214 protein-coding genes and 1 other RNA gene (1 of these 215 running past the window's edge) are annotated in these 230686 nt (G+C 35.6%); 128 read left to right on the forward strand and 87 right to left on the reverse strand.

Translation table 11 applies throughout. From position 1 onward, the window contains the following. Positions 1-17, forward strand: the final stretch of a protein-coding gene (locus tag GFU89_RS01910; protein ID WP_318845526.1) for a class I SAM-dependent methyltransferase. The gene continues 775 nt to the left of window position 1, outside the view; 17 of the gene's 792 nt are visible here — the last part of the coding sequence; the start codon falls outside the window, past its left edge; the stop codon is at positions 15-17. Between the two features lie 93 nt (positions 18-110). Here the strand turns inward: GFU89_RS01910 and GFU89_RS01915 are convergent, their stop codons facing one another. The 3 genes from GFU89_RS01915 to GFU89_RS01925 all read right to left on the reverse strand — a co-directional run bounded on the left by GFU89_RS01915 (position 111) and on the right by GFU89_RS01925 (position 2322). Beyond that, positions 111-347: a YtxH domain-containing protein gene (locus tag GFU89_RS01915; protein WP_318845527.1), complete on the reverse strand. Its 237-nt coding sequence runs from the start codon at positions 345-347 to the stop codon at positions 111-113. 99 nt (positions 348-446) lie between these two features. Then, complete coding sequence (locus tag GFU89_RS01920; RefSeq protein WP_318845528.1) at positions 447-1289, reverse strand: isoaspartyl peptidase/L-asparaginase; 843 nt, start codon at positions 1287-1289, stop codon at positions 447-449. 142 nt (positions 1290-1431) lie between these two features. Continuing rightward, positions 1432-2322 (reverse strand): cyanophycinase, encoded by an 891-nt coding sequence (locus tag GFU89_RS01925; RefSeq protein WP_047374335.1) that lies wholly within the window; start codon positions 2320-2322, stop codon positions 1432-1434. 198 nt (positions 2323-2520) lie between these two features. Between GFU89_RS01925 and cphA the strand changes: the two genes are divergently transcribed. Together cphA and GFU89_RS01935 are read left to right on the forward strand one after the other, a co-directional pair. Then, the gene (gene cphA, locus GFU89_RS01930) at positions 2521-5151 is read left to right on the forward strand and encodes a cyanophycin synthetase (RefSeq protein ID WP_318845529.1); all 2631 of its coding nucleotides are present in this window, start codon (positions 2521-2523) and stop codon (positions 5149-5151) included. A gap of 409 nt (positions 5152-5560) precedes the next feature. Beyond that, entirely contained in the window at positions 5561-5713 is a 153-nt protein-coding gene (locus tag GFU89_RS01935) for a bacteriocin-like protein (protein WP_318845530.1), read from the forward strand. A gap of 200 nt (positions 5714-5913) precedes the next feature. On the opposite strand, the gene GFU89_RS01940 is transcribed toward GFU89_RS01935, so the two are convergent. The 10 genes from GFU89_RS01940 to GFU89_RS01985 all read right to left on the reverse strand — a co-directional run bounded on the left by GFU89_RS01940 (position 5914) and on the right by GFU89_RS01985 (position 15781). After that, complete coding sequence (locus GFU89_RS01940) at positions 5914-6372, reverse strand: hypothetical protein (protein WP_318845531.1); 459 nt, start codon at positions 6370-6372, stop codon at positions 5914-5916. 23 nt (positions 6373-6395) lie between these two features. Further along, the gene (locus tag GFU89_RS01945) at positions 6396-7574 is read right to left on the reverse strand and encodes a hypothetical protein (protein ID WP_318845532.1); all 1179 of its coding nucleotides are present in this window, start codon (positions 7572-7574) and stop codon (positions 6396-6398) included. 178 nt (positions 7575-7752) lie between these two features. Beyond that, positions 7753-8586, reverse strand: a complete 834-nt coding sequence (locus GFU89_RS01950) for a glutamine amidotransferase-related protein (RefSeq protein WP_318845533.1) — start codon at positions 8584-8586, stop codon at positions 7753-7755. 33 nt (positions 8587-8619) lie between these two features. Further along, positions 8620-9741: a carboxylate-amine ligase gene (locus tag GFU89_RS01955; protein WP_318845534.1), complete on the reverse strand. Its 1122-nt coding sequence runs from the start codon at positions 9739-9741 to the stop codon at positions 8620-8622. A 30-nt stretch (positions 9742-9771) separates the two neighbouring features. After that, positions 9772-10725, reverse strand: a complete 954-nt coding sequence (locus tag GFU89_RS01960; protein WP_318845535.1) for a hypothetical protein — start codon at positions 10723-10725, stop codon at positions 9772-9774. Between the two features lie 54 nt (positions 10726-10779). After that, positions 10780-11493, reverse strand: a complete 714-nt coding sequence (locus tag GFU89_RS01965; protein WP_318845536.1) for an alpha/beta hydrolase-fold protein — start codon at positions 11491-11493, stop codon at positions 10780-10782. Between the two features lie 29 nt (positions 11494-11522). Next, positions 11523-11795: a hypothetical protein gene (locus GFU89_RS01970; RefSeq protein WP_318845537.1), complete on the reverse strand. Its 273-nt coding sequence runs from the start codon at positions 11793-11795 to the stop codon at positions 11523-11525. Positions 11796-11798: 3 nt separating this feature from the next. Continuing rightward, positions 11799-13013, reverse strand: coding sequence for an ATP-grasp domain-containing protein (locus tag GFU89_RS01975; protein WP_318845538.1), 1215 nt, complete (start codon positions 13011-13013; stop codon positions 11799-11801). 141 nt (positions 13014-13154) lie between these two features. Beyond that, positions 13155-14570, reverse strand: coding sequence for a leucyl aminopeptidase family protein (locus tag GFU89_RS01980; RefSeq protein WP_318845539.1), 1416 nt, complete (start codon positions 14568-14570; stop codon positions 13155-13157). An 89-nt stretch (positions 14571-14659) separates the two neighbouring features. Then, positions 14660-15781: an alpha/beta hydrolase gene (locus GFU89_RS01985; RefSeq protein ID WP_318845540.1), complete on the reverse strand. Its 1122-nt coding sequence runs from the start codon at positions 15779-15781 to the stop codon at positions 14660-14662. A 200-nt stretch (positions 15782-15981) separates the two neighbouring features. On the opposite strand from GFU89_RS01985, the gene glgB reads away from it, so the two are divergent. The 4 genes from glgB to GFU89_RS02005 are packed head-to-tail and all read left to right on the forward strand — an operon-like array spanning position 15982 to position 21161. Then, positions 15982-17928: a 1,4-alpha-glucan branching protein GlgB gene (glgB, locus tag GFU89_RS01990; RefSeq protein WP_318845541.1), complete on the forward strand. Its 1947-nt coding sequence runs from the start codon at positions 15982-15984 to the stop codon at positions 17926-17928. Positions 17929-17931: 3 nt separating this feature from the next. Then, on the forward strand, positions 17932-19338 hold the full coding sequence (locus GFU89_RS01995) for a glycogen/starch synthase (protein WP_318845542.1): 1407 nt from the start codon (positions 17932-17934) through the stop codon (positions 19336-19338). A gap of 1 nt (position 19339) precedes the next feature. Further along, complete coding sequence (locus tag GFU89_RS02000) at positions 19340-19876, forward strand: hypothetical protein (protein WP_318845543.1); 537 nt, start codon at positions 19340-19342, stop codon at positions 19874-19876. Between the two features lie 16 nt (positions 19877-19892). Beyond that, the gene (locus GFU89_RS02005) at positions 19893-21161 is read left to right on the forward strand and encodes a glucose-1-phosphate adenylyltransferase (protein WP_318845544.1); all 1269 of its coding nucleotides are present in this window, start codon (positions 19893-19895) and stop codon (positions 21159-21161) included. Positions 21162-21235: 74 nt separating this feature from the next. On the opposite strand, the gene GFU89_RS02010 is transcribed toward GFU89_RS02005, so the two are convergent. Beyond that, positions 21236-22696 (reverse strand): S41 family peptidase, encoded by a 1461-nt coding sequence (locus GFU89_RS02010; RefSeq protein ID WP_318845545.1) that lies wholly within the window; start codon positions 22694-22696, stop codon positions 21236-21238. Between the two features lie 162 nt (positions 22697-22858). On the opposite strand from GFU89_RS02010, the gene GFU89_RS02015 reads away from it, so the two are divergent. From GFU89_RS02015 to apaG, 4 genes are all read left to right on the forward strand, one after another. Further along, positions 22859-23899 (forward strand): SRPBCC domain-containing protein, encoded by a 1041-nt coding sequence (locus GFU89_RS02015; protein ID WP_318845546.1) that lies wholly within the window; start codon positions 22859-22861, stop codon positions 23897-23899. A 125-nt stretch (positions 23900-24024) separates the two neighbouring features. Further along, positions 24025-26838, forward strand: a complete 2814-nt coding sequence (locus tag GFU89_RS02020) for a 2-oxoglutarate dehydrogenase E1 component (protein WP_318845547.1) — start codon at positions 24025-24027, stop codon at positions 26836-26838. A gap of 39 nt (positions 26839-26877) precedes the next feature. Then, a complete protein-coding gene (gene odhB, locus GFU89_RS02025) occupies positions 26878-28131 on the forward strand; it encodes a 2-oxoglutarate dehydrogenase complex dihydrolipoyllysine-residue succinyltransferase (protein WP_318845548.1) in 1254 nt (417 codons plus the stop codon). An 80-nt stretch (positions 28132-28211) separates the two neighbouring features. Beyond that, positions 28212-28601, forward strand: coding sequence for a Co2+/Mg2+ efflux protein ApaG (apaG, locus tag GFU89_RS02030; RefSeq protein WP_318845549.1), 390 nt, complete (start codon positions 28212-28214; stop codon positions 28599-28601). 81 nt (positions 28602-28682) lie between these two features. On the opposite strand, the gene GFU89_RS02035 is transcribed toward apaG, so the two are convergent. The 3 genes from GFU89_RS02035 to GFU89_RS02045 form a co-directional block, all read right to left on the reverse strand. Next, the gene (locus tag GFU89_RS02035; protein WP_318845550.1) at positions 28683-29237 is read right to left on the reverse strand and encodes a 3'-5' exonuclease; all 555 of its coding nucleotides are present in this window, start codon (positions 29235-29237) and stop codon (positions 28683-28685) included. A gap of 137 nt (positions 29238-29374) precedes the next feature. After that, a complete protein-coding gene (locus GFU89_RS02040) occupies positions 29375-30352 on the reverse strand; it encodes a glycosyltransferase family 2 protein (RefSeq protein ID WP_318845551.1) in 978 nt (325 codons plus the stop codon). 6 nt (positions 30353-30358) lie between these two features. Further along, positions 30359-31243: a lysophospholipid acyltransferase family protein gene (locus GFU89_RS02045; protein WP_318845552.1), complete on the reverse strand. Its 885-nt coding sequence runs from the start codon at positions 31241-31243 to the stop codon at positions 30359-30361. Positions 31244-31323: 80 nt separating this feature from the next. Here GFU89_RS02045 and GFU89_RS02050 point away from each other — a divergent pair, with 80 nt between their 5' ends. Next, the gene (locus tag GFU89_RS02050) at positions 31324-31896 is read left to right on the forward strand and encodes a thioredoxin family protein (protein WP_318845553.1); all 573 of its coding nucleotides are present in this window, start codon (positions 31324-31326) and stop codon (positions 31894-31896) included. 52 nt (positions 31897-31948) lie between these two features. Here GFU89_RS02050 and GFU89_RS02055 read toward each other — a convergent pair whose 3' ends face one another. The 4 genes from GFU89_RS02055 to GFU89_RS02070 all read right to left on the reverse strand — a co-directional run bounded on the left by GFU89_RS02055 (position 31949) and on the right by GFU89_RS02070 (position 38023). After that, entirely contained in the window at positions 31949-33310 is a 1362-nt protein-coding gene (locus GFU89_RS02055; RefSeq protein WP_318845554.1) for an aldehyde dehydrogenase, read from the reverse strand. Positions 33311-33755: 445 nt separating this feature from the next. Further along, a complete protein-coding gene (locus GFU89_RS02060; protein ID WP_318845555.1) occupies positions 33756-35318 on the reverse strand; it encodes an MFS transporter in 1563 nt (520 codons plus the stop codon). Between the two features lie 318 nt (positions 35319-35636). Beyond that, positions 35637-36683: an HlyD family secretion protein gene (locus GFU89_RS02065; protein WP_318845556.1), complete on the reverse strand. Its 1047-nt coding sequence runs from the start codon at positions 36681-36683 to the stop codon at positions 35637-35639. Positions 36684-36688: 5 nt separating this feature from the next. Continuing rightward, positions 36689-38023, reverse strand: coding sequence for a TolC family protein (locus tag GFU89_RS02070; protein WP_318845557.1), 1335 nt, complete (start codon positions 38021-38023; stop codon positions 36689-36691). A 136-nt stretch (positions 38024-38159) separates the two neighbouring features. On the opposite strand from GFU89_RS02070, the gene GFU89_RS02075 reads away from it, so the two are divergent. Next, positions 38160-38963 carry an AraC family transcriptional regulator gene (locus GFU89_RS02075; protein WP_318845558.1) on the forward strand — a complete coding sequence of 268 codons (804 nt, stop codon included), beginning with the start codon at positions 38160-38162 and terminating at the stop codon, positions 38961-38963. Positions 38964-39258: 295 nt separating this feature from the next. Here the strand turns inward: GFU89_RS02075 and rplI are convergent, their stop codons facing one another. The 7 genes from rplI to GFU89_RS02110 all read right to left on the reverse strand — a co-directional run bounded on the left by rplI (position 39259) and on the right by GFU89_RS02110 (position 45234). Next, positions 39259-39762 (reverse strand): 50S ribosomal protein L9, encoded by a 504-nt coding sequence (rplI, locus tag GFU89_RS02080; protein WP_236854552.1) that lies wholly within the window; start codon positions 39760-39762, stop codon positions 39259-39261. A gap of 110 nt (positions 39763-39872) precedes the next feature. Then, positions 39873-40175: a 30S ribosomal protein S18 gene (gene rpsR, locus GFU89_RS02085; RefSeq protein ID WP_034706728.1), complete on the reverse strand. Its 303-nt coding sequence runs from the start codon at positions 40173-40175 to the stop codon at positions 39873-39875. 31 nt (positions 40176-40206) lie between these two features. Further along, a complete protein-coding gene (rpsF, locus tag GFU89_RS02090; protein ID WP_318845559.1) occupies positions 40207-40548 on the reverse strand; it encodes a 30S ribosomal protein S6 in 342 nt (113 codons plus the stop codon). A gap of 207 nt (positions 40549-40755) precedes the next feature. Next, complete coding sequence (locus tag GFU89_RS02095) at positions 40756-42108, reverse strand: chloride channel protein (RefSeq protein ID WP_318845560.1); 1353 nt, start codon at positions 42106-42108, stop codon at positions 40756-40758. A gap of 42 nt (positions 42109-42150) precedes the next feature. Next, the gene (locus tag GFU89_RS02100; RefSeq protein WP_318845561.1) at positions 42151-42774 is read right to left on the reverse strand and encodes a hypothetical protein; all 624 of its coding nucleotides are present in this window, start codon (positions 42772-42774) and stop codon (positions 42151-42153) included. 261 nt (positions 42775-43035) lie between these two features. After that, entirely contained in the window at positions 43036-44343 is a 1308-nt protein-coding gene (locus GFU89_RS02105; protein WP_318845562.1) for a dihydrolipoamide acetyltransferase family protein, read from the reverse strand. Positions 44344-44406: 63 nt separating this feature from the next. Beyond that, positions 44407-45234, reverse strand: coding sequence for an SAM-dependent chlorinase/fluorinase (locus tag GFU89_RS02110; protein ID WP_318845563.1), 828 nt, complete (start codon positions 45232-45234; stop codon positions 44407-44409). Positions 45235-45367: 133 nt separating this feature from the next. On the opposite strand from GFU89_RS02110, the gene GFU89_RS02115 reads away from it, so the two are divergent. The 7 genes from GFU89_RS02115 to GFU89_RS02145 all read left to right on the forward strand — a co-directional run bounded on the left by GFU89_RS02115 (position 45368) and on the right by GFU89_RS02145 (position 51126). Beyond that, positions 45368-46327: a PhoH family protein gene (locus GFU89_RS02115; RefSeq protein ID WP_318845564.1), complete on the forward strand. Its 960-nt coding sequence runs from the start codon at positions 45368-45370 to the stop codon at positions 46325-46327. A 100-nt stretch (positions 46328-46427) separates the two neighbouring features. Continuing rightward, complete coding sequence (locus GFU89_RS02120) at positions 46428-47105, forward strand: porin family protein (RefSeq protein WP_318845565.1); 678 nt, start codon at positions 46428-46430, stop codon at positions 47103-47105. Between the two features lie 118 nt (positions 47106-47223). Continuing rightward, the gene (locus GFU89_RS02125; protein ID WP_318845566.1) at positions 47224-47886 is read left to right on the forward strand and encodes a porin family protein; all 663 of its coding nucleotides are present in this window, start codon (positions 47224-47226) and stop codon (positions 47884-47886) included. Positions 47887-48030: 144 nt separating this feature from the next. Beyond that, positions 48031-48531, forward strand: coding sequence for a hypothetical protein (locus GFU89_RS02130; protein WP_318845567.1), 501 nt, complete (start codon positions 48031-48033; stop codon positions 48529-48531). A gap of 460 nt (positions 48532-48991) precedes the next feature. Then, positions 48992-49648, forward strand: a complete 657-nt coding sequence (locus GFU89_RS02135) for an outer membrane beta-barrel protein (protein ID WP_318845568.1) — start codon at positions 48992-48994, stop codon at positions 49646-49648. 75 nt (positions 49649-49723) lie between these two features. Beyond that, positions 49724-50392: an outer membrane beta-barrel protein gene (locus GFU89_RS02140; protein ID WP_318845569.1), complete on the forward strand. Its 669-nt coding sequence runs from the start codon at positions 49724-49726 to the stop codon at positions 50390-50392. Between the two features lie 71 nt (positions 50393-50463). Further along, positions 50464-51126, forward strand: coding sequence for a porin family protein (locus tag GFU89_RS02145; RefSeq protein ID WP_318845570.1), 663 nt, complete (start codon positions 50464-50466; stop codon positions 51124-51126). Between the two features lie 71 nt (positions 51127-51197). Here GFU89_RS02145 and ffh read toward each other — a convergent pair whose 3' ends face one another. Then, positions 51198-52556, reverse strand: coding sequence for a signal recognition particle protein (ffh, locus tag GFU89_RS02150; RefSeq protein ID WP_318845571.1), 1359 nt, complete (start codon positions 52554-52556; stop codon positions 51198-51200). A gap of 157 nt (positions 52557-52713) precedes the next feature. Between ffh and GFU89_RS02155 the strand changes: the two genes are divergently transcribed. The 36 genes from GFU89_RS02155 to GFU89_RS02330 all read left to right on the forward strand — a co-directional run bounded on the left by GFU89_RS02155 (position 52714) and on the right by GFU89_RS02330 (position 86241). Then, positions 52714-53085, forward strand: coding sequence for a hypothetical protein (locus GFU89_RS02155; protein ID WP_318845572.1), 372 nt, complete (start codon positions 52714-52716; stop codon positions 53083-53085). Between the two features lie 59 nt (positions 53086-53144). Next, positions 53145-54242 carry a F0F1 ATP synthase subunit A gene (atpB, locus tag GFU89_RS02160; RefSeq protein WP_318845573.1) on the forward strand — a complete coding sequence of 366 codons (1098 nt, stop codon included), beginning with the start codon at positions 53145-53147 and terminating at the stop codon, positions 54240-54242. Between the two features lie 47 nt (positions 54243-54289). Next, positions 54290-54484, forward strand: a complete 195-nt coding sequence (gene atpE / locus GFU89_RS02165) for an ATP synthase F0 subunit C (RefSeq protein ID WP_002979108.1) — start codon at positions 54290-54292, stop codon at positions 54482-54484. A gap of 82 nt (positions 54485-54566) precedes the next feature. Continuing rightward, on the forward strand, positions 54567-55064 hold the full coding sequence (locus GFU89_RS02170) for a F0F1 ATP synthase subunit B (RefSeq protein WP_077416951.1): 498 nt from the start codon (positions 54567-54569) through the stop codon (positions 55062-55064). A gap of 2 nt (positions 55065-55066) precedes the next feature. Then, positions 55067-55606, forward strand: a complete 540-nt coding sequence (gene atpH, locus GFU89_RS02175; protein WP_105682137.1) for an ATP synthase F1 subunit delta — start codon at positions 55067-55069, stop codon at positions 55604-55606. Positions 55607-55622: 16 nt separating this feature from the next. Then, entirely contained in the window at positions 55623-57200 is a 1578-nt protein-coding gene (gene atpA / locus GFU89_RS02180) for a F0F1 ATP synthase subunit alpha (RefSeq protein ID WP_318845574.1), read from the forward strand. 86 nt (positions 57201-57286) lie between these two features. Then, positions 57287-58150, forward strand: coding sequence for an ATP synthase F1 subunit gamma (atpG, locus tag GFU89_RS02185; protein ID WP_318845575.1), 864 nt, complete (start codon positions 57287-57289; stop codon positions 58148-58150). A 269-nt stretch (positions 58151-58419) separates the two neighbouring features. Next, positions 58420-59778: a hemolysin family protein gene (locus GFU89_RS02190; RefSeq protein ID WP_318845576.1), complete on the forward strand. Its 1359-nt coding sequence runs from the start codon at positions 58420-58422 to the stop codon at positions 59776-59778. Between the two features lie 10 nt (positions 59779-59788). Next, entirely contained in the window at positions 59789-60094 is a 306-nt protein-coding gene (locus GFU89_RS02195) for an ATP-dependent Clp protease adaptor ClpS (RefSeq protein WP_318845577.1), read from the forward strand. 209 nt (positions 60095-60303) lie between these two features. Then, positions 60304-60918 carry a uridine kinase gene (gene udk, locus GFU89_RS02200; RefSeq protein WP_045497309.1) on the forward strand — a complete coding sequence of 205 codons (615 nt, stop codon included), beginning with the start codon at positions 60304-60306 and terminating at the stop codon, positions 60916-60918. Positions 60919-60922: 4 nt separating this feature from the next. Beyond that, on the forward strand, positions 60923-61279 hold the full coding sequence (locus GFU89_RS02205; RefSeq protein WP_318845578.1) for an FtsB family cell division protein: 357 nt from the start codon (positions 60923-60925) through the stop codon (positions 61277-61279). A 105-nt stretch (positions 61280-61384) separates the two neighbouring features. Further along, entirely contained in the window at positions 61385-62548 is a 1164-nt protein-coding gene (locus GFU89_RS02210; RefSeq protein ID WP_318845579.1) for a methylmalonyl-CoA mutase family protein, read from the forward strand. Positions 62549-62561: 13 nt separating this feature from the next. Further along, positions 62562-63011: a hypothetical protein gene (locus GFU89_RS02215; protein WP_318845580.1), complete on the forward strand. Its 450-nt coding sequence runs from the start codon at positions 62562-62564 to the stop codon at positions 63009-63011. A 9-nt stretch (positions 63012-63020) separates the two neighbouring features. Next, positions 63021-63461 carry a DinB family protein gene (locus GFU89_RS02220; RefSeq protein WP_318845581.1) on the forward strand — a complete coding sequence of 147 codons (441 nt, stop codon included), beginning with the start codon at positions 63021-63023 and terminating at the stop codon, positions 63459-63461. Between the two features lie 66 nt (positions 63462-63527). Beyond that, complete coding sequence (locus GFU89_RS02225; RefSeq protein ID WP_318845582.1) at positions 63528-63899, forward strand: GxxExxY protein; 372 nt, start codon at positions 63528-63530, stop codon at positions 63897-63899. 230 nt (positions 63900-64129) lie between these two features. Then, the gene (locus GFU89_RS02230; RefSeq protein WP_318845583.1) at positions 64130-65275 is read left to right on the forward strand and encodes a class I SAM-dependent methyltransferase; all 1146 of its coding nucleotides are present in this window, start codon (positions 64130-64132) and stop codon (positions 65273-65275) included. Between the two features lie 138 nt (positions 65276-65413). Then, complete coding sequence (locus GFU89_RS02235) at positions 65414-65683, forward strand: hypothetical protein (protein WP_318845584.1); 270 nt, start codon at positions 65414-65416, stop codon at positions 65681-65683. Between the two features lie 157 nt (positions 65684-65840). Next, on the forward strand, positions 65841-67220 hold the full coding sequence (locus GFU89_RS02240; RefSeq protein WP_318845585.1) for a dipeptidase: 1380 nt from the start codon (positions 65841-65843) through the stop codon (positions 67218-67220). 210 nt (positions 67221-67430) lie between these two features. Continuing rightward, on the forward strand, positions 67431-68351 hold the full coding sequence (locus GFU89_RS02245; RefSeq protein WP_318845586.1) for a T9SS type A sorting domain-containing protein: 921 nt from the start codon (positions 67431-67433) through the stop codon (positions 68349-68351). Positions 68352-68561: 210 nt separating this feature from the next. Continuing rightward, positions 68562-69485 carry a T9SS type A sorting domain-containing protein gene (locus GFU89_RS02250; RefSeq protein WP_318845587.1) on the forward strand — a complete coding sequence of 308 codons (924 nt, stop codon included), beginning with the start codon at positions 68562-68564 and terminating at the stop codon, positions 69483-69485. An 80-nt stretch (positions 69486-69565) separates the two neighbouring features. Beyond that, positions 69566-70273: an SDR family oxidoreductase gene (locus GFU89_RS02255; protein ID WP_318845588.1), complete on the forward strand. Its 708-nt coding sequence runs from the start codon at positions 69566-69568 to the stop codon at positions 70271-70273. Between the two features lie 149 nt (positions 70274-70422). Then, the gene (locus GFU89_RS02260) at positions 70423-71169 is read left to right on the forward strand and encodes an electron transfer flavoprotein subunit beta/FixA family protein (protein WP_076351723.1); all 747 of its coding nucleotides are present in this window, start codon (positions 70423-70425) and stop codon (positions 71167-71169) included. A gap of 42 nt (positions 71170-71211) precedes the next feature. Continuing rightward, a complete protein-coding gene (locus GFU89_RS02265) occupies positions 71212-72159 on the forward strand; it encodes an electron transfer flavoprotein subunit alpha/FixB family protein (RefSeq protein WP_318845589.1) in 948 nt (315 codons plus the stop codon). Positions 72160-72348: 189 nt separating this feature from the next. Continuing rightward, positions 72349-72948, forward strand: a complete 600-nt coding sequence (locus GFU89_RS02270) for a bifunctional nuclease family protein (RefSeq protein WP_318845590.1) — start codon at positions 72349-72351, stop codon at positions 72946-72948. A gap of 22 nt (positions 72949-72970) precedes the next feature. Beyond that, complete coding sequence (locus tag GFU89_RS02275) at positions 72971-74353, forward strand: nucleoside permease (protein WP_318845591.1); 1383 nt, start codon at positions 72971-72973, stop codon at positions 74351-74353. Positions 74354-74468: 115 nt separating this feature from the next. Beyond that, the gene (locus tag GFU89_RS02280) at positions 74469-75023 is read left to right on the forward strand and encodes a sigma-70 family RNA polymerase sigma factor (RefSeq protein WP_318845592.1); all 555 of its coding nucleotides are present in this window, start codon (positions 74469-74471) and stop codon (positions 75021-75023) included. Further along, positions 74989-75696, forward strand: a complete 708-nt coding sequence (locus GFU89_RS02285) for a hypothetical protein (RefSeq protein WP_318845593.1) — start codon at positions 74989-74991, stop codon at positions 75694-75696. The genes GFU89_RS02280 and GFU89_RS02285 overlap by 35 nt, the downstream gene beginning before the upstream one ends. A gap of 78 nt (positions 75697-75774) precedes the next feature. Next, positions 75775-76869: a hypothetical protein gene (locus GFU89_RS02290; RefSeq protein ID WP_318845594.1), complete on the forward strand. Its 1095-nt coding sequence runs from the start codon at positions 75775-75777 to the stop codon at positions 76867-76869. Between the two features lie 149 nt (positions 76870-77018). After that, complete coding sequence (locus tag GFU89_RS02295; protein ID WP_318845595.1) at positions 77019-77423, forward strand: hypothetical protein; 405 nt, start codon at positions 77019-77021, stop codon at positions 77421-77423. Between the two features lie 2 nt (positions 77424-77425). Continuing rightward, on the forward strand, positions 77426-77836 hold the full coding sequence (locus GFU89_RS02300; protein ID WP_318845596.1) for a hypothetical protein: 411 nt from the start codon (positions 77426-77428) through the stop codon (positions 77834-77836). A 58-nt stretch (positions 77837-77894) separates the two neighbouring features. After that, positions 77895-79073 carry an acetyl-CoA C-acyltransferase gene (locus GFU89_RS02305; RefSeq protein ID WP_318845597.1) on the forward strand — a complete coding sequence of 393 codons (1179 nt, stop codon included), beginning with the start codon at positions 77895-77897 and terminating at the stop codon, positions 79071-79073. Positions 79074-79179: 106 nt separating this feature from the next. Next, positions 79180-80670, forward strand: a complete 1491-nt coding sequence (locus tag GFU89_RS02310; RefSeq protein WP_318845598.1) for an MFS transporter — start codon at positions 79180-79182, stop codon at positions 80668-80670. A 262-nt stretch (positions 80671-80932) separates the two neighbouring features. After that, positions 80933-83011 (forward strand): M12 family metallo-peptidase, encoded by a 2079-nt coding sequence (locus GFU89_RS02315; protein WP_318845599.1) that lies wholly within the window; start codon positions 80933-80935, stop codon positions 83009-83011. Between the two features lie 133 nt (positions 83012-83144). After that, complete coding sequence (locus GFU89_RS02320) at positions 83145-84071, forward strand: mevalonate kinase (RefSeq protein WP_047425449.1); 927 nt, start codon at positions 83145-83147, stop codon at positions 84069-84071. Between the two features lie 10 nt (positions 84072-84081). Then, a complete protein-coding gene (locus tag GFU89_RS02325) occupies positions 84082-85011 on the forward strand; it encodes a UbiA family prenyltransferase (RefSeq protein WP_318845600.1) in 930 nt (309 codons plus the stop codon). A 63-nt stretch (positions 85012-85074) separates the two neighbouring features. Then, positions 85075-86241 carry a proline dehydrogenase family protein gene (locus GFU89_RS02330; protein WP_318845601.1) on the forward strand — a complete coding sequence of 389 codons (1167 nt, stop codon included), beginning with the start codon at positions 85075-85077 and terminating at the stop codon, positions 86239-86241. Between the two features lie 493 nt (positions 86242-86734). Here the strand turns inward: GFU89_RS02330 and GFU89_RS02335 are convergent, their stop codons facing one another. Then, the gene (locus GFU89_RS02335) at positions 86735-87271 is read right to left on the reverse strand and encodes a helix-turn-helix transcriptional regulator (protein WP_318845602.1); all 537 of its coding nucleotides are present in this window, start codon (positions 87269-87271) and stop codon (positions 86735-86737) included. Between the two features lie 971 nt (positions 87272-88242). Between GFU89_RS02335 and GFU89_RS02340 the strand changes: the two genes are divergently transcribed. Together GFU89_RS02340 and GFU89_RS02345 are read left to right on the forward strand one after the other, a co-directional pair. Further along, a complete protein-coding gene (locus tag GFU89_RS02340) occupies positions 88243-89352 on the forward strand; it encodes a M14 family zinc carboxypeptidase (RefSeq protein ID WP_318845603.1) in 1110 nt (369 codons plus the stop codon). A gap of 48 nt (positions 89353-89400) precedes the next feature. Continuing rightward, positions 89401-89802, forward strand: a complete 402-nt coding sequence (locus GFU89_RS02345; protein ID WP_318845604.1) for a hypothetical protein — start codon at positions 89401-89403, stop codon at positions 89800-89802. Between the two features lie 179 nt (positions 89803-89981). Here the strand turns inward: GFU89_RS02345 and GFU89_RS02350 are convergent, their stop codons facing one another. After that, entirely contained in the window at positions 89982-90479 is a 498-nt protein-coding gene (locus GFU89_RS02350; RefSeq protein ID WP_318845605.1) for a DUF4920 domain-containing protein, read from the reverse strand. Between the two features lie 142 nt (positions 90480-90621). Between GFU89_RS02350 and GFU89_RS02355 the strand changes: the two genes are divergently transcribed. The 7 genes from GFU89_RS02355 to GFU89_RS23315 all read left to right on the forward strand — a co-directional run bounded on the left by GFU89_RS02355 (position 90622) and on the right by GFU89_RS23315 (position 101969). Beyond that, on the forward strand, positions 90622-92034 hold the full coding sequence (locus GFU89_RS02355) for an APC family permease (protein WP_318845606.1): 1413 nt from the start codon (positions 90622-90624) through the stop codon (positions 92032-92034). A 160-nt stretch (positions 92035-92194) separates the two neighbouring features. Then, positions 92195-92635, forward strand: coding sequence for a GPW/gp25 family protein (locus GFU89_RS02360; RefSeq protein ID WP_047374475.1), 441 nt, complete (start codon positions 92195-92197; stop codon positions 92633-92635). Positions 92636-92659: 24 nt separating this feature from the next. Further along, complete coding sequence (locus GFU89_RS02365) at positions 92660-94543, forward strand: type VI secretion system baseplate subunit TssF (RefSeq protein WP_318845607.1); 1884 nt, start codon at positions 92660-92662, stop codon at positions 94541-94543. Between the two features lie 308 nt (positions 94544-94851). Next, on the forward strand, positions 94852-97683 hold the full coding sequence (gene uvrA, locus GFU89_RS02370; RefSeq protein ID WP_318845608.1) for an excinuclease ABC subunit UvrA: 2832 nt from the start codon (positions 94852-94854) through the stop codon (positions 97681-97683). 77 nt (positions 97684-97760) lie between these two features. Next, a complete protein-coding gene (locus GFU89_RS02375; protein WP_318845609.1) occupies positions 97761-101132 on the forward strand; it encodes a TIR domain-containing protein in 3372 nt (1123 codons plus the stop codon). A gap of 183 nt (positions 101133-101315) precedes the next feature. Continuing rightward, positions 101316-101720, forward strand: a complete 405-nt coding sequence (locus GFU89_RS02380) for a hypothetical protein (protein ID WP_318845610.1) — start codon at positions 101316-101318, stop codon at positions 101718-101720. Between the two features lie 114 nt (positions 101721-101834). Beyond that, positions 101835-101969, forward strand: coding sequence for a bacteriocin-like protein (locus GFU89_RS23315; RefSeq protein ID WP_413228572.1), 135 nt, complete (start codon positions 101835-101837; stop codon positions 101967-101969). Positions 101970-101995: 26 nt separating this feature from the next. Here the strand turns inward: GFU89_RS23315 and GFU89_RS02385 are convergent, their stop codons facing one another. Continuing rightward, positions 101996-102544 (reverse strand): hypothetical protein, encoded by a 549-nt coding sequence (locus GFU89_RS02385; protein ID WP_318845611.1) that lies wholly within the window; start codon positions 102542-102544, stop codon positions 101996-101998. 191 nt (positions 102545-102735) lie between these two features. Between GFU89_RS02385 and GFU89_RS02390 the strand changes: the two genes are divergently transcribed. The 4 genes from GFU89_RS02390 (at position 102736) to GFU89_RS02405 (ending at position 104420) form a co-directional block, all read left to right on the forward strand. Continuing rightward, the gene (locus GFU89_RS02390; RefSeq protein WP_318845612.1) at positions 102736-103248 is read left to right on the forward strand and encodes a DUF421 domain-containing protein; all 513 of its coding nucleotides are present in this window, start codon (positions 102736-102738) and stop codon (positions 103246-103248) included. 5 nt (positions 103249-103253) lie between these two features. Then, the gene (locus tag GFU89_RS02395) at positions 103254-103745 is read left to right on the forward strand and encodes a GNAT family N-acetyltransferase (protein WP_318845613.1); all 492 of its coding nucleotides are present in this window, start codon (positions 103254-103256) and stop codon (positions 103743-103745) included. A 157-nt stretch (positions 103746-103902) separates the two neighbouring features. Next, positions 103903-104082: a quinol oxidase subunit 4 gene (locus GFU89_RS02400; protein ID WP_318845614.1), complete on the forward strand. Its 180-nt coding sequence runs from the start codon at positions 103903-103905 to the stop codon at positions 104080-104082. A gap of 116 nt (positions 104083-104198) precedes the next feature. Further along, on the forward strand, positions 104199-104420 hold the full coding sequence (locus GFU89_RS02405) for a hypothetical protein (protein WP_318845615.1): 222 nt from the start codon (positions 104199-104201) through the stop codon (positions 104418-104420). A gap of 36 nt (positions 104421-104456) precedes the next feature. Here the strand turns inward: GFU89_RS02405 and GFU89_RS02410 are convergent, their stop codons facing one another. Beyond that, the gene (locus tag GFU89_RS02410) at positions 104457-104771 is read right to left on the reverse strand and encodes a DUF4286 family protein (protein ID WP_318845616.1); all 315 of its coding nucleotides are present in this window, start codon (positions 104769-104771) and stop codon (positions 104457-104459) included. 149 nt (positions 104772-104920) lie between these two features. Between GFU89_RS02410 and gyrA the strand changes: the two genes are divergently transcribed. The 6 genes from gyrA (at position 104921) to GFU89_RS02440 (ending at position 111904) form a co-directional block, all read left to right on the forward strand. Then, positions 104921-107506, forward strand: a complete 2586-nt coding sequence (gene gyrA, locus GFU89_RS02415; protein ID WP_318845617.1) for a DNA gyrase subunit A — start codon at positions 104921-104923, stop codon at positions 107504-107506. 30 nt (positions 107507-107536) lie between these two features. Further along, complete coding sequence (locus GFU89_RS02420; protein ID WP_318845618.1) at positions 107537-108574, forward strand: hypothetical protein; 1038 nt, start codon at positions 107537-107539, stop codon at positions 108572-108574. Between the two features lie 223 nt (positions 108575-108797). Then, complete coding sequence (locus GFU89_RS02425) at positions 108798-109634, forward strand: 1,4-dihydroxy-2-naphthoyl-CoA synthase (protein ID WP_047429929.1); 837 nt, start codon at positions 108798-108800, stop codon at positions 109632-109634. A gap of 72 nt (positions 109635-109706) precedes the next feature. Then, a complete protein-coding gene (gene menA / locus GFU89_RS02430; RefSeq protein WP_318845619.1) occupies positions 109707-110636 on the forward strand; it encodes a 1,4-dihydroxy-2-naphthoate octaprenyltransferase in 930 nt (309 codons plus the stop codon). 16 nt (positions 110637-110652) lie between these two features. Beyond that, a complete protein-coding gene (locus GFU89_RS02435; RefSeq protein ID WP_318845620.1) occupies positions 110653-111099 on the forward strand; it encodes an SRPBCC family protein in 447 nt (148 codons plus the stop codon). A 118-nt stretch (positions 111100-111217) separates the two neighbouring features. Continuing rightward, a complete protein-coding gene (locus tag GFU89_RS02440) occupies positions 111218-111904 on the forward strand; it encodes a metal-dependent hydrolase (protein ID WP_318845621.1) in 687 nt (228 codons plus the stop codon). Between the two features lie 116 nt (positions 111905-112020). Here the strand turns inward: GFU89_RS02440 and ffs are convergent. After that, an RNA gene (gene ffs, locus GFU89_RS02445) (signal recognition particle sRNA small type) lies at positions 112021-112118 on the reverse strand. A gap of 131 nt (positions 112119-112249) precedes the next feature. Between ffs and GFU89_RS02450 the strand changes: the two genes are divergently transcribed. From GFU89_RS02450 to GFU89_RS02500, 11 genes are all read left to right on the forward strand, one after another. Further along, positions 112250-112852, forward strand: coding sequence for a DUF4199 domain-containing protein (locus tag GFU89_RS02450; protein WP_318845622.1), 603 nt, complete (start codon positions 112250-112252; stop codon positions 112850-112852). 16 nt (positions 112853-112868) lie between these two features. Further along, positions 112869-113819, forward strand: coding sequence for a glycosyltransferase family 2 protein (locus GFU89_RS02455; protein ID WP_318845623.1), 951 nt, complete (start codon positions 112869-112871; stop codon positions 113817-113819). 420 nt (positions 113820-114239) lie between these two features. Continuing rightward, a complete protein-coding gene (locus GFU89_RS02460; RefSeq protein WP_318845624.1) occupies positions 114240-114941 on the forward strand; it encodes a GIN domain-containing protein in 702 nt (233 codons plus the stop codon). Between the two features lie 56 nt (positions 114942-114997). After that, positions 114998-116713 carry a phospho-sugar mutase gene (locus tag GFU89_RS02465; RefSeq protein ID WP_318845625.1) on the forward strand — a complete coding sequence of 572 codons (1716 nt, stop codon included), beginning with the start codon at positions 114998-115000 and terminating at the stop codon, positions 116711-116713. 20 nt (positions 116714-116733) lie between these two features. Further along, positions 116734-117642 carry a hypothetical protein gene (locus tag GFU89_RS02470; protein ID WP_318845626.1) on the forward strand — a complete coding sequence of 303 codons (909 nt, stop codon included), beginning with the start codon at positions 116734-116736 and terminating at the stop codon, positions 117640-117642. A gap of 28 nt (positions 117643-117670) precedes the next feature. After that, positions 117671-118924 (forward strand): pyridoxal phosphate-dependent aminotransferase, encoded by a 1254-nt coding sequence (locus GFU89_RS02475; RefSeq protein ID WP_318845627.1) that lies wholly within the window; start codon positions 117671-117673, stop codon positions 118922-118924. 298 nt (positions 118925-119222) lie between these two features. Beyond that, positions 119223-120206, forward strand: a complete 984-nt coding sequence (locus GFU89_RS02480; protein ID WP_318845628.1) for a phosphatase PAP2 family protein — start codon at positions 119223-119225, stop codon at positions 120204-120206. A 141-nt stretch (positions 120207-120347) separates the two neighbouring features. Further along, complete coding sequence (kdsB, locus tag GFU89_RS02485; RefSeq protein ID WP_318845629.1) at positions 120348-121070, forward strand: 3-deoxy-manno-octulosonate cytidylyltransferase; 723 nt, start codon at positions 120348-120350, stop codon at positions 121068-121070. Between the two features lie 92 nt (positions 121071-121162). Beyond that, positions 121163-121825: a histidine kinase gene (locus GFU89_RS02490; RefSeq protein WP_318845630.1), complete on the forward strand. Its 663-nt coding sequence runs from the start codon at positions 121163-121165 to the stop codon at positions 121823-121825. A gap of 35 nt (positions 121826-121860) precedes the next feature. Beyond that, positions 121861-122436, forward strand: a complete 576-nt coding sequence (locus GFU89_RS02495; RefSeq protein WP_318845631.1) for a glutathione peroxidase — start codon at positions 121861-121863, stop codon at positions 122434-122436. Between the two features lie 78 nt (positions 122437-122514). Next, entirely contained in the window at positions 122515-123030 is a 516-nt protein-coding gene (locus tag GFU89_RS02500; RefSeq protein ID WP_318845632.1) for a VOC family protein, read from the forward strand. Positions 123031-123044: 14 nt separating this feature from the next. Here the strand turns inward: GFU89_RS02500 and GFU89_RS02505 are convergent, their stop codons facing one another. Further along, positions 123045-123701: an NAD(P)H-binding protein gene (locus GFU89_RS02505; RefSeq protein ID WP_318845633.1), complete on the reverse strand. Its 657-nt coding sequence runs from the start codon at positions 123699-123701 to the stop codon at positions 123045-123047. Positions 123702-123830: 129 nt separating this feature from the next. Between GFU89_RS02505 and GFU89_RS02510 the strand changes: the two genes are divergently transcribed. Both GFU89_RS02510 and GFU89_RS02515 read left to right on the forward strand, forming a co-directional pair. After that, positions 123831-124184 (forward strand): MmcQ/YjbR family DNA-binding protein, encoded by a 354-nt coding sequence (locus GFU89_RS02510; protein ID WP_318845634.1) that lies wholly within the window; start codon positions 123831-123833, stop codon positions 124182-124184. 84 nt (positions 124185-124268) lie between these two features. Further along, entirely contained in the window at positions 124269-124760 is a 492-nt protein-coding gene (locus GFU89_RS02515) for a hypothetical protein (RefSeq protein WP_318845635.1), read from the forward strand. A gap of 16 nt (positions 124761-124776) precedes the next feature. Here GFU89_RS02515 and GFU89_RS02520 read toward each other — a convergent pair whose 3' ends face one another. Beyond that, the gene (locus GFU89_RS02520; RefSeq protein WP_318845636.1) at positions 124777-125823 is read right to left on the reverse strand and encodes an acyltransferase; all 1047 of its coding nucleotides are present in this window, start codon (positions 125821-125823) and stop codon (positions 124777-124779) included. Next, a complete protein-coding gene (locus tag GFU89_RS02525) occupies positions 125807-126733 on the reverse strand; it encodes a bifunctional riboflavin kinase/FAD synthetase (RefSeq protein ID WP_318845637.1) in 927 nt (308 codons plus the stop codon). The genes GFU89_RS02520 and GFU89_RS02525 overlap by 17 nt, the downstream gene beginning before the upstream one ends. 216 nt (positions 126734-126949) lie before the next feature. Here GFU89_RS02525 and atpD point away from each other — a divergent pair, with 216 nt between their 5' ends. From atpD to GFU89_RS02540, 3 genes are all read left to right on the forward strand, one after another. Next, positions 126950-128458 carry a F0F1 ATP synthase subunit beta gene (gene atpD / locus GFU89_RS02530; RefSeq protein WP_318845638.1) on the forward strand — a complete coding sequence of 503 codons (1509 nt, stop codon included), beginning with the start codon at positions 126950-126952 and terminating at the stop codon, positions 128456-128458. A gap of 88 nt (positions 128459-128546) precedes the next feature. After that, the gene (locus tag GFU89_RS02535; protein ID WP_077417074.1) at positions 128547-128828 is read left to right on the forward strand and encodes a FoF1 ATP synthase subunit delta/epsilon; all 282 of its coding nucleotides are present in this window, start codon (positions 128547-128549) and stop codon (positions 128826-128828) included. A gap of 79 nt (positions 128829-128907) precedes the next feature. Further along, positions 128908-129726: a hypothetical protein gene (locus tag GFU89_RS02540; protein ID WP_318845639.1), complete on the forward strand. Its 819-nt coding sequence runs from the start codon at positions 128908-128910 to the stop codon at positions 129724-129726. A gap of 271 nt (positions 129727-129997) precedes the next feature. Here the strand turns inward: GFU89_RS02540 and GFU89_RS02545 are convergent, their stop codons facing one another. From GFU89_RS02545 to GFU89_RS02565, 5 genes are all read right to left on the reverse strand, one after another. After that, positions 129998-132187, reverse strand: a complete 2190-nt coding sequence (locus GFU89_RS02545; RefSeq protein ID WP_318845640.1) for a B12-binding domain-containing radical SAM protein — start codon at positions 132185-132187, stop codon at positions 129998-130000. Between the two features lie 171 nt (positions 132188-132358). Continuing rightward, positions 132359-133120 (reverse strand): hypothetical protein, encoded by a 762-nt coding sequence (locus GFU89_RS02550; RefSeq protein WP_318845641.1) that lies wholly within the window; start codon positions 133118-133120, stop codon positions 132359-132361. 243 nt (positions 133121-133363) lie between these two features. Next, entirely contained in the window at positions 133364-134242 is an 879-nt protein-coding gene (locus tag GFU89_RS02555) for a DMT family transporter (RefSeq protein ID WP_318845642.1), read from the reverse strand. A 64-nt stretch (positions 134243-134306) separates the two neighbouring features. Next, the gene (locus GFU89_RS02560) at positions 134307-135578 is read right to left on the reverse strand and encodes a pyridoxal phosphate-dependent aminotransferase family protein (protein ID WP_318846247.1); all 1272 of its coding nucleotides are present in this window, start codon (positions 135576-135578) and stop codon (positions 134307-134309) included. An 83-nt stretch (positions 135579-135661) separates the two neighbouring features. Further along, positions 135662-136699: a cysteine synthase family protein gene (locus GFU89_RS02565; protein WP_318845643.1), complete on the reverse strand. Its 1038-nt coding sequence runs from the start codon at positions 136697-136699 to the stop codon at positions 135662-135664. A gap of 222 nt (positions 136700-136921) precedes the next feature. Between GFU89_RS02565 and GFU89_RS02570 the strand changes: the two genes are divergently transcribed. The 10 genes from GFU89_RS02570 to GFU89_RS02615 all read left to right on the forward strand — a co-directional run bounded on the left by GFU89_RS02570 (position 136922) and on the right by GFU89_RS02615 (position 151470). Then, positions 136922-140407, forward strand: a complete 3486-nt coding sequence (locus tag GFU89_RS02570; RefSeq protein WP_318845644.1) for a DUF2723 domain-containing protein — start codon at positions 136922-136924, stop codon at positions 140405-140407. Positions 140408-140494: 87 nt separating this feature from the next. Next, positions 140495-141988: a hypothetical protein gene (locus GFU89_RS02575; protein WP_318845645.1), complete on the forward strand. Its 1494-nt coding sequence runs from the start codon at positions 140495-140497 to the stop codon at positions 141986-141988. Positions 141989-142099: 111 nt separating this feature from the next. Next, positions 142100-142624: a DUF1697 domain-containing protein gene (locus tag GFU89_RS02580; protein ID WP_318845646.1), complete on the forward strand. Its 525-nt coding sequence runs from the start codon at positions 142100-142102 to the stop codon at positions 142622-142624. 647 nt (positions 142625-143271) lie between these two features. Next, positions 143272-144081 (forward strand): 3-deoxy-8-phosphooctulonate synthase, encoded by an 810-nt coding sequence (gene kdsA / locus GFU89_RS02585; protein ID WP_318845647.1) that lies wholly within the window; start codon positions 143272-143274, stop codon positions 144079-144081. Between the two features lie 43 nt (positions 144082-144124). Beyond that, positions 144125-146362 carry a TonB-dependent receptor plug domain-containing protein gene (locus tag GFU89_RS02590; RefSeq protein ID WP_318845648.1) on the forward strand — a complete coding sequence of 746 codons (2238 nt, stop codon included), beginning with the start codon at positions 144125-144127 and terminating at the stop codon, positions 146360-146362. A 192-nt stretch (positions 146363-146554) separates the two neighbouring features. Next, complete coding sequence (locus tag GFU89_RS02595; RefSeq protein ID WP_318845649.1) at positions 146555-146935, forward strand: HYC_CC_PP family protein; 381 nt, start codon at positions 146555-146557, stop codon at positions 146933-146935. Between the two features lie 119 nt (positions 146936-147054). Further along, the gene (locus GFU89_RS02600) at positions 147055-147528 is read left to right on the forward strand and encodes a DUF3347 domain-containing protein (protein ID WP_318845650.1); all 474 of its coding nucleotides are present in this window, start codon (positions 147055-147057) and stop codon (positions 147526-147528) included. A gap of 89 nt (positions 147529-147617) precedes the next feature. After that, positions 147618-150347 carry a multicopper oxidase domain-containing protein gene (locus GFU89_RS02605; RefSeq protein ID WP_318845651.1) on the forward strand — a complete coding sequence of 910 codons (2730 nt, stop codon included), beginning with the start codon at positions 147618-147620 and terminating at the stop codon, positions 150345-150347. 38 nt (positions 150348-150385) lie between these two features. Beyond that, on the forward strand, positions 150386-150991 hold the full coding sequence (locus GFU89_RS02610) for a DUF3347 domain-containing protein (RefSeq protein ID WP_318845652.1): 606 nt from the start codon (positions 150386-150388) through the stop codon (positions 150989-150991). A gap of 26 nt (positions 150992-151017) precedes the next feature. Further along, positions 151018-151470 carry a heme-binding domain-containing protein gene (locus tag GFU89_RS02615; protein ID WP_318845653.1) on the forward strand — a complete coding sequence of 151 codons (453 nt, stop codon included), beginning with the start codon at positions 151018-151020 and terminating at the stop codon, positions 151468-151470. 63 nt (positions 151471-151533) lie between these two features. Here the strand turns inward: GFU89_RS02615 and GFU89_RS02620 are convergent, their stop codons facing one another. The 6 genes from GFU89_RS02620 to GFU89_RS02645 all read right to left on the reverse strand — a co-directional run bounded on the left by GFU89_RS02620 (position 151534) and on the right by GFU89_RS02645 (position 158112). Then, the gene (locus GFU89_RS02620) at positions 151534-153564 is read right to left on the reverse strand and encodes an alpha/beta fold hydrolase (RefSeq protein WP_318845654.1); all 2031 of its coding nucleotides are present in this window, start codon (positions 153562-153564) and stop codon (positions 151534-151536) included. A 64-nt stretch (positions 153565-153628) separates the two neighbouring features. Beyond that, the gene (locus GFU89_RS02625; RefSeq protein ID WP_318845655.1) at positions 153629-154747 is read right to left on the reverse strand and encodes an FAD-dependent monooxygenase; all 1119 of its coding nucleotides are present in this window, start codon (positions 154745-154747) and stop codon (positions 153629-153631) included. A gap of 15 nt (positions 154748-154762) precedes the next feature. Further along, entirely contained in the window at positions 154763-155263 is a 501-nt protein-coding gene (locus GFU89_RS02630; RefSeq protein WP_318845656.1) for a GNAT family N-acetyltransferase, read from the reverse strand. 15 nt (positions 155264-155278) lie between these two features. Beyond that, a complete protein-coding gene (locus GFU89_RS02635) occupies positions 155279-155881 on the reverse strand; it encodes a hypothetical protein (RefSeq protein WP_318845657.1) in 603 nt (200 codons plus the stop codon). A 227-nt stretch (positions 155882-156108) separates the two neighbouring features. Further along, positions 156109-156975 (reverse strand): RNA polymerase sigma factor RpoD/SigA, encoded by an 867-nt coding sequence (locus GFU89_RS02640; RefSeq protein WP_002979276.1) that lies wholly within the window; start codon positions 156973-156975, stop codon positions 156109-156111. A 345-nt stretch (positions 156976-157320) separates the two neighbouring features. Continuing rightward, the gene (locus tag GFU89_RS02645) at positions 157321-158112 is read right to left on the reverse strand and encodes a S1/P1 nuclease (RefSeq protein WP_318845658.1); all 792 of its coding nucleotides are present in this window, start codon (positions 158110-158112) and stop codon (positions 157321-157323) included. Positions 158113-158574: 462 nt separating this feature from the next. Here GFU89_RS02645 and GFU89_RS02650 point away from each other — a divergent pair, with 462 nt between their 5' ends. From GFU89_RS02650 to GFU89_RS02660, 3 genes are read left to right on the forward strand one after another with little or no spacing between them, the layout of a single operon-like run. Further along, entirely contained in the window at positions 158575-159516 is a 942-nt protein-coding gene (locus GFU89_RS02650; protein WP_318845659.1) for a type VI secretion system baseplate subunit TssG, read from the forward strand. 54 nt (positions 159517-159570) lie between these two features. Then, the gene (locus GFU89_RS02655; protein WP_318845660.1) at positions 159571-160473 is read left to right on the forward strand and encodes a TssN family type VI secretion system protein; all 903 of its coding nucleotides are present in this window, start codon (positions 159571-159573) and stop codon (positions 160471-160473) included. Between the two features lie 26 nt (positions 160474-160499). Further along, the gene (locus tag GFU89_RS02660) at positions 160500-161639 is read left to right on the forward strand and encodes a hypothetical protein (protein ID WP_047374599.1); all 1140 of its coding nucleotides are present in this window, start codon (positions 160500-160502) and stop codon (positions 161637-161639) included. 80 nt (positions 161640-161719) lie between these two features. On the opposite strand, the gene blaIND is transcribed toward GFU89_RS02660, so the two are convergent. Continuing rightward, complete coding sequence (gene blaIND / locus GFU89_RS02665) at positions 161720-162460, reverse strand: IND family subclass B1 metallo-beta-lactamase (RefSeq protein WP_318845661.1); 741 nt, start codon at positions 162458-162460, stop codon at positions 161720-161722. Between the two features lie 173 nt (positions 162461-162633). Continuing rightward, positions 162634-163107, reverse strand: coding sequence for an Lrp/AsnC family transcriptional regulator (locus GFU89_RS02670; RefSeq protein ID WP_318845662.1), 474 nt, complete (start codon positions 163105-163107; stop codon positions 162634-162636). 112 nt (positions 163108-163219) lie between these two features. Here GFU89_RS02670 and GFU89_RS02675 point away from each other — a divergent pair, with 112 nt between their 5' ends. Beyond that, positions 163220-164143, forward strand: a complete 924-nt coding sequence (locus GFU89_RS02675; protein WP_318845663.1) for a DMT family transporter — start codon at positions 163220-163222, stop codon at positions 164141-164143. Between the two features lie 48 nt (positions 164144-164191). Here the strand turns inward: GFU89_RS02675 and GFU89_RS02680 are convergent, their stop codons facing one another. Continuing rightward, a complete protein-coding gene (locus GFU89_RS02680; RefSeq protein WP_318845664.1) occupies positions 164192-164845 on the reverse strand; it encodes a metal-dependent transcriptional regulator in 654 nt (217 codons plus the stop codon). An 85-nt stretch (positions 164846-164930) separates the two neighbouring features. On the opposite strand from GFU89_RS02680, the gene GFU89_RS02685 reads away from it, so the two are divergent. After that, entirely contained in the window at positions 164931-165965 is a 1035-nt protein-coding gene (locus GFU89_RS02685; RefSeq protein ID WP_318845665.1) for a threonine aldolase family protein, read from the forward strand. Between the two features lie 44 nt (positions 165966-166009). On the opposite strand, the gene GFU89_RS02690 is transcribed toward GFU89_RS02685, so the two are convergent. Further along, positions 166010-166513 (reverse strand): hypothetical protein, encoded by a 504-nt coding sequence (locus tag GFU89_RS02690; protein WP_318845666.1) that lies wholly within the window; start codon positions 166511-166513, stop codon positions 166010-166012. 320 nt (positions 166514-166833) lie between these two features. Here GFU89_RS02690 and GFU89_RS02695 point away from each other — a divergent pair, with 320 nt between their 5' ends. Further along, complete coding sequence (locus GFU89_RS02695) at positions 166834-167169, forward strand: Arm DNA-binding domain-containing protein (RefSeq protein WP_318845667.1); 336 nt, start codon at positions 166834-166836, stop codon at positions 167167-167169. A 178-nt stretch (positions 167170-167347) separates the two neighbouring features. On the opposite strand, the gene GFU89_RS02700 is transcribed toward GFU89_RS02695, so the two are convergent. After that, the gene (locus GFU89_RS02700) at positions 167348-168499 is read right to left on the reverse strand and encodes an acyltransferase (RefSeq protein ID WP_318845668.1); all 1152 of its coding nucleotides are present in this window, start codon (positions 168497-168499) and stop codon (positions 167348-167350) included. A gap of 134 nt (positions 168500-168633) precedes the next feature. Next, the gene (locus GFU89_RS02705) at positions 168634-169533 is read right to left on the reverse strand and encodes a LytTR family DNA-binding domain-containing protein (protein ID WP_318845669.1); all 900 of its coding nucleotides are present in this window, start codon (positions 169531-169533) and stop codon (positions 168634-168636) included. 335 nt (positions 169534-169868) lie between these two features. On the opposite strand from GFU89_RS02705, the gene GFU89_RS02710 reads away from it, so the two are divergent. From GFU89_RS02710 to pelA, 3 genes are all read left to right on the forward strand, one after another. Then, positions 169869-170816 (forward strand): terpene synthase family protein, encoded by a 948-nt coding sequence (locus tag GFU89_RS02710; RefSeq protein ID WP_318845670.1) that lies wholly within the window; start codon positions 169869-169871, stop codon positions 170814-170816. 214 nt (positions 170817-171030) lie between these two features. After that, complete coding sequence (locus tag GFU89_RS02715; RefSeq protein WP_318845671.1) at positions 171031-172116, forward strand: DUF4861 family protein; 1086 nt, start codon at positions 171031-171033, stop codon at positions 172114-172116. 27 nt (positions 172117-172143) lie between these two features. Then, complete coding sequence (gene pelA, locus GFU89_RS02720) at positions 172144-173163, forward strand: pectate lyase (protein WP_318845672.1); 1020 nt, start codon at positions 172144-172146, stop codon at positions 173161-173163. 156 nt (positions 173164-173319) lie between these two features. On the opposite strand, the gene GFU89_RS02725 is transcribed toward pelA, so the two are convergent. The 14 genes from GFU89_RS02725 to GFU89_RS02790 form a co-directional block, all read right to left on the reverse strand. Beyond that, the gene (locus GFU89_RS02725; protein WP_318845673.1) at positions 173320-174426 is read right to left on the reverse strand and encodes a polysaccharide lyase family 1 protein; all 1107 of its coding nucleotides are present in this window, start codon (positions 174424-174426) and stop codon (positions 173320-173322) included. A 315-nt stretch (positions 174427-174741) separates the two neighbouring features. Continuing rightward, positions 174742-175080, reverse strand: a complete 339-nt coding sequence (locus GFU89_RS02730) for a cupin domain-containing protein (protein ID WP_318845674.1) — start codon at positions 175078-175080, stop codon at positions 174742-174744. 343 nt (positions 175081-175423) lie between these two features. Next, positions 175424-176158, reverse strand: a complete 735-nt coding sequence (locus GFU89_RS02735) for a rhamnogalacturonan acetylesterase (RefSeq protein ID WP_318845675.1) — start codon at positions 176156-176158, stop codon at positions 175424-175426. 225 nt (positions 176159-176383) lie between these two features. Continuing rightward, entirely contained in the window at positions 176384-177349 is a 966-nt protein-coding gene (locus GFU89_RS02740; RefSeq protein ID WP_318845676.1) for a pectinesterase family protein, read from the reverse strand. Positions 177350-177380: 31 nt separating this feature from the next. Continuing rightward, positions 177381-178286, reverse strand: a complete 906-nt coding sequence (locus GFU89_RS02745) for an alpha/beta hydrolase (protein ID WP_318845677.1) — start codon at positions 178284-178286, stop codon at positions 177381-177383. A gap of 23 nt (positions 178287-178309) precedes the next feature. Next, complete coding sequence (locus GFU89_RS02750; protein ID WP_318845678.1) at positions 178310-179977, reverse strand: glycoside hydrolase family 28 protein; 1668 nt, start codon at positions 179975-179977, stop codon at positions 178310-178312. 1 nt (position 179978) lies between these two features. Further along, the gene (locus GFU89_RS02755) at positions 179979-180824 is read right to left on the reverse strand and encodes a rhamnogalacturonan acetylesterase (RefSeq protein WP_318845679.1); all 846 of its coding nucleotides are present in this window, start codon (positions 180822-180824) and stop codon (positions 179979-179981) included. A 121-nt stretch (positions 180825-180945) separates the two neighbouring features. Next, positions 180946-182589: a glycoside hydrolase 43 family protein gene (locus GFU89_RS02760; protein WP_318845680.1), complete on the reverse strand. Its 1644-nt coding sequence runs from the start codon at positions 182587-182589 to the stop codon at positions 180946-180948. Positions 182590-182634: 45 nt separating this feature from the next. After that, positions 182635-183888: a glycoside hydrolase family 88 protein gene (locus GFU89_RS02765; RefSeq protein ID WP_318845681.1), complete on the reverse strand. Its 1254-nt coding sequence runs from the start codon at positions 183886-183888 to the stop codon at positions 182635-182637. 11 nt (positions 183889-183899) lie between these two features. After that, a complete protein-coding gene (locus GFU89_RS02770; RefSeq protein ID WP_318845682.1) occupies positions 183900-184895 on the reverse strand; it encodes a DUF4861 family protein in 996 nt (331 codons plus the stop codon). Positions 184896-184944: 49 nt separating this feature from the next. Next, a complete protein-coding gene (locus tag GFU89_RS02775; RefSeq protein WP_318845683.1) occupies positions 184945-186360 on the reverse strand; it encodes a pectate lyase in 1416 nt (471 codons plus the stop codon). Positions 186361-186389: 29 nt separating this feature from the next. After that, entirely contained in the window at positions 186390-187412 is a 1023-nt protein-coding gene (locus GFU89_RS02780) for a pectinesterase family protein (RefSeq protein ID WP_318845684.1), read from the reverse strand. Positions 187413-187494: 82 nt separating this feature from the next. After that, a complete protein-coding gene (locus tag GFU89_RS02785) occupies positions 187495-189330 on the reverse strand; it encodes a RagB/SusD family nutrient uptake outer membrane protein (RefSeq protein ID WP_318845685.1) in 1836 nt (611 codons plus the stop codon). A gap of 10 nt (positions 189331-189340) precedes the next feature. Further along, positions 189341-192358: a TonB-dependent receptor gene (locus GFU89_RS02790; RefSeq protein WP_318845686.1), complete on the reverse strand. Its 3018-nt coding sequence runs from the start codon at positions 192356-192358 to the stop codon at positions 189341-189343. A gap of 878 nt (positions 192359-193236) precedes the next feature. Between GFU89_RS02790 and kduI the strand changes: the two genes are divergently transcribed. The 8 genes from kduI to GFU89_RS02830 all read left to right on the forward strand — a co-directional run bounded on the left by kduI (position 193237) and on the right by GFU89_RS02830 (position 202843). Further along, on the forward strand, positions 193237-194073 hold the full coding sequence (kduI, locus tag GFU89_RS02795; RefSeq protein ID WP_318845687.1) for a 5-dehydro-4-deoxy-D-glucuronate isomerase: 837 nt from the start codon (positions 193237-193239) through the stop codon (positions 194071-194073). An 8-nt stretch (positions 194074-194081) separates the two neighbouring features. Further along, positions 194082-194864 carry a gluconate 5-dehydrogenase gene (locus tag GFU89_RS02800; RefSeq protein ID WP_034694252.1) on the forward strand — a complete coding sequence of 261 codons (783 nt, stop codon included), beginning with the start codon at positions 194082-194084 and terminating at the stop codon, positions 194862-194864. A gap of 17 nt (positions 194865-194881) precedes the next feature. Beyond that, positions 194882-196279 carry a glucuronate isomerase gene (gene uxaC / locus GFU89_RS02805; RefSeq protein ID WP_318845688.1) on the forward strand — a complete coding sequence of 466 codons (1398 nt, stop codon included), beginning with the start codon at positions 194882-194884 and terminating at the stop codon, positions 196277-196279. A gap of 9 nt (positions 196280-196288) precedes the next feature. Further along, positions 196289-197293 carry a sugar kinase gene (locus tag GFU89_RS02810; RefSeq protein ID WP_318845689.1) on the forward strand — a complete coding sequence of 335 codons (1005 nt, stop codon included), beginning with the start codon at positions 196289-196291 and terminating at the stop codon, positions 197291-197293. Between the two features lie 2 nt (positions 197294-197295). Further along, entirely contained in the window at positions 197296-197964 is a 669-nt protein-coding gene (locus tag GFU89_RS02815; protein ID WP_318845690.1) for a bifunctional 4-hydroxy-2-oxoglutarate aldolase/2-dehydro-3-deoxy-phosphogluconate aldolase, read from the forward strand. A 221-nt stretch (positions 197965-198185) separates the two neighbouring features. Further along, positions 198186-199712: an MFS transporter gene (locus tag GFU89_RS02820; protein WP_318845691.1), complete on the forward strand. Its 1527-nt coding sequence runs from the start codon at positions 198186-198188 to the stop codon at positions 199710-199712. Between the two features lie 48 nt (positions 199713-199760). Then, positions 199761-201224: a tagaturonate reductase gene (locus GFU89_RS02825; protein WP_318845692.1), complete on the forward strand. Its 1464-nt coding sequence runs from the start codon at positions 199761-199763 to the stop codon at positions 201222-201224. 5 nt (positions 201225-201229) lie between these two features. Beyond that, positions 201230-202843, forward strand: coding sequence for an altronate dehydratase family protein (locus tag GFU89_RS02830; RefSeq protein WP_318845693.1), 1614 nt, complete (start codon positions 201230-201232; stop codon positions 202841-202843). An 88-nt stretch (positions 202844-202931) separates the two neighbouring features. On the opposite strand, the gene GFU89_RS02835 is transcribed toward GFU89_RS02830, so the two are convergent. Together GFU89_RS02835 and GFU89_RS02840 are read right to left on the reverse strand one after the other, a co-directional pair. Continuing rightward, positions 202932-203324, reverse strand: coding sequence for a hypothetical protein (locus GFU89_RS02835; RefSeq protein ID WP_318845694.1), 393 nt, complete (start codon positions 203322-203324; stop codon positions 202932-202934). A 30-nt stretch (positions 203325-203354) separates the two neighbouring features. Next, positions 203355-204383: a LacI family DNA-binding transcriptional regulator gene (locus GFU89_RS02840; RefSeq protein WP_318845695.1), complete on the reverse strand. Its 1029-nt coding sequence runs from the start codon at positions 204381-204383 to the stop codon at positions 203355-203357. 554 nt (positions 204384-204937) lie between these two features. Between GFU89_RS02840 and GFU89_RS02845 the strand changes: the two genes are divergently transcribed. From GFU89_RS02845 to GFU89_RS02855, 3 genes are all read left to right on the forward strand, one after another. Further along, positions 204938-205777 (forward strand): hypothetical protein, encoded by an 840-nt coding sequence (locus GFU89_RS02845; RefSeq protein ID WP_318845696.1) that lies wholly within the window; start codon positions 204938-204940, stop codon positions 205775-205777. A 148-nt stretch (positions 205778-205925) separates the two neighbouring features. Then, complete coding sequence (locus GFU89_RS02850) at positions 205926-206423, forward strand: hypothetical protein (protein ID WP_318845697.1); 498 nt, start codon at positions 205926-205928, stop codon at positions 206421-206423. Between the two features lie 396 nt (positions 206424-206819). Continuing rightward, positions 206820-207380, forward strand: coding sequence for a hypothetical protein (locus tag GFU89_RS02855; RefSeq protein WP_318845698.1), 561 nt, complete (start codon positions 206820-206822; stop codon positions 207378-207380). Positions 207381-207793: 413 nt separating this feature from the next. On the opposite strand, the gene GFU89_RS02860 is transcribed toward GFU89_RS02855, so the two are convergent. Genes GFU89_RS02860 through GFU89_RS02870 form a run of 3 tightly spaced genes read right to left on the reverse strand, consistent with a single transcriptional unit; the run spans position 207794 to position 213575 of the window. Next, positions 207794-207994, reverse strand: a complete 201-nt coding sequence (locus GFU89_RS02860; RefSeq protein ID WP_318845699.1) for a hypothetical protein — start codon at positions 207992-207994, stop codon at positions 207794-207796. A 9-nt stretch (positions 207995-208003) separates the two neighbouring features. After that, on the reverse strand, positions 208004-212833 hold the full coding sequence (locus GFU89_RS02865) for a CotH kinase family protein (protein WP_318845700.1): 4830 nt from the start codon (positions 212831-212833) through the stop codon (positions 208004-208006). Position 212834: 1 nt separating this feature from the next. Further along, positions 212835-213575 carry a hypothetical protein gene (locus tag GFU89_RS02870; RefSeq protein ID WP_318845701.1) on the reverse strand — a complete coding sequence of 247 codons (741 nt, stop codon included), beginning with the start codon at positions 213573-213575 and terminating at the stop codon, positions 212835-212837. Between the two features lie 594 nt (positions 213576-214169). On the opposite strand from GFU89_RS02870, the gene GFU89_RS23320 reads away from it, so the two are divergent. Together GFU89_RS23320 and GFU89_RS23325 are read left to right on the forward strand one after the other, a co-directional pair. Beyond that, entirely contained in the window at positions 214170-214355 is a 186-nt protein-coding gene (locus tag GFU89_RS23320) for a transposase (protein ID WP_413228577.1), read from the forward strand. A 190-nt stretch (positions 214356-214545) separates the two neighbouring features. Next, positions 214546-214713, forward strand: a complete 168-nt coding sequence (locus tag GFU89_RS23325) for a transposase (RefSeq protein WP_413228578.1) — start codon at positions 214546-214548, stop codon at positions 214711-214713. Positions 214714-215076: 363 nt separating this feature from the next. Here the strand turns inward: GFU89_RS23325 and GFU89_RS02875 are convergent, their stop codons facing one another. Beyond that, a complete protein-coding gene (locus GFU89_RS02875) occupies positions 215077-216627 on the reverse strand; it encodes a T9SS type A sorting domain-containing protein (protein ID WP_318845702.1) in 1551 nt (516 codons plus the stop codon). Between the two features lie 245 nt (positions 216628-216872). Between GFU89_RS02875 and GFU89_RS02880 the strand changes: the two genes are divergently transcribed. Both GFU89_RS02880 and GFU89_RS02885 read left to right on the forward strand, forming a co-directional pair. Continuing rightward, complete coding sequence (locus GFU89_RS02880; RefSeq protein WP_318845703.1) at positions 216873-217475, forward strand: hypothetical protein; 603 nt, start codon at positions 216873-216875, stop codon at positions 217473-217475. Positions 217476-217808: 333 nt separating this feature from the next. Continuing rightward, positions 217809-218768: a hypothetical protein gene (locus GFU89_RS02885; protein ID WP_318845704.1), complete on the forward strand. Its 960-nt coding sequence runs from the start codon at positions 217809-217811 to the stop codon at positions 218766-218768. 25 nt (positions 218769-218793) lie between these two features. Here the strand turns inward: GFU89_RS02885 and GFU89_RS02890 are convergent, their stop codons facing one another. The 7 genes from GFU89_RS02890 to GFU89_RS02920 all read right to left on the reverse strand — a co-directional run bounded on the left by GFU89_RS02890 (position 218794) and on the right by GFU89_RS02920 (position 223400). Further along, positions 218794-219348, reverse strand: coding sequence for a DUF4256 domain-containing protein (locus GFU89_RS02890; RefSeq protein WP_318845705.1), 555 nt, complete (start codon positions 219346-219348; stop codon positions 218794-218796). A gap of 138 nt (positions 219349-219486) precedes the next feature. After that, positions 219487-219885 (reverse strand): DoxX family protein, encoded by a 399-nt coding sequence (locus GFU89_RS02895; protein ID WP_318845706.1) that lies wholly within the window; start codon positions 219883-219885, stop codon positions 219487-219489. Between the two features lie 10 nt (positions 219886-219895). After that, positions 219896-220480 (reverse strand): YdeI/OmpD-associated family protein, encoded by a 585-nt coding sequence (locus tag GFU89_RS02900; RefSeq protein ID WP_318845707.1) that lies wholly within the window; start codon positions 220478-220480, stop codon positions 219896-219898. A 125-nt stretch (positions 220481-220605) separates the two neighbouring features. Beyond that, the gene (locus GFU89_RS02905; RefSeq protein ID WP_318845708.1) at positions 220606-221070 is read right to left on the reverse strand and encodes an SRPBCC domain-containing protein; all 465 of its coding nucleotides are present in this window, start codon (positions 221068-221070) and stop codon (positions 220606-220608) included. A 188-nt stretch (positions 221071-221258) separates the two neighbouring features. After that, positions 221259-221585 carry a metalloregulator ArsR/SmtB family transcription factor gene (locus GFU89_RS02910; RefSeq protein ID WP_318845709.1) on the reverse strand — a complete coding sequence of 109 codons (327 nt, stop codon included), beginning with the start codon at positions 221583-221585 and terminating at the stop codon, positions 221259-221261. An 80-nt stretch (positions 221586-221665) separates the two neighbouring features. Beyond that, the gene (locus GFU89_RS02915) at positions 221666-222952 is read right to left on the reverse strand and encodes an MBL fold metallo-hydrolase (protein ID WP_318845710.1); all 1287 of its coding nucleotides are present in this window, start codon (positions 222950-222952) and stop codon (positions 221666-221668) included. Positions 222953-222983: 31 nt separating this feature from the next. Next, positions 222984-223400 (reverse strand): helix-turn-helix transcriptional regulator, encoded by a 417-nt coding sequence (locus GFU89_RS02920; protein ID WP_318845711.1) that lies wholly within the window; start codon positions 223398-223400, stop codon positions 222984-222986. Positions 223401-223549: 149 nt separating this feature from the next. On the opposite strand from GFU89_RS02920, the gene GFU89_RS02925 reads away from it, so the two are divergent. Together GFU89_RS02925 and GFU89_RS02930 are read left to right on the forward strand one after the other, a co-directional pair. Next, positions 223550-223783 (forward strand): SymE family type I addiction module toxin, encoded by a 234-nt coding sequence (locus GFU89_RS02925; protein ID WP_309432918.1) that lies wholly within the window; start codon positions 223550-223552, stop codon positions 223781-223783. Between the two features lie 814 nt (positions 223784-224597). Then, positions 224598-225380, forward strand: a complete 783-nt coding sequence (locus tag GFU89_RS02930) for a YdcF family protein (RefSeq protein WP_318845712.1) — start codon at positions 224598-224600, stop codon at positions 225378-225380. A gap of 91 nt (positions 225381-225471) precedes the next feature. Here the strand turns inward: GFU89_RS02930 and GFU89_RS02935 are convergent, their stop codons facing one another. Together GFU89_RS02935 and GFU89_RS02940 are read right to left on the reverse strand one after the other, a co-directional pair. Then, on the reverse strand, positions 225472-226341 hold the full coding sequence (locus GFU89_RS02935) for a DMT family transporter (RefSeq protein ID WP_318845713.1): 870 nt from the start codon (positions 226339-226341) through the stop codon (positions 225472-225474). A 199-nt stretch (positions 226342-226540) separates the two neighbouring features. Beyond that, on the reverse strand, positions 226541-226936 hold the full coding sequence (locus GFU89_RS02940) for a VOC family protein (protein WP_318845714.1): 396 nt from the start codon (positions 226934-226936) through the stop codon (positions 226541-226543). 150 nt (positions 226937-227086) lie between these two features. On the opposite strand from GFU89_RS02940, the gene GFU89_RS02945 reads away from it, so the two are divergent. Then, on the forward strand, positions 227087-227671 hold the full coding sequence (locus GFU89_RS02945) for a hypothetical protein (protein ID WP_318845715.1): 585 nt from the start codon (positions 227087-227089) through the stop codon (positions 227669-227671). Between the two features lie 230 nt (positions 227672-227901). On the opposite strand, the gene GFU89_RS02950 is transcribed toward GFU89_RS02945, so the two are convergent. From GFU89_RS02950 to GFU89_RS02965, 4 genes are all read right to left on the reverse strand, one after another. After that, complete coding sequence (locus tag GFU89_RS02950; protein ID WP_318845716.1) at positions 227902-228609, reverse strand: hypothetical protein; 708 nt, start codon at positions 228607-228609, stop codon at positions 227902-227904. Positions 228610-228792: 183 nt separating this feature from the next. Further along, the gene (locus tag GFU89_RS02955; protein WP_318845717.1) at positions 228793-229785 is read right to left on the reverse strand and encodes a phosphotransferase; all 993 of its coding nucleotides are present in this window, start codon (positions 229783-229785) and stop codon (positions 228793-228795) included. Between the two features lie 84 nt (positions 229786-229869). Beyond that, entirely contained in the window at positions 229870-230031 is a 162-nt protein-coding gene (locus tag GFU89_RS02960; RefSeq protein WP_318845718.1) for a hypothetical protein, read from the reverse strand. Positions 230032-230098: 67 nt separating this feature from the next. Further along, on the reverse strand, positions 230099-230677 hold the full coding sequence (locus GFU89_RS02965) for a hypothetical protein (RefSeq protein WP_318845719.1): 579 nt from the start codon (positions 230675-230677) through the stop codon (positions 230099-230101). Positions 230678-230686: the final 9 nt, after the last annotated feature.

Below are 230686 nucleotides of genomic sequence, written 5' to 3' on the forward strand. Positions count from 1 at the left end.
CAGCCCAGAAAAAATAAAATGCAATTGAAACTTATCGAAAATAAAAAGTCATCGTAATCAAGATTACGATGACTTTTTCTATATATGAATGTTAAAAAAACTGCTTTTGTTTAGCTTAGAGAGTCTTCAGCCTTTGTTTTTACTTCGTCCACTTTATTCTGAACCTGGGAAGCAACGTCATTGGCTTTTGTTTTAAGGTCATTTCCCCACTTGTTAAGATTATCTTTCGCAGTATTGATTTTATCTTTTACCACTTGTTGATCTTCAGGGCTTGAATTCTTATATTTCCAATAAGCTAATGCACCTAAACCTAATAAAGCTAATATACCTTTTGTTTTGTTTCCCATGATTTCTATTTTTTTATGTATTAATATTAAAATTTGTTATTACTAATAATGTAAAATACGTGCCAAAAAAATAAATTGACTTATAAAAAAATGTTAAATTTAAGAGAAGACTTCAAGTTTTTCACCATCAAAACTGGCGAAAACCATAGTAGGATAAGAATCCTGATGGTAAAGATTTCCGTCTTTATCAATAGCAATAGCTCCTGCGAATCCATCAATGGTTTTAAGTTCATCAAAGGTCTTGTTGAAAGCCTGCTGAAGGCTCATCCCATCTGTAACCCTCGTTACAATTTTTGAGGCAGTAGCATTGCTGACAATATCTTCTCCCACACCGGTACAGCTTACAGCACAGAAGGCATTGGCATAATTTCCGGCCACTGTGGCAGAATCTGAAATTCTTCCAGGAATCTCAAACCCTTTTCCACCTGTAGACGTAGCAACAGCCAGTTTTCCATCAAGGTCAATGGCTACACAGCCTACTGTTCCTTTACCCCCGTTAGCTAGTTTGGCTTCATATTCACTTCTTCTCTGAGAAATTTCTGTTGAAAAATTCTCAAAACCATGTTCCGAAGAGTAGATTTTTGCACCGTGCCCTCCCAAAACCCTGTCGTCTTCATTAATAAGATCTTTGGCAACAAAAATAGGGTTCTTTACATCCTGAATATTGATGACTCCGCTTAGCTTTTGAGTTTCTCCGTTCATAATAGCAGCACTCATACGGATAACACCATCACTCTGAATCTGAGAACCGATTCCCGCATTGTATAACGGATCGTCCTCCAATAGTGAAACGGCATAGGCAACAGTATCAAAAGCCGAATGGGTCTTAAGATAATCAAATGCTTTTTGGGCAATTTCTTTTAAAGAATTCTGTTTTGCTGTTTTTACTTCATGGCTTTGGTCGCTTTCTGAGAAAAAACCGCCGTGGATAATGATTTTCATAAATATAGATGATCGTTGATAAATGTATTCGTCTACGAAGTTAATTTATAAATTCTAATTAAACATTAGGCTTTAAACAAAAAAAATGAAACCAAGGTCCCATTTTTATAATGATCAGTAATATTTTTAACTATCAACTAAGCTATTTATCTTGTGGTATAGGATTAAACTGAGAATTCTCAATAGTTAATGTCTTCGTCGTAAGATCATAGTGGTCATTCATAGACATTACATGTACCGTTAAATTATCAATAGAGATAGGCTCTCCAAGATTGATATTCGTAAGGTTGGTATCTTTAATGAACCTTCCGTCTACCAAAATTACAAGTCCTGAACCTACAGCAGTCATCACATCATTATGGATGAAAAGTCCCGTATCTTCTCCAAGACCTATTCCCAGTGTTCTCGGATTGTTGACTACCGCTTGGAAAAGACGCCCGATTCTGCCACGCTGTACAAAGTGTGTATCAATAATAACATTATCAATAAGTCCTAATCCCTGGGTAGTTTTGATTTCTCCTTTTAAAAGCGCTTCAGAACTGCTTCCCTGATAGATCATATTTTCAGAGGCCGCTGCAGCTCCTGCAGAAGTTCCGGAATAAATAAAATCTTGTTCCTGGTATTTTAATAAAATGGTATCATGGAATCTTGTTCCTCCAAGAATGGAAGTCAGTCTCAGCTGATCTCCTCCGGTAAACATCATGACATCAGCAGCATTGGCTCTTGCCACCATCGCATCAGAATTGGCTTCTTCACGGTTGTGGATATCCAGAACATTTACATTTTTAGCACCTAGAAATTCAAATGCCTTTTTATATTCAGAACCCACAATCTGAGGGATTTGGGAGGCGGTTGTTACAATTTCAATAACAGAATCTTCCTTGAGTTTTGATTCGTTGATGATCTTCCTTAAGATCCCACGTTCAAAAAAATTAAGATTCTTTTCGATGTTTTGATCATAATCGGTTTCCGCAAAACTTCCTTTGTTTACAGCTCCTCCGATAACTATTAATTTTCCAACAGGCTTCGTCATGGTACAAAATTAAAAAATAATTAACATTCTTTGGCTAAATTCGTGCCATCTTTAGTTGATTTTTAATGTTTTAGGAATGTTAATTGAAATTAATTGTTTTTTAACAAATCTTTAAATTTGCTATGGTTTTGTTTTGGGTTTTACATTATCTTTGACTATGAAAGGAGTTATTGTTAACTGTTAAAATGCCAATAGACTATGAAAATCGAAAAGATTCAGGCACTACGCGGTCCAAACATCTGGAGCATCAGAAGAAAGAAGCTGATACAGATGAGGTTAGACTTAGAAGAAATGGAGAATTATCCTACCAATAAAATCGAAGGATTCAGGGAAAGGATTGAAAAATTAATACCCTCATTGATTACCCATCGATGCTCGGAAGGAGTGGAAGGTGGTTTTTTCCATAGAGTGGAAACAGGAACCTGGATGGGGCATGTCATTGAGCATATTGCTTTGGAAATACAGACCCTGGCAGGAATGGATGTGGGGTTTGGAAGAACCCGGGAAACAAAGACTCCGGGAGTGTATAATGTGGTTTTCAATTATATTGAAGAGAATGCGGGAATCTACGCTGCTGAAGAAGCAATGAAGATTACAGAAGCCCTGATAGAAGGGAAAGATTATGATTTGAACGCCTGTATTCATAGATTAAAAGAAATCAGAGAGCGTGTCCGTCTGGGGCCGTCTACAGGAAGTATCGTAGAAGAAGCTGCTTCCAGAAGAATGCCTTGGATCAGATTGGGTACCAATTCTTTGGTACAGCTGGGTTACGGTGTAAATCAGCAAAGATTTCAGGCGACTATTACCGGTAAAACAAGTTCTATTGCCGTTGATATTGCCTGTAACAAAGAATTAACGAAAAGAATGCTTCATGATGCTGCTATTCCAGTACCAATTGGTGATTTGGTTGTAGACGAAGAAGGATTAAATGCTGTGATCCGAAAAATTGGCTATCCGATTGTGTTGAAACCTTTGGATGGAAATCACGGAAAAGGTTCTTCCATTAATGTGATCGAATGGGAGTCTGCTAAAATAGGTCTGGAACATGCCCAGAAATATTCCAGAAAAGTAATTGTTGAGAAATATATCACAGGCTACGATTTCCGTATTCTGGTGATCAATAATAAAATGGTGGCAGCGGCAAGAAGGGTTCCTGCCCATGTTGTAGGAGACGGGGAACTGAATGTTCAGCAGCTTATTGAAAAAGAAAACAAAGATCCGAGAAGAGGGTATGGGCATGAAAATGTCCTTACTGAGATTGAGGTAGATAAAGATACACTAGAGCTTCTTGAAAAGCTTCAATATACGCTGGAAACTATTCCTCAAAGGGGAGAAGTGGTCTATCTAAAGTCAACGGCGAATCTTTCAACCGGAGGAACCTCCATTGATGTAACAGATATGGTGCATCCGGAGAATATCACAATGGCAGAAAGAGTTTCCAAAATTATCGGATTGGATGTCTGTGGTATTGATGTTATGGCACAGAACTTAACTCAACCTTTAAAAGAAAGTGGCGGGGCTATTATTGAAGTTAATGCTGCACCAGGTTTCAGAATGCACCTTGCTCCAAGTGAAGGACTACCGAGAAACGTTGCTGCACCGGTGGTAGATATGCTTTATCCGCAAGGGAAACCTTTTACTATTCCAATTATTGCCGTAACGGGTACCAATGGGAAAACAACAACGACAAGACTTATTTCACATATTGTAAAAAGTAACGGCTACAGAGTAGGATTCACGACTTCGGACGGAATTTACATTCAAAATACAATGTTGACAAAAGGGGATACCACAGGACCACTTTCGGCAGAATTTATCTTGAAGGATCCTACGGTAGAATTTGCAGTATTGGAAACTGCCAGAGGTGGAATTTTACGTTCCGGACTTGGTTTTTCACAATGTGACATCGGGGTTCTGACCAATATTGAGGAAGATCATTTGGGAATGAATGATATTCACAACCTGAGAGATCTTACCAAAGTGAAGCGTGTAGTACTGGATAGCGTTAAAAAGAGTGGCTGGAGTGTATTGAATGCCGATAATGAATATTCTATGAAGATCGTAAATGATCTTGATTCTAATGTGGCCATTTTCAGTATGGATGAAAACAATCCCCATATTGTAAAATTTGCGAAAGAAGGAAAGATTACCTGCATATACGAAGAAGGATTTGTCACCATTAAAAAAGGAGACTGGAAAATCAGAATTGGAAAAGCCAAAGATTTCCCGATCACGATGGAAGGAAAAGCCAGATTCATGATTGAGAATGTACTGGCAGCCAGTTTGGCAAGTTACCTTTATGGTTTCGGGATTGAAGATATTTCTAACTCTTTGAGAACGTTTATTCCAAGTGCTCAGCTTACGCCGGGAAGATTGAATGTCTTTAAATTCAAAAACTTTAAGGTGTTGATCGACTTTGCTCATAATCCTTCAGGTTACGAAGCCATTGAAGACTATCTGAAAAATGTAGAGTCTACGAAGAAAATCGGAATTATTTCCGGTGTTGGAGACAGAAGAGATAGTGATATCAGAGAATGTGGAAAAATTGCGGGAAGAATGTTCGATTATATTATCATCCGAAATGAGAAACATCTTCGCGGAAGAACCGAAGAGGAAATCAACGGATTGATCATTGACGGAATTAATGAAGCAGGCAGAGATGTAAGCTACGAGATTATTCCTAAAGAAATAGAAGCCCTGAAACATGCTATAGGAATGGCGGAAGAAGGAACCTTTATTACCGCTTTAAGTGATGTTATTTCCAATGCTATTGACCTGGTACAGGAATATCAGGCCAAGGAGCTGTTGGAAGACGATAAAAACGTGTAAGTACATCTTTATATAACTTATTAAATTGCAATACGGAACAAAAAACGTATTGCAATTTTTTTATCTATTGTGCTAGAATTTTGCAGGTTATAATTTTTAGCTGCTAGCTTACAAATATTTAATTCATTGTATTTACGAGTTCCGGTAGAGCTATGACTATATTACTTAATAAACTTCTCGTAAATCAAAACAAGCCATCCGATTCCATATGTCCAAGCAATAAATCCAATTAATTTCACTTGTGAATCTGGATTTTTGAAATAAGAGACAACTTTAATAAATTCTTTCATCTCTCTAAGATTCTATTGGACACTTTTTGTTTACGGAAACCCGTAATGGATATTTTTTTATGTTAAATCTCTAATTGGAGAAGAATTGTTATATTTGATTCTAAACTAAAATCAAAACCATGAAAAATTTAAAGAAAATTTCTAAGGAGAAATTAAGAAGTATCAACGGAAAAGGGAAATGTCCTCCAGGTTGGCGTGATTGTCCTATGCCGTGGGGTGATGATAAAGTATGTATCCCACATGACAACCAAATGGCATGTCCGGATTTATAAATACGATCCCTCATTGCGAGGGATTTTTTGTTACTGTATTTCAATTTGATATTTACTTTTAAGTATTTTCAACCAAGCTTTTTGAGCTCCTTCTCATGCTATATTGTTTTCTGATCAACTTTTATTAAGAAAGATAAATTCATAGGAGATTACAAGAATCAGAAAAAACAAAACCTCCGGAATTTCGGAGGTTTTGTTTTTTATAAGCTTTCCCAGGTTTTTTTTATTTTCTGCATTTTCACAAGATAGAAATACAGCGGGATAAGTTCTAATCTAATTGTAAAACTAATAGAAGGAACAGTAAAAGGAATAATGGCCATCATAATGAGGCAAATAGCAATTCCTATAATAGCATCAACGATTGCAGCCTGTATTGCCCATTTTTGTTCAAACCAAAGTCCATAGGCAACAATACCTTTAAACAAAAACAAAAAGCAGATTAACAACCCTGTTATTGAATAAGGATGATTAGCGTTTATCCCATATACCGATAAAGAAATATTAGTCAGTAAAGAGCCTGCTATCAAAAAAATGGCAGCTAGTGCCCCTGCGATTAAAAAGATCCACAAGAAAACTTTAATCCAGGTGGGTAATAGATTTCTTCTTCGTGTTAAAATGTTATTGTCAAATTCTGCAAAAGCTGTTGACTTTTCTTCCATGTAATATTAGTTTTATAAGTTTTTTATCCAAAAAAAGCATTTGAACTTCCAATCCAGATGGCATCTTTTTTATTGAAATCCACATTTACCATTGCAGCTTTGGTCATTCTTCCCAAATTTTCCAATAGGATAGGGCGTTCGTCATTTTCACGCCAAATATACAACAAACGGATCTCTGCTTTTGAAAATTCACCGTTGATATCTTCAAAAATTGGTTCATAGTACACTTTTCTCTGCAAAATATAGTTTTCCTTATCCTGAATAGAGTCTGTAATTTCTTTTGTGGGATTCAAATTAACTCCGCTTCCTGCGAATGAAAACAAAGGTTTCAATACAAAGTCTTCAAGGTTTTCATTTTCTGGAAACTCATGTAGAAAATAACTCTTCGGAACAAACTGATGTTGCAATAAAGGCAAAAGAAACTTTGAAATTTTAAAGAACCAGTTGGGATGGGTGATCCATTGAACATCTACTTCTTCACGGAAATTAAATTCAGTGGTAAGGTCAGGGATATTGTCCAGTTCATCAAATATAACCCGGTTATAAATTCTCTTGATTTCTACCAGCTTTCCATCATTTTCATAATACAGCTTTTTGCCTTCTTTCTTTACTTTCGTCAGACACACGGTTTTTATTCCTAATAATTTTTCTGTTAAAGCAAAATCAATGGCTGTTTTTTGTTTTTCCGGAAAGATTTCAAGCAGGATTACATTTTCAGGATTTTCATCTCCTACAATTAATTCTTTTAAATAGTTCTTAAAAGTTTCATGAGGCATCGGATTTTTAATCTCCGAAAGAAAAGGATAGACTTCGCAGAAGGTTTCTTCGTACACTTTCTGAAAAGCATACAAAGAAGGAAATGCCTGAAGCTCTATTAGTTGAGGTTCTATTGCTCCGTTTTCACTTTTGCAGACTCCAAAATCTATCGTGAAAAAATGAGGCTGATCTGTATCATTGGGAACTCTGCAGCTATCAGGAACGGCTTTCCGAAGTGTTTCTGCCGGAATTGCTTTGATCTGGCTGATAATACTTTCACTGGCATCAATAAGCTTACTTTCAAATTCTTTAGTCAAAAAAATAGGACTTTCTGAAACCCTGAAAGCAGGTGCTGTACCTCCTTTTTCTGCCAGTATATTTTTTAATTGATTATACTTTTCATCCGAAAACTCCTGGTTGAACTGTTTTCTATATTTTGGAATCATATTTTTTTTCTTTTGTGATGATAAAAAATCGAGCATTTCTACCCGATTTGATTTTACCACAAAAGGCACAGAAGTTTTTAGATTATGCTTATTTCTAATTTTAAGTCTTTATCATTACTTATTAGACTTAAATATCCAAACCTTTTGTGACTTTTGTGGTTTATAGTGATTTAATTTTTTAAACCAAAGATTCAGCTTCTTTCAAAATGTTTTTTTTTGCAAACTGAAGGAATCTCGGAAGAATCTGATTTCTGGTAAGGATAATTTTGTCCTCATCATCTATTCTGTCCATGGTTTCAAGATATTTTTCCATTCCGAAGTTTTCGATCATGGCTTCTCTGTTTTTTTCATCTTTCAGATTTTCGATCAGAGATTCAGGATTGGCTTCAGGGTGAAACTGTGTCCCGAATATCTCTTCCGAAAAACGAACTGCCATTACCGCTCTTTCCAGATTGATATGAGGGCGGAACTTTTCAATCGCCATAACCGTCATTCCAAGTTCTTCAAAACGGTCATGATCCGGCTCAATAAACTGATAAGCTCTGGAATCTACTGCATAAAAAGGATCCTGAAGATTTTTGAATAAGAACTCTTCTCTGCCTTCTTTTGTTTTGTGAACAGGCATTACTCCAAAGGAATAAGACTTTCTTTTACAAATATTACCCAGATTCCAGTGAATACTTGCCAACTGGAATGAATGGCAGATAAGGAAAAGGTATTTTTTATCTTCACTGAATTTATTATGTTCAAAAACGGAATCTAAAAAACTGGCAAATCTATCTTCCCAGGCAAGACCTTCCCGATGTGGATTTCCCGGCCCGCCAGAAGAGATGAAAATATCAAAGTCTCCAATCTCTGGCATTTCATCTTTAAATCTCACATCAAATGTTTTGATGACAACATTTTCTTCAGAGTTCTGCTGAAATGCTTCAGAAATTTCTTTAATGTTTCTAAAACCTTGATTCACATGATTGTTGTTCATGTCCAGCAGAGCAATTCGAATATCTTTCATTACATCATATTTTTTGTAAAGTTACCAAAAATATTATGAAGCAGGTTCACCATGGGTGATTCCATACTCAGTTTCAGAGATCATATAATCAACGACTTTCGTGAGATCGCCTGTCTCCTTAAAGATCTGAAGCTGCCTGTCTGCACCTGTTCCGTTTTCCAGAATTTTCCAGGCATATTCTACTTCGTTACGGCATCCTAAATCGTCTACCACATCATCAATAAACTCCAGAAGTTCTTTTAATAAATGAGGATAAGGAACAGATTCTTCTTTTCCGAAATCAATCAGATGGGCTTCGATACCGCTTTTGGAAGCACGCCATTTATTTTCGTTCAACAGCAGTCTTCTGTAGCTTCTGAAACTCAGATTTTGCTGGTGAAGTTTATAGATTTTAGCCACGAGACACTGCATAATGGCTGCAAGACATACCGTTTCATCAATTCTCAGCGGCATATCACAGATTCTGAATTCAATGGTAGGGTAGAATGGATGAACGCGTAAATCCCACCATATTTTCTTGGCATTGTCAATGGTTCCGGTTTTCACCAGAAGATCTACATAGCTGTCAAATTCCGCCAGAGAATTAAAATAACTCGGGATACCGGTTCTTGGGAATTTTACGAAAATTTCCTGTCTGTAAGATTTAAAACCTGTATATCTTCCAATCCAGAAAGGTGAATTGGTAGAAAGAGCATACACGTGAGGAAGAAAGTAACGCATTACATTCTGAATTCTTACGCCTTCTTCACGGTTGGGAATTCCAATGTGTACATGTAATCCGAAAATAAGGTTTTCGCGGGCTACATCACCCATATCATCTACAATTTTGATGTATCTTTCGCCTTGGGTGATACTGTTATCTGACCAATGTGAAAAAGGATGGGTGCCTCCTCCTGAAACACGCAGTCCCTGCTCGTGAGCGATGTTGATAAGATGACGCCTTAAATTCGTCAATTCTGCTCTGGCTTCCTGAATATTCTGGCAGATCCCTGTTTCCATTTCAATCATAGATTCATGCATTTCGTGCTTTAAGTTTTCACTCAAAACTGCTTTGCCGCCCTCAATGATTTTTGAAACGTGAGAAACAAGATCTCTGCTTTCTACATCAATGATCTGATATTCTTCTTCAATTCCAATAGTAAACTGATGATGCATTTGTTTTGTGTTTTTTAATTTTTTTCAATGTTATTTTATGGAATCTTTCACAAAGGTTCCCCACGTAATGTTAGGTTTCCCTGGAACATATTCTTTAGCTTTTTCTATAGCCAGTTTTGCAGCATGTTCTATGATCCATGCAAAATTTTCTTCTCCTACAGAATTTCTGTCTGCATCCGGAGCCGGGTTGCAGAAGTCAATTGCATAAGGAATACCATCTCTTACGGCAAATTCTACTGTATTGAAATCATATCCCAAAGCTTCATTCATGGTAATCGTATAATCATGAATAGTTTTCAGAAGTTTTTCAAGTTCTTTACCTTCTGTCTGATGGGTAGTGGCATATCTCAAATGAGGAGCATTTCTTGGTTCGTAAGGCATGATGTGAACATATTTTCTCCCTAAGCAGTAAACCCTGTAATAATCATCAAAGACGATTTCTTCCTGTACCATCATCACCAGTTGTTCAGTCTCTCCTAATTTATTCCATAAATCATCCGGATTTTCTACTCTGTAAACGCTTTTCCAGCCTCCTCCGTCATGAGGTTTCATGTAAGCAGGGAATCCTACATAATTAAAGATATATTCCCAGTCATGAGGGAATTTGAGATTTCTGAATGAGGTTTCCGAAGTGTTTTCCGGTCTTTCGTGTGAAGGCAGCAAAACAGTCTTAGGAAGCGGAATGCCAAGTTTAGACATCAGTGCATTGTTGAAAAATTTCTCGTCAGCGCTCCACCAAAAGGGATTGTTGATTACATAAGTGCCATTAAGTGCAGCATTTTTCAGGTAGGCTCTGTAAAAGGGAACGTCCTGTGAAATTCTGTCGATGATCACCGCGTAACCATAATCTGCACCCTGTTCTAATTTGTCAATGGTAACGGGTTCAGCTATGATTTCTCCACCTCCCAATTCATTTACTTTGTCTATAAATGCCCAGGGAAACGTGTCTTCCATACCGAAAAGAATTCCTACTTTTTTTGTCATAATTTTTGTTTTTAAGATGGGTATATTTTTTTCTATTTGTCTTTTCTATTGTTTTTATGAGAAAAACGCTCCAATAAAGGTTGGGAAGACCATTCTCCACAACGGCCAGTCATGGCCTATCCATTTTCTTTCATCATACCAGAAGTCTATTCCTTTCAGCCTTAAGATTTCAGACATTTCAACATTTTTATCTTTGCAGATATCCTGGTCAGAAGTGCTGAGTACAATATGCATGTGTTTATACTTCCAGGCGTCATCATTTCTTACAAATTCCCTCGGACAGTTGAAGTAAACCATTTCATCAGAATAGCCGTCCATAAAATTCCTTATGCTGAATGCTCCAGAAAGGCAAAATAAATGGGAAACCACATCAGGAAATCGGAAAGCAAAATTGGCAGCGTGATATCCTCCAAAACTTGCTCCGGCCACTGCTACGCGATGGGTTTTATGAAGTTTCTGAATATAGGGAACGAATTCCTTGATCAGAAACTGTACATACCGTTCATAGTTTCTTATTCTTTGCTGAGGAGATATTTTATCATCATAAAAACTCCAGCCGTCTATGGTCTGAACATTGTAAAGCTTTACTTTTCCCTGTTCTATAAACCAATTGATACTTCCGTTAAGATGAAAATCATGATTCTGGGTATATTGTCCCTGGGAAGTAGGGAACATAATGATAGGGTGGCCGTAATGTCCGGTCACTTCTACCTTGAGGCTGGTTCCCAATATATTTGAATAATACTCTGTATGTTCTATATGAGGCATTTTTCTTTGTTTAGTTTTAATTTGTGTTTTTATATTAATTCATAAAATTCAATTCCTCCCGGTTGATCTTTTTCTAAAATATCCAGTACAATTGTTCCTGATTGTGGATGCTCCAGAATAATATTTTCTTTAAATATCCATTTTGAGCCCGGTGTATTGGGGTGAGCTGAATCAATAAACTGATAATAAGCCCTGCTTCGCCATTTTCCGGAATTGATGTTCTCTAAATTACGTTTTACAATGGAATCTTCTGGCAGACTGTGTATTATGAATTTAATAATATTTTGAATATCAGGCTTCATGATTTACGAGCTAAGCTTACTGCCTTTTGGAGGAAGAATATTCAGCATATCCGCGTGAATCATTTCTGCTGCAGAGTCAAGTCTGTCCTGTACAACGGAGGCATCACCGGATTTGTAAACAATCCCGACATGATAATCTATTGGAAGAAATTTTACCACTTCTTCACATTCAAAACTGCTGTAATTGGGTTCTTTATCTTTGATCAGAGCAACAATCAGCCCTGAATAATATCCTGTGGGTGGTGAGACATTATAATCATTACCTCTCAGAAGAGCGTCTTCAATTTTGGCCCATTCTCTCCAGATGTTGATGCCGCTTGAAGCTTCAACAAGATCCGGAATATGAGCACCGCCAACCCTTGAAGAGGTTTCAAGGAAATACCATTTTCCGTCTTCTTTTCCACGGATAAATTCTGTATGGGTAGCCCCATTGATCAGTCCGAAATTGGAAAGCACTCTGGCGTTAATTTCTTCCAAAGCTTTGAATTCTTCAGAATACCGTCCTAAAGTCTTGGATCGGAATACTCCGCCTTCATGGGAAACCTGCATAGGAGGAGCAAGGTATTTTGAAGCTGAAGTGAATATAATTTTTTTATTAAAAGTAAGGCTGTCTACATGGTAAACGTCTCCTGGTTTAAAACTTTCCAGTAAAAAAAGATGACGTTCTTCTCCCAGGGTCTCCAGCGCCTCATAAAGTTGTTCTTTGGAAGTTATTTTTTTGATTCCTGATGCGGAAGCTTCAGAGCGGGGTTTCAATACCCATGGTGCGGGAACGCGGTCTGTAAACTCATTGACTTCGTTATCATTGAAAACTGCTGTAAATTCCGGAACACTGATTTCTGAATCTTTTGCTTTCTGACGCATAGCCAGTTTATCCCTGAAATAGCGGTGTGTGGTTTGTCCCATTCCCGGAATACGGAATGTTTCCCTGATTAATGCCGCTTTTTCTACATCATAATCATCCAATGCCACTACAGCATCTACTTTTCTGGTTTTCATCAGGTGGGAAAATCCCTGAATCAGATGCTCCAGATTCCATACGGATGGCTTGAGTTCCGGCATATAAAATACCTCATCAATCGCATGCCAGGGCCAGTTTTTTTCTTTAAGGTTTTCTGAGGTTACTAAGATGATTTTATTGCCGAGATTCTTCATTTCGTCCATAAAATCGTAGCCTTTGTAATAGCACGAAATACATACAATAGTTTTCTTCTCCATATAATGTTTTTTAAGATTTAGTGAATTTTCAAAAATAAAAGCATTTATTTGTTATTTTATCAATATCATAAAATGCAATATCGTGCGGTTTTGAAAATCCACTAATCAATTATACAGAGTTTTTTTGTAAAAAACTAATTTTTAATGATAATTTTCAATTAAATTCACGAGGAGTTGAACTCCAAAACCTGTTGCTGCTTTCTCCTTGGCATACCCTACGTTTCCAAATGCTACTCCGGCAATGTCCAAATGAGCCCAACCAGTATGGTTTTCAGTGAATTGTTCTAAGAATTTTGCCGCAATAATGCAGTCTCCTACAGGCTTCAGAGAGATGTTTTTCATGTCGGCTACATCAGACTGAATATCATCTTTCCAGATATCCCATAAAGGTAGATTCCATACTCTCTGATTGGTTTGATCTCCTGTTTTTATCAGATTATTTTTCAATTCTTCATTATTGGAAAACATTGCGGCACAAGTGTCACCAAACATTCTTACAGAACTTCCTGTTAAAGTAGCCAGATCAATAAGGAAATCTGTTTTGTAGTTCTTAGAAAGATAAGACAGACCATCTGCAAGAATTAAACGGCCTTCTGCATCGGTATCAAGTACTTCAATGGTTTTTCCGTTGTAGGCTGTGATGACGTCACTTGGAAGCAGAGCCTTCTCAGAAACAGCATTGTCTGTAATAGGAAGAATGGCAATGATGTTCACCGGAAGCTGCATTTCAGCCGCATAGATTAGCGTTCCCAAAACAGCCGTAGCTCCACCCATATCAGATTTCATGTAATGCAGATTGGCAGAGCTTTTTATTGATATTCCTCCCGTGTCAAACAAAATACATTTTCCTACCAATCCGAAAGTTTTGGCATTTTTAACTGTAGTTTTATATTCTAAAATAGTGAACGCTGCATCATAAGCACTTCCTTGATTGACTGAAAGATAGGCGCCTAATCCAAGCTCTTCACATTTCTTTCTATTGAAAACGGTGTACTTTAACTCATACTTTTTTGCCAGATTTTTAAGGTATGCACTTAAGATATCCGGTTTTTTGAGATTGGCAGGTTTGTTAAGCCAATCCTGACAGGCTGTTTGTCCGTTTACCAGTGCTTCCGATTTCTGGCTGATAAGGTCTAATTTCTTCTGACTTACATTTTCAAAGTGTAATTCAAATTTTGCATTCCAGAAAGTGTGTTTTTTATCAAAAGGATAGTTATAAGTTCCAATCAACAGACCTTTTACAAATTCTTCGAATTGTTTTTCATTCATAAAATCTGCCAGGGCCAATGTAGGTACTGCCTGCAGCTTCTCTTTCTGTGTCTGTGAGAATTTGGCTGCAACCTGCTGGATTTCGAAATTTTGTAACGTAGATTTTCCTAATCCAATGAAATAGGTAATTCCTTCTTCATGAGCATTGATGAACACTTCATACTTCTTTCCTGTAAAAAAAGTTGAAATATTTTTGTTGAAATTTTTACTGGATTTTGTCCATTCTTCCTCTGTAAATACATGAAAGACTTGAGTGTAATTTTTGTTTTTTTTATTGATTAGTTTCATAAATAGATGTTATTTTTTCTAAAATCATACGCAATCACTCTTCATTTGTTCTTGTCTGTCTGAGAATTTTCTTCAGCGATTTTATAGACTTAGTTTTTAATGCTTTGTTGTTGTGGTTTCACTTCCACAGGGTTTTCTGTATTGTCATAGAATAACCATTCAATAGCCCTTGGGAATTCCTGTGACCAGTAAAATTCATTATGGGTGCCTTCAGGATTGACATTGGTCTTAAACTCAAAATCAAACAGTTTTTTCTCTTCCCATCTTTTCAGATACTCTTCAAAAATATGAATTCTTTTTACCATTTTAGACCCTTCCTGACCTCCGCCGTAGAGATAAATTTTTGTTTTATAAGGAACCCGGAAATTCATCATCGGAAAGTTGTTGTTCGGTTCTACCCACAGGGAAGGTGAAAAGATTAATAATTTGGAATAGACTTCAGGGTAAAGAAAACCACTGTATATGCTGATCAATGCCCCCAATGAGCTGCCTCCGATTCCGGTATTGTCACGGTCTTTTTTTGTTCTGTAATTTTCATCTACAAAAGGCTTTAGAGTGTCTGCAATAAAGCGGATGTATTTTTTTCCTTCAGAACCGTTGGCTACATGATCATTGTCAAAAATATATTCTTTAATTCTTTCTTCGCTGCCATGCTCTATGGCAATAATAATAAGATCACCACGGCCATATTCTGCAAGAATAGACAGTTTCTTGTCAATTTCCCAGTTTCCGAAGCCGCTTCCTTCATTGAATAAGTTCTGGGCATCCTGAAGATACAAAACAGGATATCGCTTATCCGTTGTATGATAATCGTAGGGAAGCAATGCCCATACTTTACGGTGGCGGTCAAGCTGCGGGATATAAAAATTTTCGGAAATCACTTCAGCAATGGGATAATATTCTTCTTTAAACGGCCCCCAGTTTAATCTCCATTTTTCTATGGTATCAGAAGTTTTGCCAGCAGATTTTTTTACTTTTCGGTTGGGCGTGATATTTCCATATTGGTCCAGCTCCACATTCTCCCAGCCTCCCTTTGTGAATTTGTAGTCAATCTCTTCGGGAAGTGTCTGATCATCAATTTCTATAAAATAATGGGAAGGATCAATTTGTTTAAGCTGAAAATTGTAATCTTTAGGGTTCCAGCTGTTGAAATTTCCGGTAATAAATACCGTTCTGTCGTCTTTTTCTTCGGTATAAAGTTCAAACCTCATCGTGTGTGTTTAATAAATATTGATGTTAAATGTATAAAAAAAAGATTGTTTTGAAATCATAAAAATGTGAGTTAAAAAATGATATATTTGATAGATAGACGAAAGCTGAAATTAAGTTGATGATTATTTGATGAATAATTCATCGCAATTGGCAGTATTTTTCGTAGTTTCAAAAAAAATATAAATACAAACCAGACTTGATGAATTCTGTTAAAACCTACACGCTTTTTACTGATCATGATGTGTATCTTTTCAAAGAAGGTAGGCATTATAAGCTGTATGGTAAATTTGGAGCACATTCTACGGAAAAAGAAGGAGTAAAGGGAGTGTATTTTTCAGTATGGGCACCTCATGCAAAGAAAGTTTCCGTTATTGGAAATTTTAATAACTGGAATCATAAAGATCATATTTTGTTTCCAAGATGGGACGGATCAGGAATTTGGGAAGGATTTATTGAAGGATTAACCTGGGGAACATTATATAAATATGCCATAGAAACACCAAGAGGTGAGATTCTGGAGAAGAGCGACCCTTATGCGGTAAGCTGGGAACAGAATATTCAGGCTGCTTCTTTGGTTTCTACTACCTGGTATGAATGGAATGACAAGGAATGGATGGATAACCGCTGGGAAAAAAACAGGCTGGAAGCTCCGATATCAGTGTATGAGCTGCACCTTGGTTCTTGGGTAAGGGAAGGTGATAATCCTGGTCAGTTTTTAAATTATCGGGATATTGCAGAAAAGCTGGTTCCTTATGTCAGAGAAATGGGTTTTACCCATGTAGAATTCATGCCTGTGATGGAGTATCCGTATGATCCAAGCTGGGGATATCAGATTACTGGTTTTTATGCAGCGACTTCACGTTTCGGCTCACCACAGGATCTGATGTTTCTCATTGATGAACTTCATAAAAATAATATAGGCGTTATTCTGGATTGGGTTCCCTCTCATTTTCCGGGAGATGCTAATGGTCTTCATCGTTTTGACGGCTCATATCTCTATGAACATGAAGATCCTAGAAAAGGTTTTCATCCCGATTGGAAATCCCATATTTTCAATTATGGAAGAAATGAAGTGAAGTCTTTTCTGATTTCCAATGCCATGTTCTGGCTGGACCGCTACCATGCTGACGGATTGCGCGTAGATGCCGTAACCTCAATGCTTCATCTCGATTATTCAAGAAATGAGGGCGAATGGGAACCGAATATTTATGGTGATAATGTCAATCTGGAGGCTAAAGCTTTTCTACAGGAGTTTAATACAGCTGTATATAAGGAATTCGGAAATAATATCATGACTATTGCAGAAGAAAGCTCAGATTTTCCTATGCTTACAAAACCTGTTCATGACGGAGGGGTAGGCTTTGGAATGAAATGGATGATGGGCTGGATGCATGATACACTGGATTATTTTAAAGAAGATTTTGTTAATCGTAAATTCCATCATCATAAGCTGACATTTGCTTCTATGTATATGTATAATGAAAATTATATGATGCCTTTGTCACATGATGAAGTCGTACATGGAAAAGCAAGTTTAATCTATAAAATGAAAGGGGACGAATGGCAGAAATTTGCCAATCTGCGTACCTTGTATGTATATATGTATACCCATCCTGGCGCTAAACTGCTTTTTATGGGGGATGAATTCGCGCAGACGAGTGAATGGAACTTTACCCGAAGTCTCGACTGGCATTTGCTGAAATATCCTGTTCATAAAGGAATGCAGGAAATCGTTAAAGAACTGAATCACCTGTACACCTCAGACTCTGCCTTTTATGAAAATCAGTTTGATAAACATGGTTTTGAGTGGGTAGAAGCAGATGATCTGGAAAATTCAGTATATGTATACCTGAGAAAAGGAAAGAAAAAAGATGATGTTGCTCTGGTAGCTTTAAATCTGGCTCCCAAAGTACTGGATTATAAAATAGGGATTCCTGCAGGAACTCATTGGGAGGTTATTTTAAATTCCGATGATGAAAAATATAGTGGAAGCGGAGTAGAACCTGAAATTGTAGAAGAGAAAAATGAAGAATGGCGAGGATATCCGAAATCAATGACTGTGAAACTACCACCGTTGGCAGGCATTATTTTAAGACAGAAGAAAGATAAAAAGTATAAATTACACAGAATTAAACACAAGAGATAAAGAATGGTTATTTATCATTTAAGTACAGAATGTTATCCTGTAGCAAAAGTTGGCGGTCTGGCGGATGTAGTAGGAGCGCTGCCAAAATATCAGAATAAAATAAAAGGAATAGAAGCTAAGGTAGTAATGCCGTGGTACAACAAGCCTTTTATATATGATCATGAATTTGAGTTGGTTTTTGATGGATTTATTCATCAGGGAACCAGTATGTTGCAGGTTCAGGTGTTGAAAGAAAAAACAAACGTTTTGGGATTTGAACTGTATATAGTGAGGATTCCCGGATTATTAGACCGAGACAACCCTTACGGCTATCAGGATGAAAGTTTCCAGTTTATGGCTTTCCAGCAGGGAATATTACACTGGCTGTGTGCTATGGAAATCCGTCCCGATGTTTTACACTGCCATGATTATCACACCGGACTGGTTCCTTTTATGGTAGAACACTGCCCGGAATTTCAATTCTTAAAAGGAGTGAAAACAATAGGAACTATCCACAACGGAGAATATCAGGGAATGATGAACTGGGGAATGGCCAACTATATGCCGTCTTTTGATTCTTATAAATGGGGATTGATGGATTGGAACGGATTCATGAATCCTCTCGCCAGTATGATTAAATGTGCCGATGCCTTTACCACCGTTTCCGAAGGATATCTGGAAGAACTTTTTATAAGCTTCCGCGGATTGGAAAGCCTCGTTCGCCAGGAATTCGGAAAAGCATATGGAATTATTAACGGTATTGATGCTGAAGTCTGGAATCCGGAGACTGATCCTATGCTGGACTTTAATTTTAACAGTAAAAATGCAGTTGCCCAAAAGAAGAAAAATAAAGAACAACTCTGCAAAGAATATGGATTGAAGCCGGAGCTTCCTCTGTTTGCCTTTATCGGAAGATTTGCCACAGAAAAAGGAGCAGATCTTTTACCGGATGTGGTCTGGAAAAGCATTAAACAAAGCTATGGAGCTTTAAATATTATGATTCTCGGTTCTGGAAATACCTATATCGAGAATAAACTAAAGGAATACGATTATACCTATACCAATTTTGCTCTGGATCTGGGATATAAAGAACATCTATCCCATAAGATCTATGCATCTGCAGATTTTCTTCTGATGCCTTCAAGAGTGGAACCCTGCGGATTGAATCAAATGTATTCCATGAGATACGGAACCGTTCCTGTAGTAAGATATACGGGCGGACTCAGAGATACTGTAGAAGATATCTCAACCGGAGGAGCAGGACTGAACTTTACTTATCCTGGTGTAGATGATATTGTACATGCGATGAACAGGGCGCTGGGGATTTATAACCAAAAAGGAGTGATGGAAGATCTTATTCATGCCAACATGAATTTTGACTTTGCATGGGAGAAATCTGCAGAAAAATACATAGCTTTATATAATAGCTGATATGACGAAGTTTTTTTCCTTTTTATTAATAATAGCCGTAATATCTTCCTGCAAAAAAGAAGATGACGGACTTCGTAATGGCTATTTCTGGCTTTACGGATCTGGTCTTAAAGATATGTATGGAGAAGAAGCTGCCAATGGTATTTCTGAAAAATGGAAAATAAAAACAGTAGATGCCGGAGGATGCGTTATTGATGGCGAATTGGAAAAAAAGATAAACAGAGCTAATAAAAGAACACTGGCCGCTATTACAAAAAAATATGGTAAAGGTTGGGAAGCAAAATATCATAAGGATATACAAGATTTTGCCATGAGAAGGGCAGATGTAATGGATGTTCTGATTGTAAACAAATTATTCAGGAACAAATTGAGAGACTGCAATATCCCAATTGATGATGTGAATAAACAGGTTAAAGAGCTTAATGATCAGGGAGAGTATGAAGTGGCAGTGATCAATTCAAATTTGAAATATGAAAACAAAGAATGCTTTAAAGTAGCAGTGAACACTAAGTATAGAACAGTAAACTTAATAAAATAAAAAACGCAAGATATTTATGAATCGAAATGTAATCTCCATAGTTTTAGGAGGAGGCAGGGGAACAAGACTATTCCCGTTAACGTATTCCAGATCAAAACCGGCTGTGCCTATCGCAGGAAAATACAGGTTGGTAGATATTCCTATTTCAAACTGCCTGAATTCAGGATTAAATAAGATTCTGGTTTTAACGCAGTTTAATTCTGCTTCCCTCAATTCACATATTAAGAATTCTTATCACTTTGACATCTTCAGCAAAGGCTTTGTCGATATTCTGGCAGCCGAGCAAAATGTAGAAAATGAAAGTTGGTATCAGGGAACCGCAGATGCTGTACGACAGTCGATGAAACACCTTGAAAAGTATGATTATGACTATATTCTTATTCTTTCAGGAGATCAGCTGTATCAGATGGATTTCAGAGAAATGCTGGATTTTCACATTGAAAATGGAGGAGACCTTACCATTGCTACAATTCCGGTCAATGCAAAAGATGCCACCGGTTTTGGGATCTTAAAATCTGATGACGAAGGAAATATTACTTCTTTCTATGAAAAGCCTGATTATGATATGCTGGAAGGCATGAAGTCTGAAGTTTCAGCAGAAAATAAACATACAGGAAAAGAGTTTCTGGCTTCTATGGGAATCTATATCTTCACTAAGACCATCCTTAAAAAGATGTTTGATGAAGGAGCTGGTGATGATTTCGGAAAAGACATCATTCCAAATTCTATTGGGAAATACAAAACATTGAGCTATCAGTATGAAGGATACTGGACAGATATCGGAACTATAGAATCTTTCTACGAGGCCAATCTGGACCTTTGTCTGGATCTGCCGCAGTTTAACCTTTTCTCTTCTTCGCCTATTTATACCAGAGCTAGAATGCTTCCACCATCAAAAATCAATGGTTCTTATGTAAGTAAGGCAGTTTTTGGGGATGGATGTATCATTATGGCCGATAAAATTGAAAATTCTGTGATCGGAAACAGAACAAGAATTGACAAGGGAAGTACAATCGTAAACTCCTATGTGATGGGAGCCGATTTTTACCAGAATACCACAGAAATTATACTGAATGACAGAGCTGGCCGCCCTAATATGGGAATTGGGAAATACTGTTATATAGAAAAAGCAATCCTTGATAAAAACTGTTACATTGGTGACAATGTGAAAATCATTGGAGGAAAACATATCCCGGATGGCGATTATGGAACCTATTCCGTACAGGACGGTATTGTAGTCGTGAAAAAAGGAGCAATTGTAGCTCCCGGAACACATATTGGATAAGAAAAGAATCGGAAAGATATTTTCTGATCAAAATAAAAAAGAAACCTAAGCAGGTTTCTTTTTTTGTTAGCATTCTATTTGGAAAATAAGGTCAGTGAATATTCTAACTCAGGATCTTTTTGTTCTTTTAATGATTGTAAAAAAAAGCTGGTGCTAACGGTGTGATTAGGAATTACACCTGTACACTTAGCTACATTTTCTTTATCATTACTGTTAAAGAAGATTTCCGTTCTTGGAATAGAAATAACAGACTTGGTATTGGGAAGTCTGTAGGTAAGAAACCATGCGGCTGTAGTGAAATTGCTGCAAGATCCGGTTTCCTTTCCTATGATTTGCCCTCTTTTTTCACTTTTAAATAACGATGCAAAATAAGTGGCTGCAGAGAAAGTACGGTTATTGATCAGTAATATAATTTTTCCATCAAAAAATATCCCGTCTCTTGGGTAGCTTTTCACATACGTGTTATCAAGTCTTGAGTTTCCGAAAAAATAATCTCCTTGTTCGGCTTTGTCAAATCGCTGTCTCATGAAGTTATTCTGGTCGGCAATATCCTTATCCGAATAATAACGGCTGGTCTGAGGATCTACCAGATAATCTTTATAATTGATGTCAACAACCTTAGTTCCGTATTGATATTCATTATTGAATGTTTTATCTTTAGCAATGAAAGAATACAGCAAAGGGACATTACTGATAGCTCCTCCCGAATTATTACGGATATCTATGATCAGTTTTTTAGCTTTCAGATCTTTCATTTCCTGGAAAAATTTCTTTAGCCTTTCATATAAAAAACTTTCATCATAAGAAAAAGACTTCACAGACAAATAGTACGTTTCAGGGTCAATAGAATAACCATAGATTCCATAGCTTTCTGAAATAAGGTCAATAGGCAATACAGAATGTTTGCTTTCGTAATAATATCTTGGATATTTAATACCTTTTACTTTTGCCGTTTTTTGTTCTCCTTTAAGCGTTTTATATTTCAAGGTGAAATCATTGCCCTGATTTTTCAGAACAAAAGGGATATAAAAAGACAGATCTATATCTTCCACTTTAATATTTCCGTCCGCAGCTTTAGGAACAGCCTTTAAAAGCTCCGATGAGCTTACCCCATTAACCTCAAGAATTTCGCTCCCTACTTCAATAGTATATGCATTGGTTCCGTTTACAAATAATTGCCCATTCTGTACATAGGTCTGCAGAGGGAAAAAGTAAATAGAACTTAAAACATTTTCAAAATAATTAGAATCCGAACTGAAAGAACTATGCCCGTCACCAATGATTCTGGTAGGATTGTTGATAAGCAGACTGATATAGCTTGGATCTTTTTTAACAGCATTACGCAGGGAATCTATTTTTCGGGTAACAACTTCCTTACTATGGAATCTGTAAGGATTTGGATGTTGCTTCTGAATGATATCCACTGCAATGTCAAAATCTTTCAAATAGCCGTCCTGAGGAATTTCCGAAACTGAGTATTGAGAATACGCAATGGTTGATAACAAGATCAAAGGAAATGTACATAACTTCTTCATAAAATATAGAATTAAGGCTTTTCCGAATCAATATACATACCATACATACCCCATGAGGATTTGATATTAATCATTAAATCAAATGTTTTTTTTAACAGAATTATTTTTTTTCAATGCAATCTGCATATTGTTCACTCGTTATATTTATACTATTTTTGTGCGATGCGTATTTTTAAGATATTAACTTTTATCATTGTTTTGTTGGGGGGAGCTTACGCTGCTTCCATGTACTATTTTGTGGATGACAGTAAGAACTTCACCATTGAAAAAGAAATTGATTATCCGGTAGATAAGGTTTTTTCTCAGTTTAATAACCTTCAGAATTTTACAAGATGGAACAATTTTTTCACCAGCTCGCAATCTATTGATATTGATTATTATACGCCGTACGAAGGGCAGGGAAGTGCCATCAGTTATGTGGATCCTAAAAATAATACCGATGGAGAAATGTTCATCAGGTACGAGAATCTTAATAAGACATTGAAATATCAGCTTTTTGAGGATGAAAATGAAAATCCAACGCTGGTTGACGTTAAATTTAAGCCTGTTTCTGCAGAAAAAACAAAAATAATCTGGTACGTACATACACCCAAACTGCCTGTCTGGAAAAGAGTAGAAAACTTCTGGACCGAAGATCGTTTTGCTGAAAATATCAACAAAAGTATGACGAATCTTAAAAATTCTTTAGGAAATAAAGTAGAAAAAGATAACCAGATGGCAGCCATCAAATATGACAGTCTGATGGTGGAAAATGAAGAAGACAAATTGCTGCTTGGGATCAATGTAAGCACTTCCAATAAAAAAGACGCGCTTTACAAAAATATCGTGATGAATTATAACAAAGCTTATAACTTCGTAACGATGGATATGGGAAAAAGAGATGATGAATTTGGATATCCCATCCTGATCACTGACGCGGACAATTATAAAGATAAAGAAGTTTCTTATTTCCTCGGAATCCCGCTTTCTAAGAAAATCGGTGTATCAGACAATAATTTCAATTTTAGATCCGTAAATCCGTCTCAAAATTATGTAATCTACTACAAAGGGAGCTATGAGGGGCGAATTCGGGCGATTCAGCAACTGATTCAGAAAGCCAAAAAAGACGAGATGCGCTTCGGAGATATCCGTCAGACCTTTATTGAACGTCCCATGGAAGGACAGGACGTGAACATGAAGCTCTCATTATCAGTATATAAGTGATTTTTATTTATTTATTTTTTTCTTAAGGTTTTTTAACGGTTTGAGACTGTTCTAACTCGGTTTTTTTTATTAAATTTGAAGATTAATTCTACAAATAAATTTTAATAAATAGATAAACTGTAATAATGGACAGATTTTCATTCCTAAACGCAGCTCATTCTCAGTTAATTGAGGATTTATACCAACAATACTTAAAATTCCCAGACTCTCTAGAACCATCATGGAAAGCTTTCTTTCAAGGCTTCGATTTTGCTTTGGAGAACTATGGAGATGACGATAACATCCAGTTTATTCAGGCTCCGGCCAACGCTGCCCCGGCAGTACAACAGATTTCTCAGGCAGTATCGAACGGAGAAGTTCCTGAGCACATCAAGAAAGAATTTAAAGTAGTAAACCTTATTGAGGCTTACAGAACAAGAGGACACCTTTTTACAAAAACTAACCCAGTTAGAGAAAGAAGACACTATACACCTACTTTAGACATCGAAAATTTCGGTCTTTCTAAAGAAGATTTAAATACAAAATTCAACTGCGCTGTTGAAACAGGAATGAAAGAACCTGCTACTTTAGCAGATTTGATCACGCACCTTGAAAGCATCTACTGTGATTCTATCGGAGTAGAGTACATGCACATCAACAACGTTGAAGAAAAAGATTTCATCAAGAGATGGCTTCAGGTAAATGAAAACCACCCAAGCCTTTCTGCAAACGAAAAAACAGAGATTTTATTAAAATTAAATCAGGCGGTTGCTTTTGAAAACTATCTTCACACAAAATTTGTAGGACAAAAAAGATTCTCATTAGAAGGTGGTGAAACATTAATCCCTGCTTTAGATCAGTTGATCTCAAAATCTTCTCAGTTAGGAGTAGATGAAGTGGTACTGGGGATGGCTCACAGAGGTAGACTGAATGTATTGACAAATATTTTCGGGAAATCTTACAAGCAGATCTTCTCAGAATTTGAAGGAAAAGAGTTTGAAGAAGATGTATTCTCAGGTGACGTTAAATATCACTTAGGATCATCCAAAAAGATCAAAACTGCTTCAGGAGAAGAAGTGTGTATCAACCTTACTCCGAACCCGTCTCACCTTGAAACAGTGGCTGCTTTGGTAGAAGGTATCTGCCGTGCAAAAGTAGACGACAAATACAAAGATTACTCTAAAGTATTGCCAATCATCATCCACGGTGACGGAGCTATTGCTGGACAAGGTATTGCTTACGAAGTGGCTCAGATGATGACTTTGGAAGGATACAGAACAGGAGGTACCGTTCATATCGTTGTAAATAACCAGGTTTCATTTACAACAAACTATATGGATGCAAGATCTTCAACATACTGTACAGACATCGCAAAAGTTACGGAATCTCCTGTAATGCACGTGAATGCTGACGATGCTGAAGCTGTTGTTCATGCGATGCATTTTGCGGCTGATTTCAGAGCAAAATTCGGAAAAGATGTTTATATTGACCTTTTAGGATATAGAAAATACGGACATAATGAAGGTGATGAACCAAGATTCACTCAGCCTAATTTATATAAAACAATTTCAAAACACCCGAACCCAAGAGAAATTTATAAAGATAAATTACTTAAAGACAGCGTTACTTCCAATGATGTAATTGCTAAAATGGAAACGGAATTCAAAGCTCTTTTAGATAAAGACTTCGATGCTTCAAAAGAAATTGAAAAGAACGTGATGGATCTGTTTATGTCTGAAGACTGGACAAACTATCCAATCGGGAAAAGAGGTGCCGTTCAGTTGCCAGTTGATACAAAATACGATGCAGCAAAACTGAAAGAATTGGCTCTTAAAATGTCAACACTTCCTGTTGATAAAAAATTCATCAATAAAATTACGAGACTTTTCGAAAACCGTATCAAAGCTATTAATGGAAACTCATTAGATTGGGCATTAGGAGAATGGTTGGCATATGCAACATTGCTTGTAGAAGGTCACAACGTAAGAATCTCTGGGGAAGATGTGGAAAGAGGCACATTCTCTCACAGACATGCGGTAGTAAAAACAGAAGATACAGAAGAAGAATATATCCCGTTAAGACACGTATCAGAAAGCAGATTTGATGTATTCAACTCTCACCTTTCAGAATATGGAGTTCTAGGTTTTGATTACGGATATGCAATGGCTTCTCCAAATACATTAACAATCTGGGAAGCTCAGTTCGGAGATTTCGTGAACGGTGCTCAGATTATTGTTGACCAGTACCTTGCTGCTGCAGAAGAAAAATGGAAGCTTCAAAACGGATTGATTATGCTATTGCCTCACGGTTCAGAAGGACAGGGAGCAGAACACTCTTCCGCAAGATTGGAGAGATTCCTTACTCTTTGTGCTAATGAAAACATGGTAGTAGCTAACATTACTTCACCTGCCAACTACTTCCACTTATTGAGAAGACAGTTGAAATGGGCATTCAGAAAACCATTGATCGTAATGAGCCCTAAATCTTTATTGAGACACCCTAAAGTGGTTTCTCCGATTGAAGATTTTGCAAACGGAACATTCCAGCCTATCTTAGACGATCCAACTGCAGATCCTAAAAAAGTAGAAAAACTAGTTCTTTGTTCAGGTAAACTGTACTTCGAATTATTAGCGAAGAAAGAAGAACTGAACTGTGAAAATATTGCATTAGTAAGATTCGAGCAGTTATATCCACTTCAGGCAGATGCTATTGAAGCGATCTTCAACAAATATGAAAACAAAAAACAATTGGTTTGGGCTCAGGAAGAACCTGAAAACATGGGAGCTTGGTCTTATATCCTGAGAAACTTCAGAGATACAGGAATCCAGGTAGTTGCTCCGGTACCAAGCGGTGCTCCGGCTCCAGGTAGCCACAAAATGTTTGAGAAAAACCAAAATGCAGTGATCAACAGAGTTTTTGATAGAGATGATGCTCCTGCAAAAAGACCAGTTACAGCTTAATTTAAATAATATTCAATTAAAAAATAAAAAATACTCGATATGTCAGTTTTAGAAATGAAAGTTCCTTCACCGGGCGAATCAATTACAGAAGTTGAAATTGCAACTTGGCTTGTAAAAGATGGTGACTATGTAGAAAAAGATCAACCTATCGCCGAAGTGGATTCAGATAAAGCAACTCTTGAATTGCCGGCAGAACAAAGTGGTATTATCACTTTAAAGGCAGAAGAAGGTGATGTAGTACAGGTAGGTCAGGTAGTTTGTTTAATTGATATGGATGCTGCAAGACCAGAAGGTGCTGCACCTGCTGCTGAAGCTCCAAAACAGGAAGAGGCTCCGAAAGCTGCTGAACCTGCAAAGCAAGAAGCTCCAAAACCTGCGGCTCCGGTAGCGGCTCCACAAACTTATGCAACAGGAGCTCCATCTCCGGCTGCTAAGAAAATCCTTGACGAAAAAGGAATGAATGCTGACCAGGTTTCAGGAACAGGAAGAGACGGAAGAATCACTAAAACTGATGCTGAATTAGCGGCAGTTCCTGCATTAGGAGGAAGCCCAATAACAGCTACAGGTGCAAGAACTACCACTACGACTAAACTTTCAGTTTTAAGAAGAAAAATCGCGCAAAGATTAGTTTCTGTGAAGAACGAAACAGCGATGTTGACAACTTTCAACGAAGTGGATATGTCTGAAATCTTCAGATTAAGAAAACTATATAAAGAAGAATTTGCTCAGAAACACGGAGTTGGACTTGGTTTCATGTCTTTCTTTACGAAAGCAGTTACAAGAGCATTACAAATGTACCCGGATGTAAATGCATCTATCGACGGTGATTTCAAAATAAACTATGATTTCTGCGATATTTCAATTGCAGTTTCAGGTCCTAAAGGATTAATGGTTCCTGTATTGAGAAATGCAGAAAACATGTCTTTCAGCGGAGTTGAAGCAAACATTAAAGATCTTGCAATAAAAGTAAGAGACGGTAAAATTACTGTTGATGAAATGACTGGAGGTACATTCACTATTACCAATGGTGGTACTTTCGGATCTATGATGTCTACACCAATCATCAACCCTCCACAATCTGCAATCTTAGGAATGCACAATATCATCCAGAGACCGGTTGCTGTTGACGGACAGGTAGTTATCAGACCAATGATGTACGTAGCAATGTCTTATGACCACAGAATTATCGATGGAAAAGAATCTGTAGGATTCCTTGTAGCGGTAAAAGAAGGTATCGACAATCCTGTTGAAATATTAATGGGAGGTGACGAAAGAAAAGGCCTTGGATTATAGTTTTAATGAAATTATAATAGAAATATACAATCTCGCCTTAAAAAAGGCGAGATTTTTGTATTTATTAAGAAAATGCTACAATGATGTTTTCAAAAATGACTTCCAATATCAAAGTTTCAGTAATACCTGAATATGATAGTAAGAACAGTTATCCATCCGAAAACCGTTACGTTTTTAAATACAATATCACGATAGAAAATGACGGAAGCTTTCCTATCAAAGTATTGAAAAGAAAATGGTTGATCTTTGATGTCGGATTTGGATACACAGAGATTATAGGAGATGGCGTAATCGGCCTGACTCCTGAAATAGGAACAAGTGAAAATTTCTCTTATTTCTCCAATGTAATGCTTCGTTCTGGAGTAGGTAATATGAGTGGAAAATACCTGGTGAAAAACATGGAAACACAGGAGACTTTCGAAATTGATATTCCGAAATTCAATCTGCTGTCTGAAGTGTTGAGTAATTAAAGATTTTTGTACCTGCAAAAGTACAAGAGTAATGATTTTATAGATTGCAGAATAAGAACCCGGGTTCAATAATCTGTTCTATTAAAGTTTTTTGATTTTCGCTTTCAAATATTCGTTTACTTCATCATTACTGGTGAGAAACAGTTTCTCAAAAGCCAGTAGAGAGATCTTTGCACATACTTCAGCATCTGCCCCCGCTCTGTGGTGGGTAAAATCAATCTTATGATATTCTGCCAAAGGTTTCAAACCATATTTTGGAAGGTAATTCCATGACTTCTTTGCAAGCTGTATGCTGCACAGATAGTTGATCTGTGGAGTAAACATCCCATAATGCTGTAAACATCCTCTTAATACAGAAGCATCAAATCCTGCATTGTGAGCAATCATAAGGCTTCCGTACATCATATCCTGGGCTTCATACCATATTTCATCAAAGGTAGGTGCATCCTTTACATCTTCCGGCTGAATGCCATGTACTGCAATATTGAATTTATTGAAATAAGGAAAACTTGGAGGTTTGATCAGCCAGGTCTTTGTTTCAACAATTTTAGAGTCCTGCACTATACAAATCCCCATCTCACAAGCTGAACTTTTCTCATGAGTGGCCGTTTCAAAATCTATTGCACAGAAATCCATTGTTTTGTAATTAAATTAGTTGCTGATTTTTTAGTTTAATGTTTCAGGTTTAAAGTTTACTTAAGAAAAGAAAAGTTGGTTTTCCCTAATCCCTACAACCTATTACCTGCCACCTATTACCTGCCACCTTTTATCTTCTACCTTCCTCCTAAAAAATGTCTAAAAATCAACCATTTTGATTGGTAGAAATTCTTCTTTTGATTTTTCTGACGAAGTTTCCATGTCCCCGGAAGCTGTCCATAAAACCCAAAATGAGCTCTTACTACAGCCCAAAGATGTGGAAAACCATGCTTTAATCCGAAATAAATTCCTGCAACACCATCCAGACATAATCTGAAGAAGATCATCCAGATCAATTGAGGAAAGGGAAGGTTTTTAAGCATCATGGAAAGGTTATTCCTGATGTTTAAAAAGGTCTTTTGTGCACTCTGTTTATTAAGTGTTCCGCCACCTACATGATATACGCTGGCTTTTCCAGTGTAGTAAATCTTTTTCCCGGAATTAATGAGTCTCCAGCAAAGGTCAATTTCTTCTTGGTGAGCAAAAAATCTCGCATCGAAACCATTCTGCTCCCAAAAGTCTTTTGAACGGATGAAAAAACAGCATCCTGATGCCCAGAAGATTTCTGTTACATCATTATACTGGCCTTTATCTTCTTCCAGATCATCAAAAACTCTTCCTCTGCAATAAGGATATCCAAGGTTGTCAATCAATCCGCCGGCAGCTCCTGCAAATTCAAAATAGGTTCTATTATGATAAGATAATACTTTAGGCTGTACTGCTGAAATGGAAGGATTTTTTTCCAATAATTTCAGTGCAGGTTCTATCCAGTTCTCAGTAACTTCCACATCAGAATTGAGAAGGCAGTAATATTCATTTTGGATGGCTTTCAATCCTTCATTATAACCACCTGCAAATCCATAGTTTTTATCGTTTTTAATAACGTTTACTGTGGGGAAGTTCTTTTGGAGAAACTCTATGGAATCATCTGTAGAAAGATTGTCAATAACAAAAATATCCGCATTCTGAGAAAATTGAACCACACCCGGAAGAAATTTTTCAAGCCAATTTTTGCCGTTCCAGTTTAAGATGGCAACTGCCAGTTTTTTCTGCATGTCAATCTATTTTTTTTCAGAATCAAAATTTTTGATAGCGTCCTGATATTTCCATTTTCTGTGTGACCAAAGGTAGTTGTCTGGATTTTTGTGTAATGTGTTTTCCAATAATTTATGAAATTTTCTTACAACTTCATTTTCAGTGAACTTTTCACCATCAGGATATATTCTGTGATAATTTACCTGATAATAACCACGTTTCACCTTCTTCATTTCACAATAGATAATAACAAGATCCATTCTTGTCGCTAATTTATCATATCCTATAAAAGCGGGCGTCCGTTGATTCAAAAATTCTAATCCGTAAGTGACATGAGCGTGGTGAGGAGTTTGGTCAGCCACAAACATATAGGCAGAATCTCCATTATTTTTAGATCTGAAAATATTCAGAATCACTTCATTGGCTTCCAGAGCTTCATTTCCGAATTTATTACGGACTTTTCTCATCTGATTCTCCCAAAAGTCATTATTTACCTTTCTGTATACAGGATGGCAATGTGCCTGGGGAACAATCTTTGCCAATGCATTGATCCACTCCCAATTGAAGACATGCCCAGCCAGAAGGATAATGTTTTTACCTTCCTTTTTAGCGTCATGAAACAGCTCCTGATTGATGTGCTGCATTCTCACCCTGGCTTCAGTTTCAGAAATGCTGAAAGATTTGATAGTTTCTACCAGATAATCTGAAAAATTAAGGTAGAATTTTTTTCGGATCTCTTTAATTTCCTCTTCCGATTTATCAGGGAAAGATTTTCTCAGATTTTGGGTGATTACCTCTTTTCTGTATCCTACCAGATAATAATTCAGGAAGAAGATGACATCCGAAAAAATATATAATATTTTAAGCGGAAGCTTAGAGACTAAGTATAATATTTTGATTAAGAAATTCATAAAACACGCAAATTTAGTAATAATAAAATTATGGTTCTATTTTTGCAGAGGGATATATAATATTTTTTTACTTTTATATTATGAAAAAATTGATAATTTTCGCTTTTCTTGGATTAAGCACTCTTGCTTTTTCACAGGATGTAAAAAATACGCCAGATAAAGGAAAGCAAAAAACAGCTCTTATAGTTCCTACTGAGCAGAAAGAGTTAGATGCAAAGAAAGAAGCTGCTGAAGAAAAAGCTAAACTTCCTAAACCATATGATCCAAAAGCAGATGCAGAGGCTGATATTAATAAATTGGTAGCTCAGGCTAAGAAAGAAGGTAAGAATGTAATGATCCAGGCTGGTGGAAACTGGTGTATCTGGTGTCTTCGTTTTAATAATTATGTACAGACTACTCCTGAATTGAAGGAAATAGTAGATAAGAACTATGTCTACTATCATCTGAACTTTTCTCCGGACAATAAGAATGAAAAGGTTTTTGCCCAGTATGGGAATCCGGGTGAGAAATTTGGTTATCCGGTTTTTATTATTTTAGATAAAGAAGGGAAAATGATCAAGGTTCAACAAAGTGATGTTCTGGAAGAAGGAAAAGGGTACAGCAAAGAAAAAGTAAAAGAGTTCTTTACTACCTGGGCTCCTAAAAAGGGATAAAATTTTAAAAAACTGCTTTATTTTTGAAGCAGTTTTTTATTTTTAGTGAGTATTACAGTAATTTTTTGATCCAGCTTAATTTTTTTTCAGAATAAGGTGGATATTTAATGTTGGGTTCACCCCAGGTAGCCTTTTCAAGAATTGCTTTTTGATGTGAGAAGGTTTCAAAACCATATTTTCCATGATAATTTCCTATTCCTGAACTTCCCACTCCTCCAAATGGCAGGTTGTCATTGCTTAAGTGCATCACCGTATCATTAATACAGCCGCCGCCGAATGACAGTTTCCGCGTAAACATCTCTTTCTCTTCAGAATTATTGGTAAAAAGATAAGCAGCGAGAGGTTTTTCAAGCTCTGCAATAGAATTGAGTGCAGCATTGTAATTCTGAAAACTGACGACAGGCAGGAGAGGACCGAAAATTTCTTCCTGCATAATTTCGTCATTCCAGTCTATATGGTTCAGAATAGTAGGTTCAATGTACAGTTTTTCCTCATCAAAATGCCCTCCGGAATAGATTTTTTCTTTATCAATAAGGCGCACAAGGCGTTGGAAATTTCGTTGATTAATGATTCTTGTATACTGTTCAGAATCCTGATCATATCTGAATTCTTTGATGTATTTCCTAAGCATTTCCAAAAACTGCTCCTGAATGGTTTCTTCTACCAAAAGATAATCTGGAGCTACACAGGTTTGTCCGGCATTGAGGAACTTTCCCCACACAATTCTCTTAGCTGCTATCTCAAGATGGGCATTTTTGGTGATGATAGCCGGAGATTTTCCGCCCAGCTCAAGGGTTACGGGAGTAAGGTGTTCTGCTGCCGCTTTGTAAACAATCTTTCCGACCTTTGTACTTCCTGTAAAAAATATTTTGTCCAATCTTAATTGTAAAAGAGAAGTTGTTTCTTCAATACCTCCTTCATAAACATATAAATATTCAGGTGGGAAATTTTCATTGATGATAGATGCCATCGCTTTCATGGTATTTTCAGCGATTTCGCTAGGCTTAAGAATACAGCAGTTTCCGGCAGCCATTGCAGCAATAATGGGTGAAAGTGACAATTGGTAAGGATAATTCCAGGCTCCGATCACTAAAATACAGCCGAGTGGATCAGCATACATTTTGCTGTTTCCCAATTGATTGACAAGATTGGTGCTTACTTTCTTAGGTTTGGAAAGAGATTTTAAATTCTTGAGGTAATAGTCAATATCATTCAGGATGAAAGATAATTCTGTTGTAAATGTATCAAATTTAGATTTTCCAAAATCTTTGCTAATTGCTTCATACAGTATGTTTTCATTAGAAATAATAAGGTTTTTAAGCTTTTCAAGATACATTTTCCGAAAAGTGGGACTTTTGGTTTGCTGTGTTTTAAAAAAATCTCTTTGGCTCAGTAAAATTCTTTCAATTTCCATTCGTAAGCTTTTGTATTAAACGTAGTGCTTTATGCAATATTGCTGCCTGAAAAATACGAACAATAAACCGGCCAAAGTGGATGAGAAATGGAGATATAAAATTGAAGATAATCGGTAGAAAAAGGAAACTTCTTGAAATTTGAGAAATACTGTTATTTTAATGAGAGCTTATCATTATTAACTTTAGTTAAAGAGCCTTTTAGCTATTACTTAATTTGAGTTTAACGCAAAGATCATAATAGATTTGACTGTAAAATGAGAAATTATGCTCGCAGAGGTGTTGACACTTAGCAGAGTTCATTCATTGTGTACATAGGTAAATGAAATGTCTTTGCAAACGTAAAATATTCATATAATTTTTATACCCTTAGCGTATTCCTGGCGTTTAAGAAACTTTCTTATCCGAGTTTGTCTGTTATTTGAGAGTTTATAAACTCAAGCTTCTTTACATTATATTTCTCACAGCTATTTTTGCAGGATGATAAAGCAGTAAGCAAAGCGCAGTAATAAATGCCAGCCAGAATAGCCCTGTAAAGATTTCCATATTAGACAGAAGAATAGATTGGGCGGTGATTTTAGCTTTAAAAGCTCCTGCTGTCATAGATAAAGAATCATTCACAGACAGTTTTGAAATATTGGCCCCGAAAAGTTGAGTCCACTGACTGTAGAAAACAGGATTGGTGTCTGTAAAATTGGCACTAAGTGTATCAGAATGTTTTAAGGTTAAAAAAAGCATGAGATTCTGCATAAGTGCATACCCGATAGCCGTTGTCCAGAAACGGGTTGTTGTCCCTAAAGCTGTAGCATTGGCAACATATTCTTCCGGTGTTGCTGAAATCAAAAAGAAAACAAGTGGCGTAAATAATAATCCCTGAGCAACTCCTTGCAGAAATAAGGGCGGACAAATCGTGGAAAGGGTAGTGTCCGGATAAAAAGTGTAGGTAAACCATGCGCAGTCGATGGCAAGTAAAAGAAATCCTGTAAAGAAAACAATTCTCGATGAAACTCCCCGAACCAGGCAGATTCCTGATAATAATATCCCCAAAAGAGTTCCTGCCACATTCCAGTACTGGATGTTTACAATATAATCCCAAGGCCATTTCCACACGGTGGCCATGATGCTGTATACATTATTCAATCCGGATCGGATCAGATAAAAGATAAAAAACAGGATCATTCCGGCGATCACATTTTTTGAACTGAAAACTTCAAAATGGAACAGCGGTCTTCTGGAATTTCTTTGTTTAAGCATAAATAATCCTCCTGAAAGCAGAAATATAAACAGGCACATGATGATGGTATCTGATTCCAACCACATTAATCTTTTTCCGTAAATAATAGCATAACCGCCAGCCTGCAGACATACCCAAAGTAAAAACCAGCTGGTAATATCCAGTTGATACAAAGGCTTTTTAGGAAAGAACCTGTTTCTGTTGAATAAAGCAATACCAATAACCAGTACGAATACATGAAAGTAGGCCATCATCAGGATCATATGCTGGAAGTCATAGTTTTCAATACTTGATTTCAACAGGGAAGTGGTTATTGTTCCTCCTGTCAGCATGATGGTATACATAAAAAGGTAAGCTACCACTTTGGCATGTCTTGTTTTTAGTTCGGCAATAATCAGAGGAAGGAAAATAGCTCCTTCCAGCAATCCGAAAATCCCTTCTAAAAACCGGATCACCAAAATAACATGATAATCATGAGTTACTGATAAAATGTAAAGAATAATAACAGAAATAGAGGCCATCAGCAGTACGTAATACTTCACGCTGAAATAAGCCATAAATCTTTGTATAACTAAAAGGGTAACCACAAATGTCCCATACATCAAAATCATTAAATACTGAATGTCATCTGAATCGACATCCATAAAAGAAGAAGTGAAGGCGCTGTTTGAATGCAAAAGCGACAACAACATCAGGTGGGGAAACAATGCCAGTATAAGAAGCGGCAGTTTCAGCCATTGTGGTACCCATTTATGATAAACTGTATTGTGTTGCATAATTTTTTGAAAGCATTAATTGAAGAATGCTGAAAAGGCAGATAAGCAAATTCGCGATTGTGCCTGAATTTAAAAATGCGAAAAGACAAAAATACAAGGTGTAAAAGTAAAAGGTAAAATGGCAAATATGCTTAAGAAAAAATTTGCAGATTCGCTATGTTGCAGTCCTGTCTTTTCGCTAAAAAAATAATTTAATTGTAAAGTCTGAAAATGTATTGATTGGAAGGTAATTTTGCACTCTAAAACTCTAAAACTCTAAAACTCTAAAACTCTAAAACTCTAAAACTCTAAAACTCTAAAACCCTCCCACACTCAAACTTATATCTTCTTCGCACTCACCAGAACATTCATCCCGGAAAGCAGTTTTTCGTTGTCTTTATTGTTATCAAGAATAATTTTCACAGGGAATCTCTGTTCAATTTTCACAAAATTTCCGGTGGCGTTATCCGGTTTTACCAAAGAAAATTGTGATCCTGATGCAGGAGAAACAGAAAGTATTTTTCCTTTAAATTCCACATCGGGATACGCATCTGCAGTAATGATGACTTCCTGGTTCTGATCAATCTGCCCAAGCTGTGTTTCTTTATAATTAGCGATGATCCATTTTTCTTTGCTAACCATCTGTATCAGGGCCTGACCTTCTTTAATCAATTGACCTTCCTGAATAGTCTTTTTCCCAACCCATCCATCATAGGGAGCAGTAATCACAGTATAAGAAAGATAAAGTTTAGCATTACTCAGACTCGCAGAACTCTGCTGAATCTGGCTTTTAACAGGAGCAACCTTTGTCTGTTGTTCATTAGCTCCGGCTTTTACTGCATTTTTTTGCTGTTCCAATGCCAGAAGATTCGCTTTTGACTGTTCATATGAAGCTTTTACATTCTCAAATTCCTGTTCGGTAGCCGCATCTTCGGTTAGTAAATTTTTATATCTTTTATAATCCTGTTCTGTTCTCCAGATATCAATTCTTGCAGAAGCAATTTTGGCATCAATGATCTTTGTGTCGCTTTCTTTGGTATTGACACCGCTTTCAATAGTGCTGATGGTAGCTGTATTGGCATGGAGATTGGCTTTAGCCATTTGCACCTGATTCACAAACTCTCTGTTGTCTATGATGATTAAAGTATCCCCTTTATGTACAAATTGATTTTCATTAAATTTTATCGCTTTGATAAACCCGGAAACCTTGCTGGATACTGGCGTGATATATTGTTCGATCTGTGCATCATTGGTCGTGACATTCTTTCTTGAAAAAAGATAGAAACTGACCATCCCTGTAATTCCGCTGATGATCAGGATCCAGGCCAGTAGAGTAATGGATTTGTTGATTCTTTTTTCCTTTTGTGTCAGTTGTTTCTGTGCCATAGTTTTTATAAGTTTCCAATCGTATATTGGAGTTGATAATATTTAAGTTGTCTGTTTATTTTTACGGAAATAAGATTAGATTCTGCCTCCAGATAAGTATTGTCAGCATCTATCAGTTCAGTGATAAGGCTTAGCTTGTTCGCATACTTTGTTCTTACAATCCGATAGTTTTCTTTCGCCTGATCAATCGCTTCCTCTGCAATTTTCACTTTCTGGTCTGTTTCTTCAAATTTTTTATAAGCCTCATACACATTGTGTCTTATTTTTTCCTCATTTTCCTCAATCTGAAGCTTAGCAAGGTCTATATTTTCCCGTGCTTCCTGCATTTTGTATTTATTCTTATACAGATTTTCGATAGGATAGGTAAGATTTACACCTATCATTCCCAGACGATATGCGTAAGGTTCAGGAGGAAAAAACATCATATTCGGATACTTTAAAAAATATTCTCCGCCTGCTGTAATTTTGGGTAAATAATTTGCTTTGATGATTTTTTGATCCAATTCCTTCAGTGAAAGGTTTTTGTGAGTGATATCAACAGATTCATTTTTGTTTAAAGCTATTTCCGTCAATTCATCAACATAAGGAATTGCTGCATTGTCCGAAATAAGATCTTCTGTATTCACATGCATTTCCTGATTTTCTGGTAAGGAAAGAATAGTTTTCAGCTTATGCTCTGCAATCTGAATATCGTTATCCAGTTCCGTCCAGCTCATTTTATGATTGGAAAGCTGAAGGGAAGTTCTCAATACTTCATTTACTGTTACGACACCGTTGACTTTAAGAGCTTTTACCTGTTTGATGTTGACAGAATCTTCTTTCATTTTATCATTAATAAGGCTCTGCTGTTCCTTTAAATGATGGATCTGCAGAAAAGCCGTAATGATTTCCATGGTAAGCTGTCTCTCGTCTAAGTGTGTTCTTAAAACGGAAATTTCAGTATCAATAGCTGCTTTCTTTTCCGTGTTCTTTATTTTGCCACCCATGTACACCGGAATTGAAGCAGATAATGTAAAGTCATACATGCCATTGATGGCATCATACTTTGTTGCTTTGTTAAATACGCCATTCTGATGCTGATACAGATTGGTTACCTGGGTGTAGCTGGTATGAAATTCAATGTCAGGAAGCTTTTCCATTTTGAGATCTTTCTCTTTGGTAGCGGACATTTCCTGTTTTAGATGACTTATCTGTATGTTTTTGTTGTTTTTCAACCCAATCTCTAGGGCCTGCTGTAAGCCAAGATGTTGGTAATCGATCATCTGTGAATGTAAAAAGTTGCTCAATAATAAGCACAACGCGATGCACAGATATCGGCATGCGTTAAATATGATATTCATAAATTAATTAAAGGATTTTTGCTAAAATGATTTTGATTCAGCAAAGGTACGATGACATGTATCCGACCCTATTTGTGAAAACAGAAAAAGATTTGTTCATTTACGCCAATTTGAAAATTCTTCTTATCTTTATTTCATGAATGACAGCCATTTCAAAGCAGTAGAAGAAGAAGATGCCGAATTTTATATCTATCATGTCCTCACAGGCAATGTGACAACGGAAATTCATTACCACAGTTCTGCACAATTAGTATACGCAGAAGGAGGGATTGTACATGTTTTTACAGATCAGAGGCACTGGTACCTTCCTGCAAGATGCTTTATGTGGATTCCTGCCGGGACGCCTCACTACATTTTTTCTACCAGCCCGAAAGTGGATTTATATAATTTTTATTTTAAGAAAGAAGAAAATGAAAATGGCTTTTTTGATGAAATTAATATTTATTCCGTCAATAACTTACTTCGGGAGATGATTTTTTACACCAAAGATTGGGATGGGAAAATTACAAAAAATGATGGTTCTAAATATTATTTTCTCAAAGCTCTAAAGGGTGTTTTACAGGAGAAAAAGAATAAGCATCTGGCATTTCCAATACAGCATCCTTTTCCAAAAGATGAAACACTGCTGAAGATTGCAAGATACATTCATGCTAACCTTGAAAAGCCTCTTACCATTGAATCTACGGCAAAAGAATTCGGAATGAGTACAAGAACTCTTTCGAGGAAATTCAAAGAGATTTTGGGGATGAATTACGTTCGTTTTCTACGAGCATTACGAATTACACGTTCTCTGGAGCTGATGCTGGAAGAAAAATACAATATGTACGAAATAGCAATGATGGTAGGGTACAACAGTCTGTCGTCTTTCAGTAATATTTTCAAAAAAGTAATTGGTATTGCTCCTACGGAATATCAGCAGAAACTGAGAGGGAATAAGTAGAAGTGTTTGAGGGTTTCGAGATTCGGGATGCGGAGTATGAGGCTTGTGTTTTTTTCACTGTACAGTCTTACTTGGACTTATACATGTTTAAATAAGAAAGCAATCAATCAGGAATAATATGAGTAAGGATTCCCTGAATTCCTCTTCTCTGAAGGGGTGGATTTTTGCAAAGCAAAAAGACGGGGTAGTTAAGAATCGGCTCTATCAAGGTGTAGACTTTCCACATCATACAAACAAAAAACCACTCCAATAAATTGAAGTGGTCTGTATGGTGAGAAAATCTCAGTTGCTTAAATTAAGCTTCTTCAGATTTAACTTCTTCCTTTTTAGCAGCAGGAGCAGCTACAACCGGAGCGTCAGATACGATATCGAATTCGAAATTGTACTCAACGTTTCTGTGTAATCTGATGTTTGCTGTTACTTTACCAGTTCTCTTAATAGTGTTCCCTGGGATTTTGATGTATTTCTTCTCTACAGAAACTCCAGCTTTAGCTAGAGCAGCAGAAAGATCTGCATTGTTGATAGATCCGAATAATTTATCACCAGAACCTACTTTTGCAGGAATAGTGATAGAAGTTTTCTTCAATTGATCTACTACAGCGTTAGCAGCAGCGATTAATTTAGCTTCTTCTTCTTTTCTAGCTTCTAAAGTAGCTTCTAGAGCTGCTTTGTTTTTAGGTGTAGCTAAAAGAGCGATTCCTTTAGGAAGTAAGAAGTTTCTAGCATAACCAGGCTTTACGCTTACTGTATCAAACTCAAGTCCTAAGTTTTCTACGTCTTGTTTTAGGATGATATCCATTGTTGTTGTCCTTTTTTTAGATTTTAGAGTGATCTAAAATCAAGTTAGAATTAATTATTTATTCAGCAACAAAAGAAGAGGTTGCCCTCTTCTTTTATTTATTTTTTGTCTTATTTCAATAAGTCAGCTACGTAAGGTAGTAAAGAAAGGTGTCTTGCTCTTTTGATAGCAGCAGAAACTTTTCTCTGGTACTTTAAAGAAGTTCCAGTGTATCTTCTTGGTAAAATTTTACCTTGCTCGTTTACAAATTGTAATAAGAAGTCAGCATCTTTGTAATCTACGTGCTTAATTCCGTATTTTTTGAATCTACAATATTTCTTTTCAGATTTTGTATTGATATCAAGTGGAGTAAGGAATTTTACTTCTGATTCTCCTCCAGCTGAGGCTTGTTTAGCCATTTCATCTATTGCCATGTCTTGTCTTTTTAAAAAATAGGGTTAATAATTAAGCTTTAGCCGCTTTTACTTTAGTTCTTCTAGTTATAGCGTACTCAACAGCATGCTTGTCAAGTTTTGTAGTAAGGTAACGGATTACTCTTTCGTCACGCTTAAATGCTAATTCTAAATCAGCTACTATAGTACCTTCTCCTTTGAATTCGATTAGAGTATAGAACCCATTCTTTTTCAATTGGATAGGGTAAGCTAATTTTTTTAGTCCCCAGTTTTCTTTAGCAACGATTTCGCAGTTCTTTTCTTTGATAAGATCTACATACTTGTTCACTGCTTCCTCTACCTGTGACTCAGATAGAACGGGAGTTAAAATGAAAACAGTTTCGTAATTGTTCATAATGTTAAATGAATTTGTTAATTATTTCGAGGTGCAAAATTAGAGAATATATTTCTTATATGCAAGAGGATTCGTGAAATAGTTGAGTACTGATGGTCTGGAGTTTAAAGTTTAATGTTTTGAGGCCATTGCCTAAGATTATATTTAAAAGCTATTTTCAATAACATGCTTTTAAAAGCCATCAACCTTCAGCTGAGCATTCTCCAACTAATCCTTCTGTCTCAATTCTGTCAGGAAATTCACCTTCAATACATCGTATAATGAATGTCTGCTTACTAAAATAGAGGCAATAGAAGAAACCATTCCCGCCAGCATCAGGTGGAAGATCAATGAGTGTCTGTCGGTCATTTCCAGAACGATAATAGCCGAAGTAAACGGCGCTCTGGTAATTCCTGTAAGAAAAGCTACCATTCCGGCCAGAATAACGACATTGGTTTCGTTGGGAGACAAATGAATTGCCCCTGAAATAACAGAGCCAATACTTGCTCCTGCAGTGAGAGCAGGGGCAAAAATTCCACCTGCACCCCCGGAAGTAAAAGAAAGGGCAGGGCCAAGCATTCTCAGAATTGGAACATACCAGTCTTCATGCTTATCTTTTGTGAAAAGAACCCGCTCCATAATTTCTTTTCCGGAGCCCAGAATTTCCCTGTTGATGAAATAAGCAATTGAAGCTATAATTAAAGCACAAATGATCAGGAATATCACATTGGCTTTATCGGTTTTCAGTGTATTCTTTTTCCAGCTGTTGATTTTAAGCATAGCAACAGAAAGCTGACTGGCAAGAATACCTGCAGTTGCAGCAACAAGTACAATGGGGAACATTACCATTAAAGAAACATCATTCGTCTTCGGGTATCCCAGGTATAAATAAGATCCAGCCAGTGTTTGCGCTGTAAGGCCGGCAATAATTACCGCTGTAAACAAAGCTGTTTTAAAATAATTGATATGGGTTTTTGATAGTTCTTCCACAGCGAAAACAATACCGCCCAAAGGAGTGTTGAATGCTGCTGCAAGTCCGGCGGCAGCTCCTGTCATAATCATATTTTTCTTGGAAATCTTCGGCCACCATTCGGGAAGATATTCGTTGACTTTTCTGAAAACAGAACCCGCAATCTGAATGGTAGGCCCTTCGCGTCCTACAGCGCCTCCTCCGATAACCAAAATGACAGAGGATAGAATTTTGAAAAAAATAATTTTAATACTCAGAAGATTTCTGATCTTGTGGTGTTCTTTCGGGTTGGCGAGTTCTACTGCAGCCATTACCTGTGGAATACCGCTTCCTTTGGCATTGGGAGCAAATTCTTTCACCAGCCACCAGGAAAGTACAAATCCTATGGGTGCAATGATGAAAATCATCCACGCATGCCAGTCAAAAATAAAATTCATGAGATGTTCACCCCAGGCAAATACCTGTGCATACATGACGGCAAAAAAACCTGTAATCACAGAACCTATCCAAAAAGGAATGGCTTGAAGCAGGTTGTACTTCAGCTGTTCGTTCCGGATATTGTCAAAGGAATTTTTGATAGATTTCCGTATCAGGATGAAAATTTTCAGCATTTGTCTGTTTTGTGGGATGAAATTACGGTAAAATTTTGGAAATTATATTTCGTTTAAAAACTTTGAGATGATTTCAGCGTTTCCAATCGTAAGTATTTCCGGTAAACCGAAGCTTAAAATATTATTTTTCACTTCAAGTTTAAAGTTTTCATTCGGAAAAGTTTTTATAGATGCTTTTCTTTTAGGGGTTAGAAAATTCATGGTTTTAAATTGATCACTTCCTAAAACATAGAAATCTTTAAAATCATGATCTTTAAAATTGATATTAAAACTGCTGAAGATCCCTGCAATTTTATCCATTAATCTCTTCTTGTTAATGGAAATATACCCAAAGTCTTCTTCAAGTTTTTTTAATCCCCAAAGTTGAATGGTGTCAAATTTACGACCTAGACGACCTCCTCTTGATGTAACCCCAACTTTACTGACAACAAAAAGGTAGAAAGAACTGTTATTATTTCTGTCTTTTACCCGGTAACAGATTTGAGGGATGAATAGTGGATACATAGCATGTGAACTGAATTGCTCATAAGGAGAGTCTTCAATATCAATCACTGAAATATCATAATCTATAGAAAGCTGATCGTAAACTTCAGTAATGAGCTTTTCATCCTGCTCAGTGAAGGCAGAAAATTTTGTCATGTCATCCTTTCTGTAATCCAGATCCATTATTGAATATTTATTTGTTTAAAAATAATGCTAATAAATCTAATTTCAAAATAAGTTGTGATAATGTGTAATTGTGTTTATTTTATTGATGATTTGATAAATAAACAGCTTTTTATTTGATTATTTATAATTGATGTTTTATGTTGTTTAATCTTTTGATATTCTGTAAAGTTTGACTGCTAAAAACAAAAAAACCTCCGATTAGATCGAAGGTTTAGTATTTAAAATCAGCAAAATTACTTATTGCTAATTATTCATTACTTATATTTCTGTATTCAGATCCCAGTTTTGAAGGTAATCGTGAACATGCTTCAGCATCATTCCTCCTAAAGAACCGTCTACTACTCTGTGGTCATAAGAGTGAGACATGAACATTAAGTTTCTGATTGCAATGACATCACCATCAGCTGTTTCAAGAACTGCAGGTTTCTTAACGATAGCTCCGATAGCTAAAATAGCTACCTGAGGCTGAGGAATGATAGGAGTTCCCATAAGGTTTCCAAAGCTTCCTACGTTAGAAATTGTATAAGTGGCACCCTGAGTGTCTTCTGGTCTTAATTTCTTGTTTCTTGCTCTGTAAGCTAAATCATTGATTGCTTTTGCAAGACCTGAAAGTGATAGCTGATCAGCATTTTTGATAACAGGAACAATAAGGTTTCCGTCCGGAAGGGCAGTCGCCATACCAATGTTAATGTTTTTCTTTTTGATGATGTTTTCACCGTTGATAGAAACATTGATCATTGGGAAATCCTGAATTGCTTTCACTACAGCTTTTACGAAAATCGGCATGAAAGTCAATTTCTCACCTTCGCGCTTTTCAAATACTGCTTTGTTTTTATTTCTCCATTTCACAACGTTGGTAACGTCTGTTTCGATGAAAGAAGTAACGTGTGGAGCTATTTGTTTTGCTTTTACCATGTTTTCTGCGATGATCTTTCTCATTCTGTCCATTGGAATGATCTCATCACCTGCATTTACAGGGATCGTAGCTGCCGGAGCAGATACTGCTGGTTTTGGAGTAGATGCTGCCTGTACCGGAGCTGCCTGCTGAACTGGCTGGCTTCCTCTGTTGGCAACATATGCTAATATATCTTCTTTTGTAATTCTTCCTTCTAAACCGCTTCCTTTGATGGATTTCAGTTCAGTTTCAGAAATTTTTTCCTGTTGTGCGATAGATTTTACAAGTGGAGATAAATAAAGGTCTCCTGAGAATTCTACGCTTGAAGCAATTGTTGTTTGTAAAGGCTCTTCAATCGCTTTTAAAGTGTCTGCATCCGGAGTAGCTGCCGGAGTTTCAGTTTTTACTTCTTCTGAAGCTGCGCCTTCTCCTTCAATTTCTAAAATAGCAATGGCTTCACCTACTTTTGCAACTTCATCTTTTTGCTTTAAAATTTTTACAATTTTCCCCGAAACTGGTGTCGGAACGTCTGAATCTACTTTATCTGTTGCAATTTCTACTACGGAGTCATCCTCCTTTACGTTATCACCTTCATTGAATAACCAAGTGATAATTGTCGCTTCCATAACACCTTCTCCCATGGAAGGAAGCAATAATTTGTATTCTGCCATTTTTGATTTTTAGATTTTGACAAATATATAAAAAAAATCGGTTTTTTTATGAAATATATAATCTTAGCTGAATTCAATATAAATATTTTCGCCTACATTCAATCCAAACAGGCTTTTGGCGCCGTTTTTCTTGCTTCCTTTGTAGATGGTAAGCTCCAATAATTGACTATCATTGAAAATAGCAGCCGACTGCCCATGAAATTCGGTCTCCCTTTCCCAATCTGAAACAAGCTCCGTATGGCTGGAAAATATCCTTGAAAGACTTAAATTCCTGAATTTTATGGTGAAATTGTCATAGCCTTTACTAATGTTTTCGAAAAAATCTTTGTTGATATTTGAGATTATATTTCCGAAATTATCAATATAGGTCACTTCGCCAATAACCATACCCTCAGATTCATTATAAACCGCTCTTGGGAACATCAGCTGTTTGGCTGTACTTATTTTTCGTCCTATTACTTCAGGCAGTCCGCCATTGGCAAGATGTACTGCTGCAGGAACAAAGATGTCTGTAGAAGTAAAATCGATGATATCATCAAAACGATTATTTAGCGTAAGCTCATAGATCGCTTCGGGTTTAATATCGAAAAATATAAGGCTTAAAAGACCATTGTCTGCCGCCAGAAAGTAGGATCCATCGGCTTTATAAATGATATTCTTTCTTGATTTGTTGTAAAAGCTGTCCACAGAAATGATGTGAATGCTTCCTTTTGGAAAATATTTATAAGCATTTCTTACAATATACGAAGTCTGTATAAGGTTGAATGCCTGGATGTCGTGGGTTATATCAATAATATTAACCTCAGGGTTTAGAGACAGAATCTTGCCTTTCACAGCGGCAACTCTGTAATCTAAATTTCCGAAATCCGAAGTAAGGGTAATAATTGACATGAGCAATTTATAGAATAGTGTAGTATTGCAAAGTTATTTAAAATAAAAAGAAAGCCCGAAAGATTGTTGAAAAGAATTTGATAAAAATTTGAAAAAAAGCTTTAATTTTAAAATCTAAAAATAAAAATACTGCATGTTTGAATTGACATATGATTTGGAAGATATCGATGCGAAAATCTTCTATGGAGTTAATAACCAATATTTCAACTTATTAAAATCAAGCTTTCCAACCATTAAAATTACAGGAAGAGATCATTTCATCTTTGCCATGGGAAATAAGGAAGCTTTAGACATACTAAAACAAAAGCTGGAGGATATTGTCAGTTTTATCTCAAAAAATAATTCAATAGGACTGAAAGACGTTGAAAATATATTGAATATTAAAGATGAAAACGAGAAACAACTGGTTTTCGATCAGGATATTATTGTAAAAGGAGTAAACGGAAAAGTCATTAAGGCTAAAACAACCAATCTTAAAAAACTGGTAAAAGAAACGGAGAAAAAGGATATGGTTTTCGCCATTGGTCCTGCCGGAACCGGAAAGACATATACCAGTGTGGCATTGGCTGCAAGAGCTCTAAGAGATAAAGAGGTGAAAAGAATTGTCCTGACAAGGCCGGCTGTAGAAGCAGGAGAGAGTCTGGGATTCCTTCCTGGTGACCTTAAAGAAAAGCTGGATCCTTATTTACAGCCTTTATATGATGCGCTTCGTGATATGATTCCTCATGAGAAACTGGAAGGATTCATGGAGAAAAAAGTGATTGAGGTGGCACCATTGGCTTTCATGAGAGGAAGAACGCTGGATGATGCTTTTGTAATTTTAGATGAAGCCCAGAATACAACCCATTCTCAGATGAAAATGTTCTTAACCAGAATGGGAATGAATGCGAAATTTATTATCACAGGAGATCCTACCCAGGTCGATTTGCCACCAAAACAACAATCCGGATTAAGAGAAGCCATGAGAATCCTGAAAGATGTAAAAGAAATAGGATTTGTACACTTAACGGAAGAAGATGTTGTGCGACACCCTGTGGTAAAGAAAATTATTATTGCCTATAACGACGAAGATAAGAGACAGAGAAACGATTAATTTTTTGTTGCCAGAAAGTTACATTTAGGTAAAATTTAAAATGTATCCGATCAATCCTGAAAAATTGGGAATATATTCGCAGGAAATTTTAAACTTAACCATGAAAAAACTTTTATCGGTCTCATTAATTTCTTTAATAGGAATAAGCTTAAATGCTCAAAAAAATACAGTCGGGATCAGAGCCGGAGTTGGACGTTCTACTTTAAAGACGGACTACGCCGATTCTGATTTCGATTTTTCATCTAAAGGCATGATAACGGCACATGTTGCTATCTTCCTCGAACATAAATTAAATCAGAATTTTGCTTTACAAGCCGAGTTGGGATTTGCGAGAGCTGGCGGAAGAAATAGCTGGGGTTACCAAGAAGATGAATTTAGTGATTATACTATTGTAAATGCTATTTCTCTTGGAAAACTAAATATTCCTTTGATGGCTAAATATTATTTCAATGAAAAATTTAATGTTAATGCAGGCGTCAATATGGCTTTTGTTGTAGCAGCAGAAAGCAAATACAGGACCAATGGTAAAGACGGATTTGAATTATATCTAAACTTATTGAGAGAGACTGAGGATATTAAGAAAAAAGTAAAAATCTTTGAAGTAAACCCTTTCTTGGGAGTAGAGTTTCATTTGAGTAAAAAAATATTCATAGACGGGCGTTATATCTTCGGAGTATCTGATATTGCAAAAAATAGTAATGGAGAGGGGTATAATACGCTTAAAAGCAGCTCTCTTCAGATTGGGATAGGTTTTAAATTTAATAAATTAAGTTTTTAAGGTTAAAAATTAAAATATTATATTTTTCTTAATTCCAGTAATAAAAAGCGTTACAATTTTCATATTTGAAAAAAAAGACTATTTTTGCCACCTATTTAATTTAAAAAACTAACTAAACATGAAAAAACTTCTACTTGTTGCAGCGGTCGCTGTTATGGGAATTTCTGCAAACGCACAAGAATTTCGATTTGGTCCAAAAGCTGGTCTCGCAATGTCAACTATTAAACTGGACGATAAGCAGGATGATCTTGAGGGGAGAAAAATGTCTCCGAAATATACCTTCTATATTGGTGGGATGGCTGAGTACAAATTCAATGATAACTTTGCTATTCAGGGAGAGGTTCTATACTCACCACTGGGAGCTAAAGAAAAAATAGACGGAGTAAATGCCGGAGGGGTGTATTTTGGTGAATCAACTAAACTTACTTTTGGGACTCTTTTAGTTCCGGTTTCTGCAAAATACTTTATTACGGAAGGTTTCTCTGTAGCAGCAGGTCTTAACGTAGGGATTATTCTTACCGCTAAACAAAAAACAGTTATTGGTTCAGATTTTCTTGATATAGAAGTGGAAGGAGATACTGGTGATGTAGATATTAAAAAAGATATCAAGTCACTAAACCTTGCACCTTTCTTAGGAGTAGAGTATATGCTTGAAAACGGACTTTTCTTTGATGCGAGATACAGTTTAGGAGTATCTAACCTATCTAATGACAACAGCGGAGGTACTGTAAAAAACAGCTTTGCTCAGCTAGGTGTAGGTTTCAAATTCGGAGGAAACTAATTCTGAAAACCTTATTTAGAAATAAAAAAAAGCAGGACAATTTTTGTCCTGCTTTTTTTCGTTATACTGACATCAGAGGCCGATGTTATCTCTATAATAGAAATAATTAGTACTTTTGCGGGGTAATTTAAAGCTACTAAAAAAATGAAAAAACTATTATTACTAGGTGCTTTTGCACTTTTAGGAGGTGCTGCTCAAGCGCAGGAAGGTTTTAAAATTGGCGGACATATTGGTGTTCCTGTGTCTGATGCAAGTGATGTATCTTCATTTACATTAGGAGTAGATGCAGCTTATATGTGGAATATTGCTAAAGGTCTTGACCTTGGGGTAACAACAGGATATTCTCACTTCTTCGGAAAAGATCACTTTGATGATTTCGGTTTTATTCCTGTAGCTGTTTCCGGGAAATATAAATTTAAAGGTGCTCCTATCTTTGTAGGATTGGATCTGGGATATGGTATTTCTACAAAAGATGGAGTAGATGGTGGTTTCTATGCGCAGCCTAAATTTGGATATCAAATGTCTAAAGGAGAATTGTACATCGGATACCAGTCAATCAGCAACAAGCGTGACCTGCCAGGTTGGGGACGCTACAGCTGGAATGTAGGAGCTGTTAACATTGGTTATAATTTCTTTTTGAAATAAGAAAGCAATTGTATATTGAAACTCCGGCCGAAGGCCGGAGTTTTTTTTGATATAATATAAGCCACCTGTACGGATCTTTTATCATGAATTTTTGAAATAACGGCCTTACAGCGATCAGGAAAAGGTAAAAACAACCTCAAACCATAAACGGATGTTTAAGTTTTAAGAGTTAATAACTTTAAAATTAGTATTTTAGGTTAATTAATTTTAGCGTTTTTCCAGAATCCATGGGGTTTTAGAAAAAAAGTGAAAATTTTAAAAAGTAAACATATTGGCCTCATATTAATAAAATGGAGTTTTTTTATTCATAATATTGTGAAAAACTCAATAACTTCTCTTAACTATGATTTATTTTTACAAAACGCTAAATTTTAACAATGATATTAATCACATTAACAAATTTTAATATTAGTGGGGACCACTGTAAATTTGCCCTCAGAAAGTATTAAAATTTTTTAAAATGAAAAAAATATTATTAGCGGGTGCTGTTGCACTTTTTGGTTTATCTAACGCTCAGATTGCAAAAGGAACTACATATTTATCTGGATCTGTTGGTTATTCTCAAGTAGAATCTAACAACGGTAACGATAAAAAAGAAAACTTCAACGTATTACCTACAGTTGGATATTTCGTGAACACTAACTTAGCAATTGGATTAGGAGTTGGTTACCAAACTGAAAAAAACACCCTAACTACAACTACAACTTTAGGAAACACTACAATCGTAAACGAAGGTGTTGTTAAAACTCCTGCTTTTGTTGTTGCTCCATTCGTAAGAAAATACTGGACTTTATCTGACAAGTTATATTTCTTCGGACAATTAGCAGTGCCAATGCAGTTTGGTAAAACTGAAACTGAAAACAGTTCTGTAGCTACTAACGGAAATACAGTTGTTACAAACTCTACTTCTACTGAAGCTAAATACACTAAAATTGGTGTTACTGTTAAGCCAGGTTTAGATTATTTCTTAAACAAGAACTGGTCTATCGAAGCTACTATCGGTGAGTTCGGTTATAGCAACTACAAGCCAAAAGATGGTGATGCTACAAACAACTATAACTTCGGATTGAATTTATCTTCTGTAACTTTCGGAGTTAAATATATATTTGCAAAATAATAAACAAAACATATAGTAAGAAAGCCCTGAGGAACTCTTAGGGCTTTTTTTTATAAAAAAACTAATATAATAATCATGAAAAAAATCGCATTGATGGGCGCTGTCGCGCTTTTCGGTTTATCAAACGCGCAGATCGCTAAAGGAACTTCTTATCTTTCAGGACAGGTAGGGTATTTTCACAATGAAAGTCATGAGTCCGCATTCAAAAGAAAAGACGATATTATCAGAATTCTTCCTACAGCAGGTTACTTCGTTACTACCAATTTAGCCGTAGGGTTAGGAATAGGGTATAAGAGTGCTGTCACAAAAAACAACATAGGAAATGATAGTGTAGGTAATGTGGTACAGACTAAAGATACAGATAACGCATTTGTAGTCGTTCCATTTGTAAGAAAATACTGGACTTTATCTGACAAATTATTTGTCTTCGGACAACTGCAGGTTCCTGTAGAATTTGGTAAGGAAAAACTGGATGCAAACAGTTATATTTACTCGGGAGATCCTTTCCTTGATCCTTCTTCTTCAAGAAAAAACAGCTATACCAATGTAGGTGTTAATATCAGACCGGGTCTGGATTATTTCATAAGCAAAAACTGGTCAGTAGAAGCTACTATTGGTGAGTTTGGATATAATAGTTACAAAAGAGATATTGACGGAGCCAGAAGAGCAGGTGATTATAAAGTAGGAATCAGCTTAGCTTCTGTAACTCTTGGAGTTAAATATGTATTCGTGAAAAATAAATAAAGTATACAAACGGGTCCTGAGAGTTAATCTCAGGACTTTTTTTATCCAAAACTATTTAAATACAAGATAATATGAAAAAAATCTTACTAGCGTCTGCAATCGCTTTATTTGCAGGTTTAAATGCACAGACTACGTTTGGTGTAAAAGCGGGTTACGCTTTATCAAAACTGAACTCTAATGAAAACGATGTTGAGTTTGGAGGAATTGAAGGAGGTTTAAAATCCAAGTCTGGGTTTTATGTTGGAGGTTTGGTTGAACATAAATTCAATAATAAGTTTGCTATTCAGGGAGAGCTGGAATATGCTAATCTTGGAGGAAAGGCAGAGGTTGCATTACCTGGTATTACAATAACTGAAAAGATGAACCTGAACAGAATTATAATCCCTGTATCTGCAAGATATTATGCAACACCTGAACTTGGAATTTATGCAGGTCCATATGTGAGTTTTAGGACCAATAACAAAGTGAAATTTGAAATGAGCGGTCCGAATGCGGTTATGACAAACCCTGCGGGAATCAAAGAAGGAGAGAGGTATGTAGAAAAGTTCCTTGATGACTCTTTAAAATCTACAGATTTCGGATTGTTCTTTGGAGCAGATTACAAAGTATATAAAGGATTGTTTGTAGATGCACGCTACAGTTTTGGTCTTACGAATATGATTAAAAACCCTGTGGATGGTGAAAAACTGAAAATGAATTTCTTCCAGCTTGGGTTGGGATATAAGTTTAAGTAAACTCATATTCAGAATGAAAACAAAAAACTCTCAGAAATTCTGAGAGTTTTTTTATGAATGATTTTGTCTTTTTATTTTCCCATTCCGCCCATTCCAGGCATATTTGGCATTTTGCTCATCATCTGCATCATCTGCTTTCCTTGAGGCCCCTGCATCATCTTCATCATTTTACCCATTTGATCGAATTGTTTCATCAGTTGATTCACATCTTCTACTTTTCTTCCGGCACCTTTAGCAATTCTTCCTTTTCTCTGCGTATTGATGATAGAAGGTCTTCTTCTTTCTTCAGGAGTCATAGAGTAGATAATCGCTTCAATGTGTTTGAATGCATCATCACTGATTTCTACATCTTTGATCGCTTTTCCAACGCCGGGAATCATTCCCATCAAGTCCTTCATGTTACCCATTTTCTTGATCTGGTTGATCTGCTTTAGGAAATCATCAAAACCGAATTCGTTTTTAGCGATTTTTTTGTGAAGTTTTTTAGCTTCTTCTTCGTCAAACTGTTCCTGAGCTCTTTCTACTAAGGAAACAACGTCTCCCATTCCCAGGATTCTGTCTGCCATCCTTTCTGGGTAGAAAAGATCTAAAGCTTCCATTTTTTCTCCTGTAGATATGAATTTGATTGGTTTTTCAACAACAGAACGAATCGTTAAAGCCGCTCCACCACGAGTATCACCATCTAATTTTGTTAAAACAACTCCATCAAAGTTCAAAGCATCGTTGAATGCTTTTGCCGTATTCACAGCATCCTGACCTGTCATTGAGTCAACAACGAATAACGTTTCATCCGGCTTAATGAAGTAATGAACAGATTTAATTTCGTTCATCATCTGCTCATCAATCGCCAAACGACCTGCTGTATCCACAATCACAACATCATGACCGTTTGATTTTGCAAAACTAATTGCGTTTTCAGCAATCGTAGAAGGATTTGTAGAACCTTCTTCTGTGAAAACAGGAACCCCGATTTGTCCACCCAAAACTTTTAGCTGGTCAATTGCAGCAGGACGGTAAACGTCACAAGCTACCAATAGAGGTTTTTTATTTCTTTTTGTTTGTAAATAATTAGCAAGCTTTCCTGAGAATGTAGTCTTACCAGAACCCTGAAGACCTGCAATAAGGATTACTGAAGGCTTTCCTGAAAGATTGATTCCCTCCTGAGAACCTCCCATCAGGTCTACCAATTCATCATGAACGATTTTCGTCATCAGCTGTCCAGGAGTAAGGGAAGTAAGAACGTTCTCTCCTAATGCTTTATCCTGAACTCTTTTAGTAAGATCTTTTGCAACTTTATAGTTAACGTCGGCATCTACCAATGCTCTACGGATCTCCTTTACGGTTTCCGCTACATTGATTTCGGTAATTTTTCCTCTACCGGAAATATTATGTAATGCCTTGTCTAATTTATCCTGTAAACTATTAAACATATTGATTGTAAATTATAGGTTTGCAAAAATAAGGAATTTTTAGCATATCTAAAGTGTTCGGGACGTAATATTATATAGATAAGAAAAAATGATATATATCAAATCTTATCATAATACGATAGAAAAAGTCTATTTTTGCGGTCAATTAAAATTTAGAATGAAAATCAATCCCAATATTCTTGTTGTCATTTTATTCTTTCTGACGTTCCTGGTGCATTTTTCTCTTTGGAAATTTGTTTTTCACCTGGATGAGATCGTGATCATTAAATTTTATCTTTTTCTAAGTGTCATGTTTATGATGATGATCACTATGATTATCTTAATCAATAGAGTGGTGCCGGAATTTTTAGGATTGTCTGTCATTGGTTTGATTCTTTTAAAATTCGGTTTGATGTACTTAATCAGAAAAAAACTGAACTTTGAAGTGATTCCAGGCTATAAATTTCATTTCATTATACCTTATTTTATCCTGACAGCACTGCTTACATACTATGCCATCAAGCTGATTAATCATGATAAAAAACAGTAAAATAATTTATTGAAACTAGAAAAAATATCATATTTTTGCACAACGAAAAAAACCTATCAATGTTTAAGAAATTCGCAGTTTTATTCTACAGTATTTTTGTATTAAACTTAGTGTCTGCACAGCACGGCGAGGCTACTGCTGGGGCAGCTCCTGCTCAAGAGCTTTCAGAGAAAGACAAAGTGAGCAAAGAAAACAAAGAGTTCATCGATCATCACTTGTTGGATGCACATGATTTCACATTGATGGTTGATAAAGACGGTCACCACATCGGTTTCCCTCTTCCTGTTATTGTATATGACAACGGTTTTCACTCTTTCATGAGTAACAAAGAAGGGTTTATGCATGGAGAGCCTACTGAAGTAGATGGAGCTTACTATGTATTGCACCATGAGAAAATCTATAAGACTGATGCTGCTGGAACTATAACTCTTGATGATCACGGTCATCCAACAAACGTAAAGCCTTTAGATCTTTCTATTACAAAGAGTGTGCTGATGATTTTATTAGTATCAATCTTTATGTTAGTTTTATTCGGAGGAATGGCTAGGTCTTATAAAAAATCAGTTGTTCCTACAGGTGCAGCAAGATTTTTAGAGCCGCTAATCGTTTTTGTAAGAGATGAAGTTGCTATTCCAAACATCGGACATAAGTATAAGAGATTTATGGGTTATTTATTAACTGTATTCTTCTTTATTCTTTTCCTTAACGTTTTAGGATTAATGCCTTTCGGAATCAATGTTACAGGTAATATTACAATGACATTCTTCCTTGCAATCCTTACGTATTTGATTACAACATTCTCAGCTAACAAAGATTACTGGAAACATATCTTCTGGATGCCGGGAGTACCAGTTCCAATGAAATTGATTATGCTTCCTATCGAATTATTAGGAACAATCACGAAGCCATTCGCATTGATGATCCGTCTTTTTGCCAACATGACTGCAGGTCACATCGTAGTAATGAGTTTGATCGGATTGATCTACGTATTTAAGAATGTTGTCGCAGGTGTTGCATTCCCGTTCCTTACATTGGTAATTTATTTACTGGAAGTATTGGTAGCATTCCTACAGGCTTATATCTTCACGATGTTATCCGCTTTGTTTATCGGAATGGCTGTACAGGAGCACGAGCACGAACATCATGCTGCTCACTAATTGAAATTGTAAATTAAAGTAAAACAAATTTTTTAAAATTATATATTATGGAAATCCCTAAAATTGTAGGTGCTGGTATCGTAGTACTAGGTGTAGGTATCGGTCTTGGTAAAATCGGAGCTGCTGCTCTTGAAGCTATCGCTAGACAACCTGAGCAATCTGGAAAAATCCAAACTGCGATGCTTATCGCAGCTGCACTTGTAGAAGGTGTTGCATTTGCTGCTCTATTCGCAGTAAACTAATTAAAATCAGACCATTATCTGTGACGGTTGGTTACAGGTAATGGTTCTTTAAAAAAGTAATAATTATTTATACATTTATATAATGGAATTAATTCATCAGTTTTCGTCAGGATTATTTATTATCCAGTCTGTTATTTTTCTAGCATTATTATTTTTGTTAGGTAAATTCGCTTGGAAACCTATTTTAACGTCTATCAATGACAGAGAAACATCTATCGTTGACGCTCTTAATCAAGCTAAATTAGCTAGAAAAGAAATGGAAACTTTAAAAGAGGATAACGAAAGAATCATTCGTGAAGCTAAAATAGAAAGAGATGCTATCCTTAAAGAAGCTAGAGAAATTAAAGACAGAATCGTAGGGGAAGCTAAAGATGTTGCTAAAACGGAAGGAGACAGAATGATCGAAGCTGCTAAACAGACTATCAATGCTGAGAAAAATGCTGCTATGGCAGATATCAAAACTCAAATTGGTACTTTATCTGTGAACATTGCTGAGTCTATCTTGAAACAAAAATTAGACAACAGCGAAGCTCAAAACGAATTAGTTCAAAATTATTTAAACAAATCAAACCTTAACTAAGAATGCTTACATCTAAAGTAGCTAAAAGATACGCACAAGGTTTACTTGATTTTACAAACGAATCAGGTCAAACGGCTACTGTATTTTCTGAAATGAAAGATGTAGTAAAGATCATGAAAGAGTCAGCGGACTTAAATAAATTCTTCATGACTCCTTATATCGATTCTAAAAAGAAAATAGAAGTAGCAAACGAAATTTTCAAAGGTTTATCTGTCTCTTCTCAAAATCTTATCAGATTGGTGATTAAGCACGGACGTGAAACCCAATTGAAAAATATCGCTCAGGAATTCATCAACAAAGTAGAAGACCTTAGCGGTGTACAGAGAGTAACACTTACTACAGCAACTCCTCTTTCAAAAGAGAACCTTGATCAGATTTTAAGATCTACAAATCTTGTAAACGCTGATTCAAACTTTGATCTGAAAGTAAATGTGAAACCTGAAATTCTTGGAGGATATGTTCTAAGAGTAGGTGACCAGCAGGTAGACGCGTCTGTGAAGACAAAATTGAACCAAGTTAAAAAAGATTTCCAATTAAATTAAGAAAAACAACCATACAATGGCAGAAATAAATCCGGCAGAAGTATCTGCGATCTTAAAACAGCAATTGGCCAACTTCGATACTCAATCCAACGTTGAGGAAGTAGGTACAGTTTTAACCATCGGTGATGGTATTGCTCGTGTATACGGGTTAGAAAACGTACAATACGGAGAGTTGGTGAAATTTTCTAGTGATGTAGAAGGTATTGTACTTAACCTTGAAGAAGACAACGTAGGTGTTGCTTTACTTGGTGAAAGTAAATTAGTAAAAGAAGGTGATACAGTAAGAAGAACAAACAGAATCTCTTCTATCAAAGTAGGAGAAGGTATGTTAGGAAGAGTAGTAGATACTCTTGGTAACCCTATCGATGGTAAAGGTCCTATTACTGGGGATTTATACGAAATGCCATTAGAAAGAAAAGCTCCTGGAGTTATCTTCAGACAGCCGGTAACTGAACCTTTACAGTCAGGTATCGTTGCAATTGATGCGATGATTCCTGTAGGAAGAGGACAGAGAGAGCTTATCATTGGTGACAGACAGACAGGTAAAACTACTGTTGCAATTGATACGATCATTAACCAAAGAGAATTTTTTGATGCAGGTAATCCTGTATATTGTATATATGTTGCAATTGGTCAGAAAGCTTCTACAGTAGCACAAATCGTTAAAACACTTTCTGATAAAGGAGCTTTAGCATATACTGTAATCGTTGCGGCTAATGCATCAGATCCAGTTCCAATGCAGGTATATTCTGCAATGGCAGGAGCTTCTATCGGTGAGTTCTTCAGAGACACTGGTAGACCAGCTTTGATCGTTTATGATGATTTATCTAAACAAGCTGTTGCTTACCGTGAGCTTTCTCTACTATTGAGAAGACCACCGGGCCGTGAAGCTTATCCTGGAGACGTTTTCTATCTTCACTCAAGATTATTGGAAAGAGCTGCAAAAGTTATCGCTGATGATAATATTGCTAGCCAGATGAATGATTTACCTGAGTCTTTAAGACCAATCGTAAAAGGAGGAGGTTCATTAACGGCACTTCCAATTATCGAAACTCAGGCTGGTGACGTTTCTGCATATATTCCTACCAACGTAATCTCTATTACAGACGGACAGATCTTCTTGGAGTCTGATCTATTCAACTCAGGGGTTCGTCCTGCGATCAACGTAGGTATCTCTGTATCCAGAGTAGGAGGTAATGCTCAGATCAAATCAATGAAAAAAGTTTCTGGTACATTGAAGTTAGACCAGGCTCAATATAAAGAACTTGAAGCGTTTGCTAAGTTTGGTTCTGACCTTGATGCTTCTACTTTAGCAGTTATTTCTAAAGGAGAAAGAAACGTAGAGATCCTTAAGCAGCCGGTAAATGCACCACTTCCTGTAGACAGTCAGGTAGCAATCGTATATGCTGGAACAGAAAACTTAATGAGAAACGTTCCTATCAGAAAGATCAAAGAATTCCAACATGAGTACATCGAATTCCTAAGATCTAAGCACCCTGATACGATGGCAGCTATTAAAGCAGGTAAAATCGATAACGATATTACAGCAGTTCTTAAGCAGGCAGCTAACGATTTAGCTTCTAAATATAACTAAAAATTAGTTGATGATTGTTGGTTGATAGTTGACAGAAATATCTAAAACTAGCAGCCAACAACCGACAACCAACAACTAAACCCAATATGGCAAACTTAAAAGAAATACGAGGCAGAATTACGTCAATTTCATCTACGATGCAGATTACACGTGCTATGAAAATGGTTTCGGCAGCGAAACTTAAAAAAGCACAGGATGCAATCGTAATGTTAAGACCTTATTCTGAAAAATTACAGGAGCTTATCCAGAATGTAAATTCTAGCTCAGATCCTGATCAGATTTCTGTATATGCTCAGAAAAGAGAGGTTAAAAGAATACTATTTATCGCTGTTACTTCAAACAGAGGTCTTGCAGGAGCTTTTAACTCTTCTATCGTAAAAGAGCTTAACCTTCAGTTCCAGAACAATTCTCAATACGAGATTGAAGTTCTGCCGGTAGGTAAAAAAGTATATGATGCTGTAAGAAGAAACCGTTCTGTATATGCTAACGGAAGCTCTGTTTATGATAACCTTAACTTTGATGCAGTTGCTCATATCACTGAAGGTGTAATGACAAGTTTCAGAGAAGGGAAATTTGACGAAGTATATGTTATTTATAACAAATTCGTGAATGCAGCAACTCAGGAAGTAACTACAGAAAAACTTCTTCCGATTTCAATGCCTGAAAATACTGAACCACAGGTTGAAACAGATTATATTTTTGAACCTAACAGAGCTGAGATCCTGGATAATTTGATTCCAAAATCGATCAAAACTCAGGTTTTCAAATCAATCCTGGATTCAGTAGCATCTGAGCACGGAGCGAGAATGACTGCAATGCACAAAGCTACAGATAATGCAGAAGCGTTGAGAAATGATCTGAAGATCTTCTACAACAAAGCAAGACAGGCTGCAATTACCAACGAAATTTTGGAAATTGTTTCCGGAGCAGAAGCTTTGAAAAATTCATAAAGAATTACTTTAAGATACATCCAAAAGCACCGAAATTTTCGGTGCTTTTTTGTTGATATAAGGCTGATAATGTTATTTACTACCCAAAAAGCCTTTCTTTTGCTGAGAAATGAATGTGTCCTTCACTTATTTTTTTTATTGGGAAATTACGATATCCTATCACTTCATTTTTTCTTAAAAAAAATCCTCAATCAAAATTATCTATCCCGGATTCAGGTTATTTTTATTTTACATATCTTTGTACCTAATAAAATTTATACAACCTCTAAATGGACTCGGACATAGTCAGGCTTTTGCTGGCCTTATTTCTTGTTTTACTAAATGGCTTCTTCGTAGCCGCAGAATTTTCAATTGTTAAAGTTCGTTACTCACAGATTCAGTTAAAAGCCGCAGAAGGCAATTCTATGGCTAAACAGGCAGAACATATCATCAAACATCTTGATGAATATCTTTCCGCTACACAATTAGGAATTACTTTGGCATCCCTTGCCCTTGGTTGGGTAGGAGAAAGTGCCCTGCATCATGTAGTTGAAAATACTTTCCACTCATTGAATATAGACTTGACTCAGACAACGATTACTACAATTTCAGTAGTAACAAGTTTTGTGTTAATCACTATTATGCACATCGTATTTGGTGAGCTTATCCCAAAATCAATTGCCATCAGAAAATCTGAAGCAACTACAATGGCAACTGCCGTTCCGCTGAGGGTTTTTTATACAGTTTTTAAACCGTTTATCTGGTTGATGAACTCAATGTCAAATGGTTTCCTTAGATTGGTTAAAATTCACCCGGCTTCCGAGCAGGAAATTCACTCTACTGAAGAACTTCAGCTTTTGGTAAAACAAAGTGCAGACAGCGGAGAGATTGAAGAAGAAAACTATGAGATCATCAAAAATGCATTTGACTTTACAGATCATTCTGCTAAACAGATCATGGTTCCAAGGCAAAATATTACTTCTATCGATTTTGAAGAAGATGTTAATGATATTATCAATAAGATTATGGATAGCGGGTATTCCCGTATTCCTGTATATATTGACTCCATTGACAATATTATCGGGATTTTCTATACAAAAGAAATCATCAGAGAATTTGTCAAAAGAAAAGGAAATCTGGATCATGAAGACCTTAAAGATTTAATGCGTGATGCCTTTTTTGTAGTAGAAAGTAAAAAAGTATCAGACTTACTGAAAACATTCCAGCTTAAAAAGCAGCATATCGCTATCGTTATTGATGAGTTTGGTGGAACTGAAGGAATTATCACATTAGAAGATATTCTGGAAGAGCTGGTAGGGGAAATTCAGGATGAAGAAGATGATGAAGAAAAAATAGTTGATAAAATTTCAGACAATACCTATTGGGTGCAGGCTACACAGCCTTTGGATGAGATCAATGAATTCCTGCCTAAAAGACTTCCACTTTCAGAAGAAAGTGAGTACAATTCATTAGCTGGATTTATTCTTTATGAGCTGGAAGACATTCCGGAAGAAAATCAGGAGTTTGAACTAGAGGACTATCAGTTCAAAATTCTGAAAATGAATAATAAAAGTGTAGAACTTGTAGAGCTGGTCTATCAGGAACCCAATGCTATAGATCATTTGGCAGATAAAATTGGAGAAGTTTAAAACAGTTAGGATGAATTTTTATAACAGCATAAAAGATTACGAAGACCCAAAACGCCAGTATGAGGAAGAAGTCCTCGTTATGGATGATACGGATGAAGTCTACAAACTGGTACTGCATAATGACGATACTCATACATTTGATTACGTAATAGACTGCCTGATCGAAATTTGCAAACATACCCTGGAACAGGCTGAGCAATGTACGATCCTTGTTCACTACAAGGGCAAATGTACCGTAAAAACAGGCTCAATGGATGTTTTGAAGCCTATGCATGAAAAATTAATTTCGCGCGAATTAACAAGCGAAATCGTATAAAATAAAAAACCGGCAATAAATTTGCCGGTTTTTTTATTAAATCCGAAGAGGAAAGTTCAGGAATAACAATAAATAGCAAAGACTGGCAGGCTTCCACAGGATCTTTTAATTTTTAAATGCTTTAATCTTTTAATTTCTCAATACTCTTACATTGTCATATTTTATCTAAAAGAGTATATTTGTACCAACTATAAAGAAACAAAAAAATAATGCTTGTAATAGGAATTGCCGGTGGTACAGGATCCGGCAAAACTACAGTTGTTGACAAGATACTTCAGCAGCTTGATATTGAGGGAATGAATATCCTTTCTCAGGATAATTATTATCACGACAACCAAGGTCTTACATTGACGGAAAGAGAAGCTCTGAATTATGACCATCCCAAGTCGATAGATTTTGAATTATTAATAAAACATGTGAAAGCTTTAAAGAATAATGAGCCTATTGAACAGCCCATTTACAGCTTTGTCACTCATTCCAGAACAGGAGATCATGTCACTGTAGAACCTAAAAATGTATTGGTAGTAGAAGGAATTCTGGTTCTTACCAACAAAGAATTACTGAAAGAATTTGATTTGAAGGTATTCGTTCACGCAGATTCTGACGAAAGGCTGATCAGGAGGATCAGGAGAGATACTCAGGAAAGAGGAAGAGATCTGAGCGAGGTATTACACCGTTATCAGACTACATTGAAACCAATGCACCAGGAATTCATAGAGCCTTCTAAAAATGATGCCGATCTTATTATCCCAAATATGAAGCAGAATTCCGTAGCGATTGATTTTTTAACTACTGTTATTAAAAACTCGTTGAAAAAACATTAAAAAAATGGAAGAAAACAATCTTATCAAAGACATTCAGCCGAAATCTGAAACATTCAAACTTATACAGAAATATGTTTTGAATAAGTATACCATTACGATCTGTATGTTTTTGGTATGGATGGTTTTTTTCGATAAAACTTCATTTCTTGTAATTAATGAACTGAATGGTGAGATCAAAAAATATGAAGAGCAGCTAGACTTTTACAAAAAAGAATACGAAAAAAATGATGCTTTTTATAAAAAACTAATGAACAACAAGTCAGAGAAAGAAAAATACGCAAGAGAAAATTATTTTATGAAAAAACCGAATGAAGAGATCTTCATTTTGGTGGTAGACAGCACAAAAGTTGCTAAAAAATAATAAAAGTTGAATAGAATGACGTTAATGATGAAAGGAATTTTTAGTTTTTAAAAATTCACTTGCGAAGCAGAATTCACCATTGACCATTCACAAATAAAAAAACTAATGTCAAATACAGATATATTTTCAAACTGGGAAAATTTAGTCAAAAAACAGCTTAAAACAGAGGATATTTACCCTGTTTTAGAAAAGCCGAATTTGGAAGGAATAGAGGTGAAGCCTTTTTACACAGAAGTTCAGAAACCTTTGGTAAATCTGCCCAGAGTTGAAGAAAGTACCCATTTGGTAGCAAGATACCATGAAAGTTTAGAAGAAGAAGTATTTGCATTTGTCCTTGATCATAATGTAGAAAATCTTGATCAGAAAACTATTTTTGTCAACAACAAAGAACTCGCAGGACACATCAGTCCTAAAGAAGAAGACCAGTATTTTTCATTGATTGATATTTTTAATGAAAAAGAAGGAAGTATAGACGACCAGCTGGCAAAAGAATTACTGGCAAAAGACTTTAAAAGAAGTATTTGTGTAGATATTTCACTGCACCAGAATGCAGGAGCAGCTATTTATCAACAGCTTGGTATTGCATTGGCAAAAGCTAAGGAATTGATAGAGGTCTATGGTGCTGAAATTTTAAATAAACTCATCTTCAGAATAGCGGTAGGAGGAAATTATTTCTTTGAAATGGCAAAACTGAGAGCCTTTAAAATCGTTTTCAACCAGCTTTCCAAGGAATATGGGATGGATGAAGTTCCATACATCTTTGCAGAGACTTCACTGAGAAATAAAGCCGTTTCTGACAATGAAAACAACCTGATCCGCTCTACACTAGAGCTTGCTTCAGCAATGATTGGTGGAGCAGATGCTGTTTTTACCAATAATTATCTGGTAAGCAGAAGTACTGATAATTCAGAAGAGATTTCTTTCAAACAGCAGATCGTGCTGGCTTACGAAAGTATCATCAATGTATTTGAAGACGCTTCCAACGGAAGTTATTATATTGAAGATATTACGAAGCAGTTTGCAGAAAAATCATGGGCTTTATTTGTTGAAATCGAAGAAGCAGGAGGTTACCTTGAATTGTTAAAACAAGGCGTTGTTCAGAAAAAGATCTATGATCATGCGGTTGAAGAACAGCAATGGATTGAAGAAGGGAAAATAAAACTGATCGGAGTGAATTTATACCCTAAATTAGACGTTAAAAAGTCTATTGGAGATCTTTACAACGAAAAAGAAATAAAAGCCGTTCGTTGGGCTGAAATGTTTGAGTAAAACTAATTATACTGTGAAAAAAAGTATCTTACTTATCTTTTTGCTGTTTTTCGGCTTATGCTTTTCACAAACAGAAAAGGATCTGTATGGAAAATGGGGTGGAACGGATGCTGGAAGTTATGGATCGTTTACCTTTTTTCCCGATGGTTATGCAAAAGTTGAGTTCAACGGATTGAATGTTGACGGAAGAAACTATGAAATACCCGACGGTCCCAATAAAGGTAAAATAGGACATGTAAAATATACGGCTGACTTTTCAAAAAACATTATTAAATTCAGCTTAATTGCTTCATACAATGATTTTAATAATAAACTTGAAGAAAGTAAATTTTTAGGCGGACTTATTAAATTTATTAATGAAAATGAATTTTTGTTGTTCCTCGACTTTGAAAATAAAAACCCGGCAGATATAGATCCCACGTCCCCAAATGTAATGACGATGCATAAAGAATCAAGCTTATAATTCCTGGTAATGAAAGAAAAACTGATTGATTTATTTGAGTACACCAATCATTTCAACCTTGAGATGATTAAAGTTATTTCTGAAAACAGAGAACTTGTCGACGATAAAACCATCAGTTTGATGAATCATACCCTTAATGCACAACAGATCTGGAATGCCAGAATACTAGGAGAAACAACTTTTGAAGTCTGGCAGATCAATCCTTTTGAATCCCTTATAGAGATTAATCATAAGAATTTTCTTAAAAGCATTGACATTATCAGTAATCTTGATTTTGATAAAAGGATAGAATATCAGAATTCAAGAGGAACAAAGTTTGAAAACAGTATTTTTGAAATGCTTTTTCATGCAGTTAATCATTCTACCTATCATAGAGGGCAAATCAATGCTCTGCTTAAGCAAAACGGTATAACTCCTATATTGACGGATTATATTTTTTACAAAAGATAATTTGATTACGTGATCATTTTCAAATAAGATTTTGTGTAGATTTATGAAACACAAAATACAAATGTTATGAAAGAAAATGAGATAAGTTTTTATATCAGAAAATCTATTTTTTCTGTGTATAATGAGCTTGGACCAGGTTTATTGGAAAAAGTTTTAGCGTTTGAGTTAGAAAATAATGGCTTAAGTGTTAAAACGCAAGTTCCAATTCCAATAAATTTCAAAGGGATTCTTATTGATTCAAGCTTTATTGCAGATATAATTGTTGAAGATAAAATTATCATAGAAGTGAAAGCCGTAACGGAAATAGCAAATATTCATCATCAACAGGTATTAACCTATCTAAAGTTAACAGGATTGAAACTAGGAATTTTGGTTAACTTTAATACTGATTATATTAGCAAAAGTATTTTTCGGAAAGTAAGAGGGAATTTAGATTAGTATTCTAAAATTGACCACGGATGACACAGATTTTCACAGATGATTGCACGTATTTTTCTAATAGTTAATAATAAAACTACTAACACTATATCTGCATTGGAATATGGAAAAAAATAAAATATAAACATCTGTGAAAATCTGTGTCATCTGTGGTTTAAAATAGAACTGAATAGAATTTAAATAGAATAATACACAATAAACATAAACATCTGTGAAAATCCGTATCATCTGTGGTTAAATTAATAGACAAAGACATTCAAAACTATATCAATGCAAATCTGAATGCAGATCTGCACACATTACTGTTGAAGAAATCTCCCTTTCCGGATGTTTCTATGCAGGAAATTGTACAGCAGATCAAAGGAAAACAGGTTGCTGAAAGAAAATTTCCTTTTCTCTTGAAAGAAGGAATCATTTTTCCACCACAACTTAATCTGGAGCAGTCATCATCAGAAAAAACCGCCCTTTATAAATCCAAAATCTTGAAGGGAAATACATTTATTGACCTCACGAGCGGTTTTGGTATTGATGCCTATTATCTGTCTCAAAACTTTGATCATGTTACTTTGGTAGAGCAGAATACAGAGCTTTTAGAAATTGTTGAGCACAACTGGAATACCTTAGGGCGCAAGGCGAGATTTATTAATCTTAAACTTGAAGATTTTCTAACTGAAAATCAGGAACATTTTGATGTTATTTACCTTGATCCTGCCAGAAGAAATCAGCAAAAAAATAAAGTCTTTCTTTTAGAAGACCTGTCTCCCGATATTCTCGAAATTCAGGGAAAATTACGGTCTATTTCCGATCAGGTAGTCATTAAACTCTCTCCGCTCATTGATCTTAAATATCTTGTGTCAGTACTTTCAGGTATTTCAAGGATAGAGATCATTGCGCTGAGAAATGATGTAAAAGAAGTTGTTATCTTTCTATCCAATGAAAATACAGATGAGATTATGTGCAGCTGTGTGAACCTTGAGAGTGGAGAATCTGCCTTTACCTTCAAATTTGGAGAAGAAGAAAATGCAGAATCTGAATATTCTGAGCCTGAAAAATACATTTATATCCCGAATAATTCTATTTTAAAAGCAGGAGTCTTTAATTTGATTTCACAAAAATTCGGATTGAAAAAGCTGCATCCTAACAGTCATTTTTATACCTCCAATGAAAAGAATGAAGACTTTCCTGGGAGAATTTTAGAGATGGAATCTGTTGATTCTAAAAATATTAAGAAAAAAGAACAGTTTAATATCATTTCAAAAAATTACCCTTTAAAACCTGAAGAAATCAAGAAAAAGTATGGGTTGAAAGATGGGGGAGATCATTACCTTATTTTTACACAATCCAAAAAAGGGAAAATAATATTAAAATCAGTATAAAAATGTTGCCGAAAAAAGCAGGATTTCTTACTTTTGGGCAATCAAAAATTTAAACATGAAATCGCCCGCTGTTTGGATACATCAGAATAGGCTAAAATAGTGCGGTTTCATATGATCTTAAAAAAAATAATTTTACATATGAAAAAATTAGTTATATGTTTAGCGATTGCAACAGTAGCGGTAAGTTGTAAAAAAGTACCAGCTGGTGGAAACAAAGGGACTTTGAAATTGGAAGAAGGAGTAGACAGATATTCTGATGCTGAACAGGGAGAAGGACACGCACATGCAGCTGCTGCAGAGCATAAGGGAGAAGTTGCTGCAAAACCGGAAGCTGTAGCTCCTAAAACAGACAGTACTGCTGCTGCAAAACCTGCTGAAGCTGAAAAGGCTCCAAAAGCTGAACACTAATTAGAAGTACAAAATATACAAGTGCCCTGTTTTTGCAGGGCATTTTTTATTAAAAAAGATAGCTATAAGGCTCATTAACATAAGGTTTGGAAAATCCTGCCTTTTTGTTTGTCCCTGCCATGCATTTTTTTTAATTTTAACAAAATAAATTTTTACAATGCAAGAGACATTAAATTACATTAACGAAAACAAACAGCGTTTCGTGGATGAATTATTTGAGTTATTGAGAATTCCTTCTATTTCTGCAGATCCGGCGTATAAAGATGACGTTTTGAAATGTGCAGATGTAGTGGCGGCACACCTTAAAAATGCAGGAGCTGATAATGTTGAAGTTTGCCAGACTAAGGGCTATCCAATTGTTTTTGGGGAAAAGATTTTAGATAAAAATTTACCTACGGTATTGGTGTATGGACATTATGATGTTCAGCCGGCAGATCCATTGGAATTATGGACAAAACCACCTTTTGAACCCTATATTGAGAAAACTGAACTGCACCCTGAAGGAGCAATTTTTGCAAGAGGTTCTGCGGATGACAAAGGTCAGTTCTTTATGCACCTGAAAGCTTTCGAAGCTATGATGAAGACCAATGCTCTTCCTTGCAACGTTAAATTTATCTTGGAAGGAGAAGAAGAAGTAGGTTCTGTAAGCTTAGGAGACTGGGTGAACGAAAATAAAGAGAAATTAACTTGCGACTGTATCTTAATTTCCGATACTCATATTTACAGCAACGAACAGCCAACTGTTACAACAGGATTAAGAGGTTTAAGTTATGTAGAAGTAGAAGTGGAAGGTCCAAACAGAGACTTACACTCCGGTCTTTATGGTGGGGCAGTTCCCAACCCTATTCACGTTCTTTCAAGAATGATCGCTAATCTGATTGATGAAAATGGTCATATTACAATTGATGGGTTCTATGACAACGTAGAAACCGTTTCAGATGCAGACAGAGCTGATATGAACAAATTGAAAGACAATCCTGAAGAATTCAAAAAATCAATCGGATTAAGTAATATAGAAGGTGAAAAAGGATATACAACGTTAGAAAGAACATCTATTCGTCCTACTTTAGACTGCAACGGAATTTGGGGTGGTTATACCGGAGAAGGTGCAAAAACAGTAATTCCTTCCAAAGCTTTTGCTAAAATTTCAATGCGTTTGGTTCCTTACCAGACTCCTCAGGAAATCACGGAAAAATTCACGAAATATTTTGAAAAAATCGCTCCGGATACCGTGAAAATTAAAGTAACGCCTCACCACGGAGGTATGCCTTACGTTTTACCAACAGATACCAAAGAATTTGCAGCGGCAAAACAGGCAATGGAATCTGCATTCGGAAAAGAAGTTCTTCCATACAGAGGAGGAGGAAGTATTCCAATTACAGCGATGTTTGAGCAGGTTTTAGGAGCTAAGTCAGTTTTGATGGGCTTCGGGTTGGATTCTGACGCAATCCACTCTCCAAACGAGCACTATGGATTATTTAATTTCTATAAAGGAATTGAAAGTATTCCGTTGTTCTTTGAAAATTATTCAAAGTAATTCAACGAAAATAAGATAGGGTAAGGTATTTCTGGAAAGAGATACCTTATTTTTTTGCTCTGAATTGAGCTATGACGTCCGTTTAGAAAGACGTTTTTACTGAGTTTAAAAATTAAATTCACTGAAAACAAAAGCGTTATTTTTTATTTGCAATAAGTTATTTCACCATTCGTTGAAAGTTTATATTTTTAATACAAAACTTGATTTACTATGAAAAAATACTACTCAATTGCATTTTTACTATTATCAGCATACGTTTTTGCACAGCAGGCTGTATCCTTTGAATTCAATGAAGGATTCAATGTTGGAAATATCCACGGCCAGGCGGGGTGGATCAGTACTCCCACAGGAGGAGTTCCTGCAAATGTAACCCACCAGACCATCAGTGTAGATAAAGCCAGTGATGGGAGCAGTTCTCTCAAAATTGTCAAAGAATCGACCTACGGAACCCAGTCTGATCCTATTATAGGAGGGTTTTATAACTTGTCAGCTCCTCTGGCTTACAATAACTTTTCTGTGTCATTTGATATCAATATATCGCAGCTCAATGGCTCTGATTTTGGTTTTCAGGGAGTGAATAATGTTGACGATCAGTTTGTTGTGAGATTAGATTTTGATAAAACCGGACTGTTCAAGATTCTGAACACAGTATCAGGTATACCGGATTTGATTTCCATACCTTCAGCATGGCTCCCTAATATCTGGTATAGAGTGAAAGTCATAGGAACTGGCACAGATATCAGATACTATCTTAATAATCATCTTATTTACACAGGCACAGCCGCTGGTTCAATGAATATAGATCAGCTGCGCTTTGTACATAATAATGCGTTAGGTTCAGCTTATATTGATAATATTAAAGTGAATAGTGAACTGTTGTCATTGGGAGTTGAAGATTCTAGGGCGGCTACCAAACAAGTTTCAATTTACCCTAATCCTGCCACTGATTTTATACATATTAATTCTCTAGGTACAGTAAAAAGTATTGAAATCTATGACGAGGCAGGAAAGCTGATAAAAACTGAAAAGAATAATAACAGAATGGATGTAAAAGGGCTGTCTGCAGGTGTATATATGATTAATATCAAAACTGAAGGAAGGAATTTCACAGAAAAAGTAATCATCAGATAAATTATTCATTAATTCTGAGAACCTGTGTTCTTTGTAGCCTGCGACTGTATTTATGGATGATTTTTTTGAAATGATGCTTTTTTTTAGGTTTAATATCTTTATTTTTTTAGGTTGAATTATATTATGTTAATTAATTATTAGGTTTAAAATATTCGTTGATTTTGTCTTTTTGATTAAAATACATATATTTGCTCAAAACTAAAAAATATCATGAAGAAACTTTATATTTTCGCAATTTCGTTAATTTCTATATCGTCTTTTGCTCAGCAGACCATCTCTTTTGAAGCTAGTGAAGGTTTTACAACAGGAAATATTAATGGACAGCAGGGTTGGATTAGTACAAGTAATGGAGCGACACCACCAGTATATTTGACAAGCCAATTGGTATCAGCTGAAATGGCAAGCCAGGGTTCAAATAGTTTAAAAATTACACCGGATCTGCCTTATGGCCCACAGCAAAGCCCTGTAATGGGTGGTTTCTATACCTTTACTACACCATTAACATATAATAGCTTCACACAATCATTTGATGTAAGACTTACCCAAAAAAGTTCATCAAGCTCAGATTTTGTGTTCAGAACAGTGAGTACAACTGGTGCTGGAGGGATTGTTACTTATATTGATTTTTCCTACGACGGGAAAATTTTAATTGCAACGGCCGGTTCAAATAATTTAGTAGATACCAACCAAACCTGGAATGCCAATACATGGTACAGAGTAAAAATAGTGTCTACGGCTACAGGAATCCAATATTTCCTGAATGATGCTCTTATCTATACAGGACAGCCATTCAGTAACAACAATATTAACAGGATGGATTTTGTGCATGATAATTATGGAGGTTCTGCTTATATTGATAATATCAAAATCAATAATGAAGCATCACTATCTACAAGAGACGCCGTTAAAAACGATGTGAAACTATCCATCTATCCAAACCCTGCTACTGAAGTGATAAAAATAACAACTCCTGGCAAGATAAAACATGTGGAAGTATATGATATGTCAGGGAAAAGAGTGGAGGTAACATTGAGTGGAGACCAGGTGAATGTAAGAAACTTATCTTCCGGAGCCTATTTACTGAATGTAGAAACAGAGGGAAAAAACTTCACAGAGAAATTTATAAAAAAATAATTCCTGATAAATCTTAGTATCAGCAAAACGTTCCAATTGGAGCGTTTTTGTTATTTTAGAGAATTAAAATTTGGGAATCAATGTCAGAGAATAAAACAGCTTATATAACAGGCGGAACCAAAGGTATCGGTTTCGGAATTGCTAAAATTTTACTTGAAAATGGAATCTCAGTAGCATTTTCAGGAAGAAAAAGAGAAGATGTCATGAAGGCGGAAGAAGAACTTAAACAATACTCAGAAAATGTTTTGGGAATTGTTTCTGACGTAAGAAGTCTGGAAAGCGAACAGGAAGCAGTAAAATATACCGTTGAAAAGTTCGGAAGACTGGATTATATCATTGCTAATGCAGGATTGGGAATATTCAAGCCCGTAGACGAACTCACTGCAGAAGAGTGGAATGATATGATAGAAACCAATCTCACAGGTGCTTTCTATACCTTAAAAGCCTCTGTAGAAGAACTGAAGAAGACAGAAGGTTATTATATTACCATCTCAAGTCTCGCAGGAGCCAACTTCTTTGAAAACGGAACAGGATACAATGCTTCAAAATTTGGAGTGGTAGGTTTTACACAGGCTGCGATGATTGATTTAAGGAAATACAATATTAAGTCTACGGTCATTATGCCAGGTTCGGTAGCTACTCATTTTAACGGAAATATTCCGTCAGAAAAAGACAATTGGAAGATTCAGCCTGAAGATATGGGGAATCTTATATTGGATATTTTGAAGATGAATTCAAGAGTTTTGCCAAGTAAAATAGAGTTTAGGGCAACAAAACCAGCGAAGTAACTACATCTAATGTATTGAATAATAATTTAATAAGTATTATGCATGCATAATATATTTTTTATTTATATTAGCAAAAATTAATTCAAACAAAATCTCTGCATAAACTGTCATGATTTTATGCGCCAAAGGGAAAAAATAAAATAGTACACATGAAAATATTAGTTTGTATTAGTAGTGTTCCGGATACTACTTCCAAAATTAACTTTACAGCAGATAAATCTGCTTTCGACAAAAACGGAATTCAGTGGGTAATCAACCCATTAGACGAATTTGCGTTGACAAAAGCAGTTAAACTTCAGGAATCTCAGGGAGCAACAGTAACAGTAATCAACGTAGGAGATGCTGGTACAGAACCTGTGATCAGAAAAGCTTTGGCAATTGGTGCTAACGATGCGGTAAGAGTAAATCTTGATCCTAAAGACAGCTATTCTACAGCAAAAGAAATTGCTGCTGTAGCTCAAAACGGAGGATATGACCTTATCCTTTGCGGAAAAGAATCTATCGACTATAATGGAGGTTCTGTTCCTGGAATGGTGGCTCAGCTATTGAATCAGCCTTTCGTAAATGCTTCAGTAGGATTAGACGTAAACGGAAGTGAAGCTACTGCAGTAAGAGAAATTGAAGGAGGAAAAGAAACTATTTCTGTAAAATTACCAGCTATCATTGCTGGTCAGAAAGGTTTGGTAGATGAAAAAGACCTTATCATCCCGAATATGAGAGGAATTATGTCTGCAAGAACAAAACCTCTACAGGTAGTAGAGCCTACTTCTTCAGAAGTAAAAGTTCAGGGAGTATCTTATGACAGCGTTCCACCAAGAGCAGCTGTGAAAATGGTTTCTCCTGACAACCTGGATGAATTGGTAAGATTACTTCACGAAGAAGCGAAAGTAATCTAATCTTTAAATTTTTCAATCTTTTTAATTTTTAAATGTAAAACAATGGCAGTATTCGTATACGCAGAAAATATAAACGGAGTTTACAAAAAAGCAGCTTTTGAAGCAGTTTCTTATGCTAAAGCTGTTGCTGATAAAGCCGGAGATACCGTTACGGCAATCTCTGTAAACCCTACAGATTCTTCAGATTTATTATATAAATATGGAGCATCAAACGTAATCAACATTAAAGACGAAGGTCTTAAAAACTTCTCAGCAAAAGCATTCGCACAGGCTGTAAGTGAAGTAGCAGACGGAAACATCATCGTTTTCCCTCACACAACTGATGCTTCTTCAATTGCGCCAATGTTTGCGGTGATGAAGAACTATTCTTTAATCACTAATGTTTTAGAAGCTCCTGAAAGCCTTTCTCCTTTTCAGGTAAAGAGAAGAGCATTCTCAGGAAAAGGATTTATGCATGCAAAAGCTGAAGGAAACGGAGTAATCGTTACGGTTTCTCAAAACGCTTTCGGTGTTAAAGAAAATGCAGTATCAGGTTCAGAAGAAGTGAAAAACTTATCAGTAGCTAATGAAGATACTAAAGTGATTTCTCACGAGCAGAGCTCAGGTAAACTGGACCTTAAAGAAGCTGAAGTTGTAGTTTCTGCCGGTAGAGGACTTAAAGGACCTGAAAACTGGGGAATGATCGAAGATTTAGCAAACGTTTTAGGAGCAGCTACAGCATGTTCTAAACCGGTTTCTGACATCGGATGGAGACCTCACACAGAACACGTGGGACAAACTGGTAAGGCGATTTCTCCTAATCTTTACATCGCTGTAGGGATTTCAGGAGCAATTCAGCATCTTGCCGGAGTAAACTCTTCAAAAACTATCGTAGTAATCAATAGCGATCCTGAAGCACCATTCTTCAAGTCTGCTGATTACGGGGTAGTAGGAGATGCTTTCCAGATTATTCCTGCATTAACAGAGAAAATTAAAGCAATAAAAGGATAAGAAAGTGAATTGTGAATAGTCAATTCGCTTTGCTCGTCAATTTTTAATTAAATAATTCACTTGCGAAGCAAAATTCACTATTGACGTTTGACAATCATCAACAATACAGATAAAAGCTCGGCTTTCCGGGCTTTTATTTTTGCGTAAAAAAGTAAAATCACAATAAAAAATTAATCTATATTTGTAGCTATGGATTATAAACAGCTAATTATTCGCGGAATATCGTACAGCCAGACCCAGTCGGGGGCTTACGCATTGTTACTGGAGCATGAAGAAACACACATAAAATTACCTGTTGTTATAGGAAATTTCGAGGCCCAGTCTATCTCTCTCGGATTGGAAAAAGACATCCATCCACCGCGTCCTCTTACTCATGATTTATTTACAAAATTTATAGTCTCTGCCAACTATGAGCTGATCTCTGTTATTATCTATCAGATTGTAGACGGAGTATTCTTTTCAAATATCAACTTTAAAAATAAAGCGAACGAAGAAGAATTGATCCTTGATGCAAGAACTTCTGATGCTGTTGCAATGGCGGTAAGATTTGATGCACCTATATTTACAACACAGCAGGTTCTGAATGAAGCAGGGATTTTATTAGAACTGGAAGATGTTGCCAAAGAAGACCAATCTTTTTCAGAAACTGTACAGACAGAAGACAACTTAAAATCTCTTTCTATGGAAGAACTTCAGAAATTACTGGAGGATGCCGTTAAAGAAGAAGACTATGATACTGCTCTTGAAATTCAGGAAGAAATCAAGAGAAGGAAAAAGACAATTGACTAAAGAGATACTTTTTATATAAACTATGAATTTAAAATTACGACTGACCATCCTCAGTTTTCTCCAATTTTTTGTTTGGGGAGCATGGCTGATTACGATGGCAAACTTCTGGTTTGGCACAAAACATTGGGAAGGAACTCAGTTTGGAGCTGTGTTCGGAACCATGGGAATTGCTTCCATCTTTATGCCAACCATTACTGGAATTATTGCTGACCGCTGGATCAATGCGGAGCGTATCTTTTCAGTATTACACATCCTTTATGGGGTTATTCTTTTCATATTGCCTCATTCTGCAGACCCGAATTCTTTCTTTTCGGTAATGCTTGTGGCTATGTGCTTTTATATGCCTACCATTGCACTTGCGAACTCCATTTCTTATACAATCCTGAAAAATAATAATCTGGATGTAGTAAAAGACTTTCCGCCGATTCGTGTATGGGGTACCATTGGTTTTATTGTAGCAATGTGGATCACTAACCTTAGTGGAAACAAAGCTACAGAAGGACAGTTTTATATTGGAGGTGCTGTAGCAATACTCTTGGGAATTTATGCTCTTACCTTACCAAAATGTCCACCACAAAAACTGATTGATAAAAATTCACCATTATCAGAACAACTAGGATTGAATGCATTTAAGCTTTTTGGAAACTATAAAATGGCTTTGTTCTTTTTATTTTCAATGCTTTTGGGAGCAGCACTTCAGCTTACCAATGCATATGGAGACGTTTTCTTAAGTGAATTTGCGCATTTCCCTAAGTACGCTGACTCATTTGTAGTACAGAGATCTACCATTATCATGTCAATTTCTCAGGTATCAGAAACCCTGTTTATTTTGGCGATTCCTTTTTTCCTGAAGAAATTCGGAATAAAAAAAGTAATGCTGATGTCTATGCTGGCTTGGGTATTAAGATTCGGATTCTTTGCATATGGTGTTCCATCCGGATTTGGACTTTCTCTGATCATCCTTTCATGTATCGTATACGGAATGGCATTTGATTTCTTTAATATTTCAGGATCGCTTTTCGTAGAAACAACTACCGATAAAAAAATACGCTCTTCAGCTCAGGGGTTATTTATGATGATGACCAACGGTTTCGGAGCTGTTTTTGGAAGTTATATTGCAGGCTGGGCGATTGATAAATTCTTTACCCATAAATTCACAACTGCTTCAGATTTGTCCACTTATCTGGAAACTACCCCTGATAACCCTACTTTCCTTGAAATTTTGAAAAATAGTTTCAATGCAGCAGTTAATTCAGACGGAACTCTTTCATCTGTGGTGATGGTAAAAGACTGGCAGCAGATCTGGCTTTCATTTGCCATTTATTCGCTGGTACTGGCTATATTCTTTGCCATATTGTTTAAACACAAACACAACCCGGAAGATGTTTCATCAGTAAAACATTAAGTTAAAACTAACATTATTAAGATATTAAATTGCATTTTTGAAAAAAAATGCAATTTTTTTTTATTTTCAGGCAACCTTTTGAGAAATACTCCGTCTTATAGATAGAAACTGAAACATGAAGAATATCGAAGAGAATTTTTTATTGGCTAAAAAACAAGACCGGAGAGGGCAGAAAGCCCTTTACGAGATGTTGGCTCCCAAAATGCTGGCCATTGCAAATTCTTATGTCAATAACCTTCATGATGCGGAAGATATCCTCCTGAATGCATTTATGAAATGTTTTACCAGAATACATGAATGCAGAGAGGGGAAAAGTTTTCCGTTTTGGCTTAGAAAAATTATTGTGAATGATTCTATAACCTTTATCCGAAAGAATAAAAATATTCTCTACGCAGATGTAGAAATTGCCGATGATTATGGTGAATCAACCGATGAAGAATATCCTGAGGAAATAAATATTGAAGAAATATTTTCCCAGATGCCGGTAGGATATAGATTGATTTTTAATCTATACGTCTTTGAGGATAAAAAGCATAGTGAAATTGCTGAAATTCTTAATATCTCCGAAGGAACAAGCAAAAGCCAGTTGAGCAAGGCAAAAAAATGGCTTGCTGAATTTTTAAAAGCAAAAGAAAATGAAAAAAGAAATACTGAAACAGTTAAAATCTGATTACGAGAAGCTTGCAATAAAGCCTTCCGCAGATCTTTGGGACAGAATAGAACAAATAGACCATGAAGAGGAGAAAAGTACTGTTATGAGCCCTAAAAAGGCTTTCCAGTGGTGGAAATATGCTGCCGTACTAGTTCTGTTGTTTTCTGTAGGAACATTACTTTATTTTAACAGAAATCATCCTGTCAATACAGAGAATCCGATCGTTCATACAAAACTGCCGGAAGAAAGCATAGAAACATCATTTATAAATCCGCAAATAGCTACTGTTGAAAATAAAAAAACAGTAGAAAATGCCAATCAAGAGAACGTAAAAGTAATTCCAGATGTCCCTATAGCCTACCAACAGAAAGAAATCTCACAGAAAGAAGGATTAAGCAACAGTAAAGAAGAGCAGATTATAGTGGCTGATTATGAGATTAAAGCCCCGGTATTAGACAAAAATATAATTTCTATAGCAGACAAAACTTCTCCTGTGGAAAGTAAAAAGACTGAATACATCAATGCTGATGAACTCCTGCAGGGAAGAGAATTTCAAAAAAAAAGAGAAGAGAACAGGACCGATACCAGAAAATTCGGAACGCTTGATATGACTAAAATTAAAGTTAAAAGCCCCAATTCTCTTAAAATATTTGGAGTCACAGTCTACAGTGACTCACTGGAAAGAAAATAAATAATCCCTCTTTATATCACAGAAAACTGCCCCGGAACAGGGACAGTGATGAAATATGGTCTTAAAATTAATAAAAATATGAAACGAAAATTACTATTGATGGCTGCTGTAATAGCTTTTAGCTATGGATTTGGCCAGGAAACTCAGGATAACAACCTGAGTGTCTATTCAAAAAAGATTGACAGTATAGTGATGTCTGAAAAAAGCAAAATGAATGTAGAGCTGGATCAGATTGATAAGAGTTTTAAAGAAAAGAAAATCACACCTGACGAAAAGCAAAAACAGCGTACAGCAATCGCTTCAAAATATGAGCAGATTATTAATGAAAAAATAGATTCCCAAAAGCAGGATCTTGAAATGGCAACCAAAGAACTCGTTAAAGATGCCGTTTTTAAATCTGAAGATTCCGTAAAATCCGGAAGAAATCAGCTTTGGCTGGGACTAAATGGATTTAATATGAAACTCAATGAGAAGAAAAAAAAGAATAATCCGAAAAACTATTTAGAAACCTTAGAACTTTCTGTAGGTATGGGCGGGGCGGGATTAACTTCAAAGAATAAGCCTTTTGAATTTTACAGCAAGAATTCTGATATAAAAAGCAGTGTTATCAATTCGTGGCAGCTGACATTATGGTATGGTAATCAAATCGGAAGTTATACCAGTCCTTTTTTCTACCGTTTCGGATTGGGAGTGCGGTCAGACCAGCTTACCCCAAAATATGAGCAGGCATTCAAGCAGGATAAATACAACTTATTCGTTGGTGATTTTGACCGTGGAAACCTTAGAAAGAGTATGCTTTATAATACTTATCTAACCATTCCTGTGGACCTTAAATTTGTTTTAAATCCAAAATACAAAGACTATGAGGGAGTTAAGTACTTGGATAACAACAAGAATCAGTTGTGTCTTATTCTGGGTGTTTATGGTGGTGTAAAAATAGGAAGTGTGAATTATACCAAGTATTTCAATGAGTTTTCTGATAGAATTGTTGAAAGAGAAAAAGTGATGCATGGGGTGAACGATCTTGTTTTCGGAGGGAAATTGGGAATCAGTTATGCCGGGTTCAATCTGTTTGTTCAGAAAGACTTTACTCCCGCTTTCAATGACAATGCTTTGCTGAAGAAAAAATATGGACTTCAGATTGGGATAGAGATCGCAAATGTTAATTTTTAATTTGATATCAAATAGCTTTTTTCTTTATATAATAAATAAAAATATTGGATATTTTTTATAACTAACAAGCGTTCGGGTATGGAAATCCTATTTTTAAAACACACTATTTAAAAGTGTGTTTTTTTTTGTATTTTGGCACTTTAGTAAATATGAAAAATATTCAGTTATTAGGATTACTGTTAGTGATTATAGGCAGCTTTTTACCTCTGGTACATGTGCCTGTTATTGGGAACTGGAACTATTGGAAACTTGATCATTATCTGGCTATTGCATGCTGGATATTTGCTGCATGTGCCGTTTTTGGAATTGTAAATAACAGCGCAAAAATCGTAAGGTTTTTTGGTATTCTGCTTATCCTTTTATTTGCGTTTACCTTATTCGCTGTAAAGATGCAGTCTTTGCAATACTTTAGCTTTTTACCTTTCAAATCCTGGCAGGAAACTTTTGCTGGAATTGTTAAATTGAAATGGGGCTGGGCTGTAGAATTTTTAGGCGCTTTCCTTTTAGTTCTTGCAGGAGGAAACAAGAAAGTAAATAACCGCACACAACTATAAAAATGAACTTCTTAAAAATATTTTCCGCAGGAATTTTGCTGATGGCAGCTGCACAGGCTAACGCTCAGAAAGCTGATCAGAAAAAACCGGACAATCCGGCTAAATGTGCCAATATAAAAGAAGGGAAATTTGTAAGACCCAATTATCCTGAAGGAATATGGCACATGACCATTAAAGATAATATTCAGACCGAATATTTCAATAATGGAAAAGACTATATCAAATCAACATTGGTTTTTGTAGATGACTGCAACTATAAAGCAATCATTATGGAGAAATCCGATAAAAATAATCCTGTACAGATAGGAGATGTCTTCAATAATAAAATCTTAGCAACTCAGGATAACCTTCTGAAAGTGAATATAAAAATTGAAGGAAATCAATTTGATGTAGTCTATGTAAAAGTAAAATAAATTCAATCTATAAAAATGGAACTTTTGTTCCGTTGAGTTAAAAATAAAAATTATATACATGAAAGAAGTATTCATCGTTTCCGCAGTAAGAACACCTATGGGGAGTTTTATGGGAAGCTTGTCAACGGTTCCGGCTACAAAACTGGGAGCAACTGCTGTAAAAGGAGCACTGGATAAAATCGGTTTAGATCCTAATGCTGTTCAGGAAATCTATATGGGGAATGTTCTGCAGGCAGGAGAAGGCCAGGCGCCGGCTCGTCAGGTAGCTTTAGGAGCAGGTCTTTCAATCAATACACCTTCTACTACAGTAAATAAAGTTTGTGCTTCAGGAATGAAGGCTGTAACAATGGCTGCTCAGGCGATCAAAGCTGGTGATGCAGACGTAATTGTTGCCGGAGGTATGGAAAATATGTCTTTAGTACCTCATTATTACAATGCAAGAGTGGCTACAAAATTAGGCGATATCAAAATGCTTGATGGGATGGTACTTGACGGTCTTACAGACGTTTACAACAAAGTACATATGGGAGTTTGCGCAGAAAAATGTGCAGTAGACTATAACTTTACAAGAGAAGATCAGGATAACTTCGCTGTAGAATCTTATAAAAGATCTGCAAAAGCTTGGAGTGAAGGGAAATTCAACGAAGAAATTGTACCAGTTTCTATTCCTCAGAGAAAAGGAGAACCAGTAATCTTTGCTGAAGATGAAGAATATAAAGCCGTAAATTTCGACAGAATTTCAACTCTTCCTACAGTATTCAAAAAAGAAGAAGGAACAGTAACAGCAGCTAACGCATCTACTTTGAATGACGGTGCTTCTGCATTGATCCTTGTTTCCAAAGAAAAAATGGAAGAACTTGGGTTGAAGCCTCTTGCGAAAATCGTTTCTTACGCTGATGCAGCACATGAGCCTGAAAACTTTACAACTGCTCCGGCAAAAGCATTACCTATCGCTCTTAAAAAAGCAGGATTAGAAGTTTCAGATATCGATTTCTTCGAATTCAACGAAGCTTTCTCAGTAGTAGGATTGGCGAACAATAAAATCTTAGGATTGGATGCTGCTAAAGTAAACGTAAACGGAGGAGCTGTAGCATTAGGACACCCACTGGGAAGTTCAGGTTCAAGAATCATCGTTACATTAATCAATGTTTTGAAGCAAAATAACGCAAAATACGGTGCAGCAGCAATCTGCAACGGAGGTGGCGGAGCTTCTGCTATCGTTATTGAAAATATCTAATATTCTGTTTAAGAATATATTACCATTAAGGAATCGATAATTTTTTTAAAAACTTATCCATTTCTTAATGGTTTTTCTATTTTTGTGCTACTAATATATATTTGAAATGTCTGAAACTGAGAACCGACAGCCTAAAAACATAAAGAATAATCCGAAGATTATGAAAGCCTGGGCTGTATATGACTGGGCAAACTCCGTGTATTCCCTGGTTATTACCTCTACCATTTTCCCTATTTATTACTCTATCCTTACCACAGCGTATGAGAAAAAAGAATATATAGCAGAAACCAAAAAATGGATTGATGTTCCCGTAAGGCATATGATCAAAATTTTTGGAGAAGAATATCAGCCGGATGCTGTATACGGGTATTCACTTACTATATCGTTCTTTATTGTAGTATTGCTTTCACCGTTTTTATCTTCTTTGGCAGATACAATCGGAAACAAAAAATCCTTCTTACAGTTCTTCTGTTATTTAGGAGCTACATCATGTATGGGATTAGCCATGTTTACGGGGATGCATAACGTATTTCTGGGGCTTCTCTTCAGTATTACAGCAAGTGTCGGCTTCTGGGGAAGCCTAGTGTTTTATAACTCCTTTCTTCCGGATATTGCAACACCGGATAGGCAGGATGCGCTTTCCGCAAGAGGATATGTCTATGGATATATCGGATCTGTAGTTTTAGTAGTAATTTGTTTAATTCTTATTCAGGTTTTTGCTAAAGGGGCAGCTCAGCAGTTATTATTTACAAGAATCAGTTTCTTGCTTACAGGAGCCTGGTGGTTTGGTTTTTCTCAATATACATTCAAACACCTTCCACAGTTTGGAGACGTAAAAGATAAACTTCCTAAAGATCTTGTATTATTAAACTATAAGAATATCTTCAAAAAGCATGAAGAACAGGGCGGATTTTTTGAAGTATTGAAAGACAACCTTAGTTTCTATAAAGATATTGCGAAAGAAAGTTTCCACGAACTTTTTAAAGTAGGAGGAGAACTTTTCAAAGATAAAAATCTGAAATTCTTCCTGTCGAGTTTCTTCTTTTACAGTGTGGGAATGCAGACGATCTTCCTTATGGCAACTTTATTCGGGAAGAGTGAGATTAATCTGGCTCAGGATAAACTGATCGGAACCCTTTTGGTGATTCAGATCGAAGCTATTATTGGAGCAGTTATTTTCTCAAGGCTATCTAAGAGAATCGGAAACAAAAACGTTATTTCAATTGCTATTGTACTGTGGATTGTTGCTTGTCTTTGGGCGTATTTCCTGAATAAAGAAAACCCAACGGTAGAATACCAGTTTTATGGAGTAGCTGCAGTGGTAGGTTTAGTAATGGGTGGTCTTCAGGCGATGTCCAGATCCACGTATTCTAAACTGCTTCCGGAGAACTCAATGGAAAACACTACGTATTTCAGTTTCTATGACGTATTGGAGAAAATTGCCATCATCATCGGAACATTTATCTTTGCAACATTGATTGAGCATTTCAATAATATGCGTATCGCGGCATTGTCCATGACCCTGTTTTTTGCGGCAGGATTAGTTTTAATAAGATTCCTGAAGGTTAAAATGAGAACCGATAGAGAAACATTATAAAATTAAAAGACGTTATTTTTAACGTCTTTTTTTTATTTTAATGAATAAAAAACATTTATTTGATTAATTGATTTGATTTATTTATAGAATTACCAATAATACTAGAATATAGCTGTGATTTTTCACTATGTGTTGATATTTTTTGTTTATTTGCAAAAATGACAAAATTATCAAAATCATGAAAAAGCTTCTATTAATTTGTTTTTTGCAATGTTTTATTCTTTGTTTCTCTCAAAATTTAAAACCCGTTGCTCAAAAAGTTTTGGAATTTCATAATCGAAAATCAGAACTTAAAACCTATGCCTTATTTGAGGCAGATAAATCTATAGATAAAATAACTGAATACAGAAGAGCAGCAACAGATATCACGGTGATGTCTTTGAAGCCTGCAGAACTAAAAAGATTAATCAAAGATAAACCTGATTTTCTTGAAATCTCTTTTCCCTTTGATGGTGGCAGACAGATCACTGTTGAAATGTACAGACATCAGATTTTAACCAACGATTTTAAAGTAGTTACAGATAAAGGAATAGGAGTAGAATATACGCCAGGAGTGTATTATCAGGGAATTGTAAAAGGAGATAATGCTTCTATCGTAGCTTTTAGCTTTTTTAATAATGATATTATAGGAGTTGCTTCCACTCCTGAATTAGGAAATATAGTCGTAGGAAAAGCTAAAAACTCTGAAGATTTTGTAAGCTATTCAGATTCTAAACTAACAGGATCTAATCCATTTGCCTGTGATGTAGACGGATTGAAAGAAAACCAGGTTGAGAGACCGGTTTTTAATCCTAATAATACCAGCAAAAAGAAAACAGACAACTGCGTAAGAATATATTATGAAGCAGGTTTCGGTCCCTATACCCAAAATGGAAGCAATACTACCACTACTACGAACTGGGTTACTGCTATGCATAATAATGTTACAACATTGTACGCAAATGAAAATGTTAATGTAGCCTTAAGTGAAGTTTTTGTTTGGACAACCACTGATCCTTATACAGGGTCACCAAGTGCAATTCTGAATCAGTTCAGAACTACAAGGACTACTTTCAACGGAGACGTAGCACAATTATTAAGAAATCCTGCGACAACAAGTATTGCTTATGTCAACTCATTATGTACCAGTTACAGGTATTCTTATTGCGGGATGAATTTAAACTATCAGAATGTACCTACTTATTCCTGGAATATAGAAGTAATGACCCATGAACTTGGGCATAATCTAGGCTCACCACATACGCATTCTTGCTTCTGGAACGGAAATAATACAGCCATTGATGGATGTGGACCGGCATCAGGAAACAACGAAGGATGTACTGCAGCGCTTCCTCCGGCAGGTGGTGGTACCATTATGAGTTACTGCCATTTGCTAAGCAGCGTAGGGATTAATTTTGCGAATGGTTTTGGGGTACAGCCTGGAACATTGATCAGGAATACTGTAGATTCAAAAGGATGTCTTGGTACCAATTGTACAACATCATGTCCTACATCGATCACCAATTTTACAATTAACAATATCACACAGACTTCTGCAAATGCTGCTTTTACAGATGCTCTTTCAACAACATGGAAATATAAGCTGACAACAGCAAACGGAGCGGCAGTATCTTCCGGAAATGCCAATACACCCTCTTTTAATTTTACAAATCTTCAACCGGCATCTTATTACAGACTAAGTGTAGGAACAGATTGCAGTGGGCCAAATGCGTTCCAGTTATCAAAGCTTTTCCTGACTGATGGAGCATGGTGTGATGGAACTCCATTTTTAGATACCGGAGGTTCCACTGGGCAATATAAAGATAATGAAGACCTTATAAAAACATTTTATCCTACTCCCGGCTCATCTATGACGATGACATTTACGTCATTCGATCTTGAACAGGGCTATGATTTTATGTATGTGTATAATGGACCTTCAACAGCTTCACCACTATTCGCCAATGGAAATAATCTGAGCGGAAGTACAGTTCCCGGTCCGTTTACATCAACAGATCCTTCAGGTGCTATAACAGTAAGATTTGTTTCAGATGGAGGTGTTACAGGAAACGGCTGGAATGTGAATTTCTCTTGTGGGGTTTTAGCAGTAGAAGATATCAATATCAAAAATAATGCAATAGATATCTATCCAAACCCTGCCAAAAATATGATCACTCTCTCTTCAAAAGAAAGATTAAAAGGATATAAAATCTATGATGAAGCAGGAAGGCTGGTTGCTTCGGATTCTTCCTTAAAAGGGAATAAACAGGAAATAAATCTTTCCTCAATTCAGACAGGAAACTATGTGATTACTGTAGAAACAGAGAAGCAGACCATTAATAAAAAGCTGATCAAACAGTAATTTTTAAATAAAACTTTGTAAAGCCTGATTTTATCAGGCTTTTTTTGTATATTTATATAGAAAAAATTCGGCTTGAGTTTTGCTTATATTCAGCGGAATAATTTTTAACTTTGCAAAAAGATTTATTGTCAATATGACCAACCCTTTATTTTATGCAAAAATAATCCTGTTTGGAGAATATGGAATGATTGAAGATTCCCAGGGGCTTGTAGTACCTTACAGCTTCTATAAAGGAACTTTGAAATTTTCAGATTTGAGTTCTGAATTTGAACTGAATTCCAACAGGCATCTGCAGAAATACTCTGAATTTCTTACAGCACTTGATCTTTCCGACGATTTTAAGTTGGATATCGAGAGCTTCAAAAATGATATTTCTAACGGACTTTTCTTTGATTCCAATATTCCTCAGGGATATGGAGTGGGAAGTTCCGGAGCTTTGGTTGCGGCTATTTTTGAAAAATATTCAATCAGCAAACTTAACCCTGAGAATATCTCAAAAGATAATCTTAAAAAATTAAAAGCTGTTTTCGGTGAAATGGAAAGCTATTTCCATGGGAAAAGTTCAGGAATGGATCCTCTGATCTGTTATATGAATCTGCCAATCCTTATCGAAAATAAAGAAAATTTAGACAGGGTAAATATCCCAGAAGGAGAAAAAGGAAAAGGAGCTATCTTTCTTATTGATTCCGGGATAACAGGGGAAACAGGTCCTATGATTCAGATTTTCTTTGAAAAAATGAAGACAGAAGGTTTCCGAAAAACCCTGAAAGAAGAATTTATCCGTTACAACAACGCATGTATTGAATCTTTCCTTAAAAAAGATATGAATCCTTTCTTCAGAAACCTGAAAAAACTCTCTCATTGGGCTTATGAACATTTCCGTCCTATGATTCCTGAAAGTATTTTTAATATCTGGAAAAAAGGTCTGGATTCTAATGCTTATTATCTGAAACTTTGCGGAAGCGGTGGAGGCGGCTATATCTTAGGATTTACCAAAGACTATGCAAAAGCAGAAAAAATGCTTGAAGGCTTCCAAAAAGAAGTGATTTACAGATTTTAAACAGGTTGGAATGAATTCTGAAAAAGAAACTTTCCAATCTAAAAATTATGTATCAAAATCTTTATTATACAGATTTTCACAATTCGTGGGCTTTCTGCTCGGAGCGCGTTTTTTTGTAGCAGCTCTGTTAACATTTGCTCTCTATGTTTCCACTTTTTTCCTGTTCAATCAGGATGAATCTTTCAGAAAGTTCGTCTTTGATTTCAAAGTACACGGTATTATTTTCTGTACGGTTCTAACCATTCTGGCGGGTGGCATCATCAATCAGTTTTATGATCTGGAAAAAGACCATATTGTAAAACCTTTCAGAACCAGAGTTCAGAGTTTCATCAAGCAGAAATATTTTCTATACGCTTATCTCGCACTCAGTGCTATCTCATTAGGAGTGGCCTGGATGATTTCTCATAATGTCTTTGTTTTTTTTGTAGTCTATCAGTTCTTTATGTGGTTTTACAGTCATAAATTGAGCAGAATACTTATTGTAAACAACCTTACCTTCGTCAGCCTTACCTTATATCCGTTCTTTGGAATGATGGTGTATTACGAAACCTTTTCAAAAAAGGTATTCCTGATGGCTGTTTTTCTTTTCCTTATTTTGCTGTGCATTGATATTGTGAAAGATACCCTGACCAGAAGTGTAGATAAAACGTTCGGATATACTACGATTCCTAATTATTTTAAAAGCAGGAATACAAAACTTATTCTTACTTCTTTACTCATGGTTACCATGGCTGTTTCTATGAAACTTATTACCAAAACCGGGGTTACCGGAATCATGGCTTATTATTTTGCAGGGGGACTTTTTATCATGATAGTATGTATCTATCTTCTTATCAATGATTCCCGGAGAAGTAACTTCTTTACTTTGAATATATTACGATTTTGGGTTTTCGTAGGAATTATTGCGATGCTTTTAAACGGGATAGAGCATAAATTATAAAAAATTTCTTTAAATAAACTGAGGTTATTATTACCTTTGCGAAAATAAATTTAATAAATAGGAATGCCCATTTTTAATGATACTAAAGTTGCATTTGCAGACAAGTCTGATGCACAATTGAGAAAGGCTTACTGGATGTTTAAAATGATTGAACAGCCCGCTCTCACAAGCCTTGGAACATCTGTCCTGAATTTTACAGTACACAACAACTTTCCTTTCGTTACCGGAATTGTAAAAAATACCTTATTTGCACAGTTTTGTGGAGGAGAAACCCGCGAAGAAAGTATGAAAGTTGTAAAACAGCTGTTTAAGAGAGGAGTTGGAAGTATTTTTGATTACTCGATTGAAGGGAAAGAAGATGAAGCCACTTTTGATGCTGTTTGCAAAGAAATTAAAGATATCATTAGATTCTCAGTGGGAAATCCGGCGATTCCTTTTATCGTATTCAAACCTACAGCTTTTGGAAGAATTGATCTTTATGAAGCCGTTGGAAAAGGAGCTGAGCTTACTACCAGCCAGAAAGAAGAATGGGAAAGAGTGGTAAAAAGATTTGATGAAGTATGCCGTCTTTGCCATGAAAATGATAAAAAAGTAATGGTAGATGCTGAAGAAACTTGGATGCAGGATGCAGCAGACCACCTTTGTGAAGAGATGATGGAGAAATATAACCAGCAAAAACCTATCGTTTGGAATACCATCCAGATGTACAGAACCGGAAGGCTGGAGTATATGGAAGCTAATCTTCAGAGAGCAAGAGAGAAAAACTACTTCATCGGCTACAAAATTGTTCGTGGTGCTTATATGGAAAAAGAAAGAGCCAGAGCAGCAGAAAAAGGATATGCAGATCCTATTCAGCCAAGCAAAGAAGCTTCAGATAAAAACTACAATGCAGGAATTGACTTTGTCATGAATCATTTGGATAAAGTTTCTGCCTTCTTTGGAACCCATAATGAGATTTCTTCAGAGCTGATTATGGATAAAATGAAAGCAAAATCTTTGGAAAGTGATAATCCACACGTTTATTTTGGACAGCTTTACGGTATGAGTGATAATATTACCTTCTATTTGTCTGATAAAGGCTATAATGTGGCTAAATATCTTCCATATGGACCCGTAAAGGACGTTGTACCATATTTGACCAGAAGAGCCAGAGAAAATACCTCTGTAGCCGGACAAACCGGAAGAGAGCTGGGACTTATCAAAAATGAACTTGAAAGAAGAAAGAAATAATAATAATGTTCTTATTATACCTATCAGGCCTGCAGATTTGCGGGCCTTTTTATTGGAATCAACTTCAATAGGCAAGTTTCGTTAATTTCTGAGGTTGCAGACTTAAGATTATAAATTGAAATTAATGATAATTTAGGCAATTATTATTTACATTAATCATATGTTAAAATAATGTGATTTTTATTGCAGATTTGATTTTAAATATTTATATTTGATAGAGCCATAAAAAACCAATGCATGAAAATCTTTCCATTTACTTTTAGGATACTGCCCTGTAACAGAATCTCTCCGATACAATAAACGACAGTATTACCCTTATAAACAGCAAAAATTATATAAAAACATATTGTGGGATAGATAATCATCATATGATAAAAATTCTATCAGCTTGATGCCCCATTCAATTTCAAAAATAAAATAAAGCAATAGCTTTAGTTTTCTTCTTCAAATATTTTTTAACCTGATCATTTTCATTGATCAGGTTTTTTATTTTTTAAGGCTCAAAACTTTCAAATTTTCCATTTTCATAGAACAAAACGATACGTTTTATTTTATTAGTCTGATTACCAAGTATTTGACCTAAAATTTGATCACTTGAATTTTCTAATCGCTGAGATTCGGATATTTTTTCCGGAGCTTTATCTTGGGCCGGTATAAACGATTCTCCAGGACTTGATTTTGGAGCTTCCATTTCCGTTTCATCACTTCCAAATTCATCATCATCGTTCATCATCGTAAAAAGATCGGGTAGTGGAGTCGTTTTTATTTTCTCCTCTTCGATATGTTCTTCGTTAATTTCAGATTCAGGCAGCTGAGATTTCAGCATCTCACCTTCACCGGTAACCAGCCAGTCCCACAGAAGTTCAGGGAAACGGGATTTTATTTTTATGATAAACTCAAGAGACGGTTTGTTTCTTCCTGATGTAATATGCGAAATGGATGAACGCTGTACATCAATCTCATCAGCAAACTCAGAAGGAGTAAGCTGAGAATACTCTATAATTTTGGAAATTCTTTCATTTAAACTCATAAAAATAAGCCTTTAATTATTTTACAAATGTAACTCATATAATTTACAAATGCAAAATACAAATGTAAATAACTAGAATATTTATTTGTATACATTTGTAACGTGATTGTAATTTATTTTAAGTCAATAGATTATAGATAAATTACAATTGTATGTAGTAATGTTGATAATCTTCTATATGGCTCTTATACATACCCTCAGATTACAATTTTGTCTCATTATTTATCTTTTATATTAGTTTAGAAATGTAAATCAAAGTGTTTTCATGGGCTATTTTGTCCCTTAAATGACTTTCTATTTACTGTTTACATAATTAATCCGCCTAATTACTTTTCAGGAATCCAGATGCAGATAAATATCTATTTTAAGCAGTATAATGGCTGTTTTATAGTTGTTACATTGGTAAATTACTGATGTAAACACCCTGATTTTAGTCCATATAGCTCTCAATTGAAGGAAAGTTATACTCAGACTAAACAACTTATTTTATTGTCTGTAAAATTGATCTTAAAAAAACATAGATTGACTAAAATTCTGAAGAAGATTTTTAGTTTTCATGGCTTTTACATTTGTATAATAGAGTAAACAACAAAGTTTTCCACAATTTTTATGTTTGATAAAATAACCCTCAAATGGGTAATAATAGCCTTTTTTGCACTTCAAGTAGTATTATAAATGCAATTTAAATAAACATTGTAACTAATTGAATTTAAGTATTTTAAACATACGTATTTAAATTATTCGCAATCCACAATTTTACTAACAGACAATTTGTCATTACAGCTTGTTTAACAATGTTACAAGTGTTAATCTGTTTTGCCATTTGAAAAGTAGAAGTATTTAAACTTTGTAAATAGCAATTAAGCGACATGTCAAATGTAAATTCTTGTATTTTGGCAATATTTACAAATGTTAATTTAAGTTTTTGCCTAAAAATGGTTAAATTTGATTCTTGTAAATTATTTCTCAAGATGAATTTTGAACAGATCTATTCTCAGACCCCCGATTTCTCTAATCGCTATATTTCCCCTGAAAAATTATTTTCTTATCTACAGACCAATCTCAGCAATTATATTCAGGAGATCGGAACGTCCTATTTAGATAAGCCTATTTATCGGTTAACTATAGGAACCGGAAAAATTCAGGTATTGGCCTGGTCACAAATGCACGGAAATGAATCCAACGCTACTCATGCCATGCTGGACCTTTTAGTAAGTCTTGATAAAGCACCGGAAATGAAAGAGGATTTGTTCAGTAAAATTCAACTTGATTTTATATTCATGCTGAATCCGGACGGTTCTGAAAGATGGACGAGACTGAATGCTGCCAATATTGATCTGAACAGAGATTTTCATAATGAAGCCAGTAAAGAAATTAAGTTTCTGAAAAAGGCAGCCGCTTCAAAGAAATATGACTATGCATTAAACCTTCATGAGCAGAGAACCATCTTTACTACTGACGGTATTCATCCTGCTACACTTTCCTTTTTGGCACCTTCCGAAAATGTAGAACGTACCGTTACTGAGAACAGGAAAAAATGTATGGCCGTGATCGGAAGGATATACAACCATTTAAAGGAAATGATCCCGAATCAGATCGGAAGATATTCTGACGAATTTTATCCTACTTCCACAGGAGATAATTTTATCAAAGCCGGAATGCCGACTATCTTATTTGAAGGCGGACACTTTGTAGATGACTACACCAGAAAAGGAACCAGAAAATATTATACAATTGCCCTTTATTATGCACTGAAAGCAATCAGTGAATTGAACTCTGATATTACGGGTTGGGAAACTTACCTTGACATCCCTGAAAATCAAGAAACGCATTATGATATCGTTTACAGAAATGTAAGACTGAATACAGATCATGAATGTATTTTGGATATAGCAGTTCAGTACAGAGAGATCAAAGAAGAAGGGAAGGATGAAATCTCTTTCATTCCTTTTGTAATGGAGGCCGGAGACGTAAAGAAAAGAAAAGGCTGGCTGGAAATAGACTGTACCGGGAAGAAATTTATTTCTGCGACTAAATATCCGAAACTGGATTCTGTAGTGGATTTTAAAATTGAAGACTAAAACATTAGACACAGATCTCCGCTATTAAATCAAAAAAGGATTAATAATATGATGAAAATTTTTTTGATATGTATTCTGATGAGTATGGGGTTGCCTTTACTGGCACAAAATCAGTCAACGATTCCGTATAAGGCCAATGACAGTGTAATGGTGACGGTAGTCCTTCGCCATTTGCAGGAAAATCCTGTAGATTCTATTCAGGCCAGAGTAATGAAACAAAAATTTTATCAGAAGCTCAACAAAAGCCACTCGCGTATTGTATCATGGAATGTGGTGATGGGAATAGGGCAGATTATTACTTTAAGATTTAAACTTGAATATACCAGAGAAGTGAATCAGGTATTTGAAAGCGGAGCATGGGGTGGATTCAAAACAGAGTTTTATCCTTCATATGATTTCCTGCCGATTTATCCGGTAATGCTTGAAAAGGAAAAGAAAATAAGTAAATAGAATTATCAGATCAGATCTCATAAAAAACGTTCTCAAAATATTTTGAGAACGTTTTTTTATATGGTTTTCTATCTTTTCTGAAATTATAATAATTTTCGACAGGAATGGACTTTAGCCCATTTACATTAAAATAAATATTCATCTGGCTTTAGCCAAAATCTAATTTCAGAATATAAAGTTTAGTTAACTACTTTAATTCCATTAGCTACAAACCTGATTTCTTCTTTAGGCTGTGTAATAGCATCAATTTCAGCTTGTGGCTTCTTAGCATCTTCTGCATAGTGTTTCTGCTCGTTCACAGAAGTTACTTTTCTTTCCGCATTCCCTTCCAATACTACATTTTTCCCTTTTAAAGCTGTAGGCACAAAGAAAGCATAGTCTTTCATTTTTACAAAAAATTTAGAATTGTCCTCCGTCTGAATGGTAAGCCAGCATCCTTTTTTGTCGCAAACATCAGTTACTTTTCCTTTAATAGCTACATTTTCAACCTTTTTGTTGTCTTTTTTAAGCTGCTTATTCAGTTTATCTACTGTGATAGCCTTGGATTCTGCAGAAGAAGTTACCTGCTCTCCGTAAGTATCACCTAACAAAGCTTTTCCTTCCGGTGGACCAGATTGAGCAAATGCTAATGAAGAAGCTGTTAAAGCTGCTGCAAATAATATCGCTTTAAATTTCATGTTTAATATTTTTCTCAAAAATACTAATTAATATTGAATCATAACCGATTTAAAAATGATAAAAAGCAGCTGTTTTAAGGATTTTTCAATAAAATTCAAAATCAAAGACAGATTTGATTATATTTGACGCCTATACTTGACTATGCAAAAAAAACTGAAACTATGGGACGCCATCATGCTTGTGATGGGGTCTATGATCGGAAGCGGGATCTTTATTGTAAGTGCTGATATGACGCGAAACCTGGGATCTGGGTTTTGGCTGATTGTAGTATGGGTTATTACAGGAGTGATGACCGTAGCAGCAGCCATAAGCTATGGAGAGCTTTCTGCCCTGTTTCCGAAAGCCGGCGGACAATATACCTATCTGAAAGAGATTTTCGGCAAAAGGATGGGATTCCTTTATGGCTGGGGATTGTTCACCGTAATACAAACCGGAACAATTGCTGCAGTGGCAATGGCTTTTGGTAAATTTACAGCCTATCTTATTCCTTCACTTAATGATGCTGCCCCAATTTTTCAAAGTGGTGAATTTAAAATCACCTGGATACAGATTCTGGCGATTGCCGTTATTGTTTTGCTTACTTATATCAATACCAGAGGGGTAGAGAGTGGTAAAATCCTTCAGAACATCTTTACAGGTTCCAAAATCATTGCATTATTAGGCTTAATAGCGGCCGGGTTTATCTTGGTAGATATTTCTCATTTATCAGAAAACTTCAGTTGGGGAGCTGATTCTTTTAGTAACCTTAAAAAAGATTTGAGTGGTAATTTCCTTAAAGAAGGCTGGGAACCGATTGGAGGAATGACTTTGTTGGGTGGAATAGCTGCGGCAATGGTAGGTTCTGTTTTCAGTTCTGTTGCCTGGGAAAGTGTAACATTTGTTTCCGGTGAAATTGAAAATCCTAAAAAAAATGTAGTAAAATCGATGATTTATGGTACTTCTGCGGTAATGATTCTTTACATAGCAGTAAACTACGTATACTTAAATGCCTTAGACAGAGATGGGATTGCTTTTGCAACCAATGACAGGGTAGCGGTAGCAGCATCTCAGAATATTTTTGGAAGCGCAGGAACCATTATCATCGCCTTATTGGTGATGGTCTCTACATTTGGATGTAATAACGGATTGATTCTGGCAGGAGCGAGAGTTTTCCAGACCATGGCAAAAGACGGAATGTTTTTTAAGTCAGCTGTCAAAAACAATAAAAATGAAGTTCCTGAGAATGCTTTATGGATGCAGGGAGTATGGGCTTCAATCCTATGTTTGAGTGGGCAATATGGGAATTTATTGGATATGATCTCTTTCGTGATCGTTCTGTTTTATATGATTACAGTTTTTGGAGTTATTTATTTAAGAATGAAGCAGCCGGAACTGGAAAGACCTTATAAGACTTGGCTTTATCCGGTAACACCTGTTATTTACCTTATCATAGGAGCGTGTTTCTGTATTTTACTGTTAATTTATAAACAGCAGTATACATGGCCGGGCTTTGTATTGGTATTACTGGGACTTCCGGTGTATTATTTTATCAACCGAAAAAAGGCGGACGCTTAAATAAAATAAAAGATATAACAGATTCAGGGCTTTCAATTCAATTTGAAGGCCCTTCTTTTTGAATAATATTTTAAGGTATTGTAACAATTATTTGATGAAAATGTGTATTTTGGTATTCCGTTTTTAAATAAGCGGAACCATGAAGTAAAAACTATAAGTTATGGATACACCAAATTACAGAATGCCTTTCGTACCGTCTACTTTAATGACCGAAGGCGGAAGTATCGATACCTGCGATATGGGAGAAAGTATTGCTCACAATATTATGCTGCTGATCACCACCAAAAAAGGGGAGAACAGATATGATGAAAACTATGGAAACGATGTTTGGAACCTTGAATTCGATAACGGAGTAACAAGTGCCATCTGGGAAAACGTTTTTGTCAAAAGCCTAAGGAGACAAATTCAGGAATATGAACCAAGAATTGTAAGCCCGCAGATAGATGCTCATATACAATTTGTAGAGCACAGCTACGATACTAAAGAACACACCGAAATTAAAAAGAAAGTAAGAATTGCCATCAATGCAAAAATGGAGGAAACAGGAGAACGTTTCAGTTTTTCAACAGAATTGTTTCTAAGTCCGATGTCTATTGATTAATATTTTTAACAGCGAAAGAAAATTATGAATTTAGATCAGAATATTTATTCCAAAGAATCTGTTAAAGCAAGAATGCTTCAGAATGCAACTAAAGTATGGGGACTTAGAAGCCCGCAGTCTTTAGATCCTTTTGTAAAACTGTTGATAGACGCGTTCAGTACAGAAGTTTTTAAAGCGAATAATGAAATACAGACGGTGAATGCCCGTATATTGGAAAAACTGGCAAAACTTCTTACACCGTCCATCTATACCCATCCTATTCCGGCTCATTCCGTAGCTTTTACACAGCCTTATGATTCTTCGGAAGTTTTATTAGAACATACGGAGTTTTTCTTCCGTAAACAAATGACCTCTACAGTAAAATCAGAATCTGATAAACAGCTGAATATCCCTTTTACTCCGGTAGGAAATGTAAGAATCAATAAAGTTCACACTTCCATCATGTTTGTAGGAAATACCTGCTACAGCATAGATGATAGATTTAATAAAATTCCTATTGCAAGATTTCAGGGAAAACCTGAAGATTACAGAAAAATAACAATAGGAGTAGATGTCAGCAAATATATAAGTGAGAACTTTCCTAAATATCTGAGCATATTCTGCTCCAATCCGGCTTTTGAACATCTTGATTTTGTCTATAAGCTATTGCCGTACATTTCGGTGTCCAGCAATGGAAACCCTTTATTTGTAAGAGAAGGATTAAGTTATCTTACAGAAAGTCATACTGACGGCTACGAACAGATGTTCAAAGAGCAGTCCATCAGAAATAAGGTGATTAATGATATAAAAAGCATCTACCGCCATAAATTTATTGAAGTAACAGGAATTTCTCAAAGCCTGTTCTCAGAACCCGGACAACTTCCTCAGAATCTTGATTTCTTATCAGGAAAAGAAGAAGTTACAAAGTTCCTGGATAATAAAAGTTTCTTATGGCTTACTTTTGAATTCCCACCACAGTTTTCCGCGGAAATCCTTGATAACTTCTCGTTTGTATTAAATGCTTTCCCAATCTACAACAGAGGCTGGAAAAAAACAGAATACAGCCTTGATATTATGGGAAATAATATTCCTCTGGTAACAGATGAAGGAGAACACTTCCTTTATGTAGACGAAGTACAGGACGGCGACGGAAGAAAATACACAGAAATTCCTTTTACACCGGCTGACGACCTTAAAAAAGGCTTGTACACCGTAAGGAAAGGAGGAATGGAACGTTTCACAAGCAGAAATGCAGTGGATATGATTGCCAATGTTCTTGAATTAACAAGAGACGAAATTGCAGCATTTTCTCTTTTGAACAGAGACAATGTAAAAGGTGTTCTCAGCGAAATGTCAGATAAAATGAAAACCATGGTGCAGAAAGTAAACAATGCCAAAAGGAATATCAGACAGGAACTGAATTACGTCATCATGGAACCGGTAGAAAAAACCGATCATACTTACGCTTCTTTCTGGGTTACCCATTGTACTTTAGCCAATCACATGCGCCCGGGAACTGAACTATCCAATCAGTTGAAGTCGCAGACGGTTGTATTGCTTACCGAAACATTGGGAGGTGCTGAAGAACAGAAAGGAACAGACAGTATTCAGGCTTATAAATATGCACTTACCACAAGAGATAAAATCATTTCTTTGGAAGACGTGAAAAACTATTGCCGCATGATTCTGAAAGATGAGGTAAGGGAAGTGAGAGTAAGAAGAGGAACCATGATCAGCAACAAACCTAAAGAAGGTTTTGTAAGAACCGTTGAGGTAGAAATCATTCCTCAGAATTATTCTTTCTATGGAAGAGCCTATTGGGAAAACATGGCTAATATTATCAGAAATCAAATCATTGCCAAAGCCATTGATGGGATTGAATATGTGGTAAGAATAAACAATGAAGATGTCGATTTTCAGGATATGTAAATCTTTACAGGAAATTAAAATCAGTTTAAAATGTAAATGCCGTTGTTGATACGGCATTTTTTGAATGATATCAATAGAAACGGGCTTTAGTCCGTTTTTTATTAAATAAGATTTTCGATTGGCTTTAGCCAAAACATACTATCTAGAATATATGAAATCATTGAGTAAAATTCAATACTATAAGATCCAATCCATTAACAAAGCCTAAGAATTTTTTATGAAACTTTTATCGATCTAATATTCAGAAAAAGTCTATAAAATTTCGTATTTTTGCACGTCGTGATTTTCAGGCAAGATCACTCCGAATTATGAGCAAATCAACAGAATATATAGAAGTTTACGGAGCACGTGAACACAACCTTAAAAATATTAATGTTAAAATTCCACGCAACGAATTGGTCGTTATTACCGGCCTTTCAGGAAGTGGGAAATCCTCATTGGCTTTTGATACTATATTTGCAGAAGGCCAGCGTCGTTATATAGAAACATTCTCTGCCTATGCACGCCAGTTTCTAGGCGGATTGGAGCGCCCTGATGTAGATAAAATTGAAGGGCTTTCACCCGTTATCGCCATTGAGCAGAAAACAACCAACAAAAATCCCCGTTCTACCGTAGGAACTGTTACAGAGCTCTACGATTTTCTTCGTCTTTTGTATGCAAGAGTTTCGGATGCATACTCTTTGTCTACCGGACAGAAATTGGTGAGCTATACGGAAGATCAGATCCTGGAAACCATCAAAGAAAACTATAAAAAAGAGAAAATCATGCTCTTGGCACCAGTCGTGCGTTCCAGAAAAGGGCATTATCATGAACTTTTTGTACAGATGGCCAAAAAAGGCTACGGGCAGGCAAGAATTGATGGCGAATTGCAGGATATTGAATATGATTTAAAACTTGACCGTTATAAAACCCATGATATCGATATTGTTATCGACCGTTGGATTATTGGTGAAAATGCTTCAGAAGGCAGAATGGAGAAATCATTGCGTACTGCGATGGAAATGGGAGAAGGAATTATCGGAATTCAGAAACTGGGAGGTAAAGACATCGAATACTTTTCCAAAAACCTGATGGATGCGGAAACAGGACACTCTCTGGCGCTGCCGGAACCGAATACTTTCTCATTCAACTCGCCAAAAGGAAGCTGCCCGAACTGTAAAGGGCTGGGAATGATCAAAAAGATCAATACCGATTACTTTATTGATAATCCAAAACTATCCATCAATCAGGGGGGATTATTGCCGTTAGAAGATATAAAATCTAACAAATGGATTCTTTCACAGATCAAAAATATTCTTGAGATCTTCGGACTGGGATTAACAACGCCTTTGCAGGATATTCCTGAAGAAGCACTGGATTATATCTACAACGGATGTCATAAAGAATTTAATAAAGATCTTAAATACGCAGGGATTACCAAGAAAATTAAGATTGGTTTTGACGGTCTGATTGCTTTCATGGAGGAAATCATTGATGAAAGAGAATCTTATGAAGCAATTTTGCTGGAAAGACACTTCACAACAGAAGAAACATGTCCGGAATGTCATGGAACACGTCTTCAGCCTTCAAGTTTAAGTTTTAAAATTGACGGGAAAAATATTGCTGAGGTCAATGGATTAAGCTTAGCAGATTTAAAAGACTGGTTAGCTGACGTTAAAGATAAATTCTCAGAAAAAAATAAAATCATTGCTCACGAGATCTTAAAAGAGATTGAAACCAGACTTCAGTTTTTGCTAGATGTCGGTTTGGATTATTTAAGCTTGAGCAGAAGTTCAAAAACCCTTTCCGGAGGAGAATCGCAGAGAATCCGTCTGGCAACACAGATAGGGTCTCAGTTGGTCAATGTCTTATATATTCTTGATGAACCGAGTATCGGACTTCACCAGAGAGATAACGAAAGACTGATCCATTCCCTGAAAAACCTTAGAGACATTGGAAATTCTGTATTGGTGGTAGAACATGACAAAGACATGATTATGGAAGCTGATGAGGTATTGGATATTGGTCCAAGAGCCGGAAAATTCGGTGGAGAAATCCTTTGGCAGGGAAAACCAAAAGATTTGTTGAAGGCAGATACCATTACAGCTCAATATATCAATGGAAAAAGAAAAATTGCAATTCCTGAAGAAAGAAGAGCAGGAAACGGTAAAAATATTGTTTTAAAAGGAGCAACAGGGAACAACCTTAAAAACGTAACCCTTGATGTCCCTCTTGGAAAACTGGTGGTAGTAACCGGAATTTCAGGAAGCGGAAAATCTTCTTTGATTAACGGAACATTATATCCGATCCTTAACAAACATTTCTACAGAGCAGTTCAGGAGCCTTTACCTTACAAAAAGATCGAAGGGTTAGAGAATATTGATAAAATCGTAGACGTAGACCAAACACCAATTGGAAGAACACCACGTTCTAATCCTGCTACCTATACAGGAATGTTTACCGATATCAGAAATCTTTTTGCAGAACTTCCAGAAAGTAAGATTCGTGGTTATAAACCGGGAAGATTCTCTTTCAACGTAAAAGGCGGAAGATGCGAAACTTGCCAGGGCGGTGGATTGAAAGTGATTGAAATGAATTTCCTTCCGGATGTATACGTTCATTGCGAAACTTGTAACGGAAAACGTTTCAATAGGGAAACCCTTGAAGTTCGTTACAAAGGAAAATCAATCTCTGATGTTCTGGATATGACTATTGATGAAGCGGTAGATTTCTTCCAGCCGATTCCTAAGATTTTTGCAAAAGTAAAAACGCTGCAGGATGTAGGATTAGGATATATTACCTTGGGACAGCAGTCAACAACCCTTTCAGGAGGTGAAGCACAGCGTATCAAGTTAGCAACCGAATTAGCAAAAAGACAAACCGGAAATACCCTTTATATCCTTGATGAACCCACCACAGGATTACACTTTGAAGATGTAAAAATCCTGATGGATGCCATCAATCAACTAGTAGAACTTGGAAACTCGTTCATTATCATCGAACATAATATGGATGTTATTAAATTAGCCGATCACGTTATCGATGTTGGTCCGGAAGGAGGAAAATATGGAGGAGAGATTATTGCTAAAGGAACTCCAGAAGAAATTGTGAAGTCTAAAAAGAGTTTGACTGGGAAGTTTTTGAAGAGGGAATTAGAATAGAATTATAAAAATATATTACGGAAAACCACAATGAAAATTGTGGTTTTTTTATTTATTTTTGGAGGAAACTAGTATAAATGGAAAAACCAATTACTATCAGAAATTTTGAGCTACTAAATAATATAGAGCTAAATGAGACAACCGAAACCATCTTCAAAACTTATTCGCCAACTCAAGTTAAGAATGTTTATAAACTCAATCAAAATAAGCAAGTAGTTGCATTAAATATTTGCAATAATACATTTAAGAAGATTGAAGGATTATTTTTACTTGATACTTTGGAAGAACTTTATGTAAATGAAAATCAATTAGAAAATTTATTTTTTTTAGACCTATTACCTAAATTAAGAATTTTAAATATTTCTGATAATTTAGTTAATGATGATGGATTGAATTTTTATTCCAGCAATCTAGAAAAGCTTTATATATCAAATAATAGTCTTAGTCAGTTTCCATTTTCTAAAAATCTTCCCAATTTAAGATTACTTTACCTAAGTAAGAATAATATTAATAAAATACTACCCAAAGATACTTTTGCTAATTTAAAAGAATTAAACTTGGATGATAATCAAGTAGATAAAATTGAAAATATGCAATTTTTCACCAGTCTTATAGATTTTTCCTGTAAGAATAACAAGATAAAGAAAATTGAAGGTTTAAATGGCTTATTATTAGAAGACTTGGATTTGTCAGGGAATCAAATTAAAAAAATTGAAAATTTAGAAAGTCAGGTTAATTTAAAATTTCTGTTGTTACATAATAATTTGATTGAAAAAATAGAAAATTTAAATAATTCTGCATTAGATTTTTTAAACTTAGCAAATAATAAAATTGAAATTATTGAAAATCTAGAAAATCTAGAAAATTTAAGAGCACTTATTTTGTGGTTAAACCAAATTAATAGAATCCAAGGATTACAAAAATTAGCAAAACTTGAAAATCTTATTTTATGGAATAATAACATAGTTAAGGTAGAAGGTTTAGATGAGCTTAAAAACTTGAAGAATTTAGATATTGGAAATAATAATTTAACAAAAATAGAGAGAATTGAAAATCTAGGAAAATTGATAGAATTAGATTTATCAGATAATAAAATCAGTAAAATTGAGCAAATATCTCAATTGATGAATTTGAAAGATTTAAAAATTGCAAATAATATAATTGAAGATTTAAAAGATTGTGAAGAACTTTTAAATACTAATATTAAAAGTCTTAAAATACAATCTAATCCATTTTTGGAAAAAAAGAATATATTTTTAAATAAAAATGAAAACCATTTAGATACAATTAAAAATGAGCTAGAAAAACTGGAAAAAAGCAAAGAGCCTATAAAATTACCTGTCAAAGTTATGTTATTAGGAAATCATGCTTCTGGCAAATCAACGTTTTTAGATTATTTTATAAATGATAAAATTGAAAATAAAAACGAAAGTACACATATTTTAAAAATTATTAATTATCCCAAAAATTATAAAAGGAGAATATCTAAACTACCAAGTGCAATATTTTATGACTTTGGTGGTCAGGATTATTATCATGGGGTTTATAAGGCATTTTTAACATTAGATACAATTAATTTACTGTTTTGGCAAAATGCAACCGATAGTATTACAAAAGAAATTGATTCCAAAAAATTTAATATTATAAACTTTAACAAACAATATTGGTTACATCAAATTGAATTCGCTAATTCACAGAGAAAAAAATATCTAAAGGAGAGTACTGAAGAAATAAATTATGTAATACAGACCCATTCAGATACATCTTCACAGAAGAATCCCATAGAAGAAAATATAAAACAAACTTTCTTTGTTTCATTTTTAGAAAATTATAAATCCCGTAAAAATGAATTTGCATTAAAACATCTTAAAGAGTCAATTATTGATGAAATAAAATCACATTCGAAAGAAGTAAAAAAAACTCAAAATGAGATAGCATTATATAGATTTATAAACGATTATAAAAGAAGCGACTGGACAAATGTTGAAAAACTTGTAGAAATTTATGAAAGTTCATTGGGTAATTTAAAGGCTGAATTGGAACAGCTTTCAATGAAAGGTATGATTTTATATTATAAAAATATTCCGTCTCTTGAGGATTTCGTCTGGTTAAATCCATCAAAAACGGTAGAAAGAATTCATCAGATTTTATCCCAGCAAAATAAAGGGAAAATTGATAAAATATCCTTTGAATCACAGATTAATGACGAGAAAATTATTGATATGTTGAAAGAAAATAAAGTGATTTTTTTTGATGATTATGATAATCATTACATAATTCCAGGATATTTAGACTTTCCTCATGAAGAAAATGAAGAGTTTTTCTATTTTGCAGAATTTGATTCCCCTAATTTTATTTTAAAGTTTTTAAAATTCATACCTTTTGGTTTTATCAACCAATTAATTTGTCATTTCGGAAAAAACCCAGAAAAAAAGATTTATTGGAGAAATCAGTTAATATTTACCCATCAAAATGCACGTATAAGAATAAAGATTGATTTTGAATTGTTAGAAATTCGAGTATTTATAAAATCGCCTAAAAAAGTTTTATTAAAAGATATTGAAAAAGAAATTTTTTTAGATATTTTTTATTTGTATTGGGATGAAAATATACCAACTGTAGAAAATCTAAAAAATAAAATGGAGAGTATAAAAGAGATAAAAAAAGAAAACTATTATGAGCCAAAAGATTTGATAAAAGAAAAAGAACAAATTTTTGAACGAATTATTGAAGATCTTTATATCTCAATAGATGGAGGCAAAAGTTATATAAAACATTCAATGTTACAAACTTTGGAAAAGAGAAATCTTACTATAAATACTTATAACTTTGTTGATGGTGCATTAAATAATTTTGGATCAATACAGGTAACTAATTTTAAAAACTTTACTAATAATATTAATATTTATTCAATGAAGAAAATTTTTATTTCATATTCAAGAAAAGACGGAGAGTTCAAAGATGAATTAAAGAAACATCTTAATATGCTCAAATTATTTGATATTGCAGACAATTGGAGCTGTGAACAAATTACGATTGGAAATTGGCATAATCAAATACAAAAAGAATTGGAAGAAAGTGATATGATTATATATATGCTGTCCAAAAATTTCTTTAATTCTAAATATATTTTAGAACAAGAGGTTCAAAAAGGAATGGAACAGATGGATGCTAATTCTAAAAAGAAAATATTGGGTGTGATAGTTGGTTCTTTTCCTAGCTTAGATATGCTTAAAGCATCTTCATCAGATAGAGACAACCTACAAGATTCTATTTTAAGATTAGCAGAAAATCAATACTTACCTTACGGAAATATCAATAACAAGGCTTCAGGTTTAACAGAAAATAAAATTATTCCATTGGATATTTATAATAAAATTTGTGTTGACGGAAATTTAGATACAGCTTTTCAACAAATTGCAGAAAAAATTTCAGATGCATTAAAATAATATTTTCGCCTTCCAATATTAAATTTTCAATTATTTTTAAATTTTATAACGCTGAAAATCAATTGATTAAATTATAATGTTAACTAAATGTTAACTGAATGTAAAATTAATATGAATTATTTTTAATAACTTTGGGTAAGAGATACAAAAAAAGGTTAGTATAATATTTAAAACCAATTAGTTATGAAAAATCGAATTCAAATATTGTTTGCTTCACTTTTCGTTTGTGGATTTGCTGCCGTTTTGAACACTGCCAAAGCCCAAACTACCAATCATAATACCATTGAGCCTATTCAGCTGAATAGGAGCGAGACTTTTACAGATATAAGAAATAAACTGGAAGCCAATTTTGATCTTACCAATCCTGATTACAAGCAGGGAACTGTAAATTCAGTAGTGAAATTTGATATTGCAAAAAATGGCAAAATTGTAAATGTTCACTCTACAGGAGATTGTAAAACTGTAAGCAGAGAAATTGAAACAGTATTAAGCGATCTTGATTATAAAGTAGACCGCAATAAACTGACTGATAATATGGTTGCTTACACTTACGTAATGCCTGTGACTGTAGAGATCCACAGCAGATAGTATTTATCATGTATTATTCATAAAAGTGTGAATAATGAAAACTTATCAGAGTAAGTTGTAATAAAGAATATTCAGATAGATTTTAATTTTGTTCTACCATAAAATTAAAACTATATGAAAAATGTAAAGAAACTGACGAAGTCAGATTTAAAGGCAGTGTACGGAGGAGAACCTAAAAAATACTGTACGTTTTGCGAATGGGCAAATAAAGTAATTTGCAGTGATGTTCCAATCGTTCAGTGCCCATAAAAAAAGCCGCTTATAAAGCGGCTTTTCTATTGCGGTGTACTTTGAACAAACTCTGTTAATCTTGTTTTAAGATCTTTGGAATTTCCAATTTTGTCAAAAGTAATATTATCTATTCTCCATCCTTTTTCAGTATTGATGAGGTGTAGGGTATCCGTCCATGTCACTTTGGGTAAAGCCATATTATATTCAAATTCTACCAGCGCTTCTGCTGTTTTATCGTGTGTTGTAACATACTTGATTTTGTAGCTGGTATAACCCTCATATAAACTTGAAAACATTGCACCTTCGAAGATCAGGGGTTTCTCATCAGGGTGATCGCTATTTTTTACCTTTTCAATATCTGCTTTTGAAGCATGTATTGCATCTTCTAAAACCTTCTTTAAATCTTTAGAAAATAAATCCCCGGAGATCGCCCAATTATATACAGCTTCATTAGATTTACCATATTGCGTGTAAAGCTCATTTACTTTTTCATGGATGGCTTTATCAGAAGATAATGTAGATTGAGTTTCATTTTGTTTACAGGCAGCAAAAAACAGAAGGATGCCCAGGTATAAAAATAGTTGTTTTTTCATCTTTGAATTATAATGGTATGAAAGCTGTCAAATCTTATACCAATAGAAATATAATGGATATTCCTGTTAATTACCTTTTGTACTGAAGAACGGTAAAATCTCAACTGCTAACCAGCAACTGTCAATATATTTATTTCGGCAACATTCATACAATAACAAAAAATCAATACATTTGAGTAGATAAAAAAATTGTGGATCCTATTCTTAACGTTGCTGTCCGTTCCCTCTGCGTTTACCTTTTCATGGTAATTGCAATCCGTTTATTTGGTAAAAACCAGCTTTCTCAGCTCAATGCAGGAGATGTTGTTTTGTTGCTGCTGATTTCAAATGCTGTGCAGAATGCAATGGTAGGACCGGATACTTCTCTCCAGGGAGGTATTATTGCGGCATTGGTTTTGTTTGTGGCTAATTTTATTTTAAAAAGACTGATGTTTTCGAGCCGCTCCTTTCAGGCTTTTATGGAAGATGAGCCGGTTATTCTCATAAGAGACGGAGTAGCAGACCAGGCAGCACTGAACCGTGTAAAAATTAGTGAAAGTGAATTGGAGGAAGCAATAAGAGAACATGGAATTGAAAAAATAAATAATGTAAAACTGTCTGTTCTGGAAGTTGACGGCAACATCAGTGTTGTTTCTGAAGATGAAAAAAGCAAACAGACCCATTATTCAAGGATTAAAAGAAAAATGAAAAGAAAATACTATTAAATACGATGAATTACGAATTAAGAGAAATGCTTCCCAATGACGAAGCCAGAGTACTGGAAATCTTCAGGCAGGGAGTAGACGGTGGAATTGCCACTTTGGAAACAGAAGTTCCCACAGCCGAAGCCTGGAGCATGGAATATTTCAATGACTGTCGCTGGGTATTGGAAAATGAAAATAATGAAGTGATAGGATGGTGCGCTTTAAAGCCGGTAAGCAAAAGAGAATCTTTTAAAGGAGTTGCAGAAGTAAGCATTTATTTTGATAACGAATACCAGGGAAAGGGATTGGGTTCCGTACTGCTTAAAAAGATAATTCTGGACAGCGAGGATCACGGATTCTGGACATTACAGACCAATATCTTCTCCGAAAATGAAATGGCTATCAAGTCTCATCAGAAAAACGGGTTCAGAGTGGTAGGAGTCCGTAAAAAAATCGGAAAGCTCAACGGCGAATGGAAAGATCTTATCATGATGGAAAAAAGAAGCGAAATCATTTAAAGAATGATGAATTTGTTTGATAAGCAAACTAATCTCCATAACAAAATTCATTATTGACTTGCGAAGCAAAATTGACCATTGACAATAGAAGCTTGAACTTTGAATTTTTATTTTTTTGGCACTACCATTGTAATAGTAAACTGAAAAAATAGAAATAATGAAAAATTTGTTTAAAATTACCGGAGTACTTATTGTGGTATTTATGTTGTCATCATGTGTAGTTCATGACAATGGAAGCCATGGTAAAACGCTTCCTCCCGGACAGGCTAAAAAAATATATGGTGGAAGCGCAAAAGACTATGCTCCTGGGCAAGTGAAAAAAAGAAGCGGCTATTAACAGATCGTGTAAAATGAAAAACTAGAAGCAGGTTTTAACGTATATTAGCTTTATTTCAATTTCTTTTGGCATTAACATTGATATATTTCGCTATCGGAATTGAAAAAGTGAAAATAATGAAAAGTTTGTTTAAAATTGCTGGGGTAGGCATCGTTCTGCTAATGCTGTCATCATGTGTGGTGAGTGAGCCTTATGGAAGAAGAATGCCGCCAGGTCATGCAAAAAGGTATTATGGAGGAAGTGCAAGATACTATGCCCCTGGCCATGTTCAGAAAGTATATATTTATGAAGATCGTGGCCACCATCACAGAGGCCGTGGTCATGGACATCACAGATAAAAAAGAAAAGCACTGAATATTTCAGTGCTTTATTTTTTATAATCTCGTTTTCTTTGGATTTAGGAAAGTATTGAAGATCATCACTTCCTGTCCGAATTTTTTCTCAATTATTTCAGAAATGTTTAAAAGTTCACTTTTAATGAAATCTTCCCTCAGTCCATCATTATCAAATATTAATAAAAGATTGTAATTCTTACCATCTTCAATAAAATCACTGTGTACCTCAGAAAGGATATATTTGTCTACATCCATCAGGTTTTCTGTCATTAAAACCAGTGTTTCATCAATATAATTTTCCCATTCTTCTAGGTTATCTTTCGTACAGTGGAAAGTTATACTTAATACGCTCATATTTTTATGAATTTTTAAGATTTTTTGGATAAATTCTACAGCAAAAATCGGCATTTTTTTCGTAAATTAGCCCGTTAATAAAAATCGGAAATAAATAATTTTCAGACTTACAGCTAAAGGTCTGACTATCATTATAATAAAATTTGTTTATGCAAAAAGAAGGAGAAAGACTGATTCCTATCAACATTGTTGATGAAATGAAGTCGTCTTATATCGATTATTCGATGTCCGTTATCGTTTCAAGAGCGTTACCGGATGTAAGAGACGGCTTGAAACCTGTTCATAGAAGAGTACTTTATGGTATGTATGGACTAGGGGTGTTTTCTAATAGAAAATATTTAAAATCTGCGAGAATTGTTGGGGATGTTTTGGGTAAATATCACCCGCACGGAGATTCCTCTGTATATGATGCAATGGTAAGGATGGCCCAGAACTGGAGCTTACGTTATCCTCAGGTAGACGGCCAGGGTAACTTCGGATCAATGGATGGTGACCCACCTGCAGCAATGCGTTATACTGAAGCAAGATTGAAAAAAATCTCTGATGAGATTCTTTCAGACCTAGACAAAGAAACAGTAGATTTCCAGAATAACTTTGACGATAGTTTACAGGAACCAACAGTAATGCCTACTAAAGTTCCGAACCTTTTGGTAAACGGTACTTCAGGTATTGCAGTAGGGATGGCAACCAATATGGCGCCACACAACTTATCAGAATCTGTAGATGCAATATGCGCTTATATCGATAATAAAGAAATTACGATTGATGAGCTGATGCAGCACATCATTGCGCCGGATTTCCCTACAGGTGGTATTATCTATGGATATGATGGGGTAAGAGATGCATTCCATACAGGAAGAGGTAGAGTTGTTTTAAGAGCTAAAGTTAACTTTGACGAAATCGGAAACAGAAATGCTATTATCGTTACTGAAATCCCTTATCAGGTTAACAAAGCTGAAATGATCGCAAGAACAGCAGAACTTGTTAAAGACGAAAAAATCCCTGGTATCCATGAGATCAGAGATGAATCGGACAGAAATGGACTTCGCGTTGTATACGAATTGAAAAACGATGCTATTCCGAATGTTGTTCTTAACCTATTATATAAATATACAGCACTTCAGACTTCTTTCAGTGTAAACAATATTGCATTGGTACACGGAAGACCGGAGCAGCTGAACCTTAAAGATATCATTCATCATTTTGTAGAGCACAGACACGAGGTTATCGTAAGAAGAACTCAGTATGAGCTTAAGAAAGCAAAAGAAAGAGCGCATATCCTTGAAGGGTTCATGAAAGTGATCGGAACTCAGGATGCTTTAGATAGAGCGATTTCTATTATCCGTCACAGTGCAAACCCTCAGGCTGCAAAAGAAGGCTTGATTGAGGCATTTGAACTTTCGGACATTCAGGCTCAGGCGATTCTTGATCTGAGATTGGCTCGTTTGACAGGAATGGAACTTGATAAGATCCGTGATGAATACGATGCGATCATGAAAGAAATTGAAAATTTGGAAGATATCTTAGCTAATGAGCCAAGAAGATTCCAGATCATTAAAGAAGAATTGATCGAAATCAAAGAAAAATACGGAGACGAAAGAAGAACCGAAATTGATTATTCAGGAGGAGAAATGTCTATTGAAGATATTATCCCGAACGAAGCTGTAGTTCTTACTATTTCTCACGCAGGATATGTTAAGAGAACTTCACTTTCAGAATATAAAATTCAAAGTAGAGGTGGTGTAGGAAATAAAGCTGCAACAACAAGGGATTCTGACTTCCTTGAATATATCGTTTCTGCAACCAACCACCAGTATATGTTATTCTTTACAGAAAAAGGAAGATGTTACTGGTTAAGAGTATTTGAAATTCCGGAAGGTTCCAGAACAGCAAAAGGAAGAGCGGTACAAAACCTTATCAACATTGAACCGGATGATAAGATCAAAGCTTATATCAGAACCAACAACCTGAAGGATTCTGAATATGTAAATCAAATGAGTGTTGTGATGGTTACCAAAAACGGTACAATCAAGAAAACATCATTAGAAGCGTATTCAAGACCAAGAGTAAACGGAGTAAATGCTATTGAGATCAGAGATAATGACCAGTTGTTAGGAGCTTACCTTACCAATGGAAATTCTCAGATTATGATTGCTACTAAAAATGGTAAATGTATCCGTTTCCCTGAAGAAAAAGTAAGAGAAGTAGGTAGAGGATCTATCGGGGTAAGAGGAATCTTGCTTGAAGACGGTGATGAAGCTATTGGTATGATTGTTGTGAACGATGTAGAGAACGAAACAGTACTTGTAGTGTCTGAAAAAGGATACGGAAAGAGGACTGCAGTAGAAGACTACAGAATTACCAACAGAGGAGGAAAAGGAGTTATCACCCTGAACATTACCGAAAAAACAGGAAATCTGATTGCTATTCAAAACGTAACAGACGAAGATGGATTGATGATTATCAATAAATCCGGTGTTGCGATCAGAATGGGAATGGACGAAATGAGAGTAATGGGTAGAAATACTCAGGGAGTAAAACTGATCAATCTTAAGAAAAATGACGAAATTGCAGCTATTGCAAAAGTAGCAATGGACAAAGATGTAGAAGAAGATTCTGAAGAAACTGAAGAAGAAACAGACGTTGTAGCTGATAACCAGGAAGACAATACAATACCTCAGGCTGAAAATGAAAATACAGCAGAGGGAAGTGAGAATTCTGATTCTGAAGAATAAATTATACAATATAAATATAAAATAGTTATTATGAAGAAACTAATTTTAGGAATGGCTATCGTAGCATCTGCTTTTGCTTTTGGGCAGAAAAAAGATGCTGCTGCTTTGAATGCTCAGCTTCAGGAAGCTAATAAAGTTGCTATGGATGCATATAATGCAAAAAATTATGCAGCTGCAGCACCTAAGTTTATAGAAGTTTATGACTTATTAAAGTCTAGTGGTCAGGACAACAAAATATATATGTATTATGCAGGACTTAGCCATGCGTTAGCGAATAACAGTGACCAGTCTATCAAAATATATACAGACCTTGTTAATTCCGGATTTACAGGAGTAGAAACCACTTATACTGCAAAAGAAAAGAAAACAGGCAATGTAATACCTTTAGATAAAGCGACTTGGGAGCTTATGAAGAAGAATTCTGACTATAGTGATTTCAAAACAGAGCAGACAAAAAGTATAGAATCAGATATATACGAAACACTGGCTTCTTTACTTCTTAATGCAAAAAAAGCACCTGAGGCTCTTACTATTATTGAAAAAGGATTAGTTAAATTTCCAAACAGTGCTAAACTTAAAGAAGCTCAGACTACAGCATATCTTCAGTCAGGAAACACAGATAAATTCGTTTCCGGATTGAAAGAACAATTAGCTAAAAACCCTAATGATCCTACAAACTGGTATAATCTTGGGGTAATGCAGGCTAAAAACCCTGCTACTGTTAATGATGCTTTAGAAGCATTTAAAAAAGCAATTGAACTTAAACCTGACTTTTCTGATGCATATCAAAACCTAGTGTATACAACTATTGGTGATGATGCTAAAGTGGTAACAGAGATCAATGCATTGAGAAAAGACAAACCGGATGAAGCTTCTAAACTGATCGACGCAAGAAGAGAAAGATTCGGAAAAGCATTGCCATTTGCAGAAGGATGGTATAAAGCAAGCCCGAAGAGTCTTGATGCCGTTTCTGCATTAAAGGAAATTTACATGGTGACTAAAAACATGGATAAAGTTAAAGAAATGAAAGCTAAAGAAGCTGAGCTTAGTGCTGCTGCTACAAAGTAATCATTCGATAATTCAACTATAAAAAGCCGGAGCAGCAATGCTCCGGCTTTTGTTTTTAAGGGAATAGGGTTAGGTTATTGCTTATTCAGAAAATACAATTTTGTCCAATCTCTGTAACTTGAAATTTTGAATGAAAAAATTCTCTTCCTTATTGAAATGATGGGTAAATTTCACACAGAGAATTTCTCTGTAATTCCGTATCTTTGGGAAAAATTTTAATAAGATGATCGAGTGGAAAACCGCCAAGGAATACGAAGATATTACCTATAAAAAATCTAACGGAGTAGCAAGAATTGCTTTCAACAGACCAGAGGTACGCAACGCTTTCAGGCCAAAAACAACTTCAGAATTATACGATGCTTTTTATGATGCCTATGAAGATCCTTCAATAGGAGTTGTATTACTTTCAGGAGAAGGACCAAGCCCGAAAGACGGTGGATGGGCCTTTTGTAGTGGTGGAGATCAGAAAGCCAGAGGACACCAGGGATACGTAGGAGAAGATGGAAGACACCGTTTGAATATCCTTGAAGTTCAGCGTTTGATCCGTTTCATGCCTAAAGTGGTTATTGCAGTGGTTCCCGGATGGGCAGTTGGTGGAGGACACTCTCTTCATGTTGTATGCGATTTAACATTAGCAAGCGAAGAACATGCTATTTTTAAGCAGACAGATGCTGATGTTACAAGCTTTGATGGTGGTTACGGTTCTGCTTACCTTGCCAAAATGGTAGGACAGAAAAAAGCTCGTGAAATCTTCTTTTTAGGAAGAAACTATTCTGCTCAGGAAGCATTTGAAATGGGAATGGTAAACAAAGTAGTTCCTCATGCTGAATTAGAAGATACTGCTTATGAATGGGCTCAGGAAATTTTAGGAAAATCTCCAATGTCTATCAGAATGCTGAAATTTGCAATGAACCTTACGGACGATGGGATGGTAGGGCAGCAGGTGTTTGCTGGTGAAGCAACCCGTCTTGCCTATATGACAGAAGAAGCTCAGGAAGGTAGAAACGCATTCCTCGAAAAAAGAAAGCCAAACTTCGGAGAAGATCAATGGATATCCTAACATTAGTGATGGGTAATAAGTAATGAGCAATTTTTCATTACTTATTACCCATTGCTCATTACTTATAAATATATGACTGATTGGATAAAAGCCGCAAGGCTAAGAACTTTACCGCTTTCCTTAAGCGGAATTATTATGGGGGCCTTCATTGCAAAATGGAGACTGTACGGAGAAGGAGGAACCTGGGATTGGAAGATCTTTGCACTCGCTCTTTTGGTGACCCTTTTGTACCAGATTTTATCAAATTATGCCAATGATTACGGTGACGGAGTCAAAGGTACTGATGCCAAAAGAATCAATGAAGCTGAAGCAAGAGCGGTGGCTTCAGGAAAAATTACAGCTAAGCAAATGAAAAATGCTGTCATTCTTTTCTCAGTATTATCTTTTGTTGCTACGATTGCTTTATTATACGTTGCCTTCATTCCAAATTATATGAATGAATTTTATATTTTCATAGGATTGGGAGTGGCAAGTATTCTGGCGGCAATGGGATATACCATGGGTAAAAAGCCTTATGGATATATGGGATTAGGAGATGTTTTCGTATTTATCTTCTTCGGGCTTGTTTCCGTATGTGGAAGTTACTTTTTATTCACTAAAACTTTCAGCTGGGATATGTTGTTACCAGGAACAGCTGTTGGAATGATGAGCATGGCGGTTCTTAACCTGAACAATATGAGAGATATTGAAAGCGATAGACTATCAGGAAAAAACAGTTTTGCTTTAAGAATCGGATTCAGAAATGCAATGATTTATGAAATGGTTCTGTTACAGCTTCCATTATTGCTGATTCTTGCGTTTTTAGGAATAAACGGATTTATGCAGGCTCAGAATTATTATGTTTTTATCGTAATGATCCTGTTAATCCCATTATCAAAACTGAGAAGAAAGATTTTATCGGTAAAAGAACCAAAAGAATTAGACCAGTATTTAAAGCAGGTGGGTATCATGACGTTTGTAATGGCAATTCTTACAGCAGCCGGACTTAATTTATTTAACTAATCTAAAATAGTATATCATGAGTTCTAATGTCTTTGTTGAAGCTCAAATGCTTATCAGAAAACCAATTGAAGATGTTTTTGAAGCATTTATCAATCCTGAAATAACAACTAATTTCTGGTTTACAAAATCTACCGGAAAATTAGAAGAAGGTAAAACTATTACCTGGGAATGGGAAATGTACGGAGTACAATCTGTAGTGAAAGTTCATCAGGTAATTCCGAATCAACTGATCAGAACAGTTTGGGGAGAATCTTCAACAAACGTAGACTATGAATTCAAAACAATGGAAAAAGGAACTCTGGTTGTCATTAAGAGCTATGGATTCAGTCAGACTGGTGAAGATCTGCTGAAACAGATTAATGACAATACAGGTGGGTTTACAACGGTTTTAGACGGTTGTAAAGCTTATCTGGAGCATGGGATTAATCTGAGGCTTATTGAAGACAAATTTCCATCGAAATAATAAATTAAAGAAAACGCGAATGGCACGAATGCTTTCACTAATGTCACTAATCTCATGGTGTTATTTGTGAAATTATTTGAGTCATTTGTGTTTAATAATAATTGAAACTAAATTTAAAATGAAAATACAATTCTTAGGGCAAAATTGTTTCCTGTTCACTTACAAGGACAAAACAATTTTGAGTGACCCTTTCTACAACTACAAAAAAGCAGAGTCAGGTTTTGACATTGCAGCTCAAAAAATCGATTACATTTTGCTGACTCATGCACATGGCGATCATATTGCCGATGTAGCAGAAGTGTTACAGCATTATCCGGAAGCTACCGTAATTGGAGTTCCTGAAGTATGTGGTTACTTTCAGCAGGCTAAAAACAGAGATGATGTGAATCTCGGAGGATCAGCAAAAATCGACGATCTTAAAATTTCCATGGTTCCGGCTCACCATACAAGTTCTTTCCCTGATGGAAGCTATGGAGGCGTTCCTGTAGGGTATATCTTCAGACTTCCTGAAGGAAAGAACATCTATTTGGCTGGAGATACTGGAGTAATGGCGGATATGGAGCTATTCCCAAGATTATATGGAAATATTGATCTTTCTATTCTTCCAATCGGTAGTCACTATACAATGTGTCCTAGAAAAGCTTCTTTTGCCGCTGCAGAATTGTTGAAAACTCCAAAAGTAATCGGATGTCACTTTGATACTTTTCCGGCAATCGAGATCAATCATGAAAGTGCATTAAAGCATTTTGCAGATAAAAATGTAGAACTTGTTTTACCAAAACTAGGCGAGACGTTCGAATTTTAATCAATAACGGGAATTAGGTAATCTGAAAATTAGAAAAATGAAAATGATGCGTAAGGTATTAAAAACAAAAAAAGATAATTATCAAATTACCTCTCTTCTCACTTTAAACCAAAAAAAAATGGCAAGCTACCTAAATCACACCGCTACGACCAATTACCTTTGCTGCGTTCCCACCCTGGAGGATTCTCAGGAGCTGGTTGTTTAGGACTTGCCGTTGCAAAGGTAGGAATATTTTATAAACTTCAAAACTTTATCAAAGAAAATTAGTCGAAAAAATGCAGTGGTAAAGCTAAACACTTGACATTTAGAGGGAAAAATTTTCAACTTTTTTCTAAAAATTTAAATATGACGAAAAGTCCATCAACACTAGGAATTATACTTTTTATTGCTACAATGATCATTTTCTTTGTAGTGTATACTTTTTTATCAGGAATCAATTATTTTGATATCTCTTTGAAAGCCAACGCTTTCGTTTTGCCAATTTTATATGCAGGTACTGCATTCTGGTCTGTAAAATCCTTTTGGAACAACCATAGAGTGGTAAAATTTAAAGATGCTTTCAAAAGAGCATTCGTTCCAATGTTTATCGGAGGGATTCTTTCCATCTTCAGTATTTATGCCTTTTTAAACTTTGTAGATCCTGCAGCAAAAAAGCTGCTGAACTATCAATATGTTCAAAGACAAAAATCAGAATTGGATACAGAATATACCTCTGCAAGAAAAATTTTGAAGCATCAGAAGGATATTGATGAGCTGGATCAGAAGTATACAGAAAGATTACAAAGCTTCACTCCAGAAGCAGTTAAAGGAAAAGATATGCTTACCGCAAGTCATTTTTCCGGATACTTTGCAGCAATTCTTATATTTTACGTAGTTTTGTCGGTGTTTTTCGGAGCATTTTTCAGAACAAGAACAGTGCACCAGCCCGAAGAAACAAATCAAGACTAATTTTTATTAAAATTAAATGAATTTATCTATAGTTATTCCGTTACTGAACGAAGAAGACTCTCTGGAAGAGCTTTTTTCAAGAATTGATAAAGTATGCAAAACCAGTGATTTATCTTATGAGATATGGTTTGTAGACGATGGCAGTACGGATTTGTCGTGGAGTATTATTGAGAATATGAAAGTACAGTATCCTCAGATCCACGCTATTAAATTTTCCAGAAATTATGGAAAATCACAGGCTCTTCATGCAGCCTTTGAAAGAACAAACGGAGATGTAGTGATTACTATGGATGCCGACCTGCAGGATTTCCCTGAAGAAATTCCGGAACTGTATAATATGGTGATTCACGATAACTACGATATCGTTTCCGGTTGGAAAAAGAAGCGTTTTGATAATGTAATGACGAAAAATATTCCGTCAAAATTATTCAATGCAGCAGCAAGAAAAGTTTCAGGAGTTTACCTTCATGACTTCAACTGTGGTTTGAAAGCTTACAAAAAGCAAGTTGTAAAATCTGTTGACGTTTACGGAGATATGCACCGTTATATTCCGGTACTGGCTGCTAATGCAGGTTTCAGAAGAATTACAGAAAAAGAAGTGCAGCATCAGGCTAGACCTTATGGAACTTCAAAATTCGGTACGGAAAGATTTGTAAGAGGATTTCTGGATTTGATAACCCTTTGGTTTGTAAGTCGTTTTGGAGGAAGACCAATGCATTTCTTCGGAGCGGTAGGTACCATGATGTTTATTGTAGGTTTTCTTTCAGCACTGTGGTTGGGGATTTCTAAACTGATTGATGTTGCAAGAGGAATTTACGGACATTTAATTACCAATAATCCTTGGTTCTTTATCGCATTAACCATGATGATTATGGGAAGTCTTCTGTTCGTAGCAGGATTCTTAGGTGAAATGATTATCAGAACAAACCGAGAACACAAGAATTATAACATTGACGAAGTGATATAAAACAGATAATTATTCAGTTAAACGTACTGAAAGATAACCTGTTAATATAAACCTTTAGTGAATGTATGATCATTCCCATCCTTTGGAGAGGTGGCAAAAATTCAAAGAATTTTTGACGGGGTGGTTAACCCAAAATAATCATTCCAATTTCAATACATAAAAAGCACTCTGAAAAATCAGGGTGCTTTTTTCATATTTAAAAAAGTAAAAGAAGGAGAGAACAAGAAATAACCTTTTCTGAAAAGCAAAAAATTGAAAATTATCAGGTATTTTATTGTCAAAAGACAAAGATTTTTAGAAATTTTAATCCTATTTTTGTTCAAAATAATATTGAAAGTCCCGTGAGAGATATGAAAAAAACTTTCAGAGATTTTCAGTAAAGAACGTTACGATTATATTATAGAATATTTAAAATTAAATATGAAAAAAGTTGTATACACATTGATGCTGATGGCAGTAGTTTCCTGTGGAAAAGTTTCTCCTAAAGGGAATATTGAAAAGAAAGATGTGGATGTTTCGGAGTTTGTAAACCTTGATCTTGAAGGAAAATTCCGTGTATTTTATGCTAAAGGGCCTAAGAATTTTGTGGAAATAGAAACCTATCCGAATGTGGCGAGCAATCTGGATGTGGATGTAAAAGATAAAACACTTTTCATTAAAGAAAAAAGAGGTACAAAGGGTGTAGATTTTTATAATGTAACAATTTATTCAAAATATAACCTGGAAAAAGTAGCTATTTCTGATTCTGTAGAAGTGAATATTTCAAGTGAAATCAAGACTGATAACTTCAGACTTAATATGAAAAATAATGCAAGTTTCATGGGGTCTGTCAACACCAGAAGAGCAGAGGTTGAAATGCACAACAGAAGCCGCGCCAACTTCCTGGGATTGTCCAAAGATGCCGTTATAAAGATTTCAGATACAGCAAGTTTAATTGCCCCTTACTGGAAAATTACCAACCTGAATATTGATTCTAAAAACGGAAATTACGCAGAAGTAAATGTGAAAGATTCTTTAAAAGGACACGTTCAGAACACGGCAAAATTTATCTATTATAATGATCCAATCAGAGCTTTTAAAATTGATAAAACAACGAAAGTTGAAAATAAAAAACTGGATTAAAAGCAATATCATTTAAACTAAGAACTATACAAATTATAAAAGAACAACATACAAATATGAATACATTAGAAAAAGCGAAACTTTGGTTAAGTGATACCTTCGATAAAGAAACGAGAGATGCTGTACAGACATTGATCGACAGCAATTCCCCGGATCTGGAAGATTCTTTCTACAGAGAACTGGAATTCGGGACTGGAGGAATGCGTGGAATAATGGGAGTAGGAACCAATCGCTTGAATAAATATACATTAGGACAGGCTACTCAGGGATTGGCGAACTATATGTTACAACAGTTCAAAGGTGAAGAGATTAAAGTGGCCATCGCTTATGATGTTCGTAACAACTCAAAAGAGTTCGGGAAACTGGTAGCAGATGTTTTGACGGCCAACGGAATTAAAGTATTGCTTTTCAAAGACCACAGACCAACGCCTGAATTGTCTTTCACCGTTCGTGATAAAAAATGTAACGGAGGAATTGTATTGACAGCTTCTCACAACCCGCCGGAATACAACGGTTATAAAGTATACTGGAATGACGGAGCGCAGATTGTTCCGCCAAATGATGAAGCCATTATCAATGAAGTATATTCTGTGAAATTTGAAGAAATTAAATTCAACGGAAATGATGATCTTATTGAGTGGATCGGTGAGGAGCAGGATGATGTATATATTGATGCTTGTCTTGAAAATTCTACCTATCAGAATGTTGGAAAAGAAAATTTAAATATTGTTTTCACATCTATCCACGGAACAACCTATACTACAATTCCTAAAGCATTAGAAAAAGCAGGATTCAAAAAAGTGGATCTTGTGAGAGAACAAATGATTCCAAGCGGAAATTTCCCTACAGTAGACTCTCCAAATCCTGAAGAGCCTGCAGCATTGGAAATGGCAATGGATCTTGCAAGAATTACCAACGCTGATATCGTTATCGGAACTGATCCGGATGGTGACAGATTGGGAATTGCGGTAAGAAATCTCGATGGTGAAATGCAGCTCTTAAACGGTAACCAAACCAACACAATCCTTACGTATTACATCCTGAATGAATGGAGAAAGCAGGGAAGAATCACAGGAAAAGAATTTATTGGCTCTACGATCGTAACTTCAGATATTTTCTTTGATATTGCACAGAAATTTGGGGTAGAGTGTAAAGTAGGTCTTACAGGATTCAAATGGATCGGAAAAATGATCCGTGAAGCAGAAGGAACACAGAAATTTGTGTGTGGTGGTGAGGAAAGCTTCGGATTTATGACCGGAGATTTTGTACGTGATAAAGATTCTTGCGGAAGTATTCTTTTAGCATGCGAAATTGCAGCCTGGTGCAAAGCCAACGGAAAAACAATGTATCAGTACATGATTGAGATCTATGAAGACCTTGGAATGTATTATGAGGGATTAATCAATATCGTAAGAAAAGGAAAAGAAGGAGCTGAGGAAATTCAGAATATGATGAAAGACTTCCGTGAAAACCCTCCAAAAGAACTGGCTGGTTCATTAGTGGAAGAAGTAAAAGATTTCAAAGAACAGACAAGTCTTACCATTTCTACCAACGAGAAAAAAGTAATGAATGATATTCCGAAGTCTAACGTATTGATCTATTACACACAGGACGGAACAAAAGTATGTGTAAGACCTTCAGGAACAGAGCCTAAAATTAAGTTTTATGTTTCTGTGAAAGATTCCGTTACTTCAGAAGCGGATTTCAGAGATAAATTAAAATCATTGGAAGCTAAAATCGGAGCTGTTAAAACAGATTTGAAACTAGATTAATTTTTCCCCGAAAACAGCAGATGATCAAAAAAATAATAGCAGTTTGCTTACTGTCTGCAGCCGTAGTTTCCTGTAAAAAGGAAACTGCAGTTTCAGAGAGAAAACCAGCAAATGATTCGATTGCTACTACAGAAACCAAGGAAGATCAGTACAAACCGATAGATACAGCATGTTCTCCCACTCATAAAACGGAGGATTATATCACATCACTTCAATGGTACCGTGCAAAAATCGAAAAAGAAATGGCTGGCAACAGTCCGGAACAGAATGACACCGTATACCAAGACTATTTAAAAATAAGAAGAAAGTATACAGGGTGTCTGATGAACTTACATGCTGATATTTTAGATAAATATGTGAACTATTATAACTATGATAAGGATCAGTACAACTTACCGGATAATGTTAAAAAAATAGCTTCAGAACTGAAAAAAGAAGGTCTTGAGTTCAGGGAAGTAGGAGAAGGAATTACTGAAATCTGGACCGTTCCGGGATATTATTCATCCTTGTTTAAGAATAAAGTAACTCCTGATTATGAAGTCTATATTTCACAGACTGATAAAGAAAGTGAATCCAATTATGCAGCTGATGCTGGATTAATAATTACCTGGGAACAGCTGGGAGACAGATTGATGTTCTGGGAAAACTTTATGAACAAATATCCTAAGAGCAATCTTATAAAGGTTGTCAAACAGGACTATAAAATATATTTGTCTGATTATCTTTTGGGAATGGATAACACGCCAACCTTTGAAAGAGACATGGACAAAGGAACCGGAAAACTGAACGATGAAAACAGAACGGAATTCAACAGGATTATCAAAAAATATCCGAATTCCAATACGGCAAAAAAAGTAAAAGAAGCAATAGCCCTTTTTGATGCACAAACGCCGGTAGATCAAATGTATGAGAGGTTTAATGGAGAATGAAAATATAAATTTTAAATAAGAATAAAAAGTGAAAGTTTCAAAATTAGCAGCGAACCTGATCGGTTCTGAAATTGTAAAAATTGGTAACGAAGTAAATGATCTAAAAGCAAAAGGAGCAGAAATTGCCAATCTTACTATTGGTGATCTGAATTCTAATATCTATCCTATTCCAGCATTGCTGAAGGAAGAGATTCAGAAAGCATACCAGAATAATCTAACGAATTATCCGCCTGCAAACGGACTTTTATCTTTAAGAAAAGAAGTTTCCAAAGACCTTAAAAAAAGATGGAACCTGGACTATTCTCCAGAAGATATTCTGATCACTGCCGGATCAAGACCTTTGATCTATGCCGTTTACAAAACAATCGTAGACGAAGGAGATAAAGTAGTATATCCTACACCATCTTGGAACAACAATCACTATGCTTACCTTACTTCGGCCAATGCTGTAGAAGTAAAGACTAAGCCTGAAACCAACTTTCTTCCAACAGCAGATGATTTAAGACCTCATTTGGATGGAGCCGTGTTATTGGCACTTTGTTCACCATTGAACCCTACAGGAACCATGTTTACAAGAGAGCAGCTTTCAGAAATCTGCGAATTGGTGATTGCTGAAAACAAAAAAAGAGGAGAAAATGAAAAACCGTTATACCTTATGTATGACCAGATCTATTCTATCCTTACTTTCGGTGCAGAGCATGTAGATCCTGTTTCTCTTTTCCCTGAAATGAAAGACTATACCATCTATATCGACGGTATTTCAAAATGCCTTGCAGCAACTGGAGTACGTGTAGGATGGGGATTTGGTCCTGCTCATATTCTTGATAAAATGAAAGCACTTCTTACCCACGTTGGAGCTTGGGCACCAAAACCTGAGCAGGAAGCAACAGCTAAATTCTATGAAAACCCTGAGAATGTAGATGTTTTCGTTGAGGATTTTAAAGGTAAGCTTGAAGAAAGCTTAAAAGCTCTTCACAACGGAGTTCAGGATTTAAAAGGAAAAGGACTTTCAGTAGACAGTATTGAACCAATGGGAGCTCTTTATCTTACTATTAAATTAGACTATATCGGAAAAGCAAAACCAGACGGAGCGGTAATTGAAAACTCTTCAGACCTTGTATTCTACTTAATTAATGAAGCAGGAGTGGCTTTAGTACCATTCTCAGCCTTTGGAGAAGATAAATCTGAACCTTGGTTCCGTGCTTCTGTAGGAGGATTGGCTACAGAGGAGATCAAAGGAATGCTTCCGAAGCTGGAGAGTGCTTTGAACAATTTAAAGTAATCTTTACATAAAAAATATATGCTTCGACTCTGTTCGGCATGACATCATTAAAATCAAACTATATTAATCATGTCATGCTGAGCGGAGTCGAGGTTTTTTATATACTATATTCCATATTTTTATCTCTTGGTTGTATGGACTTATTTTTTTTATCAAATATTTGAATTGAAAGTACGTTTATTGATAAAAAGATTAAATAAATATTAAAAGTTAAACAACCACGTTGTACACACACACCAAGGAATTATCTTTGGGGCTTTTACACACACTAAAATATAATAAAGTCGAAAATTACACGATGAAAAAACTGAGATTTCTACTCTTACCAGTTTCAATATTGGTATGCTCACAAGAGATTGACACATTGAAAGTAAAAGAACCAAAGAATTCTGAGCTGTCAAAAGTACAGACTTACACTTTAAAAGACGGTTCCGTCAGAACTTACCCCAAACCCAAATTATTGGATTTTGTAACGAAATTACCCCGAAATTTTATCAATACAAATAAAGATTTTGTTGCCAAAGATCATGCTTATTATCTTGGAGGTGCCGTTGCATCTACTTTGATTCTCTTGCCATTTGACCAGAAATTAATTGACAATTCAAGAGAGCTAGGAGAAAGGTGGGGAATGGATAAAGATAATAATTACCACAAAATAGGTGGTGTTTTTAAAATCCCTAAAGATATCGGATCTACCTTATATTTGATTGGGAATGGCTCTACACTGGTCTTGCTGGGAATTGGTTTCGGAACATATGGTTTGATCAAAAATGACTACAGAGCACAAGCTACAGCCAGTGGTTTGATGGAGAGTTTAATTCTTTCCGGTGTTTTCACGCAAACTATTAAAAGAATTACCGGAAGAGAAAGCCCTTTTATTGCAGAAATAAACGGTAATAAAGGAGGTGCCTGGAATCCTTTTCCAAGCTTTTCTGAATTTGGTAAGAATACCTCCAATTATGATGCAATGCCATCCGGACACTTAACTACATTTATGGCAGGTATCACCGTGATTGCAGACAATTACCCAGATGCAGGATGGATAAAACCTGTAGGATATACCTTAGCGGGAGCATTATGTTTTCAAATGATGCAAAGTAAAGTTCACTGGGCTTCAGATTATCCGTTAGCCTTATTAATGGGGTATTTTATAGGAAAAACAATATCAAAAAGCCGATATACTTCTTCAGAAGGTACCATCGGAAAAACAAAATATAATCTCAACTTTACAGCATCCCGCCAATGGGAATATAATATGGTAGGCGTAAAACTCTCTTTTTAAACTGCCAAAATCCCTCTTTTATAGAGTAAATAAGATACTTTTCACTACATTTGATATCAAGATAAAAGGAATATTCCCACTTTGGTAAATGCTGGGATGAAACCTGTTGAATTAAAGAGAATTACTTAATATTTTTACTGAATGAAAATAATCGCTGTCATTCCCGCACGTTACGAAGCAAGCCGTTTTCCTGGGAAGCTAATGCAGATTTTAGGAGAAAAAACCGTTATTACAACTACCTATCAGAATGTAGTGGAAACCGGGCTGTTTGATGAAGTATTTGTTGCAACAGACTCTGAAATTATTTTTGATGAAATTGTACAAAATGGCGGAAAAGCCGTAATGACAGGGCGGCATGAGACCGGAAGCGACCGTATTGCTGAAGCCGTACAGAATATAGACTGCGATATCGTAATCAATGTTCAGGGAGATGAACCTTTCCTTAAACTGGAACCCTTGCAGCAGCTTATCGAAGTTTTTAGACATGATACTCAAGAGGAAATTTCTTTAGCTTCTTTAAAAATACAGCTGTATGAAAAAGAGGAGGTTGAAAATCCAAATAATGTAAAAGTTATCACGGATAATAATGGTTTTGCCTTGTATTTCAGCCGCTCTGTAATTCCTTTTCACAGAGAAATTTCTTATGATATAAGTTATTTTAAGCATATTGGGGTATACGCTTTCAGGAAAGAAGCACTGTTGCAGTTTTCAAAACTGGAAATGAAACCATTGGAAATATCCGAAAAAATTGAATGCATCCGTTACCTGGAGTATGGAATGAAGATCAAAATGATAGAAACCAATTTCATAGGAGTAGGCATTGATACACCGGAAGATCTTGAAAAAGCCAGAAAGTTGATTTAAAAAGCTGCAGGAGGCAAAAAAGCAGATTCATTCTTTCTCCTTTTTGCAATTTCACAGAAATCCCCCTATATTTGAATTTATAAATAAAATTAATGAAGAAGTTACTATTAGTATTTGGACTGATATTTTCGCATATGGCATTTGCGCAGACCGCAAAGGAAATTATAGACAAAAACATTGAATTATCCGGAGGGTTAACCAATTGGAAATTGTTGAATTCAGTATTACTTCAGGGAAAAGTGGTATTGGGAATCAAAGATGAATATCCTATCAAAATTTATCAGCAGCGTCCGAATCTTACTAAAACATTAATTACTACCGGCGGAAAAGAAACGGCAATTGAAGGTTTTGATGGAACAAAAGGATATGCAATGAACTATGCCGCAAATAAACTTCAGGAATACCCAGAATATGTACCGGAAAGTTTTGATAATGACTTCATTGATTGGGAAAATAAAGGTTTTGATGCCAAATACCTTGGAAAAGAAAAAGTAGGAGAGATCTACTGCCATAAAGTGGAACTTACCAAAAACGTGAATAAGAACATGTATTATTTTGATACAAAGACTTATATGCTTTTAAAAGAAGTGAAAAAAGATGAAACGCTGATCTATTCTGATTATAAAAAAGTAGGAAATATTACCATGCCTTTCAGAATTGAATCTTCCAGTACCAAAAAAGACGGAGATTATGTGATGTTACTAAACAAAGTAGAAGTCAACAAAGTTTTTCTGGCTAACATTTTTAAATTTTAATTCAACTGCAGCCCGGCTGCATAACATGATAAAAAATGAAAAATATTTTTTTACTGCTGCTTTCTTGTATCGCATTCCTGCAAAGCTGCACCAACCAAAAAAATGAAATTTCTAAAGCCAAAACCACTGAACTTATGGGAAAAACAATATATGACTTCAAAGTAGAAAGTCTTGACGGAAAGGAAATCAATTTTGCTGATTTCAAAGGAAAGAAAATCCTGATTGTCAATACCGCTTCAGAATGTGGATTTACCCCTCAGTATGCCGATCTTGAGAAGGTATATGAGGAATATAAAGATAAACTGGTTGTCGTAGGATTTCCTGCCAATAATTTTGGAGGACAGGAACCAGGAACCAATACCGAAATTGGCGCTTTCTGCCAGAAAAATTACGGAGTGACATTCCCCTTAGCAGCTAAAGTTTCCGTGAAAGGAGATGATACCGCTCCAATATTCAAGTATTTAACAGAACAGGAATTAAACGGAGTAAAGAACACAACGATTCTTTGGAACTTCACCAAATTTCTGGTTGACGAAAACGGGAAACTGATTGATTCTTTTGTAAGTACCACAAAGCCTACTGACGAGGCTATTACAAAATATCTGAAATAAAGATAAAAAAGTATATTTTTACAAGTGGGTGTTTATACATCCACTTTTTTTATTTTTATAACCCATCAATGCATCCTTATGAAGAAAATAATTTTTACTCTTTGTGTCCTGGCTTCCTTTATGTTAGGATTTGCTTTTAAAGCCGTTACAGAAAAGAAGTCTGATGAAACGAAAAGAGTAACCGGAATCGGCGGAATCTTTTTTAAATGTAAAGATCCTAAAAAGATGAGAGAATGGTACGAAAGCCACTTGGGCCTTGCTACCAATGAATATGGATCTGTATTTGAGTGGTATCAGGGTGCTGATAATTCTAAAAAAGGATTTAGCCAGTGGAGTCCTTTCAGTGAGAAAACAAAATATTTTCAGCCTTCTGAAAAAGATTTCATGATCAATTATCGGGTAGAAAACCTTGAAAAACTGATTGAGCAGCTTAAAAAAGAAAATGTAACCATTGTTGATAAGATGGAGACTTATGAATATGGAAAATTTGTCCATATTATGGATATAGAAGGAAACAAAATAGAACTTTGGGAACCTAATGATATTGAATATGAAAAGTTAGGACAAAAAATGGGAAGTAAAACCACAAAATAAAAACAGATCGGTAGTTAATCATTAGTTTTTTCTGCAAAACAGAAAATATTTCCAAGCTTTATGCTGGAATATCCGTTACTTTTTATTTTTGAAGATTTAATCATTGCTTTTGCCAAAATGTTGGTGGGGAGCGGTTTTTGGCTTTCTAATAATCCCAGTTTATTAGCAAATTTTATAATCCGGCTTCCTAAAACTTCTCCGGTTCTCTCAGAGTTTGTTCGTTCAAGCATTCCCGGTTTGAAAATGGTGATCTTATTGAAATGCAGCTGCTTTACAGCTTCTTCCAGTTCGCCCTTCATTTTGGAATAAAAAATCTTAGATTGTGGATTTGCTCCATAAGCTGATACCAGAATGTAATCTTCCACATCATTCTCCCTTGCTGCTTTTGCAAATTCATACTGATAATCAAAGTCTACTTTCTTTTGGGCCTCCTTGCTTCCTGCGTCCTTTAAAGTAGTTCCCAGGCACGAAAATGCCACATCTCCATTCACCATATCTTTCCATTCTTCAGGCTTTTCAAAATTCACAACATGTACTGTAAGCTTATTATCCTGAATATCGACAGGTTTTCTAACAAAAATTTCCACTTCATCAAACTCTTTATCATTCAATAACTGATTGACAAGATCTTTTCCTGTGGCGCCTGTAGCACCTATTACCAGAGCTTTCATAATAATTGTGGTTTTTGTGAGATTATTTCTTTCTTAAATTTACTAAATTTGAATTAAAGTTTAAAAAATTATATCAAATATCATTGATAACCATTACTTATTACTCATCATTGATTACCTATTATTAACATGGATGCCAACGAAATTTTAGATTACTGTCTTGCAAAAAAAGGAGTTACGGAAAGTTTTCCGTTTGATAATGAGACTCTTGTATTGAAAGTAGATACCAAAATGTTTTTACTAATGGGGCTTGAAAGGCAACCTTTAGCAATTAATGTAAAAACAGATCCCGAATGGAGTGCAGAACTTCGTGAGCAGTATCCTCAGATCACAGGGGCTTATCACATGAACAAAACCCATTGGAATTCTGTAACAGCAGATGGTTTGAAAAGAGATTTGATCTTTAAGCTTATTGACCAATCCTATGATTTGGTTTTTAAATCCCTGACAAAGAAGGCTCAGAATGAAGTAAATTCTTTATAAAATAGAAGAAAAGATTGAGGTATGGAATTTGTTATCTACTATCAGTGAAATATATAATTTAATAGTAATAAAAATAAAGAACAAATGAGAAACCACCTTTTATTATTCGTGGCAGCGGGTACATTGATGCTGTCAAGCTGCACCAAGCCGGTAAAGAAAAGTACTGCTGAAAATCCAACTCCTGCTGTCTCAGCTTCAGAAACCTCTTCTGATCATATTAAAATAGAATTTTCAGGGACAGAGAATTTTACGATTAAAAATCCAAAGCTTAAAGTAAGTTTGTATGGAGCAGATGAAAAATTAGCAGATGCTCCTGCCACTTTAATTACAGAAAAAGAATATGAGCAGAAATCTGTACCGTTCACCATTGATCTGCCCGTACCAAAAGATGCTGAAAACAAGATCAATCCAAAGCCTGCAGGGCCTGCAAAATATTATGTAACAATAAGCTGGGACTCCGATGGAAACGGGAAAGCTGATGAAAAAGGAGATGTATTTATTGATTACGATAAGCAGTTTCCCAATGTGGAACTCAATAATGAAACTCAGAAAATCTACTTAAAAGTATTAAAATAAATAAAAAGGCTATTCATCACTGAATAGCCTTTTTAGCAAATAAATCTTTATATCCCAACGCTTTCTTCTCGATCAGATGCCAGGAAATATATCCAAACAGAAGTGAGAGAGGTAGGGAAAATATTAGTAATGGAAGGGTATTCAGTTTATAAAAATACATCAGCGCCTGCTGTATGGGAAAAGAATAAATATAAATTCCGTAAGATGTATCTCCAATAGTGTCTCCAACCTTATTGAGATATCGGGTAGAACTTTTACCAATGAGAATGACCAATAGTGGCAGGGTAATATAGCAGGTATATTTGAAAATATTTAAATATAGGCTGACAATAAGAACAATAAAGGAAAGTATAATGATGATGTTCTCCGTTCTTTTATTCTTGATATCCAGATAAGTCAATACCATTCCTCCTGCAAAAAAGCACATCAGATTATAAAAGTGATTACTTCCCAATGCCATTTTCATAAACAGCCCATGAAGAAAATAAGGTTGAAAAATACTTAAAATATAACTTGATATAAATAACAGAATTACAACAGTTTTCACAATTTTTTTTTTCCGGATAAAGAACAGTAATGAGACCATGACATACATACTAAATTCATAGCAGATGGTCCATAAACTTCCATTAATACTGTTTTTATAGGGGTTGCTTTCGAAAACTCCATCAATCCCTTTCTGGCGGAAGAATAAAGTTAAGTTTTGAGGAATATAGGTGTATACAGATTTGTTCTGCAAATAAGGAACAGAACTTTCATAAACAGCCGGAGCCAGCAGAACGGTAAGAAAAAGGACTACTATTAAAGCAGGAAAAAGTCTTAAAAGTCTTTTCCAGTAAAAATCAGAAAGACCTTTGCAGCGCAGCAGACTTTTAAAAATTAAATATCCGGATATAATAAAAAAACCATGAACTCCCAGGTATGAAAATTCCATCTGGCCATTGGTAAGCTGTGATAAAGGATCACCTTGGGGAGCTCCGGACAGAGCGTAGGAGTGGGTAATGATAACAAGACTTGCAAAAACCAGCCTTAGAAAGTCAAAATTATTACTCCTTGAAATCATATTCCTGAGTTATTTTTTTATCCTCATCCAGTCTTTCAATCAGTTTTTCAAGACCTTCAAATTTGATTTCCTCATGAAGAAAATCTCTGAAGCTTACCGTAATTTTTTCACCATAAATATCATCATCAAAATCAAGGATATAAACTTCTACGGTAAGTTTTTCCCCGTTTACTGTAGGATTGGTTCCAATACTCAGCATTCCTTTATATAGATTGCCTTTCACGAATACTTCTACAATATAGGCTCCTTTTTTTGGTAAAAGCTTGATCGCTTCTGTATCAATATTAGCGGTGGGATATCCAATGGTTCTCCCGATTTTCTTCCCATGAACTACCGTTCCTGAAACAGAGTAGGAGTATCCCAGCATTTCGTTGGCCTCCTTGATATTTCCTGTTAAAAGAGCATTACGTACCTTTGTAGAACTGATATTATTTTCGTGAATATTGATTGCTTCCATTTGTTCAACATCAAAATCAAGTTCCTTGGATAATTTTTGAAGAAGTTCAAAATTTCCACTTTTGTTTTTCCCGAAAGAATGGTCGTATCCTATAATAAGGTATTTAACGTTGAGCTTATCAATTAAAATCTGACGTACAAATTCTTCTCCAGTAAGGTTTCTGAATTCTTCATCAAACTCCTTCAGAAAAAGATTATCAACTCCATATTTCTCAACCAGCTGCTTTTTTTCTTCTAATGTATTCAGAAGTTTTAAATCTTCATTAGGATTAAAAACAAACCTTGGATGTGGCCAGAAAGTAAGGATAGCTGTTTCCAGATTGTTCTCTGTACCTACTTTAGTCAGTTCATCAATAATACTCTTGTGCCCGAGATGTACCCCGTCAAACATTCCTAAAGACAATGCTAAAGGCTTCTGTGAGGAATAATCTGTAAAATTCTTGAAAACTTTCAAAACGGAAAAATTTGACTGCAAATATAGAAATAATGTGCCAATGTATCAATATAACAATGATGTAATACCTATAACCTTACTATTGCAGTGCTGCTTCATTGTTTTATCCGTATATTACTAAAATAATCTATTCTCAAAAGCATGATAAAAATCTTTTTTTTACCAATTGCGGGTTTATGAAGAATCACTATATTTGCACCAAGAAAAAATTTAGCAATGGCAAACCAAATTAAAGGTAAAATTTCTCAAATTATTGGTCCGGTAATCGACGTTGTCTTCACAGATGTGGAAGCTGTTCCATCAATCTATGACGCGTTAGAAATTACAAAAGAAAACGGTGAAAAAGTAGTTTTAGAGGTAGAACAACATATTGGCGAAGATACAGTAAGATGTATCGCAATGGACGCTACTGACGGTCTTAAAAGAGGGCAGGACGTAATTGGATACGGAAATCCTATTATGATGCCAATCGGAGAGGCTGTAAACGGAAGACTATTCAACGTTGTTGGTGATGCTATCGACGGACTTCAAAATATTTCTAATGAAGGTGGTCTGCCAATTCACAGACCAGCTCCAAAATTTGATCAACTTTCAACTTCTGCAGAAGTTTTATTTACAGGTATTAAAGTAATCGACTTAGTTGAGCCTTACGCAAAAGGAGGTAAAATTGGTTTGTTCGGTGGTGCCGGTGTAGGTAAAACAGTATTGATCCAGGAGTTGATTAACAATATTGCAAAAGGACACGGAGGTCTTTCTGTTTTCGCCGGAGTAGGTGAAAGAACGAGAGAAGGAAATGACCTTTTAAGAGAGATGTTGGAATCAGGTATTATCAAGTATGGTGATGATTTCATGCACTCTATGGAAAACGGAGGTTGGGATCTTTCTAAAGTAGACTTAGAAGCTATGAAAGAATCTAAAGCTGCATTCGTTTTCGGACAGATGAACGAGCCGCCAGGTGCAAGAGCTAGAGTAGCACTTTCTGGTCTTACATTAGCTGAGTACTACAGAGACGGTGGAGAAAGCGGACAAGGTAGAGATGTACTTTTCTTCGTAGATAACATCTTCCGTTTTACACAGGCTGGTTCTGAGGTATCTGCACTTCTTGGTCGTATGCCATCAGCGGTAGGTTACCAACCAACTCTTGCTTCTGAAATGGGTGCGATGCAGGAAAGAATTACTTCAACTAAAAATGGTTCAATTACTTCAGTACAAGCGGTATACGTACCTGCGGATGACTTAACTGACCCGGCTCCTGCAACTACATTTGCTCACTTGGATGCAACTACGGTACTTGACAGAAAGATTGCTTCATTAGGTATTTACCCAGCGGTAGATCCATTAGCTTCTACTTCAAGAATCCTTGCTCCGGAAGTTATCGGTCAGGAACACTATGACTGTGCTCAAAGAGTAAAAGAAATTCTTCAAAGATACAAAGCTCTTCAGGATATCATCGCAATCCTTGGTATGGAAGAACTTTCTGAAGAAGATAAATCTGTTGTATACCGTGCAAGAAAAGTTCAGAGATTCTTATCTCAACCTTTCCACGTAGCAGAACAGTTTACAGGTATTCCAGGATCATTAGTAGATATCAAAGATACAATCAAAGGATTTACAATGATTATGGATGGTGAATTAGATCACTTGCCAGAAGCTGCTTTCAACTTGAAAGGGACTATCGAAGAAGCTATCGAAGCAGGACAAAAAATGTTAGCTGAAAACGCTTAATAATTAGACATAAAGATAAAAGATACCAGACATGAGACTTTAAGGTTGTCTGAAATCTGAAATCTGAAATCTTCAAATCTAAATTAAAATGAATATAAAAATTTTAACACCAGAATACGTAGTTTTTGAAGGAGAAGTAGACTCAGTATTGTTGCCTGGAAAAAATGGTGAATTTCACATCATGAAAAACCACGCGGGAATTGTTTCTTCTTTGATCGGAGGTAATGTAAAGCTTTTTGCCAATTCTATTGATGAGGCTTTTGCTAAAAACTTTACCAAAGAAGCTGGAAAAGACTCTGTTTTTGCTTATGCTATCAAAAGCGGTGTTGTAGAATTTAATCATGATAAAGGAATTATCCTTTGTGAATAATTAAATGAAAAGCTAAATATATTTTCAAGAAAGTGTAACTTTGTGTTACACTTTTTTTTATTTGTAAAAGTCTGATTGTATGAAGAGAGGCATAGTCATATTCTTTACAGTTCTGGGTGTTTTCCTCCATGCTCAGAATATCAAAACAAAGAGAGGAATTGTCAATCTGGACGGCATCCCGGTAGCGAAACTGTCTAACAAATCCAGCGAATATACGTTTATGGATCTGAAGGAGACCCCGATGTATACCATAAAATTCATTGATAAAAGTATCGTTGATTCTGTTCGCGACAGCTATATCAGTATTAATAGGGTATATAACAGGGACAAAACGATTGAAATTGATTATTCATCACCTTCTGCATTCTCTGGTGAAGAAAAGTCAGCCGTCTTTACTTCGGTTAAGGATCTTAAAATCATTGATAATAAAGGAGTCAATGTGAAAAACCTTGATGAGATATTTTTAAATGTTCCCAAAAGAAAGCTGGACAGTAAAACCAAAGACGCTTATACTATCAGAAAGAAAATAGATAAGATGAATATTGAGGTCAATAAAGTAGGAGAGATCTTAAGTAATGGCGTTCCTGTAGGATATTTTACCAATCTGCCTGTAAGTTTCGGTTCAGAAGATACCATTATGGATAAAACATCTATAGATATTGAGATCTATGATGCCAAAAGTAAGCTTATCGGGAGATATATTACGACTACAAAGCAGCTAAAAACAGCAGGTGGAAAGTCTTTTACAATTTATAAGGAAATGTCAGGAAGAGCTTCTATCTTAAAATTCCCAACCTATAAAGCACTTGCTGAACGAATGGCTATTATGGATCCTAATTTTATTAAAATACAGGAAAAAGTATCTGTGGGTACTGTATCAAAAGAAACTGCTAATTAATAATCTAATTAAAGAAATATATTTTTTATATTATATCAGTAGGAACGGGCTTTAGCCCGTTTTTTATTATGGATGATATTTCATTTGGTTTTAGCCAAAACTTATTGAAACCTCATTAGTCTTTACTAACCACCCGTTAAAAATTCTTTGAATTTTCACTGAAATCTGCGAGAGATAATAATTCAATCGAAACAGGTCTTATTCATCTATAAAATAATAATTCACAAAAATCTTGCTATGTTGAAAATCCCTGAGAAAAAACTGAAAAATTTTATAAACTTAAAATCACCCCATTTTCCTTCAATTGCTGGATCGGTTTTGAGAACCAGAATAGCTCAAAATCTTCAAAACTCTCTTCAAATTGAGTCTTAAGTTGTTGAATAGTAGGTTTTTTTGAATTTTCAATAGAATTATCCTCCAATACATTCATCAACCATTCTGCCTTTTCCTGTTCCAGCTCAACCTTCACAATATTGGTTTTTAAGTGGAATGTAAGTAATGTATACGTACCAGAATATTTCTTTTTATTTTTTACGCGATTCTCAGCGATTACATTTTTCGTCAGAAAGACAACTTTGGAGTTGATCTTCAATTGAAACTGACCATCATCTAAAAGAGAGTCGTGAATGTAATCCGGATGAATAGTTGTTCTCGGAATTTTAAAATCAAACCACTCCTGAAGCGGCAGTTCAAAATTTACTCCATGCATATAATTGAACAAAGATTTCTTTAATCCGAAGCTGAACTTGTTATGATCAATTCCGGTTTTATCCTGAAAGTCTATATCGTTATTGGCGAAAAGAATTTCTTGTTTTACCGGAACTACTCCAAAATCTTCGGGGTTCATTCCAACAGGCGAATGGGCAGTCATAGCAAACTGATGCCAAAAACCACTTTGAAGAATTCCCATTTCAAACATCTGCCGAATCATTTCCAAAGAATCAACTGTTTCCTGAACGGTTTGGGTAGGGTAGCCATACATCAGATAAGCATGCACCATAACTCCGGCTTCTGTAAAATTTCTTGTTACATTGGCAACCTGTTCTACAGAAACTCCTTTGTCAATTAATTTCAACAATCGGTCACTGGCTACTTCAAGACCTCCGGAAACAGCAACACATCCCGAAAGTTTCAGGAGGTAGCATAAATCACGGGTGAAGCTTTTTTCAAAACGGATATTCGTCCACCAGGTAACAACAAGATTTCTTCGGAGAATTTCCAAAGCAACTTCTCTCATCAGGGCAGGCGGGGCAGCTTCATCCACAAAATGGAATCCTGTTTCACCCGTTGTTTTGATCAGCTCTTCAATTCGGTCTACCAGGATTTTAGCAGAAATAGGTTCGTAGATTTTAATATAGTCTAGTGAAATATCACAGAACGTACATTTTCCCCAATAGCATCCATGAGCCATTGTGAGTTTATTCCATCTTCCGTCACTCCATAAACTGTGCATGGGATTGGCGATTTCGATAACGGAAATATATTGATCCAGTTTTAAATCCGTATAATCCGGAGTTCCGACATCAGCCTGTTTATAATCGTGTCTTTTAGAATTATTCTTATAAACAACTTCCTGATTTTCGAGGAGAAAAGTTCTTTTAAATTCACCTTCCCCATTGGAAATTTCTAAATTTTGGTAGAGAAGTTCAATAGGAAGTTCACCATCATCTAAAGTAATAAAATCAAAAAATTCAAAAACTCTCTGATCTTTAATTTCTCTTAGCTCGGTATTGGGAAAACCTCCGCCCATCGCAATTTTAATGTGAGGATAATGCTTTTTGATCCATTGCGCACATTTGAAAGCAGAGTAGAGATTGCCGGGAAAAGGGATTGAAAAACAAACCAGTTTCGGCTGAACCGTTTCTATTTTTTCACGAAGAATTTTTAAAGTAAATTCATCAATAAATGTTGAATGTCCAGATAATTTTGAATATAATTCATCAAAAGAATTAGCACTTTTTCCGAGACGTTCTGCATATCTGCTGAAGCCAAAATCGGAATCAACGTTTTCAACAATATAATCTGAGATGTCTTCTAAATATAAGGTCGCCAGATGTTTGGCTTTATCCTGAAGACCCATATTTCCAAAAGCAAACTCCATATCATCCAGCTGGTTGAAACGGGAAGCTTCGGGAAGGAAATTCATACTGCAGATCTGCCTTGCCAGTGTGGGTGTTTTGTCCTGTAAAAACAGAATAACCTGATCTATGGTTTTGATATATTCTTCTCTTAAGGCATAGATTCTCTGAGAATTTTCAGAGGTATCCTGAAGATCAGTTTTTTTGCTGAAAACCTTCTGAATTCCGTCTTTTGAGAATAATTCCAAAATAACATCAATCCCCAAATCTACCTGATAACCGGAAATATTTTTGGTATTTAAAAATCCTTTAATATAAGCCGTTGCAGGATAAGGAGTATTAAGTTGGGTAAAAGGCGGAGTAATAAGAAGCAGGTCTTTCAACAGAAATTTTTTGCAAAGTTATTCTAAAGTTTTTTTAGAAAAAAATTTTTTCTCCTGATTATAAACAGTGATTAAAAGTCTTTAGAGTTCTGCTTTATGATAATCTGTTTCTATGGATCTAATATTCTTACTTTATCTTTCGCAAGAATCCCTATTGGGATAATTGATGTATCAAAATAAGTTAGTTGGTTTCACAAACAAAGCATCCGGAGGGTTATTATTGATAAAACTTAAAAAAGAATCCTCATCAAAATATCCGTCTTCGTCAAGAATTTCGGGGCTCAGTAATCCAATTTCACTCGGTTTTTCAAGGCTGATATTCTCGATAAACTTTCCGGTTTTTCCTGTTATTTCGTTATGAAAACTAATTAAATATCTGGAATATATATTTCCTTCAGCAACAGTATAATGTCCGTTTTCTGCAATAAGAGAAGTCATAATACTTCCACCGATGTACGTTTCATTATCATTGCCTGATGCTCCGAATAATACTTTGCTGGTAACATTTCCGAAACAGTAAAGTGAACCGTTGATGATAATATTTTCTGCCTGTATATTGCCTGTTGCAATGAGAACAATATAGTCTTCAACAAAAAGTGTTTTGGACAAATGAATATCATCTTCTATGAGAATGATTTTATAGCCTTCACCTTCTTCAGTAATCAATTCAAGAGAAGTAGTGTTTTCGTTCTCTATAAGGACAATCTCAGGAGCATCACCTTCATTATTAATGTGAAGTGAAGCATCTTTTATTTTATCTGCTGTCTCATCATCCAGCATTTCGAGAAACTCAGCAAGACTTTCTTCATCTAAAGAGCTTTCGTTGAAGAAATTGTTCTCCAGGGCTTCATGAGCTATGGTATATAGGTTTTCGGATTTTTCTTTAAGTCTGTTGTATAATTGATCTTTGGTGATTTTTTGTAATTCTTTCATCGGCTTTTAAACTAAATGCATTGATCTACTATAGGAGGGAATGCCCATCAATAGACCATTGCAATATAGTCAGATAAATTTTTTTATGCCAGAGAGACGGCCTTATTTTTTAATATTTTTCAAATCAGACAAAAAGATACGGATAAGTACTTTTTTAATTGATAATTTGATCTTATTTGTATCAAGAAAAACAGTGTTATAAGCAGTAGTAAGACCTAAGCAGGCTTCACAGATGAGAATACTTTATGCGTGATTCAGATTTTTACGGTCTGTAATGACATTTAGAGTAACTCCCAGCAAAATAAGGGTAATCCCAATCAGTAAGTTATTGGTAAACTTTTCATGGAATATCAATACACTGATCAGTACGGCAACTACCGGTTCCAGAGCGCCTAAAATAGATACGGGAGTCGATCCGATATATTTGATTGCATAAACGAGACAAAGGCTGGAGATCACTGTAGTGAGGAGTGCAAAAATAAGGAAGTTAAGGAATATTTCTACTGAATGAATTGCAAAAGACTCATTAGCTGCCACAGCTTTGCTCATAAAGAACATAGATGTGAAAACCATAGAGTAGAAGGTAAGCTTAAATCCGGAAACCTTCATATTCGATTTGTTAACGATAACCATATACAGTGCATAGAACAATGAACTGAGCATGACAATTCCCAGTCCTGTAAAATTAATTCCCAATCCGTTTCCTTTTAAGCATAAAATAATGACTCCGGTAAAAGCAAGCAGCAAAGAAACAACTGATAGTCTGGTAAGCCTTTCTTTGTAGAAGAAAAACATAATCAAGGCTACGATAACCGGATATATAAATAAGACGGTAGAAGCAATTCCGGCAGTAAGGAAATCATACCCTAAAAACAGAAACTCCGAAGAAAGGGCATAGCAGATTCCAAGTATGGCCAGGATTAACGCTTCTTTTTTATTGATTTTAAAACTTTCTTTGGAATACAGCAAATATCCTCCAACCATTAAGGTTGAAAAGAAAAATCTATAGAACAGAGTAATATCCAATGAAAAATGCACCTGCTTGATAGGCAGAATAAAAATCGGAATCAGCCCATATGAAACAGCTGACAAAACCCCCAATGTGTAACCTCTAAGTTTCATGAGTTGTTATCGTTATTTAACAAAAAACCACTGAATCAATCAGTGGTTTTTTTATTTTTATGAATTAAATCGGTTTAAAACTTAATCCTTGTTCCTGCAGTAATTTTTGTTCCTGCTCTTTATAGTAACCACTTACTAATTTATCATGAATTGCTTCAAATGCGGCCAGAGTTTCATTAATCTCAGCATCCGTATGGGAAGCGGTAGGAATTAATCTTAAAAGAATCATACCCTTCGGAATTACCGGATATACCACTACAGAGGTGAAAATACCGTAATTCTCTCTTAAGTCTTTTACTAATAGAGTTGCTTCTACCGGAGTTCCCTGCATCATTACCGGAGTTACACAAGTGTTGGTATCTCCAATATTGAATCCTCTTTCTGTAAGTCCGTTTTGTAGTTTGTAAACATTCTCCCAAAGTTTAGCTTTGATCTCAGGCTTTGATCTCAGTAGCTCCAATCTTTTTAATCCTCCGATTACCATTGGCATTGTAAGAGATTTTGCGAAGATTTGTGATCTAAGGTTGAATTTCAGATATCTGATGATTTCTTTGTCACCCGCAAGGAATGCTCCGAAACCAGCCATTGATTTAGCAAACGTAGAGAAGTATACATCAATCTGATCATTACAGTCCTGCTCTTCACCTACACCGGCACCTGTTTTACCAAGTGTCCCAAAACCATGTGCATCATCTACCAATAGTCTGAACTGGTATTTTGATTTAAGATCGCAGATTTCTTTGATTTTTCCCTGCTGGCCTCTCATTCCGAAAACACCTTCTGTAATAACAAGAATACCTCCTCCTGTTTCTTCAGCTACCTTAGTTGCTCTCTGAAGGTTTTTCTCAAGACTTGCCATATCGTTGTGCTTATAGGTAAACCTTTTACCGGCGTGAAGTCTTACTCCATCCACGATGCAGGCATGAGAATCCATATCGTAAACAATTACATCATTTCTGCTCACCAAAGCATCAATGGTAGAAACCATTCCCTGATAACCGAAGTTCAATAAGTATGCTGATTCTTTTTTTACAAAGTCTGCCAATTCTCTTTCCAGCTGAAGGTGCTGATCTGTTTCTCCAGACATCGCTCTTGCCCCCATTGGATAGAACATTCCATATTCTGCAGCCGCTTTTGCATCCGCTTCTATTACTTCAGGATGATTACACAGTCCTAAATAGTCATTGGCACTCCAGAAAATTACTTCTCTACCCTGAAATTGCATTCTAGGGCCAATAGGTCCCTCTAATCTTGGGAAAATAAAATAGCCTTCACCATAATCTGCAAATTGTCCAAGTGGTCCTGGATTTTCTTTTATTCTTTCAAAAATATCCAACATTGTATCGTAATTTTTAAGTAAAAAGCCTTTTTTGTATAACACGCAAAAGGCTTTATTTGTATCGTGATTTTATTCGTTTTTTATTTGATGAACTCAGTTTTGAAAACTTCGTCATAATTGTGAACACAGTTGTTGACAAATCCCTGCTCGGCCATCCATTGATCACTGTATACTTTAGTGATGTATCTTGAACCGTGGTCAGGATATATTAAAACAACCATGTCATTTTCTGTCAGTTCATGAGACTGTGCATACTGCATCAGACCTTGTGTGACAGCTCCGGTAGTATAACCTCCCATAATGGCTTCTTTCAAAGCAATTTCTCGGGTTCTGTACGCCGACATTTCATCATTTACCCTTACAAATTCATCCACCTTGTCGAAAAGCAGGGCAGCAGGGATAAGGTTTTTACCCATTCCCTCAATCTGATAAGGATGTACATCTTCTTTGTGAATTTCTCCTGTCTCGTGATAGCTTTTAAGTATAGAGCCATCTGCATCTACTCCGATAATCTTGATATCAGGGTTTTTCTCTTTCAAAAACTTTGCTGAACCCGATAGCGTACCTCCGGTTCCGGTGCAGGCAAAAAGGTGAGTGATCTTACCTTCCGTCTGTTCCCAGATCTCGGGACCTGTAGTCTGATAGTGCGCATCAATATTCAGCTCGTTAAAATATTGATTGATGTAAATAGAATTAGGAGTTTCCTGGGCGATTCTTTTAGCTACTTCATAGTACGATCTTGGGTCATCCGCCGGTACATTGGCCGGGCATATATACACCGTAGCACCCAATGCTTTCAGATAAGCAATCTTCTCAGGTTTTGTTTTATCACTTACTGCAAGAATACATTTATATCCCTTAATGATACATACCATTGCGATAGAAAACCCAGTATTACCGGATGTAGTTTCTACAACTACAGAGTCTTCTTTTAAAAGGCCTTTTTTCTCTGCGTTCTCTATAATATGAAGTGCGATTCGGTCTTTGGTGGAATGTCCAGGATTATATGATTCTAACTTGGCGTAAACGGTTGCTGGAATATCTTTTGTAACAGTATTTAGCTTCACCATAGGAGTTTCTCCTATTAGGCCAAGAATATTATCGTAAACATTACTCATTATTTGTTATTTTCAATAAAAATCTGACTGCAAAAATACAAAAAAATAAATAATTACTAAACTTTTGTTTGATTTCTAGGGCTTAGTTTTATAAAACTTATTTTCTTATTTACAGTTTTGACAGGTCTATATTCGCAAATACTACGCCAAAATTTTTAAATTTTGTTAAAACCCGCATAAAATAAGATAAAAGCCTTATTTTCGCATAATTGATTTAATACTATGAAAAATTGGACTTTTAGGCAATGGAACACCGTTTTAGGATGGGTGATTTTCGTTATTGCTTTTTTCACGTACTTGTCCACCATAGAACCCAATTTCAGTTTTTGGGATTGTGGCGAGTACATTTCTTCTGCAGTAAAACTTGAAGTAACGCACGCTCCCGGAGCTGCTTTATTCCAGATAGTGGGTGCCGTGGCAGCCATTTTTGCATTAGGGAAAGGCGAAAATTATTCCATCGTGATCAACGCGATGTCTGCATTGTTCAGTGCGCTGACTATTTTATTTTTGTTCTGGACGATCACACACTTTGTGAGAAGACTTTTAAACAAAGATTTTGAAGAAATTACAAAACATCAGGAAATCTCTATTTTATTTGCAGGAGCAGTAGGAGCACTTTGCTTTACCTTCTCAGATACATTCTGGTTCTCTGCAGTAGAAGGAGAGGTTTATTCTATGGCTTCTATGTTTATTGCGCTTTTGGTCTGGTTAATCACCAAATGGGAAAATGAGTATAAAGCAGGAGACAGTGAAAGATGGATTATTCTTATTTTCTTCGTTTTAGGACTTTCTGTAGGTGTGCATATGATGGGTATGCTGGCAATCCCTGCAGTATGTCTGGTATATTATGCAAGAAACTATAAGTTTACCTGGAAAAACTTTATCTGGGCAAACCTTATTACACTGGGGATTTTGATTATTGTTTTCAAAATTATCTTCCCTTTAATTATGACGATGTTCGGAAGACTTGAGATTTTCTTCGTAAACGGTCTTGGACTTCCGTTCCACTCAGGAACAATTGTCGCTTTTGTTTTAATGATTGCGATCTGCTATTTCTTAATCAAATATGCAAGAAAAGCAAAGAAGAACATCTATCAGACAGCAGCTTTATCTGTGGTTTTCATGATGATCGGATTCTCTTGCTGGATGGTTATTCCTATCAGAGCGAATGCTAACCCGCCGATGAACCTTAATGACCCCGATACTGCAATTGGTATGTTGGATTATTATAACAGAGAGCAGTATGGTGACTGGCCAACGATCTACGGACAGAATTATACAGCGTTCCTTGATGCTAACGGAATTGAAAAGAATGAAGACGGAAGCTTTAAGACACAAAAAACCGGTGAGATCTATGAAAAAGACGAGAAAACCGGAACGTACAGAAAGACAGGAGACCGTTTCAACTATGTCTTCAGCAAATCTCAGGTAAGCTTAATGCCAAGAATGTTTAATGAGGATAAGGATGTAATGGCTAACTATATTTCAATGTATGGTGCCCCTGATTTTACATTCAATTATGGAAATGAAGATGTAGCAGACAATCCACAGGCTAAACAGATTTTTGACGAGCTGAGAGCGAAATATGAAGACAAGTCAATCACAGCTGCAGATTATCTGAAAGTAAAACCTTATAACCTTATCAATGTTCAGAAGCCTTCATTCCTTCAGAATATGGAGTATTTCATTTCTTTTCAGAACGGATATTACTTTGTAAGATATCTGATGTGGAACTATGTAGGAAGACAGAATGACCTTGAAGGAAACATGGAAAGCACAAAAGGAAACTGGATTTCCGGGATTCCTTTTATAGATAATGTAAACGTAGGAAATCAGGATAAAATGCCTGCTAAATTCAAGAATGAAAGTACGGTAAAATTCTTCTTCCTGCCATTAATTTTAGGTCTTATTGGATTCTTTTTCCAATTGAACAGAGACTTCGGAAGATTCTATGCGTTGTTATCTTTATTTATTTTAACAAGTGTAGGGATTGTTTTCTATACAGGGGTAAAACCTTTTGAACCAAGAGAAAGAGATTATGCAATGGTAGGCTCATTCTACGCATTTGCGATCTGGATTGGTATGGGAGCAGGAGCTATTTTATGGTTCTTACAGTCTAAGATAAAATCAAACGGAGCTAATATTGCTCTAGGTGTGGTTTTATTAGGAGTTCCTTTCATGATGGGCTTCCAGAACTACAATGTTCATGACAGAAGCAACAGATATACCGCTTACGATTATGCGTATTCAGTTTTAAAATCTTTACCGAAAAACGATATCCTTTTCGTTTACGGAGATAATGATACTTACCCGGTTTGGGCGATTCAGGAAACAGAAAGATTCAGAGATGATGTGAAGGTAGTGAACTTTACCCTTGCTTCAACACCTTGGAACCTTGATCAGATCAAGAGGAGAACTTACAACGCTATGGGAATCCCTAGTGAGCTGACCCATGAAGATTACAGAGATGGTGTAAATGATCAGATCTATATGATGAAGAAAGAAGATTGGGAAGGTGTTTTCTCTATGCTGAAAGAGCAGGGAGCTCCTGAAACAGAATTCCAGTCTTTCAGAAAGTATCTTACTCAGGATTCTTTAACCTTGAAAGAAGCGATCAATTTCATTAAAGTTAAATCTCCTGAAAAAGATGAATTATTGAAAATGTACTTCGGAGAAGAGAAATTCGAAAAATACAATATCCTTCCTGTAAACAAATTTATTCTTCCTGTGAACAAGGAAAATGCTTTAAAAGCGGGAATCATCAACAAAGAAGACCTTCCGAATGTAGCTAATCAGATTATGATTACTTACAAAGGAAATACATTGTATAAAAACAATCTGATTTTGATGGATCTTTTAGCGAACTTCGACTGGAAGCGTCCAATCAACTTCTCATCAGGAGGTATCTATGACAGTGAAAATATTTTCTATCTGAACGATTACCTTCAGTTTGACGGATTCAGTTACAGATTAATCCCTATCCAAACACCTCCGACGGCTGATGGAGATATGGGAAGAGTAGATACGAATTCTCTTTATAATGTAGTGAAAAACTTCAGATGGGGGAACTTCAAAAACTTAAATGCTCACTTTGATGAAACGGCTACTTCCAATATCATCAGCTACAGAATGTCTGCAAGCAGAGCTGCATCAGCACTTGCATTGAGCGGACAAAAAGCTAAAGCATTAGAAATTCTGGATCTTGCAGCAAAAGAAATTCCTGCTGAGAAATATAACGACCCTCGTTCATTAAGCTCAATAGTATCAGGATACATTATTGCAGGTCAGGAGCAGAAAGGTCTTCAGATTGCTGAGGTTCTTAAAAAAGGAATCTTTGAAGAATACGATTATTACTTAAGCCTTTCCAAAGCAGATCAAAGCTACCTGAGAAGACAAATGAGAACAAAACCTATGGAATATTCTCTTGTAGTAGCTGCGGTAACCGATGCTTACACGAAGATTGGCCAGAAAGAAAAAGCATATGCTTATCTGGTAAAATCCATAGAGCCGATTGATAAGAAGTTCAATGTATTTGTCAAAGATCTTCAGGAAATGGGCAAAGAGAAGGCGATGAAAGAGTCTGAAAATGTACAGCAGATCACGCCATTCTATCAATATTTATTTGATGTCATGGAACCTTATGATTCTACTTATTCAAAAGAAAAAGAAAATCAGATTACTACTGCGATTATCAAAGCAACTAAATAAAATACTTAAAACGGGACTTCGGTCCCGTTTTTTTATTATTGGGATTCCTGAATATTAAGGCTATATTTGTGAAAGTAAAAATACATAATGTCCGAAACACAAAATCGCAAATTCCCAATCTATGCCGTAATTGTTACGGTTCTTTTTAAACTTCTTTTTTTACTGACACACTATATTCAGGAGGATGCATTTATTACCTGGAGGGTAGCTCAGAATCTACTGGATTATGGAGTAATTGGATTCAATGGAGATGCTAAAATTTCTGCATCTACCACCCATTTGTATGTTTTTGTATCTTACCTTTTCAATCTTGTTTTTGGCAAAGAAAACTTTATTGAACCTCTTTTGATTTTTAATTCTATACTGTTTACCATAGGAACTTTATTGCTTTCCCATTTGGTTCTTAAAAACCCGTGGCATAAAGCAATCTTTATATTTTTGATCGGTATTTTACCACCAGCCATTAAAATTTCAATCCTTGGAATGGAGTATGGTATCCTGTTTTTCTTGGAAATGGCATTGCTGTATTATGGCTTCCATAAAGGAAAAAAATGGGTCCTGACACTTCTTCCGGTGTTAATTATGTTTACCAGAATTGATACCGTGATATTCCTGGGAATTGTATTTCTTGTAGATCTTTTCTGGAACAGAAAAATCAAATGGAATTATATTTTTGGAGGCATTCTGGGTGTTTTATCAACAGTTGCTTTCAACTGGTTTTACTTTGGTGAATTGGTTAATAATACCATTACTGCGAAAAAACTACTTTACAGTGAGAACTTTACGATCCAGCAGCATATCGGCTACTTTTTCAAGAGTTTTGGAAACTTTTGGGGAATGCTGAAACTTCCGGGAGATTTTAATCCTGTGACGGTTGTGGTATTAATCTTTGAACTGCTTTGCTTTATTTATCTGATCAGACAAAGAGAGAAGAGAAACTATTTTTTATGGATGATCTTTATCTTTGGATGGGCAAAACAGATGGTTTTTATTTCTCAAAAGAGCTTGTTTGACTGGTATTACTGGGTACCGCAGATTTTGCTTTTCGTTCCGGTTCTTATTTTCGTGTTGGAGCAAAAAGAGAAGAGAAATCTATGGCTGTCATTACTTATTGTATTTTATATTTTCCCGATGTTGGTTTTCCAGACCGTTCACTGTATTGCAACAGGAAATGGAGAGTGGAACTACCGCAGAACAATTGGTACCTTTTTAAATCAATATGAAAAAGACAAAAATCAATGGATCTTACTGGAACCGGCTGGTTATGTACCTTATTTTTCAGGATTAAAAACAATTGATGAGGTTGGATTGGTAGATAAACAGATTCAGGAGGAGATTAAAAAGGATAAGGTAAATTACTGGATCAATACTGTAAAGACTAGAAAACCGAAATATCTTCTTTCTTACCAAAATCTATATGAAGGCAACAATGCGAATTCCTTATATTATCAAACCCATTACAGACTTTTGAAGGAATTCAGAGTAAAGGATCATCTGAAAAGTGATAATAAGATTTTAGAGAAAATTTACAATCTGAAACCTTCCGGAACAGACTATAATTTGTACATTAGGGTTGATTAAAAGATTGAAATATTTAAGCATTTAAAGATTTAAAAGATGAAAATTCCTTAACTCTTTTACTCTCAAACTTAAAACTTAAAACCTGCAACCTATAACCTAAGCCCTAAAAAAATGAAATACTGTGCTTTTCTCCGTGGTGTCAACGTAAAAGGAACCAATATGAAAATGGCTGATGTCTGCCAGGTTTTTAAAGATGCCGGTATGAAAGACGTGAGCTCAATATTGGCTTCCGGAAATATTGTATTTTCTTCAGATAAAAGTGTGGAAGATTTAAAGACCGTTCTTGAAAAAGCGATGTCTGAACATTTTTCATATGAAGCTTTTCTGTTTGTAAAATCTCAGGCAGAGACAGAGGTTTTTTGGAACAGTATTCCTTTTGAAAAGAATGAAAACTTTCATATTTATAGTTTTGTCGGTATTCCGGGCGTGGAAAAAGTTTTGATGGAAGAGTTTCAAAAAGCAGCCCAGACAGTAGATGAAAAGGCGCAGATTATCAATAATATATTTTATTGGCAGGTTCCGAAAGGAAATACCCTAGATTCTACCTTTGGAAAAGTTTTAGGAAAGAAAAGTCTTAAAGATCAGTTTACCAGCAGGAATGTAAATACATTTGAGAAAATTCTGAAGAAATTCTAATAAATCATCATGGATGCTTCGACAGGCTCAGCATGACATCGCTAAAAAATGACGCTAATGTAATGTGGCTTTGCCGTGTTTGTACATTGCTTGTTTATACTGTTTATTATAATTTTAGCATTAATAAAACAGCTAGTATTAGGGCTGTCATGCTGAGTCTGTCGAAGCATCCGTCAATTCATAACCGGAAATTCAAGATTCTTTTGATTACATATTGTCTATTGTAAGGTACACGTTAATAAAAACAGCTAGTATTAGAGTTGTCATGCTGAGCCTGTCGAAGCATCTGTCAATTAATAATCAGAAACCAATATTCTTTTGATTACCAAATGGCTATCTTCTGATTCACTTATTTAAAAACAATTAGTATTAGAGTTGTCATGCTGAGCCCGTCGAAGCATCTGTCAATTCATAACAAGAAATTCAAGATTCTTTTGATTACCATATTGTCTATTGTAAGGTACACGTTAATATAAACAGCTAGTATTAGAGTTGTCATGCTGAGCCTGTCGAAGCATCTATCAATTAATAATCAAAAATCCAAAAGAGTTAAAAACTATTGCAACCATAGCCTGTTAAAGCAACCAAATAATTTCCATTTGTGAAACTTTCTCAGTATTTTTACTGAACTTTTTAATTACAACAAAATGATTCAGTATTTAGATAATATTTCGCACAAAGATTCAAAAAACTTTTTCCTTATTGCCGGACCTTGTATTATTGAAGGGGAAGATATGGCATTAAGAATTGCTGAAAAAGTAATCAACATTACAGATAAATATAATATTCCCTATATTTTCAAAGGAAGTTTCAAAAAGGCAAACAGAAGCCGTGTAGATTCTTTCACAACCATTGGGGAAGAAAAATCTCTTGAAATCCTTAAAAAAGTAGGAGAGACGTTTAATATTCCTACCACAACGGATATTCATGAAAATGAGCATGCAGCGTTGGCAGCACAATATGTAGATGTTCTGCAGATTCCAGCATTCCTTGTACGTCAGACTGATTTATTAATTGCAGCCGCTAAAACAGGAAAATGTGTGTCTTTGAAAAAAGGGCAGTTCCTTTCACCAGAAGCAATGAAGTTTGCGGTTCAGAAGGTGACGGATTCTGATAATCCGAAGGTAGCCATCATTGAAAGAGGAAATTCTTTTGGATATACAGACCTGATCGTAGATTATAGAGGAATTCCTACCATGAGAGAATATGCTCCTGTGATTTTGGATGTTACACACTCGTTACAGCAGCCTAACCAAAGCTCCGGGGTTACAGGAGGAAGACCAGACCTTATTGAAACTGTTGCCAAAGCAGGAATTGCTGTAGGTGCAGATGGAATTTTCATTGAAACACACCCTACACCGGAAACCGCATTGTCTGATGGTGCCAACATGTTAAGATTAGATTTATTAGAAGATTTGTTACAAAAATTGACAAGAATTAGAGAATCGATTTTGTAATTGTTAAAAAAACATTAATTTTAGAAATTCTAAAACATTTCTTTTGAAAAAACTAGTTTTACCGCTAAGCCTTATGGTCCCGTTTCTGATTTTCTCCCAACAAAGGAAAAAAGATACAGCGACCACTAGAGTGACCGATATAGAGGAAGTTATCTTCCAGAAAAAAGCAACAGGAAGAACAAACGACCTTACCAATGTGAGAATTTCAGCAAAAGAAGCGAAAGCTGTAGCTTCTATCAACGGTGGAATTGAAGGATTGCTTAAAACACTTCCTTCCGTAAACTCCAATACCGAGCTGTCTTCCCAATATATGGTTCGTGGTGGAAACTATGATGAAAACCTTATCTACATCAATGATATTGAGATCTACAGACCTTTCCTGATCAGAAACTCACAGCAGGAAGGGATGAGTATCATCAATCCGGATATGGTTTCTGCAGTCAATTTTTCTGCAGGAGGATTTGAAGCCAAATATGGAGATAAAATGTCTTCAGCTTTAAATATCTATTACCGTGAACCTGAAAAATTTGAAGTTTCAGGAGAGGCTAGTTTAATTGGAGGCAGACTGACAACAGGTCTGGCTTCAAAAAATAAAAAATTCACAGCCTTATTTTCCGGTAGATATAGAAATACTAACCTTGTTCTTAATACATTAAAGGAAGATACAGACTTTAACCCGACCTATTGGGATTTTCAGTCTTATCTGAACTATCATGTTAATGATAAATTAACTTTATCATTCATTGGATATTATTCCAAGAATGATTATGAGATGATTCCTAAGCAGAAGAGTGTTACTTTCGGAAGCCTTCAGCAGCCTATTACAGTAAATATAGGGTATGGAGGTAAAGAAAATGACCAGTATAAAAATATGATGGGTACATTCTCCATGAACTATAAGCCAACAGACAAATGGAAGCTTACCTTGGATGCCTTTGCTTATCAGAACAGGGAAAAAGAATATTACACCATACAGTCGGCATATGAACTGCAGACATTTGATCCCAAAACACAGGAGCCGGTGGCTTCTTTCGACCTTGGTGGACAGATAGAGCATGCAAGAAACGACTTATTTGTAAGAACATACGGAACACAGTTCAGAGCCAAATTTTCTCCTAATGTCAATACCGACTTTGAAGTTGGATTCAAATATGAGAAAGAAAATCTGAAGGATTTTACCAACGAATGGAAATTGGTAGATTCCGCAGGATACAGCATTCCAAGACCGGAAGTGATTGATCCGAGAACAGGAACTACCGGAGATCTTAAACTTGCTTACTATATTGCAGGACAAAATAATATTGAGCCTACAAGACTTTCAGCTTATGCACAGTATTCGCAGAAATTCTACTGGGGAGCCAGCAAAGTATTTGTGAATGCCGGAGTACGTGTTGCCAACTGGAGCTTCAATAAAGAAACTATCTTTTCGCCAAGAGTCCAGTTTGCTATAAAGCCGGATTGGGACAACGATATGTTGTTTAAGTTATCAGGAGGAATCTATTATCAGGCTCCTTTCTATAAAGAGATTAAAGATCTGGATGGTAATTTCAACTCAAATATTAAGTCACAGCGCTCTATACAGTTGATTCTTGCCAATGATTACGAGTTCGAAATGTATGACAGACCATTTAAGCTTACTACAGAACTTTACTATAAAAAAATGGATAACCTGATTCCGTATTATATGGATAATGTAAGGATCCGTTATTCCGGACAGAATAATTCTAAAGGATATGCTTATGGTATTGATACAAGATTATTCGGTGAATTCGTTCCCGGTGTAGATTCATGGTTATCTGCAAGTTATGCAAGGGTGTACGAAAATATTGACGGAAGAGGAGATATTCCAAGACCTACAGATCAGAGATTAAGATTTGCTATGTTTTATCAGGATTATATGCCAAGCTTCCCATCTATGCGTGTAAATCTTACTTTGGTGTATGCCATGGGATTACCAACAGGAGCTCCAGTGTTGTTTGATAGTAACGGCCAGCCGGACTTTACAGCAGCCTACAACTATCAGAAGACTCTTCCTTCTTATAAGAGAGTAGATTTAGGATTGACAAAAGTATTCATAGATCCGAAAGAGAAAAATAAGAGATCCGGTTTCTGGGGTAATTTTGAAGAGCTGACGTTAGGCGTTCAGGTTTTCAATGCATTTAATATCAATAATACGATTGCAAACCAATGGATTACAGATTATAATACCAATAATATGTATCCGGTTCCGGTACGTCTTACAGGACGTTTCTTTAATGTGAAATTAGAATTCAGACTGTAAAAATAAAAGGATGAGGTTAATTTTTAACCTTCCAACGATAAAATTGTTCAATCCGCAAGATTCGTGGAGATGAATTAAAATATAAAAAGCTTTCGATTGTGTCGGAAGCTTTTTTCATTTCCCGAATTTTATAACAATATTACCTAATTTTATAACAATGATGTCATAGATATTTTTAATTTTGTCTTGTCAATGAAAAAGATTCTTGCCATATTGTTTTCTATTTTCTACTTCGGGTTTTCTTCTGGAGCAGCTTTTAGCATTCATTATTGTATGAAAGAATTTGTTTCTGTAAGCCAGAAAACAGATGATATCTGTGCTAAATGCGGCGTTAAGGACAAAAAAGGATGCTGCAAAACAGAGATCAAAGTAGTAAAAGTAGATGATTCTCAGAAATCAGATTTGCTTAAAATTGATTTTTTAGACCAGATTTCAGAAATTCCTGTGAAACATCAGTTTGCTGTTATTGATAAGTCTTTTTCAGTAAGCAAGTATACTCAAATCCAGATCAATGCACCGCCTGAATTCCGGCCGGTACCTATCTACGTCAATCATTGTAATTTTAGAATTTAGAATTCGTCTGTCGTTTTCTGTATCATCTTGGATACGGTTACGGACGACATGTCCTGACGCATTTTCCTGATGCGTTACCCATTATTCTTTATTAAAAATTAATTCTAAAATTTAAAACAATGAAAAAATATATCATCACAGCAGCCTTTTCTTTATTCTCAATTATCTCACTATCAGCACAGTCTAAAAAGGATGCCCAGGTTTCTAAACTGTATCAGAACTACATCGCAATCAAATCAGCGTTAGCTTCAGATGATGCTGACAAAACTTCAAAAGCCGCAACGGAATTTATTAAAACAGCTTCAACCATTGATTATAAAATGGTTTCAGAAGGTAATCTTAATGTTCTTAGAAAAGATGCTTCTGTCATTTCCGAAGCGCGAAATGTTGCTGCACAAAGAGAAACTTTTCTCAATCTTTCTGATAATATGATTGCTTTGACCAAACAGTTCAAACTTTCTGATAAACCAGTCTACGTTCAATATTGCCCAATGGCAGATGGGAGCTGGCTGAGTAATGAAAAACAGATTGCCAACCCATACTACGGGAAGTCTATGCTTTCATGTGGAAGCGTAAAGTCAGAGATTAAATAATTAGTCTATTATTCTTAAAAATAATAAGTTGTATAGCTTAAGTTATAATTGACTTTAAGTTGTGCAACTTCTAAAAACTTTGAAATATTATGAAAAAACTGATAATGTTTCTGGTGCTTTTATTTTCTGTTTTTACTTTCGCACAAACTACAAAAACGTATTATACCTGTCCTATGCACGCTGAAGTGGTGTCCTCAAAACCTGGAGACTGCCCAAAATGTGGAATGACTCTGGTTAAAAAAACTGTCGTTGTAAAACCGGAAGCGAAACCTGTAGCTAAAACAGAAACAAAAGCAAAACCTGCAGAAACACAAATAAATAAGGCAAATAAAGCAAAAGTAATAAAGCCTTCTGTTCAACCAGAGAAAAAAGCTGCATCACCAGCTAAAACTTCGGTCTTATCTCAAAATAAAGCTGCTTACACATGCCCGATGCATCCTGAAGTAGTTTCGGATAAGCCGGGAAAATGTCCTAAATGCGGGATGGATCTGGTAGAAAAAGAAGATCATTCCCATACTCAGGCTGAAAATTCAAAAGAGGAAAAATCTATTTTAAAACGTAATTCCGAAAACGGAAGAATTACTTTCGGTGGAAAAAGAGTTCGCTATGATCTGTATGTAAAAGATACCATTGTCAATTTCACCGGAAAAAACAGGAGAGCAATTGCGATCAACGGGAAACTTCAGGCTCCAACTTTATATTTTACCGAAGGAGATACCGCCGAAATTTACCTGCACAATATGCTTAAGGAAAAAACAGGATTGCACTGGCATGGAGTAATTCTTCCGAATGAGCAGGATGGAGTTCCATTCCTTACCACAAAACCGGTATTGCCAGGAGAAACCCACTTATACAAATTCAGAGTTTCTCAAAACGGAACATATTGGTATCATTCTCACGAAGCCCTTCAGGAGCAGATAGGAATGAATGGAATTCTGGTTTTCAAGAAAAGAGAAGGTGAGCCAAAAACCGAATACAATGCTGAGATTCCGGTATTGCTGGGAGATTGGAGTGATGATGACCCTATGCAGATTGCAAGAAGGCTTCATATGGCCAATACAGACTGGTATGCTGTAAAGAAAAATGCTGTACAGAGTTATTGGGAAGCTATCAAGTCAGGAAACTTTGGGACAAAAGCGCTGAATGAATGGAAAAGAATGGAAGCGATGGATGTAAGTGATGTCTATTATGATAAATTCCTGATCAACGGGGCTCCAAGTTCAGATTATTCTAATGTAAAACCAGGAGATAAAGTAAGATTAAGAGTGGCCAATGGAGGCTCATCTACTTATTTCTGGCTGAATTACGGAGGTGGAAAGATAAAAGTAGTCGGAAATGATGGTAATGATGTAGTTCCGATAGAAGTTGACCGTTTGATTGTCGGAGTTTCCGAAACTTATGATATTGAAGTCACGATTCCTGAGAATAAAAGCTTTGAATTCAGAGCGACTTCAGAAGACAGAATAGGGCATGCTTCCCTTTGGCTGGGTTCAGGTGAAAAGGTAGAAGCACCCAATCTTCCAAGGCTGATGCTTTTTGAAGGTATGAAAATGATGAACGGCATGATGGAAATGAGCGGAAATATGAAGCCCATGACAATGACGATGGGAAATCAGATGATGGACATGAACGAAGTAATGTATCCGGAATTATCTGAAAATCAAAGAAAAACGACAGCGAAACATATCAATGAGATGATGGGAGTGAAGACGAAAGAAGATAAGAAAGAAGATCATTCTCAACACTCAGGAATGGATATGGGAGAAGAAAAAACCATTAAAAGATTGTCTTACAATATTTTAAAATCTCCTGAAAAAACCATTCTTCCTACAGACAGCATTCGTGAAATGAAGTTTACACTGGAAGGAAATATGAACCACTATCTGTGGACGCTGGATAATAAAACCGTAACGGAAACAGATAAGATTCTGATTAAAAAGGGAGAAATTCTTAGAATTAAAATGTATAATAATTCTATGATGCGCCACCCGATGCACCTTCACGGTCATGATTTCAGATTAATCAATTCAAAAGGAGAATATTCTCCATTGAAAAACGTGGTAGATATCATGCCAATGGAAACTGTAACGATAGAATTTGCAGCGAATCAGGATGGCGACTGGTTTTTCCACTGCCATATCTTATACCATATGATGGCAGGGATGGGAAGAGTCTTCAGCTATGAAAATTCTAAACCCAATCCACAGCTTCCAAACAGAAAACTCGCCTGGAAAAATTTTATACAGGATAATAAAATGACCAGTTCTATGGCGATGCTGGATGTGGCAAGTAATAAGATTCATGCAGAAACGATGACGATGTTCGGACCGAGATGGGCTAACCTTAATGAGTTTCATTCTAACTGGAATTTTGACCATTTTGAAGGAAGTGCAAAAGTAGGACGATTTTTAGGGAAATTCCAGTGGGCGCTTCCCTATGCAGGAGTAAGAGTTCAAAAAAATCATGAGATCATGGAAAGGCAGATGGCAGAAGAAATGGGGACGGATTTTCATGGTAAAAAAACATGGTTTGGGCAGCAGAAAGCTTCAAAAAACAAATTTGCATTCATGGTGGGTATGCAGTATGTGCTTCCCATGTTGATTACAGCTGATGCAAGTGTAGATCAAAACGGAAAAGTATTATTAGAACTGAGCCGTGAGGATATTCCGCTTTCCAGAAGATTGAGAGGTAACTTCAGTGTCAATTCAGACGGTGAATTCTCAACAGGAATGAGGTATATTCTTCAAAAATGGTTATCCGTTTCCGGAAACTATGATAATGAAATGGGCTGGGGTGCAGGTGTTACTTTAACATACTAATAAGCAGTAGAATCTTTATAAAATTAATTAGCAAAACAATGAAAAACATATTAACCGTTCTTTTAGTAGGAACTCTTTTATACTCTTGTAATAAAAACAGTTCTTCAAAAAAGGTAACAGAAACTGATCTTAAAACTCAGGAAGAGCCATCCGTAGCGGCTGCACCGATAAAATCAGAGAATGATTCTGAGAAAGATAAAAAGGAATCAACAGTTTCTTCAGTATTTTCAGTAAAGCAAATTGTTGAAGGTTATCTTCCTTTAAAAAATGCTTTAACGAAGGATGATTCTAAAACAGCCTCATTAGAAGCTAAAAAGCTATATTCTGTCTTAAAAAAACAGGATGTGAGTAAGCTAAGCTCTGAAATAAAGGATATTGTAGAAAGTGCAGCAGAAAACGCGGAACATATCGGTGAAAAATCTGATGATATAGCTCATCAGAGGGAACATCTGCTATCCTTGAGTAATGATATTACTGATTTAATAAAAGAAAAAGGAACTGACGGATTGAAATTATACCAGGACTTCTGTCCAATGTATAATAATGGAAAAGGCGGAACCTGGATCAGTGAATCGGAAGAGATTATCAATCCATATGAAGGACAGAAAATGATTAACTGTGGATCTGTAAAAAAAGTATTTTAAAATTGTAAAAAGAGATGAACCGACACATGAAAAACATATTGTTAGGGTTTGTTCTAATTTTTTTACTTATTCAGATAATTCAGCCTGCCCGTAATATTGATTATGGGCAGGTTCCTTCTACAGATATTTCAAAGGTTTACAAACTTCCTGAGAATGTGCAGTCTGTTCTTACAAATTCCTGCTATGACTGCCACAGCAATTCTACTCATTATCCATTTTATTCTTATATACAGCCTTTAAGTTATTATCTTGAAAAGCATATTAAAAAAGGAAAAGAAGAATTGAATTTTAATGAATGGGGTAGTTACAGCCGTCGTAAACAGACCAATAAATTAGAATCTATTGCGAATCAAATACAGCAGAAAAAAATGCCGCTAACCTCTTATATTTATCTTCATCCGGAAGCTAAACTTTCCGAAAAACAGATAGAAGAAATAGTTCACTGGATAGAGCTGATGCAGACTGAAAATAAAAAATAAGAACTTAAAAATAAAAGCCATCTCGTGAAAATGAGATGGCTTTATTTAATTAATACAGAAACTTTATTTAGAAGCTCCCGCGGTTTTTTCGTTTTTTGGTGTATAAGTCACTTTTGAAATATCAACCGTCATTTCCTTCAGGCGTTTTGCCACATTGTCAGGCATTTCTTTCTGGTATCTTCCACCAATGACTTCAGCAAGGAATTTCTCGGTTTCAGCATACATAGCCATGCTATTAACCGGCTTACGGAATCCGTGGCCTTCATCATCAGCAAGGATGTAATTTACCTTTTTACCTTTATCGCGCAGTGCAATGACAATCTGATCCGCTTCAGCCTGCTTTACTCTTGGATCATTCGCTCCCTGCACAATCAGTAACGGTTTATTGATCTTATCCACACTGAATAACGGGCTGGCATCATGCATACGTTTTTTACCTTCTTCTGTTTTAGGATCACCTACCATTCCGTAAAGGAAAGCACGGGCAGCTTCCCAGTAAGCAGGTACAGAATCCAATAGGGTAAAGAGGTTGCTTGGCCCCACAATATCTACTCCGGCAGCATATACATCTGGAGTGAATGCTAACCCTGCCAGCGTTGCATATCCACCGTAGCTTCCTCCAATGATTACTACTTTATTTTTGTCTGCAATTCCTTTATCGATCAGGTATTTTACGCCCCATGTGATATCGTCCTGCATCAGTTTTCCCCACTGAAGATCTCCGCCATTCTGGAATTTTTTACCATATCCGCCACTCGCTCTGAAGTTAGGCTGTAATACCGCATATCCTCTGTTGGCTAAAAATTGTACGGTTGAGTTGTATCCCCAATAATCTCTTGGACCTTTCGGGCCTCCGTGAACTAGAACAACTACAGGTACATTTTTTCCGCTTGATCCTACTGGTAAAGTCAGATAAGCCGGAATTTCAAGTCCGTCACTGCTTTTATAAGAAATAGGAGTCATTGCAGCCAGATACTTTTCAACTTTTTTCAATTCCGTTCTTGGTGTATACTGGAAAATCAGCTGTTTTGTTTTTGAATCAAAGAAGTATGCTTCAGAAGCATATTTATCACCTCCAACAGCAACTAAGAATTTAGAATAATCATTCGTAGAGCTTGAAAAATTAACTTCTCTTCCAGGAAATTTACTTTGCAGAAATTTATAGTTGTCTTCCCAGGTTTTGTCTTTCCAGTAGTACTCTGTTTTATCTCCTGTGTAAGAAGTGTAGATCATCTTCCTTGTATTTCTGTCCAGGAACAATCCTCCAAAATCCACTTTATCTTTAGGATCACTTTCTATTTTTGTAATCTGTTTGGTTTTCGGATCCATCAGGAATAAGGTTGATTTATCAAGGTTTCCTTTATTGGTTACCAGATAGAATTTAGAATTATCTTCATTCCAGTTGGAGATATAAGCGCTTTCCGTTACTAAAGTCTCATAAATAGGAGTGAGTTTATCTCCTTCTTTATAAAAAAACTGTGTAGTTCCTTTATCATCCGTTTTGGACAGGACTCTTAATTTTTCATCCCAATCAAATTCATAACTTGTGATACGGTCAGTATTTTCATACATCTTTTTCAGTTCGCCTGTAGAAATTTTCAATGAATATAAATCATGCCATGCTTTATCACGGTTGTTCAATCCAATCATCAATAGATCAGGATCTTTTCTGCTCACCATATAAATCTGAGCCGTCACATCCTTAAGCGGTGTTATATTTCTGGATTCCGGAACTCCAGTGGTTACTTTTGCCATAGGATCTACAGCGAAAATATTCATGTTCTCATCACCATTTCCATCTTTTACATACAGAATATATTTTCCGTCTTCCGACCAGAAATATCCGTTCATCGGGCGCTTGCTGTCCGTTAATGGACGGGCTTTTTCAAATGGTTCATCAATTTTTTTCACCCATATATTCATAATGCCTCCATACTCTTTGGTAAAGGAAATCCATTTTCCATCAGGGCTCAACTGTCCTCCGGAAATTTCCGGGTTTCCAAAAAATAAACCTCTGTCCAGTACCGGGACCTCCTGTGCTCGTGCTGTATGTACTCCTATGAATAAGAGCAATACGTAAAAGATTTTTTTCATGTTTTTAATTTTAGTTGTTATTAATGAATCGAATATAAATTTTATCTTTTCTTAATCCGGATCTTTACATTTCCAGTTCTATAATCTTTTTAGCCATTTTCTGATTCATACTTTCCGGAATCATGCTCATGAGAAAATTACGTATTGAATTTCCTCTTTCCCATTGAGAAACCTTTCCGATAGTCCGGCTTGTGTTGACGATATAATCTACTTTTTTTCTTCTGATGCCTTGAAACGCTTCAAAAACCGCATTGAAATCCTGATGTTTCTCCAGCAGTTTTCCGATGATATAAGCATCTTCAATGGCCTGACAGGCACCTTGTCCCATATTGGGAGTTGTGGCGTGGGCAGCATCTCCAATCAGACATAGATTTTCAGAATACCATTTGGGAATAGGAGCGAGGTCGGAAATCGTATTACAAATAATATTGTCGTTTGGTGTAGCTTCAATCAGTTGTAGGACCAAAGGATCAAAATCATTAAAAATCTCTGCAATTTCAAGATATCTCCCGAAACTTTTTTCATTGATACAGGCATACCAGTATACTTTCTTATCAGAAATTTTTACAAATCCAAAACGCTTTCCTTTTCCCCACATTTCAAAAGCTTCCTGATGATGTTTTTCGGGGAGATCAAAGTCCAGCAGACCACGCCAGCATTTCTGCCCTGAATTTCGGATGGTTCCTGTTTTTAAAATCTGGTTTCTAATAGGAGATTTTATACCATCAGCCCCAAAAACGATTTGGCTCTCAATTTGATTTCCGTTTTCAAAATCTAAAATATAGTTTTCTCTCTTCTCAATTTTCTGTAAAGAATGATTCAGCTTAATGGAATCGGGAGAAAGGTTTTCAGCTAAAATTTTTTGGAGTTCAGCACGGTGGATCGCAACATTACATGAATTATATTGCGCTTCAAGTTCCAGAATTTCTGTCTTGGAGATGGTCTGTAAAGATTCATTAGCAATAACAATTCTGTGAATTTTATTACCGGCTTTTTCAATTTTTTCTTTTAATCCCAGTTGATCAAAAACCTGCATCGCATTCACTGCCATCATAATTCCTGCTCCTACAGGTTTTATTTCGGGAGCGGATTCATAGATCGTGAAATCATACTGATGCTGTTTCAGTATATTTCCGAGGGTCAATCCTCCGATTCCGGCTCCGATGATTGAGATGGTGTTCATAAGACATCATTTAATTTATATTGTTAAAATATAGCTTTCCGATACCTTTTTAAAACCATATTTACTAAAAAAGTTGTGCGCACCATGGTTGTTAACTCCGCTTTCTAACAATATAAAACTGATATTCCAGTTTTTAGATTCATGAATGGCTTTCTCTAAAAGTGTACTTCCAAGTGACTGGCCTCTTACAGACTGATCCAGAAGCATATCTTCTAAGATTGCATACTTTTTAAAAGGGCTGTTGATCACATTGAAAACCATCATTCCGACAATTTCTGCGTTTTCATTTTCTGCGATCAGAATATTCAGCTTGGAACTGCCATCAGAATTAAAATCAGAAATAAGCTGTTCGGTAAGGATCAGTTCAAGATCCGGATTCCAGTGATGAGAATCGATGGCTCTGCCGGACATCATCTCGCCATGGGAAATATAAGAGTCTGTTTTATGGGTAATAAAAAAGTCTACCAGTTCTTTAACGCGGGCTTTATCAGTGAGCCATTTTGTAGTATATTTCATGAGGTGTAGTGGTATTTATTTTAATTTTTTCAACTCTTCCAGCAGTTTGTTTTGCTTATTAATGAATTGAGTGAGACTGTCTGTTTTCAGAGGATGTGCATTCTGGTACTTTTCAATTTCAGGAAGCGTTTTTCTGATCTTGAATACAATATATTGATCATGAAGGGTTACCCGATTTGCTCTTATTTTTGTAATAAGATCTCTGATGGCCCGAGTTTTTATATTGTATTGATCTGAACTGGTTTTGATTTCTGCTTTAATCTGTTTTTTTGTAATAGAATCAGTGACAGAGTTCGATAATGCAGTCGCATCATTGTAGTATGTTTCTGATTTGCGAATAACATCATCATATTCAGTTATTGCAGCTTCAGCTTCCTGATCAATAGCTTCTATTTTTTTGTCAAGATCCTGTAAAATCTTATCATTTTTGATAAGCTCCTGATAGATTTCATGAACAAGATTTCCATTACGCGAATATGTATTTTTCCTAATAGAACTTGAAACTGAAAATTCAGCATTGTCAACCGCATTTTCTACAGCTGGAGCTTGCCGCGATTTATTTTCACTGCAGGAAAGTATAGAGAGAGCCAGGAGAGAGGTGAAAAGTATTTTTTTCATAGTATGTTTTATTTTGGTGGATAATCAACATCATATCCCAGCAACTAAAATTAGTCATTTAGATTTTATTGCAAATGAGTAAAGGATATGATTTTAATTAGTTGAACAAACTGAGAAAAATGTTACAGAAGTGTGCAGACTGAATGTAATCAGTCCTGCTTTATAGTCTAAATAAAAAAACGGAGCCTGAAACCAGACTCCGCCTATAAAATTTTTTGCGCTAAAAATTATTTACCTAGATAAGATTTTAGGATCTTGCTTCTGGTATTGTGTTTTAGTCTCTTAATTGCTTTTTCTTTGATCTGACGAACTCTCTCTCTTGTAAGATCGAAAGTCTCACCAATTTCTTCTAAAGTCATTGGGTGTTTTCCGTTCAGTCCGAAGTATAATCTTACCAAGTCAGCCTCTCTCGGCGTCAAAGTATTCAATGCTCTTTCAATCTCGATTTGTAGAGATTCAAGCATCAGATCTTTATCTGGACTTGGAGATTCTCCTGAACGCAATACATCATAAAGATTAGAATCTTCACCTTCTACTAAAGGTGCATCCATAGACAGGTGTCTTCCGGAGTTTTTCATAGATTCTTTGATATCTTCCTCGCTCATGTCAAGAACTTCAGCCAATTCTTCCGGAGAAGGTGGTCTTTCATTTTCTTGTTCAAGGTGAGCGTATGCTTTATTAATTTTATTGATGGAACCAATTTTGTTCAACGGAAGCCTTACAATTCTTGACTGCTCAGCCAATGCCTGTAAAATTGATTGACGGATCCACCATACTGCATAAGAGATAAATTTGAAACCTCTAGTTTCATCGTACCTTTTTGCCGCTTTCATCAATCCTAGGTTACCTTCATTGATCAAATCGGGTAAAGAAAGACCTTGATTTTGGTATTGCTTAGATACAGAAACTACGAAACGAAGGTTGGCTTTGATTAATTTCTCCAGTGCGGCTCTGTCGCCAGCACGTATTCTTTGTGCCAATTCTACTTCTTCGTCCGCAGTGATCAGTTCCACTTTACCAATTTCCTGCAAATACTTGTCTAATGAAGCAGTTTCCCTGTTGGTAACCTGCTTAGTGATTTTTAATTGTCTCATTTATTTTATCCTCAAAAAAAGAGTTACTATAATATATACGTATGAAAAGGTAAAAAGGTTACACCAGATTGAGTATTTTTTGTATAATATAGGAAGTAAAATTTATGAATTTCTTTGTGAAAGTGTTTTAATTAATTGGTAATAAGTTAGTTGTTTTTGTTTTTTTGCTTGAAATTTAAAATATACATTCATAATAAAAGAAGTGAAATTCATTTGGAAACTTATTAATTTCCCTAAGCCCTAAATTTTAAACAAAAAAAAACGAAACCGAAGTCCCGTTTTTATATTTGGAAATACTATTTTAAGCTGCCTTTGATTAATAAACCAACAACTCGAAACCTGTATTTAGAAAAGCTCGTTTAAAACTTTTGCCAGTCTCAATCCTCCGTATAGAAGCTGTCTTTCCAACGTATCATTGAATTTATACTGGTAGTCATAAGATAATTTTGAATCAATAGGAGTTTGCGCATAGATCTTGTTGGCAATTTTATGAGAATCGTACAACCAGTCTTCCAGTGTTCCGGACTGTATCTGTGCTACTTCTTCTTTAGATTTAATATCTAAAAGCTTAGAATATTCTGTGTAGCTGTATTTTTGAGAATCTACCAGTTTTCCGTCCCAAACTGAGTGTAAATTGGTTTTCTCACCAAAATAAGTAACGTTGATTTTGTTTCCTCCCAAATCTTCCGCTCTTCCTACGTGAAGAGGCTGTGAAAGATCTCCCATAATATGGATAAGGAAGATTAAAGCAATTTTTCTGTCTTTTTCAGAAGTGTTTTTGTCTTTGATCTGGCTAGACAGGGTATTTACCTGAGTGTAAAGACTTGGTCCTGCCTGCGCTTTTAAGTTTTGTTCAAAAGCTTTAAAGTCGGTCATCGGATCAATGTTTACATAATGCCATGATGAAGCCTGCTTCCATGCACCTGTAGTATCAGATTTAATGAAATCCGGCCAGTTTGCCCAGTAAGCAAGACGTTCTTTGCCCATCATCTTTTTAATTTCTCTTCTTGCCTTTCGGGAAAGATGGTTTTCTGCAATGTCTGCAATAACCCTGTGTCCCGTTAATCCCCACGCATAAGAATAAAGTGAAGAGGCCATGAATGCTAAAATCAGAATTTTAGAATAAATACTTTTCATTTTAAATAACAATTTTCAGTCTGCAAAGATACGGCCCGCTTTCGGAATGAGCATACATTTATCCTGAATTTATTCCATAAGATGGTGTTAATAAAATTTAATCTAAATAAAAGATGTAATTGTATTACGTTTGGCAGCTTATAGTTTGTCAGATGAAGATGAGAAATAACTGACAGCATAAATAGGAGAGTGTATAAAGAAGAGTATCTTTATATATAAGGAAGAACTAAAATAAAAAACTTAATCCCAATCTTAAACCTTTAATCAATTGATTCTGAATAGTTAATTTTAAATTATAAAAAACAAATAAACCTTCTATTTACCGTATTTTTACGGTATTTGCTTTAAATTATTCCTTTTAATGTCAATAAATTGTTATTTTTAGGATAAAATTATTAGTAAAATATTTTTTCAAACTTATGAGATATATTATCTTTACAAGTCATAATCAGAGGAAACACTATGTATGAGACTAATATTGTAGATATGCATTACAATAAGCTGCAGACAGACTTTAAGGCTGAATCTGTGGCTGTTAATCTATTGAAATACCACCGTGCGGTAAGTAATATATTCATTGAGCGTGTTGGTGTGAATGACCGTGCTTACCTGAAGGATATTAAGAGTATTTCAAGCAGCTATTTAGGGTTCGATGAAGAAGTATTTACTATAGAGACCTATAGAGAGGGTATTTATGACTATCTTCCGGAAGGCTTATTCCATCCGCCGTCTCTTGGAGCTTCCAGAAAGAATGTAGATACTGTGGTAAGGGAAATCCGGAAACAGAAAAGGGTAGAGGATGACGCCCGTAAATTTTTCCGTCCTTTTGAGTTGGAAGTTTTTTTTACGGAGATCAGTGCTTTACTTAAAGAATCTGAGTTTGATATTACAAGCAATACGGATTCTTTACTGGAGACGGTAAGTGAGCTTTGGCCTCTGATAAAGATGCTGGATAAGCAGAGTGCTTATATTTTTATGCATATTCTGCCGTTTTTCCACCAGATAAGAGGTGATAAAAAATGGTTTGAAAGATGTATGACCGCTTTTCTGCAGGTACCGGTAAACGTTACTTTTTCACCTAACATCATTGATGGGATTGAGAAAAATGATGATTCCATGTTATTGGGAAATTCAAGATTAGGGGTAACGTATATTCCAAGTGGCCGTCATATGGACGGGCAGCGAAACTGGGTGATCAATATAGGCCCTATTCCTTATGGAGATATGAAAAAATATATCCCTGGAAGTCCTTTCAGAAATGTACTGCAGTCACTGTATGATTATTTTCTTCCGGTAACCGTGGATGTGGAAGAGAATTTTGTGACAGAAAAGGAGGAATATTCATTCAGTCTGGAGGACGAGGAAAGAAATGCCAGCCGCCTTGGATACTCTACATTCCTCTAAATTATTTTATTATATTTACAACTACCAACAAAGTATAAATTCGAAAAGAAACAAATGGAAATTTCTTCAGTAAAAGGTATTTTTTTAAGGTATATCTTAATGCCTTTAATCGCAATTATTATGATGGTTATACTGGGTATAATCCGTAGAAATAAACCTGCGATAAAAATTAAAGTAATTATTATATACGTGCTTCTGTGCAGTTTATGCCTGGCCATTCCGGGATTTTTTGGATTTGCCGGAAACCTCTTTAATCCGTACTGGTATCTCATCGCACAGGTTGTTTACCTTATTTTTGGGATTATTCATGTGAATTTATTGCACAAATATTTCAAAAAACACATTGAATCTCTGGCAATGAGTATTCTGTTTGAGTCTATACTTTCATTGACGTGTATCGCGTTGGGAGGATATCTTTTTACTCTGATCTTTAACTGGATGAGTAAAGGAACAGGATATGCTGTAATGGCGGCAACAAGTATGCTGATCTTTGTGGTTCCGATGGTATTTTATTACTGTTATATCCAGTTTATCACGATTCCTTTTGATATTTATAAAACATGGAGATATTCACCGGAGCAGAAACTGCCTGATTTCGAAGGAGCAGATTTTGACAGATTAATGGTATTGAATGTTGAATTAAGTAAAAAATTAGAAGATACCAACCGTTTCAGAATCAAAGCGAAAACCCTTCCAACGGGAGTTACTTTCGGAGATTGGTTTTACAGAGTGGTAGATGATTACAACCATAAGAATCCTGGTTCTATTATTCATCTTTCAGACGAAGGAAATGAACCTTACTACTGGATCTTTTACACTAAAAAATCGTTTTTCAGTTTCAGAAAATATATAGATTTCGACCACGACATTACAACAAACAGCATTTCTGAAAATGAAGTGGTGATTTGTAAGAGAGTTATTCAGCATGAAGAGGAGGGAGTCGCAAGAAAATCATAATCACAAAAAATTAAAAAGTATTAAACATGATACAGCCTATTAAACATTTTGCAATCAACTGGGTGGATGGGATGAAGGTTTCCCAGAGGCACCTTAATGATCAGGATAATTTCTTAATTGATACCATCAGAGATTCCAATTCCCTTGGAATTACTACATATAACTACGGACTTCTGCCTATTTCGAACGAATTTACAGACCGTACCATTTTTGATGTTCACAACACAGCAACCAATGATGTACAGCTTGTTATCAAGCGTTGCAGCGCTGTTACGATGGCAGGTTACCGTATTGAGCTGACAGACAGAAGAATCAGCGTAAAGTCTCTGGCGAAATCCATGAACGAAGAGCAGGCAGACGGAGAATATTATATCTTAATCTCTGTAAATCCTTTTGATAAAGTTCCTTTTGGAGATATTGACCCTGAAGAAATTCCGCCACGCCATCCAAGTGCACAGCCGAATCATCATATTGAATTGCTTCCTGTAACTTCTTTGAACAGCAGCTACTCGGGAGGTAATTACCTTATCATTGGAAAAGTAGATTTAAAAGGGAATATTGCTCAGGTAGATTCCAACTTTATCCCGCCTTGTACTTCTGTACAGAGTCATCCGGCATTGGTGGAGTATTACAGCAGCTATGCAAAGTCTATCGGGAATCTTCAGCAGTATGCTTTTAAAATTATTCAGAAGACTTCTCATAAAAATCAAAATACAGCTTTGGCACAAAACGTTAAGTTCCTGTGCAGTACAATGGTAAATACCTTTGGAGATATGTATTTCCAGTTCAGAAATATTACTCCATGGCAGCCGCCTGTATTTTTGATTGAGTCTTTTGCAAGATTGGCCCTTCATTTATATAATTCAACCCAGCTTCTTGTTCCTGCGGAATTGGAAGAAATGCTGAATTATAGTTTGGAATGGAGTGAGATTGCTCCTCACACTTTACTGAACCAGCTTTCTATTGTAGCAGAGACCAATTACGATCATCATAACTGTGGTGAGCCGTTGCTTTATATTCAACAGATGTTGAGAAGCCTTGAAACGATTTTCTCTAAACTGAGCGAGCTTGATTACATTGGTCAGAGAAAAGAAAACATCATCGTTAATGAGCAGGAAGTTTCTACAAATACGAATCCTAAGAGAGGTTGGAGTGTATTAGACTAATACAACCTATTATTAAAATATAAATCCCGAATGAAAATTCGGGATTTTTTTATGGTATATACTGGTTGTAAAATGAATTATTACTCTGCCTTTTTGTTTTTATCTAAAAGGTCAAGGGTATGTTCTACATGTCCGTCACCTTTCCATTCGTCGTGACCAGGAATTACGAGAGTTGCCTGTGAATATTTGTTTTTCAGTTTTGTCATGGTTTGCGGCCATTGTGCAACATTAGCTTCTCCTGTATAGCCAAGATCAACTGCTGCTTTGCTTTTTACAAGACATCCTCCGTCTAATATTTTATATTTTGGAAACCATACCACTACATTATCGGCTGTATGACCTTCACCAAGAAAATCTACCACAAATTCTTCACCGCCAATACGGTAAGGTTTCCCTGTTTTGATGATTTCTGTAGAAGTAGCTTTTCCGTCTTTTTTCAATAGTTCATTGGTTTTTGCTGTTGCATAAGTTTTAATTCCTTTATTGTTATAAAAGCTTAAATCTCCGGCTCTGTCTTCATGTGAATGGGTGGCAAATACCGCAATAACAGGAAGATTATGGCGTTTTTGAATAGTGTCCAGCAAGCTTTGATATTGGGTTTTCTGCCATGGCACATCAAACAAGACAACGCCTTTTTTGGTAACCAGATACACTGCATTGGTAGAATATTCTTTACCTCCGAATACTCCGAAAGTTTTGTATATATAAAAGTTGGGTTTAATCTGAGGTTCAATTACAAAATCTCTTACCTTAGTGTCCTGAGCGTTTGCAAATGGGCTTAATAACATCGAAATAATAAAAAACGGAATGCTTTTTTTCATAATTTTTTTGGTAATAATTAAAATGTTGGTATTTGTCAGAAAGACAAAATCTGTAGAATGTTTTGCAAACCTAATTAAAAATTAATTTTCAGGTATTTTATAAAAGGGAGTTTAACCGTTTTTTAACGATTTTTGTTAAAATTGGCTTAGGGAGAGTACAATGTATTTTGTAGCTACAAAAAGGTGTTAATAGGGATTTCAAGCTCTGCCTTTACTGTGTTCATTGAGACTAATGTTCTGAAGTGTTTGATATTCTCATTGTTGTAAAATATTCTCCGTGTGAGCTGCTCATAGTCTTTCATAGAAGGAACTATAATTACCAGTACAAAATCTGATTCTCCGGTAACATAATAACACTGCTGGACTTCAGGAGCTGAAGTAAACAGTGTTTGAGCCTGATCTATCAAATCTATTTTATCCCTTTCCAGGAAGACTTCTACAATAAGGGTAACAGAGTGCTTTAACTTTTCCGTATCAATCACGGAAATATCTGCTTTAATTATTCCGGTTTCCCGCATTCTTTTGATTCGTCTTTGTACCGCAGCTGCTGAAAGGCCTATACGGTCTCCAATATCTCTTTGGGGAGTAAGATTATTCTTTTGTAATATTTCAAGAATTGCCAGGTCAAAGTGGTCCAGATCATTCATCTTTTTTAAATTAATAAGATTTATGAAACAAAATTGCAAATTATAACTCAAATTTCATGAAAAAACACACGTGTTTTAATGCAATTTTGCACTGTAAATAGTATTTAAAACGATGAATGTATTAAAGGGTTTTTGTTTGGCGGTGTTGGCAGCGTTATTTTGGGGTGTTTCTGGAACATTTGCACAATTTCTGTTTCAACAGCGGGGAATTAATATAGAATGGATGATTACCATACGGCTGCTCATTTCAGGAATCTGCCTTTTGCTGTATGCAAAATTGGGTGATAAAACAGACCTTTTTGAAATCTGGAAAAATAAAAAAGATTCAGTACAGCTTATTATTTTCAGTATAACAGGAATGCTTGCTGTTCAATATACTTACTTTGCAGCTATAAAGTATTCCAATGCTGCTACAGCTACTGTTCTTCAATATGCCGGACCGGTGATTATTGCACTGTATCTTGCTTTTAAAAATAGAAGGATTCCTATTTTGTTGGAAATAATAGCAATAATTTTAGCGGTTTTAGGAACTTTTTTACTGGTCACACATGGAAATATATCCAGTCTTTCAATATCCGGAACAGCCTTGTTCTTTGGCCTGGCTTCAGCTGTTGCCCTAGCTGTTTATACCTTACAGCCAGCACAACTTTTATTAAAATATAAATCTTCTCTGATTATCGGCTGGGGAATGCTTTGTGCCGGTATTGTATTCAGTTTTGTTAAAGCGCCCTGGGATATTCAGGGGACATGGGATCTGCAGACATTCGGATATACTGCATTTATTGTAATATTTGGAACATTGATCGCTTTTTATTTCTATTTATCTGCAGTTCAGATTATAGGAGGGCAGAAAACAAGTCTCCTTGCTTCTATGGAACCTCTCTCGGCGACAATTTTAGCGGTACTTTGGCTTAATGTTTCTTATTCTATGTTTGATTGGGTGGGAAGTATATTTATTATCTCAACGATCTTTCTGCTTAGTATTAAACCTAAGAAGCTTAGAGCAATAGAAGAAAAACAGATTGATATCAATTAATTTTAAAATAAAAGATGTGGCTTCATTCAGTTGAAACCACATCTTTTTTTATTTCTTAACCAATATTTTTTCAGTCGCTTTTTTGCTTAAAATTTCCGTCTTTCCATCAATTTCTATGGTCATTGATTTATCGAAACTTTCCACTTTAAGGATTTTTACTTTGGTGTTAAGGAGAAGCTTTCTATCGTTGAGATAGGTTAAAAAAGCGTCGTCAGATAAAGTAACCGAGGCAAAAGTAACATTTTCACCAGGTTCACAGTGGCTTAGTTTCTGCAGATCCTGGGAAATAATATTTCCGTCTTTGTCAGGAATAGGCTCTCCATGGGGATCAAATTTAGGGTAATCCAGAATTTCATCCATTTTATCAAAGAAGATTTGAGAATGTACATGTTCAAGCTGTTCTGCAATCTCATGAACATTTTCCCAGCCAAAATTCATTTTTTTAACCAGAAACATTTCGGTGAGTCTGTGTTTTCGGACTACCAGAGCTGCTTCGCGTCTTCCGTTTTCGGTAACGATTAACGGTTTGTAGGTTTCATAGATGACCCACTTTTTCTCTGCAAATTTTTTCATCATATTATTGACACTCGGCATTTTTACATTCAAAAATTTGCTGAGCTCATTAATTGTAACCTTTCCTTCATTGTCAACTAAGTGAAACAAAGCTTTCAGGTAATTCTCTTCTGTTAGGGTTGTTTTCAAAATGTTAGATGATTTTCACTACAAATCTAACAAAATAAAATGGAAAATTTACTCTTGTTATTTTAACTTTTTTTACTTTTACTCTATGAAATTTTCATTCAAAAACGACTATTCAGAGGGATGTCACCCGAATATTCTACAAGCGCTTACAAAAAGTAATTTTGAACAGCAGGCCGGATATGGAGAAGATGAGTATTCATTAAAAGCTAAAACATTAATTAAAGAAAAAATCAACAATCAGAATTCTGAAGTTTTTTTAGTTTCAGGAGGAACGCAGGCTAACTTAATTGTTATTTCAGCAATCTTAAAACCTTATCAATGCGTGATTTCTGCCGCTCCCGGTCATATTCTTAATAATGAAACCGGAGCTATTGAAGCTACAGGACATAAAGTACTGAGTATTGAAACCGCGGATGGGAAATTAAGACCGTCGGACATTATTCCGGTTTTAGAAGGACATAGCAATGTACCGCATCAGGTGATGCCTAAGCTGGTGTATATATCCAATTCTACAGAGCTGGGAACTATTTACCAGGCAAAAGAACTGGAAGAGCTTTCTGCATTTTGTAAAGAAAAGAAATTATACCTGTTTATGGATGGGGCGAGGCTGGGACATGGTCTTACCTCAGAAATCAGTGATCTTACTCTGGAAAAAGTAGCCCTTCTGACGGATGTTTTTTACCTTGGAGGAACCAAAAACGGTGCTTTGATAGGTGAGGCTATTGTTATTAATAATCCTGTTCTTCAGGAAGATTTTGCATTTAATATCAAACAGAAAGGAGCTTTATTGGCTAAAGGAAGACTGTTGGGAATACAGTTTATGGAACTGATGAAGGATAATCTGTATTTTGATCTGGCGAAACATGCCAATCAGCAGGCTATGAAAATTAAGAATGCATTGCAGAAAAAAGGGGTAGCATTTCTTGCAGATACTTATACCAATCAGATTTTTCCTATTGTAAGCAATGAACTTATAGGAGTACTGTCTGAAAGTTTTGATTTTTTTGTCTGGAAAAAAGTAGATGAGAATTTTTCAGCAATTCGCCTTATTACTTCCTGGAATACAGGTGATGAAGCAGTAAACCGATTTATTGAAATCATTGAAACAGAATTACCATAAAATAAAAAACAGCCTTGAACAAGGCTGTTTTTATTTATAATACATTATTTTTTTAACGCTTCGGTCACTACTTTACAGTCTGCAGTGTTTAGCTTCTGTCCGTCTTTATAACTGATTTTTTTCTCGTCAGCATATTTAGACTGTCCGTCTTCGTCTTTATGCTCTCCAATCCCTTCTGTCAAAGCATTGTCTTTCTGGATGAAGTAAATATCTCTTTTGCTTTTTTTACCTTCTGAAGCAAATTCGTAAGTCAGCTTCAGGGTGTCTCCGGACTTGAACCCGGTTACATCTCCTTTTGAACTGTCTTTTTCACTGTTCTTGTAAGATAATTTTCCGGTGATGGTTCCTAAATTGTCATCAATGGAAGCAAAAACACTGTCTTTTCCTGTTACCCCGATATAGCAGAACGATTTTGGTCCCAAAGTATCTATTACAGGTTCTTCAACAGCGATGGTATCTACCACTGCCTTGGGAGCCGGAGCTTCAGTTTTCTTATTACAGTTGATTAAAAAAGCTGATACAGCGCCCAATAAGATTAATTTTTTCATATCCTTAATTGTTAAAATCAAATTTTTATGCCGCTAAAATAACAATAGTATTTGTATATTAAAAGTATTGAACTCTAAAAAAAATGTAAAAACGGGTGAAGACCCGCATGAATAAAGGATTTTAGGAGAATGATAAAATTGGAATGATGCACCGAAAAGCTACTTAAAGAAGGTCCAACTGAAAAAGCAGGTTACCAAATCGTTACCAATGGTTTTTCAGGTATAGATATGTAAGTAACTACAATACAGTGTTTTGTGTCGTGTTTCATACTGCCTCTTAATTCAATTGAATTTAATTTTAAACATCAAAACATTGAGTTATGGAAACTACAAAAAGGTCAACTTTTAAGTTATTGTTTTACCTGAAAAAAAATGCACCTAAGAAAAATAGCACCGTATCCATTATGGCAAGATTAACCATTAATGGCAGTATCTCTCAATTTAGCACCAAGCTGGAAATTAATATTCAACAATGGGATTTAAAATATGGAAGGGTAAATGGTAAAAGTAGGGATGCAGTGGAAACCAACCAAAGACTGGATAAAATAAGAGTCCGTATAGAGCATTGTTATTCTAGGATTTTGGATAAGGATGGTACTGTATCTACTGAAAAACTAAAAGGCAATGTGTACCAAGATATATTTTTTTTAATATAAATCAAATCTTAAAGGTTGATTGGGTCAAAGATTCAGTTGAAAACAGTGTTTTTTATACACAGTAGCCTTGGTACACTTTAGTATATCGTTGCCTTATTTATTTAAAAAAATTCCCATATGATAAGGAACCTAGTACCTAAGATGCTTCAACAGTAAGATGATCTTGCGATCTCACTGTTTAAATGACCCTCTTTATACCAGGAATCATAAGAATAATTGAGGCCAATAAAAAGCTTGCCACTACAGCGGTAGGTGCAAGGATTAGAAATTTGACTGCTGGATCTACAGACCAGTTTTTAATGGAAAGTGATAGTACCACAATTACTAAAGGATGAAAAATATAAGTAGCAAAAGTACTCTTTGATAGCTTACTTAATAATGGTGAGGACTTATTCCACGAATGTTTAGCCAAGCTCAATAAAGAGATGAGAATGGAAAAACCGATCCATTGTTCCCAAACAGCATACAATAGCGATTGCCAATGAAAGCCACCGGAATACCAGGAAATAGGCATGTTGAGTTTAACCCTGATCAGAAAAAATACCGGAAAAAATAGTAAACTTAACCAGGCAGATATCCTGAGTTTTTTACCAGTTTTTATCGACAAGGAATCAAACCACTGATTTTTATATGCCAATAAACCGATAACAAATAAACTGATGTATTGTGGAAAGTGGCCTAACTGGAAGCCAAATGGTTTTAATACCCAGCCAACCGGAAATGCAACTCTAACCACAAATGTGATAATCCCTAATACAACAGCAAACAGCAAAATGGTTGTGGTTCCGGGTGTTGGCATAGGATTTTTGAATTTAATTGTAATAAGGCTTCTTGCGCCCACATACAGCAGAGTAAAAAGTAATAATGCTGCAACGAACCAAAGCACCCCAAAATCAATCCAGGTATGATATCCTGAAAGATAATTCAGATAAGTAACGTGATTCCCATCTGCAAAATTATAAACCATATAGCCCAATGCTGGTGACAGGATAAAAGAATAAAACAGCAGTGGTATTCCTAATCTCATCAGACGGTCTCCAGTAAATTTTAAACCACCTTTTCTATCGTAAGATGGTTTGGTAAAGTAGCCCGAAAGCAGGAAAAAGAAGCCCATAAAAAACGATTGATTTAGGCTTACAAAAATTGTTGCTGGAACAATTGCTGCCATGTTCGTTGTTTTTTCTGTATAATACCAACCGCCCGGCGCGCAATAGGCAATGATAGCATGGTGTAGGATCACCAAAATTGTTAAGACTATTTTAAGGTTGTCAATGTAAAAGAGTTTATTGGTTTTCGCTGGTACTTGGGCAGGTAATGTTTTTGCTGACATAATAGAGTATGTGTTGATTTCTTAAGCGTCTGGTTAGTCCAGTACTTACTGCAAATATATACCTGAAAAAGACATAGTTTGAGCCTTATGTTACCAGCAACAAACCTTTGTGACCAATAACTAGGTCTGGTGTTTTAGGGAGAAAGAAGCTCCTGGTAGCGTTTATTAAATGCAACCAGTTGAGATCTTGAAACGGGTACTTTATCAGTGGTAGGCCCAAAGGAAAGTTGGTAGCCCTGCGAGTTGCCGGTCATATTTTTTATATGGTTCATGTTTACCAGATAGGCTCTGTGACAACGGAATAAATTCTGAACTTCTAGCACCTGTGCTTCAAATTGTGTCAGGGAAATTCTTTTGAGTTCTATATTTAGTTGGTTATTATTGCAAGAAGTTATTTCAATATAATTTCCATCGGCCTTAACGAAAAGTAAATTTTTTACATCTAAACTGAAGTCATCTTGCTTGACTTGGGTTTTAATATAAACCAAAGTGCTGGTCGTATTTTCTTCAATTTTGGGGTTTAGGGGTGTAAATTGGAATATCAGGGAGGAATCTTTTTTTGATTCAAAATAGAATACTGCCAGCCGCATAAAAAAATACAAAATCACACCGCCAACAAAACAGTTTCTCACTTCTTCCCATAGATAGTTCCAGGTCCAATTATTTGAATTCAGATAAATGATATCGCGGATTAGGAAACTGCATACACCGGTTAATAGAAGAACAATGCTAATGTGAGTATATTCTTTTGCTAAAGACCAATTTTCGTTTTGGTGATTTTTGGCCTGCAAGTAGTTAAACCCAGTAAAGTAAAAGTATAAAATCAATGAAGGTATCAGGGCGTGAAAGCAGCATATCATAATATAGGACACTTTCTGCTGGAATATATTGACTTCAAAAGGTTTAACCAGGATTAGAAAACTAAAGATAACACCAAAAATAACGAGTACAGTTTTGAAAAGATTGTTCTTTCTGTAGCGATCCGGATAGTCAATTTCCTTAAATAGATGCTGCCGGTTGATGTAGATCTTCATTGTTAAGTCCATGGTTAGATTTCTCAAATTTATGGAATTTTCTGTCGGAATTTTCATTTATTATTCTAATACTTGGTATTCTTGAGATTACAACGAGTAAGCAGGTTGTTAAAGTCATCCGTTCCGATAATATTTTCAGTTGAGAGGATAACATCCTTAAATAGATATGAAGTACTTGTTGGAAATATTTAAATTTAGATAAATTTATTGTGTTTAGATCCAGTGCGACAGGAATGCATTAAGAATTAAACGATAAGACTTTAATAGTAAGCAACATCTTATCCAAGATTGATACAAATACATGTTAAAAAAATATCCATTAAAACTTAGATCAAATGAATATACCATTATTTGAATCAAACCTTCCAACTAGGGTGCATCCTGAATTAGATGTGTTGGTACAGCATATGAAAGCCTTTATTAAGACACCAGCTTTCAATGTAATGAATGAAAACACTGCGTTGTATGGTGACTATATTGCAGTGGGAGCCCAATATACAGCCTACATTTTTCCTTTTGGGGTTATAGAAAAACTTAAATCTATTTGTCGGTATTACAGCATGTGGGCTTTAATAGACGACCAATTCTTTGACAATTCCGTAGATCTGGATCACATTGTTAAGATCATTAAAGGGTTTAAAACAGCATTGGATGAGCACCCGGATGTTGATAAGTTATTTTATCCAATTGTGAATTTTTGTTCAGAAAATGACTGGACAAAGGATGCAAAAAATATTTTCAAAATTGAATCGGTTAAATATCTGGATAATGTTCTGATGCAGCGTACTATCGAAGTGCAAAAGTTGGAGCCTTCTCTTGAAGAATATCTTGATTGCAGGGCTTATGATGTTGCAATGCCCATAATGTTTTCTTTATTGTGGTATCTTCATGATGATCTGCCTGCGTCATCATATTATAGTGGTTCATTTGAAAAAGCTTTTAAAATATCAGGTTATACAATAGGCTTACTTCTCGATTTGTACTCGTATAAGGCTAAAAAGAAGGAAATTAAAGATTACGCCCATGCTGTAAAAATTATTCAAAGAATTGAAAATTGTGATGAGCAGATAGCGATCGATAGAATTGTCTCTTTATTCTACCAATACTCAACTGATCTGGAAGAGGAGTTCGACCGATTGGAAATACAGTATCCTGTTGAAGTTTTTTATTTCAGGTATATTCAATCAGGGTCAATCAGATATTGTAATGAAAATAGGAAGATCCGATATTTGAAAGAATCAGAGGCAGATGAAAATTTATCTAAAGGGCGGTCAATACTTTAATTACACACTGAAAAGTTGATATGAATTTCGAGAAGTTATTATAGAGTATGTGAAACTCTAAGTTTATGGTCTTCATATTGAAAATATTTTCTATTTTTGGTGAAAATGTAGACCTCTATCTATGAATAAAATAAGTTTTAAATTAATTTGCGCAATCGATTGCATTTTTTCATGTTTTTTACATGCTCAAAGATCTGTAAAGGTTGTTAATTCTTTGGATTTTTCCAGAAATGAAGTAGTGGCAATTCCCAGAACTATGCTGCGGTCATTTTTACATAAAAACAGTGAGGAAGAACTTAGGATAAAAGATGCAAAAGGAAAATGGCTTCCTATTCAATGGATAGATTATGATGCTGATGGGAAAAATGAAGAATTACTTTTTCTGGTAAATATTGACGCAGAAAAAACAAATATATACACTATTGTTGCGGATAGGAGCGTTCAAATCCCGGAAATCGGGATTTCTACCTATTCGAGATTAGTCCCGGAAAGGGTAGATGATTATGCCTGGGAAAATGATAAAATTGCTTTCAGAGTCTACGGTCCAAAAGGCCAGCAGGAAGCTTTAAAGGGAATTAAAAGCAGTACGCTTTCAAGTGGTGTTGACATCTGGCTGAAAAGAACAGACCGGCCTGTTATCAATACATGGTACAAAGGTTATCTTACAGATCCTATGTATTATCATAAAGATACAAGAGGTGAAGGCTATGATCCTTACCATGTGGGAAACAGCAGAGGAACTGGCGGGATTGGAATCTGGAAAAATGAAAAACTTCAGGTTTCCCAAAACTTTGTTGCCTCCAGAACAATTGCTGAAGGTCCTTTAAGAACAGTTTTTGAATTGACTTATCAGCCATGGAGTGAATTTGGGGTAAAAGAAACCAAAAGAGTTTCACTGGATCTGGCTTCCAACTTTTCAAAGTTTGAATCTGTTTTTGAATCAGAAAAACCTGTTCCGAACTATACTATTGGAATTACGCTGCATAAAAATGAAGGAAAAACCCAACTGAATAACCAAAACGGATATTATCTTCACTGGGAGAAAATAGACGATGCTTTTGTGGGAGAAGGAATTGTTGTGAATCCGCAAATCGTTGAAAAATCAATCGCTTTTACCTCAGATGTTCCTGATGAAAGTCATCTATATGTTATTACAAAGCCTTATAAAACCTTAACATATTATGCAGGGTTTGCCTGGCAGAAAAGCGGACAGGTGCAAACACAAAAAGACTGGGAGAATATGCTTCAGAAGCAGGCTCAGATCATTGCAAAACCATTGGTGGTGAAAGTAGGAGAGTAATGAAGGGATAATTTTAAATAATAAAAAATGAATCTAAAAATCTACACATTTACATTGGGGTTACTGGCGGTAAATTATTCTGCTCAGTTGAAAGATACACTGGCAGAGAAAATGCTGGTCTATCAGCTTCGTAACGGCGGCTGGGGAAAACAGCTGGAAGATAAGTCAGTGGTAAACTATAATCTGCCTGTTGATAAAAATCTTTTGAGAAAGATAAAGTCTACGGGGGATGATCATGCAACTATTGATAATAATGCAACTTCCAGAGAAATCAATGGATTGATTAAAGCATATTCAACTACAAAAAATTCTGAATATTTAAAAGCAGCAGAAAAAGGAATCAGTTATCTTCTTCTTATGCAGTATGATAACGGAGGTTTTCCACAATATTATCCCAATACAGGACTCTACAGAAAGCAGGTGACTTATAATGATAATGCGATGATCAATGCCCTGACAGTTCTGTATAACGCAGCGGAAGGAAAGAATGGTTTTGATGTGGTTTCTTCTTCCCTAAAAGAAAAATCAAAAATTGCAGTTCAGAAGGGCATCGGATGTATTTTAAAAACTCAGGTTCTTCAAAAGGGAAATTCTTCTATTTGGGCTGATCAGTATAATGAAATTACTTTGCAGCCGGATAAAGCAAGAGCTTTTGAGCCTGTTTCATTAGCTACGGGAGAATCGGTAGGAATTATTAGGTTTTTGATGCAGCAGCCAGTGACTCCTGAAATAGAAAAGTCTATAAAAGCAGCAGTAGAGTGGTTTAAGCAGAATAAAATTGAAGGGTACAGTTATAATGTAGCAAAACAGAACGGGAAAGCGGTGAGAATACTGGCAGAAGATAAAAATTCTGTGATCTGGGCGAGATTCTATGATATTCATACCAACAAACCTCTGTTTGGAGACCGGGATGGCAGTGTAAAGTATAATTATAATGAAGTTTCGGAAGAAAGGAGAAATGGATATAGCTGGTTTGGAGACTTTGCCGAAAAACTGCTTGCTAAGGAATATCCGAAATGGCTTGAAAAAAATAAAATAATAGAATAGCAACAGATATTAATAAGAGCGGGCTTTAGTCCGCTTTTTATATCAAAACCTTAGGCTTTATCTAGTCTTTATAGAATACTGAAAGGCCGGAATACAAAAGAGAGCACCTCATTCCTGAGGCACCCTCCTTGTATTACTACTACTGTTATTTATGATTTAAAATGCGTCACAAACATTTCCTCCTAAAGTAGCACCTGCATTAGCTGTAACATCTGCTTTCACATCCGCAACATTTAGTTTTCCTATGTTGTATGGCGGTGTGAATGCTGTTCCGCTTCCGTTAATATTCCCTGTAACATTAATGAAACTACTTCCCGTTTGCGTTACTGCTGTAAAACCGCTCATTAAATTAATAGGCTCTTTTACGTTTTCAAAGACATTTCTTTCTACGAGAATATTGGCCTGTACTCCTGCTGCAATACATTTATTACTTACAGAACTGTTGAAATAACTGTTCAGGATATGGATTTTGCCAAATCTTACTCTAGGCATACGCTCTCTGCATCCCGGAGCCCACCAGCAACGGACAAAGGTTACATTCAGCTTCCCGGCGTCAGCAGTAGCACCATCACTGGATCCGATGAGGTTAGAGAATCTGTGGTCATCCGTTCCGCCTGAACCACCAGGTTTTGGAGCTTTCAGATAATGGAATTTGGTGTAGGAAACTGTAATAAAGTCTGATTTGTTTTTGATATCAAAATTTCCATCCACACCATCTCTGAATTCGCAGTGGTCTATCCATACATTTCGGCAGTCATCAAGAATGGCATTATCCCAGCCGTCAGTATCGTAAGCTCCCGGACCTTCAAAAATAAGGTTTCTGATAATGATGTTGTTACATCTTTTAACATTGATAATTCCTGAGCCGTCTTTCGTCTGGTTTGTAGATACCAATTTAGCTCCGGTTGTTCCGTAAATTGTTTTTCCGGTCTGATCCTGAAGAGATAAACGCGTAGTGATGGTAATGGTTCCGGTTACTTTAATCACTTTTACAGCCGTATTTTCAATAGCAGCCTTTAATTGGGCATACGTGGAAACAGTAGTCTCTGCAGCCGTTCCTCCTCCGGTAGTGCCTCCGTTTTCAGAAGCCCATCCGGGAGCCACACAATTGGCCAGAGGAACAATCTTTTGTGTAAGACTGTTTTTAATATTGATTTCGCTTTCTGCCAGGTCATTATTGATTTCTTCGTGACCACATCCGGTAAGGGCAAAAGCTGAACTTAGAGCTGCTGTAAAGAAGACAGCTTTGAACTTTGTTTTCATAGTTTATATTTTGTGATTTGTTCTGAAGTAAAATTATGAAGTTAATATTTAATTATTTTATATTTTACTATATTAATATTTATATAATTATAATGTTAAATATTTTATTTGGTTAATCGGTTGCATTTTATTATTTATTTAAATTCACAAATTGAAATTGATTAAATGCTAAAATAAAGCAGTAATAATTGGAGTATAGAGCTCAAATCTAATGAAGAATAGATCTGCTTTTTTCTGTTGAATATTCGGAAAGGCGCAAAGGTTTAAAAGTACCTGCATATTAAATTTCATTATTATCTTCCTTTTTCCGGCTTCCTAAATAAGAAAATTCTCTCTAAAAGGTGTAAAAGCATCAATCAGTTTTCCTTCCTCAAGGCATTTTACCCCATGGAAAACATTGGGCTGTGCAAAAAAGCCATCACCTTCCTGCAGAATTTTTGTTGCATTGTCTACAGTAACCTCAAACTTCCCGGATGCCACATATGTAATCTGAGAATGAAAATGCTGGTGTAATTCTCCGGTTGCTCCTTTCGTAAATTTGACAATCACCATCATTACCTGAGCATTATAGCCCACAAACTGTCTTGAAACACCGTTTCCCAGATCTTCCCAATCAGAGTTTCCATTAAAGAAAGGTTCTTTTTTTAAATCCATTTTTATCTTTTTTGAATTGAAATTTTGTAAAATCTGCAGAGAACTGTTTGCGTTCCTTCTGTCATTCTCTAGAAATCTAAATTTTTTATTTATTACCCAATAAAAAAATCTTTGCTGTACGAATTCCTTCAGAATGATAAACTTTATGGATAGTCTAAACGAGTAGTTTGTATCACTGTATTAATTCCGGAACAAATTAATATTTATAAACACTTACATACCTATGCATCTTATCATTCCGAAGAAATTTAAACTCTTGTTTTTATCATCATGTATTACCTGATAAAAAAATATTGCTGTCTGATTAGTGCATAATGACAAACCGCGCAGATCGTAAAACTTTTTATTTAATATATTTCTCTAATCCGGTGTTTAAACTTTTCAATGAAGCCGCTGCCAGTTTTGCAACGGATTCAGCTCCCAGCTTTGACAAATGAGTATCATCATCTTTTCCTTCCGGATAATAATTTTCATCCCCTTTTTTATAATGCAGATGCAGCTTTTTTGAATTTTCCGGACCATAAGAAATTTCCAGTTGCTCTGACAATAATTGTAAATCCACAAAAGGAACTTTAAGATCATTGGCAACCATTCTTACTACCAAAGGATATTCTTTATGTGTATCCATCAAAACACCATTCTCATTAAAGTTTCTTCTGACAATAGACGTCATCAGAATTGGAATAGCACCTTTAGATCTCGCTTCGTTCACATATCTTTCAAGGTTGGCTCTGTATTGAGTATATGGATTGGTAAACCGTGTCGAGTCATTGATTTTCTGATCGTTGTGCCCAAACTGGATAACGACAAAATCTCCCTTCTTAAGCTGATTTATTACTTTATTCCATCTTCCTTCCGTTCTGAAGCTTTTTGAACTTCTCCCGTTAGTTGCGTGATTCTGAACGGATATTCCGGAGGTCAACAGAGAGGGAAACATCTGTCCCCAGCCATGTTCCGGGTTTTTATCAGGATTTTCTTTATTGGCCATCGTTGAATCACCAATCAGAAACAGGGTTGGTTGTTGTGCCCATGTCATGATTGAGAGGAAGAAAAGAAGTAGGGTAAGCTTTTTATACATAGTTGTTTTTTATAAATTTTTTTATCTTGTTACAATTGATTCTACATCATCAGACAAGTAAGCTGGAAAAACGCAAAGGAGCTAATGAAGTTAAAAGACAGTGTTTTAGGGGGCAATGATTTTATTTTCGATAAAATTTTCAATCATAAAAACTGTTGAAAATTTCTGATTTTCTTGGATTGTAAACAGTATATTTTTTTTAATCTTTGCCCCCTTTGCGTCTGTTCAATAATTAGGGTTCCAGCCATCAAATATTTTTTCCAGGGTGTAATTTTTCAGATCTTTTTTGGTGAGTTGATGAGACCAGTTGATGCGTTTTGAGGTGTCTCCGCCTTCCCCTTTACTTCCGGATTCTGCATAATAGGCAGTTTTTTCTTTATCAGGGAACATTTTATCGCCTTTCCATGGGTTCCAGCCCTCGGGAAGAATATGTTTTCCCATTTCCGTATTGATAAAAATTGTTTTGGCGTAAGGTCTCCAAGGTCTTCCCAGGTACACTTTGGAAATGCCATCTTTTGCAATCAGTTGACAGTCAAAAAATATAAAACCATATTTCCTGTCAATTTCGGTGGCGGCTGCAGTGATATAAGAATCAGCGAGACTTTTAATCGTACAGTTTTTAAATACGGCAGTAGCCTGTCCGAAAATAAAATCTGTAGTTCCTTCTATATAACAGTTTTCAAAATATTGCCTGCTGTGATTGGTCGCAGAATATAAAGTATCCTGACATCCCAAAATAGCAGCGTTTACCATGATAAAACGATCACCTTCTACATGAAGCGCAACAGCCTGCCCTTCGTTGCATGAGCTGTTTTGAATGGTGAGATTAGTAATTTTAACATCATCCGACATTACCAATACCGTATATGAATTGAACGTCGTCATCTTTTCATTGAACGCATCTGGCTTTCCGGAGAAGTCGTTATGGGTAATGATCGTATTTTCTTTGTTTTCACCTTCCAGAGTGATTTTATGTTTCGAAGAGGGAATCTCTATCTTTTCATGATAGGTCCCCGGTTTTATTTTGATTAATGCCTCAGCAGGTCCCAGATCTCTTATAGAATTGATGGCTTTTTGAATGGAGGTAAAGTCTCCGCTTCCTTTCTGATCAACTATAATCGTAATGTATGGTTCGCATGCCCATAGCAGTTGAGCTGCTGTTATGAATAGAATTAAAAGTGATTTTTTCATACCATTTATTTGATCCGTTTGAGATTAAAAGCTATTTTAAAACCTTATTTAAAAAATCTACAGTATACTTCACAGTTTCTGTAAACCACGGTTCTGCCGACCAGAATGAATGCGGAGAATCTTTGATTTCATAAAATTCAGTAGGGATGTCATAAGACTGCAGTTTCTTCATCATATCATCTCTTCCTGCATGGAATCTGGGCTGCGAACTGTTGATGAAAAGAGTAGGCGGTGTATGTTGATTTACATATTCCAACGGTGAGGCTTCCGTCCAGTTTTTGAGATTGATATCCCTGTCACCACCCAGCCAGTAAGAGGCATACGTACTTTCTTCAGCTTCAGGATGGATAAACGAAACAATTCCGTCAATATTGATGATCGCCTTTATTTTGTTTTTGGCTTTTACGCCTACCAGGGTTGCCATCTGTGCACCGGCAGACTCACCTAAAACTGCCATTTTATTTTGATCTAAAGCATATCGTCTGTGATTTTTTCTGCCCCATTGAATAGCCGTTTCAATATCTTCAATACCTGCAGGATATTTGGCAATATCAGCAAGGCGATAACCAACAGCAATGACCACAAAACCTTTTGATGCCAGCTCCATTGCCATGTATTTTTCATTTTCCTTACTTCCGGAAATCCAGCCTCCACCATGTACCATAGCAATTCCTGCATGTTTTTTTGACGAATCAGCAGGGTAGTAAACATCTGCTTTTAAAGAAATTCCATGAGCAGTGCCATATTCAATATCTTTATCAATTCTGATATTTTGGGGTATCGGACGGTCAATAGGAGTAATAAAGCTGTGTTTCTTTTTAAGCTTTTCAAAAGTACCTTCATTGGTGTAAGGAGAAGCATTCGGTCTCATCTGCCCGAATGCCATCATCCCTACGAATAAAATAGAAATATAAGTATGTCTTTTGTTAAAAATCATGAGCCGGATTCTTACAAATTATATTATTTTACTGCATTCTTAGGTACTTCTGTTCCTATAGAAAGCAAATTTTTGTCGGATCGTATTTCTTTTGGCAAAACAACAGCTCCCGTTTTGTTTCCTAAAATTTTGATATAAGGTTTGATTGGGGATTCAAATTTTACATCAGCAAGGTTGATATTTTTACTGTTGTAAACTGTTGCTCCCGTACCTTCAGAGTATTTCAACGTTACATTTTTTAATTGAATTCCGTCTGCATCAACAATAGTCAGTGCTTTTTTTGTATCAAATTTTGAATCTTCAATCACAATATTTTTAAGGTTCATTTCTGCCAGACCAAATAGAGTGATGGCTTCATAAGAATTAACGGCATTGATGTTTTTAAAGAAGATATTTCTGAAAACCGGAGTTTCATCTGTTACAGGATACACTTTTTCGGGGGTCTTGTTTCCTTCCTGTTTCTGTCCGTCTTCTAAAACCGGGGAAGAACCTTCATAAAACATATTGAAACCAATTGTTTGGGTAGGAATATTAATCATATCAATATTTTTAATATAAATATTTTCTACAATTCCGCCTCTTCCACGCGTTGTTTTAAAACGAAGCCCGATGTCTGTTCCGATGAAAGTACAATCAGATACATGAATGTTTCTTGCTCCGCCGGACATTTCACTTCCCACGACAAATCCTCCATGGCCATGATACACTACATTGTTTTTGATGATTACATTTTCTGTAGGCATTCCTCTTTTTCTGCCATCCTCATTTTTTCCGGATTTGATACAGATAGCATCATCACCTACATCAAATGTATTGTCATAGATCAGAACATTTTTGCATGATTCCAGATCTACACCATCGCCATTTTGTGAAAACCATGGATTTCTTACGGTAAGATTTCTTAGGATAAGGTTGGAGCACATCAGTGGATGAAGGTTCCACGCCGGGGAATTCTGGAAAGTAGGACCATCTAACAATACTTTGTCGCAACCCACCAGACTTACCATCACCGGACGCAGAAAATCTTTTACGGTAGTCAGTTCGTCTTTGGATATTTTATCAGGAACATTAAAGCTTGAGCTGCTCTCAAATCCTTTTTTATAGCTTTCCGAAGGGTACCATGTTTTGCCGTCGGATGATAGAATTCCACCCGATTTTATGATTTCTTTCCATTCAGATTCTGCAACTTTACTTTTTTTGATAGCCCTCCAGGCGTCACCGCTTCCATCAATGACTCCTTTTCCTGTAATGGCAATATTCGTAGCATTTTTTGCGGAGATAGGAGACTGGCAACGGATGGTATTTAATCCTTCAAAACTTACATCTACCAAAGGATAATCATTTTTATCTTTACTGAAAATAATAAATGCGCCTTCTTCTACATGAAGATTGATATTGCTTTTCAATTCAATAGGACCTGTTAACCACATTCCTCGTGGTACTACCAGCTTTCCTCCTCCTTTTTTACTAAGGTCTTCAATGGCTTTTTTGAAAGCTGCTGTATTTTTTACATTTCCACCTGAGATTCCGCCAAATTGAGTGATGGAAACTGTTTGGGCAGGAAAAGTGGTTTCTGCAACCTGAGGCATTGTAAACTCAATGTTTTTGTAAATACCCAGATTCTGAGCAAAAACGTGCCCCGAAAACATTATTGCTGTGGCTAAACCGATCATTGTAAGTGACTTCTTCATGTTATTTTTTTTGAGTTTTAATTATTTTTTTTAATTCCTGATACACCAAAGAGGCGACTGTTTTTGCTCCCTCAGGCTGAAAATGAGTATTGTCTTTCTGTCCTTTTGGGTAGGCTTCATACAAGTTCTCAGGAAGGTTCATAAAATAATGAATGGTTGTAAAATCCTGTCCTTTTTTCGTAAAGTATTCCATCGATAATTTATTAAGATCGATATAGGGAACATTCATTTCCTTTGCAATATCAATCGGGGCCTGCCAGTAATCTCCATGTACATTTTCCAGTTTTCCGTCTTTCCATGGATAATTTCTGGCAACTGGAGTTACAATAATGGGATTTCCTCCTTTCTGTCTCGTCTGAGAAACGAATAAACGTAAAAATTCTTTATATCCCTGAATATTCACATAGCGTTCAGGATGCTTTTCTGAGCTGTCATTATGCCCGAACTGCATGATCACATAATCACCAGCCTGAAGGTGCTCATAGACATACCGCCATCTTCCTTCCTGGAAAAAAGTTCGTGTGCTTCTTCCACCATCAGCCCTGTCAATAACCGCTACAGAATCTGTTGTGATCCCAGGTTTCAGAGATTGTATACTGTCTTTTACAAAAAATGACTGAAAAACCTGTCCCCAGCCTGTGATGGGATACCGGACTTTCATATAGTCTTTTCCGGGATCATAATCTCCGGTATAATCAGCCATTGTGGAATCTCCGATGAGGTAAATATGGGTTATTTTTCTATCCGTTTTTATTGCTGTTTTTTGTGCTTTATCCTGTGACTGGCATGCTGACAGAAATAAGATACTTAATAAAAACAAAATGGGTTTATATATTCTTTTATTCATGACTTTTTTTGTTGGGTAATCGTAAAGGCGCGAGGTTTTTATTCTCTGATTTAAAGCAAAGAAATATCTTAAAACAGTGCTTTTTGCTATCGTTAGCCTCTTAGCATTTACCAATATTATTTTACTTTTTAGTAATTCTGAACCAATCAAAATCAGCATATCCTCCTCTTGGTGCTTTTGGCGTACTGATACTATAAAGCCCTACTTTTGCTCCAATCCATTTTCCCGGTTTTGCCTGGAAAACGTCACCCGCTTTGATGAAATTTTTACCGTTTTCGCTGTAACTGAACTGGCACAATCCATTGGGTTCGGTTACATTCACTTTTAAATAAGTCTCATTGCTTTTTAATTGAGTTTCCCAGAGTATTTTCTCCTCACCGCCTTTGTCTGCTTTTTCAGCTTTCCTTAGTTGTAGGTAATAGCCGTCAGGTTTGTTGGTGATGACCAGTGATGCATGATCTAGTCCCATAATCAGTAATCCTGCAGTCTTTCCATCCTTAGCTTCTTCGGGAACTAATTTTACCTTTGTTGTGGCAGTAAAAATAGGAGCTGGGAATTTTTGGGTTAACAGATTCGGAACATTCCACAGGTTTTTTTCACCTTCAGGAACTTTTATTGAGAATAACCTTAAAAATTGCTGTCCGGGAAGTTTGGAAGACCATACAATATTTTCATTCGCGCTCCATTGCCATTGTAAACCTAATTTCTTCCCATCAAATTCATCGGTCTCAGCAGGGGTAACAACAGGATATAATTGCCCAACATCAGGTTTTTTATAACTTACAACAGGCTCTCCGATTCCGTTTTTATTATAGTCTGTTCCCATTACGGGCCAGTCTTTTTCCCATTTCATTGGCTGCAGGTGAACAATTCTTCCGCCCGCATCCATATCCTGAAAGTGATAGAACCAGTTTTCTCCGGAAGGAGTATCTACCCATGCTCCCTGATGAGGTCCGTTGATGGTTGTTGAGTCCTGCTCCAGAACAATTTTTTCTTCGTAAGGGCCATATATATTTTTTGATCTCAGCGCAAGCTGCCAACCTGTTGCAACACCACCTGCGGGGGCAAAAATATAATAATAGCCGTTTCTTTTATACATTTTAGGCCCTTCAACGGTAGGATGAGCATCATGACCATCAAAAATGTGAATTCCTTTATCGAGTACTTTTGTTCCTTCCGGATTCATTTTATTGAGGGTTAACATACTTTTGACTCCGGCACGGCTTCCGGCCCAGCCATGAATAAGATAGGCATTTCCGTTTTCATCCCAGAAAGGGCAGGAATCAATCAAACCTTTTCCTTCCATCACCAAAACCGGTTTTTCCCAAATTCCCAGAGGATCTTTAGTTTTTACCATATAAATTCCGAAATCCGGATCTCCCCAGTAAATATAAAATTCTCCTTTATGAAATCTGAGGCTGGGTGCCCAAACGCCATCACCTCTTTTGGGTGTTGAAAAGTGTTCGGATGGCAAGATATCCTGGATTGCATAATTAACCAGTTTCCAGTTGATCATATCTTTGGAGTGAAGAAGAGGCAATCCGGGAGCTTCGTTAAAACTGGAGGCCGTCATATAATAATCATTCTCCACCCGGATAATGTCCGGATCTGAATAATCTGCATATAAAATAGGATTTCTGTAGTTTTTCCCCTGATCAGCAGTCCATACTTCGGAAACATAGTTTTTTTCCTGTGCCTGAAGATAGGTAGAAGCTGCCGAAAAGGCTGTAAGGGTAATGATATTTAAAACACTTTTTGTCTTCATATAATCAATTATACATTATCTGGCTAAGAGTTTCTCAATCCTTTTTTATTTTTCAAATTCTAAACTGGCAAGAATAAACGGACCTGTTCCTTTTGGGTCATTGGAACGGACTTCTTCATTTACATAATATTCATAAGAACCGCTTCTGTAAGGTGTTCCGCCCAAACCTGCCACAGCACAGCATTTATTTAAGCTGACAACACCGTTTTCATCTACTGTAATCAGGTTTTTGATAATGCCATCGTATCCTTTTTTGGCGTATGCTTTATATGATTTGGATAAATATCCTTTGTTGACAGATTTTATCATGGTGTACACAAACATCGATGAACCCGTTGCTTCCAAATAGTTTCCTTTTTCTCCTCCTTTATCCAATACCTGATACCAAAGTCCTGTCCTGGAATCCTGAACTTTGATAACAGCATCACAGTAACATTTCAGGTAGGTAAGTAATTTTGCTCTTCCCGGATGGTTTTGAGGCAGATAATCCAGTACATCTACGATAGCCATTCCGTACCAGCCCATTGCTCTTGACCAGAAATTTGGTGAAAGTCCGGTTTCTTTATTTGCCCATTGCTGTTCTCTGCTTTCGTCCCAGGCATGATAGAGCAATCCCGTTTTTTTATCTAAAAGGTGCTTCTGAATCAGTTCAAACTGATTGATGATATCGTTGTAAGCTTTTTCAGCTTCTTCTCCTTTTGAAAAATCATGGGTATAATGGGCATAAAATGGCTCACCCATGTATAATCCGTCCAGCCACATCTGGTTAGGATAAATTTTCTTGTGCCAGAAACCGCCTTCTGAAGTTCTTGGCTGGCCATCAACCTGAGAGCGCAGAGTTTGCAGAGCTTTTAAGTATTTGTCTTTTTTCTCCTGCTTATAGAGGTAAAGAAGTACATTTCCACAATTCAGCATATCAATATTGTATTTGGAAAGATCATAAGAAACAATACTTCCGTCCTCTTTCACCATGGTATCACCAAAGGTTGTGATGTATCTGTAATATTCTTTGTTTCCCGTTTTTTCAAACAACCTTTCAGCACCTTCCAGCACGATGGCTGTGGGATAGCTCCATTTGGGAGCTTTGTTATAATCCAGCATCCATGCCTGAGGAAAGCGTTGTATTTCAGAAAGAAGCATTCTTTCCGACCATGGAAGTTTGGCTGAAATTTTTCCGTTTACTTTTGATTGTATTTCGGATGAAGAATTTTGCAGTGGCTGTTGTGCACAGGAAAAAAAGAGTCCTGAACATACTGCTGCCAATGCATAGATTGTAATAGAATTATTAATAAAGTTCATAATTTCAAACTTTAAAGTTGTTGAGTTTTATCCAGAATATCCAGTTTTTTATCCAGGTCCTGGTAGAAAGAGTCTTCGGTGGTTAAGCCGTTGGGTTCCTGTGACCAGGCTCCTAAAAAATAATAAGATACATTTTTGGTCTTTTTGAAAATGATCGTATGGGTAGATTTTGTCTTTACATATTGATCTAGGCTTTCAATAGGATAGAAGACTGCCATTCCCAGATTGTCTTCTTTTTTGGCTAAAGTTTGCGGTCCATAAGTCGCAATATAGCCCCATTTTTTATTTTTACTGATTCCCTGTTTCAAAGGAATGTCTTTAAAAGCAACAATTCCCGTACATAAACCTGAAAGGCTATTGCTTAGGGTAAGGTCCACTTTTACGAAACGATCTTTGGGTAAAATAGTCAGTTTTGACTGCAGATCTACCGGATTACCCCAGGTTTTCCATCCTTTGTAATTGATAATGGCGTAAGACTGGTCTTTTTCATTGACCACTTTTGCGGTAGTCTTTTTTACGATTTTAAAAGTTTCAATATAATCATTCTGTTCATCATATCTTCCGTAAGACCCGATTCCGATGGTACGGCCGGACTTCAGGATATCCTGTCCCCACGGAGCATCATGATGATAAGATTCAAAACCATCCTGACCGACTTCCGGTAATACCAGAGTGTTTACTTTTTTACCAAAAATATCTGTAGCATTTCTCCAGTCCAGATAGAGTCTGTAGCCAATCTGATTGTTTTCCAAACCAATTCCTTCATATCTGATATATGAGGAGTGATCCGTATGGGTTTCCGGCAGGGTAAGTTCCTGAACATTTTTAAAAGTTCCGCCGATGTATTGACTGCCTTCCCATTGGCCGCCTTCTTTTACAGAAAGTTCAGCGTAGGAAAATGGTGCTTTAGGATTTTTCTTACTGTTTTCAATTACAGAAGTCTGTGCTGAAAGAGTTGAACTGATAAAAGCTCCCGCAATACATATTGTAAATAAGCTGAATTTCATACTTTTTCTTATTAGTTTACCGATTTGTAACAAAGAGTTTTCATGGTTATTAACTTTGTTCATTGGTTATTGTACTGACGATATCATTGAAATAAACCTCAATATTGTCATAATTTTTATCCAGATCTCTACCATGGGCATTGGCAGATTTTGGGTCCAAATGATGTTTAATTTCCCACTCATCAGGCATTCCATCATTATCTGAATCTGGGAGTGGTTTTTCCTGTCTCAAATTTGGAAATCCACCAACATCCTCCTGAGAGTCGATGATTCCATTTGTGCTTCCTTTTGATCCTCTATAAGTAAAGTTTCCGGTTTTGATATCTTTTATAATATGTAGATCAACAGCGTCACGTACCAGGCTTGCTCCTCCATATTGTAAAGTTTTTTCATAGGCTTCCCGGGCGGTATGGGTGATGGTATTATTTTTAATATCGTGAGGCTGATTAATCCTGATGGAATTTTTATCTTTTTCCGTTAGGTTGTACGAGGATTTCATCTGATTAAAAACACCTTCTTTCCAGTTGTCTTTCGTAGTTTCAGGATTTCCCTCTATGACATTTCCATGGATATAGTATTTTCCCCAGGTATTGTAGACTTCCGTTTTCGGATTTTCATTTTTATCTATGGCAACAATCCGTTGTCTGGTGATGGTTGCAGGTCCGGGTTTGTAATAATTATTGATGATGTTGACGTTCATTCCTTCACCGCCGTATATGCTGTTGTGTCCCCAGTTATACATCACATTATTTCTGAAATCAGTAAGGTCGGTGAGGGCAAATTTACTTCCTGCATATTCTCCCAATCGTGGATTCCTACTATCGTGATGAGCATATATATTGTGATGAAATGATGCCAGTTTACCTCCGGCAATTCCTCCATAACCATGGGCTCCTTTCTGATGGAAGCTGTTTCTGAGGCTTTCCGCAATTATACACCACTGCAAGGTTGTATTTTCGTTGGCGTAGATGGAAACAGTTTCGTCTGTGGACCAGCTCATAGAGCAATGATCTACTACTAGATTTTTGATGAATCTTGCACCCAAAGCATCGCCTTCAAATTTTTTCTGATCTCCCATTCTGAATCTCAGATAGCGGATAATAACGTTGTCAGCCGCTATAAATGTTTCGTAATTGGCTACGGTAATGCCGTCTCCGGGAGCGGTTTGTCCGGCAATGGTGACGTTACCTTCTTTTATTTTTAAAGGAGATTCAAGATAGATGGTTCCGCTGGTTTTAAAAACAATATATCTCGGCCCTTTCTGGTTCAGGGCATATCTTAATGTTCCTTCAGAATGATCGTCTTTCAGATTGGTTACGAAATATACTTTTCCGCCACGACCTCCCGTTGTGAATCTTCCAAAACCTTCAGCACCCGGAAAGCTCAATACTTCCTGCGCATTGATCAGCGGGGAAATACTGTATAAAATTCCGATGGCGAATAGTCTGATGAAACTCTTTGTCATGATTGAAAAATTCTCTTTGAAGGGTTGAATTATTTTAAACTCTTTTTTGCATTCCAGCTATCCATGCCTTTCAGTATATTTCCTGCCGTATATTTTTTTCTTTCCTGTTGGGTTAACTGATGTGACCATGAAACTCTCTGCATGGGATTTGCTCCCATACCTTTTGAGTGGCTTTCTGCATAAAATGTTGTCTTTTCAGCATCAGGTTTACTCCAGTTGTGCCATCCTTCAGGTTTTATTGTGGAATTGAGTTCACAATCAATATAAACAGTTTTAGCAAATGGCCTCCAAGGTCTTCCCAGATACACCGAATGTTCCTTTGCATTGCCGATAATTTTAGAATTGATAAACACAAAACCAAACTCATTTTCCAGTGGAGTAGAAGCTGCTGTAATATAGCTTGCCGTTTCTTTGGAATAAATGATACAGTTTTCAAAAACAGCGGTTCCTGCCCCGAAAATATAATCAGTAGTACCTTCTATATAACAGTTTTTAAAATAATTTCTTGATGGTTTTGTTTTATCCTGAAGATCTTGAACTCCTTTCAGATATAAAGTATCCTGATTTCCTAAAAAACTGCAGTTTTCAAAAGTGATCCTGTCACCTGAAATCAATACTGCAACGGCCTGTCCGACTCTCCCTGAACTGTTTTCAAATGAAATATTTTTAGCACTAAAATCATTGGAGTAAATAAATAGAGTAGACGAGCCTGTAGTTCCGATTTCTTTTCCGTCTGCATTTTTTTTAGAAGAAAAATCATCATAAGTAATGATTGTTTTTTCTGAATTTTCACCTTCCAGAAAAAGGGGGGCTTTCGATTCAGGGATCACAATTTTTTCTTTATAAATTCCAGCTTTAATAACAATTTTTGTCCTCAGATAAGAATTGTTTTCAACTGCATCTATCGCTTGCTGAACGGTTGTAAAGTCACCTTTTCCGTCTTTCGAAACCAGGAGGGTTTTCTCCCTGGTCCGGAAAGAAAGAAGGCTGAATACAGCAATCAAAAAAGCAGAAAACAGCGTACAATTTTTAAAAAGAATGGAATGTCTCATAAAGCAATTTTGGTTTAAAATACAGGCTGTGTTCTTAAAGAGATCAGCCTGTATTTTTGATATGAATGTAAACTTAAACTGTCTAGTATCCGTAATCCTGGGTAAGATTATAATTTGAATTGATTACGTCCAGGGCTATAGGAAGAAGTTCCTTTTTATTAGGCTGGAAATAATAAGCATAGCTTTTCACAGGATCTCCGTTGATGTAAGGCTGTGTCATGGCAAGTCTCCAGTTGATTTTTGTATATCCTGAAGGCGTGGCAACACTTTGGTTAGGATTGTAGAAAACATCGGCTTTGTTGATTCCGTTGACATAAATATCCATGTCCAGTACATTTTGCTGTGCTGTTTTTGTAGGAACATAATTGATAACGGTTGATGCCGGTTTTTTATAAAAAATATATTCAGGAACGTTGGCATAAGCTCCGGTACCGTTCATGAAATCTGTTAATTTTTGTCTGGTTTCATTGATTTTTGTTTCAAGAAGGTTCCAGCGGATCAGATCATATTTTCTTAATCCCTCGCCTCCGAATTCCAGCAGTCTTTCCTGTACAATATACTGGAAAAACTGATTTTTGGAAGTTGGGATTGTTCCCACCTGATCTGGATTTCCGGCATAAGCTCTTTGTCTGACAGCCATTACGGCATCAATAGCTTCCTGAGAAGGCGCACTGTGAAGTTGGTTATCTGCCTCTGCAAACATTAATAAAATATCTGCGTATCTCAAAAGCGGCCAGTCAATTCCTAAATTCTGGGAAGTTCCTGTAATGCTTGTCCAGGATTTTCTGAATTTTCCATCGTTCCAGTTGATAGAGGTTTGAAGATCTTCCTGTTTACTTGTACTTACTCTAAAAATAGCAATATTAACATCTCTTCTCAAATCATTTTTACCAAATTCATAGAAATAAGTAGGAATAGCACTGATTCCTCCTGCTGATTTCCAGTCTGAGTCATCATGTCTTAACCCATTATAATATCCGATTTTAGAATCTGTTCGTGAGTTTCCTCCAAACGCTCCGACAGCGAAAATAATTTCATTCGTTGTATCCGGACTGTTGGTATGCAGTGATCTGAAAAGACCTTCATAGCTTGGATTTAGCTTATGCTGCCCGGAATTGATGATTTCTTTACACTCATCATATGCGATCTGGTAATATTTCTGAGGATTGGTGCCTTGTACCATTAATTGGGGACTTCTTCTCAGAGAATATCCTGCTCTTGCCAGGGCTATTCTCGCTCTTAATCCTTTTACTGCAGCTTTTGAAAGTCTTTGTGCTGTAGTTCCTCCTTCAGATTTCCATGGAACTAAGGTTGATGCTTTAGCAAGATCTTCCAGTATCTGATCATAAATGATGTCACGGTCTGTTTTAGGTAAATATACCGAAGGAAGATCAACTGATGGTTTGTCCTGAAATGGAACATCTCCCCAGTTTTTAATAAGATCATAGTAGAACATTGCTCTTAATGCCAAAGCTTCCCCGAGATAACGGTCCATCAGCTTTTTATCAGTTGCGGATCCGGTTTGATACACCGGAGAAAGTGGAATATTTTTAATAACAAGATTGGCTCTTTCGATACCTGTGTAAGTATCCAGGAAAGGTCTTAATAATTCTGTATTGGTAGGAACTGCTCCAAAACAACTGACTCCTCTTCTGTCATTGGCATTGTAATCTCCTGACGTTCTGAAGTCGTCTCCTGACTGAGAGAGAATAAGGTTCATTCTCTGTCCATAGGTATTGTCACCCATAGCACTGTTATAAACTCCCACAAGAGCAGCAAAAGTATCCGGCGTTGAGTCAAACTGCTGCTTTTCTGCGGTGTTGGAAAGGTTTTCTACCTCTAAATATTCGCTGCATGAATTCAGGGTCACCACAAAGGTAAGAGATAAAAAAAGGCTTGAAAATTTATTTTTGTTCATAGCGTTCGTTTTAGAAAGTGATATCTACTCCTGATAAGATAAATCTGCTTCTTGGATAAGCTGAATAATCAACTCCCGGAGTTAATGGATTTCTTCTTGTATTGGCTTCCGGATCAAATCCTGAATAACCGGTAATTGTAAATAAATTATTCACGGTAGCATACAGTCTCAGGTTTTTCACTCCGATGGCTTCCAGAGATCCTTTTGGCAGACTATATCCTATGGTAAGGTTATTCAGTCTTAAGAAAGAACCGTCTTCAATGGCATACGAATGCAGGAAGTAAGCCCCTGCAGGCGGAGTCCACATAGTTGTATTGGCGTTAAGGGCAGCAATAGCCGTTGGGTCTGTTACCTTATTTCCTGCGTTGTCAAACCATCTCCATCGGTCTGCTACTTCTGCCAGCATATTATTATCCTTGTACAGATATTGGGTTGTATATTCTACTTTGTTGGCATTATACACTTTGTTTCCAATGGAAAAATTGAAAAGAAGGCTCATATCCCAGTTCTTATATCGGAAGGTCTGGGTAAAGCCACCGTAGAATTTAGGCTGTGCGCTTCCAAGATCAGTCATGTCTTTGCTGTCAATGACACCGTCGCCATTAAGATCCTGAAGTTTAAGATCTCCCGGCTGTATAGCTTTGGCACCGTTGGCTACTGCAGCAGAATTTGGAATTCCTGTTTTTAGCGTATAAATCTGAGTGGCTGAGTCATAATTAAAATCACTCACTTCATATCTACCGGCCGTTACATATCCCCAATAAGTTCCTACCGGTTTGCCTACCTGTACCAGGAAATCAAACAGGTTATTCTGCCATCCGGAAGGGTAGTAGTAAGAATTGGAACTTGCGGAGGCATTATTTCCTAAGCTTTTGATCGTATTTCTGTTGGATGAGATATTGGCATCAATCTTCCATGAAAAATTTTCTTTACTGATGATGGTACTTCCCATTGATAATTCGATCCCTTTATTTTCACTGCTTCCTGAATTTTGATATTGAAATTCATATCCTGAGGTCTGTGGTATTTTAGCCAGTAATAAAAGGTCCTTCGTATGAGTCTTATAGACATCAAGGGTACCATAAAGTCTTCCCTTGAATAAACCAAAGTCTATCCCCGCATTATAAGAGGTTGCAGTTTCCCATTTCACGTTAGGATTTGCCATGATATTTCCTGTTGTAGCACCAGGTGTAACACTGGTTCCAAAAGCATATCCATAATCTGAAGAAGAGGTGAAGAAGGTATCATATAAAAAGGCTCCGATTCTGTTATTTCCCGATTTTCCGTATCCTAAACGAAGCTTCAGTTCATTGACAAAATTGCTCTGTTTTAAGAAATTTTCTTCTTTGATCTTCCATGCTAAAGATGCCGCTGGGAAATATCCCCACTGGTTAGGGCCTGGTTTGAAAACACTTGAGCCGTCAGCTCTCACGGATACCGTTGCGATATATTTATTATTATAGATGTAATTTACTCTTCCAAAGAAAGAAGCCAGGCGGTCTACTTCTCTTGCGGTTTTAGGAGCATCCTGAATCATTCCTGACGGAGGAGAAGCCAGCTGTGAATTGGCAAATGCTTCCTGTGCTGAAGAAGATTTCGGGAACCATTTGATATTAATAGACGTCGATTCTCCGTCTGTTCTTACCGTTTCCTGACCTGCTAGCAAATCCAGCTTATGATTTCCAAAGGTTCTTCTATAATTCAGGGTATTGGTATTGGTAATTCTTCTGGTTTGGGCGTTGCTTAAAAATACTATAGGCTGATCATTATTCTGTCTTGCAAGGTTGGTTACCGGACCGGAGAACTGGTTGACAATCTGATCTCTCTGTACATATCCGATTACAGTTCGGAAAGTGAAGTCTTTACTGATTTTATAATCAAGCGTTGCATTAAGCAATAAATCGTTTCTTCCGCTTTCTTTTACTTCATCATTGGCCAATAGAATTGGATTGACAAGATTGGTCTGATCTGCGAATAACGGATCAAATTCATCAACATCTACCGTAGAACCTCCTTCAAAAGGCTGATATCTTATAGCATTTCTCAATCTGTTGGTCGTTTGCGAACCGGAAGCAGAAGTTCCCGCACCATAAATCATTTGGCGGCTGTAACGGGCATTAAGACCAATGCTCAGTTTTTTTGAAATATCATAATCATATCTGAAGTTGGCCATATTTCTTTTAAATCCGGAACCAATCATAATCCCGTCCTCTTCTACATTATTCAGAGTTAAAGAGAATGCCGAATTTTCATTTCCTCCGGATAGAGATACATTATGAGTAAAATTGAAGGCTTCTCTTCCAAAAAGTTTATCCTGCCAGTTTACATTCTTGACAGATTTATATTTATCCAGCTGATCAAATGTTCCGTAGCGGGTATTAAAGGTTTCAATATCTTTTAGGTCTCCATTCTTATAATATTGTTCGTACTGATAAAGTACATACTGATAAGGATCCAGAACATTAAGCTTATTCTGAATACTTCTTACTCCTACAAAACCATTATAATTGATTGTTGTTTTCCCCTTTTTACGGCCTCCTTTTGTCGTGATCAGAACGACACCGTTGGCTCCTCTTGAACCGAATATAGAGGTTGATGAAGCATCTTTTAAGACCTCAATTGATTCTATTTCCTTTGGCGATAAGATCGTCAGGGCATTATCCATCTGCACACCATCTACAATATAGAGCGGGGCATTACTTTGAGTGATGGAGTTTCCGCCGCGGATGACAATATCCACATCAGCTCCGGGAGATCCCTCACTCAGGGAAACCTGCACTCCGGCCAGTCTTCCCTGGATAGCTTCAGCAGCATTGGTAGACGGCATATCTTTAAGCGCTTCGCCTTTCACCGAAGAAACAGCGTTGGTAACATCTTTTTTAGAAACCTTTGTATATCCCACTAAAACCACATCATCCAGTTTGGTTTCTTTATCTTTTTTTGTTTCTTTTTCTTGAGCCATTGCAAGGACAGGAAGCAGAAAAACAGTTAAATATAACCACTTTATTGATTGTACTCTTTTATCCATTTTGTATCCTTATAGTTTTAATTCTTGGTTGAAAGTTTTTTCAATCGTTCTTGTTTAGGACTGTTAAGTATTATTCTGCGGACTTTAGTGGTCATGAAGCTTTTTAATATCTTTTACGCTTTTGTGCAATCGATTGCGTAATTTTTTATAAAACATTATTCTGGCTTCTAAACTAATATTATTTTTCAATATGCAAATAAAAAAATGTTATTTTTTTATTAATTTGATGGTTTAAATAAAAATATTGTATCCAACTAGAGCGGTTTTTTATTGTGTAACATATTGTAAATAAGGTTAATATTGGTTTGCTATGAATGTTGTGTAATTAGGTGAAAATTTTTCATTTTTTTAATGCTTAATATTTAGAAAACTTAAAAATAACTTAAAATTCATATGTTTTTTGTATCCTAAAAATCCCTGAATTATTATCTTGGAATAAAATTTTGTAATATTTTCTGATTTTTATCATCTTTTTTCGCGGGATTTTGTATCAGTATTTTATTGTTTTTAATAATATATCGTAATGTATGTGGTATATTTTATAAAAGCGTTTAATTTTTATCAATTTCACACCTTGTAAATGTCGCTTTATTTTGGCATGATTTTATATTTTTGAAGGTTCCGGGTTCTGTTTTTGGTTAATTTTTTTTGAATAAAAAGTTTTTATTTCAATAAAAATAAGTATAATTTTTAATTTTATCTATCTGAAAATCAACTGTTTTTAAATTTAAATTAATTTTTTTGTTAACTAATTGAAGAATAATTCTATATTTATCCCACAAGTATTTCTGCCAATTTTAGTGTAATTTAATGCAATCGATTACATTTAATTTAACTGGTTTGAGAAAACCGCAAAAAAAGAAAAGTAAAATAGGAGTATGATACAGTCAGAATTTCGTTACGCCCATCATCCGGAAGATGTTAAAAATTATACCACAGAAGATCTTAGGAGGGAGTTTCTGATCAATGATTTATTCAATGAGGATAAGATAAAATTAGTCTATTCAATGTATGACAGACTTATTGTAGGAGGGATAATGCCTTCGTCCAAAGCTTTGAAGCTGGAACCTACGGATGATCTGAAAGCTGAAAATTTTCTTGACAGAAGAGAGCTGGGAATCATCAACGTAGGTGGTGCCGGAAAAGTAACGGTAGATGGAACGGTATATAACCTTGGGAATAAAGAAGCTTTATATGTGGGAAAAGGAGCTAAAGAAGTCTTTTTTGAAAAAGATGGTAAAGAGCAAACCTATTTTTACATCAATTCAGCGCCGGCACATCATTCATATCCCACCAAGAAAATCACGAAAAAGGAAGCGGAAATTGTGGAATTGGGTGAAGAAAAGTACGCCAACAAACGTACGATCAATAAACTGATTGTGAATTCTGTAGTTGAAACATGCCAGCTTCAGATGGGAATGACGGAACTGCACCCTGGAAGTGTATGGAATACAATGCCTGCCCATACCCATGCCAGAAGAATGGAAGCATATTTTTATTTTGATCTGGAAGAAGGGCAGACGGTAAGTCATTTTATAGGACAGCCTCATGAAACCCGTCATTTGTTTATGATCAATAGGCAAGCTGTACTCTCTCCGGAATGGTCTATTCATTCAGGAGTAGGAACAACTCATTATACTTTTATCTGGGGTATGGCAGGAGAAAATATGGACTACGGTGATATGGACGGTATCAAAACAAACGAACTAAAGTAATTTTTCTAATGAATTTATTTGATTTATCCGGCAAAGTAGCTGTTGTAACAGGCGGCACTCACGGATTAGGAATGGCAATGGCAGAAGGCCTTGCTGCTGCTGGTGCTGAACTGGCAATTACCAGCACAACGCCATCAAAATTAGAGGAAGCTTTGAATTATTACCACGAAAAAGGGTATAAAGCAACCGGCTATATTTTTGATGTAACTGATGAACTGGAAGCAGCTCAGAAAGTAGCTTTGATGGAAGCTACCCATGGAAAAATAGACATCCTTGTCAACAATGCAGGAATCATCAAGCGTATCCCAGCTATTGATATGGAAGTGGACGACTTTAGAAAAGTAATCGATGTGGATCTTACCGGACCTTTTATCATGTCGAAATTAATCGGGAAATATATGATTAAAAGAAAATCCGGGAAAATTATCAATATCTGTTCGATGATGAGTGAGCTGGGACGTGATAATGTAGTGGCATATGCTTCTGCAAAAGGAGGTCTTAAAATGCTTACTAAAAACCTGGCGACAGAATGGGCAAAACATAATATTCAGGTGAACGGAATCGGGCCCGGATATTTTGCAACCTCCCAGACAGAACCCATCCGTGTGGATGGAAATCCTTTCAATGATTTTATCATCAGCAGAACTCCGGAAGGAAGATGGGGAAATCCGGAAGATCTTGCAGGAACAGCTATTTTCCTGGCTTCTGATGCAAGCAGATTCATCAACGGACAGATTATTTACGTTGACGGAGGAATTCTCGCCACCATAGGAAAACCTGCTAATGAATAACTACAGATTAGACTAGAATGAAACCTTTTATAACAGATCAATTTTTATTACAAAATAAATACGCTGAAGAACTTTACTTCAGGTTTGCAGAAAAACAACCTATCATTGATTATCATAATCATCTGATCCCTAAAGATATTGCAGAAGACACTGTTTTTGAAAATATCTCTAAAGTATGGATTGCCGGTGATCATTACAAATGGAGAGCCATGCGTACCATGGGAGTGAATGAAAAATTCATCACGGGAGATTCTACTGACAAAGAGAAATTTGAAGCATGGGCAAAAACGGTTCCTTATACATTGAGAAATCCATTATACCACTGGACTCATCTGGAATTAAAGAGATATTTCGGAATTGATGAATTATTAAGTGAAGATAACGCATCGGAGATCTATGAGAATATTACTGCTCAGCTTCAGACGCCGCAAAAATCAACCAGAGGTTTGTTAAAAATGATGAATGTAGAATCTTTATGTACCACAGAAGATCCAACAGATATTTTAAATTACCATCAGGACCTTGCGAAAAGCGATTTCAGTATCAAAGTAAGCACGGCATTCCGTCCGGATAAAGCAATTTTGATTGAAAATCACAATTTTGCAGATTATATGGTAAAGCTGGGAGTATCTGCAGGTATTGAGATTAATTCCTACCAGACTTTATGTGATGCTTTGCTTAAAAGAATTGAATATTTTCATGAAAATGGCTGCAGATTGTGTGACCACGGCTTAAACAATATTTCTTTTGAAGAAGCTTCAGAAGCGGAAGTGAATGCTATTTTTAATGATAAACTGGCAGGAAAAGTGATTGCTGAAAAGCAGGTTAATCAATTTAAAACAGCAATTTTATTATTCCTTGGTGAGGCATATCATAAATACGGATGGGTACAGCAGTTCCACCTGGGAGCTTTGAGAAATAACAACGAAAGAATGCATAGAATTCTTGGACCGGATACAGGTTGGGATTCCATCGGAGATTTTGTTCAGGCAGAAACGTTATCTAAATTCTTAAATACTTTAGATGGAAAGGATCAGCTGACAAAAACCATTTTATATAATTTGAATCCTGCCGATAATGAGATTTTCGCTACGATGATCGGAAATTTCAATGATGGAAGCATCAAAGGAAAAGTACAGTTCGGTTCCGGATGGTGGTTTCTGGATCAAAAAGACGGGATGATCAAACAGATGAATGCCCTTTCCAATATGGGATTAATCAGCTGCTTCGTAGGAATGCTGACAGACTCCAGGAGTTTTCTTTCTTATCCAAGACATGAGTATTTCAGAAGGGTATTGTGTAATCTTTTCGGAGAAGAAATGAAGAATGGTGAACTGCCGGATGATATTGAGCTGATTGGGAAAACCATTTCAGATATCTGTTATCACAACGCGAAAAACTATTTTGATTTTTAATTGAATACCATGAGCAAAATAGTCACATTTGGTGAAGTCATCATGAGGATTTCCCCACCCGGAAACAGAACCATGAAACAAAGCCATGAAATGGAGTTCTTTTTTGGAGGAACAGAACTGAATGTCGCTGCTTCATTGGCAACAATGGGCTGCGAAGTACAGCATGTCAGCAGTGTATCGGATGATTTTGTCGGTGAATCTGCGGTTTCTTTCATTCGGGGTTTTGGCATTGATGTCACCTTTATCAACAAGAATGAACATCCTCTGGGGTTGTATTTTCTTGAAGTAGGATCATCAGTTCGTGCCAGCAGAATTGCTTATAACAGGCTGAATGGTTCTTTTGCGAACATCCGGCCTGAAAAAATAGACTGGAAAAAAGTGCTTGAAAGATGCGAATACTTTCACTGGACAGGAATCAGTCCCGGTATTTCGGAATCAGCCTATGAAGCTTTAAAAGAGGGGTTGAAAACCGCTCAGCACATAGGAGTTGAAGTAACGACGGATCCTGCTTACCGTTCAAACCTCTGGAAATATGGTAAAAAAGGAAGTGAAGTGCTTAAGGAACTGGTTTCTTATTCCACCATTTTTATCGGAGGAGTGAATGAAATTAATGAGGTTCTCGGAACCCGGTTTTCTTCAGATAAAGAAGGTTTTATTGAAGCCTGTAAAGAATTAAAAAAACAGATTCCTTCCGTTCATAGGATTTTTGATAAAATAAGAATAGGGGTTACCGCAAGTTCCCAGCAGACACAGGGAAGAGCGTGGGTAAACGAAAATTACTTTGAAACAAATCTTCTGGAAATCAATCCTGTTGTAGACAGAGTCGGGACGGGAGACGCTTTTGCCGCAGGATTAATCTATGGTTTAAAGAATTTTGATGATGAAAAAGCATTGAATTTTGCAAACGCAGCCTGTGCGATCAAACATACTATTCCGGGAGATATTAACTATTCAAGTGTAGAAGACATCCTGGAAGTGATGAACGGAAATTCAGGAGGAAGAATAAAAAGATAATTATGGCAAGATTTAATCGTATAGAAGTAGCCTTAAAAGCTAAGCAAACCGGTATTGTTCCTGTATTTTATCATGCAGATGCTGAAGTTTGCAAAAAAATTATAAAAGCTTGTTTTGATGGTGGTGCCCGCGTTTTTGAGTTTACCAACAGGGGAGATTTCGCCCACGGGGTTTTTGCCGATCTGGTAAAATATGCAACTATAGAAATTCCTGAAATGATATTGGGAATAGGTTCTGTCATTGATCCCGCAACAGCTTCTTTATACATTCAGAATGGAGCCAACTTTATTGTGGCACCTTCTTTAAACCCGGAAGTCGCTAAAATTTGCAATCGAAGAAAAATTGCATGGATGCCTGGCTGTGGTTCAGTTTCTGAAATTTCTTATGCCGAAGAATTAGGCGCTGAAATTGTGAAAATATTCCCGGCAACACAAGTAGGAGGCCCGGAATTTATCAAGGCAGTAAAAGGCCCGATGCCATGGTCAAATATTATGCCTACAGGCGGAGTAATTCCCACCAAAGAAAATATTACCGAATGGATTGTTGCAGGAGCCTATTGTGTAGGATTAGGTTCGCAGCTGTTTGTAAAAAATGAGGAAGGAGAATATGATTATGAAAAGATTACAGAAGCAGTAGCCTATTCGATTCAGGTTATTAATGAATTAAGATAACGATCCTTACATTTTGTTTTAAGCCGGTAAAAAAATTAAAAACTGAGTAAAAACTTTGATGAGGTAATCATTGAAACTCAACTTAATTGTTTTCAATTCTTTAATTAAATAACAATGGTTTAAAAAATTAATAGATTCTGTGCTGAAATAGCATGGAAAGGATAGTTTTTGTCTTGTTCTGTTGTTAAAATCAATAAAAATCAATACTATTAACGATTGATATGAAAAAAGAAATATCTCCGAAACCAAGTAACTTCAGATGGACGATCTGCGTGCTACTTTTTATTGCAACGACCATCAATTATATGGATCGGCAGGTGCTGTCTCTCACCTGGAAAGATTTCATCGCTCCGGAATTTCACTGGAACAATAATGATTACGGAAATATCACTGCATTATTTTCTATTTTCTACGCAATAAGTATGCTTTTTGCCGGAAAGTTTGTAGACTGGATGGATACCAAAAAAGGATTTCTCTGGGCGATCGGAATCTGGTCAATAGGAGCTATACTCCATGCTTTCTGCGGAATTGCTACTTCAGGAACTCTGACCGGAAGCTGGTGGGTAGGTTTTGAAGAATCCAAAGAGATTATCGGAAGAGTAAATAATGTTGGAGCTATCATCAGTACCAGTGTCACACTGTTCATTTTTGCCCGCTTCGTTCTGGCAGTTGGGGAAGCAGGGAATTTTCCTGCTGCGATAAAAACTACTGCAGAGTATTTCCCAAAGAAAGACAGAGCGTTAGCAACCAGTATCTTTAATGCTGGAGCAACGGTTGGAGCATTAGCTGCGCCGGTTACAATTCCTTTTATCGCAAAATCGATGGGCTGGGAATGGGCATTTATCATTATCGGAGCATTAGGTTTTGTCTGGATGGGCCTTTGGGTATTCTATTACCAAAAGCCACATGAACATCACAAGGTTAATGAGAATGAGCTTATCTATATTCAGCAGGATCAGGATGATTTTCCAGCAGAAGATACGTCGCTGCCGGAAAAGAAATTTTCTTTCAGGGAATGTTTCAGTCACAGACAAACCTGGGCTTTTGCCTTTGGAAAGTTTATGACAGATGGAATCTGGTGGTTTTTCCTGTTCTGGACGCCGGCTTATTTAAGTTCCGTTTACAAAATGGATTCTACACAGAGTGCATTTCCTTTATTTGTTCTTTATATGATCACTTTATTGTCGATTATCGGAGGGTGGCTTCCTAAATATTTTGTGGAGAAAAAAGGGATAGAAGCTTATACAGGAAGGATGAAGGCGATGCTGATCTTCGCATTTTTCCCATTGCTGGCTCTGCTAGCACAGCCTTTGGGTTCTGTTTCATATTGGATTCCGGTACTGATTATCGGAATTGCCGGAGCAGCACACCAGGCATGGTCTGCCAATATATTCTCTACGGTAGGCGATATGTTTCCTAAAAAAGCAATTGCAACCATTACGGGAATCGGAGGAATGGCGGGCGGAATCGGATCATTTTTAATCAATAAATCTTCAGGAGTCCTGTTTGATCATGCTCATAAAGCATGGACTACTGTCGACGGAATGCCCCTACTTGAAAAATATCCCCAATACATCAATGAACGTCTGCCTGAAAATTTTGTCCATGATCTGGAAAAATCAGGAGCTATTATTTCTGATGGAATTGATAAAGGCTACATGATCATTTTCTCAGTATGTGCAGTGGCTTACCTGATTGCCTGGAGAGTAATGAAGACTTTGGTTCCGAAATATAAAGTGATTAAATAGAAACAAAAGCTATCAGATCCAAAGATAGTTTCATTCAAATTAGAAAAAATGGAAAATCAGATAAAACAAAAATTAAATCGTGAATTCAATGGTTCTCACGAAAAGCTTCCGATTAAAATCGTACAGTTTGGAGGAGGAAATTTCATGAGAGGATTCACTGATTATGTGATTGATCAATTGAATAAAAAAGCAGGCTTCAATGCCGGAATTGTCAATGTTCAGCCAACTCAGGGTGGTTCTGTTCATAAGCTTGAAGAGCAGGAAAATCTATATACTCTCTTTACAAGAGGAATTAAAAAAGGTGAAATTATTGATGAAAAGATGGTCATTTCTGCGATTCAGAAATCAATTAATCCCTATACAAATTATGATGAATTTCTTGAAGTGGCAAAAGAAGAAGAATTGGAATTTGTTTTCTCCAATACTACAGAAACGGGAATAGTGTATGATGAAACTGAAGATCAATATTCCGGTCCACACAAAAACTTCCCGGCAAAAGTGGCAGTTTTATTATATGAAAGATTTAAATATTTCAAAGGATCATCAGATAAAGGATTAAGAATGATCCCTTGTGAGTTGATTGAAAATAATGCTTTTGTATTAAAGGAGATTATTATTCAATATGCCAGATTATGGAATTTAAAAGAGGATTTTGTGCAATGGATTGAACAGTGTAATTATTTCCACAATACATTGGTTGACAGGATTGTTCCGGGATATCCTAAAGATGATGCAGAATCCTACGAAGAACAGTTGGATTATGAAGATCAGATGATGGTTGTTTCTGAAGTATTTTTACTTTTTGTAATTCAGGATGCTAAAAATCTGAAAGAAAGAATCCCTTTTGATCAGATCAATGATCAGATTTTAGTGGTGGATGATATTCAGCCTTACCGTCTTAGAAAAGTAAGAATTTTGAACGGCGGCCATACTTTAATGCTGGCTCCGGCACTATTATCAGGAAAAGAAACGGTAAAAGAATCTATTGACAACCCATTTATAGGGCAGTTTTTAAGAGATTCAATTTTTAATGAAGTAAACCCCACTTTAGGCCTGGATGAAAATGAGCTGAAGGAGTTTGCAGAAGAAGTATTTGACAGGTTCAGAAATCCTTTTATTAAACATTATCTTGCAAGCATCGCTTTGTATTTTGTTTCTAAATTTAAAGTAAGAATTCTGCCGAGTCTGTTGAGGTACGTAGAAATTAATCAGAAATTACCACTTAATTTAACTTTCTCTTTGGCAAGTTTAATCAGATTCTACCAGGGAAGTTTTGATGGGAGAGCCCTTCCGTTGAATGATGAAGAGACAATAATTAACCGATTCAAAGAAATCTGGACAGCAAACGATTATCAAAAGGTTGCAGAACTGGTATTATGTGAAACTTCTTTCTGGGATACGGATCTTACCAACGTTGAAGGTTTGAAAGAGGCTGTGGCAAAAGCATTGTGGGAAATTGACCATCATGATGTGGAAACAGCGTATCAAAACTTTATTCAATCTTACTCTTAAATATTATGCAAAAGAAAGTACTGAAGGTAAATCCTGATGATAATGTAGCAGTTGCACTGGTTGATCTTACACAAGGTGAAACGGTTACACTGGATGATCTTACTTATGAGATGATAAAAGATACAAAGGCTAAACATAAGTTCGTTACAGAAAATCTTTCAGCAGGAGATTCCATTATCATGTATGGTGTTTTGGTGGGAAAAGCAAGTCAGCCTATCCAAAAAGGAGAAGTGATTACCACCGGAAATGTAAAACATCAAAGTGCAAAAGTAGAAGGCAAAACAGAAACTATTTCCTGGACAGCTCCGGATGTGGAGGAATGGAAGGATAGAACTTTTATGGGTTATCACAGAGAAGACGGACAGGTGGGAACGGAAAATGTATGGCTGTTTTTCCCTTTGGTTTTTTGCGAAAACAGAAATGTAGAGATTTTAAAAGAAGTTTTCGAAAAAGAACTTCTATTTGAAAAAGTAACAAAACATCAGCTATTACTGAGGTCTCTGATCAATAACTCAGAGGAAGAACTTGTAACTGAAGAAGATCAGAATTCCAGAGTTTTTAAAAATATTGACGTTAAATTCATTACCCACCAGGGAGGCTGTGGCGGCATTCGCCAGGATGCCGAAGCATTGGGACGTTTACTGGCAGGCTACGTCAATAATCCCAATGTGGCCGGAGCAACCGTTTTGAGCCTTGGATGTCAGAATTTGCAGGTTCAGATTTTTAAAGATGCCCTTGAAAAGATCAGTCCCAACGGTAAAAAACCGATTATCATATATGAACAGCAGAAATCTGGAACAGTGGATGAAATGCTGAGCGGGATCATCAAAGATTCTTATGAAGCCATTAAAAAAGCGAATGAAATCCAAAGAAAACGGGCATCCATTTCAAAGCTGGTAGTAGGACTGGAATGTGGAGGTTCAGATGGTTTTTCAGGAATTTCTGCCAATCCGGTTTTAGGACGCCTGTCAGATCTAATGGCAGGAATCGGAGGTGCTACAATTCTTTCTGAATTCCCTGAATTATGCGGAGTAGAGCAGGAGCTGGTGAACCGTTGTGTAAATGAAAAAGATGCGGAAAGATTTTTACAGTTAATGAAAGACTTTGAAGAATCAGTCGTTGCTGCAGGATCTGGCTTTGATATGAATCCGTCACCGGGGAATATTAAAGATGGATTGATCACTGATGCCATGAAATCTGCAGGAGCGGCTAAAAAAGGAGGTTCATCTCCCATCAATGATGTTCTTGATTTTACCGAATACATTCAGAAACCAGGGCTGAATTTACTCTGTACTCCTGGCAACGATGTAGAATGCACCACTGCTTTGGTGGGCTCAGGCTCTAATGTTGTGTTGTTTACGACAGGGCTTGGAACTCCGACAGGAAATCCCGTAGTTCCTGTGGTAAAAATATCGTCCAACACTTCTCTTTCCGAGAGAATGCCGGATATTATTGATTTTAATACAGGCGATGTCATCACCGGAGAAAAAACGATTGATGAAAAGGCAGAAGAACTGTTGGAGTTTATCATCAAAATAGCCAGTGGAGAAGTGAAAACCAAAGCTGCTGTTTTAAACCAAAATGATTTTATCCCCTGGAGAAGAGGGGTGAGCTTATAAAAATGTTTTTTTATTATAAATACTAATTAGGATTGAAATGCTTTCTGCGTAGTGTAGAAGGCATTTTCTTTTATTTATTGGTAATTCGCTAGAAGAGTAGAGTTGTTAAAAAAGGTAATATAAGAGTTAATATAGTGAAAACAGCATCGCCCATATGTAATTTTCTGTATTCACCTTGCTCCCAGCTTGATTGCATATAGCCTGTCAGTAAAGGTTCATTTCCGAAAATAATAAGAAATAAATTTCTTAGAATCCAGTAATATACCATATATAATAAAGGCAAAAATGCAAACGTAGCAGCATTGCCATTTGGCATTTTTAGCGTTTCTCTATTGATATTTAAATAACCAAATAATGCGATCAAAATGGTGAAGAACAATACAATCAGGTAAGTTATTCTGTTTTTCAATATTTTATAAGATAACCATAAAATAATTTGACCAAAGCCACCAAGAAAAATATAAAGTGATTGACTATCCAATAGCATCGATATTTTTTAAGTATAGAAAAATTACTTCTTTTTTGAAGACTTTCTGATATGAAGCTGCGGGGTAAGTACAACTTTTTTCTCAATAGAAACGCCAGATCCGTTTTCTTTTACGTTTTCTAAAAATACCTGTCCTGCCATTTTCCCCATCAACACTGGAGTCTGATCCACTGAACTGATAGGAAGCTCCATAAACTGGGTAAATGGTTCATTGGAAAAACCAATAATAGCAACTTCCTGAGGAATTTTTATTTTTCTCTTTTTTAATTCCTGACAGGCACCTAAAGCAGCAAAGTCACTGGAAGAAAATATAGCATCAGGAACAGATTTTTTACCCCAAAGCTTTTTGATAGCTTCCGTTCCTTCATCAATAGAACTGCCTGTAAGAATGATATTATCCTCTTTTACAGGTAGATTATGATCAATTAGGGCTTGTTTATAGCCATTAAGACGGTTCTGATAAATTTCAAGATTAAGATCTCCGGCAAAATGGCAGATATTCTTGTAACCCTCTTTGATGAGGTGTTCTGTAGCCATATATCCGCCCCGATAATCATCAATCGTTACGGTGCTGATGCCAGCGATATCCTTTTTTCTGTCAAAAAAGATAATCGGAGTATTGGACGTATCCAGAATGTTTCTGATGTGATTAATATCTGTTGTTGTTTTGGATACAGACATGAAAATACCATCTACCTGAGCATTCAGCAACGTGTTAAGCTGTCTTTTTTCAATATTGACATCTTCGTGACTCTGGCAGATAATGACATGATAACCAAGTGGAGAGAGTTCCTCCTCAATTCCCCGTATTACTGAGGAAAAAAAATTGGTATTGATATAGGGAACAATAATTCCTACATTTTTGGTTTCACCACTTTTTAAGGCTTTAGCAAGGTTATTTTGCTTATAGTTCATTTCCTTGGCCGTTTTGCGGACCAGCTCTTTGGTTGCTACGCTTATTCTTGGGTGGTCATTCAATGCTCTCGAAACAGTGGCAACACTTACGTTGAGCTTATTGGAAATGTCGTATATCGTTGCACTTTTCTTGTTCATAGAAGTTTTCTGGATGTTTTTATAATGCATGAATTCTATGCATTGGTGATGTAAATTTAATCAAATTTTGGCTATTTAAAGGGAATATAGCTGAGTTTTATATCATCTGCGTATATATTAACAGAATAGACTGTTTGGATTCCCTTAAATGATTGTTTTTATATGGATTACATCTTTTTCAACATAGAGAAAATTTTGGTAATATTATCTTCCATGATGTTAAATATTGAATTAACAGTGAAGTTAAGAGGGATAGGATCAGATCAGATGAAGATGGCGGTGGAGGGGAATATTTGGCTTGAATTGTCTGGGAATAGTAGAGAAGTATTGATTTTTTCTTAGCTATTTTTTGTCATTATTGTAAAAATAATTAATTTTAGAACGTCTCAATCAAGAGACATTTTTTTTCATCATTTGTGTTTTTATCCTGTTTTATGAATAATGAAACAGGATTTTTAGTTAGGTAAATCACAGAGCATTATCAAATTAAATGGTGATGATTTGAGTTCAAAAAAGAGTATATTTGAAACAATCACCAGCCTAAATATTTATAAATGAACCTTATTAAAATAATACCATTCATTTTATTGAGTATTTCTTGTTTTTCACAAACGGATTCTGAAAAATATATTATTGATGATGGTATAACGGTTGAAAAACCTGACGGCATCAGAACGTACAATGAAGTTTATAACAGCAATAATATCATATACACAATAGGGAAGAAATTTATTTACTCCTATTTCTATCAAAATATAAAAGGAGAGAAATTTCTGATAAAAAAAGGAAAGGAAATTCTACAGCCGGAAGGTTATAGTATTGCTGATTGGGAATTTGTGGAGATCAGTAAACAAGATATGGAAACCATAAATCATTTAATTCTAAGACCTCGGCCAGGAAATCCGTTTGAAAGAATTAATCCTGATTATAATCAAACAGCGATAGGGTACGAGTATGTTATGGCTAATAGCGAATTTCTGAGCACAGAAGAAACCGGTGCAATTGAGAACGAAATGAACGTCTGGATACATCCGCCAAGAAATGATTTTTTTAAAATTTTAGAAATTAATCCTTTTCCTTACATCAAAGCACCTTATCAGATAGGAACAAAATGGAACTGGAGTCTGGAAATTGGAGATCATTGGTCAGAAAAGAGATGGCTTGAATGGAAAGGAAGTATTGAAAATCGATACACTTATGAAATAAAGGACAAAAAAAATATAGTAACGAAGTTGGGGAATTTAGAATGCTATATTGTTCATGCAATAGCAAATAGCAGAGTTGGTAAAACTGAACTTATTTCTTATTTCAATCCCAAATATGGTTTTGTAAAACTTGAATACACCAATATTGACCAAACCAAAACCGTTCTTGAATTAGAGAAAGTAGATTAAAACATTATAGATTAGCCCTCAAAAAAGAATGAAATAATAGTCATAGCCATTTCTTCTATTTATAATGAGATTTATTCTCAAAAAGATTTATTCCATTGATTTTATCGTAAATTAGTTCCACCGCAATATCACAAAATTCTTATTCCAAATGAGGTTATCACTATTTTTATCAATGTTATTTTTAATATTTTCTTGCAAAGAAAAACCAGAATTAGAAATGGATATTAAAACTGTGAATATAAATTTAAATCGAAATAATAATCAATACTTAAAAGAATACCACCCTGAAAAAAGGGGTCAAGAAGTCGAAATTCAATTTATAAAAAATAAAAACAATAATAAATTATATGGAATTATGAGTTGCTCATACAATAGCAACTTCATACTTGACAACAATGATTTTTCGTTTGAAACTTTTAGATGTGATTCTAACTTTCCTGTATATATAAAGTTTGAAAAAAATACTTCTGAAAAATATAAATTACTGGTGACAAGAAGTCCTAATTCAAAAAGGAAATATTTCAAAATTGGATTCAGAAAAATTATTTTTCCCAATAAATATTATTCTTTTGGATCTTACTGGGAAAAAGTCGAGAACAATAAATATGAAATCCTATGGAGCGAACCAATAAAATTTGAAAATTAATTAATAAATGATTCTGCAGATAACAGTATTTTGGCAAAATGCGGGTTAAATACAAAATTGAACTATCTGAAATATTTGTAGGCCGCTGCTCTTCATATACGATATCAAAATCTATCCAAACCCTGTTTCTTATCAGGAAAAACAAAATCATAGTGCAGGAACTCAGTATATATCGCCAATTTTACAACAATATTATAAATCTGTAAAACAAAATGTTACAAAAGATTCCATTGATAAAAGCATTGATGGCTTTAGGTATTAATTTAGCTTTAGTTAGTGCTTTAGTACAGTGCAAGGAGAAAAAAGGGAATATGGAAGTATTATTTTAAGAATGAAAATCAGTATTCATTTCTCCTGGAAACTCCTTCAACTATAACATATAGTACACCCTCAAATATGGAATTTATATACAAAACTGACGGAAATAAAAGTAATATAATATTTGCAGATAAATTAAAAGAATTCAGACCATACAAATTTGTTTTAGAACAAAAGAATTATAATAATATATATGTTTCGAATGTTCTCGGAGAAACAAATTTCAGCAATAGTCATCTGTTTGAATATGATGTTCAGATAAGTCAATCGGGAATGATTAAGTCAAATATTTATTATCCCTATGATTTAAAAGGAAGCTATGAATTTAAAATAGATAACCAAACAAGTAAAATGTTGGGTCAGCTGCTTTACAAAATTTCTTTAGAAGATAGGAAAAATAACAAAGTATCTCCAGATGTTAAATTGAATAATGTAATTGTTTTGGAAGATGATAGAAGGAGAAATGAAGTTTTTATCCAAGAAAATTATGCTCAAAGTAATTTAGAATATTCTTTGTTTTTGGCTTTGATGAATAAATTATTATTGGAAAATATTAATAAAGCCAATAAAATAGATCATTTAGATATTCCTTTCAACCAGTACGTTGAAAGATTAGATATTCCACCTGATATGAAATAGTGATATAAAATTAACTTTTCATATTTGTAAAATTCATTTCTTTCTTCAGAAAGTTTTTGAAGTTGAATTGATATAAGAAAATCCCACTTTTGCGGGATTTTCTTATTTTTTCCAAGCAATTTTTTATTTTCCCTGTTGATCTTAATTATCAGTGGTATTTGAGGTTTGATAAAGTAATAGGGAAGTTTGAGTTTTCTTTTAAAAATGTGTGGAAGGGGGAGCAAGGGATGTGAAAGCCTTCTTGTGGGAAGGCTTTTTTCACGGATGAAAACATGTATTTAAAATAGTAGTATTTTGAGATTTTTAAACATGTAAATTTTATAATTATTTATTTTGTCCTAAAATCTTTATTATATTGTCAGGACTAGTTATAAATCTCAGTTTGGGAAATAATTAATTAAATTTGTCATCTTTTAATTAATTTCTTCTGTTTGAACCTCGATATCAATTTCTTCAAAATCATCAGGAGTTTCCTGAATGGGTTCTTGAAGTCTTATTCCATCAAGATAATAAGTTGTTCCCAAATAGATTTCATCGCCAAAAACAACTCCATCTATTTTTCTTTTAAAGCATTTCCCAGGATCTGCTTTAATTATATTGTCTGTCTGTGTCATATTTTATTATTATGTTATCGGATAAATTTTTGCGGCAAAATAGCTCCAATTGGTTGCCGTTTTATAAGCAGAAACGCTTGCTGCGGGTACATGAATTTCTACTGTATCTATTATTATCCCGTCAGCAACAAAATTAGTTCCCACCAAAATAGGAGGCGTTGTTGCCAATACTTTAATTATTACTCTTGTAACGCCAAATTGGCCTGCAGCTGGGTACATAGGCATGCAGTAATTTTCTATGTAGTTAATTGAAGCCGGAAGAATAATAGTAACTTCATTCTCTCCCCTAAGAGGCTTTAGAGTCAAACCATACGAATCCATTCTTTCTAAGCTCGTACACCCGGATAAATCAACAAGATTGGAAACAAGCTCTTCAACAGTATAATTATTTACATTATTAGTAAGCATATTTTTGAAAATTCTCGTGATATAAGGAAGGTTATATTTCCCCGCTCTCGGATACATGAACTGAAATGAATTTGTTGTATAAATCTTAACATTCTTAAATAAATTAATATCGAAGTATTTTCCATAAAATGGAATTTCGCCAAGTTCCTCTAGCTTATCAAAATTTCCGACTACAACAGCATTATACTTAAAGTAAAATGCATTAGAACCTATCTTCTTTATATTGGGAGGAAAAATAATACTTTCCAATTCATTTTCATTTGAATTTGAATTGAATGCTCTATCTCCAATTGTCTCCACATTCGTGAAAAATCTAAACTCATCAAAACTGTTAGAAAGCTTTCTCGAGGTATTAACAGATGTGTTGAAAGTGTCAGCAGGAATATTGATAACAGCTCTTGCTTCCGCAAAACTAAGTTCTCCATCACCGTTGGTATTAAAGACATTTAATAATGTAGCTTTCCTGGTCGCACTCGAAATTTGAATGAAAGTGGCAACATTTGAAAATGTAAATTTAAAGTCTGGCCAATTGGCTTCCATGAAATCTTTATCTTCTTGATATATGGTAGTAAAGTTCCAAGTTCCTTCAACTACAGAATGAGGCGTTGTGTTACCTGAATCATCAATCCCCTTAGCATTGATAATTGGGAAAAACATCTCACTCGAAGCACTACTTCCATTTAGATTATTAACTCTCACTCTGCTCAAATTTTTAAGATTTGAAACAATGTCATTAACATTAATTAAAGGGCAGTCTTTGATAACAAGTGTTTTAATTGAACTTGCTGTAAAAGTTAAGTTAGAATAGGTAATAAATTTTTGATTATCTAATATTAAAGTACTTGCTGTGCTTGGCAAAATTAAGGAAGCAAGCAAACCACCTTTTGGCAATAATACCGACGATATTCCTGTTCCTGCAGCAGAAACTCTTTTAATACTTGTACAAGCAGTAAGATCTAATGACTGTTTTAGATTTGGACAATTCGTTACATCCAACTCTTCCAGAATTGTATTATTACCAATAAACAAGTTTCTCAAATTTTGATTTGAATAACCTAAAATTTGACTTCCAATTCGAAGTCTCGACAAATTCATCGCTTTTGAAACATCTAAAGTACCAAGATACTTTCCTGACAAATCTCCAAGATCTTTAATTGCAGATGCACCATAGATAATGGTTTCTGTATCGTTAAAAGTAATAGCCGGAGCTTGAACTAAGGATGCAACATTTTTTCGCAATCTTGCCCTATTGATATAAGAACCAAACTTAATTTTCGTATATCCGTCTTTCTGAGCCGTTAATAAAAAATTAGCATTTGGAGGAACTGCAGGCGTGCCCGAAGGTGTATAAAGTCTCATCGTGATATAATCAGAAGAGAAAGTAGAGGTGTCATACTTTCCGTCCATATATCTGAATCTATTTAATAACCAATAATTCCTGTGTGATTTTCTTGAACCTTGTGCGGTGTATAAGTAACTTCCATTCCCGGCTATCACCAAAGGATCTATATATTTATATTTCGCATCTTCATTAAAAATACTTTCCGCCCATTTGTCAGATTCTAATGTGTTAAAATAACTGTTGCACTTATCATAAGTCAGAATTCCAGAAGTTCTCATTTGCTGGTATAATGCGGTAATCTCAGTATCAAAAGCAACTTCAACCAATTTCCAAAGCTCTGAAAGTGCGCCATTCCAGACAAAACCACTTCCTACTTGGTCGTGGGCTTCCACCCAGTAATCATACACATTGTGGCCTTCGTTGTTAAGACCTAAAACCGTATCATTATCATAAAAAATAAGATACCAACGGTTGTTTCCTTGTGCATCCGGATACATCGCAAACATTTGATTTTTAGCGCGCTGATCAACCATTGCAAAAAATTCAGTAAATACATAATAAAACAGTAAAAACTGAATATTAAAATGATCTGGAGCCTCGGTTTTGAATTTTGCAGGATTGTTTTTGCAACTCACAATCCATGTATGCAAAGCTTCAAGATTCGAAGTATCTTCATTATCTTCCGGATATCTTCCCTCAAAATCATTTTTCCATAAATGCTTACCATTTTCGTCTACACTTTGAAAATCTGTAGCAATAAATAATGTATTATCAGACGTATTGTTTAAAAATTCCCAGCATTCCTGACCCCCTGTAAAACCCGTTGTTGCTTCATTAGACTTATCATTATTAAAATTATATTTTCCTAAGAAAATACGCTCCGAATCTGGTGTCGCTCTGTGAAATATAAGCATTGGAAACCCATCCATCGTAGTACGGATATTAGGATTAACTAATTGTGGTGGAACTAAATAACCCAATTGATTCAAAGAATCTTGTGCAAGCCTCGCCAAACCAATGTTGTGAGAACCTGAAGACTCCATGAAGTCAGCTTTAAAAGTAAATGTCTTTTCCGCCAATGAATTATCACGAAGCTTATACTTGGAAGAAACTAATTCTCCATTTTTAAAGCCTCCATTAAATTTTATTTTAAAGTTTTTTCGGGGATAATATTGTGATGATGTACCCTGAACATCAACACTCGCATTTACATAAGAAAACGATTTTGTAGGATCTTGAGCATTTTCATACTCACCAACAATTGTTTTTTTATCGCCTTTATAAGTTGGCAGATCTCCAACAATAGTTAAGCATGGAATTGATTGTAAACATTTATCGTAGGACAAATTTCCAAATGCATCGTACAATTTATTTCTCTCATAAATGTTGACTTTTTCAACCAGGTTATCCATGTCAGCAATAAAATTCGACAACATCTGATCGGCGTTTAGATTATTATTATAAACCCTGATATTATATAGATTAATAGTACAATCACTGCTTCCAATGGTAATGTTTTGAGGAGCTTGTTGTAAAAAGCTGTCTAATGAATTATACTGATATAATGAAGATATAATTCCATTGATATACACAAATACCAATCTTTGATCTGCAACTTTTGTAACGACTACACTTACACGGATCCTTTCCTCTTCTTTAAAAAATATGGAAGTACCGTCCTGCTCAGAACTGAACAAAAACGAATTTGAGGTAGCAACAAATCCAACATTTCCATTTTTACAAGAAAAAATAGTACTGTCACTGTTTTTTATATCTGAAGTTGAAAACTCAAATTCTAATGTTTTACCACCTGTTTTAAAATCATTTTCAAAAATTTTGAAAGGAATCTCAACCCTTGCATTTCCACTCACTTTAAGCGCCACAGAACCCTTTGAATCCTGAATCCATCCATTGGTGCTGAAATCAAAATCAGTAAGAGTACATGACAGGTTTTTGTATTTCCACTCGTTTTTGTTAATCTCTGAATTGCTTCTGTTTCGACTGCTTAAAAATAATTCCAGGCCTAACGTTTCGGCTTCAACTTGAATATCAAATGCAGTTACAACTACTGAAGTATTTTTCGTGACATTGCCACATTTAAAAGTTACAGTGTGCGCACCTGAGTCCATAAATGTATAAGTGAACTTCTGCAAACTTCTATTTACTACCAATTCTGAAACCTTCAAGCCGTCGACCAAAATCTCAACATCACTATAATTTGATGATGGTGAATACACCAGATATTCAATCGAAGCTGGAGCATATTGATTAGCAACAACATTATTTGCTGAAGAAACCAGAGGTGTTAAATTACCAGCAACAGCACTGATGATATCTGTAAATAAGTGATTACTTTCAATGATTTCTCCTGACAAATCAGCGGTCATATACACCTCTAAAATATGAACTCCGTGCGACTGTGCAGGAATTTCATAAAGAAGCTCTTTGTTATTTATTGAAGTAACTACTGGTGGAAGATCTGATCCATTTAATTTGAAATGAATCGTCTTCTCTACATTCCCGGTTGGAATATATCGAAAAATGATTGGTCCCGAATTAATAGTGGTCTTGTCGTAGGTAGTACTTAAAGCAAGTGCTATTGTTTGAATGTCATATTTTAATTTCCTATTATTTCCATAACTATCGGTGATACTAAGTGTTATTGTATTGTCTCCCGCCAAAATATATGACGTGATATCTATCTCATTGACTCCCTGATTAATGTTTTTATTAAATAGAATCGTATTTCCCTTTAAAATACTCGCAGTTCCTCCGCCAGTCTCACTACCATCAACGCTGTCGATGGATGACCACGAAAAAACTATTTTAACTTCGCTTCCAAATGATTTTACGAATGATGCAGGTATTTCAGATTTTGCGCGGAAAACAATTCCATTGGCTCCTCCGTTTCCCCCACCAGTTCCATATTCACTTTCTGACTTTTCTCCTAAAGCTGAATATGCAATCTGTTTAATGATTTTTCCATCTTCATTTTTAATGAAGAACATCACGGGATAAATGAAGTTATCTGCAACTTCTTTATCTGATCTTTCATAATTTGTAAAATAAATTCTTCCTGTATATCTCATTTTAATCTTCTTGTGTTAAATCAATAAAACCATCTGTTCCACCTCCAGGCATATTAACCTCCAGAACAGACCAAATCAAACCGTCAAAAGAAATTATTCCGAAATTTTCAATCTTAACTCCTGAAGCATTTTCGTAGACTCCACTCCCTGCCCAAAACCATTTTGCTGATCCAGGTTTAACAATAATATGATCAGTAGGCCTTAAAATTCCTCCAAAGGAAGAATTTGCTCCTGAACTTTTAAGCAATTCTATCTGCTCCCTGTTTTCTTTGATGTAGTCTACGATTTTCTGAAGCTTATCAAGATCATCATCATTCGAAGTTAGTATTTCGTTGATTTTTGCTATCAGCTCAAGCATTTCATTATCTTTTGCCTGAAGTATATTTACAATTTCCTCTATTTGCTCCTTTGTATAGACATTTCCGGTCTCTTCACCATCGTCTATAGTGGCTGCTAGTTTGATCTTTAATTTTTCTTTCCATTCTTCTACATTTCTAGCAGTAAGATTGGATGCATTAAGTCTTGCGAGCACTAAATTGTGTGCGCTTTCATCTTGCAGATGATTTGTAAAAGTTGTGCTGGATACCGTTTTTTGAAAAGTTTCATTTAAACCTGTTACCTCATCCATCTCGATTTTTTCATCTAAATGACGGAATGAAGAAAAGGTCTGCTGAAACTGATGTTCTGTGGGTATATCACCCTTTTCAAACCAGCTAAATATTGTTTTTAATGGTACTTTCATTATTATTGGAAATTAGTTTTTATAAAATTGATGATTGGAGGGAAAGTTTGTTCCTGATAGACTTATTGTAGTTAAATAGAATTCTATTTCTTTTGAGTAATTATTGATTTTCGTCCTCTTTTATCGTGCTGTCAATTAGTGAATTATTAATATGGTTACAACTTAGAAAACATATTTTCGCAATGCTTTTTTGTAGTTTATTTTAAATCAACTACATTCTTTTACATTTTTTCTATACTGTTTTCTTGGTATATTTTTTTTGATTCCAATCATCATTTATATTCTTTAGAGTGCAAATTTCATTGTTTTTTGGTCCCTATAAAAGTTTTTTGACCTCGCTATTCTGTAGTTGCAGTAACACGTATTTTTAACAGAGATAAGACAGTGTGAATTAATAATCAATTCATCAAAATAATATTTTATATTAGTATCATAAATGGGATCAGTCTCAGTTTTGGCAACAGAAACCATACGCTGAATGTTGGCTTATTTTCCCTGAAAATATCTTAGAACAATTGATGAAGTCTTTTTATCAGATGGCGAGTTTTATACTGCTCTTACTTCAAAAAGAGCAAAAAAGGTAGAGAAGGTAGTATTGTAGGTATTATTAAAAGTACCAGGAGTGATACCGTTGTAGAACATCTTTTAAAAATAGACAGAAGGCTTCGGCTGAAGGTAAAAGAAATTACTCTTGATACTATAGCATCAATGAAACTTATTGCAAAACGGAGCTTTCCTAACGCTTTACAGGTAATAGATCGTTTCATGTACAAAAATTAACTGCGGAGGCTCTTCAGGAACTTAGAGATCAAACACCATAGGGAAGCTATTGAAATGGAAAATAATGCTATTGGAGATCTCTCAGAAGGAAACCAGGATATACAGAGTTTTGAGAATGGAAACAGCTGGAAACAACTTTTAGCAACAAGTAGATATTTACTTTACAAAAGTTAACAGATGACTTAGAAGGATATACAATCAGCACCTGATAAAATCTGTACAGATGACTAAATTGGCACATTGGTTCAGAAAAGTCGAAGAAGCCGATTTTAAATCATTTTCTATCTTAAGAAAAACAATAATGAATCATTATAGAGAGATCTTAGCCTTTTTTGACAAAAGAAGCATAGAAGGGTAAAGGATAGAACATTTCTCCTCTTTAGATTAATCAAACTTTTGTGCTTGATCTCTTTTTATGACTAATTCAGTATCTACCTTTTTATTTTTCAAAAGGGAACAAAAAATACAAACCACCCTTAAAAGGATGGTTTGTAGTCAATAGCGAACAAATGTCGAAACAATTAATTGCTGATTTGGAAACGTTGGTACAATTAAATTCGTGATGTAAATAAATTTTTCCTACTACTAATAAGCTTATATTAAAATCAATTTCCCGTTGTAATATTGCATAAATAATTCGGTACTTTTTTCTGATCTTTTTCATACTCTTAAAGTTAAAGAGTATAAAAATTATGTCCTAAGAAAGTTAGCAACTCCAATATTACTTCTTTATCAATTTCTGAACAGAAATTTTATTTCCTGAATTGATTTGTGACCAATATACTCCTTGCTTTGAGATCGGCAGTTGCAGCTGTTCCAGAGTTTGAGAGCATCTGAAATTTTCTTTTTCATAAATAAGTTTACCCGAATAATCAAAAATACCAACGCTTACTTTGGTCTCTTTTTCACATTTTATATTAATATTGTCTGAAAAAACTGTCGGGAAAATCTTGAAGTTATCTGCTTTTTTAGGCTCAACAATTCCTAAGTTATTGTATGTGTATTGTGCAAGTGCAAATTTGCTGTTGCCGGGAAAATCTGAAGAAGAAGCAAATCCTGCAAGAATTATTTTTGAATCAAAAACCAATGATGAATACGGAATATCCTGAAATCCTGAAAAATCTGTAATTACAACACCGGAATTTCCGAATTGTGTATCTAAAATCCCAGATAGATTAAATTTCATCATCGCAAAATTTTCATTACCATTGGTCGCCGAGTACGTAGAACCAACTGCGATAATATTATTTGAAGAATCTAATTTCATATTTCTCAGCTGACCTCCGATACTTGGAAGAAGTGTCTGTACAACACCGTTCGTTCCGAAAGAATTTTCAAAAGAACCATCCACATTGAATTTTATTATTGTAAAGTTAGATAAAACATTGTTATTGCTTGATGAGAATGATTCTCCGCCCAATAAAATACTTCCGTCACTTAAAACAATATTGGAATTTGACAGAGAGCTACCTATATTCGTAACATTAAAATATCTGTATCCTACGGTGGCAAATGAAGTATCCAAAGTTCCGTTTGGTAACAATCTTAATATAAACATTCTACTTTGGTTGGAGCCTGTCGTCAGCAAAAGATAGCCTGAACAAACGATTGTTCCATTTGGAGCAATATTTACGGCATTCAAATAATGGCGGTGATTAACAGGTGCAATAGTGAATAGTCCGGTATTATTAAACGTAGTATCAAATTGACCGTTCTGTAATAAACGTAAAACGTAACCTTCTGTAAGTGCATTCGTGCCTCTTTTGTTACCGACCACAATTATTTTTCCGTCAGATTGCAGTTCACCGTTAAAGACATTGTCATCTGACTGAGCGCCAAAATTGATTTCCAGAATACCGTTTGTACCGAAATTTGTAACATAATTTCCATTTTCATCAACTTTACAGACGATGATGTTAAAATAGCCGTCGGTGGCAAGCTTAGTTCCGAGAATGATTATCTCGTTGTTGCTTGTCTTTAATATTTTTTCAATTGATTTAAACGGAAGCTGTTTGATTCCGTTGCTCTGAAAAGAAGTGTCAAAAGAACCGTCAGAATTGTGTCTCACAAGATAAGCGCTGGTATTGTCAGTACCTCCAACCAGTATTTTACTGTTGCTCACAGCAATCATCGACCCTATTTTCTCAAGATTTGAGTTTGCATTGATGTCATAAACCATTTTTCCATTGGTTCCAAAATTATTATCAAGTACCTGAGCAAAAAAGAGGTGTACAGATGATAACAAAACGATAAATATCGCTTGATATTTCATAATTATTTATTTAACTAATTTCTGATATTTGACGATGGAGTCAGCGGTTTTATCCTGAAATTCAGAAGAATTAAACCACGCAAATATAGGTAAAAACTTCAATGAAAGAACATGAATCCCGCTTTTGAGAATACTACCTCTTTCATCATAAAGAAGGTTCGATAAAGATGTCTGAAAAATATCTGAATAAATTGATTCGTACATATTTTGTGCATATTCTAAAATACTTCGAGTATTTTTAATAAATGGATCTTATTGAAATTGAAGCCATTCAGCAGTGCTTTGTTGATGCATCGAAAAGAGCCTTGGACGCTAGATTTCAGCTGATAGAAATCCACAGTGCACATGGTTACCTACTTAATGAGTTTCTTTCACCACTTACAAATCAGCGCACTGACAATTACGGCGGAAATCGTGCAAAGATGCTTTTTGAAACTATTAAAAAAGTTAACGATGTCTGGGGTGCAGAGCTCCCAATAACGGTACGTATTTCTGCTACCGATTGGACAGAGGGTGGGTGGACATCTGAAGATTCAGTATGGTTAAGTGAGAAACTGGCAGAAGCAGGGATAGATATTGTTGATGTGTCTACAGGGGGAACGATTCCTGGTGCAAAAATACCTGTAGGATCCGGATATCAACTTCCATTAGCAAGTAAGATAAAACGATCTGTAAATGATGCGATTGCGGTAGGGACTGTAGGTTTAATTACTTCTGCCCAGCAAGCAGAAAAGATATTAATTAACGGTGATGCGGATTTAATCTTCATGGCACGTGAATTTTTGGGAGATCCTTACTTTCCGTTAATGGCTCACAGTTTTTATAAATTTCGTAATTTTATACTATAGAGTTATGAAGGCAATTCTTTGAAATCAAGTGAAATGTACACCATTACCAAATCGTTACCTTGATATTTGCAAAACTTCGCAAACCTATATTCAATAACGTTTCTGTATAGTAGGCCCTACTTTTATATTAAAAATAGGATATGAAGAGATAATGATTTTATGGTGAGAATTAATATCCAGAAAAGAAATTTTAAGAAAAAATAGTAATTTAATAGGGGTTGATCTATTTAATTAATCCTTATTTCTCTATCACTATACTCAGTTTCTACCATGGTCTCTGGTATTAAACGGATTTAGGCACGGAAAATGATTGACTATGCAAAATTGATTTTAATGAAAAAGATGACTAAAGCGCTAGGGCTGGGATTGTTTATGCTCGGTTTACATTTTATATCGGCTCAGACCCCTCAGAATTATATTTATACTTCTTCAGGAGACCTTAGGAAAATAGAAAAAATGATTACCCGTCAGGATATCGGAGGAGTGCAGATTGTTTACAACTGGAGAGCTTTGGAAACCTCAAAAGATGTGTATGATTTTTCTGTGATTGAAAAAGACTTGGACTATTTAACTTCTATCAATAGAAAATTATTTATCCAGCTTCAGGACAGGTTTTTTGAGCCACAGGCCAGATATGTTCCTGATTATGTGTTGAATGATAAAGAGTATGCAGGAGGATTGGTTCCTCAATATGATAATCCGGGAGAAAATAAACCTGTTGGAAGCGGATGGGTTACCCAACAATGGAATCCTGCTGTCCGGGAGCGATTTCAGAAGTTGATAGGAGCGCTGGCACAGAAGTTTGATGGCAAAATTCAAGGGATTAATCTTCCCGAAACATCAATAGATATAGAAATGAAAGCAGATAAAACAGGTTTTAGCTGTGACCGTTATTTTCAGGCTGAACTGGAAAATCTGAAGTTTGCGAGAAATGCTTTCCATCAATCCAATGTACTGCAATATGTCAATTTCTTTCCCTGTGAATGGAACAATGACCATCAATATATGTCCAGGCTGTTTGATTTTGCTTATAAAAATAATATAGGGCTGGGAGGGCCAGATATTGTTCCGAATAAAAAAGGCCAGATGAAAAACTCTTATCCTTTTTTTAATCAATACAAGGGAAAGCTGCCTTTAGTCGCTATGGCGGTTCAGGAACCGACTCTCACTTATACAAATCCGAAAACGAAAAAGCCCTTTACCAAAGAAGAATTTGTAGAATATGCTGAAAACTATCTTGGCGTAAAAATTATCTTCTGGAGTGTGGAATCTCCCTGGTTGAGAGATTCCTAATGTATTCTGATAAAGATAATTCTTCTTATATTTTTAGTATTCCTCTAAACCCTCTTGCTGCATAATAAGAATCTGCACCATTGTGGTAGGTGAATACGGTGTTGTATCGTCTGTCACAGAAGAGAGCGCCTCCAAGTTCTCTTACCTGTGATGGCGTTTTTATCCAGCTTGAGGTCTTTTGATCGAACTTTCCAAGTTCCTGAAGGCTGCGGTATTGTTCCTCTGTTAAAAGTTCAATACCCATTTCTTTAGCTTTGTCGATGGCGTTGCTTTCCGGTTTGTTGGCTTTTCTGGCATCCCAGGCTGGGTAATCATAGCAAAGGCTTCTGCGTTTCGGGCTTTCCGGAGAACAGTCAACGAAAGAATATTCATCTGTTTTCTTATTGTAATCTATGATGTCGGGTTCACCTTCTGTAGTTTCCATTTCGTATAAAGACCAGATTTTTTCAGGGTTGGCTTCCAGTTTTTGGTGGATTTTTTCCCATTTCAGATCCTTATGACGGTTCATGTTTTTTTCAAAACGGGCTTTTAATGTTTGTAAAAGTTCGTTGGTTTGTTCTGGGGTCAGTTTCTTTTTCATATCAAATTTTGTTTTATTATTGATTGAATTGGTTTGTAGTGTTGGAGAATCGCAAAGACGCAAGTTTTGCAAATAAGAGTTTTTTTAAGGCGCGAGGATTTTATCTTCGATAAAATTTCTGTGTTTTTTATCTAAAGATTAATCAATAATGGTAATTTTTCTGTCTGCAGGTCTGAAATACCAGGAAATAATGACCAGGGCCAATAATAATACTGCCGGAAAGGTTCTTCCTGCTGTATCACCCACGATAAGATGGGAAACTACAGCTCCTGACATGACAAAGAAAAATCCTGCATAAGCCCATTCTTTTAATAGCAGACGTTTTGGAATCAGAATGGCAATAACGCCTAGGATTTTCCATATTCCGATAATGGTCATCAGGTAAGAAGGATACCCCAAATTGGTGAAATTGAGCAGTTCATCTTTACTTTTTATCAGCTGTACAATTGCGGTGGAAACCATTCCCAGAGCCATCCAAAGTGTAAATACCCAATAGATGATCTTTGTTCTTTTTTGTGATTGTTGTGGTGTGTTCATGATTTATTTTTTATAGTGAATCGTTTAATCCTATTCCGTCCATGATTTGTGGAATGCATTTTTCAATGCGGGCTTCACGGGTTTTAGACTGTTTGGCAGAGGAAAAGTGGAGTAGATAGGCTCTTTGTCTTCCGGGAGTTAATGCTTTAAAAGCCTCTTGTAATGCAGGATCCTGATCAAGTTTATTTTGAAACTCTTCAGCTATTTCAAACTCTTTAGTTTTTTTCATTTCAACTTTAGCCCCTGATTCTTCAATTTCAACGGCTTCAAACATATAATTGCGAAGAATAGCTTCCAAATCATTGATTTGCTCTACGTCTGTAAAACGAACCTGTCTTGCAGCCTGTACATTTTTAGATTGATGGATCAGAATTTTATCCGGATCTTTCATCAAAGCTCCTTTAAAGAAAAGGATTGCACAATATTCTTTAAAACCGTGGATCAGGAAAATATTTTTCCCTTCATAGGTATAACAGGGACAGCCCCATTTTAGGTCTTCTACAAGGTCTGTGCTTAGAGCAATTGTTCTTAATTTTTCAAATTCTTTGTGCCATTGCTGGCTTTTATCAAAGAAGAAATTCACTTTTGGATTCATGGTGTTTTATATTTGAGGGTTTGTGAGTATTAGAGTGGGAGAGTTGGGGTTTTGGGTGGGATATAAATCTCGAAGCTCGCATCCCGCATATTTTGATTTAAGTATTTCCTATAACCTATTATCTGCTACCTGCTACCTAACAACTCCTGTAAACGGTTATGAGCCATATTGATTCCCTGAGCGAATGGTAATTTCAGCATCTGGTCTCTGAAATCTACAGATTTATAGATCGTCTGGATTGTGATTTTGCTTGTGGTATCCGTGATTTTTTCAAATTCTAAAAATTCCATCTGAACAGGAAAAGGAGTGTTTTCCATCTGAAAAGTTCTTATTATTTTCTCATTATCTATCACTTCGTGAATGGTTCCATTGGCGCTGAAAACTACGTCACCTTGTGGATTGGAGGTTTCAAAGCGATAACTTCCGTGTTGTTTGTTTTCAAATTTTGTCACTTTGGTGCCCATCCATTGTTCGAAAAGTTCAGCTTCTGTATACGCTTTGAAAAGGAGTTCTACCGGAAGATCAAATTCTCTGGTGATGAAAATTTCCTGTTTTCCGTCTTCTGCGTGAATTTTTGTTTTAAGTTCCATATTTTGAGTTTTGGTGTGTGTTAGTGTATTAGAGTAGGAGAGTTTTAGGGTTCGATGCGTGTTACGCGTTTCGGGTTAAGAGATTCGAGTTATTTTGTGGGTGAGGATTTTGAGATTTTAAACTGCAATTCATTTATCCTGCACATCCCAAAACCCGCACCATGAATCTCGATAACCCGTATCTCGCATCACGTATTTTTATTTTGGTACGCTTTCATTACACTTTCCAGCTTGTTGAATTTCTCGTCCCACATTTTGCAGAAGGGTTCTATAAAATCGGCTATTTCTTTCATTTTATTGGGATTTAGGTGATAGATTATTTCGCGGCCGTTTTGTTCAGATCTTAGCAGTTCGCATTCTGTAAGGATCTGGAGATGCTTTGAAACGGTAGGTCTCGCCGTATCAAAATTAGAAGCAATAGCTCCCGCTGTCATCGACTGTGCCGCCACCAACATCAATATAGATCGTCTCGTAGGATCTGCTATCGCTTGAAATACATCTCTTCTTAAATTCATCGTGTAGTTATTTGACTACAAATATATGTGTAGTTATTTAGCTACGCAAGTTTTTTTTGAAAAAACTGTTCAATTATTAATTAAAATATGTATTGAATATTCAATCTTGAAAATTGAGAATTTAAGAAAATTGTAGAACTAAGGTCGTGTAGAACGTTGTGTGATGGATGACCATAGGTATTCCCATAACCAAAATTGCATACAGTAGTAATGGAATTTCTCCAACGATGAATGTTATCACCAATATTTAATGCTTGAAACTCTTCAAAATCCCAATTTTCAGAAGAACCATGATGAGGCACTTGAACTATGTGAACATTAACTAATTTATTTTTAAATGCTTGGGGGAAATTAATTGGGTTGTTATCAGGTTTTATAGAAGTATCACCAAATAAAAGAGTTCCTAAAAGCATTTGACTTTTACTTCCAATATATTGAAATATTCTAGGATAGTGGTAATACTCGTAATAATGTTTTAAATCACAATTAGAATAAGTTCTAACATATAAATTATCATAACGAATTGGGCCATGTAGTAATACAAGTCCATGAGAATTGATTTCTCCGATACAACTAGTATAGCAATCATGAGCTGCTTTTCTTTTTTTTATTATGATTTCTTTTAAATCATCAAGAGATAAATTATCCCCTATATTTTTTCTTAATTCTTTTCTTAGGCAATTATGCAAATTATTAATAGCAGTTTGATTTATGTTTTTAACGTAAGTTGTAAACTCCCAATCTCGCTTAATAAAAAACTGCAAATTATTCTCATAAAGGAGAACATTTTGCATAGAAAGCTCTTCAATGTTTGCATCAATACGAGTTCCTCGAGGATAAACATAATTAGATTGGCTATCATTATCATCATAACCTTGGTAGTCAGTTTTTTCTGAGGTGTCAGGGTTGATAAAATAGATTTTAGTGCCCTCACTATTTTGTATAATAAATAAAGAAGGATTGTCAATAAAGGAAGCATAATCTTCTAAAGACATACCACCATCAGAATCATCACCATAAATTGAAATTAAAAAAAATTGCCTATCCTGTTTTTCAATATATGGCAAGATAATATTTTTTACATTAAACTCCCTCAATAGACGTTTTAAACCAGATACATGATCATAATCTAAATGAGATATAAACAGTAATTCAATCTCATTATTATGTTCATGATAATATGGATTATGTTTTAGATAATCTATTTCATTATTTAAAGATTGATTATTTCCTGAAATAAATCTACTTGTTCCACAATCATAAACAACTGTAAATATCTTGTTAATTTCACGATACCATATCCGGCCACCATAAAACGAACCCTGCCCAGCTTTAAAAAAAGAAAATTCAGCTTCAATTCCTTTCATTGTATTATGTATATGAATTTTGCGGATACTTTTAATTTATTCCCCCCCCAATCAACCTCTCTAACTTCTCAATCATCTCCCTCTGCTGTTCAAGCATACGCTCATAAAGCTCAACCATTTTATCAAGAGGATTAAAAGTAGGTTGATTATTAAAAAAGGCAGGTTGTTGACAATTATCAAAAGAAGCGGTGTTAGAAATAATATTTATTGCATTCTCCTCATCAAAATTCTCAATCGCTTCTGTGGGAACTTTCAAAATTTGTGCTACTTGTGCCAGAATATCAGATTCTACGGTTTCTTTTTGCTCTAAAAGGGAAACTTTTTTCTGGTTCCAGTCATCACCCAGCTCAAAAGCCAATGCTTCCTGTTTGATGCCCAGCATTTCACGGAAACGCTTTATATTTCTACCTTGGTGTATTTTTTTATTTTGCATATCTGTGTAACTCATAATAACAAATATAAAGCTTTAGAACAAAAAAATAATGCTCCTTTTTAAAATAAATGATATTCTAAAATATTCCTCTTCCTGAATAAAAAATACTTCTCTTAACTATAATATCCCCGCAATTATTTCTTGATTTGCTGAAAAATACAAAGATGAAAAAGATGATTAGTATTCGGGGTAAATATAAAATAATTACCTATCGTAACCTTACGGTTTTCCATAAAGGATTTGAGAGAGCCTACAGGAGAATAGTTTTCTTTCCGGAGATCAGAATGGCAGGGAAGTGGCTGCAGGATTGTGGTTTTGAGCCGGGAGATAAAGTGCTGGTGACGGTCAGCAAAAATCAGATTATTTTAGAAAAAGAGGTAGTGAGTTATGAATTATAGGTATGTTGACGGATTTTGATGACTTCCTGGAGGGTTTTTAGAGTATACTAATTTGTGATATTTGCGTGATATTGGGAGAATTTTTTTTTTAAAACGCAAAGTTTTATGTGATGAGGTGCTTTATTTTAGGGAGCTAAGAGTGGGCAAGTGAACTTGCCAGATTAAGGTGTTGGATAGTTTCGGCCGCTTGCGGCCGAAATATATGCCGTTACGAGAATGCTATTGTAGAAGGAAATAATCATCTATCTAAGAAAAGTCGAGTAGTTCTTTTCTTCCTGACGGATGTTATTGAACAGATTGAATATCAATCTTGTTTTTGTCTGTTTAAGGTTCCGACCACTTCTTAGAATTTAAGAAGGATTTTTTGTTTTTTCTTTACAAAAATGTCTGTCCAAAAATATATGGATTACGGTCATAAAAATGGTGATGCTTTTCTGCTTTTTCAATTGGGTAGGTTTGTTATTTTTATTAGCACACTAAAAAGTGTGTTGTCTAATGACTGCAAATGTATAAAATAATTGTGTAAACGGAAAGATAAATTAAACGGAATTGTTCTCATTATAAAATTAAAGCTCAAAATTTTTTATATTGATAATTTTTAACCGCAAAAGGTGCAAAAGTTTTAAATACTTAAGTTTTTTTAAGCCAGGCTTTATGCATAATAAGTATACCTAAGTTTTTTGTGAAAATCTTAAATTTTCATCTTATAATCCTTCAAATAAATTCTTGAAAATGTATTGAGAAAAACAGTCCTCAGGAAAATACTTACCTTTGCAGTCCGGTGTTTTCTATACATTAATCAATATTATCATAGATGAAATTTTTACTAGACTTTTTATTTCGTGTTTTACAGCTTTTTGCAGAACCTTATTTCTTATTACTTCTTGCGGTAGTTATAATCGCGCTGTTGAAAAGGAAAAGGAAAAGCAAAAATCTGAGAATAGGAATTGGTATATCGTTAGTTTTAATCATCATCTTTATAGGAAATGGTTTTCTGGGTAAATTAGCCTCAGGATATCTGCAGAATAGTTATACCCATACTTCTGAGATAAAGAATACAGCTTCTCAGAATCCTGTGATTGTCGTATTAGGAGGCGGAGTTGTAGATATTAACAATACAGAAAAACTGCATACGATGTCTTATTCCAGAGTTGTTACAGCCTATCAATTGTATCATGAATTCAAGAAAAACAATACGCCTTGTAAAATAGTAATTTCCGGAAAGGGAAGTGGACATACAAGTGAAGCGGAATTATTCAGTGATAACTTTAAAAAAATGGGAGTATCAGATGCTGATATTATTAAGGAGGATAAAAGCATGAATACGTATCAAAATGCAAAATTCTCAAGTCCGATTATAAAGAAGCTGGCTCCTACAAGTGTGTATCTGGTTACTTCGGGTTTTCATATGAAAAGATCTGTTTCTCTGTTTCAGATATTTGGCTTAAAACCTATTCCGCAGGTATCAGATTTTATAGATACTGAAATAACGGTTTTTCCCAACAGCTATAATGCAGCATTTACTTTTGTAATGCTTAAAGAGATTATGGGAATATGGCAGGTGCAGTTATATAATAGCTTGGGAATGAATAAGTAGTGTTTTTCAGCTTATTACAGATAAAATCGGACACTTAAAGTTAATTTGAGTGTCCGGTTTTTGTTTAAATAAAATGATTTAGATTACTTTATTATTTTGCTTTCTTCATCGAAATCAATGTCTGCAAAACTACAGAAGCAATAATAAATGCCAATCCTATATAAAACGAAAGATTAACTTCTTTGCTTTCATCGAAAAATAAAAAAGCAATAATAATAGCATATACCGGCTCCAGATTGAAGGTTAAGTTAACCGTAAAGGCTGGAATTTTCTTTAAAACTTCTGCAAATATCACATAAAGTCCTACAGTACAAAAAAGTGCTAATAGCCCCAAATAAGCCGTGTTTTTTAAGTCAGGAACTATGCTATCTGCCTTGAAATAGAGGAGGTAAATGGGCAAAATTGCTCCGAGGCATACAGTACCGGCAAGCATCTGGTAATAGTTGATAATAATACTGTCAAAACGCTGAACCAGACGTTCATTATAAATAGTATAAAGCGCAGCAACTGCAGAAGAGAATACCCCTAGAATAATTCCCACTTGATAAGATGCATCGAAATGGAAGATGAGACTGATTCCCAGAAGTGTCAAAGTACTGAGTCCCAATTCTGATAGCTTGAATTTCTGTTTGTCAATAACTGGTTTCAATAAAGCTGTAAAAAAGCTGGTGAGACAATAGCATACAACTCCAATTGATATATTGGAATATTTGATACTTGCATAGAAAAGTACCCAATGTAAAGTAATAAGAAGTCCTGCCTGAGCGATTTTCAGTTTTTCTTTTCCTGAAGTCGTATTTGGAATTTTAAATATTTTCAGGATAAAAAACAGAATAATACAAGAAAACAGAACTCTGTACCAGGTTAAAAGCCCTTCGTTAAGTGATATTAATTTTCCGAATACCCCTGTAAAGCCAGCCAGTACTACGGCCAGATGCAATAATAAATATGATTTTTTCATTAGATAATGAACTGTAAAAGATTTGAATTAATTTTTTTGTTAGAATTAGAAGCATAAATAATCTTGTTGTTAATTAGTTAACAACATAAGTACACTTCAAATTAATTTGAAAATATTAAGGTGCCGGAGGAGGCAGACAGTTCGATCGGTTCATATGTATCTGTTGAATGTCAAATATAGAGAAAAATATTTCAAATGGTTACATATAAAAAACATTAAATTTGTGTCCATCAGGGTCTGCAAATACAAAACCGTAATAATTTTCTCCAAAACTTTCAGGTTCTGAAACAATAGTTCCATCGGCATTTTTAACCTCTTGAGCCCATTCATTTACCTGTTGTTTACTTGTTGCAGAAAGGGTAAAGATGATCTCATTGAAACTTTGAGGATCTCCAAATTTCATTGTTTTTAAGTTCCTTTCTATGATGTTTTTTAAGAAAAAGTGAATAATAAATTCATTTTCACCTACAAAAAAGCTTACCAATTCATTAGAAGTGTGCGGATTATTGGGCTTGAATCCCAGCTCAGTATAAAATTTCTGTGTGCGTTCAAGGTCGGCTACAGCCAGATTAGCCCAGATCATTTTAGGTTTCATACTATTTTATTTTTTGGTTAGGATAAAGGTATTGAGTTTCATGATCATAAAAGCTGTCATGTGGCAAGATTTTGTAATTTTAAGATCAGAGAGAGTTCTTAATTGCTTCAATTTAACATAATATATTGCAAAAAAATAAATTATAGGAATATGACTGAGAGTATTGTGAATAAAATCAAAGAGTTAGGAGGAAATATAGACGCTGTAAGTATTGACAAAAATTTTGCCGAGAACTGGCGGAGTATTAAATTTGGACATCATCTTTATGACAGAGATTGGGATGTTTACGGAATAGATGAGTATTATGAAAAATATAAAACCGTATATCATAATGATCAGGAAGGTTTTTACAAGAATTTATTAGAACATTATTTTTCTGACCATGAATTACCGTATGGTCAATATTTTCTGAGAGATTGGTTTTTCACGCCGTTTAAGAAAGGTACAGAGGATTACGAAGAATTGGACGGCCTTATAGATGAGCATGAAGTAAAAGAAATTGTAGAAGGCTCTGAAATGGAATTTATTTGCCTATTTTATTTTTACGGTTATCCTGATCATTTTTTTGTCTGCACAACAGATCCTGACCAGGAAAATCCTGTGGTGTACAGTACAGATCATGAAGTTTATTTTCAGGAGATTGAAAACGAAGGAAGGCTGCAAGATTTTCTGGATCGGTTTATGACCAAGGAAGAGTTCTTAGAAACAGTTAAAGAATATTTAAAAGGAAAATGATAAAAATAAGGGATTCTGGAGTCCTTAGTACTCTCTTCCAGGATTATAATAAATATCCTATAATTTATATTATGTTAAATTGAATATTCTTTTAGTTTCAAAACTCAAAATGATCTTATAATTCATAGTGTTATCGCTTATAAGATTTCGCTATTACTTTTTGCACTAATAACGCAAGCTGTTTCTATAAATCTTCATCATTTCTAAACCTCTAGTAATAATTATTATTACTAGTTATTATTGTTAATAATCGGTGCAAGTTCTTTTTTTAATTCATCAAACTTTTCTTTGGTCATCATATCAATTTCCACTAGTTCTTTTGCTTCTTTTAATTTTGCAATCGCTTCATCTCTGGTCATTTTTCTGTTTTTTAAAAGTATTTCACCAGATTCAATCCCTAATTCCGTATCCATGACGCTTAAATATTTATTTATTCCAAAAGCTCTATCATTTATTTCTCCCAAAACCATAACTACATACAAAGGTTTATTTTTACTACCTCTGTGATATGTTTTTATCTCTCTGACAATAACTTTAGTATTTTTTAAGCTGTTATCTGCCATATTCTGTGCTTCACCACCCATAGCAGACATAATACTTCCAAATCCAGCAGGTCTTCCCATTTGTATAAATTCATAAGTTTTTTTGGAAGTACTTCTTGATTGTGCAATACCCCCTCTTGCTTTATTTCCATAACTCCCTGAGTAAGTTCTTGTATTCAGTTCTTCAGAAGTCGGAGTTCCTAATATTAAAGTGTCACCCACCTTCACACTATTTTTACCCGTTGTTACATATTCCTTAACCTGAGCACCACTTTTAATAGTGTTAAAAAAATTAATATCCTGAGTGTTTTCGTATGTCAATAAATTAATATCTTCTTGAGCTTGAATATTTACTATCGCTAAAAGAATAGTAAAAAAAGTAATTGTTTTTTTCATAATTGTTATTTTATATTGTTGCTTTATTTGATATTCCTTTCTAGATTTTCAAATAGATTTTTAGGATTAAAATGCTAGATAAAAATAAGTCTTTTCACATTTACTTTCTAATTTTTAAATTACTTTTTCTAACTTGACTTCAATCACATTTTATCGTCATTTATTGCATATATTTTTCTGTCATTATTTAACCTCAATTTTTTGGTAAGCCATCCATCGCTTTAAATTCCCCACCGTTCTTTTTAAATGATCTTCATTTAGGAAAATATTGGTCCAATAATCAAATCTGTCACACTGAACACTGATATAATAGGTCATGATTGCTAAACATGCGTAAGGTAAAAACTTTTTTTCTTCATTACTTATTTTAGTTACAGTCTCATATCCTTTTATGAAGCTATCTGCCTTTACCTGATATTCCTCTTCGTTCAAATGGGTTGACAATAACTGAAACATGAAATAAGAAATGTCAAAGCATAAATAGCCGTTGCCACAAAAATCAAAGTCAAAAAATGTTATTTCTTTTTCATTATCAATGTGCAAATTGTCAAACCAAACGTCAAGATGAACAGTTCCATATCTCATTTTCTGTTGGTCAATATTTTCCATTTTTAGCGTTAAAAAAGCAGAAAGGGTTTCTAAAAATTCAATTTCGCTGCTATTTTTACTATAGAATTCTTTTATTCTTACAACAGGTTTCTTAAGAAGGTTTTGAGCATTATAGGACATTCTCTTCAGTTCAATATTTTCTGTGGATTGATGAACTTTTGCTAATGCCTGTCCTATCAGAAAGCTTGTTTCGGGTGAGAATTTTGCTGTTTTTATACCCTTAGCAAATGAAAACAAAACACCAAATCTTGTCCCTTCCGGAGCTTCAATTTCTTGAATGAATTTGTTCGATTTATCAGCTATTGGAAAAGCAACCTGTTTACCTGCTTCTTTTAAAAGAATTAAAAGTCTTAATTCTTCTTCAATTTCTAATTGAGTTCGCCAATTGTGGGTGTAAACTCTAAAAACATATTGGTTTTCGCCATCATGAACAATATATAAATGATTCATAGCCAGTCGAAATATGCTGCATTCCGTTTTGTCGGTAAGTCCATACTTTCGTTGAATAAGTCGTCCAAGTCCAGTGGGTGAAAGTGTACTGTTTATTGTTGAAAATTTCTCTGTCATTGATTCTTAATTCTTAGTTGTTTATAGAATATATGCAATTTTGTTAACATTTCCAACAAAGATAAGAACTCTGTTTTAGTTAACTTATTCTACTTTCTCTAATTCAAGAACGGTTTTTGTATTGTCAATGTTGGTGTATTCAAGTTTTACAAAACCAAATTTGGGATTGAAGTAAGAAATGAGTTCAGTTTTGCCAATTCTGCTATTGGCTATTGCATGAACAATATAGCATTCTAAATTTCTCAACTTTGTTAAAATATTTTTCTTGTCCTTTATTTCATAAGTGTATTGATTTTCAATATTCCCTTTCCATTCAAGCCATCTTTTGTCTGACCAATGGTCTCCAATTCCATTTTGTTCCTATTTGATAAGGTGCCTTGATATAAGGAAAAGGGTTAATTTCTAGAATTTCAAAAAAATTATTTCTTGGCGGATGTATCCAGACATTCATTTCGTTCTCAATTGCCCCAGTTTCTTCTGTGCTCATAAATTTGCTGTTAGCCATCACATATTCGTATTCTATGGCAGTTTGGTTATAGTTAGGATCAATTCTTTCAAATGGATTTCCTAACTTAGGTTTTAACATTAAATGATTTATGATTTCGTTATCTTGTTTACCGATCTCCACAAATTCCCAATCGGCAATACTATAACCTTCGGGCTGCATAATTTCCTTACCTTTTTTTATTAGAAATTTTTCTCCCTTTATATTCTGATAGAAATAAGTAAATTTCTTCATGATATTATCGCTGTTATAAATTTCATTATACGTTTTGATACCATCAGGTTTTTCAACCGATATACCATCATCACTAATATATTTTTCCGTATTTGTTTGTGAAAAACAAGGAATACTCCATAAAATGAAGAGTATTGTTTTAATAAGTTTCATTTATAAATA

This window comes from Chryseobacterium sp. JV558, assembly GCF_033712365.1.
Classification (GTDB): Bacteria; Bacteroidota; Bacteroidia; order Flavobacteriales; family Weeksellaceae; genus Chryseobacterium.

Coding starts and splice junctions, on each gene's coding strand:
- GFU89_RS02305 (WP_318845597.1), top strand. CDS start 77,895: ATGAAAGAAGTATTCATCGTTTCCGCAGTAAGAACACCTATGGGGAGT.
- GFU89_RS02575 (WP_318845645.1), top strand. CDS start 140,495: ATGTCCGAAACACAAAATCGCAAATTCCCAATCTATGCCGTAATTGTT.
- GFU89_RS02745 (WP_318845677.1), bottom strand. CDS start 178,286: ATGATTTTTAACAAAAGACATACTTATATTTCTATTTTATTCGTAGGG.
- GFU89_RS01945 (WP_318845532.1), bottom strand. CDS start 7,574: ATGATTCCAAAATATAGAAAACAGTTCAACCAGGAGTTTTCGGATGAA.
- atpE (WP_002979108.1), top strand. CDS start 54,290: ATGGAAATCCCTAAAATTGTAGGTGCTGGTATCGTAGTACTAGGTGTA.
- GFU89_RS02300 (WP_318845596.1), top strand. CDS start 77,426: ATGAACTTCTTAAAAATATTTTCCGCAGGAATTTTGCTGATGGCAGCT.
- GFU89_RS02290 (WP_318845594.1), top strand. CDS start 75,775: ATGAAACGAAAATTACTATTGATGGCTGCTGTAATAGCTTTTAGCTAT.
- GFU89_RS02270 (WP_318845590.1), top strand. CDS start 72,349: ATGGATTATAAACAGCTAATTATTCGCGGAATATCGTACAGCCAGACC.
- GFU89_RS02710 (WP_318845670.1), top strand. CDS start 169,869: ATGAATATACCATTATTTGAATCAAACCTTCCAACTAGGGTGCATCCT.
- GFU89_RS02865 (WP_318845700.1), bottom strand. CDS start 212,833: ATGAGATATACAGGAAGAATTTATTTTACAAATTATGAAAGATCAGAT.
- GFU89_RS02625 (WP_318845655.1), bottom strand. CDS start 154,747: ATGAACACCATCTCAATCATCGGAGCCGGAATCGGAGGATTGACCCTC.
- GFU89_RS02930 (WP_318845712.1), top strand. CDS start 224,598: ATGAAATTTTTACTAGACTTTTTATTTCGTGTTTTACAGCTTTTTGCA.
- GFU89_RS02460 (WP_318845624.1), top strand. CDS start 114,240: ATGAAAAAAGTTGTATACACATTGATGCTGATGGCAGTAGTTTCCTGT.
- GFU89_RS02020 (WP_318845547.1), top strand. CDS start 24,025: ATGGACAGATTTTCATTCCTAAACGCAGCTCATTCTCAGTTAATTGAG.
- GFU89_RS02595 (WP_318845649.1), top strand. CDS start 146,555: ATGAAAAAGATTCTTGCCATATTGTTTTCTATTTTCTACTTCGGGTTT.
- cphA (WP_318845529.1), top strand. CDS start 2,521: ATGAAAATCGAAAAGATTCAGGCACTACGCGGTCCAAACATCTGGAGC.
- GFU89_RS02570 (WP_318845644.1), top strand. CDS start 136,922: ATGAAAAATTGGACTTTTAGGCAATGGAACACCGTTTTAGGATGGGTG.
- GFU89_RS02205 (WP_318845578.1), top strand. CDS start 60,923: ATGGAAGAAAACAATCTTATCAAAGACATTCAGCCGAAATCTGAAACA.
- GFU89_RS01955 (WP_318845534.1), bottom strand. CDS start 9,741: ATGCATCATCAGTTTACTATTGGAATTGAAGAAGAATATCAGATCATT.
- GFU89_RS02920 (WP_318845711.1), bottom strand. CDS start 223,400: ATGAGTTACACAGATATGCAAAATAAAAAAATACACCAAGGTAGAAAT.
- GFU89_RS02350 (WP_318845605.1), bottom strand. CDS start 90,479: ATGAAATTTAAAGCGATATTATTTGCAGCAGCTTTAACAGCTTCTTCA.
- GFU89_RS02830 (WP_318845693.1), top strand. CDS start 201,230: ATGCAAAAGAAAGTACTGAAGGTAAATCCTGATGATAATGTAGCAGTT.
- GFU89_RS02015 (WP_318845546.1), top strand. CDS start 22,859: ATGCGTATTTTTAAGATATTAACTTTTATCATTGTTTTGTTGGGGGGA.
- GFU89_RS23315 (WP_413228572.1), top strand. CDS start 101,835: ATGAAAAATGTAAAGAAACTGACGAAGTCAGATTTAAAGGCAGTGTAC.
- GFU89_RS02515 (WP_318845635.1), top strand. CDS start 124,269: ATGAGAAACCACCTTTTATTATTCGTGGCAGCGGGTACATTGATGCTG.
- GFU89_RS02440 (WP_318845621.1), top strand. CDS start 111,218: ATGAAAATACAATTCTTAGGGCAAAATTGTTTCCTGTTCACTTACAAG.
- rpsR (WP_034706728.1), bottom strand. CDS start 40,175: ATGGCAATAGATGAAATGGCTAAACAAGCCTCAGCTGGAGGAGAATCA.
- menA (WP_318845619.1), top strand. CDS start 109,707: ATGACTGATTGGATAAAAGCCGCAAGGCTAAGAACTTTACCGCTTTCC.
- GFU89_RS01925 (WP_047374335.1), bottom strand. CDS start 2,322: ATGACGAAGCCTGTTGGAAAATTAATAGTTATCGGAGGAGCTGTAAAC.
- GFU89_RS02505 (WP_318845633.1), bottom strand. CDS start 123,701: ATGAAAGCTCTGGTAATAGGTGCTACAGGCGCCACAGGAAAAGATCTT.
- GFU89_RS02325 (WP_318845600.1), top strand. CDS start 84,082: ATGAATTCTGAAAAAGAAACTTTCCAATCTAAAAATTATGTATCAAAA.
- GFU89_RS01915 (WP_318845527.1), bottom strand. CDS start 347: ATGGGAAACAAAACAAAAGGTATATTAGCTTTATTAGGTTTAGGTGCA.
- GFU89_RS02605 (WP_318845651.1), top strand. CDS start 147,618: ATGAAAAAACTGATAATGTTTCTGGTGCTTTTATTTTCTGTTTTTACT.
- GFU89_RS02010 (WP_318845545.1), bottom strand. CDS start 22,696: ATGAAGAAGTTATGTACATTTCCTTTGATCTTGTTATCAACCATTGCG.
- GFU89_RS02190 (WP_318845576.1), top strand. CDS start 58,420: ATGGACTCGGACATAGTCAGGCTTTTGCTGGCCTTATTTCTTGTTTTA.
- GFU89_RS02355 (WP_318845606.1), top strand. CDS start 90,622: ATGCAAAAAAAACTGAAACTATGGGACGCCATCATGCTTGTGATGGGG.
- GFU89_RS01970 (WP_318845537.1), bottom strand. CDS start 11,795: ATGAAGCCTGATATTCAAAATATTATTAAATTCATAATACACAGTCTG.
- GFU89_RS02310 (WP_318845598.1), top strand. CDS start 79,180: ATGTCTGAAACTGAGAACCGACAGCCTAAAAACATAAAGAATAATCCG.
- GFU89_RS02280 (WP_318845592.1), top strand. CDS start 74,469: ATGAAGAATATCGAAGAGAATTTTTTATTGGCTAAAAAACAAGACCGG.
- GFU89_RS01980 (WP_318845539.1), bottom strand. CDS start 14,570: ATGAAACTAATCAATAAAAAAAACAAAAATTACACTCAAGTCTTTCAT.
- GFU89_RS02950 (WP_318845716.1), bottom strand. CDS start 228,609: ATGAAAAAAACAATTACTTTTTTTACTATTCTTTTAGCGATAGTAAAT.
- GFU89_RS02420 (WP_318845618.1), top strand. CDS start 107,537: ATGAAGAAACTAATTTTAGGAATGGCTATCGTAGCATCTGCTTTTGCT.
- GFU89_RS02645 (WP_318845658.1), bottom strand. CDS start 158,112: ATGAAAAGTATTTATTCTAAAATTCTGATTTTAGCATTCATGGCCTCT.
- GFU89_RS02750 (WP_318845678.1), bottom strand. CDS start 179,977: ATGAAGAAGTCACTTACAATGATCGGTTTAGCCACAGCAATAATGTTT.
- GFU89_RS02125 (WP_318845566.1), top strand. CDS start 47,224: ATGAAAAAACTTCTACTTGTTGCAGCGGTCGCTGTTATGGGAATTTCT.
- GFU89_RS02470 (WP_318845626.1), top strand. CDS start 116,734: ATGATCAAAAAAATAATAGCAGTTTGCTTACTGTCTGCAGCCGTAGTT.
- GFU89_RS02155 (WP_318845572.1), top strand. CDS start 52,714: ATGAAAATCAATCCCAATATTCTTGTTGTCATTTTATTCTTTCTGACG.
- GFU89_RS01920 (WP_318845528.1), bottom strand. CDS start 1,289: ATGAAAATCATTATCCACGGCGGTTTTTTCTCAGAAAGCGACCAAAGC.
- GFU89_RS02050 (WP_318845553.1), top strand. CDS start 31,324: ATGAAAAAATTGATAATTTTCGCTTTTCTTGGATTAAGCACTCTTGCT.
- GFU89_RS02265 (WP_318845589.1), top strand. CDS start 71,212: ATGGCAGTATTCGTATACGCAGAAAATATAAACGGAGTTTACAAAAAA.
- GFU89_RS02065 (WP_318845556.1), bottom strand. CDS start 36,683: ATGGCACAGAAACAACTGACACAAAAGGAAAAAAGAATCAACAAATCC.
- atpD (WP_318845638.1), top strand. CDS start 126,950: ATGGCAAACCAAATTAAAGGTAAAATTTCTCAAATTATTGGTCCGGTA.
- blaIND (WP_318845661.1), bottom strand. CDS start 162,460: ATGAAAAAAAGCATTCCGTTTTTTATTATTTCGATGTTATTAAGCCCA.
- GFU89_RS02335 (WP_318845602.1), bottom strand. CDS start 87,271: ATGAGTTTAAATGAAAGAATTTCCAAAATTATAGAGTATTCTCAGCTT.
- GFU89_RS02400 (WP_318845614.1), top strand. CDS start 103,903: ATGAAAAATTTGTTTAAAATTACCGGAGTACTTATTGTGGTATTTATG.
- gyrA (WP_318845617.1), top strand. CDS start 104,921: ATGCAAAAAGAAGGAGAAAGACTGATTCCTATCAACATTGTTGATGAA.
- GFU89_RS02110 (WP_318845563.1), bottom strand. CDS start 45,234: ATGTCAATTATTACCCTTACTTCGGATTTCGGAAATTTAGATTACAGA.
- GFU89_RS02365 (WP_318845607.1), top strand. CDS start 92,660: ATGAATTTAGATCAGAATATTTATTCCAAAGAATCTGTTAAAGCAAGA.
- GFU89_RS02495 (WP_318845631.1), top strand. CDS start 121,861: ATGAAAAATATTTTTTTACTGCTGCTTTCTTGTATCGCATTCCTGCAA.
- GFU89_RS02425 (WP_047429929.1), top strand. CDS start 108,798: ATGATCGAGTGGAAAACCGCCAAGGAATACGAAGATATTACCTATAAA.
- GFU89_RS02765 (WP_318845681.1), bottom strand. CDS start 183,888: ATGAACTTTATTAATAATTCTATTACAATCTATGCATTGGCAGCAGTA.
- GFU89_RS02210 (WP_318845579.1), top strand. CDS start 61,385: ATGTCAAATACAGATATATTTTCAAACTGGGAAAATTTAGTCAAAAAA.
- GFU89_RS01985 (WP_318845540.1), bottom strand. CDS start 15,781: ATGAGGTTTGAACTTTATACCGAAGAAAAAGACGACAGAACGGTATTT.
- GFU89_RS02455 (WP_318845623.1), top strand. CDS start 112,869: ATGAATTTATCTATAGTTATTCCGTTACTGAACGAAGAAGACTCTCTG.
- GFU89_RS02650 (WP_318845659.1), top strand. CDS start 158,575: ATGTATGAGACTAATATTGTAGATATGCATTACAATAAGCTGCAGACA.
- GFU89_RS02055 (WP_318845554.1), bottom strand. CDS start 33,310: ATGGAAATTGAAAGAATTTTACTGAGCCAAAGAGATTTTTTTAAAACA.
- GFU89_RS02910 (WP_318845709.1), bottom strand. CDS start 221,585: ATGAATTTAAGAAGAGATGTATTTCAAGCGATAGCAGATCCTACGAGA.
- GFU89_RS02060 (WP_318845555.1), bottom strand. CDS start 35,318: ATGCAACACAATACAGTTTATCATAAATGGGTACCACAATGGCTGAAA.
- GFU89_RS02035 (WP_318845550.1), bottom strand. CDS start 29,237: ATGGATTTCTGTGCAATAGATTTTGAAACGGCCACTCATGAGAAAAGT.
- GFU89_RS02145 (WP_318845570.1), top strand. CDS start 50,464: ATGAAAAAAATCTTACTAGCGTCTGCAATCGCTTTATTTGCAGGTTTA.
- GFU89_RS02140 (WP_318845569.1), top strand. CDS start 49,724: ATGAAAAAAATCGCATTGATGGGCGCTGTCGCGCTTTTCGGTTTATCA.
- GFU89_RS02630 (WP_318845656.1), bottom strand. CDS start 155,263: ATGAAATATACTACAAAATGGCTCACTGATAAAGCCCGCGTTAAAGAA.
- GFU89_RS02785 (WP_318845685.1), bottom strand. CDS start 189,330: ATGAACAAAAATAAATTTTCAAGCCTTTTTTTATCTCTTACCTTTGTG.
- GFU89_RS02480 (WP_318845628.1), top strand. CDS start 119,223: ATGAAAAAACTGAGATTTCTACTCTTACCAGTTTCAATATTGGTATGC.
- GFU89_RS02320 (WP_047425449.1), top strand. CDS start 83,145: ATGACCAACCCTTTATTTTATGCAAAAATAATCCTGTTTGGAGAATAT.
- kdsB (WP_318845629.1), top strand. CDS start 120,348: ATGAAAATAATCGCTGTCATTCCCGCACGTTACGAAGCAAGCCGTTTT.
- GFU89_RS02465 (WP_318845625.1), top strand. CDS start 114,998: ATGAATACATTAGAAAAAGCGAAACTTTGGTTAAGTGATACCTTCGAT.
- GFU89_RS02945 (WP_318845715.1), top strand. CDS start 227,087: ATGACTGAGAGTATTGTGAATAAAATCAAAGAGTTAGGAGGAAATATA.
- GFU89_RS02940 (WP_318845714.1), bottom strand. CDS start 226,936: ATGAAACCTAAAATGATCTGGGCTAATCTGGCTGTAGCCGACCTTGAA.
- apaG (WP_318845549.1), top strand. CDS start 28,212: ATGATGTTTTCAAAAATGACTTCCAATATCAAAGTTTCAGTAATACCT.
- GFU89_RS02755 (WP_318845679.1), bottom strand. CDS start 180,824: ATGAATAAAAGAATATATAAACCCATTTTGTTTTTATTAAGTATCTTA.
- GFU89_RS02840 (WP_318845695.1), bottom strand. CDS start 204,383: ATGAACAAGAAAAGTGCAACGATATACGACATTTCCAATAAGCTCAAC.
- GFU89_RS02870 (WP_318845701.1), bottom strand. CDS start 213,575: ATGAAAGTACCATTAAAAACAATATTTAGCTGGTTTGAAAAGGGTGAT.
- rplI (WP_236854552.1), bottom strand. CDS start 39,762: ATGGATATCATCCTAAAACAAGACGTAGAAAACTTAGGACTTGAGTTT.
- GFU89_RS02220 (WP_318845581.1), top strand. CDS start 63,021: ATGAAAGAAAAACTGATTGATTTATTTGAGTACACCAATCATTTCAAC.
- GFU89_RS02045 (WP_318845552.1), bottom strand. CDS start 31,243: ATGAATTTCTTAATCAAAATATTATACTTAGTCTCTAAGCTTCCGCTT.
- GFU89_RS02510 (WP_318845634.1), top strand. CDS start 123,831: ATGGATGCCAACGAAATTTTAGATTACTGTCTTGCAAAAAAAGGAGTT.
- GFU89_RS02760 (WP_318845680.1), bottom strand. CDS start 182,589: ATGAAGACAAAAAGTGTTTTAAATATCATTACCCTTACAGCCTTTTCG.
- GFU89_RS02540 (WP_318845639.1), top strand. CDS start 128,908: ATGAAGAGAGGCATAGTCATATTCTTTACAGTTCTGGGTGTTTTCCTC.
- GFU89_RS02640 (WP_002979276.1), bottom strand. CDS start 156,975: ATGAGACAATTAAAAATCACTAAGCAGGTTACCAACAGGGAAACTGCT.
- GFU89_RS02250 (WP_318845587.1), top strand. CDS start 68,562: ATGAAGAAACTTTATATTTTCGCAATTTCGTTAATTTCTATATCGTCT.
- GFU89_RS02845 (WP_318845696.1), top strand. CDS start 204,938: ATGAACCTTATTAAAATAATACCATTCATTTTATTGAGTATTTCTTGT.
- GFU89_RS02730 (WP_318845674.1), bottom strand. CDS start 175,080: ATGGATTTAAAAAAAGAACCTTTCTTTAATGGAAACTCTGATTGGGAA.
- GFU89_RS02285 (WP_318845593.1), top strand. CDS start 74,989: ATGAAAAAAGAAATACTGAAACAGTTAAAATCTGATTACGAGAAGCTT.
- GFU89_RS02890 (WP_318845705.1), bottom strand. CDS start 219,348: ATGAAAAAGAAACTGACCCCAGAACAAACCAACGAACTTTTACAAACA.
- GFU89_RS02360 (WP_047374475.1), top strand. CDS start 92,195: ATGGATACACCAAATTACAGAATGCCTTTCGTACCGTCTACTTTAATG.
- GFU89_RS02900 (WP_318845707.1), bottom strand. CDS start 220,480: ATGAATCCAAAAGTGAATTTCTTCTTTGATAAAAGCCAGCAATGGCAC.
- GFU89_RS02705 (WP_318845669.1), bottom strand. CDS start 169,533: ATGAAGATCTACATCAACCGGCAGCATCTATTTAAGGAAATTGACTAT.
- GFU89_RS02955 (WP_318845717.1), bottom strand. CDS start 229,785: ATGACAGAGAAATTTTCAACAATAAACAGTACACTTTCACCCACTGGA.
- GFU89_RS02245 (WP_318845586.1), top strand. CDS start 67,431: ATGAAAAAATACTACTCAATTGCATTTTTACTATTATCAGCATACGTT.
- GFU89_RS02555 (WP_318845642.1), bottom strand. CDS start 134,242: ATGAAACTTAGAGGTTACACATTGGGGGTTTTGTCAGCTGTTTCATAT.
- GFU89_RS02725 (WP_318845673.1), bottom strand. CDS start 174,426: ATGAAAACAAAGTTCAAAGCTGTCTTCTTTACAGCAGCTCTAAGTTCA.
- GFU89_RS01960 (WP_318845535.1), bottom strand. CDS start 10,725: ATGACAAAAAAAGTAGGAATTCTTTTCGGTATGGAAGACACGTTTCCC.
- GFU89_RS02295 (WP_318845595.1), top strand. CDS start 77,019: ATGAAAAATATTCAGTTATTAGGATTACTGTTAGTGATTATAGGCAGC.
- GFU89_RS02240 (WP_318845585.1), top strand. CDS start 65,841: ATGCAAGAGACATTAAATTACATTAACGAAAACAAACAGCGTTTCGTG.
- GFU89_RS02115 (WP_318845564.1), top strand. CDS start 45,368: ATGTTTGAATTGACATATGATTTGGAAGATATCGATGCGAAAATCTTC.
- GFU89_RS02070 (WP_318845557.1), bottom strand. CDS start 38,023: ATGAATATCATATTTAACGCATGCCGATATCTGTGCATCGCGTTGTGC.
- ffh (WP_318845571.1), bottom strand. CDS start 52,556: ATGTTTAATAGTTTACAGGATAAATTAGACAAGGCATTACATAATATT.
- GFU89_RS02340 (WP_318845603.1), top strand. CDS start 88,243: ATGAATTTTGAACAGATCTATTCTCAGACCCCCGATTTCTCTAATCGC.
- GFU89_RS02615 (WP_318845653.1), top strand. CDS start 151,018: ATGAAAAACATATTGTTAGGGTTTGTTCTAATTTTTTTACTTATTCAG.
- GFU89_RS02095 (WP_318845560.1), bottom strand. CDS start 42,108: ATGCTGAAAATTTTCATCCTGATACGGAAATCTATCAAAAATTCCTTT.
- GFU89_RS02825 (WP_318845692.1), top strand. CDS start 199,761: ATGGAAAATCAGATAAAACAAAAATTAAATCGTGAATTCAATGGTTCT.
- GFU89_RS02330 (WP_318845601.1), top strand. CDS start 85,075: ATGCCCATTTTTAATGATACTAAAGTTGCATTTGCAGACAAGTCTGAT.
- GFU89_RS02620 (WP_318845654.1), bottom strand. CDS start 153,564: ATGAAAAAAATCTTTTACGTATTGCTCTTATTCATAGGAGTACATACA.
- GFU89_RS02800 (WP_034694252.1), top strand. CDS start 194,082: ATGAATTTATTTGATTTATCCGGCAAAGTAGCTGTTGTAACAGGCGGC.
- GFU89_RS02855 (WP_318845698.1), top strand. CDS start 206,820: ATGGAATTTATATACAAAACTGACGGAAATAAAAGTAATATAATATTT.
- GFU89_RS01940 (WP_318845531.1), bottom strand. CDS start 6,372: ATGGAAGAAAAGTCAACAGCTTTTGCAGAATTTGACAATAACATTTTA.
- GFU89_RS02535 (WP_077417074.1), top strand. CDS start 128,547: ATGAATATAAAAATTTTAACACCAGAATACGTAGTTTTTGAAGGAGAA.
- GFU89_RS01995 (WP_318845542.1), top strand. CDS start 17,932: ATGGTTATTTATCATTTAAGTACAGAATGTTATCCTGTAGCAAAAGTT.
- GFU89_RS02685 (WP_318845665.1), top strand. CDS start 164,931: ATGAAATTTTCATTCAAAAACGACTATTCAGAGGGATGTCACCCGAAT.
- GFU89_RS02170 (WP_077416951.1), top strand. CDS start 54,567: ATGGAATTAATTCATCAGTTTTCGTCAGGATTATTTATTATCCAGTCT.
- GFU89_RS01935 (WP_318845530.1), top strand. CDS start 5,561: ATGAAAAATTTAAAGAAAATTTCTAAGGAGAAATTAAGAAGTATCAAC.
- GFU89_RS02740 (WP_318845676.1), bottom strand. CDS start 177,349: ATGAAAAAATCACTTTTAATTCTATTCATAACAGCAGCTCAACTGCTA.
- atpB (WP_318845573.1), top strand. CDS start 53,145: ATGTTTAAGAAATTCGCAGTTTTATTCTACAGTATTTTTGTATTAAAC.
- GFU89_RS02670 (WP_318845662.1), bottom strand. CDS start 163,107: ATGAATGATCTGGACCACTTTGACCTGGCAATTCTTGAAATATTACAA.
- GFU89_RS01975 (WP_318845538.1), bottom strand. CDS start 13,013: ATGGAGAAGAAAACTATTGTATGTATTTCGTGCTATTACAAAGGCTAC.
- GFU89_RS02660 (WP_047374599.1), top strand. CDS start 160,500: ATGATACAGCCTATTAAACATTTTGCAATCAACTGGGTGGATGGGATG.
- udk (WP_045497309.1), top strand. CDS start 60,304: ATGCTTGTAATAGGAATTGCCGGTGGTACAGGATCCGGCAAAACTACA.
- GFU89_RS02195 (WP_318845577.1), top strand. CDS start 59,789: ATGAATTTTTATAACAGCATAAAAGATTACGAAGACCCAAAACGCCAG.
- GFU89_RS02135 (WP_318845568.1), top strand. CDS start 48,992: ATGAAAAAAATATTATTAGCGGGTGCTGTTGCACTTTTTGGTTTATCT.
- GFU89_RS02775 (WP_318845683.1), bottom strand. CDS start 186,360: ATGACAAAGAGTTTCATCAGACTATTCGCCATCGGAATTTTATACAGT.
- GFU89_RS01950 (WP_318845533.1), bottom strand. CDS start 8,586: ATGAAAGATATTCGAATTGCTCTGCTGGACATGAACAACAATCATGTG.
- rpsF (WP_318845559.1), bottom strand. CDS start 40,548: ATGAACAATTACGAAACTGTTTTCATTTTAACTCCCGTTCTATCTGAG.
- GFU89_RS02500 (WP_318845632.1), top strand. CDS start 122,515: ATGAAGAAAATAATTTTTACTCTTTGTGTCCTGGCTTCCTTTATGTTA.
- GFU89_RS02695 (WP_318845667.1), top strand. CDS start 166,834: ATGGAAACTACAAAAAGGTCAACTTTTAAGTTATTGTTTTACCTGAAA.
- uvrA (WP_318845608.1), top strand. CDS start 94,852: ATGAGCAAATCAACAGAATATATAGAAGTTTACGGAGCACGTGAACAC.
- GFU89_RS02850 (WP_318845697.1), top strand. CDS start 205,926: ATGAGGTTATCACTATTTTTATCAATGTTATTTTTAATATTTTCTTGC.
- GFU89_RS02635 (WP_318845657.1), bottom strand. CDS start 155,881: ATGAAAAAAATACTTTTCACCTCTCTCCTGGCTCTCTCTATACTTTCC.
- GFU89_RS02435 (WP_318845620.1), top strand. CDS start 110,653: ATGAGTTCTAATGTCTTTGTTGAAGCTCAAATGCTTATCAGAAAACCA.
- GFU89_RS02790 (WP_318845686.1), bottom strand. CDS start 192,358: ATGGATAAAAGAGTACAATCAATAAAGTGGTTATATTTAACTGTTTTT.
- GFU89_RS02000 (WP_318845543.1), top strand. CDS start 19,340: ATGACGAAGTTTTTTTCCTTTTTATTAATAATAGCCGTAATATCTTCC.
- uxaC (WP_318845688.1), top strand. CDS start 194,882: ATGAAACCTTTTATAACAGATCAATTTTTATTACAAAATAAATACGCT.
- GFU89_RS02255 (WP_318845588.1), top strand. CDS start 69,566: ATGTCAGAGAATAAAACAGCTTATATAACAGGCGGAACCAAAGGTATC.
- GFU89_RS02565 (WP_318845643.1), bottom strand. CDS start 136,699: ATGAGTAATGTTTACGATAATATTCTTGGCCTAATAGGAGAAACTCCT.
- GFU89_RS02700 (WP_318845668.1), bottom strand. CDS start 168,499: ATGTCAGCAAAAACATTACCTGCCCAAGTACCAGCGAAAACCAATAAA.
- GFU89_RS02965 (WP_318845719.1), bottom strand. CDS start 230,677: ATGAAACTTATTAAAACAATACTCTTCATTTTATGGAGTATTCCTTGT.
- atpA (WP_318845574.1), top strand. CDS start 55,623: ATGGCAGAAATAAATCCGGCAGAAGTATCTGCGATCTTAAAACAGCAA.
- GFU89_RS02450 (WP_318845622.1), top strand. CDS start 112,250: ATGACGAAAAGTCCATCAACACTAGGAATTATACTTTTTATTGCTACA.
- GFU89_RS02380 (WP_318845610.1), top strand. CDS start 101,316: ATGAAAAATCGAATTCAAATATTGTTTGCTTCACTTTTCGTTTGTGGA.
- GFU89_RS02580 (WP_318845646.1), top strand. CDS start 142,100: ATGAAATACTGTGCTTTTCTCCGTGGTGTCAACGTAAAAGGAACCAAT.
- GFU89_RS01965 (WP_318845536.1), bottom strand. CDS start 11,493: ATGCCTCATATAGAACATACAGAGTATTATTCAAATATATTGGGAACC.
- GFU89_RS02550 (WP_318845641.1), bottom strand. CDS start 133,120: ATGAAAGAATTACAAAAAATCACCAAAGATCAATTATACAACAGACTT.
- GFU89_RS02395 (WP_318845613.1), top strand. CDS start 103,254: ATGAATTACGAATTAAGAGAAATGCTTCCCAATGACGAAGCCAGAGTA.
- GFU89_RS02690 (WP_318845666.1), bottom strand. CDS start 166,513: ATGAAAAAATTAATCTTATTGGGCGCTGTATCAGCTTTTTTAATCAAC.
- GFU89_RS02915 (WP_318845710.1), bottom strand. CDS start 222,952: ATGAAAGGAATTGAAGCTGAATTTTCTTTTTTTAAAGCTGGGCAGGGT.
- GFU89_RS02520 (WP_318845636.1), bottom strand. CDS start 125,823: ATGATTTCAAGGAGTAATAATTTTGACTTTCTAAGGCTGGTTTTTGCA.
- GFU89_RS02810 (WP_318845689.1), top strand. CDS start 196,289: ATGAGCAAAATAGTCACATTTGGTGAAGTCATCATGAGGATTTCCCCA.
- GFU89_RS02880 (WP_318845703.1), top strand. CDS start 216,873: ATGGATCTTATTGAAATTGAAGCCATTCAGCAGTGCTTTGTTGATGCA.
- GFU89_RS02235 (WP_318845584.1), top strand. CDS start 65,414: ATGAAAAAATTAGTTATATGTTTAGCGATTGCAACAGTAGCGGTAAGT.
- GFU89_RS02770 (WP_318845682.1), bottom strand. CDS start 184,895: ATGAAATTCAGCTTATTTACAATATGTATTGCGGGAGCTTTTATCAGT.
- kduI (WP_318845687.1), top strand. CDS start 193,237: ATGATACAGTCAGAATTTCGTTACGCCCATCATCCGGAAGATGTTAAA.
- GFU89_RS02260 (WP_076351723.1), top strand. CDS start 70,423: ATGAAAATATTAGTTTGTATTAGTAGTGTTCCGGATACTACTTCCAAA.
- GFU89_RS02895 (WP_318845706.1), bottom strand. CDS start 219,885: ATGAACACACCACAACAATCACAAAAAAGAACAAAGATCATCTATTGG.
- GFU89_RS02935 (WP_318845713.1), bottom strand. CDS start 226,341: ATGAAAAAATCATATTTATTATTGCATCTGGCCGTAGTACTGGCTGGC.
- GFU89_RS02675 (WP_318845663.1), top strand. CDS start 163,220: ATGAATGTATTAAAGGGTTTTTGTTTGGCGGTGTTGGCAGCGTTATTT.
- GFU89_RS02815 (WP_318845690.1), top strand. CDS start 197,296: ATGGCAAGATTTAATCGTATAGAAGTAGCCTTAAAAGCTAAGCAAACC.
- atpG (WP_318845575.1), top strand. CDS start 57,287: ATGGCAAACTTAAAAGAAATACGAGGCAGAATTACGTCAATTTCATCT.
- GFU89_RS02100 (WP_318845561.1), bottom strand. CDS start 42,774: ATGGATCTGGATTACAGAAAGGATGACATGACAAAATTTTCTGCCTTC.
- GFU89_RS02005 (WP_318845544.1), top strand. CDS start 19,893: ATGAATCGAAATGTAATCTCCATAGTTTTAGGAGGAGGCAGGGGAACA.
- GFU89_RS02885 (WP_318845704.1), top strand. CDS start 217,809: ATGAAAAAGATGACTAAAGCGCTAGGGCTGGGATTGTTTATGCTCGGT.
- GFU89_RS02105 (WP_318845562.1), bottom strand. CDS start 44,343: ATGGCAGAATACAAATTATTGCTTCCTTCCATGGGAGAAGGTGTTATG.
- GFU89_RS02925 (WP_309432918.1), top strand. CDS start 223,550: ATGAAAAAGATGATTAGTATTCGGGGTAAATATAAAATAATTACCTAT.
- kdsA (WP_318845647.1), top strand. CDS start 143,272: ATGATTCAGTATTTAGATAATATTTCGCACAAAGATTCAAAAAACTTT.
- GFU89_RS02385 (WP_318845611.1), bottom strand. CDS start 102,544: ATGAAAAAACAACTATTTTTATACCTGGGCATCCTTCTGTTTTTTGCT.
- GFU89_RS02600 (WP_318845650.1), top strand. CDS start 147,055: ATGAAAAAATATATCATCACAGCAGCCTTTTCTTTATTCTCAATTATC.
- GFU89_RS02120 (WP_318845565.1), top strand. CDS start 46,428: ATGAAAAAACTTTTATCGGTCTCATTAATTTCTTTAATAGGAATAAGC.
- GFU89_RS02225 (WP_318845582.1), top strand. CDS start 63,528: ATGAAAGAAAATGAGATAAGTTTTTATATCAGAAAATCTATTTTTTCT.
- GFU89_RS02820 (WP_318845691.1), top strand. CDS start 198,186: ATGAAAAAAGAAATATCTCCGAAACCAAGTAACTTCAGATGGACGATC.
- GFU89_RS02875 (WP_318845702.1), bottom strand. CDS start 216,627: ATGAAATATCAAGCGATATTTATCGTTTTGTTATCATCTGTACACCTC.
- pelA (WP_318845672.1), top strand. CDS start 172,144: ATGAATCTAAAAATCTACACATTTACATTGGGGTTACTGGCGGTAAAT.
- atpH (WP_105682137.1), top strand. CDS start 55,067: ATGCTTACATCTAAAGTAGCTAAAAGATACGCACAAGGTTTACTTGAT.
- GFU89_RS02130 (WP_318845567.1), top strand. CDS start 48,031: ATGAAAAAACTATTATTACTAGGTGCTTTTGCACTTTTAGGAGGTGCT.
- GFU89_RS02655 (WP_318845660.1), top strand. CDS start 159,571: ATGGAAATTTCTTCAGTAAAAGGTATTTTTTTAAGGTATATCTTAATG.
- GFU89_RS02610 (WP_318845652.1), top strand. CDS start 150,386: ATGAAAAACATATTAACCGTTCTTTTAGTAGGAACTCTTTTATACTCT.
- GFU89_RS02735 (WP_318845675.1), bottom strand. CDS start 176,158: ATGTATAAAAAGCTTACCCTACTTCTTTTCTTCCTCTCAATCATGACA.
- GFU89_RS02375 (WP_318845609.1), top strand. CDS start 97,761: ATGGAAAAACCAATTACTATCAGAAATTTTGAGCTACTAAATAATATA.
- GFU89_RS02905 (WP_318845708.1), bottom strand. CDS start 221,070: ATGGAACTTAAAACAAAAATTCACGCAGAAGACGGAAAACAGGAAATT.
- GFU89_RS02275 (WP_318845591.1), top strand. CDS start 72,971: ATGAATTTAAAATTACGACTGACCATCCTCAGTTTTCTCCAATTTTTT.
- GFU89_RS02860 (WP_318845699.1), bottom strand. CDS start 207,994: ATGACACAGACAGACAATATAATTAAAGCAGATCCTGGGAAATGCTTT.
- GFU89_RS02075 (WP_318845558.1), top strand. CDS start 38,160: ATGAATGACAGCCATTTCAAAGCAGTAGAAGAAGAAGATGCCGAATTT.
- GFU89_RS02410 (WP_318845616.1), bottom strand. CDS start 104,771: ATGAGCGTATTAAGTATAACTTTCCACTGTACGAAAGATAACCTAGAA.
- GFU89_RS02780 (WP_318845684.1), bottom strand. CDS start 187,412: ATGAGACATTCCATTCTTTTTAAAAATTGTACGCTGTTTTCTGCTTTT.
- GFU89_RS02490 (WP_318845630.1), top strand. CDS start 121,163: ATGAAGAAGTTACTATTAGTATTTGGACTGATATTTTCGCATATGGCA.
- GFU89_RS02040 (WP_318845551.1), bottom strand. CDS start 30,352: ATGCAGAAAAAACTGGCAGTTGCCATCTTAAACTGGAACGGCAAAAAT.
- GFU89_RS02405 (WP_318845615.1), top strand. CDS start 104,199: ATGAAAAGTTTGTTTAAAATTGCTGGGGTAGGCATCGTTCTGCTAATG.
- odhB (WP_318845548.1), top strand. CDS start 26,878: ATGTCAGTTTTAGAAATGAAAGTTCCTTCACCGGGCGAATCAATTACA.
- GFU89_RS02345 (WP_318845604.1), top strand. CDS start 89,401: ATGATGAAAATTTTTTTGATATGTATTCTGATGAGTATGGGGTTGCCT.
- glgB (WP_318845541.1), top strand. CDS start 15,982: ATGAATTCTGTTAAAACCTACACGCTTTTTACTGATCATGATGTGTAT.